Here is a 230,686-nt window from a genome sequence, read left to right as displayed (position 1 = left end):
ATCGAGGTGAACGTCGTGTCGATGCTCGCCTGGGCGCAGGCTGCCTACCATCACGAGGGGCTCGGCTTCGCTGAGCACGGCGGTTCGGTCGTGAACCTCTCGTCGGTCTCGGGCCGCACGCCTTCTCCCGGTATCGGCATGTACGGCGTGACGAAGGCCGCGGTCATGCACCTGACGACCACGCTGGCAGCTGAGCTCGGCCCCGAGGTGCGCGTGAACGCGGTTGCCCCTGCCGTCGTCAAGACTGATTTCGCGAAGGCGCTCTACGAGGGGCGCGAAGAAGAGGTCGCGGCAGCGTACCCGGCAAAACGCCTCGGCACCCCCGAAGACATCGCGGGGGCCGTCGCCTACCTCGTCTCGCCCGACGCCTCGTGGGTCACGGGGCAAACGCTCGTGCTTGATGGCGGGCTGCTCGCCGCGGGAGGTGCGGCATGAGCGCAGCAACGAAGGCAAGCATGCTTCCCGAACCCTACGAGACACTGCGGCTCAAGACGCGCGCCTTCATTCGCGACGTCGTCATGCCCGCCGAGCCGAAGGCGGGCACGACCCTTACCGAGGCTACGCGCCGTGACCTCATGAGCAAGGCCAAGGAGGCTGGCGTATTTGCGCCCCACCTCGCCACTGAGTATGGCGGCCAGGGGGTGCCGCTTGAGCACTGGCCAGCGATCTTCATCGAAGCCGGCTACTCGCCCATCGGCCCCGCAGTGCTCAACTGCATGGCGCCCGACGAGGGCAATATGCACATGCTCGAGCTCATCGCCACCGACGAGCAGAAGGCGCGGTATCTCGTGCCGCTCGGGTCGGGCGACGTGCGCTCGTGCTTCGGCATGACCGAGCCGCACCCGGGGGCCGGGTCTGATCCGCTCGCATTGCAATCGACCGCGGAGCGGGTCGATGGAGGCTGGCGGATCAACGCGCACAAGCGCTTCATCAGCGGGGCCGAGGGCGCGGCGTACTGCATTCTCATGGCGCGCACCGAGGCCTCGCCCGACGAGGGTTTTCCCGCGGGAGCCACGATGTTTCTCATCGACATGGATCACCCCGGGGTGCGGCTTGGCAACGCGATCAACGCGATCGATACCGCGATTGCGGGCGGCCACCCGCACGTGTACTTCGAAGACTGTGTGGTGACCGACGACGCGGTGCTCGGGGCACCGGGCGAGGGCTTTGCCTACGCGCAGGTGCGGCTTGGGCCGGCGCGGCTCACGCACTGCATGCGCTGGCTCGGCCTCGCGAAGCGCGCGCAGGACATCGCGCTTGACCGGGCGGCGAGGCGTGAGATGTTTGGCTCGCAGCTGCGCGAACTCGGCATCGCGCAAGAGATGCTCGCGCAGTCTGAGATCGACATCGCGACCTCAGAGGCGATCATTGACCGCACCGCGGCCATGCTCGAACACGACCCGAAGGCCGGCGCGGCGCTCTCTGGCATCGCGAAGGTGCACTGCGCTGACGCGATCGGCCGCATCATTGACCGCGCAATTCAGCTGTGCGGTGGCGATGGCGTGACCGACGCGCTGCCGCTCGCCTCGTACGCGAACGAGGTGCGCCCGTTTCGCATCTATGACGGATCGAACGAGACCCATAAGTGGGCCATTGCTCGTCGCGCCTCGTCTCGCAGGCGCCGTGAGGTTGAGGCCGGGGCTCTGCCGCTCGACACCGTCAATGAGCACGGCAACGATATTTGGGGGCAGCGATGATCAACATTCCAGACGGAACAGAGGTCGTTGCGACCCTTGAAGACGCGGCCGGGCTCGCGATGCCGCCGCTGCTTATCGTCGATCGGGTTACGAAGTTTCTCGACGAGCGCGGCATCGGCGAGGGCCCGATTGCGTGGCAACGCATTGGTGACGGCCAGTCGAACATCACCTACCTCATCGAGCGGGGTGAGACCAGGGTCGTGCTGCGCCGAGGCCCCAGGCCGCCGCTGCCCAAATCGACCCACGACATGATTCGTGAGGCGACGGTACAACAGGGCCTACACCGGGTGGGCGAGCCGGTGCCGAACATTCTCGCGGTGTGCGACGAGGTCTCGGTGCTTGGCGTCCCGTTTTACCTCATGGAGTATCTCGACGGCGTCATTCTGCTCGACGAGACGCCCGCATTCTTTGACACGGTTGCTGGTAAGCGCAAGGCCTCAGAAGCGCTCGTCGATACGCTCGTTGGGCTGCACAGTCTTGATCTTGAGCGGGCTGGGCTCGCCTCGTTCGGCCGTGCCGACGGCTACCTTGAGCGCCAGGTGAAGACCTTTACGGGGCTGGCGGGCCAGGTGTCACAGCGCGAACTGCCGCTCATCGGCGAGCTCTCGCGCTGGCTTGAGGCCAACCGGCCGGTTACGCAGCGGCCCGCCCTGGTGCACGGCGATTACCGCTTCGGCAACGTCATGTTCAAGCCCGAGGGTGACCCGCGAGTGCTCGCGGTGCTCGATTGGGAGATGGCGACGCTCGGCGATCCGCTCGCTGATCTCGGCTACCTCACGGTCACCTACAGCGACGCGACCTCGCAGGGCACGGTCATGGAGCTCACGAGCGCAACGCTCGAAGAGGGGTACCTGAACCGCGCCGAGATTGCCGAGCGCTACGCCACGGGCACGGGCCTCGACGTGAGCGACCTGCCCTGGTACCAGACGCTCGCGCTCTGGAAGTCGTCGGTGTTTCTTGAGGCGATTTACAGCCGCTGGCAGGCGGGGGAGCGCCCCGGTGACGAGTTTGCGCACACGCTCGAGTTCGAGGTGCCGCGCGTGCTCGAGTGCGCTCAGGCGATCACCCGGTAACGCGCTCGCAGGGACGAGCTGCGGCGCCGCGCGCTACCGAACGAAGCGCGCGGTGTCGCGGCAAATCTCGGTGTACACGGCCACGAGATCGTCGACGCTGAGCTCGCCATTCGGCCGAAACCACTGTGCGACGCCGAGGCAAATGTGGGTGATCGCGCGTGCCACGTGGCGTGGCTCTTCGGCCTGGAAGATGCCCTCGGCCGTGCCGTCGACGACCGCGTCGGTGATGAACTGTTGCACGCCCCTGCGCGCCTCGATGTGCGCCTCGCGGGGGCCTGGCTTGAGCGAACGAATTTCGCTGTAGGTCACGAAGGCAACGGCGCCGAACTCGGCGTGAAATTCGAGCAGACAGGCGACGAGGTTGTCGAAGCGCTCAAGCGTCGTCGTTGCTGCATCGCGCGCCTTAACCAGGGCTGCGTGTAGCTCGATCATCGAGATTTCGCAGAGCTTCTCGAGCAGCGCCGCTTTCGACGGGTAGTGGTGGTACAGGCCGGGAACCGACAGGCCCGCCTCGCTCGCGATTTCGCGAATCGAGGTGCCGTGAAAGCCGTTCTTTGCGAAGCAGGTGAGAGCGGCGTTGCAGCAGGTGTCGAAGACGATTGGCTGCGGAAAATGGGGGTCGGTCATGTGTGCCAGAATTGCACGCTGGGTCAGATTGCGCAACTGCGCAGTGAACGAGTGCGAGAACGTCGTTTCGTAAGGCCTTGAAGAGGGGCCGGGGCGGATCCCGCCCTAGACCCCGCTCCCGTCATCAGACGGCAGCGCGTCGATGCCAAAGAGGGTTTCGAGGGCTGCCGCGGCATCGTTCACTCTGCCCTCGCGCCCGAGGCTTCTGATGCGGGTCATGGGCAGGTGCAGCAGCTTGCCTGAGAAGCGGCGCAGGGCGGCCTCGATCTCGGCCGATGAGGTGCTGTCGAGTGGGTCGCCCATGGCCGTGGCCTCGTTCCCGCCGGGGGGTGCCTCGGGCGGGAGTGAAGCCGTCGCCTTTCGGGCGCGGCATAGTTCGTCTTCGAGAATGCCGGCGACGTGGGTGCGCAGGGCGAGCAGAGCAGGAAGCGCCTCGCGCTCAGCCTGCGAGGCGCTGAATTCGGTGGCTGCGGTGCGCACGATTTCGAGTGCCTCGGCCTCGGCGCTCAGCTCGGTCACTGGGGCGTGCTTGCTGATGGTCTCGAGGTCGAGCAGCCAGGCGCCGGCAAGCTCGGTGACGAGCGGGTCGATGTTGCGGGGCAAGCCGAGGTCGATGAGCAGGAGCTCGCGGCGGCGTTCGGTTTCAAGCGCCTCGCGCACAAGGTCGGCGGTGAGCACTGGGTCGTCGGCTCTACTGCACGCGATGACGAGGTCGGCGACCTTGAGCTCTGCCTGCAGTTCACCTTGGGCAACGGCCTCGAGGCCGCGCTCGGCGGCGTAGCCCTCGGCTCGGCCCGAGGGCGAGAAGACTCGCAACTGGGTGACGCCGCGGGCTTGCAGCGCGGTGACGGTCGCGCCGGCGTAGGCGCCCGTGCCAATGAGCAGCACGCGGGCTTCCTGCCAGTCGGGCACCCGTGCCTCGGCCATGCGCAGTGAGAGACGTACGAGCGAGCGTCCCGCCGAGCGAATCTCGGTGCGGTGCCCGACCTCGCGTGAGGTGCGGGTCGCGGTGCGAAAGAGGTGCTCGAGGTCGTGCGTGAGCGTTGCTCGCTGCCTGGCGTCGTCGTGGGCTCGGCGCACCTGGCCCGCGATTTCTCCCTCGCCAACGACGGCCGACTCGAGGCCTGAGGCGACGGCAAAGAGGTGCTCTGCCGTTTCTCGACCCGTTTTTGCGTCGGCTGCCGCGCCAAGCGCCTCGGCGTCGAGGCCGGTCACGCGCGAGAGTCGCGTGAGGAGCGCCTGCTGCTGCCCCGCGCCGGTGTCGGCGTAAATCTCAAAGCGGTTGCAGGTGCTGAGCACGACCGAGCCCTGGGTGAGCGAGGGGTCGTCGAAGGCGTCGCTGATGCTCTCGTGGTGACGCGAGAGGTGCTCGAGCGTCTCAAAGGGGGTGCGCTCAAGCGTGAATGACAGTGAGGTAAGCATGGGTCGCGGGTGCTCCGGGGTGGTTCGGTGGGTCGCGTGTCAGTGAATACGTCAAGCAAATCACCCGAACCTGAATACATCTGATCTAATACATCAGATCTATGCGTTAGCATCTGGTGCGATGAGACTTTTGAGTGAAACCCACCCGCTCGTGACCGGTGTCACCAGCGATGCCCCGCTCGTGCGCGCGCTGCGCGGCGACCGCCCAGAGCGCGTTCCCGTCTGGTTTATGCGCCAGGCGGGCCGCTCGTTGCCAGAGTACCGCGCGCTGCGCCAAGAAACCCGAATGCTCGATGCATGTCTTGACCCCGCGCTCGCGAGCGAGATCACGCTGCAGCCCGTGCGCAGGCACGGAGTCGACGCCGCGGTGTTTTTTAGCGATATCGTCGTGCCACTGTTGCTCGCCGGGGTCGAGGTTGACCTCGTGGCTGGCAAGGGTCCCGTCTTTGCCCACCCCGTGCGCACCGCGGCCGACGTCGAGCACTGCCGCGCGACCTACACCCCCGAGCGCCTGCGAGAAGCCCTCGAACCCGTGCGCGAGGCCGTGAGGCTCACGGTCGCCGAGCTTGGCGAGACGCCACTCGTGGGCTTCGCCGGCGCCCCCTTCACCCTCGCGGCCTACCTCGTCGAGGGCGGCCCGTCACGCGAGCACCTGCGCGCGCGCACGCTCATGCAGAGCGAGCCAGAGGTGTGGCACGACTTGCTCGAGTGGGTCGCCGACCTCAGCGCCGTGTTCCTCGAGGCCCAGGTCGAGGCCGGTGCGAGCGCCGTGCAGCTCTTCGACTCGTGGGCAGGCTCGCTGAGCGTGAACGACTACCGCGAATACGTGGCCCCGGCCTCGGCCCGAGCGCTCTCGCTCGTGAGACAACTGGGCTTTCACCACCCGGGCTGGCACGGCTACGCCGACGTGGCGCTTCAGGTACCCGTGATCCACTTCGCGGTCGGCTCAGGGCACCTGCTTGAGGCGCTCGCCGAGCTCGGCCCAGATGCCGTTGGCGTCGACTGGCGCATTCCTCTCGACGAGGCGAGCGAGCGTCTCGGCTCCGAGATGCCGCTGCAGGGCAACCTCGACCCGGCCCTGCTCGGTGCCCCCGACGAAGCCCTCGAGGCGCACCTCGCCGACGTGCTCACGCGCGGGCAGCACGCTCCCGCCCACATTCTCAACCTTGGCCACGGGGTCCCTCCCGAAACCGACCCGGCCGTGCTCACCCGCATCGTCGAGCTCGCGCATGCCTTCTAGCGAGACCCGCGACACCAGCCCACAGCGCATTGTCGTTGTGGGCGGAGGCGTCGCGGGTCTCGTTGCGGCCAGAGAGCTGAGCCTGGGCGGCGCGGCCGTCACGCTCATTGAAGCGGGCGAGCAGCTCGGCGGCCGGGTCGCTTCAGCGCCCCTTCACGGCCACGCGGTCGATGTCGGCGCCGAGGCGTTCGCGACCCGCGGGGGCGAGGTGCAGCGTCTCATCACCGAGCTGGGGCTCGCCCAGCGGGTGGTTCCACCGGCGCCGCGTGGCTCGTGGGTGTATGCCGAGGGTGTCGCCAGGCCGCTGCCGAAGGGCGGTGCGCTCGGCATTCCTGCCAGCCCCATGAGCGCCGAGTCACGGCGCGTGCTCGGCTTTGGGGCCGCGCTGCGCGCCGCGCTCGAACCCCTTCGCCGCCGAGCCACCCCAACAAACGACGAAACGACGGTCGCGGCCCTCGTGACCGAGCGTCTCGGGGCACGCGTGCTCGAGCGGCTCGTGCGCCCGATCGCGCTCGGCGTCTACTCGACCGACCCGACCGAGCTGCGGATCGCGCAGGTTCCCGGGCTTCGCGAGGCTTTCGACCGCAGCGGATCACTCGTGGGTGCAGCCCGTGAGCTTCGTGCCGCGAGTTCGGCCGCGGGAGGGGCCGTCGCTGCCCTCGAGGGAGGCATGACCCCGCTCGTTGCTGCCCTCGAGGCTGACCTGCTCGGTCGCGGTTGCGAGATCGTGCGCGGCACGCAGGTGGTTGCCCTCGTGCCGCCGTTTGACACCGAGCCGAGCTGGCAGGTGCACGATGCCGAGGGCTCGTGCCTCGCGAGCGCCGATGCCGTGGTCATCGCGGCACCCGAGCTGGCTGCGCGTGAGTTGTTGGGCGGGCTGCTCGGCGGCTCGCGCGATGCGGCCCCCGTGCCAAGCGATATCGAGGTCATCGCCCTCGCGGTGCACGACGAACGGCTTGACGCAGCTCCCCGCGGAACCGGCGTGCTTGTCGCGCCCGGCGACCCGCGCGTGGCCGCGAAGGCGCTCACGCACGCGACGGCGAAGTGGCCCGATCGCGCGGCGGTGCGCGGCCCCGGCGAGCACGTGCTGCGCCTCTCATACGGCCGCACGGGCAGCGCCCCCGAGACGGCAGCGCTCGCCGACGCCGACGCTTTTGCGCTGGCCCTGCGCGACGCGAGCCTGCTGCTCGGTATTGAGCTCGCTCCCGAGTCGCTTGCCGACGCAGTCAGGCAGCCCTGGTCGGTGAGCCCGCCTCCCGGCGCCCGGCCCGAGCCGCAGACCCCAGCGACGGTGGCCCTCGCGGGAGACTGGGTGCACGGCACTGGCCTCGCCTCGGTTGTCGCGGGTGCCCGCGGCGCGGCGAACGACCTCCTGGGGCGGCTTGCGCCCCTCCACACGACCGATCCCTCATCGACCCCACAGCAAGAAAGCACGGTGCGACCAGCATGACCGAAACGAAGCAGACGAAGCGCATCGCGAGCGTGACGAGGGCTGAGGGCCCTGTCGAGGCTGCTCCCGGCATCATCAGGGTGGGTACGAGGGGCAGCGCGCTCGCGGTGTCGCAGACCACGACCGTTGCCCAGACCATCGCCCGGGCGACGGGCCTCGACGTCGTGCTCGTCATCGTCACCACGAAGGGTGACGTGTCGCGCGCCCCGCTCGCCCAGCTCGGCGGAACCGGCGTGTTCGTGAGCGCCCTGCGTGACGCCCTGCTCGCCGGCGAGTGCGACGTCGCGGTGCACTCGCTCAAAGACCTGCCGACGGGGCCGTGCGAGGGAATCACGCTCGGCGCGATTCCCGAGCGTGCCGATGCGCGCGACGCTCTGTGTGCTCGCGACGGGCTCACCCTCGAGACACTTCCCGAGGGGGCGCTCGTCGGCACCGGCTCGCCGCGCCGCGCAGCCCAGCTGCTCTCTCGCCGTCCCGACCTGCAGGTCAGCGACCTGCGTGGCAACGTTGATACGCGGCTTGGCCGGGTCGCAACCGACCTTGACGCGGTCGTGCTTGCCGCCGCCGGTCTCGACCGCATTGGCCGCGACGCCGCCATCACTGAGCGCTTCTCGCTCGACGTCGCCCCTCCCGCCCCGGGCCAGGGCGCGCTCGCGATCGAGGTGCGCAGCGCCGAGACCGAGACGGGGCCGCTGCACGACGCGCTCGTCGCCCTTAACGACCCCGCTGCCCGCGCCGAGGCGCTCGCCGAACGCGCCCTGCTCGCAACACTCGAGGCAGGATGCGCGGCCCCGATTGGCGCAACGGCCGTGGCCGCGAACGGCGAGCTCACGCTGAGCGCGACCGTGTACCGCCTCGACGGGCAGGAACAGCTGACGGCCGTCGAACGCTCACCCCTCGCCTCACCCGAGGCGGATCGCGACGCGCGCTACCGCTCAAGCCTCACCGATCGCACGGCTCACGAGCTCGGCGCGAGCGTTGCGAAACAGCTGCTTGACCAGGGCGCCGCCGAACTCGCACCCCTCGGGGCGACGCGGTGAGCACAGCCGACCGCCACGCGCACGGTGGCTCCCACGGTGGCTCGCTTGAGGGCGCGCTCGAGGGCCAGCGGGTGCTCGTGCCGCGCGCCGAAGCCCGCGGCGATCACCTCGCTGAACTCGTGCTGAGCCTCGGCGGCGAGCCCGTCATGGTTCCACTCATCGAGCACACACCCCCGGCCGATGAGGAGGCCTTCGCCGCCGCGATCGAACGCTGGAACGCTGGCGTCTACGACTGGGCGGCCATTACGAGCGTGCGCGGCGCCCAGGCCTTTGCGCGGGCTGGGGCAACGCCGAGCGGCGGCCGCATCGCCTCGGTCGGCAGCACCACGACCGCGGCCCTCGAATCACTCGGCTTCTGCGTCACCCTCGAACCCGAACGCTTTACCGGCGAGAGCCTCGCGAGAGCACTCGTCGCCGAGCTCATGAGCTGGCCGGCCCCCGACGGTAAAGCGAGTGTGCTGCTGCCTCTCTCGGCCATCGCCGACACCGCACTCGAAACAGGACTCATCGCGGCCGGCCACCGCCCCGAGCGGATCGATGCCTACCGCACCAGCCCCGTCGAGGGAGACCCCGAGGCCGACGCGGCCATCGCCCTCTCGATCGATGCCGCGCTCGTGCTCAGCGCCTCGGCAGCGAGGGCACTCGCCGCACGGTTCCCGACGCTCCACGAGCATGCGCGTCTCGCAGCGATCGGAGAACCTACCGCCAGGCAACTCAGAAGCCTCGGCATGCCCCCCGCCGTCGTCGCCCGCCAGCACACCGCCTCAGGCACGGTGACGGCACTCGCGAGGCTCACCGAAACCAGCAGAAAATCGTGAAGAAGGTGCTGCAATGCAACCGCAAGGAGACCCGATGACCCTGACCAACCGACCGAGGCGCCTGCGCGCCACCCCCGCGCTGCGCCGCCTCGCCACCGAGACCCGGCTATACTCGGGCGACCTCGTGCTGCCACTCTTTGTGCGCGAGGGCATCAACGAGCCTCGCCCCATCACCTCAATGCCGGGCGTCATGCAGCACACGCTCGACTCCCTTCGCGCAGCCGCCGCCGAGGCCGCTGCCCAGGGCGTCGGTGGCGTCATGCTCTTCGGCGTTCCCGAGAGGCGCGACGCCCTGGGCAGCGCTGCCGACGACCCCGACGGCATTCTGAACGTCGCGACCCGCGCCGTCGCGAGCGAGGTTGGCGACGCGCTCGTCGTGCAGACCGACCTGTGCCTCGACGAGTTCACCGACCACGGACACTGTGGCGTGCTGGGTGCTCAGGGGCGATCCGCTGCGGGTCAACCCCGCGTCGATAATGACGCGACGCTCGAACGCTACCGGTCGATGGCCCTCGCGCAGGCCGAGGCCGGCTCGCAGCTGCTCGGCCTTTCGGGCATGATGGACGGCCAGGTTGCCGCTGTGCGCGACGTGCTCGACGCCGCCGGGCACCTCGACACCGCCGTGCTCGCCTACTCGGCCAAGTACGCCTCGGCGTTCTACGGGCCCTTTCGCGAGGCCGTCGACTCGCAGCTCACGGGCGACCGCCGCAGTTACCAGATGGATCCGGCCAACCGCCGCGAGGGCCTGCGCGAGGCGCAGCTCGACATCGCCGAGGGTGCCGACGTCGTCATGGTGAAGCCCGCCATGAGCTACCTCGACGTGCTCTCAGACGTCGCCGCCGAGAGCCCCGTGCCCGTGTGGGCCTACCAGGTGTCGGGCGAGGCGGCCATGATCGAGGCCGCCGCGGCCAACGGGTGGATCAACCGCCGTGCCGCCATCGAAGAATCGCTCGTGAGCATCAAGCGCGCGGGCGCCGACGCCATCCTGACCTACTTCGCCACCGAGATTGCGAGCAACCCCTCATGAAGAACACCCTGAACCCTTCCGGCGGCGTACCCGCTGGAACCCCTGCTGCCGGTGTTGTTGGCGCTGGTGCCCCCGCTGGCGGCGCACCCGTCGCCGATAATGCTGTGCTCGCCGAGAAAGCGGCGCGCGTCATTCCCGGCGGCGTGAACTCACCCGTGCGAGCCTTCGGCTCTGTCGGCGGAACCCCGCGCTTTCTCACCGGCGGGCGCGGCGCCATCGTGACCGACGTCGAGGGCAACGAATACGTCGACCTCATCGGAGCCTGGGGCCCGGCCCTGCTCGGCCACGCCGTACCCGAGGTCGTTGACGCGGTGCAGCGTGCTGCGGCGCGTGGCTTTGGCTTCGGTGCCTCGGTGCCTGAGGAGGCCGAACTCGCCGAGGCGATCATCGAGCGAGTGCCCGAAGCCGAGCGAGTGCGCCTCGTTTCGACGGGAACTGAGGCGACGATGACTGCGATCCGCATCGCCCGCGGCCACACCGGCCGCCCCCTCATCATCAAGTTTGCGGGGCACTACCACGGGCACTCCGACGGGCTGCTCGCCGCTGCCGGCTCGGGGCTTGCGACCTTCGGCCTGCCCGGTTCGGCCGGAGTGACCGAGGCTACCGCCGCCCAAACCCTCGTGCTCGACTACAACGACCTCCCGGCTCTCGAGGAGGCCTTCGCTCGCCACGAGGGTCAGATCGCCGCCGTCATCACCGAGTCTGCCGCCGCCAACATGGGCGTGCTGCCCCCTGAACCGGGCTTCACCGAGGGCCTGCTGCGCCTCGCCCACGCAAACGGCGCGCTCGTCATCACCGACGAGGTGCTCACTGGCTTCCGGGCGGGCCCCGGCGGCTACTGGGGGCTCGAGCGGGAGGCCGTGCAGGGCGGTTTTGCTGGGGCTGGTGCTGGCGGCGGTGCCGGTGCTAGTGCTGGTGGCGGTGCCAGTGCTGGGGCTGACGCTGGTGGCAGTGCTGGGGCTGACGCGGGCGGGCTGCGGCCCGACCTCTTCACCTTCGGCAAGGTGATCGGCGGCGGCCTTCCGATCGCGGCGGTCGCTGGCCGCGCCGAGCTCATGAACCTGCTCGCCCCGCTCGGACCGGTCTACCAAGGCGGAACCCTCTCAGGCAACCCCCTCGCCGTTACGGCCGGCCTCACCACGCTGCGCGCCGCCGATGCCGCCGCGTACGAGCGCCTCGCCTTTGCCGCCGACACCCTGGCGGGTGAGGTGAGTGGCGCCCTCGCCGAGGCCGGGGTCGAGCACCGGGTGCAGCGCGCCGGAACCCTCATGAGCGTACTCTTTGGCGACTTCGAGCACGCCCCGCGAACCTATGATGACGTGCTCGGCCAGAACGTGGCACAGCACCGGGCGTTCTTCCACGCGATGCTCGACGGCGGTGTGCACTTGCCGCCGAGCCCCTTCGAGACGTGGTTCGTGAGCGCGGCCCACGACGAAGCAATCCTCTCGCGGATCGCTGAGGCCCTGCCCGCTGCCGCCCGCGCCGCGGCTCGCGCCTGACCCGTGCCGATTTTGCTATAACCGGCAACTATTGCCTGATTTTTCGATGCATTTCCCCCAAAACCGCTTCATTCGCGTTGAAAATCAGGCAATAGTTGGGAGCTGGAGCTGGAGCTGGAGCTGGAGCCGGAGAATAGGGGCGAGCCAAAACCTGCCTGCGGCCGTGTCTGAGACCGCACCCGAAAACGCAAACGCCCGCGCCACAGCCCAGGCCGATGGGCCGGGGCTGGACGCGGGCGAGGGCGAGGCAGCGAGTGCCGAGTGCCGAGTGCCGAGGGCGCACGGGCGAGGGCGCACGGGCGAGGGCGCACGGGTGAGTGCGCGCTAGCGAGAGGGCGCCCGGGCGCGGGGCGCCGCGTTACACGCGGTCGACGAGCGCCGCAGCGACGCCCGTGTAGGTCGCGGGGGTGAGTGCGAGCAGGCGCTCCTTGGCTTCGGCGCCGATGTCGAGGCCGCTCACGAACTCGATGAGTTCGGCCTGGCCGATACGGCGGCCGCGGGTGAGTTCTTTGAGGGCGGCGTAGGGGTCGCTGATGGTTGAGCGGCCGGCGGTGACCTCGGCGCGAATCACGGTCTGAATAGCCTCGCCGAGTACCTCCCAGTTGGCGTCGAGGTCGGCCGCGAGCACCTCGGGTGCGGCGTCGATCTGGCCGAGGCCCTTGCGAATGTTGTCGAGCGCGAGCACCGAGTGGCCGATGCCGACGCCGATGTTGCGCTGCGCCGACGAGTCGGTGAGGTCGCGCTGCCAGCGGCTCGTCACGAGGGTCGCGGCGAGTGAGTCGAGAATCGCGTTCGACAGCTCAAGGTTTGCCTCGGCGTTTTCGAAGCGAATCGGGTTGACCTTGTGCGGCATGGTCGATGAACCGGTTGCGCCCTCGACGGGAATCTGCCTGAAGTAGCCGATTGAGATGTAGCTCCAGATGTCGGTCGCGAGGTTGTGCAGAATGCGGTTCGCGTGCGCAATGCGCGTGAACAGCTCGGCCTGCCAGTCGTGCGATTCGATCTGGGTGGTGAGCGGGTTGAACGTGAGGCCGAGGCCCTCGACGAAGTCGCGTGAGATCGCGGGCCAGTCGGCGTGCGGATCGGCCGCGAGGTGCGCCGCGAACGTACCCGTCGCACCCGAGAACTTGCCGTAGTACGGAATCTCGCGAATCTGGTCGAGCTGGCGGCGCAGGCGGTGCACGAACACTGCGAGCTCCTTGCCGAGCGTCGTGGGGGTCGCGGGCTGGCCGTGCGTGCGGCTCATCATGGGGAGCTCTTGGTACTCGCGGGCTTGGCGCGCGAGTTCGTCGATGACGGTCTCGAAGCGGGGGATCCACACCTGTTCAATCGAGTGCTTCACGGTGAGGGCGTACGAGAGGTTATTGATGTCTTCGCTCGTGCAGCACACGTGGGTGAGCTCGGCGAACTGGCCGAGGCCCTGCTGCTCGAGGCGGGCGCGCACGAGGTACTCGACGGCCTTCACGTCGTGCTGCGTGACGCGTTCGGTTTCGGCGAGCTCGTCAATCTCGGCCTGGCCGAACTGCGCTGCCCACTCGCGCAGCGACGCGAGCTGCTCGGCGCCCATGGGCGAGCCGCCCAGCAGCGAGTGCTCGGTGAGGTACGCGAGCCACTCGACCTCGACGTGCACGCGGGCGCGGTTGAGGCCTGCCTCAGAGAGGTAGTCGCCGAGGCCAGCGACGGCCGCGCGGTACCGCCCGTCGAGGGGGCTGATGGGCTGCGGGGGAAGACTCGTGGTCTCAGACATATTGGTGAACACTCCACGTGGGGTCGAACGGGACAAGACCCCTCTATTGTCGCAGAGTTTGGCGGCTCAGGTGGCCGGTTGTGCACAGGGCGATGAAGGGGCCTGAGAGCAAGCAGTGAGCTACCTGAACGTTCATTGCGGCGACTCAGGCAGCGAGAGTAACGTACCGACTAGGTGGAGAAATTTTAGCCACCTACTCGCCAAATGAAGTGGAGGTTTACGATGAGTACCCCGACAGAAGTTCTTCCAGGAAGCATTGCTGACGTAGGCGCTGCAGCCGAGGTGACCCGATACCTCGAGCCGGTTGTTCAAGACCTCATCGCCCTGTCGGTGAACGGCAAACAGGCCCACTGGCACGTGCGCGGCATGAACTTTGTGCGCACCCACGAGTTTCTTGACGAGGTTGTCGATCACGCCCGCGAGGCATCTGACACCCTCGCCGAGCGCGTGGTCGCCCTCGGGCACCCGGTTGACGGCCGTCTTGGCCAGGTAGCGGAGAAGACCCGCACCCCCGAGCTGACTGCTGGCTTCCAGGGTGCGAAAGCAACGATCCGCGCGATCATCGCTCAGATCGACGCGACCCGACAGGACGCGACGACGGCGATCAAGGCGCTCGACGAGATTGACCCGGTGAGCCAGGATCTCGTCATCGCGGTTGCGCAGGAGCTCGACAAGGACCGCTGGTTCTTGAGCGCGCACCTCGACGACCTCGACGACTAACGCATCAACCCGCTTGCGCGGCGGCTCAGAACTTCGGTTCTGGGCCGCCGTTTTTGTACCCGGCGCGCGAGCTAGGCGCCCGCATCGCTCAACCGCGCGAGCGGCCGGTCGCCGTGTGGCCCGAAGAGGTGCAGTATTTCGACCGCGTGGTCGTCGGCCGGGCCGAACCAGTGCGGGGTGGCCGAGTCGAACTGCGCCGTTTCGCCTGGGCCGATGAGGTGCTCCTCGTCACCGAGCAGCAGTCTGAGTTGGCCGGCGAGCACGTACATCCAGGCGCGGCCCTGGTGCGTCGTGAGTTTCGGTTCGCGCGGTTCGATGACGTGTTTGAATACGTGCACGCGGCCCGGGTTGCTCGTGAGCGGCACGACGACGCCTCCCGACTGCATGGTCTGCGGTTGCAGGTGCACGCGCGGGTCGCCGGTCGCTGGGGCGCCGACGATCTGGTCGAGGCTCACCCGGTAGGCCTTGGCGAGGGGCAGGAGCGCGTCGAGGCTCGGGGCGCGCTTGCCGGTTTCGAGGCGCGACAGTGCGCTCACCGAGAGGCCTGAGTCGTGGGCGACCGCCTCGAGCGTGAGCCCGCGGGTGGTGCGCATGGCGCGCAGGCGGGGGCCGATCGCGGCGATGATCTGGTCGGTCGAGGGGCTCATGAGGCCATTTTTGCAGATTCCGCAAAAAAGATGGCGCGTGAGCCTCGGCCAGGCGACGATGAGTGCTGCGGATCGCACCAGCGCACCCCGCGGTACACCACTCACGAGAGAGACCCCGATGCACGCACTCCTGCTCGGCGCTAGCGGCGCCGTTGGCACCATTATTCGACGCGAGCTTGAGCGCGAGGGCCATCGCGTCACGACCGCGAGCCGCCGTGAGGCCCCGGCCTCGGCCCAGACCACGGCAGCGGCAGAAGCTACGGCAGGCCAGGCGAGGAGGTCAGAACGTGTTGACCTCTCGGGAGATCTGGGCCCCCTCGCGGCGCTCGCCGAGACGCACGATGTCGTGATCAACGCCTCTGGCATTGAGCGAACCGACCTTGCGGGGGCGACCGGGGCAACGCCGCTTGTCGACATTTCGGCCACCGGTTCGTACCTCGCGGGGCTCAAAGCAGCGGCACGGGGCCCGGTGGTGCTCGGGGCGGGCCTCGTGCCGGGCCTCAGCACGGTGCTCGTGAGCGCGCTCGAGCAGCGGCCCGGCGATGAGCTTGATGTGCTCGTCATGCTCGGTGCTGGCGAGCAGCACGGTCCAGCCGCCGTCGCGTGGACCGCGGGGCTCGTCGGCACCGACGTGTTTCAGCCACCAGAAGGAGGCCGGGTGCGAAACCTCGCCGAGAGCCTCCGGGTGAAGGGGCCTGACGGGCGCACGCGGCGCTACCTTCGCGCCGACTTTCCCGACCACATCGTTGCCGCGAGCGGGCGAGAAGAGCAAGGGGGCGGCTCTGCCGCGATCCGCAGCTATCTCACGCTGAGCTCACGGGCGATGACCGCGGCGCTACGCGTGATTGGGCGAGCGAAGGGGCTGAGCGGTGTGCTCGGCATGGCCCCGCACGTGGGGTCAGACGCGTGGCATGTGGTCGCGCGCAACCGGCGCACGGGGGAGCGGCTTGAGGCTGAGGGTTCGGGCCAGTCTGAGGCGACGGGGCGGCTCACGGCGCTCGCCGCCGTACGGGCGGCCGAGAGAGCACCGTTTGGGGCGGTTTCGATGGCCGAGCTCGTGACGCAGGGGGAGGCGCGGCAGGTGCTGCGCAGGGCCTAGCGCCTGCGCGACTCCTTCTTGCTGAGGCCAAACACGGCGTTCAAGACCGAGGTGATGAGCGAGAGCACGAGCGCCCCGAGCACTGCCCACCAGAAGCCGTCGACCTCGAGCCCGAAGCCGATGATGCCCGAGACCCAGCCCACGATGAGCAGCAGGGCACCGTTGATGATGAGGTTGAAGAGACCGAGGGTGATGATGCGCAGCGGAATGGCTACGAAGCGAAACACCTTGCCCACCGTGATGTTGACCGCGGCGAAGAGAATCGCGACGACCACGAACGTCGTGACCGACGCCATCGTCTCGTCGCCGAGCGAGCGAATCCACACGCCCTGATCACCCGAGCCGCCGACGATGAGCGTGGTGAGCCATAGGGCGAGGGCGCTGACAAGAATTCGGCCGAGGTTCTTCATGCCTCTATGTTCTCAGCAAAACCCTGGTGTTTCGTGCGAACGGCGAGATCGCAGCGGCACATCAGCCCCGTGCACTACGCTTTTTGCATGGGAATCTTCAGCAAAAAAGATCGCAAGGCTCAGCCGGCACCCGAGGGGTTTGTGCCCTTCACCTTCACCGTTTCGACGGTTTTCGCGATTCCCATGCGCGGCCCGGCCCTCGTGGGTACCGTGACCGACGGTGAGATGCGCATCGGCCAGAGCGCCGTGCTGCTGTTGCCAAGCGGGCCCATCAAGGTCACCGTCGCCAAAATCGATAAGGCGCGCAAGAAGGCCGCCTTTGCGAGCGAGGGCGAAGAGGCCGGCGTCTTTCTCACGGGATTCACCACCGAGCACATTCCGGTCGCGCCCGGCCAAAACGGCTCGGTGATTGACGCTGGCGCCATGGCGGGGTGCGTGCTCGCGGGGCACTAGGCCCGTTATTTGTTTGCCCTGGCCTGCTTCGCTGCGATTTCTTGCGCCGCTTCTGCTTCGAGCATGTGCACGAGCACCTGTGCGCAGGCTGCCCCGAGATCGACCGGATTGAGGTCGAAATACACCAGACGCGGATCGACGCCGCCCGAGTGCGGCTCGCCCGCGACGCCGACGTGCAGATCGTCTGGAATGCGAAGGCCTCGCTTCTCGGCCACGGCGGTGACCGCGCTCGAGTACGACTCGTTGATGCAGTAGATACCGTCAAGGTATCCGTGTTCGCCGTCGAGGAGCTCGCGGGCCCCCTCAACTGGGTCGTGGCCAGCTGGGAGCACGTATAGGAGGGGTTCGATGCCGTTCTTTTGGCACCACTGCTCGTAGGTGCGCTGCGACTCGACGGTGTAGGCGTCGAGTGCCGAGCCGCGATAGAATGCGGGGCGGGTGGCGCCGTGCTCTCGCAGGGTGTCGAGGGCGACCCCCACTCCGGTTTTGAGCTCGTGCTCGACTCCACGCAGACGCGGTGATTCGTACGAGGTGATGTGGCCGCCGGCCGTCACGACGGTGATGCCATCGTGAAGGGCGGTTTCAATGAGGCTGTCTTCGGGGCCTGGATCAACGAGAATGATGCCGTCGGGCCGTATGGGGCCGCCGAGCTGCCCCGTGTCGGTGACGGGAACGACGGTGATGGTGTAGCCGAAGTTGAGGGCCTCCATCGCTGCACCCGCGATGATGCCGCGGTAGTAGGGAAAATAGGTTTCGCCCCAGAGGGGTGTGCCGCTGTGCCCAACCACGACGCCGATCACGTGAGTGCGACCCGAGCGAAACACCCTGCTGATCCACCCCGGGCGATAGCCAAGGTTCTTGCCGATCTCGAGCACACGCTCGCGGGTTGCGGGCGCAACTTTACCCTTGTTGTTGAACACGAGCGACACGGTTGCAGGCGAGACTCCCGCGGCTTCGGCTACCTGGCTAATCGTAACCTTCGTGCGTTGAGACACAGCACCTCCGTGCGCTGATTTGTGCCACTCTCGGCGCTTGCAAGGAAAACAAGGTTTGACATTGGCGAGATTGAGCTTCATACTATCAGCACAAGTTAAACCGGTTTAATCAATAAAGGTAAACCGATTCAATGGTGAATGAATGGAGTGCGTATTGCAGAACCAGACCGAAACAGTAACGGGGGCGGGCACCGCGAGCCGACCCGTTCGAATTCTTGCCTCGTACGTCATGGACGCGCCGAATGTCTCGGCCGATTACGCTGACGAATTGCACGCGCTTGCCTCGAACGCTGCGCGTGCGATCGTGACGGCCGCCGACGACGCTCAGGTAATGTTCGTGAATGCCAACGACCCGAGCAGCGACGTAGAACGATCACTCACGAATATCGATGGCGTCGTGGTGCTGGGTGGCTCAGATGTCGACCCGAGTCACTACACCAGTGACGAGGCAGCGATTGCAAAGGTCGAAGCGACGCAGCCCAAGGCCGACGAGTTCGAGTTGGCACTCATTACGGCCGCCGTCGAGCGGGGCCTGCCGGTGCTCGGTATTTGCCGTGGCTCTCAGGCAATCAACGTCGCTTTTGGTGGTTCGCTCATTACCGATCTTGGCGCTGACACGATGCACCGTATCGACGCAACCGATAGCTGGACCAATCACGACATCGAGATTGCTCCGGACACACGTCTTGGCAGCATCTATGGCGAGGCAAACGTCAGCGTTCGTTCGGCCCATCACCAGGCAGTCGATACGGTTGCGCCCGGGCTTCGCGCCTCGGCCGTTGCAGCTGATGGCATCGTCGAAGCGGTCGAAGCGAATGACGACCGCTGGGTCTTGGGCGTGCAGTGGCACCCCGAAGAGCACCAAGCGAATACCCACCACATGAACCTGCTCGCGCAGGCGTTCATCACAGAAGCACGCAAACACTAACTGGTCAGGCCCGACCCCGGGCCGCATTCAAAGGAGAACATCATGACCCGTAAACACCTCATTGCAACACTGTCGGTCGCTGCGACCCTCGGCCTCGGCCTTGTCGCCTGCTCGTCAGATGCCCCGGCTGAAAAGAACGAGAAGCCAGAGGCCAGCTCTGGCTCGTTTGGCGAGTGCACCATTACCGGCGAGGCCGGCTCGATTGAGCTCGATACGGTTGCCGACGGCACCCTCACGGTCGCGGCCGTACTTCCGAGCAACGGTTGGTGGAACGGCTCGAGCCCAGAGACGATCAACGGTGGTTTTGAGTACTGCCTCGCATCGAACGTTGCGCACCGTGCCGGCCTCGAGTCGGTCACCGTACAAAACCAGTCGTGGGATCAGCTCATCTCGGCAAGTAACACCAACTACGACATGGGTACCGCGAGCATCACGATCACCGAGCCTCGCAAAGAGGTCTTCGACTTCTCAGACGCATACTTCCAGTCGAACCTCGGCGTCGCCATTAAAGATGGCGCTGATGTGACGGTCGACAACGTTGGCGAGAAGAAGATCGGTGTACTGCAGGGCAACATGGGTTCGCAGTACGTGAACGATACGCTGAAGCCCTCGGGCGGTATTCAGCAGTTCCAGTCAGAGACTGAGATGTTCACGGCACTTCGTGCTGGTCAGGTCGACGCCGTTGTCACCGACACGACGCTCGCGCTCTCGAACACAGCGGCCTCGAACGGTGAGCTCGTCGTGACCGGGCAGTTCGAGCTCGACCAGGAGTACGGCATCATCATGCCGAAGGGCACCCCGAACCTCGAGGCCGTGAACGCAGCCATCGCCGACATGAAGCAAGACGGCACCTTCGACGAGCTCTCGGCAACGTGGCTCACCCCGCTGTTCGGTGTTGACCCGAACACGATTCCCGTTTGGAACTAACACTCAACAATGTCAAAAGAAGCTCTCTCAACAACGGTTCTTGAGACCATGCCGGGGCTGAGGCTTAGCCCTCCGCCCCGGTCACGGGGTCTCGCCATCACCGCGACGGTCGCGAGCCTCGCTGCATTCTTTGGAATCGGCGTGCTTGCCTCTACAGGTCTCACGGCGGCTGAAGCGGGCACAACCGCTCGCACCGCGGGATGGATCTTCATGACCGTGGGCCTCGTGCTCGCGGCGGTTCCCGTCATCTTTGCCTTCAAAGCATGCGCCGAGTCGTTCAAAGCTGCCAAGCTCGTGAACAGTGACAACGTGCTGAAGGCCCGTGCCAACGCGAGTCGTTCACGCGAACTCGCGCTCACATCGCTCGGCATTCTCGTTGCGCTCGGAGTGCTCACCGGGTTCTTCCTCTTGCTCGTCTCAAACGACGCGAGCGTGCAGAAGACGTTCCTCAGGTGGGACATCATCAGCAGCACTGCTGGGGTCGTGGGCAAGGCGTTCGGCATGAACATCTTCATCGCCGTCGTCGCTGAGATCATCGTGCTTGTCTTCGGCCTCGCTCTCGCGGTCGCGAGAATGCTGCCGGGCCGGGCGGGCGCGCCGATCCGCTGGCTTGCTATTGCCTATATCGACGTGATGCGCGCGGTTCCCGCGATCATCGTGATCTACCTCATTGGCTTCGGGTTGCCGCTCGCCGGCATTCCGTTCTTGAAAGATCTCTCACCGACCTGGTTTGCGATCATTGCGCTCGCACTCACCTACAGCGCGTACGTCGCTGAGACCTACCGCGCTGGCATCGAGTCGATTCACCAGTCGCAGTTCTCGGCCTCACGCTCGCTCGGCTTTTCGTTCGCACAGACGATGCGCCTCGTGGTGCTGCCGCAGGCGGTGCGCACGGTGATTCCGCCGCTGCTCACGATGTTCATCGGGCTACAGAAAGATACTGCGCTCGTGAACGTCATCGGTGCGATGGATGCATTCAACCAGGCGAAGTATGTCTCGGCGACGCAGTACAACCTGTCGTCAGTGACGATCGTCGCGATTCTGTTCGTCGTCGTCACCATTCCGCAGACGCGTCTTGTCGACTGGTGGCTTGAGCGCGGCAAGAAGCTGAGGGGAGCTGCCTGATGAGCTTTATTACCTTTGACAACGTCCATAAGCGGTACGGCGAGAACGAGGTGCTCAAGGGCATCAACTTCGAGGCGAACAAGCACGAGGTCGTGTGCCTCATCGGAGCCTCGGGGTCGGGCAAATCAACCCTCTTGCGCTGCGTCAATGCGCTCGAAGAGATTCAAGAGGGCAAGATCATCGTCGACGGCGATGTCGTCTCGGGGCCCGGGATCGACGTCAACCGCCTGCGCCGCAAGGTTGGCATGGTGTTCCAGTCGTTCAACCTGTTTCCGCACATGACCGTGCTCGACAATATCGCGCTCGCTCCCATGAAGCTGCTCGGCGTCGATAAGGCGACCGCGCGTGAAGAGGCGCACGAGCTGCTGAAAAAGGTGAACCTCGACCACCGTGCCGACTACTACCCTGATCAGCTCTCGGGTGGGCAGCAACAGCGCGTTGCGATCGTTCGCGCCATCGCGATGAAGACCGAAGTGCTGTTGCTCGACGAGATCACGTCGGCGCTCGATCCAGAGCTCGTAAACGAGGTGCTGAGCATCGTGCGCACACTCGCCTCTGAGGGGCTCACGATGCTGCTCGCCACGCACGAGATGACGTTTGCAAAAGAAGTCGCCGACAAGGTTGTCTTTCTTGAGCAGGGACGCATTCTCGAAGAGGGCCCGCCCTCGCAAATCTTCGAAGACCCACGCGAGGAGCGCACCCGTGCCTTCCTCAAGCAGGTACTCGAATCTGGCAGGCTCTAAGGCGTTTTACAAAGAGTGATGGCCCGGCTGTTCGAAACAGCCGGGCCATCATTCTTTGGGTACCGTGATTACGCCGCGACGGCTTACTCGTCGTACGAGTAGAAGCCCTCGCCGCTCTTGCGCCCGAGCTTGCCGGCGTCGACGTAGCGGTGCAGCAGGTCGCGCGGGCCCTGGGGCAGGGTCGGGGTCTCGGCCGCGTAGTGCTCCTCGATGTCGAGCACGACGTCGAGACCCACCTGGTCCATGAGGGCGAAGGGGCCCGCCGCGAGGCCCATGTTGGCCTTCATAATCGCGTCGACGTCTTCGGGCGTGCTGACACCCTCTTCGACAACGGCGAGCGACTCGCGCTTGATGGCCGCCCAGATGCGGTTGAAGATGAAGCCGGTGCTCTCGGCGTGCGCGATGAAGGGCTCGAGACCGAAGCGGCGGAGCTCTTCGGCGACGTCGTCGAGCAGGCCTTCGGTTGTTTGGCCGTCGCTCATGAGCTCGACCGCCATGCTTGCCGGGGGCATCGCGAAGTGCATGTTGAACACGCGCTCGGGGTTCTTGACCTCGTCGATGACGAGGCGTGAGGCGTATGACGACGAGTTTGTCGCGAGCAGCGCGTCGTCGTCGGCGAGCTCATCGAGCTGGCCAAAGAGCGGGCGCTTGATGTCGAGGCGCTCGGGAACGGCCTCGACCACGAGCCATGCACCAGGCAGCGCGTCGGCGACCTGCTCGGTCGCGGTGACCTTGCCCGCGGTGGCGCCCTTGCCCTGCTTGGTGAGGCGCTCGCTCAGTTCTGGCAGCGCTTCGTCGATGTAGGCGAGGGCTGCGTCGCGCTGGGCCTCTTGCAGGTCGGCGATGCGCACGTCAGACCCGCCCGCGGCAAAGACGGCTGCGATGCGGCGGCCGAGGGTGCCAGCGCCCACGACCACAATGGGGCGCTCAGAAACATTGGCCGGTAGCGAAAACTTCATGATATCTCTCCAATCGTTGGTGCAATCACCATGGTTTCTCGATACAATCTGTATTGAGTACATTATGCATCGAGTTTCTGTGAGGGGAATCAGCAATGAATACGGGTGAGTCACGGGGCGACACTGGGGTCGCATCTGCTGGCCAGACGGCAGCGAACGAGGGGTCTCGCGCGGGCCAGTCGGTGCCGAGGGCACGCGTGCACACCAGGGCCGCCCTCATCGATGCTGCCGAGGCGATCTTTGCGGCGAGGGGCGTGCCGAGCGCCTCGATCGACGAGATTTGCAAGCGGGCCGGCTTCACGCGCGGCGCCTTCTACTCGAACTTCAAGACCGTCGACGACGTGTTCTTTGCCCTGTACGAGCGCAAGACCGAAGAGGTCTTGAGCGGCATGGCGAGCTTTGACCAGGCCGTTCCTGCGGCCGCGCGTGGCCGCGAGGCCGTTCTTGAGGCGGCGGCCGACGAGATGCTGCGCGTCATTCCCGCAGACACCCAGTGGTATGCGCTGCGGGCGCTCTTCGGGTTGCGCGCCTGGTCAGACCCCGACATGGCCGAGGTGCTGAAGGGCCACGGCGAGGCATTTCAGCGCCAGGTCGTTCCGGTGCTCGAGGGCGTTGCCCGAGCCGTGGGCGCGGCGCTCGTGCCCGACGCCGACGAGGCCACCCGCATCGTCATCGCCTGCCACGTCGGCTCGGTGCTGCAGGGACCATTCGTTGACAGCCCGCCGCGACTGCGGCGAGATGCCATACTCACAGCGCTTCGGGGGGTGTTGACCGGCCATCAGCCGGCCCACTAGCCGAGGCGACCACACAGAAAAGAAAGGGTGAGCACTCATGTCTGAGTCACGCGTAGCCATCATTGGGGCCGGAGTCATCGGCCTGTCGTGGGCAGAACTATTTCTCGAGAGCGGGTGGGAGGTCTCGATCTTTGACGTTTCGCCCGACGCGGTGCCCGAGGGGCGCGGCTTCGAGGTTGCGTCGTCGATCGAAGATGCCGTGCGCGGCGCCGACCTCGTGCAAGAGAACGGCCCAGAGCGCCTCGATATCAAGCGCGACCTGCTCGGCCAGATCGCTGCCGCGGCATCTGATGACACGATCATCGCGTCGTCGACCTCGAGCCTGCTCCCGTCGCTCCTCGCCGACGGCAACGAGCGCACCGACCAGATTCTCGTCGGCCACCCCTACAACCCGCCGCAGATCATGCCGCTCGTCGAGATCGTGCCGGGGCCCACAACCCGTGACGAGCTCGTGAAGCGCGCCGAGCGCATCTACCGTGACATCGGCAAGGTTCCCGTTGCGCTGCAGCGCGAGATTCCCGGCTTCGTCGGCAACCGCGTGCAGAAGGCCGTGCTCGATGAGGCCATGTGGCTCATCAAGCACGGTGTCGTTGACGCGCGCGCCTTCGACATCATCTTCCAGGAGTCGCTCGGCCTGCGCTGGGCTTCGATCGGCGTGCTCGAGGCTTCACACCTGGGCGGCGGCCCGGCTGGCCTGCGCCACATCATCGAGCACGTCGGCAAGGCGCTCGACGCGATCGAGCTGCACCGCCCCGACATGAGCGATGCCGACCGAGACGCGCTCGTACAACAGGTCGAAGATGCCTATGGCGTCGCCGACACCTACGCATCGCGTGCCGAACGCCGCGACCGCATCACGCGCGCCGTGCGCGGATCGGTTGGCGCCGAGCAATTGCGACCGGTGCTGTACGCCCTCGACGTGCTTGAGGGCAGTGTTAATCGGGTCGATCCGCACACGGGCGAGGTCACGCAACTGCACACGGGGCTCACCGAGGCTCCCGACGGCCTCGTCGTCGATACGAAGGCCGGCCACATCACCTTCACCTGCATGGGTGAGCCCGATGGCGAGGCGAAGGCTGGCCAAGAGCCCGAATTCGCGACCGTCAACGGTTCGGTTCAGCGCATTTCGCTGGGCGGCGGATCGGCGCAGGTCATCGTGCCGCGCGGCTCGTTCACCACGGGCAAGCAGATCACGAGCGACCCGGCCACCGGCCGCCTCTTCTGGAGCGACCGCGAGGGCCGCGGGATTTACCGTGCCGAGGCCGACGGAAGTGGCCTCACGCGCCTCGTCGACACGAGGGGAACGGGTGAGACCGAGGTGCAGGAGTGGTGCGTTGGCATCGCCGTCGACCCCGAGGCCGGTGAGCTGTTCTGGACGCAGAAGGGTGCGACCGGGGCCGCAGAGGGGCGTATTCTGCGCGCTTCACTCGAACTGCCCGAGGGCGAGACGGCCGCGACGCGCACCGACATCGAGACCCTCTGGAGCGGCCTGCCCGAGCCGATCGACCTTGAGATCGACGCCGCGGCCCGCATGCTGTACTGGAGCGACCGCGGTGAGGGAACCGACGGTAACACGCTGAACCGCGCGCCCATTCCCGAGGCCGGTGCCAAGGGCTGGCGCCCCGCGATCTTGTCGCGCGGCTTCGACGAGGCGATCGGCCTCGCCCTCGACACGGTGCACCACGCGGCCTACGTCGCCGATCTGTCGGGTGCGATCAGGCAGATCGATCTCGGCAGCGGCGCAGAGCGAGTGGTGGCGACCCTGCCGGGTGCCGCTACTGGCCTCGCGCTCGCCTGGGAGTAACGCAGGAGTCGATGCGCTCAGGCGCCCGTGGTAGCCCAGCGCTCGACGGCGCCGAGCGCATCGCGTGACAGCTCGTCGCGCTCGATGCCGGTCTCGCGACTGAGCGCCTTGAGCAGCCCCGCCCGGCTCGCGTAGCCTGATGCCGTGGCCGCCGCCTGCAGGCTCGTGCCCCCTCGAAGCCGCGCGACCGCGACGTTGAGCCTTGCCCGCGCTCGCCAGCTCGTGAACGAGAGGCCGGTTTCGTCGCGAAAGAGGCGCTGCATGTGGCGGGGGCTCGTGCCGGCGAGGGCCGCGAGCTCGTTGAGTGTCGAGGAACTCGCGATGCACGCCTGTGCAACCGCCCTCGCTGCCGGGTGCGCGGGGGTGAGCAGCGGAAAGCAGTCGAGCCGCATGGTGCTCAGCACCTCGTCGATGGCGACGCGAAACACGTGCACCTCTTCGCGGGTGCGCGGCCCGGCGCCAAGAATCGTTGCGACGAGTCGTGTGAGGTCGGGAACGATGCCGAGTAGCTGGATGGGGTTCGGTGGGATCGTTTGCGGCGAGAGGAACGGGCCAAACACGACGCTCTCTTGCGTGTATCTCGCCGAGTGCTCGACATTGGGCGCGAGCCAGAGGTTTTCTTTCGGGCCGAGGCGAATGGGGCGGCCCTCGACGACGAGGTCGGCCGCGCCGCTCACGACGTGAATGAGATGCGGGTACTCGTGCGAGTGGGTCTCATGGCCGAGAAAACGCACGGCGTTCTCGGGAACCACCGACAGCAGGTCAGCGCGCAGCAACGGCCCAGCTCCTCGGTTTCGCCGCCACTGCTGGGCTAAAACCGCCGGTTTGCGTGCCGATGTCGTGCCGGTTCGAACCCGGTGTCGGCTTGGTGTCGCAAAGCATGACTTTCGCCTTTCTCGAGCGGTTTGGTAAGTGTAGCCTAACTAACATCATATGAAGCGGGGCTGCGACCTGCCCCCGAGATGTCTCGCACCTCACTGATTATCCCAAGAGAGAAGCTTATGCTTTTGCGTTCCCGAAACCCACTCGTTCCCGTCATCGCGGCCCTGCTCGGCGCCTCGGTGCTGCTCACCGGCTGCTCGTCGTCAGAGAAGCCTGCCGAAACCCAGGCCGCCGAAACCGCCGAGGCTACCGAGCGCACGGTCACGACCGAACAGGGCGAGGTCACGGTGCCCGCCGTTCCCGAGCGCGTCGTCGTGCTCAACTATGCACTCGCCGGTTACCTCTACGATCTTGACGTGCCCGTCGTCGGAACCACCTCAGAAGACTTCGACCACGAGGCCGGCTTCTCTGAGATGTGGGGCGACGGCCCGAAGAAGAACGACACCGAGTTCATCACCTGGGGCATGGACGGCTTCGACCTCGAGGCCATTCTTGAGCTCGAGCCCGATCTCATTGTTGCCGGCGGCATGGGCCTGCCCGGTGGCCTCGCTTCGAAGGGCTACGACCAGCTCTCGCAAATCGCGCCGACCGTTATCGTGAACAAAGACCTCACGACCTGGCAGGAGCAGTTCGAGTTCATCGCCGACGATCTCTTCGGTCGCGCCGACGATTACGCCGACCGTCTTAAGGCCTACGAAGATCGTGTTGCCGAGGTGAAGGCAGCTATCGACGTGCCAGCCTCACCGGCGTCGGTTCTCACGATCACCTCTGACGGTACCCCGTACCTCCTCTTCGAAGACACCGGCCTGCCGCAGGAGCTTGAGGCGCTCGGCTTCACCGCAGCACCGCTCGTTGAAGAGCACGGCCTCGAGCCCTACAACCCGGGTGGCGACATGGCGACGCTCTCGACCGAACAGGTCGGCCAGCTGCTCGCAGACGTTCCAACCCTCTTCATCACGGGCTTCAACACCGACACAACCGATGTTGCGACGCTCGCGAAGCAGCCCGTCTGGGCCGGCACCAAGGCTTTCTCTGACGATCACGCCTACGACCTGCCGTACTGGACGGTGCGCGGCGACTACGACAAGGCGCTCGCCCTGCTCGACATCATCGAAGAGCAGTTCTCGTAGCGAGCACTCGGGGCACCTGAAGGAATATCGCCATGGCACATCACGACCTCATCATTCACCCGCTCGTTCTGCGGTGCGTGCACGTCACGCGCATCGTCGACGTGACACCGCGCATGCGCAGGGTCACGCTCTCGGGTGAGCAACTCGCGGCGTTCTCGAACGGGCAGCACGACCTGCCCGCCTTCGCGAGCCCCGGCTTCGATGACCACGTGAAGCTCATTTTTGCGAGTGATGGCGATATTGCTCAGGTGCTGCCCGAGCAGCTCGCGAACGGGATCGAGTGGGCACCCGCCGAGACGAGGCTGGGCCGCGACTACACCCCGCGCCGCTTCGACGCCGCCACGGGAGAGCTCGATCTCGACTTCGTGATGCACGGCGACGGGCCGGCAGCGAGCTGGGCGCAACGTGCCACCGTGGGCGCTGCGCTCTGGTTCGCCGGCCCCAAGTCGTCGACCGTCATTCCTGACGACGCCGACTGGGTGCTGCTCGCGGGCGACGAGACCGCGCTTCCCGCGATCGGTCGCTACTTCGACGAGCGGCCGAGCGCTGCCCCCGTGCGCGCGGTGATCACGATTGCCGATGCCCGCGCCAAGCAGGCGCTTTCGCTCGGCCCGAACGATCAGGTCGAGTGGGTCATCGCCCACGAACACGACGAGCGGGCGCTCGCCGAGGCGGTCGCCAAGCTGCAGGTGCCCGGCGGAACCCCGTACGTCTGGGCCGCTGCCGAGAGCCGCGCGCTCCTGCCGGTGCGCAAGCTCGCGAAAGCGCTCGGCGCGGCCAAGTCGCACACCAACATCACCGGTTACTGGCACAAGACGCCAGAGGCCGATGCCCCCGGCCAGATCGCTCACGAGCCCACGCTGCCAGAGATGCCCATCACCTGGTTCGCCGTGCGTGCGGCCCTCAGTATCGGCCTGCTCGACGCGCTCGCCGCAGAGCCGATCTCGCTCGAGACGCTTGCCGCCAGGCTGCGTGCCACCGCGGGCGAGCTCGACGCGCTCACCGAGTTGCTCGTTCAGGCGGGTCTCGTCGCATGCGACGACCAGGGGCTACTGAGCCTCGACCGCCTGGGCGAAGAGCTCTGCGAAGACGAGCACGAGCAGGAGCACTACGTGGGCTGCGAGGCCGACCAGGTGCTCGCGCTTCAGGCGCTGCCCGAGGCGCTCGGCAGCGACCGCTCGGCCTGGCAGCACGTGAGCGGATCATCGCTTCGCACCTCGGTCGAAACGAACACTGAATACTACGAAGAGCTTGTCGACGAGGCCCGCGGCCTGCCGCACGTGCTCACGGGCCTCACGCGTCAGGCCGTGTGGGGCGAGGCGCCGAAGGTCGCGGTGACGGGGCCGGGGGCGCTCGAGGTCAGCGAGGTATTGCAGGCCGAGGTTGGCGCGAGCATCACGGTGTTCGAGTCGACCGGCCCGCTCGCGGTTCTACGTCAGGTGGGGCACGAGGCCCCGTGGGCGTTTGCCCAGGGCGTGCCCGAGGGCGCCGATCTCGTGGCGACGGCCCTGGCCTTCGGCCACCGCAGCGATGCCGAGGTCGTTTCGCTCCTGCGCTCGCTCGCGGGTGCTGCCGAGCGACTCGTGCTTATCGAACGGCTGAGCCCTGACGGGCTGAGCCCCGCGGCGAGTGCCGCGCAGGCCCTCGTCGATTACGCTGCGCTCGGTGTGCCGACCCGTACTCCCGAGGCGACCCTCGCGCTCGTGGAGGCTGCCGGCTGGTCGCTTGTTTCACGTGAAAAGCTCGGCTGGGGCATCGAGAGCCTCGAAGTGATTGCGACGGCCGGGCGCTAGTGCGAGCTGTCACGCCGGTGCCGAAGTCGCGGCACCGTATCGCTTGGTTGTGCGTTTCGCTCGTCGTGCTCGCTTGCGTGTGCGCCGCGAGCATCGCGATTGGGTCGGCGAGGTTGCCGCTCAGTACGGTGTGGGCCGCGCTCACTGACCCCGATGGCAGTATCGACCACGCCACGGTGCTCACGCTTCGAGTGCCCCGCACGCTGCTCGGCCTGCTCGTTGGGGCGGCGCTCGCCGTTTCGGGCGCACTCATGCAGGGTCTCACGCGCAACCCGCTCGCCGACCCTGGCATTCTCGGGGTGAACGCGGGCGCCGGTTTCGCGATCGTGCTCGGTGTTTCGCTCTTTGGGGTGACTCGCATCTCGCAGTACCTCTGGTTCGGGTTTATCGGTGCTGTTGCCGCTGGCATGCTCGTGTACTTCGTGGCGGCCAGGGGCGGGGGCGGCGCAACGCCGCTACGCCTCACGCTCGTCGGTGTTGCGCTGAGCGCCGTGCTCACGGGCTTCTCGCACACCCTCGCGATGCTCAATACGCGCACCTTCGACCGCATGCGCTTCTGGGGCGCTGGCAGTCTCGCCGACCGTCCCGAGGGCACGATGCAGGTCGTCTTGCCCTTTATCGCGATAGGCCTCGTGCTCGCCTTCACGACCGCGCGAGGCATGAACGCCCTCGCCCTCGGCGACGATCTTGCGCGCTCGGTTGGCTCACGCGTGGGCTTCACGCGCGCTCGCGGCATGATCGCGGTCACCCTCATGTGTGGTGCTGCAACCGCGGCCGTCGGCCCCATCGGCTTCGTGGGCCTCATGGTGCCGCACGCCGTGCGCTTCATGGTCGGGCCAGACCAGCGGTGGATCCTCCCTTTCTCTCTCGTCTTGGGCCCCACGTTAGTGCTGACCTCTGACATTCTTGGGCGCGTGATCGTCTCGCCAGCCGAGCTTCAGGTCGGCGTCGTCACCGCCTTTCTCGGCGCCCCCGTGCTCATCGCGCTCGTGCGCCGTACGAAGGTGGCTGCCCTATGAGCGCAACGGTTGTTCTTCGCGCCGGTCGCTTCAGCCGCCGCACCACACGACGCGCGATCGTTGTGCAAGTGCTGCTCGTCATCGCCGTCGTCGCCTGCTCGCTCGCGGCGCTCACCCTCGGGTCGCGCTCGCTCTCCATCGAGCAGGTGTTCAACGCGCTCTCACCCGGCGCCACAGGAATCGACCGCATGGTCGTCGTTGAGTGGCGCGCTCCCAGAGCCCTCGCGGCCGTGCTCTTCGGGGCCTGTCTCGGGGTGAGCGGCGCGATGTTCCAGTCGCTTACGCGCAACCCACTTGGCAGTCCAGACATCGTGGGGCTGAACACCGGCGCCTACACGGGTGTCGTCGTCATGCTCATGATGGGCAACACCGGTTACGGCTCGCAGGCCGTCGGCGCAATTGTCGGCGGAATCGGCGCCGCCATGATCATTTACCTGCTCGCCTACCGCCGCGGCATGGGTGGTTTCAGGCTCGTGATCGTGGGAATCGCGGTTTCTGCAATGCTCGCCTCGGTCAACGTGTGGTTCTCGGTGAACGTCGATCTTGAGCTGGCCGCCGAAGCCGCGGTGTGGGGCGCAGGCAGTATTAACGGCGTCGAGTGGCCGGTCGTCATCGCCTCGGCGGCCGTCGCCGTGCCGCTCGTCGTGATGCTGCCGATGCTCGCCCGAAGGCTCAGGCAGCTGCAACTCGGTGACGACACCGCGGCGGCGCTTGGGGTTCCGCTCGAGCGCAGCAAGGCCCTCATCGTCATTGTCGGCGTTGCCCTCACTGCCCTCGTGACCGCGGTCGCGGGCCCCGTCGCCTTTATCTCGCTCGCGGCACCGCCCATCGCAACCCGCATCACGGGGCGCAAGGGAACCCTCGATCTCGTGGGTGCGGCCCTAGTCGGAGCGCTCTTGCTCTCGGCCTCCGATCTCATTGCCCAGCACGCGATTCCGGGCGCGACCCTGCCCGTCGGCGCCGTGACGGTGTGCCTCGGCGGCCTGTACCTCATCTGGCTCCTCTTTCGTGAAAGTGCACGCTCATGACCGATCTCGCAACGCCCACCGCAGCAGCCGCCGAGGCGCGCCTGACAACCGAGCACGTTTCGGGCGGCTACGAGCGCACCGTCGTTTTGCACGATGTCACCGTGCGGGTGCCAACGGGCTCGTTCACCGCGATCATTGGCCCGAATGCCTGCGGAAAGTCGACGCTGTTGCGCATGCTCTCGCGCCTACTCAGGCCGAGCGAGGGCAAAGTGCTGCTCGACGGCGCAGACATTCGCCGAACCTCGGTCAAGCAGTTCGCGCGCCAGCTCGGCCTGCTGCCGCAAACGCCGATCGCCCCCGAGGGCATCACCGTCTCAGAGCTCATTGCGAGGGGCCGCCACCCGCACCAGGGCGTGCTCGCCCAGTGGAGCCGTGATGACGAGATCGCCGTAGAGCGCGCGATGCGAGACACCGGCGTCACCGAGCTCGCCGAACGGCACATCGATGAGCTCTCCGGTGGCCAGCGACAGCGGGTGTGGATCGCGATGTCACTCGCCCAAGAAACCCCGATTCTCTTGCTCGACGAGCCCACCACCTACCTCGATATCGCCCACCAACTTGAGGTGCTCGAGCTCGTTGTGCGCCTGCGCGATGCCGGCCGAACGGTCGTCGCCGTGCTGCACGACCTCAACCAGGCCGCGCGTTACGCCGACCACCTCATCGCGATGCGCGACGGCGAGGTCGTGGCGCAGGGTTCACCCCGCGAACTCATGACCGAGGCCACCGTTGAGCGGGTCTTCGGGCTCGTCTCGCGCGTCATCACTGACCCCGATACCGGCTCGCCGATCGTGCTCCCGCGCGCGAAGGTGTGACGCGGGTTTCTGGCCCCCGTGCACGCGAAGACGTTCTGGCGCGGGCTGCGGCTCGCGATGATCCGCCGCGTGTGATCGATTCTCGTGTTCGAAAGGTCAAAAAGTGTCGAAAATCTCGCTGAAATCGACACTTTTTGACCTTTCGATGAAAGTGCAGGGAACGAGAGATTCAGGGTTTGGTGAGAAAATGAGGGCATGACACGCATCAACGGGAGAGCGCTCGGCCTCTGGAGCCTGCGCATCGACGCCATCTACTGCGTGCTGCTCGGCGGCGCCGTCGCGGTGGCCTCGGCGCAGATCGCCCGAACGATCGCGCAGCCGGCGTGGCTGCTCGCGCTCGCCGGCAGCGTCGTTGTGGTGTGGGCCGGACTCGTGATGGTCATGGTCGCGAAGCTGCGGTTGCGCATCGCGCTACGCCTCGTCATGGGCGTGAACATCGTGGCTGCGCTGCTCGTGGCCGCGTGCTCGATGACGGCCGGGTCGATGCTGGCCGCGTTCATCGTGGTGGCGATCGCCATCGACATTCTGCTCTTCGCGGTGAGCCAGGCCCTGGCTCTGCGCACCCTGCCGGCGCCCGAAGCGGTTGCGGGCTAGCGTTTTCGAAACGCTCACTTGTCGGCCAGTTGCGCCGGTTGAACGCCGAGATCTGTCACTCTTTGCAATGAATTGGCATTCGCTTTACTTATGTAAAATAATAGACAGTATTATGAGTGATTCTGTTTTGACTACCGCCATCGAGCAGTCGCGAGAAGGCCACGATACGTGGCGTTCCGAGCGCGCCGCCGCGGTGACCGGGCCAACCGGCAACCTTGCTCTCGTTGAGACGCGCTGGTTTGGCGCTGGCGAAACCGTCGATGTCGAGGCTGAGCAGGCATCGGCGCCAGAGGGCGTGACGGTGACCTCGCTCGCGCGTCGCTCACTGAGCACCGGAGAAGCCGAGTACGGCCTGCGTCGCTGGGATGCGAACTCTGCCGCGATCCGCGCGTTTAATGGCATCAGTGCCTTCGCGTTTAACCCCGGCTGGGTGATCGCCGCGAGCTTCACGCCGGTCTCAGCAGACCGCACCGTGCCCTTCGAGCACATTCGTGACAACGGCGGCACGCGAGAGCTCGTGGTGCCGGGAGACATTACCTTCACGCTGAACGACGTCGACTACCGCTTCGCGGCCTTTGATGACGGCGGTGTGTTGCTGCTCGTATTCGGTGATGCGACGAACGGCGCCGAGGGTGCCGACGCAACCTATGGCGCCGGCCGCTTCCTGTTCGTCGAGCGTCCCGACGGCGGCAGCGACGCCGAGGCGGGCACCGTGATTCTCGACTTTAACCGGGCCTTTGTGCCCCCGTGCGGCTTCTCGGCGCAGTACAACTGCCCGATGCCGCCCGCCCAAAACCGCTTCGCCCTGCCCGTTCACGCCGGTGAAAAGCAGGTTCTCTTTGCCGAGGGTTTCGACCTGTACGCCGCCTAAGGCGCACCGAACGCTCTTCTTCTCACTCACCACTTCACCCACTGGAGGCTACTGTGGCCAATGTATCTCGTGGCGCCCGCAAACATCGCGGCGCTTTCTTCCTCGCGGCCGGAACCGCGCTTACCCTGCTCGTGACCGGTTGCTCTTCGCAGGCTGCCCCGGAGGGCGGGGCAGACGCCGTCATCTCGGTTGGCTCGCTCTACGAACCCGTCAACCTTTCGAACACGGCTGGCGGCGGTCAGGGCGTGACCGAGGCGCTCACTGGAAACGTCTACGAAGGGCTCTTTAAACTCACCGACGACGGCGAGGTTGAGAACCTGCTCGCCGAGGGCTTTGAGGCGAGCGAAGACGGCCTCGTCTACACCGTGACCCTGCGCGAGGGCGTCACCTTCCACTCGGGCAAGGCGCTGACCTCGCAAGACGTGAAGGCGAGCATCGAGGCCGTCACCGCTGAAGATTCGCAGTCGGCACGCAAGTCGAGCTTCGCCGTGATCGACGCCATCGAGACCCCCGACGACCACACGGTGGTGTTCAAGCTCTCACAGCGCGCCATCTCGTTCATCTACAACCTCAGCTACGTGTGGATCGTGAACGCCGATGCGACCGACCTCAACACGAGCGAAGACGGCACCGGCCCGTACGTGCTCGACGAGTGGAAGCGCGGCAGCTCGCTCGCGCTCACGCGGTGGGACGATTACTGGGGCGAGCCAGCGAAGAACGCGGGCGTCGAGTTCAACTACTTCACCGATGCCACGGCGCAGAACAACGCCCTGCAAACCGGTCAGCTCGACCTCATCACGAGCGTGCAGAGCCCTGACCTGCTCGAGCAGTTCGAGGGCAACGACGACTACACGATTAGCGCCGGCGACTCGACGACCAAGGAGCTGCTCGCGTTCAACGACCGGGTTGCACCCTTCACCGACGCCAAGGTGCGCAAAGCGATCTACTCGGCAATTGATACCGAGAAGCTGCTCACCTCGATCTGGGGCGAGTACGGCACGCAGATTGGCTCGATGGTGCCCCCGACCGACCCCTGGTACACAGACCTCACGGCCGTGAACCCCTATGATCCCGAGCTGTCGCGCTCGCTGCTCGCCGACGCGGGCTTCGCCGATGGCTTCAGCTTCACGCTCGACACCCCGAGCTACGACCCGCACCCCGTTGTGGCCGAGTTCGTACAGTCTGAGCTCGCCAAGGTGGGCATCACGGTCAACATCAACACGATTAGCGCCGATGAGTGGTACTCGAAGGTGTTCCAGGACCGCGATTTCGAGGCGACGCTGCAGGAGCATGTGAACGACCGCGACGTGGTCTGGTACGGCAACCCCGACTTCTACTGGGGCTACGAGAACGACGATGTCGTGCAGTGGGTCGCTGAGGCCGAGCAGGCGCTCACCGAAGATGAGCAGACCGAACTGCTCACGAAGGTGAACGAGCAGATTGCCGAAGACGCGGCGAGCGTGTGGCTCTACCTCTACCCACAAATCGTGGTTTCGGCGAAAGAGGTCAGCGGTTACCCCGTCAACGGGCTCAACTCGCAGTTCTTCGCCTACGACATTGTGAAAGAGTAGTTCGCGAGGAGAACCCGCACCCGCATGCTTCGATACCTAACACGCCGCTTCGGCTTTTTGCTGCTCTCGTTTGTGGCAGCGATGGTCGTGATCTTCGTGCTGCTCAGGCTCCTGCCTGGCGACCCGGCAAACGCGCTGCTCTCGGTCAATGCGACCCCTGAGCAGATCGCCGCCGCGCAGCGCCAGGTGGGCTCAGACCTGCCGGTGCTCACGCAGTTCGGGGCATGGGTGGGGGCGATCGCCAGGCTCGACTTCGGCACCTCGTTTATCAGCGGGTTGCCGGTCGGGCCTGAGATCGTCGCGCGACTCTCGGTCACCCTGCCGCTCACGCTCCTATCGTTTGCGCTCGCCGTCGTGCTCGCGCTCATTATCGGTGTGACCGCGGCGGTGAAGGCCGATCGCTGGTACGGCGTGGTGCTCTCTGGCTTCTCGCAGCTCGGCATCGCGGTGCCGACATTCTGGGTGGGCATCTTGCTCGTCTGGCTGTTCGCGCTCTCGCTCGGCTGGCTTCCGTCGGGTGGGTTTCCACGGGCGAGCTGGTCACACCCGGGTGCCGCTTTCACGGCGCTCGCCCTGCCCGTTCTCACGATCGCGATTGTCATGAGCGCGTCGCTTGCCCGGTACGTGCGCACGGCCACGCTTGACGTGCTCGGCAGCGGCTACCTGCGCACGGCCCGCGCGCACGGATCTGGGGGTGCCGAGGCCTTTGTGCGGCACGGCCTGCGCAACGCATCGGTGCCCGTCATTTCGATTCTCGGCATCGAACTCTCGACGGCGCTCATTGGCGCGGTGGTGGTCGAGAGCGTGTTTACGCTGCCCGGTCTCGGCAGCTTGCTGCTCGGCGGCATTAACCAGCACGACTACATCACCATTCAGGGGGTTCTCGTGGTCAGCACCTTCTTTGTCTTGTTTGTTGGCTTTGTCGCCGACGTGCTGCAACGCATTGTCGACCCGCGGCTGCGCCAGACGGTTTCGGGCAACCGATGAGCGGCCAGCGTCGCGCTCGCGTGAGCGCCACCCTCGTGATCGGCGTCGTGCTCGTGAGCATCGTGGTGCTCGTCGCCTTGGTTTCGCTCTTCTGGCTGCCGTATGCGCAGGGCGATACGAGCGGATCGCGTCTCGAGGGGCCGGGGGCCGAGCACTGGCTCGGAACCGATAAACTCGGCCGCGATCTCTTCACCCAGCTCATGGTCGGCGCGCGTATTGCCCTGCTCGTGGGAACCGGTTCGGTGCTCATCGCCGCCGTGCTCGGCATCGCGGTGGGTCTCGTGGCCGCGTTTGCAAGGCCGTGGATCGACGACACCGTCTCTGCCTGGCTTGACGTCGTCATCGCCTTTCCCGTGTTGTTGCTCGCGATGCTCATTGTCGCGGTGCAGGGCTCGTCAATCTGGTCGGTCATTCTCGCGATCGGGCTCGGGATGTCGGCCGTTGTCGCGAGGCTCACCCGCATTCTCACGAAGCGCGTCTTGCAGCAGCAGTTCATTACGGCCGCACGCACGAGCGGAACGGGCCTTTGGGGCATCGTGTTTGGTCACGTGCTCCCAAACATCACCCCGATGCTCAGCTCGGCGCTCGCCCTGCAGTTCGGCATCGCGGTGCTCGCCGAGGCGAGCCTCTCGTACCTCGGCTTCGGTGCGCCGCCGCCCAATGCCTCGTGGGGGCGGCTCTTGCAGGAGGCGCAGGGAACCGTGATGACGGCCCCCGCCGGCGCGATCGCGCCCGGCATTGCCCTCGTCGTGCTCGTGCTCGGTGTGAACTTTATTGCCGACGGAATCGGCGACATAACTGACCCGAAGCGAAAGGTGCGGCGATGAACGACGTGACCCATGAACGGCCTGCGGGCGAGCATGCCCTGCTCGACGTGCGTGGCCTGACGGTCCTGGCGCCCTCGGGTACGACACTCGTGAGCGACGTCACCTTTTCGGTTGGCCGTGGCGAGCGGGTCGGCCTCATCGGTGAGTCGGGTTCTGGCAAATCGGTGACGAGCCTCGCCCTGACGCGTCTGTTGGCTCCCGGCTTTTCGACCAGCGGCAGTGTGTTGCTCGACGGGGTAGCGACGCTCGATGCCGACGAGGCGAGCCTCAGGAAGCTACGCGGGCCGGGCGCATCAATGGTGTTTCAGGAGTCGCTGAGCGCGCTCGATCCACTCATGCGCGTCGGTAAGCAAATTGCCGAACCGCTCAAGCGTCATCGGGGCCTGCGGGGCGACGAGCTCGCCGAGGTCGTGAGCGATGCGCTTGCCGAGGTGCGGCTCACCGATTCGCGTATCGCACGGGCTTTCCCTCACGAGCTCTCGGGCGGCCAGCGCCAGCGTGTCGCGATCGCGATTGCGCTCGCCTCGCGCCCGGCGCTGCTCATCGCTGACGAGCCGACGACGGCACTCGACGTGACGGTACAGCGCGAGGTGCTCGCGCTGCTCGACCGGCTCGTTGCCGAGCGCGGCATGTCGCTGCTGTTCATCAGTCACGATCTCGCGGTCGTGGCAGGCATGGTCGACCATATCGTCGTGATGCAGCAGGGCGGGGTGGTTGAGCAGGGAGCCGCGGGCGACGTGATTGATGCGCCCCAGCACCCCTACACCGAGCAGCTCATCGCGAGTGCCCGAGCGTTTGACGATGCCCTGGGCGACGCGTTCGAAGGGGAGGGTGAGGTCTGATGACGGTTCTTGAACTGAGCGATGCGAGCTTCGCATACGGCTCGCACCAGATTCTTCACGGGGTGTCGCTCGCGCTTGGCGAGGGCGAGTCGGTGGGGCTCGTCGGTGAGTCTGGTTCGGGCAAATCGACGATGCTTTCGTTGCTGCTCGGCCTGAACTCGCCCCAAACGGGCGAGGTGCGCTTTGGGGGGCAGCGCCTCGAGCGGCGCAACCGTGAGCAGATGCGCGCCTTTCGCACGGCCGTGCAGGCGGTGTTTCAAGACCCCGCCTCGTCGCTCAACCCCAGGCAACGCGTGGGCCGCATCGTTGGCGAGCCGCTGCGCTCGCTCGGGCTCGCGACGGGGGCCGATGCCGAACAGCGGGTGCGCGAGGCGCTCACCTCGGTTGGCCTTCCTGCTGATGCGGCCCTGCGCTACCCGCACGAGTTCTCTGGAGGGCAGCAGCAGCGCATCGCGATCGCCCGCGCCACCGTCTCGTCGCCGCGCGTGCTCCTCGCCGACGAGCCAGTGAGCGCCCTCGACGTGACGACCCGCATTCACATCATTGACCTGCTCGCAGAGCTCAGAGAATCGCAGGGCCTTGCGCTGCTCATGGTCTCCCACGACCTCGGCAGCGTCGCGGCGCTGTGTGAGCGAACGGTGGTGCTGCGTGATGGCCGGGTGGTCGAAGAGGGCGCAACGCGAGAGCTCTTGCGCGCACCCCAGAGCGAGTATGCGCGCGAGCTCATCGCGGCGGTGCCGAGGTTGCCGGCCGGTGGCCAGCAACAGGCTCGTTAGCCGAGTACCCCAGAAATTTCACGCGGCGCCTCGCCGGGCGTGAAGAGCAGTGCGGGGCCGTACTGCGTGTTGACCGCGGCTCCGCCGATCTCGGTGACGCCGCCGTGAACCCTGATCCACACGCCCTCGCGAATCGCGACGACGGGCGTTGTGTTCTCTTCGTGAAACTCGGTGAGGCGCAGCTCGCGGGTCTCGCCGGCGTGGGTCGAGTTCGGGTCGGCATCGAGGTAGTGGCAGTTGATCTGGAAGGGTACGAGGCCGAGCGCGTCGAAGCCCTCGGGAAAGACGATGGGCATGTCGTTCGTCGTGCGGATCGTGGGGGCCGCGACGTTCGTTCCCGCGCTTGCGCCCATGTAGAGTTTGCCTGCTGCGACGTGGTTGTGCAGCTCGACGATGAGGCGCTCCTGCTTGAGTCGGTCGAGCAGGCGGAAGGTGTTGCCGCCGCCAACGAAGATTGCTTGCGCCTGGCGCACCGTCGCGACCGGGCCGCCGTCTTCGTGCACGCCCTTCACCGCGATGCCGTGCGGTGCGAAGGCCTCGCGCACCTTCTGTGTGTACGCGTCGTGGTCGGCGAGCGAGTAGGGAACGAAGACGAGTTCGGTGACCCCATCGAGTGCTGGCAGGACGGCCTGCCACGCGTGTTCGAGGTAGCCCATGCCGGCGTTGGTCGAGTTTGAAAGGAGCAGCAGGTTGTTCAAGATGGCCTCGCATCGGGGGTTTGGGTTGACAGGAGTGCGCCGAGCTTGGCGGCGGTATGCAGGAGCGGATCGACGTGCTCGCGAATGTCGCCGAGCGAAACGCGCTTGCTTTCGCCAAGGCTGAGGCTCGCGACTGGTCTTCCGAGCACGAACACGGGCGCCGAAATCGCGCGAGTGTTGCTGTCGTACTCGCCCTCGGAGTAAGCCCAACCCTTCTCGGCAACGAGCAGCATTTCTCGTTCGATCTCGTGGGCGTCTTGCGATGTCAGGTCGCTGAACTTCGCGAGGGGGCGGTGGTACATGAGTGCCTGCCGCTGCGACGACGAGAGAAAAGCGAAGTAGGCGCGCGAGGCGGCACCGGCGTGGGCGGGGTAGAGCTCGCCCACGAGGGGGTGGTCGCGCATGGGGGCGTTGCCGCCGTCGACCGCGGCGACGCAGCGCACGTACGAGCCGTCGGCGAGGTTGAATGAGGCGGTGCGGCTCGTGCGGTCGGCGAGCTCTGAAAGCACGGGTTCGACGAGCAGAGCCATGCCGCCGCGTCGCTCCCAGGTGCCCGCGATGCGCCACATTGCGGGGCCCATGCGATAGCGTCTCGTCACCGGGTCGGCGTACAAAAAGCCGCGGTGCGCCAGGGTGCTGAGGAGTCTCTGGGCTGCCGATTTGTCGAGGTCGAACTCTTCTGCGAGTTCCATGACGCCCCACTCGGTGCGCCTCGTTGAGAACGAGAGCAGTACTGCGAGGGCGCGATCGACGGTCTGCAGCGCTGGGCGACGCGATCGTGAGGCCGAGGTGTGAGTGTCGATGTTGACGCTCCTTTCTGCTTTGAATCATAACCACCGTGTGAATGCTGTGCACCACCGTCTCATATATTGAGAATGAGTTGTGCATCTCGCAACCCTCCCTTGATAATCGGTTTTATTCCGCCTCTGCGACCCGTGAAGGGCTCGCAAGGGCGACCTGACCCAGGCGAACTCAAAGAGGAGAGAAGTGCAGACCATAGTTCGGCGCATACTTGCGATGATCCCCACTCTGCTGGGTGTCATCGTCAGTATCTTCGTGATCACGCGCGTATTGCCCGGTGATCCTGCCCGCACGCTCGCCGGTGAAAATGCCGCAGACAGCGTGGTTGAAAAGCTCCGGGTGCAGATGGGGCTCGACAAGTCGGTATGGCAACAGTTCGTTGATTACTTCACCGGGCTCTTCCGTGGCGACCTCGGCTTTGCCTGGCACACCGGAAGGCCCGTCGCGGAAGACTTCGCGACTCGCTTCCCGGCCACCGTCGAGCTCGCCCTCATGGCGCTCGCGATCGGCATTATCGTCGGCATCCCGCTCGGCATTCTCGGAGCGACGCAGCGTGACCGCATTGCTGATCACGCGACGCGCATCATCTCACTGCTCGGCGCCTCGATGCCGCTGTTCTGGCTCGGCCTGCTCGTTATCTCGGTCTTCTACGGCACGCTCGGCTGGGAGCCAGCGCCCGTCGGCCGCATCGATGACGCGATCAACCCGCCGACGCACATCACGGGTCTTTACCTCATCGATAGCGCGCTCACGGGCGACATGATCGCCTTCAAGAGCGCCTTCTCACACCTCATCTGGCCGGCCATGGTGCTTTCGGTGGGAGCCCTCGCGATCATCTCCCGTATGACGCGCTCGGCCATGCTCGAGGTGCTCGGGCAGGACTACATTCGCACGGCGCAGGCCAAGGGCATGAGCCAGACCCGAGTGATCGGTGGGCACGCGCTCAAGAACGCCTCGCCCTCAATCGTGACGGTCGTCGGCCTCGAACTCGGCCAACTGCTCGGCGGTGCCGTGATCACCGAGACGATCTTCAACTGGCCCGGTATCGGTGGCTACGTCGTCGAGTCGATTGAGGCGACCGACTACGCGCCGGTACAGGCGATGACGTTGCTCGCTGCCGTTATCTTCCTCGTCGTGAACCTCATCGTCGACCTCTCGCAGGGAATTTTTGATCCGAAGGTGCGCAATGCCTAATACATCAACGGTTGCCATTCACACTCGCAAGCTTGAGGCCAAGCCAGAGCAGAAAGCGGTGAGCGCCTTCTCGCTGCTCATTCGCAACCCATCAGCCATGGTGGGCGCCGCGGTGATTCTCTTCTGGACCCTGGGCGGCATCATGACGTCGTTCTGGAGCCCGTACCCGCCGAACCTCACGGGCGCGGGGCCCCTGCTTGAGCCACCGAGCTTCGAGCACCTCTTCGGAACCGACAACTTTGGCCGCGACATCTTCTCCCGCGTGCTGGCGGGGGCGAGGGTTTCGCTCTGGACGGGGCTGCTCGCGGTCGCCCTCTCGCTCGTGATCGGCGTTCCGATCGGCGCGATTGCCGGCTATTTCCGCGGAGCCGTGGGCATGGTGCTCATGCGCCTCATGGACATGCTGCTCGCATTCCCGTCGCTGCTACTCGCCATGACGCTCGCCGTCGCACTCGGCCCCGGTCTCTCGTCGGCCATGATCGCCGTCGGCATCGTGGGCATTCCCGAGTTCGCCCGCATTATGTACGGGCAGACGGTCTCGCTCCGAGAAAAAGACTACGTTGAGGCCTCGCACGCGATCGGCCTGAAAAACACGGTCATTCTCTTCCGTCACATTCTGCCCAACGGCATCGTGCCAATCATCGTGCGCTGCGCGCTCGGCATGGGCTACGCGATTCTCACCGCTGCAGCGTTGAGCTTCATCGGCCTCGGTGCTCAGCCGCCGCTCGCCGAGTGGGGCGTCATGATCTCAGACGGTCGCGGCTACATCATCTCGGGTGAGTGGTGGATGACCTTCTTCCCCGGCCTCGCGATTGCCTCGTCGATTCTCGGCTTCAACCTCTTCGGCGACGGGCTGCGCGACGTACTCGATCCGCGTCTTCGCACCTCAGCGAAGTAACCCACACTTTTCACCTTGACCCATTCTCACCACACACTCCTTATTGAAAGGGAACCATGAGAACCAAAAAACTGCTCACAACGGTTGCCGTTGCGGCGAGCATGATGCTGGCCTTCACCGGCTGCGCGCAGAGTGCAAACAACGCGAATGCTGGCGGTGGCGGCGACTCCGGCTCGGCCATCAGCATCGCTTATTCAGAGGGTGGCACGACGCTCGACCCCGCTGAGGCCAACGATGGCACCAGCGATACCCTCGTGCTTGCCGCCTACGACCAGCTCGTGACCTACGGTACGAAGGAAGAGAACGGCAAGCGCGTCTCTGACACCGCCACGATCGAGCCGATGATCGCCTCAGATTGGAAGGTCGACGACACGAACACCGTGTACACCTTCACCATTCGTGATGACATCGAGTTCCAGTCGGGCAAGAAGCTCACCGCTGACGATGTCGTCAAGTCGTTCGAGCACATCAAGGCCTCTGCCTCGGCGAGCTTCCTGTACGAGATGGCCGCCATCGGCAGTGTCGAGAAGACCGGTGAGCACGAGGTCAAGATCACGCTCACCGCACCGAACCACCTCTTCTTGCAGATCATCCCGATGTACTCGTTCTCGATCATCGACATGGATCTCGTTGAAGAGAACGGCGGCGCCGAGTGGCTCAAGCAGAACACCGCGGGCACCGGCCCCTACATTCTCGACAGCTGGGATCCCGCGAGCGAGGCGAAGCTGCACGTCAACGATAAGTACTGGGGCGAAGCGCCAGACATCGAGAAGGTCAACCTCAAGTTCATCGGCGACGCTTCGAACCGCCTGCAGCTCATCACCAAGGGCTCGGTCGACATGGCGCTCGAGATTGCTCCGAAAGACCTCGAGGGTCTCGACGGAAAAGATGGCGTTGTGGTCGACTCGCGCCCGAGCAACAAGGTGCTCTTCTTCGCAATGAACAACAACATCGCTCCCTTCGATAACGAGAAGGTGCGCCAGGCCGTGACCATGGCGATTCCCTACGACAAGCTGCTCACCGACGTCATGAAGGGCCAGGCAAGCGAGATGCGCTCGTCGGTCGCGTCGTCAACACCGGGCTGGACCGATAAGGGCAACCAGGCCGAGTACAACCTCGACAAGGCAAAAGCGCTGCTCGCAGAGGCCGGCTACCCAGACGGCTTCGAGTTCGATTTCACGCTCGGCTCAGGCTTTCCTGACTGGAACGACGACGCCGTGCTCATCCAGGCAGAGCTCGCCAAGATTGGCGTGACCATGAATATTCAGAACATGGCCCGCGCCCAGTTCCTCGACGCACTCGCCGAGAAGAACGTCCAGGCTTACATCTCACGCTGGACCTCGTTCGTGAACGACCCCGGCTACCACCTCGGCCTGCTGCTTGTCGATTCAGGTACGAGCAACTACGCCAACTACGACAACGCCCGCGTCAATGAGCTGTGGGCTGAAGCGGCAACCGAACCCGATGCTGATGTGCGCAACAAGCTGTATGGCGAGATGCAAGAAATCATCAACGTCGAGTCGCCGTGGGGATACCTCTATGAGTACAACATCGCTGTGACCCACCGCGACAACCTTGAGGGCTACACCTCATACCCCGATGGGCTCGTGCGCTTCGCACAGCTCAGCAAAACCGACTAGTCGTTCAGACTCGTCACCGTTCACACCGCCCCTCAACCGCAGAAAAGAGTTTTCAATGTCAACCGCATCATCTTGGGAAGAACGAGTACTTCAGGCGATCGATGAGTCGTCAGAAGAATTGCTGAAGCTCGCGGGCCTGCTCATCCAGACTCCGAGCGAGAACCCAGAGGGTGACTGCACCGAGATCGCCAACGTGATCTCGGGCTACCTCACCGAGGCTGGCATCGAGACCGAACTCCATGACGCGGGTGAGGGGCGTGTGAGCGTTGTTTCGCACCGTGGCGAGAAGGGCGAGGGCGACCGCCACCTCGTCTTCTCAGGCCACCACGACGTCGTACCGGTAGGCGACGAGAACCGCTGGGATTTCCCTCCCTTCGCGGGCGACATTGTCGACGGCTGGCTTCGTGGCCGTGGCGCGAGCGACATGAAGGCCGGCCTCGCGGGCCTCATGCACACGTACATTATTCTTGAGCGCCTCGGGGTGCCGCTGAAGGGCAAGCTCTCGTTTGCCTCGGTACCCGACGAGGAGACGGGCGGCCCCCGCGGCGCCCACTGGCTGCTCGAGAAGGGTGTGCTCGACGGTGCGACCGGCGGCATCATCGCTGAGCCCGCCGAGCGCGACCACCCGACGATCGGCCAGAAGGGCAGCAACTGGTTCCGCCTCACGATCCAGGGCACGCCAGGCCACGGCAGCCTGCAGCCCTTGCACGGCGTCAGCGCGAACCTGCTTGGCGCCCGTGCGATCATGGCGCTGCAGAAGCTTTGGGACATGAAGCCCGTGCAGTCAGAAGAGCTCAAGCAGCTCATCGCCGACTCGAAGCAGTACGCCGAAGAGCGCGAGGGCTACGGCCCCGGTATCGGCGACGTTTTCGAGCACGTCACGATCAACGTTGGCAAGATCGAGGGCGGCACCTCGACGAACGTCGTCGCCGACACCTGCGTGATTGAGTTCGACACCCGCGTGCCCCTCGGTCTCAGCCGCGCCGAGGTCAACGAGCGCGTGCGTGAGATCCTCGCCGAAGAGGGCATCGAGGCCGAGATCGAGTACCTCGGCTTCATGAGCGAGCCGAACTGGACCCCGCCCACCGATCCCATCGTCGAAACGCTCGTTGACGCGCTTCGTGACCTCTCCGATCCGCAGGCACAGGGTGTTCTGCAGTGGGCCTCGTCAGACGCCCGCACGTTCCGCAGCCACGGCATTCCCGTCTTGCAGTACGGCCCCGCCGACCTCAGCACGATTCACAATTTCAACGAGCGCGCGCTCGCCGCTGACGTGGTGCTCGCTGCCAAGGTATACGCGCTCACGACGCTGCGCTACCTCGGCATCACCGAATAATCACGCCACAACACCCACGCACAGAAAGAAACAACGAATGCTTCGTTACGTAATTGACGTTGTCGAGATGCTCGACACCCCCAAGACCTCGGGCGCATCGCTCGCCGAGTTTTTGCGCTCGCAGGGCGCCGAGAACGCCGAGATCATGGTCAAGACGATCGAGGGCGAAGAAGGCCTCTCGACCGACTTCGTGCGCGTCTTCATTCCCGGCTCACGGGGCAAATCAAGCGGCGGATCGGCGCCAACGCTCGGCATCATCGGTCGCCTCGGCGGCGCGGGTGCGAGGCCAGAGCGCATCGGCTTCGTATCAGATGGCGACGGTTGCGCCGCCGCGCTCTCGGCGGCCGCAAAGCTGCTCAATATGTCAGCACAGGGCGACGTGCTTCCGGGCGACGTCATCATCACGACCCACGTGACCGGTTGGGCACCCACCGAGCCGCACGACCCCGTTCCATTCATGGGCTCGCCCGTTGATATGGAGACGATGAACGACTTCGAGGTCGAAGCCGAGATGGACGCGATCGTGTCGATCGACACCACCAAGGGTAACCGCACGATCAACCACCGCGGCATTGCGATCTCGCCGACGGTCAAGTCGGGCTACATTCTGCGCCCGAGCGAAGATCTCGTCAGCGTGACCGAAACGGTGACGGGCGTGAACGCCGTCGTCTTCCCGCTCGCAACGCAAGACATCACGCCATACGGTAATGACCTGCACCACGTGAACTCGATTCTGCAGCCCGCCGTCGCGACCGACGCGCCCGTTGTCGGCGTAGCGATCACGACCGCGGTGCCCGTCGCAGGCTGCGCAACTGGCGCGAGCCACGCGACCGACATCGAACTCGCGTCGCGCTTCGCGATCGAGACCGCCAAGTACTTCGGTGCGGGGCAGATCTCGTTCTACGACGCCGACCAGTTCGCACATCTCGTCAGCCTGTACGGTGAGGCAACGCACCTGCAGACTCTCGGCCGCACCAAGTAAAGCGAGCAGAAGCCATGTCAGCACTCCTCCAGGTTGAAGACCTCGTCGTCGAGGTGCAGGCCCGTCGCGGCACCAGCACCCCGGTCGACCGCATCAGCTTTGCCATCAACCGCGGCGAGACCCTGGGCCTCGTCGGCGAGTCGGGGTCGGGCAAGAGCCTGACCGCGATGTCGATCATCAAGCTCCTGCCCACCCGCGCGGTGCAAATGGCGGGAGGGCGCATCGTGCTCGACGGTGTTGACATGGCTTCGTACTCGAACAAGCAGATGCGTGACATTCGCGGCAAGCGCATCGGCACGATCTTTCAAGAGCCCATGACGGCGTTGAACCCTGCCTTTACGATTGGGTTTCAGATCGCTGAGCCGATCCGCCGCCATCTCGGGCTCAATAAAAAAGCCGCACGCAAACGCGTCATCGAACTGCTCGAGATGGTGGGCATCGCGCGAGCCGGCGAGATCGCCGACTCGTACCCGCACCACCTCTCGGGCGGCATGCGCCAGCGCGCGATGATCGCGATGGCGATGTCGTGCGAGCCCGATCTGCTCATCGCCGACGAGCCAACCACGGCGCTCGACGTGACGACGCAGGCACAAATTCTCGACCTCATTCTTGACCTGCAAGAGGAGCACGGTACCGCGGTGCTGCTCGTCACCCACGACCTCGGCGTCGTCGCGCAGGCCTGCCAGAACGTCACGGTCATGCGCCGTGGTGTCATCGTTGAACAGGCCCCCGTGATCGACATTTTTGAGCGCCCTTCGCACCCCTACACCGAGGCATTGCTCGAGTCGATGCCCGCCCGCAACACCGGCAAAGAACGCCTGCCCTACATCGCTGAAGGAGTGTTTGAGTAATGACTGTTCTCATGAGCGCCCGCAACATCGTCAAAGAGTTTCAGCGTCGCGGGGCAAAGCGAGGTGCCGAACCATTTCGCGCCGTCGACGACGTGAGTTTCGACCTGCGCAAGGGCTCGACGCTCGCGATCGTCGGCGAATCGGGCTCGGGCAAGTCGACCACCGGCCGCTGCGCCCTGCGCCTCATCGAGCCCACCTCTGGTGAGGTACACTTCGACGGCGTGAACCTCGTCGACCTGCCAGCCGAAGAGATGCGCAAGCGCCGCCGCCAGATGCAGATCGTGTTTCAAGACACCTACGCCTCACTCGACCCGAGGTGGAGCATCGGTCGGCTGCTCGCCGAACCCCTCGCGCTGCACGAAAACCTCACGAAGGGTGAGCAGAAAAAGCGGATCGCTGACATGCTCGTGCGCGTGGGCCTCGAAGCGCAGCACGCCGACCGCTACCCGCACGAGTTCTCGGGCGGCCAGCGTCAGCGCATCGGCATTGCCCGCGCCCTCATGCTGAACCCACAGCTCGTCGTCTGTGACGAGCCGGTCTCGGCCCTCGACGTTTCGGTGCAGGCGCAGGTGCTGAACCTCATGAAAGACCTGCAGGAGGAGCTGGGGCTCAGCTACCTCTTCATCTCGCACGACATCTCGGTCGTCGAGTTCATTGGCGACGACATCATCGTCATGAACAACGGCAAGGTCGTCGAGCAGGGTGTGTGCCGCGAGGTGCTCACCAACCCGCAAGACGCATACACGAAGGCGTTGCTCGCGGCGGTTCCGGTGCCTGACCCCCGTCAGGTCACCGACCGCGAAGAGCGCCGCCGCATCATTGCCGCAGGTCTCAGGGGCGGCGATGCAGCCTAAAACACTCGCCCTCGTCACGATCGGTCAGGCACCGCGCGACGACGTGACCCCCGACATCGCGCCGCTGCTTGAGGGCTACCGGGTCATCGAAACCGGAGCGCTCGACGAGCTCAGCGCCGCCGAGATCGCCGCCCTCGCGCCCGCCCCGGGTGAGGGCGTGCTCGTCTCGCGCCTTCGCGGTGGCGGCAGTGCGGTGCTTGCCGAGGAGCGCCTGCACCCCCTCATTCAGGCCGCGGTCGACCGCGCCGTCGCCGCGGGCGCCACCGCCGTGCTCGTCATCTGCACGGGTGACCTCGTGGGCATCGCGGCCCCCGTGCCGCTGTTTATGGCCGAGTCGCTCGCTCACGGAGCCGTCGCGGCCCTCGTTGGCGCAGCACCCCTCGTCGTGGTCGCCCCCGAGCCAGAGCAGGTTGCCGGCATAGAGACGCGCTGGCTCTCGCGGCTCGGGCGTCCCGTCACGGTCGTCGACTGCGACCCGTACACGGCGTCGCTCGAGCGCTTCGCTGAGGTGGCGCGGGGGCTCGCGGCCGACCCCACCGCCTGGGTTTTTCTCGACTGCATCGGCTACTCAGAAGCCATGGCACAGGCCATGCGCGACGAGCACCCTGGAGCCCCCGTGCTCACGGCTCGCTCACTTGCCGCGCGGCTCGTCACCGCTGCGCTCTAGCGTTGCCAGGCCTCACCCTCGGTCTCGCACGCATTGCTTCGCGCACATTGTTTCGCGCGCATGAAAGCGCCAGCGAGTACGCTGGAGCGTAAGTGGGCGCACATCACGGCGCCCGCACGCACGAGGCCCGCGGGAGCGGGGCTGATGGGGGAAGAGTGAGCGAGAAGAACGCGCCCGTAACCACGGCGTTGTTTGAGAGTGAGCGGTACACGCGCGTGCAGAGTACCCTCGACCACATCAGCGAGCTCTTCGACTGCCAGGTCTATGTTGAAGATTCGGGCGGCAGGCTGCTCTACACGAGCGCGGGCAACAAGCCCGATGCTTGGCGCAGCGGGTTCGCGCCCTTTTCGACGCCGACGCACGCCAACGCGCAGGAGCTGCTCGGTAAGTGGCAAACGAACATGCAGATCTACCGCCTGCAGAAGGTGGTGCTGAGCGAGGGCGAAGAACGCATTCTGCTGCCGCTCGCCTACCAGGGCAATGTCTTTGCGATCGTGCACTACGTGGCGCGGGCCGGAACGGGGCTCTTGCAGCACTTTCTCGACCAGGAGTTCGCCAAGGCCGTCAGCGACAAAATCTACATTGTCGTCATCGGATCGATCAATATCATTCGAAAACGGTACCTGCCGATCGAGTCGGTTTCGGGGTTTCTTGAGGTGCTGCGTGGGCTCGACGAGCACCGCGGGCGCACATACCAGGTGGCGTATATTGATTTTGGCGGGGTCGATCCGCAACAATTCTCGTCTTCGGTCGTCGACTACGCGAGTGTCGCCATGCGGCACACAAAGGACATTGCGAAGCGGCTCGTTGGGCTGTACCGCGAGGCGGGGCAGCACGGCGACGAGCGATTCGCGACAAAGCAGAGCGGCGAGCCCCGGTTCTACCTGCTGCACCGACGCGAAGACCTCTTGCAGACGGTCATTCTCATCGTGCACGACTCAGGGTCGGCGCTAGACCCGCTCGAGGCGAGGCTCACGGGCGAGGTGGGCGACCTTCTCGAGGTGCAGATGGGGCTCAGCCCCCTGTTCACGAACGTCGAAGAGATGGGCGACCGCATCGAGCAGGCGCAACGCATTCTCGAATTTGGCAGACACAACGGCGACGAGAAGCTCGTGTTCTCAGAGCATGATCTCGGGTTCGATGCGTTCGTGTGGCAGCTCTTCAATACCCAGCAAGCTAGGGCATACGCGGGAGCCGCGCTCAGGCCGCTCGAGCGGCACCCCGAGCTCATGCAAACACTCGAGACCTATCTCGGCAACGACGGCAACGTGACGAAAACGGCCGAGCAGCTCGTGGTCGATCGGCGCACGATCACCTACCGGCTCGAGCGCATCACGAACCTGCTCGGTCGCCCGATGAGCAGCATGGAGACACGCGTGCTCTTATTTCTCGCGCTGAAGGCGCAGAAGCGACTGTAGCGATTTCCCATGTGGGAAATTCTCTTGAGAAACAGTTCACGCTTTGCCAATGAAACGGGTGAAGTCTTGGCCTTAGGCTCTGATGGTCCGACACGGTACGGGCGTTAACGCAGACCCCGGGCCACGGAGCACGGAAAGATGAAGGTGTCGTTTCATGCTGGGAATCATACGGGTGTTAAGCACCACCGATGAACAGGTGTTGCAAGAACACGCGCGACTCATGGAAGAGTCACACGGGTTTAGTGCGCACACCGAGTGCATCGCAGACCAACCGCACGGTATCTATGACGATGCGTCAGAGGCCACCGCGGTGCCCAAGATTATCGAGCTCGCACACAAGCTCGAAGCCCGCGGCGATATCGACGCCGTGAGCATTAGTTGCGCGGCCGATCCCGCGCTTGCCGCCGCCCGTGAGGCCGTGCGCATTCCCGTGCTTGGTGCGGGTGAGTGCGGGGCACACGCTGCGATGATGGTTGCCGATAAGGTCGCGGTCATCGGCATCAGCGACGATACGCCACCGCGTATGCGCGCAATTCTCGGCGACCGCTTTCACTCGTACCGAGTGTCAGAGCGGCACCGTCGTTCAACCGATCTTTTTGCCGATGATGCGCTCGAGTCGCTTCACGTCGAGGCCCAGCACGCGGTCAACGAGGGCGCAAACGCGATTCTCTTCGCCTGCACCGGGTTCTCGACGATCGGTCTCAAAGATTACCTCGCACCGAGGCTCCAGGCACCTGTGATCGACCTCGTGCAAGCCCAAGCCAACGCTTACTCATTGATTCAAAAGGCGTAACCACATGTCTCCTCAAGAAACCCAAGCCCCAGAGGGGCGCAAACAGCAGCGCACGTTCAACATCACGTTCATGATAATTTCGGCGTTCGTCGCGATCTTCGGGTCGATCATCGGCATTCAGCTCATCACCACGCTCGGCATTAGCCCGAACACCTCGATCATTGGCGCGCTCATCGCGATGATCGTCGCGCGTATTCCGATTCGCTGGTTCCTGCAGTTCCGCAACATTCACAACCAGAACCTCATACAGACGACGATCTCGGCGGCCACCTTCGGCGCTGCGAACAGCCTGCTCATTCCGATCGGTATTCCCTACGCGCTCGGCATGCCGAACCTCGTGTGGCCCATGCTGATCGGCGCGGGCATCGCGCTCGCGATCGACGTGTTTGTGCTCTACAAGCTCTTCGACTCGAAGCTCTTTGGATCGAACGAGATCTGGCCCTCGGGCGTCGCGACGGCCGAGGCGCTCAAGGCAGGCGACCAGGGCGGCAAGAAAGCGGGCCTGCTAGGCCTCGGCATCTTCGGCGGCCTCATCGGCTCGCACTTCGGCATCTCGATGTCGGCCTTTGGTGTCGCGTTCATCGGCAACATCTGGGCACTGACCTTCTTCGGCGTTGGCCTGCTGGTTCGCGCCTACTCAGAGGCACTTGCCGGCGTCGACGTCAACGCAATCTACATGCCCCACGGCATGATGATCGGTGCGGGCGTCGTGGCGCTTGGGCAGTTCGTCTTCATTCTGCTCGGCTCGAAGCGCAAGAAGGAAAAGGCTGCCCAGGAGGCCGCGCTGAACGCGTCGGCCGAGACCTCGCCCGCAGAGCCCTCGCTCAATCCCGTAGAGAAGGCCGTCTCGCACGTCTACTCACGGTCAGACCGTGACGTGAAGCGGGCCTTTGGCCTCGGTGGTCTCATGTACGTCGGCGGCGCTGCTCTGCTCGCCGTCATGGGCGGGCTCATTGCCGAGCTCTCGTTCTGGCAGCTGCTGCTGTTCGTCGTCTTCGCCGCGTTTGCGACCCTCGTCTCTGAGATCATCGTCGGCATCGCTGCCATGCACTCGGGCTGGTTCCCGGCCTTCGCCGTGACGCTCATTATGCTCTTGCTCGGCATGATGATGGGCTTCCCGCCCGTCGCCCTCGCGCTGCTCGCCGGCTACGTTGCGGCGACCGGCCCGGCGTTTGCCGACATGGGCTTTGACTTCAAGACCGGTGTGGTGTTGCGCAAGGGCCAGAACGTGCAGCAGGAGCTCTTCGGGCGCCGCCAGCAGCTCAAGAGTGGCATCATCGGCTTCGCCGTCGCGTTCGTCGTCGTTGCCCTCGCGCACGAGTCGCTCTTCTCGCAGGACATGCTGCCCCCGGTTGACCGTGTCTTCGCCACGACGATCGAGTCGGGACTCTCAGGCGAGGTCGGCATGCAGCTCTTCCTCTGGGCCATCCCCGGCGCAATCGTTCAGCTCATCGGTGGCCCGAAGCGCCAGATCGGCATCATGCTCTCGACCGGCCTGCTCATTCTCAACCCGCTCGCGGGCTGGGCAGTGATCGTCGGCATCATCATTCGCGCGGTCGTGCTCAAGGTGCGCGGCCCCGAGTCAGAGAAGACGATGTACACCCTCGCGGCCGGCTTCATCGCCGGTGACGCACTCTACAGCTTCTTCAGTTCAGTATGGAAGGCACGCTAACCCATGGCATCACGACAGCTCACCCGCACCGACGCACTCAACGCCGTGTATGGCGGCTGCATTCTGGGAGGCGGCGGAGGCGGGGTGCTCGAAGAGGGCATCGAGAAGGTCGATACGCTCTTCGACACCTTCGAAGGCCCGAAGCTGGTGACTCCCGACGAGCTCGCTGACGACGCCTACGTGGCGTGCGTCGCGCTCGTTGGAGCCCCCTCGGCCGCCGATGCGCACTACGACGCTGGCCAGCTCATCGCGACGGTGCGCATGGTCAACGACGCGCTCGAGACCCCGCTCGCGGCGGTCATGACGAACGAGAACGGCGCGGGCACGACGACCAACGGCTGGCTTCAGGCTGCAGCGCTCGGGCTTCCCGTCATCGATGCGCCCGCGAACGGTCGCGCGCACCCGACCGGCTCGATGGGGTCGATGAACCTGCACGAGCTCGACGGCTACGAGTCGGTTCAGGCCTTCGCGGGTGGCAAGGGTGCGCAGCGCGTCTCTGGCCTCGTGAAGGCCAGGCTCGGGCTCGCGGCCGACACCGCGCGCGCCGTCTCGGTGCAGGCTGGCGGCCTCGTCGCCGTGTGCCGCAACCCCGTGCAGGTTGGGTACGTGACCGAGAACGCCGCGGTTGGCGGCATCACCCAGGCGATCGAGCTGGGCGCCGCTTACCACGCGGCTCCAGAGGGCCGCGCCCGCATCGAAGCCGTCGTCGAATTTCTCGGCGGATCGATCGTGGCCGAGGGTCCGGTCGAACGCTCAGAACTCACGCAACAGGGTGGCTTCGACGTTGGCACGGTTGAGCTGGGCGGCGCCGAGATGACCTTCTGGAACGAGTACATGACGCTCGAGATCGACGGTAAGCGCCTCGGCACGTTCCCTGACCTCATCATGACGCTCGACAGCAAGACCGGTGCACCCGTTGTGACGGCCAGGGTCGAGGTCGGCCAGGAACTCACCGTGATTTGCGTTGACCGCGAGCGACTGCTGCTCGGCTCGACGATGCACAACGAAGCACTGCTTGGCAGCATCGAGCCCATCATCAACAAACCCATTCTGAACGTGTAAGTGAGAGGAACAGAACATTGGCTTTGAAGCATGTACTCGAGGTGCTTGACCTGCTCGACGACGGGGCCGCCAGCGGCCAGCGAGTCGTCGACCTGTTTGCCGGGTTTGAGCACGTGACCGCTTCGACCACGACGGTGACCGGCGAAAAGGGAAGCACCGACTTCATTCGCATCGAGATCGCCGGCACCGAGGGCAAGAAGACTGGCGGGCCAGCCGAGACGACCGGCATCATCGGCCGCCTGGGCGGCCTGGGCGCCCGCCCAACCCGCATCGGCTTCGTCTCAGACGGCGATGGCGCGGCCGCGGCGATCAGCTCGGCATACAAGCTCGCCGAGATGAGCACGCGCGGCGACCGCCTTCCCGGTGACGTCATCGTGACGACGCACGTTTGCCCCGACGCACCGACCCGCCCGCACCAGCCGGTCGAGTTCATGGATTCTCCTGTCGACATTCTCGCGATGAACACCCATGAGGTCGTCGATGAGATGGATGTCATCCTGTCGATCGACACCACGAAGGGTAACCGCGTGGTCAACCACCGCGGCGTCGCCATCTCGGCACCCGTGAAGCAGGGCTACATTCTCAAGTACTCAGAAGATCTGCTCCGCATTCTCGAGACCGTCTCTGGCCAGCCCGCCCAGGCGCTGCCCATTTCGACGCAGGACATCACGCCGTACGGCAACGGGGTTTACCACATCAACAGCATTCTGCAGCCGGCCGTTGCGGCTGAGGTGCCCGTTGTTGGTGTCGCGATCACCGCTCAGTCGGCGGTTCCCGGCAGTGCGACGGGCGCGAGCCATGAGGTCGATATCGCTCTCGCGACGCGTTTCGTGATCGAGGTCGCGAAAGAGGTTGGCGCGGGCACCTGCGAGGTTGTTGACGAGCCCGAGTTCGAGAGCCTCGTCTCGATGTACGGCTCGATGAAGCACCTCAGCACCCTGCCCAAGGCGTAGGGAGACCACGGTGTCACAGGTTGGGGTCATCACGATCGGCCAGGCGCCCCGCGACGACATGACGCGCGCCTTTGCCCCGCACTTCGACGGGACGGGGGTCACGGTCGTGCAGCGCGGCGCCCTCGACGGTTTCACCGCCGCCGAGATTGCCACCCGTTTCGCTCCCCGTGAGGGCAGTGCGACCTACGTGTCGAAGCTGCTCACGGGCGAGAGCGTCGAGATTGCAAAAACCGCCATTCTCGACCGCATGCAGGCCCACGTCGACGAGCTGGCCGCAACCTGTGACGCCATTGTCATTGTGTGCACCGGAGATTTCCCGATGCTCGCAAGCGACACCCCACTGTATTTTCCCGACCGCCTGCTCGTCGAAGCGGTGCGCGAGCGGAGCCTCGGCGCCCCTGCCCCTGCACCGGCATCGGCTACTGCACCTGCACCGGGGTCTGCCGCTGCCACCGCCGCTGCTGCCGCTGTTGCTGCCGCTGCTGCCACCGCCCCTGCCGCTGCTGCTGCTGCGGACGGCGCTCCGGCCACCCTCGGCCTCATCGTGCCGCTGCCGGGGCAAGAAGCCGTCATGGCCGAGAAGTGGCAGCCGCTCGGTGTGCCCCTCGCGTTCGCGAGCGCCTCGCCATATCTCGACTCAGACATTGAAGGCGCGGCCCTCAAACTCGCAGCCGAGGGAGCACGCACGATCGTGCTCGACTGCATTGGGTACACGAGAGCGCACGCGGCGAGGGCACTTCGCGCGCTTGTAGCCGGGCCCGATCCGCAGGCAACGATCGAGGTGCTCGTGCCACAGGACCTCGTTCCCGAGACCGTCGCGGCGAGCCTCGGGCTCACGCCGCGCGACTCGGCCGGGCTGGGTGCTCGGCAGGCGGGATCCGCCGCTTTATGCGACGCAGAGCGCACCGACGCTCGACTCACCGAAAAGGAATAACCATGCAGCAGTACCACGCCGTCGTGCGAAACATTCTCGCGAACAACGTCACGATCGACGCCGCCGACCGGGTGCTCGTGCTCTCTGACCGAAGCACCGAGCCCGTCGCCTCCAAGTTTCTCGACGGACTGCTCGCGAACGACGTGCACGCGCAGCTCTTCGTCATGGCCGACCGCGAGAAGTCAGGCGAGGAGCCGACGCCCGAGGCGCTCGAGCACATTCTCGCCTTCGACGCGACGTTCTGCCTCACGAAGCACTCGCTCACGCACACCTCGGCGCGCAAGCAGGCGGTCGCAGCTGGCAAGCTTTTCGTCACGATGCCCGGTATCACCGAGTACATTCTCACAGAGGGCGCGATGACCGCCGACTACGTTCGTGTCGAACGCGAAACGATCGAGATGGCCGAGAAGATCACCCGGGCGAGCTCCGTTATCATTCACTCGGGCGGCGGGGCGCACCGGTTGAGGGTCCCGCTGGAGGGGCGCGACGGCATCGCGAGCACCGGCGTTTTTCGCGGCAAGGGTGTCGGCGGAAACCTTCCGAGCGGTGAGGCATACGTGGCCCCCGTCGAATATGCCGTTTCGGGAACACTCGAGGTCAACGGCTCGATCGCGGGCATCGGCCTCGTCGACGAGCCGGTCGTGCTCGAGGTGCGCGAGGGCCGCCTCGAGAGTGCCAGCGGATCGCAGGGCGCGCGTCTTCTCGAAATGCTGGGCGATGGGCTTGGTCGCCAGGTCGCCGAGCTCGGCATCGGAACGAACCACGCCGCGGGAGTGATCGGCGACATTCTCGAAGACGAGAAGGCCTACGACACCATTCACATTGCGTTCGGCTCGAACAACACCTTCGGCGGAACGATCGCTGCCGGCGTGCACATCGACTGCATCGTCGCCGGGCCGACCGTGGAGTGGGTGTGACCGTGTCGGGGTGTGATGAGGGGCGCGGCGGGGCTGGCGGCGCTTTGGTGGCGGCTTCGGCGGCTCCTGCGGCTTCGGCTGGCGCGACGGCCGATGCGGTTGCCCATGCCGCGACCTATGACCGCCACAGTGGGCCACTCGAGTTCGAAGCCGAGGCGCTCGGTTCGCCAGACCTCATCGAGGCGCAACTGCGCAAGTCGCTGCATCGGGTCGAGAAGGGCCTGAGCCTCGCGAAGCCCAGGCGACCCTTCGGGCAATCGATCGAGCGGGACCTCGTGCAGCTCTTGCGTGTTGCACGTGAAACGGCTGGCGGCGGGGAATCGTTCGAATCGGCCATCGCGCAGGCCGAACGGGCGCTGACGTCGCTCCGCCTGTGGAACGAAACCGGCCAGCTTGATGATCTGAGCGGCCGCCCGGCCCAGGTCGCTGGCCCCTTCACCGGTGCTGCGCGCGACGCGGTCAAGAGCTTCTTCGAGGGTCGCAACTCGACCCGCAGTTTCGAGGCGGGTAAGCCCGTGAGTGACGCCGATATGAACGCCGCGATCGAGACCGCGCTCGCGAGCCCCTCGGTGTGCAATCGCGTGACGGGCCGCGTGCACCTTTACCACGGCGCCGAGATGGTGGCGAAGCTCTTCGCCCTGCAGCAGGGCAACCGTGGCCTCGACGGGGTCGAGCACGTCGCGATCGTCACGACCTCGCTACCGATGTTTACCGGAACCGACGAGTTCGTACAGCCCTGGATCGATGGCGGCATCTTCGCCATGAACCTCGTGTGGGGTTTCGAGCAGCGCGGCATCGCGACCTGCTTCCTCAACTGGTCCATGCCCCACGCGGCATCTACCGAACTGCGCGCCGTCGCGGGCATTCCTGAAGATGAGCTCGTCATCACGCTCATCGCGTTCGGCCACCCTGCGGGCGACCTGCGGGTGACGGCCTCCGAGAAGCCGCCGCTCGAGACGGTGGTGACGCGGCACCCGTAGGTGCGGGTTGCTGGTGGCTGCTGTCGGTGCCCGCTGTCGGTGGCTGCCGCGGGTGCGGGTTGCTGGCGCTTGCCGCGGGTGCGGGTCACAGGTGCCTGCCGCCGTTGCGCGTTGTTTTTGCGTTCACTTGACGAAAAGCAGGGTGTTTGCGCGAAAACACCCTGCTTTCTGTCAAGTAGACGGAGCAGAGCCGCCGCAGAAGTGCCCCCAAACGCTGAGCGGCACTGCCCTTGCGCTGAGCGGCACTGCCTGCGCGCGGTGGGACCGCAGGGCGGCCCGGAACGCGCAAGCACCCGCAAATACCGCAAGCGCCGCAGGGCGGCCCGGCACCGCGCGCAACCGCGCGCGACTACGACGAGCCCGCGGCACCCACCATGCCACGCCACACCACGTCGAAGGCCGCCGTCACGCGGGCGTGCGCTTCAGGGGCCTGGAGGTCGTCGCCGCGAATGATGAGCTGGTAGTAAACGATGCCGGCGAGGGCGTCGACGCTCGCCGCGACGTCGAGGTCTGCGCGAAGGAATCCCTGAGCGATGGCCTCGGTGAGGCTTGCCTCGAGCGGGGCTCGGCGGCGGGCGATATGCGACTGCCAGTAGGCGTGCTGCAATTCAGGGTCGTCGATGATGAGCCGTAGGCGCTGCTGAAACCGGTGCATCGGGTAATCGCGCGTTGAAGCGTGCTCGCCGGTGTGCGGTTCCGGGGTGAGTGAGCGCAGTAGTGACTCCTTGAGCCCGGGGCCGACCTCGACCGGCGGGTACTCGGTGCGGCCGACGTCGAGAGCGGCGGCGATGAGGCCCGTGATTGATGGCCAGCGCCGGTAGAGGGCTGCCCTACTGACGCCGCTTGCGGCCACGACGCGAGACACCGTGACCTCTTCGCCGGCGTCGAGCAGCTCGACTGTTGCCGTGAGAATACGCTCGTCAAGGCCCTCGATACGGGGGCGGCCGGGCCCCTGACGTTCAGGTGACCCGGCCTCGTAGGCCTCTTCCGTCATGCGGCAGGATCGAGCGCTCGGCGACGCAGCTGGGCGACGGTATCGGGCGAGAGCCCTGCGACGCGCAGCGGAGTGAGCGGGTCGCCGTAGGTCTCTCGCAGGGTTGCGATGAGCATCTGCATGGAGTGCTCCATGCCGTCTTTTTCAAGCTCGCTTCCGCGGTTCAGCTGTTCGAGGTCGAAGCCGAGCTTGAGCATGATGGGCCCGATGACGCTTTGGGTGCGCTCTTGAATGGCGGGCATATTGGGGCCGGTCAGTGCGTAGTCGGCAACGATCTCCTGGTCATCAGCGCCTAGCGCGAGCAGCAACACGGCTGCCAGCACACCAGTGCGGTCACGACCAGCGGCACAGTGAAACGCGGTCGTTCCGGGTGAGTAAGCGATGACGTTGAGCGCAGTGACAAGCTGACTCGCCGCGTTCTCGACGAGGCCCACGTACATGCGCCCCATGGTTTCGTGCGTGAGTGCTGGCGTGTCGCCGTCCATAGCCTCACCGATGCTGCCCATGAGCGGCACGTGGTGGTAGGCAACCGGCAGCTCGCCGAGCGGCCCGCGGCCCGTGACCTGGGCCTCTTCGACCGAGCGCAGGTCGATGATTGAGCGCAGGCCTTTCTCGTACAGTTCGCCTGCGACCGATGCGGTCACGAGCGAGAGATCGTCGGTTCGAATGACGAGGCCGGTGCGCAGCGATCCGCCGTCAACGGCGATGCCGCCGAGGTCGCGCAGGTTTACCGGGGCGCTCAGGGTAATGCTGGTCATATTAGGTGATCTTCTTTCTGATGAGGGCGCTGCCCTGGTCGATAGCGGTAACGAGGAGGATGATGCAGATGATGATTGCGCTGAGGTGGCCGTAGTCGTACATGCGCATCGCGGTGGTGAGTTCGAGGCCGATGCCGCCAGCGCCAACGAGGCCGAGCATGGTTGCCCCGCGCACTGAGCCTTCGAACAGCAGCAGTGTGTACGAGACGAGCAGCGGTGCGGCCTGCGGCAGCACTCCGTACTGAATGACCTGGCGCTGTGAGGCACCCACCGAGCGCAGTGCCACAATGGGGCCGTTGTCGACCGATTCCATGGCCTCAGCGTAGATTTTGCCGATCGAGCCGATTGAACCGAGGGTCATTGCGAGAATGCCCGCGAACGGGCCGAGGCCGACAGCCGAGACGAACATGAGCGCAAACACGAGGTCTGGAATCGCGCGAATCACATTCATGATCCAGCGCGCGGGGTAGTACAGCCACCGCGGCGAGAGGTTTGAGGCGGCCGCCATCGCGACGAACAGCGACAGTACCGAGCCGAGCACGGTCGAGACGAGCGCCATCTGAACCGTCTCAATGAGCAACTGCGTGATGAGCCCAATCTTCGAAAAGTCTGGCGGAAACAGGCGGCCGATAAAGCTCATCATGTTCACGGTTCCCTGGCCGAGCTTCTCGAAGTTGAAGCCCGCACCCTGGAACGACCAGAGCAAGAAGACGATGGCCACGGCGACCCCGATGAGCGACCGGGCTCGGGGCATCGCTACAGCACGCTCCAGTCGCGCCCGCTCGGCAGGGTCGAGTTGTTTCTTTTTCTTGCCAGAGGGTTTCGAACCCTTGGCCTTCTTTTTCTTTGGCGGATCAACGATGGCGGTCATCACCCTCCTCCTCTCCTTCGTAGAGCGCCCCAAGGGCGGCAGCGTCCAAGGACGCGGTGGGTGCCGAGACGAGCATTCTTCCGTTCTTCAGCCCGACGATGCGATCGCTGTGTCGCATGGCAAGGGGCAAAACGTGCAAGCTCACGAGCACCGGGATGCCGTCTTCGCGAGCAATGCTGCGCAACAGCTCAAGAACAGCGTCAGAGAGCTTCGGGTCGAGAGAAGCGACGGGTTCGTCAGCCAGTATGAGCTTTGGCCGCTGCATGAGCGCTCGAGCAATAGCCACGCGCTGCTGCTGACCGCCGCTGAGCGAGCGTGCCTCGTCGCTTGCCTTGTGGGCGATGCCCACCCGGTCGAGCAGGTCGAGCGCGCGTCGGCGCTGCTCCGACGTGAACCCGCCCACGAGGTTGAACGGGCCCGCGTGGTTGAGCCCGCCCGTGAGCACATTGGTGAGCACACTCAGTCGCCCGATGAGATTGAACTGTTGAAAGACTTGGCCGGTGCTCGCTCGGAGCGTGCGCAGCTCGCCGCGCTTGAGGTTGGTGACATCGTGGCCAGCGACTCGCACCGATCCGCCAGAAATCGGGGCAAAGCCCGTGAGGCTCTTCATGAGCGTTGACTTGCCCGAGCCCGACGAGCCGAGCAGCGCCACCATCTCGCCCGGAAAGAGGTCGAGATTGACGCCGTCGAGCACGAGGCCGTCGTCGGGGTTGTATTCGACCTCGAGGTCGTGCACCTGCACCAGTGGCATGTGAGCGAGCAACTCGCCGGTCGTTGGGTTGCCGATGGCGTCAGAGCGCTCTGACCGAAGCGTCGTATCGATCATGGTGACGACTACTTCAGGTCGGCGATATCGACGCCTGCGACCGCTGCAACGTTCACGAGCGACTGGAAGATGCTGCGCTCTGGCTCAAGCGTCGGCTCAACGCCGATGATTCCGGCTTCGGCATATACGCCAAGCTGCTTTTCGTTTTCGGGCACAAACACCTTGGGCAATGCTTCGAGCAGTGCTTCACGCTTGCTGTCGCTCATCTTCTGGCTGGCGATGACCGCCATGCTCACATCCATGGGAATGCTCGTGCCAATGGCTCGGGTTTCGCCCTCTTCGAAAGGAAAGTAGTCGGTGCCGGTCATGCCCATGAGCATGGTCGCGGTGCAGGCGGCATCGACCTGGCCCTCTTTCACCGCAATCGCGCTGCGGTCGTGCCCGCCCGTAAACATTGCCTCGTAGTCGACGTCGCGTTCAAGCCCCACGCTGTCGAGCAGGTGCACGGGCATGAAGAAGCCCGAGCTTGAACCGGGATCGGCGAAGGCGACGGTTTTGCCCTTGAGTTCTTCGACGCTCGTGATTGGCGAGTCTTCGAGCACGTAGCAGGTTGAGACCGGGTCGGGCGATCCGGGCCAGGTCATCAGTGCGTCGACCTCACCGGTGTTGACCGCGAGTGCGCTTGGAAAGGCGCTCATGAGCGCGATGTCGACGTGGTCGGCGCGCACAGCCTCGACCACCCCGAGGTAATCAGGTGCGTCAACGATCTCAACCTCCATGCCGGTCTCGGCGGTGATGAGCTCGCCGAGCGCTTCAATGGGGTTGACCGCCATGGGGTCGTCGCCCGTTGGCAGCGTGGCGATCGTGATGGTCTCTGTTTCGGTCTTTCCGTCTTTCGCGTTGTCGCCGGCGGCGGCGCTCTGCGGGCTGCACCCGGTGAGCGCGACCATCGCGATGGCAACGAGCGAGAGGGCTGAAGTGGCGACTGCGGTCTTGCGTGACCCGGTCTGTGCGTGAAGACGCATGGCTTACCTTTCGAAGGAGGGGGCGCTCTCGCAGAATTTCGAGAACATCAGTATTCAAACCCCCGAAGGTGTCGGGCAATTACGAGACCGGTGTACTGCAAATGGAATGTTCGATGAACGGTTAGTGAATGGGGCTGCGGGGTGGCCGATCTGCGGCTTGAGGCGTGCATCGTTGCGCGCCATGGCGGCGTTTCGGTGCGTTTCGGGCCGCTCTCGGCTGCTTGGCCGCCTACCTGCTGCCGTTGCACGTCGTTTTTGCGTTTACTTGACGAAAAGCAGGGTGTTTTCGCGCAAACACCCTGCTTTTCGTCAAGTGGATCGTGGGGCGGGTGGATCGCGGCCCCGCGCCCTCAGCCCCGCCGCGGCCCCGCACTCGGAGCCCCGCCGCAGCCGGCAGTCCGCAGCCGACAGCCCCAGCCCCAGCCCCCCGCAGCCAGGCCCTCCCTTGCGGTTCCCAGGCGCCGGTGTTACAGTCTGAGAACAGTCACAGAAATTCTGTAACAAGGCACTGCGAAGGCTCGAAGGCGAGGCTCAAGAATGGCACGATCACTGGACGAGATTGTTCCGCCGCTCTCGGCGCGCTCAATGATTCTCAGCGTGTTGCTCGGCTCGACGCCGCCAAGCATGGCGGCCCATCAGCTCGTGGCAGTCGGCGCTCACTTCGGGGTTGCAGCGTCGTCGGTGCGTGTTGCACTCTCGCGCATGGTTGCTTCAGGCGAACTCGACAGCACGAACTCGACCTACACGCTCTCGCCCCAGCACATGCTCCGCCAGCGCACGACCGAGGCGCGCATATCGCCGCGCAGGCTCGCCTACACCGGCATGTGGCGCACGGTCGTACTGCTTGGGCCGGGAAGGGCAGCCGCTGACCGGGCACAGACCAGGGCGATGCTCACCGAGGCCCGGTACGCCGAACTGCGTGAAGGCGTGTGGATGCGCCCAGATAACCTCGCCAACGAGGTGCCGCTCATCACTGCCGAGCACACGACGATGCTCGCGATGCCCGCTGACGATAGGGCGCTTGCGCGCATGCTGTGGAACACCGAGGTCTGGGCAGCAGAGGCCCGCGAGGTGCTCAACCTCATGCGCCAGAGCACTGACCACATGGTTCAGCTTCGCGCTGCCGCCGCTGCCGTGCGGCTCCTTGAGCTCGACCCAGCGCTGCCCGATGAGCTCACCCCCGAGCGCTACCCGGCCGATGAACTGCGCTGGGCCTACGAAGACTTCCGTCGTGATCTCACCACGACATACATCGAGAGCTTGCGGCCCGAACGTGGAGCCGAGATGCTCGCCACGCAAGAGGAGACCCCATGAAAACCCACAGCGTTACCAACCAGGCTCCGGCCCTCATCGATTACGATGCCGGGCAGGCGCCGGTGATCCACGAGGCGCTTCAGCGCGCGGGAGCGCAACACGCGTCGCCGCAAGTGCATCGTGTAGGCAGTCTCGCGGGGAGCGCCGACGCGCAGCGGTTGGGTGATCTTGCCGAGAAGAACGTTCCGGTACTCCACACGCACGACCGGTTCGGTAATCGCATTGACGAGGTTGAGTATGACCCCGCCTACCACGAGCTCATGCGCATCGCGTTCGAAGAGAACCTGCACGCGGGAGCCTGGGGCGATGCCGACCCGAACGCCCACCTGATTCGGGCGGCGAAGAACAGCGTGTGGCAGATCGTTGATGCCGGTCACGGTTGTCCCGTCTCGATGAGTTACTCGGCGGTTCCAGCGCTCAGGGCAAACCCAGAGCTCGCCGCGATCTACGAGCCGCAGCTCATCTCGACGGCCTATGAACCTGGCTTGCGCCACACAAGCACCAAGCGGGGCATTACCGCGGGCATGTCAATGACTGAGAAGCAAGGCGGATCAGACGTGCGCGCGAACACGACCACGGCCGAGCCCCTTGCCGACGGCAGTTACCGAATCGTTGGTCACAAGTGGTTTACCTCTGCGCCGATGTCAGACATTTTGCTCACCTTGGCAATGACCGCAGAGGGAGTGACGTGTTTTGTGCTGCCTCGGGTGCTGCCCGATGGATCGCTCAACCCGATTCGTATTCAGCGTTTGAAAGACAAACTGGGCAACCGCTCGAACGCGAGTAGTGAGGTTGAATACGAGAACGCAATCGGCTGGCGACTCGGCGACGAGGGGCGTGGGGTCGCGACGATTATCGAGATGGTCAACGGTACCCGCCTCGACTGCACGATTGGTTCGGCTGCGCTGATGCGCCACGGTGTTGACCAAGCGGTGCATCACGCCACCTACCGCTCTGCATTTGGTGCGCGCCTCATCGAGAAGCCGCTCATGCAGAACGTGCTTGCCGACCTCATTGTTGAGTCAGAGGGGTCGATGACTGTCGCTCTGTGGCTTGCCTCGCTCACAGATGCGGCTCAGCGTGGTGATGAACGAGCAGCAACCCTTCGCCGTCTCGGTCTTGCGGCTTCGAAGTACTGGGTGTGCAAGCGGGGCCCAGGGCACGCGGCCGAAGCGATCGAATGCCTCGGTGGCAACGGCTACGTTGAAGATTCACGATTGCCCCGCATTTACCGCGAGGCGCCGCTCTTCTCGATTTGGGAGGGAAGCGGCAACGTCGCCGCGCTTGACGGCCTTCGCGCGATCACGAAGCACCCCGAGACGCTCACGGTGATGTTTGACGAGCTCCGTCTCGCGACGGGCAGTGATGCTCGGTACGATGCCGCGCTCGCACGTCTCGAGCAGCGCGCCGCGAACACCGCTCCGGGAGCATGGGAGTACGAGACCCGCGGCTTTGTCGGCGAACTCGCCCAAACGCTGCAGGCTTCGCTCCTGATTCGACACGGCAACGCGGCGGTCGCCGACGCGTACGTGGGCTCACGCCTTGAACGCCGCCACGGAGTTTACGGCGAGTTCGACAGCACCATCGATGCTCGCGCTATTCTTACCCGCTCTCCTCAGATGCAATGACGCACCACCGAAAGGACACCCATGACCATGCCACTCACGCTCGCGCAACTGCTCGAAGTTCGCGCTGAGCTTGCTCCACATCACGAGGCGTTTGTTGACGGCGACACCCGCCTCAGCTTCGCCGAAGCAAACGCTCGAGCGGCCAGCTTCGCCGCATATCTCGCAGCAGAGGGCATCGGCCGCGGCGACCGTGTGCTGTTGCTCGCCAAGAACAGCGAGTTTCTCGCCACGGCACTGTATGCCGTCTCGCGGCTCGGCGCGATTTCGGTCGTTGGCAACTGGCGCCTCCCGCCTGCCGAACTTGAGTATGTTGCACGCGATAGCGGATCAACGGGCTTGCTCTACGATTCAGCTTTCGCTGAAACAGCGGCAGCCGTGACGCAAGCGGTTCCCGAACTCCGCGTGCGCGTCGTCGGTATCGCTGGTGAGGGTGAAAACGGTGGGCGGTCGCACCAGGTGGGGCACGATGATCCGCACTATCGAAATGCGCTCGCGACGGGCGCAGCGTTGCCTGCTCCCGCGATCGTTGGCGAAGATGGCGATGATGCGATCATCATGTACACCTCGGGAACCACCGGTCGCCCCAAGGGTGCGGTGCTCACGAACGCCAATATGTTTTGGTCAGGGCAGGGAATGCTCTCGACGATCTCTTGGGAGACGGCGCACCGCTTTTTGCTCGTTGCGCCGATGTTTCACATCGGTGGCCTTGCCCCGCTCACCTGCAACGTGTTGCGTGGCACCACGACGGTCTTTATGCGCGACTTTGACCCCGTGCAGGTCTGGCAAACCATTGCGGCGGAGCGCATCACGACGATGATGACCGTGCCGCTCATGCTTGGCGCGATGATTCAGGTTGCGCGGGCGACCGAGGTCGATGCGAGCAGTCTCGTGGCCGTGACCTGCGGCGGTGCGATGGTCTCGCGTGAACTCGTCGAAGCGTTCTCTGCTTTTGCCGCCCCGGTGCAGGTTGTGTACGGCATTACCGAGTTTGCTGGGGGCCTCACCTTCTGGACAGAGGCGATGGGCCGCGAGAACCTTGACTCTCAGGGCAAACCTGTGTTTGGCTCGACGGTCGCGGTTGTCGATGTCGAAACCGGCGAGCCGTTGCCCCGGGGCGAGGCGGGCGAGCTGCTCGTCTCTGGCCCGCAGCGCTTCGACCGCTACTGGCAGAACGAAGAGGCGACCGAGGCGGCTTTGACCGCCGACGGTTGGTACCGCACCGGTGACGTCGCGTACCTCGACGAGCGCGGCTTCGTGCATCTCGTCGACAGGGTCAAAGACATCATCATTAGTGGCGGCGAGAACATTTACCCGGCAGAGCTTGAAACGGTGCTCGCTGCTCACTCTGCGGTTGCTGATGTGGTCGTGGTCGGCGAGCCCGACGAGCGCTGGGGTGAGGTTCCTGTTGCCCACGTGGTGCTGCACGCTGATGCCGCCGCCGGTGAGGGCGGTGCCGGTGAGGGTGCTGCCGGTGAGGGCGGTGCCGGTGAGGGCGGTGCCGCAGAATCTGCGGCTGCGGCTGCGGCTGAGGCGCTCGCCGCAGAGCTCGCCGAACACTGCGCGGGCCAACTCGCTCGCTACAAACTCCCGAAGCGCATCGAGTTCATCGAAATCGTGCCTCGCAACACCCTCGGTAAGGTGTTGCGTCGTGAGCTGAGGCGTGCCGCTTAACGGGCGTGGCCTTCGGTGTGGCCGGCGGCAGCGCTTTCGCGGTCGAATGTCGAAATCTCGCGGTCGAGATCCGCTTTCTGCGCGTGATGACAGCGCAAACTGACTGCGCGCCTCCGCCGGCAATCCATTTGACGAAAAGCAGGGTGTTTCTGGCGTTACACCCTGCTTTTCGTCAAGTAAACGGGTACCTGAGCGATTCAGCCCCGCCTGAGCAGCGATTCAGCCCCGATTGAGTCCAGAAACGCGAATTCGGCCGACAAACAGCGCCCGCCTTGCCCATCAATCGGCGGATCGCCGACAGCCGCAGCCCCTAACCGCGCCAGCCCCGGCCAGCCCTGCCTGCCTGCCAGCCCGCCAGCCCGCCAGCCCGCCAGCCCGCCAGCCCGCCAGCCCGCCAGCCCGGCCGCTCGCCAGCCCACCCGTCCGCCCGACGCAAAGCCGGCCAACCCAGCCAACCCGGCCTCACCCCACAAACACGGGGCTCACCGGCTCGCCCGTGCGGCGGCCCCGCTCGTCGAGGCGCCAGCCCATGCGCTTGATGAAGCGCACCGTGATCGAGCTTTCGGCGATCGAGAAGCCCGGAATGTGTTCGATGAGGCGGCGCTCGGCCTCGAAGATCTCTTCGGGGGTACGCACCCAGAGTACGAAAGTGAAGTTCGTTTCGCCTGTGGTCGAGGCGCAGAAGCGCAGGTTTGGGAAGCTGCGCAGCGCGGCGGCTGCGGCGGTGTGCTGCTCAGGTGAGAGCCAGCAGAACCACTGGCTGCTGATGGGCTGGCCGAGCAGTTCGGGCGCGAGGTCGCAGCGCAGGGTGACTTTGCCTGAGAGCAGCAGCCGTTGCATGCGGCGCGAGATGGTGCTCGGGTGGGTGCCGAGGGATTCGGCGATGTCGGCGACGGTGGCGCGGCCGTCGCGGTGCAGGTAGGGGGTCAGTTCGCGGTCGCCGTCGCGCAGGGGTGGGGGAGTGGCCGAGGTGTCGGTGCGGGCGAGCTGCACGAGTTGCTGGCGGGCGGTGTGGTCGAGGCTTCCGAGACGCCACTCGTGACCGTCGAAGTGCACGCGCGTGCAAATGATCGTCTCGTAGCGGGTGATGCCCGGCAGCTTTGAGATGCGCTCGTTGAGGCTTTCGAGGTAGCTCTCGAAGTCGGGGGTGAGCACGGTGAAGATGAGGTCCCAGTGCCGTGCCGGCTCCTCGATCGAGACGATCTCGGGAATCGCGATGGCCTCTTCGGTGAGGCGGTCGCGGTGCTCGGGCAGGCAGCGCACGGCGACGAATGTGAGGGTTCCGGGGCGGTTGCGCCCGAAGGGTACGGCCGTGCACCAGGCGAGACCGCGGTCGGTGAGCCGCTGCCACTGCTGCGCGAGTATGAGGGGCGAGGCCCCGAGCACCTGCGAGAGTTGTCGCCACGAGGCGCGCGGCGCGATCTGCAGCGCTCCGACGAGCTCGAGCGGGTCTGGGGCATGTTTCATGAGTGCAAGAATATCGCGTTATCACAAGAATCAGTGCACGAATGCTCGCTCAAAGCACAGTAAACGCAGGTTTATCGCATGACTAAGCCAGCGCTCTGCACCGGTTGAATAATGAAAGGAGCAAAAAGTCGCGTGGCCAACCGAGGGCCGCAGTTAGGAAGATCACCGTGGATTTCGTAGCGAGATCGCTTGAACTTGATGGCGCTTTGCGTGCACTGCGTCGCGATCTGCATCAGATTCCTGAGCAGGGGCTCTCCCTGCCACTCACGCAGCAGCGACTGCTCCAAGAGCTCGAAGGCCTGCCAGTCGAGGTGACGCTCGGCGAGTCGCTGAGTTCGATTACGGCAGTGATCCGCGGCACGGCAGGCGCGACCGCGACCGACACCCCAGCCCCCGCCGTACTCCTGCGCAGCGACATGGACGCGCTGCCCGTCGTCGAAGAGACGGGTCTCGACTTCGTGAACCCCGACGCGACGAACATGCACGCGTGCGGCCACGACCTGCACATGACCATGCTCGTGGGCGCGCTGAAGCTGCTCGCCGAGCACCGTGACGAGCTCGCGGGCGACGTCGTGTGCGTCTTCCAGCCGGGCGAAGAGGGCTTCGACGGCGCGCAGCACATGCTCGACGAGGGCCTGCTTGAGATCACGGGCGCGAAGCCCGTGGCCGCCTACGCGCTGCACGTCTTCTCGTCGCACATCGAGAGCGGCCGCTTTCTCGTGCGTCAGGGCGCGATCATGAGTGCCTCAGATACCGTGCGCATGGTCGTGCGCGGTCACGGAGGGCACGGATCCGCACCGCATCAGGCCATCGACCCCATCACCGCGAGTGCCGCGATGGTGAGCGCGCTGCAGACGATGGTCACGCGCCGCTTCGACGCCTTTGACCCGGTCGTGCTGTCGTTCGGCATGTTTCGCGGCGGATCGACCGAGAACGTCATTCCCGAGAGCGTCGAGATGCTGGCGACCGTTCGTACCTTCAGCGAGAAGAACCGTGAGCTCATGCGCAGCGAGGTCGTGAAGGTGCTCGAGGGCGTGGCCGACGCGCACAGCGTCACGATCGACATCGACTACGAGATGCTGTACCCCGTCACGAAGAACGACGCCGACGAGGCCGATTTCGTCGCGGAAACCGTCGCCGAGCTGTTTGGCGACGAGAGCCTCGAACGGCCGAAGCAGCCGCTCAGCGCCTCAGAAGATTTCTCGAAGATGCTCGAGCACGTGCCCGGCGTCTTCATTCCGCTGGGGGCGACTCCCGAGGGCGTTGACCTCGAGACGGGCCCCTACAACCACGCCGCCGGCGCGCAATTCGACGAGGCGGTGCTCACGAGGGGCACGGCCCTGCTCGCCACGCTCGCCGCTCGCCGCCTCAACCCGCCCGCTTAACCCCTGCAACGAAGCACCGTAAGGAACATGATGACCACCACCCACGACACGACCGACGGCACGCACGGTCACTACACCCCTGCCGAGCGACGCACCGTGCGCAAAAACCTCGTCGGCATCGGCATGGGCAACCTGCTCGAGTGGTACGACTGGAACGTCTACGCCTCGTTCACGATCTACATCGCGGCCCACGCGTTCAACGACGCCGACCCGGCCTCGGCTCTGCTCTCGACCCTCGCGATCTTCGCCGTTGGCTTCATCGCCAGGCCCTTTGGCGGGTTTGTTTTCGGGTGGATCGGCGACCGCAAGGGTCGCAAGTACTCGATGACCCTCGCGATCGTTCTCGCCTCGTTCGGCAGCCTCGCGATCGCGCTGCTGCCGTCGTACGAGACGGTTGGCGCGTGGTCGTCGCTCATGCTGCTGCTCGCCCGCCTGCTACAGGGCCTCGCCCACGGTGGCGAGCTGCCGTCGTCGCAGGTGTTCCTCTCTGAGGTCGCTCCCGCGAAGCACCGCGGCCTGTGGTCGAGCTGGATCTACGTTTCGGGCACCACCGGCATTCTCGCGGGCGTGCTGCTCGCGGCGGTGCTGAACCTCACGCTCACGGCCGAGCAGCTCGACGCGTTCGGCTGGCGCATTCCGTTTGCGATCGGCGCTGTTGCCGGCCTTTACACGCTGTACCTGCGCCGCAACATGGAAGAGACCGAAGCGTTCACGAACATCGAGAAGTCGGGCGCCCCGAAGCGTAACATCTTCTCGCAGATCTGGGAGCACCGCCTCGGCGCCCTGCAGGTCATCGGCCTCACGATCGGCATCACCGTGGCCTACTACGCGTGGGCCATCAACGCCCCGACGTACGCCAACACGCAGCTCGGCATGGATCGCGGCCTGACCCTCTGGGCGGGCGTCATCGGCAACATCGTGCTCATCGTGTCGCTGCCGCTGTGGGGCATGCTCTCTGACCGCTTCGGTCGCAAGCCCATCATGATCATCAGCGCTGGCGCCGCGCTCGTGCTCTACCTGCCCATTCAGGCGTGGTTGCGCAACGACTTCCTCGTGCTCGTGCTCAGCGTCTCGCTCATGTCGGCTATTCTCGCCGGAGCGCTCGCGATCATGCCGGCCATGTTCTCAGAGCTCTTCCCGCCCGAGGTGCGCACCTCAGGCATCGGCTTCCCGTACGCCCTCGCGGTCGCGGCATTCGGCGGCACCGCCCCCTACATTCAGACCTACGCCTCGGGGCAGGACTACAACTGGTTCCCGCTCTACACGATGGCGCTGCTCGTGATCACCCTCATTACGGTGTTCACGGTTCCTGAAACGAAGGGCAAGCACCTGGGCTAAGCCCCAGGGCAGGCCTCAGCACTCACCCCGATGCGCCGCATGAGAGCGGCGACATCGGGGTGTTTGCGCTCGCCGCTCGTGAGGTCGGCGACGACGCGCTCGTGCACGTCGGCGGGCATGTCCTGGCTGAGCTTAAACATCGCGGTCTCGGTTTCGACCTCGATGGTGAAGGCGACGATCCCCGGCAAAATCTTCTCGTAAATCGGGAACGACGGGCTCTGCTCCCACGGCTCTGATCGGGCGCTCTCGAAGTGCGAAACCGTCTGCTTCACGACGTCGAGGCTCAGCGCATCGTCTTCGATGATCGTGACCTTGCCCGTGAGGTGCACGGTCGCGTAGTCGAGGGTGGGCACCGCGTCGGCGAAGCCGTAGTTGCTCGGCGAGACGTAGGCGTGCGAGGTGCTGAACGCGAGCAGCGTCGAGGGGTTCTCGGCGAAGAGCTGCCAGTGCGGGTTGTCGCGACCCATGTGCCCCCACAGGGTTTCGCCCACGAAGGTGCCCTGCGGCTCGAAGCCGGGCTGAAACACGATCGGAACGTGCGTGGCAACCGGCGCCCCCGCGGTCGAGGTCGCGACGATGGCGAAGGGGTTGGCGCGCACAAACTCAACAATCGCTTCGCCAGAGGGGGCAATGTAGCTGGGGTAGGTGTGCACGCTGTTCTCCTTTGGCCGTTGCACACACAGTGTAACTCGCGGCGAGGGCCTGCCGTGCGCGCAATATTTCGCTCGCGCGGCAGACCTCACCCCGGTTACTCGCCGCCGAGCCTGCGCGCTCGAACGACCACGTCGCGCAGTTCAACGCTCGCCCCGCCGGGGTGCGCAGTACGGGTGTGCTCGGTGCTCGTCTCGATGCTCCAGTCGGCCGCCGTGAAGAGCCCCGCGATGGCCTCGCGCGTGACGGTTGCCTCGTGCGGGTGCGCGGCGTGTAGCGATTCGCCGACGTGCTCGTGAGCCGCGTGCCCGGCTTCCTGATGCTCGCTGGCCGCGTGCCCGACGATGAGCAGCGTGCCGCCGGGCGCGACCCACGAGGCGAGCCGCTCGTACAGCGCGAGCTGGCCGATCTCGGCGTGTGCGTAGCTCGTGACCACGAGACTCCAGGTACGGTCTGGGTTCCAGCGTGAGAGGTCGGCTTCGATCCACTCGATGGGGGTCGTGGTCCCAGCCGCCCTCTCGTGCCGCTTCGCTTCGTCGAGCGCGCTCGCCGAAATATCGGCCGCCGTCACGCTCCAGCCCTGCCTCGCGAGCCACAGCGCCTCGGCGCCAGCACCGCACCCCGCGTCGAGGACGGTGCCCGGGGCGAGCTGCGCCGTCTCGGTTGCGAGATACGGGTGTGGCGTCGGGACTCCCCGGGTCTCGCGCTCGGCCCAGTGCCGCTGCCAAAAATCGCGGTCGAAGTCGGTCATGAGGCAGCCCCTGCAGCGACCGCGGCGTTGGCGCGAGCGAACACCATCTCGGTGTTCAGTGTCATGGCGACGCGGGCTGCTTGCGCAGCCGATTCGCTCACCTGCGTGGCCGGGTTCGCGACGTTGCCCGCCGCCCACACGCCCTCGACCGAGGTGCGCCCCGCCTCGTCGGTCGTGACGGCGACGCCCATGGGGTTCTCGGTGACGTCGAGGCCGAGCGCCTCAAGACCCTCGAGCCGCGCCCTCGCAAACGACGGAACCGCCAGCGCGTCAGCCCCCAGCCGCCCACCGCTTGCCAGCACGACCCCGGTGATGCGATCGCCTGAGACCTCGACTCGCGAGACCGTGTCGGTCACGACGTCGATGCCGAGGGCGGCGAGCATCTCGAGGTCGTCGCTGCCGAAGCTGAGCCCGTTCGTCACGAGCGTCACGTGCGCGCTCCACTGGTGAAACAGCATGGCCTGCTTGGCCGACATGGGCCCGGTTGCGGTGAGAACGATGCGTTGATCGCGGATCTCCCAGCCGTGGCAGTACGGGCAGTGCACGACGTCGCGCCCCCACCTCGCCGCGAGACCCTCGATCTCGGGCAGCTCGTCGCGCGTTCCGGTCGCGATGATGAGCTGCTGTGCGACCACGCGGGCCCCATCGTCAAGCTCGACGGCGAACCCGCCCTCCTCGAGGCGCGCGGCCGACCGAACCTCGGCGTGCGCGATCGTCGCGCCGTAGGCCGATGCCTCGGCACGCCCCTTCTCGAGCAACCCCAGCGGATCGACCCCCTCATTTCCCAGCAGGCCGTGCGCCGCGGCCGCCGGTGCATTGCGTGGCTGGCCGTGATCAACGACGATGACGCTGCGACGGGCCCTCGCGAGCGTGAGGGCGGCGCTGAGCCCGGCCGATCCGCCGCCGAGAATGGCGACCTCGTACTCGTGGGTTTCGTTTGGCTGGTGCATGGGAGTTCCTTGTGGTGGCTTTGTGTGTTGGTCTTTGGGCTTGGGCTTGGGCTTTTGGTGTTGGCCTTTGAACGTTGGTCAGACACTGAGTATCGCGGCGTGGGTGCGACTTGGCAAACATATTTGCCGAATGGCAATATGGGGGGTATGAACAGCACCGCTGACGAAACCCTCGACACCGTTGGGCCGAGGCTCAAGAACCTGCGCCTGCGCCGTGACGTGACCCTCGTGGCGCTCGCCGAAGCGACCGGCATCTCGGCCAGTACCCTCTCGCGCCTCGAAGCCGGGGTGCGCCGCCCAACTCTTGAGCAACTGCTGCCGCTCGCCCGGTACTACGGCGTCACCCTCGACTCGCTCGTCGATGCCCCGCGCACCGCAAACCCGCGCATCGACCTGCGGCCCATGACGATTGATGGCGGTGCGATTGTGATTCCGCTGACCCGCCGCCCCGGAGGCGTGCAGGCCTACAAGTTCGTTCTGCCCACCGGCAACGACGACGACGTACCCAAGCCGCGCACCCACGAGGGCCACGACTGGGCCTACGTGCTGAACGGCACCCTGCGGCTCGTGCTCGGCGACCAAGACCTCAGGCTGCAGGCCGGCGAGGCTGTCGAGTTCGACACCCGCACACCGCACTGGTTCGGCGCCACGAGCGCTGGCCCGGTCGAGTACCTGAGCCTCGTGGGGCGGCAGGGGCAGCGGGCGCACGTGCGGCCGGCCATCGGCGAGGTGGCGGGTGAGTCGGCGGGCTGATCCGCTCGGGTGCCTGTGCGCGCGGCTGTCGCCTGCCGCTCGCAGCGCCCCTGTCTGAGACTTCTCGGTTTACTTGACGAAAAGCAGGGTGTTTCTGGCTGAACACCCTGCTTTTCGTCAAGTAGACCCCAAAGCCGCCTTTCTAATGCACCGAAAGCTGGCTAAGCTACTCAGAGCATAGACGGGGGTTTTAATCGGGGGTTAGTCGCCGCTGACCGGCGCCCGCTTCGTCGTCACAGTTGTCGCTTATAGGGGAAGAGCAGATCAACATGAAACAAACCATGGGTCGCACGTCAGGGGTTCAACGAACCAAAAGAACCGTTCGAAGGGCTCTCCAAGTAGCAATGGCTAGCGCGCTCGCGAGCCTCTTGCTACTCCCGGGCTTGCTGGCTCCGGCACCGGCGCAAGCTGCCCCACGCGTGGTCACACTGCCCTGGAGTTACGATAGTTTCTACGGCGAATTCGTGGAAGACACCGATGTCAAGATTCCTGGCGGGGTTGAAGAGGTCAAGGTTCTTGCCGAATCTGCCTCAGGGGGAGACGGCGCCGCGGTGAAAAATGGTGGTAGCGGCGGTAAGGGCGGAGCAGGCTACCGCGGCTATCTCGACGCATGGAACCCGCAAACGTTGCCCGTCGAGCCTGGTGGGGTGCTTCAGGTGCGCGTTGGCAAGAAGGGGCAGGACGCTCGGGGTGATCGCGGCGGCAAGGGCGGTTCGGGAGGCGTCGCTGGTGGCAACGGCGGCAATGGCTTTAACAAGGGAGGCGGTGGCGGCGGTGGCGGCGGATCAACGAGCATCACCTATCTCAAGCCAAATGGCACACAAGGTTGGTTTTTTGAGCTCTCTGGCGGCGGTGGCGGCGGTGGCGGATCATCCGACTACCCCAATGTCCCGCTTCACGGCGGAGACGGAGCCGTTGCTGGCAAAGCTTCGTCGAATGGAATACCAGGGTCTAACCCACATCACGCATACATAAACTGCGCCTATGACTCAGAGACGAAGCATGGAACGACCTTCGCCGGCAACCAGGGTATGTCGGGTGGCGGTGGCGGCGGCGGGGGCAGTAGGAATTCCTACGGCTGCGGCGGGCACAGCGTGCAAGATTCGAGCGGTGGTGGTGGATCGAGTAGTGCTTTCATCTCGAGTGATTCAGAAATGATTGATAACGCACTGCGCTTTGACGAATACGGTGGAACAAGCGGCAACGGCTGGGTTTGGATTAGCGCAGAGCCCACTTCAGTGGTCAGTCTCGATACCAGTAAAACGAACCTGTGCGTAGGCAATGAGCAAACCGTCGATATTGCTGTCAAAAATGATAGTGGTGCGGCGCAGCCCCTGGTGCTTCTGAACCTTTGGCTTGAGTCGCCGGGTAAGGAAAAGGAACTCGTGATGAGCAGACACTTTGGTGCTGTTGTCGAGACGCACAGCCTCGGTGATCTGCCGATTGGCAAGCACAAGGCGAGCATCGAGATGAAGCCTGACTCGAGGGACTGGAACTTTCGAGGCCAAAACCTGGCGGCTGAATTGAACGTTATCGGCTGCGGTGAGGCAACCGAGACCGCGATCGAAGTCGCAGAAGATGGGTTGAAAGCAGCCCAAAAAACAACCGTTCAGGCTCACGTTCACACAGCGGCGGGGGCCCCGGTTCGTGAGGGGCAGGTCGCTTTTTGGGTCGCTCCCCCTGGAAGCGATGCAAACGAGCCCGAACCTTCAAACCGGCTGCTCGTCGCGGTTGGGCCTGACGGGGTTGCCTCGGCAGATATTGCACCACTGGGCCGAACAAACAGTTTTTACGCTGAGTATCTCGGCAGCGAAAACTTTTCGGGTTCTCTCGACAGTGTCGACCGAAAGGCTGCGGCCAGGTGGAAAACGGAGTTGAGCTTCACGCACCCAGAGACGATTCTGACTGGTAGAATGATTAAGTTTTCGATGCAGGCACGGGCTATCAAGAACCCTGGCGACCCGGTGTATTGGGGTGAAAACGATCATGTCACGACACGGTTATCACTCGATATGGTGGGCCAGAAGACAGGCCACAGAGAGAACTACAAGGGTTTTTCGCTACCAAGCTTTAACCGTTCCGAGGGGGTCAGCTTTCTCAGCGCCAATGACCTGGTACTGCCAACTCCCGTCGATGTCTACGATTACACACTCAGTTTTTTGGAAGAAGACCCACTGTTTGATGCTGACCCGATACACGGCACCTTCACGATTGTTGAGCCCAGCAATAGTATCGATCTGGTTGTGCCCGAAACGGTAGAAGTGAGTGCAAGCGATGTGTTTGCCGAGGTTCTGGTGCAGTGGCAATCAGGCCTCGAACTCGCTGACGGTGAGGTATTCGTTGAGATTGACGGCGCCCCTGTCGAGAGTCAGGGCTTGACCAACGGGAAAGGCTCATGGCCGCTAAACACCGATGCGCTGGGCAAACACACGGTCACTGCAACGTACACGCACTCTGATGATAAAAGTGTGTTGAGCGCGAATGCAGAGTACGAGGTCACCAAAATTGAATCTGTGACGACGCTTGCGCTTGATGAAGAAACGCTTGTGTACGGTGACGATGCACGCGTCACGGCACAGGTATCGAACGCTGTCCCGGCCGTGCAGCCTGAAGGCACCGTCACCTTCTATATCGACGACGAAGCCATCACTTCAGCTGCTCTGGAAGACGGTGAAGCAACGGCGACCTTCGAGGCAGGTCTTTTTGACCGGCTGGGAGATGTGGCGATTCACGCCGAGTTCACTCCCAGCGCCGAGTTGCCAATGGTTGGGTCAAAGTCGAGCGCACAGGTGCTCACGGTTGTTGCACGACCGACAACAGCGGCTGCAACCGCGCCCGAGTCGCTTACCTACGGCGAAGCACTGCGTGTTGAGGTTGCTGTTGATGGAGACGGGCTTGAGCCGAAGGGCACCGTGCTCTTCACCTCTGACGACGATCTTCGTGAAGAGGTAGAGGTGCGCGACGGCGTAGCAACCCTTGTGATCGATCGCCCAGGTGTTGCCCTTCACACGATCGAAGCCAAGTTTGTTCCGGCCATGGGGCACCCGCAGCTTGGCTCGGTGGCCAAGCCTGTGACGGTTGACGTGCAACCGAGAGCGACCGAGCTGACACTCGCTTCTGAGAGGCCCGCGCTCACCGTGAAAACGTCTGAAACGATGAGGGCTGAGGTCTCGACAGATCTCGACGGGTTAGTGCCAGAAGGCACGGTCATTTTTGAGGTCGATGGTCAGGAGGTGGCTGCCGAGCACACCCCGAGCCGTGTTACTGGTTCAACGGCCGTGTTCGAAACAGACATCACCATCGACCTGGTGACCGATATCACGCTTTCAGCGCGCTTCGTGCCTGAGCCAGAGTTTCTTGAAAGCTCTACCGAGGCTGTGTTTGCGGTGCAGCTTGTTCAGAGCGAGTTGAAAGCGGCGCTCTACGGGCTCCAGACTTACGGCGAGAGTCTCTCGTTGCTCATTGCGGCAACGACTCCCGAATCTGACTGGGCAAAGGCGAGCGGTGCCATCACGGTGACGCTGAACGGTGAAGAAGTCTTTGAACCACACCTTGCTGAAGACGGTACGGTGACCATGCCGTTTACCGGGCTTCCCGCTGGCGAGCACAGCGTCGTTATCGAATACCCCGGCACCGACGACATCGCTGCAGCGTCGTTCACCATGTCGTTTGTTGTGAAACCAGCTAAGAGCAGTGTTTCCATCGAGGTTGATCGCGCTGCTCTTGCCCTTGGCGAACCTTTCAGCGTCACCACAACGGTGAATAGGAGCGGCCTCGGTTCACTGCTGAGGCTTGCGCCCGTTCCCGCTGACGGAGACGTTGAGCTGTTCGTAGACGGGGCCTCATCGGGTACCGTGACGCTGGTTGATGGGCAGGCCGAGGCGGATCTTCCGGGTCTCTCTGGCGGTGCGCACGTCGTGACCGCGCGATACCTTGGCAACCAGAACCACGAGGCATCAGAAGCTCAGGTTGATATTGAGGTTCCTTTGGCTGCGACTACTGTTTCGGTTGAGGCCGCTCCTATCGAGCTCGACGAGGGCGACACGACAGTGCTGACCGCGACTGTTGGCGGCCTGCTCGATGGTTTTCACCCCGCTGGTACCGTGCAGTTTTTTGCCGGCGACAAGAAGCTCGGTGAGCCCGTTGCGTTGAGCGGCGGTGTTGCGAGCCTTCCGGTGAACGATCTCGTCTCTGGCACTCATGCAGTGGCGGCAGTGTTTAGCGGTGACAGCAACTACGAGGCCGCGGCCTCTGAGGCGATTGAGGTGACTGTTGCGCCTGCGACAGACCCCGAGAACCCAGATGGCGACGGCGATACTGACGACGCCGATACTGACGACGGTGGCACTGACGACGGCAACACTGACGACGGTGAGAGCGGTACCGACACCGACGGCGGTACTGATGCCGACGCCGACACCGACACTGATGCCGATGCCGATGCCGATGCCGACGACGGAACTGACGGAGCTGACGGAACCGGTGGCGATGCTGGTTCTGACAGCGGCACGAGCACCGACGATGGAACCGATACCGACGACGGCAGCGGCACCGAGACCGACGGAGAAACCGGTCCCGGAGCTGACACCGACGGCAACACCGGCCCCGGCCCCGACTCCGGTGAGGGCCCCAATGGTGGTGGCCATGCTCCCTCCGGGGCAGGGGAAAACGGAGTGCCGGGAGCAGGCTCTGCGAACCACAACACCGGCCAGGGCCACCTTGCTCAAACCGGTGGGGTAGCTTACGAAGCGTTGCTGTTGGCGGCGATGATGCTTCTGACTGGAGCTTCGTTGCTGGTGATGCGGCGCAGTCGGCAGACGCGCGTGCGTCGCTAGCTGACGAAGACCGGGGCGATGATCCGCTGATTGCCTCAGGGAGCCATCATTTCTGATCCACTTGACGAAAAGCAGGGTGTTTCTGGCAGAACACCCTGCTTTTCGTCAAGTAAACGCGATCGAGGCTAGTGTGAGCCGCGATACAGCTTTGCTGCCTGATAGGGAGGAGTGGGAAGTGACATCCCTATGAAATTATTACTTCAGAGTAAGTGTCGAAACTCAATTTTTTAATGGATTATTTTGCTCGAACGCTAGTGTTTCTTATGTGAGTGCCCCGCACATGCGGGGATGAGCCCACGGGTCGAACGCGCTGAAAGGCGTATGCGGAGAGTGCCCCGCACATGCGGGGATGAGCCCGCACCCCACCCATCAGGCCGGACCGTCACTGCGAGTGCCCCGCACATGCGGGGATGAGCCCCCTGCTGGGCGGCGTCCACGTTGACCCGGCGAGAGTGCCCCGCACATGCGGGGATGAGCCCCCGGCGACTGTCACTGAAAACCCTGACGGGGTGAGTGCCCCGCACATGCGGGGATGAGCCCAAGGAAGAAGGAAAGACATGGAAGAAATCATCGAGTGCCCCGCACATGCGGGGATGAGCCCCATTCACCGTGACCTGCGACCCACCATGGATCGAGTGCCCCGCACATGCGGGGATGAGCCCGAAATCTGTTGATTCTTTGCCCTCGATGAGTGGAGTGCCCCGCACATGCGGGGATGAGCCCTAACGGCGACTTCACTTTCAAGCTCGAAACCTGAGTGCCCCGCACATGCGGGGATGAGCCCCGCAAGCTCAAAGAATCACTGCACACCCACCGGAGTGCCCCGCACATGCGGGGATGAGCCCGCCGAGCAGCGCCCCACCAAGCACGAGCAGCGGAGTGCCCCGCACATGCGGGGATGAGCCCCTGAGGAGAATAGACCGGCTTAGTCTGAATTCGAGTGCCCCGCACATGCGGGGATGAGCCCAGTCCGTCAGATGTGATGCCGTAGATTTTCGCGAGTGCCCCGCACATGCGGGGATGAGCCCGGCAAGACGTACGAGATTGACTGGCCGAACGAGAGTGCCCCGCACATGCGGGGATGAGCCCTCCGTCGTCATCGCTCACCACCTCAGCATCTTGAGTGCCCCGCACATGCGGGGATGAGCCCAGCTGCGGAACGTCATCGGAGTAGACAGTTCTGAGTGCCCCGCACATGCGGGGATGAGCCCATTTACCGGCGCTGCATGGAATCAGGATCGTGGAGTGCCCCGCACATGCGGGGATGAGCCCGACCGAATCCGTTCGGTTGACGGTGGAGACGAGAGTGCCCCGCACATGTGGGGATGAGCCCGCGTTGTTGACATTGTTTTGCGGGCAGACTCGGAGTGCCCCGCACATGCGGGGATGAGCCCTCGTTCACCGAGGCGACTAACCCCCGCCGCGAGAGTGCCCCGGACATGCGGGGATGAGCCCGACGAAGATTCGTGAGGTGTCAAGCAAATGCAGAGTGCCCCGTACATGCGGGGATGAGCCCAGCTGCGCGAGTCTAAGACTTAGACAGTCCATGGGTGCCGGGCAATATGGGTGCGGGCCTGGGGATACTACTGGTTTCCTTAACTTCGAAGGGTGCGCTGGCATGAACTCCTAATGTGCATGAAACTCTAGAACGGAATATCAAAGGAACCATGCCTGCCGGCATAAATCGTATTTAGGGTTTGCGAAGGGTAAGCATGCCGTAACCATATGACTTTGCTCTCCCGATTCCTCCCACCAAGGCGCGGCGTAGAGCAAGATCATCAGTGACGATGAGCCGCCCCTCAAAAACGGCCTTTCGAAGTGTGACCTTTTGGCTCGGTGCACCTTCGCGGTGCTTATAAGCAACCTGCTCTCTATTCTCCACGACTCTTAGATCGGTGATAGGTGCGTTGAGACCGGGAAAGTCAGTAACCTCATGAAGCTTGAAACCCCACTGCTCTGTACGCTGTTGAAACCATGTGATCTGTTGTTCTTCAGTCACCAAGGGAATGATGGTTCCACGTTGGTGTGCTCCGGGCTTGCCTTCTTGACGCAGTGCTTTTGTCGGGTTTGCCTGAAGCGTGAAAAGCCACTCGCTTCCGGTGGTAACCCGCTGCAAGAACCGCGTGTAGTCAGCACTTTGGCCGGGACTCGTCTTCCACCCGGCCTGTTCGGTGAGGTGCGAAAAATCGGGCTTTTCTGGGCTCACAACGTATAGCGTGTGGCGCGGATGGGCGTTATCAAGGCGCCAAAGCACACGTTCGTCAGTGGTGTGACTGTCGGGAGCAAAGAGTGAGAGCACACTCGCATGCATGGCCCGAGGGTTTGTAATGAGTTTTCTGGAAGCCCTGCGCTGTGGGTTGATCTCGAATTTCGAAAAATAGGTCATGAGTTTGCCACCTCAGTGAAGAAAAATTCTTGCGTGCCCCTACCTTTGCTATTTGTAACAGTGACCGAATCGTCACTGAGATATTCACGCCACGAGTACTGTCTGCGCTCCTGTGAGAAGTTGATGGGCACGTCTCTGATTCGATCGCCTAGTTCACCTGGGTGAGCATCGCGAAACATAGCAAGTGATACCTGTGGGGGTTGCTTGCGTTGATGAGCCAGTGAGGCTTTCCACGGTTCAGCTGCGAGAGCCTCGCGCAATCCTCCTTCGCGTATGCCGAGCAGCAGGTCTGGGGGTGCGGGGCAAGCCCGTCGACCGAGAAAGAGCGGATACTCGGGGCGCCTGATAGCGGCGGCTATTTTATTGATTATCTCGTCTTCTCCAGAGAGCCCTGCAACAAATACTGCGTCTGAAAGATACAAGCGAGTGCTGAGTTTTGGGCTTGCTTCAGCTTTCGTTGTGGCGTTCCAGTCGATCGCGGTTTGGTAGTCGCGTAGTAAATGCCCGGGTTGGTCAATCCGAACAGCGAAATCAAGCGAAGCAAGATCGTCGAGTGATTCGCCGCGAGCGCGTCCTAAGGCCGCAGCGACAAGACCAATGACACCAGATTTCGTGGGGGCGCGTTCTGTTTCTCTGATCCGAAACCTACTCGTGGCGCCCCAGGACTGTAACGGGCCGGCGAGTTTGAGCAAAACGGTGGGCAAGGCTCACGCTCCAGAAGTCTCAAGTGCTTCTGCGAGCATTTCACCGAGGCCAGAGAAAGTTGTTGGCTCACCGATTGACGCTGCGACCTCACCAAGTTCGCCAACGCCAATGACGAGGGTGCGATCGGCTGAGAAACCATATGCGTCTGACACTGCAGTGATTTCATTGACCAGCCTTTCAGCTGCAATCTTACGGCGCCCTAAGGTCTCAACGATGGGGTCTTCGAACGCATTGACGTACGAAACTGGTCTATCTGAGCGAACCTGCACGATCACGAGTTCAGGGAGCGTCTGGTTTGCAAAAGTGTTCTGTTTGCCGGTTGGCTGCGACGTTACAAAAGCCTGGACAAACGCTACCGTTGCTTGCTTTGCCGAGGTGGCATCGCCGAGGTTGCTGGCGAGGCCCTCGAGGTGAACGGTTGCATAACGGTACAACGTTGACGAGGTAAACTCGACTGTGCCAATCATGCCTGCACCCGACTCTTCGCCCTCGGCATCGATCACGTCATCAACAGCGGTGAAGTAGTCGTGTTCGGCGATGCTCTCGTGCACACTGATCGCGTGTGCCACCTGTGAAGCTGCATCCACATTAAAGTCAGGCGTATCAGCGATCATACGCCCGAATAGAGCGATGTCCACGCTCTGCTCAGTGTCGAGTATTTCATTGAGTTCTTTTTTGGTAATTGGTTTACCAGGCTCAACATTGAGCAGCGCCGTGGCCAGCTTCTCGATTTGACGTTTGCTGAAGAAAGCGAGGTACTTACTGCGTGCGTATGCGGTTCCTTCTTCACCCTCTTCATCGACGAGGTCGAGTGACCATTTTACTTGCTTAAAAGAAGCAATAAGAGCTTCTTGAAGGTCACTGTTGTTCACCTCTGGGCTGATAACTTTTGCTGCTGCGAAAACTCGCTCTCCTAGGCGTCTTGTGCGTTCGCCCAGGTTTTCTGCGTCGATATAATCGGGAAAAGCTTTTCGAATAGCTCGTTTCCAGGACTGGCTTGAGACTCGTTGCCGCTGTACCCCACCGTAGATTGCCGACTTTGGAGCGCCGGTATCGTCTCTGTTGATGTTGCTCGGCGGAAGGGTATGGAGTGCGTGAATATCAATGAATGTCGACATGGGTTCTTCTTTCTGCGGGCGTGTGGTGAGGGGAGGGGTCATTCTTGTGATTCGGCGACGGGAGTTTCGGGTTTGGCGAGGTAGCCATTGACAAACTCCCGGGAGAACCTCATGAGCACCCCATTGCGCTCACGCGGGGTGTAGAGCTGCGCAAGGTCAACGGCAAATTTTCCGTAATCAAAACCGATCTGCTGCGATCGCAAGAGCGTAATGAGAGAGCGGAGGTGCGAATTGATGGTGCTGCGAGACTGGGCAGTTGTAAATGCGTCAAACCGAGACTTGATTGACGGGCTTGTCAGTGTGACCAAGCGGCCAACCGCTTGTGCGAAGGATGCCTTGCGAACATGCATGTGGCTCGCAAGTGATTGCTGATGTGTTGAATACGACACGAGAGCCGTGTAAGCGGCGAGCTCGGCTGCTGAAGGAGTGTCACCGTGGCCGCGTAGACGTTCAGGGAATAACTCAGTTGAAACTGTGCTCGAAGTAGCGAGCCCGGTTGGGCCAAGAATAATCTGCCAGGCCTCCGCGTACACAGGATCACCAGACATAGGGGCCCGCCGAAGCTGTGCGAGCACGGCCCGTGCGCGAGCCTGTTGTTTTGGGTTGTTGCCTAAGAGCGCAGCTTGGATCCGTTCTACTTTTACGGTGACAAAAGTGCGGAGCTCTTCGTTTTTTGTCTGTGTGGGCTCTGGAGCGGCCTCAGTATTGTCGGTCATGATGCTCCGTTTTCGATCGTTGCGGTGTTTGGAAGGTGCTTAGAGAGTTCTTTGAGAAGCCAGATACGAGCTGTTCCGGTTGAAGTGAATTTCAATGAGGGCTCCTTTCCGGGAGCGTTGCTCATCGTGAGCCTGCCGTGTAAAGCCTGTGGCCCAGCCATAGCGGCCAGGTCATTTGCTTGGTGCAGAATGATGCCGCGGGCATTGCTTACCCACCGTGTTACCGCATCTGCTGGTGAGGGGTCAGTCGATAGCGAGACTAACCACTCCCTAAACGCACTTTCGAGTTTCACGAGCGTTTGTTCGGTGGCATGTGTATCGTGCGAATACTCCCCGCCAGCGGCAAGCGAGAGCATGCCAGAGAAAGAGCCGACTGCGCTCGCGGCCGAAAGTGTTCTTGCGACATTTTGAACGACGACTGCTGCGAGCTCGTTACCGTGTGCAGTGAGCAAACGAAGGCTGATCGGAATCTCGGTGTGAACCACGTGGGTAATAACCGAGTCTTGTGGGCCATATTCGAGACCGACAAGCTCGATGTTCACGGTGTTGCTCACTGACGAATCTTCTTGATCGATGAGATTGAGAATATTTGATGGGAGCTCGTTGGGTGTTTGCGATCGTGAATGCTCAGGCAGAGCAGCGTGCCGGTACATGAGGCTCTCGACACCGCGCCAGAAGGTTCGTTCGGCGTAATGCTTTTTAGGCAGATAGATGCTTTGCCCATTTTTTGACAGGTTTTTACTGAACTGTCGGGAGAAGAAAGGGTCAGTCTTGTTATTTTGAAGTTCGAGCTTGTCGCCATTTGTGACAACTACGCGACTAACTTTGCCCTCCTGAACGAAGAGCCGCACTCTACGGCTTTGCCAGGTGAGGGCATCGAGTGGACCCTCGGGAATCATTGCTATATCGTGACGAGATTCTGCGGTGCCCGCCGGTCTCTCCCAAGCAGGAAGATCTGTGTACTCACCACGTTCGATGGCATTAATGCTGTTGGCTAATTCTTTCGCTGGGAGGTTGAGCAATAACGTCTCAGCCAAGTGGCTTCCATGAAGAACAACACCGCCGCCTGAACCTACTGACCCGGTGCCGATCGGAAACCCCTTTCCGTTTTTCGTACGTGGGTCTCCGACCGCCGCTGGCTTGATTCCCGAGTAGTCGTAGGCCTGCACGTGCAGAAGCCAACGCGCTGCTTCAGCAAGGCTCAATGCTTCGAGGCTCTGACCAGCACGCGTTGAAAAGTAGCTTGACTCAGCGTCGGCAATTATGCGTGAAACGGGCAGTGTTTCGGCCTTGGTTGTTTCGAGATCGTGGACTTGATAGAAAGGCTGAGTGGGGTGTACAAGCCAGAAGCGGTCGCTGACGGTATTGAGGTAGGCCTTGATAGCGTCTTCGTGAAGAGCGCCGTTTGTGAGTTCAGCGGCCCACCAGTCTCGCTTGTCAGAGAAACCAGTATCGTCACCAGGAAGCTCCGCACTTCGCGTATAAGCGCGCCAGACTATTGCTGTCAATAGACGGAGCACTGCGAAGTCTTGCGTGGGCATCTCTCCTGCGATGCGGGCAATCAGTGGTGCCTGGGAAAAAATCTCTCGGAGGGAGAATTCTTGTACTGAGCCGTCAAGCATGACGACCTTGATCCACTGCTCTTCAACGAGGTTAAACGTTGCAGGGGTTCTCACGTTCATGACCGATTCCTATCATCTTGCTCGGGCAATGGGAGAAGTTCTAGCCCGAGCTCCCGGCTATACCGAAGCCTACCCCCCGCGAGTATGGCTTCGCCCTCTTTATTGAGGGGCAGGATAAGTTGTCCCTTTAAATGGCGAGATTGTTGCCAGGCATCAAAGAAGAATTGCTCTTCGAGCTCTGCGAGAGCGTTATCAAATGGCTCAGGGAGTGAGTAATAGAAGGGGAGGCGAACGCTGTCGAGCGCTATCTCTCTGGCGAGGTCGTCATCGACGGGTAGTGACCCGTGAAAATTGCGACTCATTTCAGCGCGTTCAGTGATGAGTCGATAGGTGTCATACTCGACCTGCGTAATGAGTAGAACCTCCAGCGTTGGCTCGATATCGCGCACCTGAGCAGCTGCTCGTATCTCTTGTAAATGTTCTGCCACCTGCGCTTCTCGCGAGGGCATTGCGTCGCTTATACGTTGATTGCGACGGGGAGCGTCAAGCAAATATGCCTTAGCGCGATTACGCTGAACCTTCTGCTGCGTCGCGAGTGATCGTTGGGTCTTTGTATAGCGCTCTCTCCAGGCTTTCGGAATCTCTGGCTCAGCCCGGTAGCTGTGTTGCACTAGCCGGCTTATTTCATCGGGTATGTGCAATTGCTCCTGCCCGTGAAGCTTCGGTTCGAGTAATGCATATGAAGATAAAAGAATAGCTTCGGCATAGATGCGTGTAGACGTTTGCGTGAAGCGGGGGGCGATTTCGGTTGAGCCGGGGGCCTCTATTCCTCGAACGAGAAGCTTTGGCTGGCGTAACCATTCTGGTCTTTCTTCTGGCTCTCGATCGTGGCGGTGAAGCCGTCCTGCCCGCTGGAGCAACAGGTCTGCCGGGCAGAAATCAGTGACCATGAGATCAAAGTCAAGATCAAGAGACTGCTCAACGATCTGAGTTGCCACGAGAACAAATCGCTTGGGTCGCGTACTCGTATGACTCGAGTTGGGGCCGAAGAGGCGTAACAGCTCTTGCTCACGTTTTTTGCGGTCACGCGCGGTGAAGCGCGCGTGGAGCAGAGAGATATCGCTCGCAAATGCTTCTTTTAGGTGGTCATAAACCTCTTGGGCCCTACCGACGGTGTTGCAAATGACCACAGCGCAGCCACCTTCAGTGCGAACGCGGTGGAGCGATTCGCTGAGCGCCTCGAGCGTATCGTCAAGTTCAGTCATGGTGACTGCACGTTTGTTGCCGGGCAGAGCGACGGGAGAGGTACTCGTCGATGAAGCACTGATCGAGGTGATGCGAGGGTAAGTAAGCGCTGGTGTTTCAGGGGCAAAGTGCGTTGTGGTGAGGCCGAGACCCAGCTGGTATGAACGCTCGATATCGTGACGAATCTTGTCAGGCAGCGTGGCCGATAGCAGTACCACTGATGCTCCGTAGGCGGCGAGCCATTCGATTGCGCGATTGAGGTAAACTTGCATATATGCGTCGTAGGCGTGGACTTCGTCAATAATGACGATTTTCCCCGCGAGGGCTAAGTGTCGAAGCATGACATGTTTGGTTTGAAGGGCCAAGCGCAGTATCTGATCGACGGTGCCGATCACCACATGCGAGAGTACTCCCTTATGTCTTCCGTAAAACCAGTCGTGCTGCATTACTAACCCGCTGTGCGACTCTTGCTCAACCGGAGTATCGCTCATATCTGCGTATCGTAAACCCATAAAGTTCTCGTTGAGCATGTTTTTAGAATGCGCAAGAAACATTGAGGTCATAGCGCCTTCGGGCTGAGCGTGTGAAGCCCATGTGCGTACTCGTTCGAAGAGTCCATCAGAGCTAGCCGTCGTTGGTGTACCGAAAATTACTCCGCCGGCTTGAAGGCGTTGCGCCATAATGTCTGCTGCAGCGAGACCGGCTTCGGTTTTTCCGCCGCCCATTGGCGCTTCGATGATGAGCAAAGTCGGTTCAGATACGCTCTGTGCGATACGCAGTGTCTCGTGCTGCAGTGCGTTTGGCGCATAATGGTCGGGCCACCCAAATCGCTGCTGATAAAAGGCTTCGGCTGAATCATTGCCGAGAAGTGACGGCTTCCATTGCCGAGGCGGATCAAGCAGCAGCATTGCCTTTTGTGCTCGAGAAGCCGATAGCGGGTCTCCAGTCACCTGGTTTGGGCCCTGCAAGGGGAAGAGTTCGGTGTTTGATGCGATCCAGTCGCTCATAATAACAACGCCGGTGATGAGCATTTGCGAGGTGAGGCCCATGCGCAGCTTGGGAAAGTCGTTCAGCATGGCGGTGGCCGACACGTGTGTGGCGGCATAGTCGAGCAGCTCGTTCCAGCAACGTTGCCACATTTCGTCATGCACCAGGTGCATATTACTGAGTTTGTTTTGCTGGGTTGATAGGGGTGGGAGGCCGTGGTGCGACCCAACAACCATTGACGTGAGTTCTGCTTCAGAGCGTCCCCAGCCATGTTTGTTCATGAGCCAGTGTTTGAGAATACCGAATGAAGCGACTGAGTGTTGAAGGTGTTCGACATCGAGCCCCGATGGGGTGCGCGAACTTATTGAAAGCCCGCTCTGTACGACTTTTTCGAGCAATATTCGATGGTCCGTGCTGTGAGCAACTTGCATCTGAAAGCTCTTCGTGGACTTGCCGATATCGTGAGCACCAGCGAGGAAACGGATGAACGTGCGTAACTGATCGTTATCTATGCCAAGGTCGGTGGTGAGCGCCCTCTTGATGTCGTTCGAAAGCCACTCGTCGAAGAGGAATCCGGCGGCGTCGGCCGAGTCGGTCATGTGCTGAGCAAGGCTCAGCCAGGTCTGCTCATCGCCAGTCTTTGCCCAGAGGGATAGTGCCTGTGGGGAGATTGCTGGGGTCTTATTCAAGATTGTGCACCCTTCTGGTTCAGAGCCCCAGGAACATCGTAGACGGAGGGCTATGTTTGTTCCTGGGGCCGTCTGATCATTCTATGAAGCGCAGAGTTTTTTGGCAATCAAGAAGATAAAGTTCCTAAGTATATATAAAAACATTCATTACTTCTCATGATGTGTTCCCTGCGCGGCAGGGCCCCTTCTGAGGAAAAAGTGCCTAATGGCTCATCTCTGCGTGGCAGAGAAACGGCTATACCGTAGTGCTTCATAGTCGGTAACTTGTGAAACAACCTCGATTTTACCGTGCGCGTCTGTAGCGAGACGCATTGCTCCAACCGGCTTTGCGTTCTTTCGTAATGTTCTTCGCGTTGGTATTGGGGCGCATCATGAGTGAAAGCCCCTCGAAATCTGTTGGAATCCAGTCATGGTGATGTACGCGAAATTCAAAGCCCTGTTCGGTATTCGTGCGAAAAGCCATAATTGCTCGCCCCGAACCTACATGCTCAAGAACCTGCTCCCACAGTAAATCTCGAACGCGAGAATTGACTGCCCCGACAAAGACGCCGGGAGATATCTCCAGGATCCACCGCGTGAGATGGCCGCGTAACTTTGCGGTGCATGAAGTGAGCACGATGACAATCATTTCGCCGCCTCCTGGTAATTGACACCAGCAGCAATTCGCTCTTCGTTCATGCCTGCCCACAAGTGAACGACGTCTTGACTCAACTCGTCTTCGAACTCAACTTCGAGTTCCGGGGCTGAATCATCTTCGAGTAACAGTGAACGGATATCAGCGGCGCAGCGCTGCATGAATTTTCCTGACCGCATTGCCTCTCGAATAAGGCGACGGGCTGCGCTACCCATATCGTCCTGTTGCTCACTCGCGAGGTTGAAAGCGAGAGGAATCGTGAAATCTGCCTTGTAAAGGTCAGCGATATCGAAAACAAAGCTTCGTTCATTGCCCGTGTGAATGAACCCGAGACCTGGTGAGCAGCCCAGCGAAACAATCACAGAATGGACAACACCATAGAGAGAAATATTCAGTGCTGAAAGCGCCTGATTGATTGGATCGGCATCATCAAAATCATCAACCTTGTAACTGCGGCCCCGCCAATCAACCCCAGTGCGCTTCGCATTTTCGGCGTACGCCTGTCGAATTCGAGTGCCCTCTTTGCCACGTAGCTGCTGCATAGTGTTGCCAGAAGTGTCTTCGCCAGGAAAGCGTAGTGAATACATTGCTTTTGCTACACGAAGCCGAGATCTTGTGGTCGAGACAAGTCGTGCCTGCGCTTCAAGCAGTTTTGAAGATTTTGCGAGTGACCGACCATGGCAGTAATACCGTACGCCCTGTTCACCTACCCAAACGACCGTTGAGCCTGATTCTGCAATAAGTACCATTGCTTGTTGCGTGACTGTTGTCCCTGGGCCGAGGAGGAGGGCGCCGAGTGAAGCGGCAGGTATGTGCACAGTGCCGCGTTCATCAGTGGCGGTAATCGCATTAGCATCTCGACTCACGATTGACCGTTCAAGGTAAATAAACGTTAATCGGTCGCGTGCGCGAACGAGCTCTGGAAGTTCAGGTGGACGTATGCCAGGAATTTGCGACATTGCACTCCCCTTGATGGAGATAACCGGTTTGTAAGAAGATACCCTAGTCAGGCGACCGAGTGTTGAAACTAAAGATTTTTGAGCTAGCGTCACTCTTGCCGCCCGCTAAAGTTCAAGTGAGTGCCCTGCACGCGCAGGGATGAGCCCGGCTCATCCCCGCGATGGCGGGGCACAGTGCAGAGTGCCCTGCACGCGCAGGGATGAGCCCTTCTACCCGGTATACGGTTCGTGGCTGTTTGTGAGTGCCCTGCACGCGCAGGGATGAGCCCTGGCAGCGCACAGGATGATCGACCCAATCACTGAGTGCCCTGCACGCGCAGGGATGAGCCCCGGTTCGTGTGCGTCGCTCAGGGCGACGACGAGAGTGCCCTGCACGCGCAGGGATGAGCCCCCTGAATGGCGGGAGGTGCTTCATGTGGGTCAGAGTGCCCTGCACGCGCAGGGATGAGCCCGTGGCGCCCATGGCAAGCAAGGTCGTGCGGTTGAGTGCCCTGCACGCGCAGGGATGAGCCCCCTGAGTACCCTGATATTGAGATACACGAGCTTGAGTGCCCTGCACGCGCAGGGATGAGCCCGCAGTCACAAGCATCGGTAGACCGACGCGTGAGAGTGCCCTGCACGCGCAGGGATGAGGCAACTCTGCGCCGTTATCAAGAGAACCTCGCGGAGAGTGCCCTGCACGCGCAGGGATGAGCCCGTGACCTTCTGGGTCGAACGGCATCACTTTGTGAGTGCCCTGCACGCGCAGGGATGAGCCCCCTAGATGTGTTGCTCCCGCTGGAATTTTCAGGAGTGCCCTGCACGCGCAGGGATGAGCCCGCGGCCTACAAAAGCTATGTCGCAATTCAAGCGAGTGCCCTGCACGCGCAGGGATGAGCCCGCCGCATCCGCAGCCATACGCAGACCCTTCTCGAGTGCCCTGCATGCGCAGGGATGAGCCCTACTGCTCTCACTGGTGACAGGACTCATCGAAGAGTGCCCTGCACGCGCAGGGATGAGCCCCCGCATCGAGTATCTCCCGACTGCGGCACCCCGAGTGCCCTGCACGCGCAGGGATGAGCCCACCTCGTTAAAGCCGGGCCAGATCGTCACCTCGAGTGCCCTGCACGCGCAGGGATGAGCCCCGCTCAAACTTGGCGGTCAACCCGATCCCTTTGAGCGCCCTGCACGCGCAGGGATGAGCCCGGCCGCTCTTGCTGGGAAGGATCGATGTACCGGAGTGCCCTGCACGCGCAGGGATGAGCCCTTTACCTTCCGAGGTACAGATACTGACCCCCGAGTGCCCTGCACGCGCAGGGATGAGCCCTACTGGATCATGAATAACGGAACGGTCATTCCGAGTGCCCTGCGCGCGCGGGGATGGGCCCCGGGGAGCCAGATGATTCGTCACCGGTTAGAAGAGTGCCCTGCGCATGCAAGGGTGAGCCCCGGATACGCTGCTCTCGGGGTAGCGCGTTTGTGAGTGCCCTGCAAGTGCAGGGAGTTGCACGCGCTCGCTTGATGGCTGGCGGCTCGCAGTTGTCGACTGACGGTTTTCGGCTGCCGCTCGCCGCGTTCTTGCCTGCGTTTTTTCCGTTTACTTGACGAAAAGCAGGGTGTTCAGCCAGAAACACCCTGCTTTTCGTCAAGTAGACCGCGTTCGGGCCCCGCGCTGGCAATCGACCGCCCGGCCCCGACCCGGGACCCTGGAATCGCTCACGGCGTCTTCCGTGGCCGCTACACTCAGCAAGAACGCCCCTCGCCCTGCGCGCAGAAAGGAGCCCACAGTGCCCAGCTCGGGAAAACGGCGCAAAGCCGAGATTGTGGATCATCGCGCCAGAGAGGCGGGTCCCGCGCTGGTCGGCGCGAGCGTTGAGCCCGTACCCCGACGCAGGCGAACCGTCACCGAGTACATCGATTATTCGATACGGTGGTCAGCGGCATTCAACGGGCCCGGCGCACGGTTATGGCGCTGGGCTTTTGGGGTAGCCTCGGTGTACTTGATCTGCATACTCGCTCGAGCGCTCTGGTTTGGCGAGAGTTCGCACACTGCGTGGGCGCTAACGTTGCTGGGCATCATGTTCGCCCCAATGACCATCTTCACCTACGTCATTCGTGCCGAGCCTCCTGGGCGAATGATCTGGAAGCTATTGCTCGTAAGCGGGCTGATTATTGCAGTCGCACCCATTCACACCCTCATCGATCGAGGCTGGGGCGGTGAAGCGTATTTGCCGACCGCGTTTCTCTACGGGCTCTCGGTTGCCCCCGGCGTGCTCACGCTCTGGGTGTTCGCGCTGCTCTTCATCGTCCCTGCGGTGCTCGGGCTGAGACGAACGAGGCCGCAAAGCCTGAGCGAGGCGGCTGCCTGACGCTCTTAGCGTTTTCGGGCGGTCACCACGATGCCAGTGACTCCCGCGAGTATCAGCGCGATACCCGCGATGCTCCAGGCGATGAAGCCTGCCCCGCCGGTTGTCGCTAGAGGGGTTTTGGGGGCAGGACCTGGTTCAGGGGTGACTGGGTCAGGCTTTGCAGGGTCAGGCTTGATCGGGTCAGGGTCGTTGGGGTCCGGGTCGACCGGGTCAACCGGGTCGACTGGCGGTATGACCGCCTTCTTAAAGTTCCAGGTGCCGGTGAATTCGACGTCTGCTCCGTCGATTATGGCGGTTTCGGGCTGCCAGCCGGTAAAGTTCCAGGTTCCGGTTTCGGTTTTCACCGAGGTGGTTGCGAGTGGGGTGGGCGTAACCGTGTTGCCCTGTGTCGCCATCACGCTCTCGGGGGTGAGGTCGCGAATCTCGTCGGGCAGCTCGGTCTCGTCGGCGCTCACAAAGGTGTGTCGTACGGTGAATGTGGCGGCGGGGTCGACCTCATACACCCATGTTCCGGTGAAGCTCACGTTCGCGCCCTCGATGAGTGCTGATTCGGGCTGCCAGCCGGCGAAGATCCACACGCCTTGCCCGTCGCGCACGCTTGTCTCGGCTGGGTCGGTGGGGGTTGCCTCGGTGCCGTTCATGAGCATCGTCTGTGTCGCTGGCAGAAGGTCGGTTACCTCGGTGGGCAGACTGCGGCCCGGGGTGCCGCTGACAAACGTATGCTCGGCGTCGTAGGTTTGCGTCATGGTGAGGGTGACGTCGTCGCCTGTCGCTTCGAACGTGATGGGCATCATGATAAAGAACTGATCCATGCTGATCTCGCCCTTGACGGTCGGCTCGGTCATAACGAAGGTTTTGTCGACCTCGAAATCTGACTGCTTGACGTAGAAGGCCTGCGCTGGGGTGGTCAGGTGCAATGAGTCGGGTTGGTTTTCGTCGATTTGCTTGCCGGTGACCTTGCTACCGTCAGGGTTTACGAGCGTAAAGTGTGCGGTATACAGCCCGGTGGCGCCGTCGTAGGCAACGTCACTGCAGCGAATAAACGTGCCGAGCAGCGTTGACGGGTTTTGGGCTTCGACCTCGGCCTGCAAGGCCTCGCAATCGACGAATGCCGGGTCGCTCGTGACGACGGTTGTGTCGACGCGAAACGAGATATCCCATTCTCCGCTGAACGTCTTGCCATCCCACTTCTGACTGTTGTTACCCGGATTGATGAGCCAGACCCTTTTGAAGGTTTTATATGTAGACCACATTTCTTTCATCTTGAGGTTGCCGCGGTAGGCAATCTAGTATGCGTCGCTAGGCTCGTCGCCTTTGGCGGAGTCGTAGAGAAATTCGCTGTTGCTTGTGATCTGCCCGCTACCGTCTAACGCGTAAGCGTTGGCGGTCACGGTGATATTGACGGGAGTTGGTGCGGCACTTGCCGGGGCTGCGGTCGCAAATAGTAGGCCAGCTCCCGCGAGAAACGTTAAGAAAACAGTGGTGAAACGACTCATGACTCATCCCCCTAGATGATCGTCTTGGGGTCAAGTTATCTTCGTTTGTGGCTTTGGGCAATGGTTATAGCTGACAATGACCGGGGAGTTGTGTTGGATAACCCGTGTTCACTTTTGTAGACCTTTCAGCTAAAGTGAACATGTGCTTAAAGTGAACGGATCATGATGGACGGTTTTCTCATTGAACGGCTTGCTCGAAACCTATATGAATATGGTTTTGATATTCGCGATGCTTCGGCCCTCTCGCGGCTGGAGCCGTATGAGCAGAATGTTGTCTCACTGCATCACCGACTCAGTCGGATGTCGCTGAATGTGACTCTTACCCTGGCCCCAAATATGACGGTCTCCGCGGTTGCTGAACAGCTGCATGAGCGAAAGCAACAACCTCCTTTATTTGTTGTTGGTCCTCGGATTACCGAGAGAAGCGCTGCGATATTTCGCGAGAGTGGCGTCAGCTATCTTGATGCGGGAGGGAACGCCTATATAGCAATTGGCTCGATATACATTGATGTTCGAGGGCGGCGAGGGGAGCTTAAAGTGGAAGGTGTTCGAGGCGGGGTAAACCTTATGAGCCCAAAACGCGCACAGGTGATTTTTTCAATACTCACTTGGGAGCAGCTGCTCTATGAACCGGTGAGAGTGCTCGCGCAGGTCGCAAAGGTTTCTTTGGGGCAGGCCCAGCAAACACTGCAGTTGCTTGAACAGTACGGTTTTATGTACGGTAGCCAGAAAATGAATATTTACCAGCGTGAGGCTCTTCTTGAGCAGTGGGTTCAGGCATACCCTGGCGGGCTTAAAGCAAAGCAAACGCTTCATCACTTTGCAGGAGATTATTCAGTGCCAGAAGAGTCGATGGTTCCACTGGTAGTTAGCGGTGAATCAGCAGTTCCGAGGTTGCTAAGGCCGGAAACTTTAACGCTGTATTGCGAGACACTTCCGATCGATGTAATTCGAAGTCGACGTTGGGTGCGGGAAGAACGAACGCCGAGTGTTTTGCTTTATGAAAAATTCTGGTCTGATCCTTTTGCGTTAGACGAAAAAGGAGTGATCGAGGCTCCACCACTCTTAATCTATGCTGATTTGCTTGCTTCGCAAGATAGTCGGCAACGTGAAGCAGCAAGTGAGTATCGGCGTGGAAATGTTGAACTTCGAGCGGGTTAGTAAAGGTAATCTCGATGATCTCACGGTGATTGTCGAAGAACTTGTTCAGCGGGTCAGTGTTGACCCGGAGTGCATTATGATTGTCGGTGCAGGGTGCCGAAATATTCTTCATGAAGCGTTGGGTCATACTTTCGAGATGAGGTCAACGACTGATACCGATCTCGGTATTACGCTCTCAGACTGGAGTGTTATAGAGCGTATTGACGAGTGCTTTACAGCCACTGGAAATAATGGAATTCGGTACTGGATTGATGGGCTGCCCGTCGATATCTTGCCCTTTGGTGCTATCGAAGACCCCTCTGGAATTTCGACACCGGCTACCCGTGGTGAGGGGCTCGTGGTCTTTGGCTTCTCTGAGGCGTATGCGCATTCGTGCGAGCTGGTATTACCAAACAACAGAGCTATTCGTATTGTCTCAGTAGCGGGATATGTTTTACTCAAGTTGAAAGCATGGATCGACCGCTCGCCCCATTTCGAAGATAAAGATGCAAAAGATCTCGCTTTAGCTGCCTACTGGTACCGGGAATCTGAGCTCGTTGAAAAGCGGCTTTGGGGCCAAGAAAACATTCTATACATCGAATCAGCGGGGTTTGACCTAGGCCTCGCCTCATCTCGATTACTGGGATATGACGCAGGAATGCTCCTGGAGAAAGATCAACGCATATTGCTTCTCGAGCAGTGGCGCGATGCCAGCAATGAGTACCTTGTGAAGTATTTTACCCTGCCTCCTAGCGCAAAAGAACCGTCAGATTCTGAGATGAATCGCCACGTGATTGACGCCATTACGGCAGGGCTTGAAGACGCTGTGAGCCTCTAGCGAATGATCTCGGGCGGCGTCCCGTCGCCAAAGGGCTCGCCGCCGAGCCGCTCGCGGTCGTGCGGGTCGAGCCAGTTCGAAAGGTCGGGTCCCGCCGGAACGATCTGCGTCGGGTTCACGTCTTCGTGCGTGATGTAGTAGTGCTTCTTGATCTGTTCGAAGTCGATCGTGTCACCGAAGCCCGGGGTCTGAAAGAGGTCGCGGGCGTAGCCCCACAGGTTCGGCATCTCGCTGAGCTTGTTGCGGTTCGTCTTGAAGTGCCCGTGGTACACGGCGTCGAAGCGCGCGAGCGTCGTGAAGAGACGAACGTCGGCCTCGGTGATCGTGCCACCCATGAGAAATCGGCGGGTCGCAAGGCGCTCTTCGAGCCAGTCCATCGCGATCCACAGTCGGTTGTATGCCTCGTCGTAGGCGGCCTGCGTGCCCGCAAAGCCGCAGCGGTATACGCCGTTGTTCACCTCGGTGAACACGCGCTTGATCACCGGCCACATGTCTTCGAGCTCGCCCTCTGGCAGCAGGTTCGGGGCGCCGTCGCGGTGAAACTCGCGCCACTCGGTCGAGAAGTCGAGCGTGATTTGTGGGTAGTCGTTCGTGACGACCTTGCCGCTCGCGACCTCGACGATCGCCGGAACCGTAATGCCGCGTGGGTATTCAGGAAACCGCTTGAAGTAGTTTTCTTGCAACCGTTCAGTACCCAGCAGCGGATCGCGCCCGCCATCGTCAAGATCGAATGTCCACGACCGTACGTCGTGCGTTGGGCCGGGCATACCGAGCGAGATGGCGTCTTCGAGCCCGAGCAGGCGGCGCACGATGATCGTTCGGTTGGCCCACGGGCATGCGGCTGCCGCGATGAGGTGGTAGCGGCCCGGCTCGACGGGCCAGGCTTCGGCGCCCTCGCTCAGCCCGTAACCGAGCGATCCGATGTTCGACTTCGGGGGCGCGGGCAGGCGCTTCACGGCCTCGGGGTCGCGCACGATGCGGTCTTCGATGTAGTTCGTGTCGCGTGAGAACTCGTTCGCGCCGGTCACGTAGGCGCCCTTCGTTGAGAACTGGCCGGTCTCGGCTGTGGTGTCGGTCATGGTGGCGGCTCCTTCACGGCTCGGGCGAAATGCGCGGTCTCTCGGGTGTAACGCGTGCGAGGCGCGAAGTATTCCGGGCTCCGGCGTTCCCGGCGACACTACCTGGCCATGCCCGACCACACCCGCCCGACCAAACCATTGCCTGATTTCTTGTCCATTTTCAGCGAAAAACCCTCGAAAGTGCTCGAAAATCAGGCAATGGTTGCCTGGGTGAGCCCGTGCGTCTCGGCGCAACGTCTGGTTCAATAGAGCGACCGCACCGCACCGCACCCGAAAGACCGGGTATTTCGCGCGAATCGTAACGGCGAACGCTACGTGCCCGAGCCGGCCTCGGCGCCCGAGCCCGCACTGCCCGCAACCCGCGCCTCAAGTCCCTTAAAGTAGCTGCGCTTCGAGCGGCGCACGTGCAGCGCCATGAGGCGGCCCGCGGTCTCGGCGTCGCCCGCATCGATGGCCTCGATAATCGTGTGGTGCTCGGGCCAGGAGCGGCGGGGGCGGCGCTCGGCGTCGGCGACGTAGAGGCGCTCGATCGTGCCGGCGATGGTGCGCAAGAGGAGGGCCTGCACTGGGCTTCCGGCGAGGGCGGCGACACTCTGGTGAAAGCGCATGTTGAGGCCGGCCATGAGGTCGGTGCGGCCTGCGGCGAGGGCCGCGTCGCCCTCGGCCAGAATCTCGGTGATCTCGGCGCGGGCCTCGGCCCAGTCGGGTGCGGCCTCGGCGGTGCCGCCGTCGGTGCCAGCGCCATCAGCGCCCGGAGCCCGCCTGGCGGCCTTGCGGGCGATCGCCTTTTCGATTGCCTCGCGTACCTCGAAGAGGTCGGTCGCGTCTTCGGCGGGAAGCTCGCTCACGTGCGAGCCTGAGTAGAGCTTGGAGTCGACGAGGCCCTCTGACTCGAGGGCCCGAATGGCCTCGCGCACGGGAACGCGGCTCACGCCAAACTCGCGGCTGAGGGCGAGCTCGTTGAGGTGCTCGCCAGCCTGCAGCTCGCCGGTGATGATGCGCTGGCGCAGGGCGCCACGAACCCTCTCGACATTGCTCACGGTCACGGACACTCCCTTGTTCATTGCGTGAGGCCGGCCGGGGTGCCGAGCTTCGCCTTCATGGCGTGGCTCGGCACCCCGCACGCGCCTAGGCGAAAAACGCCGCCCCGGGAATCGAGTCGAGCAACTGTGCGGTGTACTCGGTTTCTGGCGTTTGGAAAATAGTATCAACAGGCCCCGACTCGACGACGGCTCCCTGCTTCATGACGAGCACTTCGTGCGCGATCTGACGCACCACGGCGAGATCGTGCGTGATGAAGAGGTACGTGAGCCCGATATCGGCCTGCAGCTCGGCGAGCAGATCGAGAATCTGGTCTTGCACGAGCACGTCGAGGGCCGAGACGGCCTCGTCGCACACGACGAGCTGCGGGTTAATCGCGAGCGCACGGGCGATCGCGACGCGCTGGCGCTGGCCGCCCGAGAGCTGCGCGGGCCTGCGCTGCGCGACCGCGCGGGGCAGCGATACCTGGTCGAGCAGCTCGGCGACGCGGGCCCTGCGTGAGGCACGATCGCCGATGCCGAAGATGCGCAGCGGTTCGTCGATGAGGCGTTCGATGCTGTAGGTCGGGTCGAGCGAGCCGAAGGGGTCCTGGAACACGGGCTGCATGCGCCTGCGCGCGGCCCGCATTCGGGCACCCTTCGCGGCGGCGATGTCTTCGTCGCCGAGGTGCACGGTTCCGCTCGTGGGGTCTTCGAGCCCGAGCACCATGCGCGAGAGCGTCGTCTTGCCAGAGCCCGACTCGCCCACGATCGCCGTCGTGGTGCCGGGAGCGACGTCGAACGAGATGTCGTTCACGGCGCGCAGGGTTCCGCCACCGCCACGAATGCGGTAATCCTTGGTGAGGTTGCGCACGCGAAGCAGCGCGTCTTGCCCGGCAGCAGCCCCGGCCGCGGCTCCCGCGACCGCCTCCGGCTCGCTCAGCACCTTCGCCGCGTCATCGTCACCGTCGCGTGAACCGTCGCGCACCGCGACGAGCGAGGGAGCCGCGTCGAGGAGGCGACGGGTGTACTCTTCGCGCGGATCCTTGAGAATCTGCTCGGGGGTTCCCTGCTCAACGATGCGCCCGTGCCGCATCACGATGACCCGGTCGGCACGGTCAGCCGCGAGGCCGAGGTCGTGGGTGATGAACAGGAGCGCGATGCCCTCGGCGTTGATGAGGGTTTGCAGGTGGTCGAGAATCTGCCGTTGCACCGTGACGTCGAGCGCCGAGGTGGGCTCGTCGGCGATGAGCAGCTGCGGGTTGCAGGCGAGCCCGATCGCGATGAGCACGCGCTGGCGCATGCCGCCCGAGAACTCGTGCGGGTACTGGCGCGAGCGGCGCTCGGCGTCGGGAATGCCCGCGAGCGACATGAGCTCGGTAACGCGCTGCTTGACGCTAGCGCGTGACAGGTCGCCGTGGCTCGCGGGGTGCGCTCGAATCGTGTCGGCGATCTGCGCGCCGACCTTCATGGTCGGGTTCAGGTTCGACATCGGGTCCTGCGGAACAAGGCCGATCTGTTCGCCACGAATGCTGCGCATGTCGCGCTCGCTCGCGCCCGTGAGCTCTTCGCCACGCAAGGTGATCGATCCGCCGCTTACTCGGCCGTTTGAAGCGAGCAGGCCCATGATCGCCGCTGCGACCGTCGACTTGCCCGAGCCCGACTCGCCAACGATCGCGACGCGCTCGCCGGGAAAGATGTCGAGGTCGATGCCGTGCAGCACCTGAGTCTCGCCCGAATCGGTCGTGAAGGCGACGGTGAGGCCGTCAACCGAGACGAGTGCGTCGGTGGCGTTCGTGTTAGCGTCCTGCTGCATAGCCCTGCGCTCCTCGGGGGTTAGCGGCGGCCTGAAGCTCGCCGGTTTCGGGGTTACGGCCCACGCTCGACAGACGCCCGAGGGCCCAGTCGCCTGCGCGGGTGACCTTGTGGCCCATAGCCTCGAGGCGTTCGATGACCTCGGTGCCGAGGCGATCCTCGACGACCATGCCGCCCGGGGTCCACGTACGGGGCCAGAACGACTCGGGAATCGAGGTGGTGTGCAGTGCGGGGGCGTCGATGGCCTCTTGCATCGTGTAGCCGCCCACGATCACGCGCAGCAAGAAAAGCAGCTGCCACTGGTCCTGCTGGTCGCCGCCTGGCGAACCGAGCGCCATGACGGGCTCGCCGTCTTTGAGCACGAGCGTCGGGGTGAGCGTCGTGCGGGGGCGCTTGCCCGGGGTGAGCGACGAGGGGCCGCCCGCCTCAAGCCAGGTCATCTGCAGGCGCGAGCCGAGGCAGAAGCCGAGCTCGGGAATCACGGGTGACGACTGCAGCCAGCCGCCAGACGGGGTCGCCGAGATCATGTTGCCGAAGCGGTCAACGACGTCGATGTGGCAGGTGTCGCCCTTCGTCACGCCGGTCTTTTGCACGGTCGGCTCGCCGACGCCAGCGATGCGCTCGCCCGCCGCGAGGGCAGGTGGCTGGTACTCGGTGCGAAGCGGGGGCGCGAAGGGGGTGAGACCCGGCACGATGCCGGGGCGATACTCGGCCGAGGCGTCGTCGGTGATGAGGCTGCGGCGTGCGCCCGCATACTCTTCAGAGAGCAGCACGTCGAGCGGAACCTCGTGGTCGCCGTAGTAAGCCTCGCGGTCGGCGTAGGCGAGCTTTTGCGCCTCGATGATGCGGTGCGCGCCCTCGGCGGTCGAGGGATCGATCTCGTGGTCGTCGAAGCCCGCGAGAATCTGCAGGGTCTGCAGGAGCGCCGGGCCCTGGCCCCACGCGCCCGTCTTGGCGATCGTGTAGCCGCGAAACTCGATCGTCACGGCGTCTTCGGTCGAGGCCCTGAATGCCGCAAAGTCGTCGCGCGTGATGACGCCCGCGTGGTCGGTTCCCGATGAGTGGCGGTGCGGGGCCTTCACGAACTCGGCAGCGGCCTCGGCGACGAAACCCTCGCCCCAGGCGCTGCGGGCTGCCTCGATGCGCTCTTCGCGGCTCGCGCCCTCACCGAGCTCGGTGCCTGCGGCGACGAGGCGGTCGAGGGTGCGGGCGTAGGCCTCGTTGCGAATGATCGCGCCGGGCTTCGGTGCCTCACCGTCTTCGAGCCACAGCTCTGCCGAGCTCGGCCAGTGCTCGAGAAACAGCTCGCGCACGCTCTCGATCGTGGTGCTCACGCGGGGCAGGGCGGCGTGGCCGTCGCGGGCGTAGCCGATCGCAAAGGCGAGCACGTCGCCGAGCTCCCAGGTGCCGTGCTCTTCGAGCAGCAGCAGCCAGGCGTCAACGGCGGCGGGCACCGCGGTCGCGAGGGCGCCCGATCCGGGAACGAGTTCGAGGCCCTCGCCGAGGTAGTGCTCGGCGGTCGCGCCAGCGGGTGCGGGGCCCTGGCCCATGAGCACGCGCGGGCCCTGCTCGTCGCTCGCGTCGAAGAAGACGCCGGTCATGTCGCCGCCGGGGCCGTTCAGGTGGGGCTCGACGACGTGCAGCACGAAGGCGCCTGCGACGGCCGCGTCAAAGGCGTTGCCGCCGCGCTCGAGCACGGCCTGCGCCGATGCGGTCGCGAGCCAGTGCGTTGATGCGCTCATGCCAAACGAGCCGTTGAGCGTCGGGCGGGTGGTGAATTCAGCGGGTGGGGTGAAACTCATGTCGGTTACTTTCTCGCGCTCGACGGGTCGAGTGCGTCACGAAGGGCGTCGCCAAAGAGATTGAAGGCGAGGCAAATGATCATGATGGCGAGGCCGGGGAAGACGGCCGCGCTGGGTGCGCGAAAGATGTACTGCTGCGCGTCAGAGAGCATGATGCCGAGGCTCGACCCGGGAGGCTGAATGCCGAGACCCAGGAACGAGAGAATGGCCTCGCCAATGACGGCGACGGGAATGATCACGGTGGCCTGCACGATGATCGCCGAGGTGATGTTCGGCAAGACGTGCCCGCCGAGAATGCGGAACGGCTTCGCGCTCATGGCCTTCGCGTTCATGACGAAGTCAAGCTCTTTGACCCTGAAGGTTTCGGCACGAACGACGCGGATCATCGTTGGTATCTGCGCAATACCGAGCGCGATTGCTGCATTGCCGAGGCTGGCGCCGTTAATGGCGGCGAGGCCGACTGCGATGATGAGGAAGGGGAAGGCGAGCATGACGTCGGTCAGGCGCGAGACGATCGCGTCGAGCCAGCGCCAGTAGCCGGCGAGCAGCCCGAGGGGTGCGCCGACGATGATGGCGAGGGCGACCGAGAGCAGCCCCACCTGCACCGAGGCCTGGGTGCCGTAGAGAATGCGCGAGAGAATGTCGCGGCCGAGGTCGTCGGTTCCGAGCGCGAAGCCGACGGTTCCTGGCACCTGGAACGGGGTGTCGAAGTGCACCTCTGCCGGGTCATAGGGCGCGAGTAGCGGCGCAAACACCGCGACGGTGAGCACGATGACGAGCAGCACGCCGCCGGCGAGGCCGAGGGGGCTGCGCTTGAGCGAGCGCCAGATGCGGCCGCGATCTGAACCGAGATCGTCGGTGAGTGCGAGCGCCGCGGTGCTCGGGGGCATGGCCTGGCTCATGCCAGTGCGTGAAGATTTCGAGGCCATTACTTCCTCCCTCCCACGCGAATGCGGGGGTTTAAGACCGAGTAGAGCACGTCTACGGCGAGGTTAATCACAATGTACGCGAGGGTCACGACGAGCACGACGGCCTGAATGACCGGGTAGTCGCGGGTGAACACCGCGTCGAGGGTGAGCTTGCCGAAGCCCGGCAAGCCGAAGATGCGCTCGGTCACGACCGCACCAGAGATGAGGCCGCCAAGTTGCAGGCCCACGATCGTCATGACGACGATGAGCGAGTTGCGCAGGCCGTACCTGAACAGAATGCGAAAGCGGCCGAGGCCCTTCGCGCGGGCGGTGCGCACGTAGTCAGAGCCCATCGACTCGATCATCGAGGCGCGCGTTTGGCGCATGATGACCGCGGCGAGGCTGATGCCAAGAATGATCGCGGGCAGCGTCAGGTAATAGAGCCCCGTGATCGGGTTGTCGAGCACCGGAACGTAGCCCGACGCGGGGAACCAGCCGAGCATGACAGAGAGGTACATGATCGCGAGAATACCGAGCCAGAAGTTCGGCACTGACAGGCCAACGATGGCGAAGATGTTCGCGATCCACTCGGGCCAGCGGCCGCGAAAACGCTCGGCGATGACGCCGGCGAGCACGCCGACGATCACGGCGATGACGATCGCGTAGGTCGCGAGCCACAGGGTCACCGGCAGCGTCGCCCCGATGAGGTCGCTCACGGGTGCGCCGGTGCGCACCGAGTTGCCGAAGTCGCCACGAAACATGTTGGCGATGAACGCGAAGTACTGCACGATGATCGGCTTATCGAGGCCGAGCTTCTCGCGGGTTGCCGCGATCATCTCGGGGTCGGCCTCTTCGCCCGCCATCGCGAGCGCCGGGTCACCCGGAATCATGCGAATGCCAACGAACACGACGATCGAGGCGAGCACGAGGGTGAGGGCCGACTGCCACAGTCGGTTGAGCAGGTATTTGGGCATGGCGCGCTACTCCTTCTCGGCCACGAAGGCGGCGCGGGCGAGCCGCACGACACCGTCACTGTAGGTTCGAACACCGGTCACATCGACCGAGTGGCCGGTGATGTTTCGCTGGCGGTACGTGTAAATGAGCGGAACGTCTTCGTGCACGAGCTCGACGACCTTGCCGTAGAGCTCGGCGCGCTCGTCGATGTCGTTCAGCTGTGCTGCGCGCACGAGCAGATCGTCCATCTCGGGGCTCGAATAGCCGCCGTCGTTGTTGCCGCCGCCCGTCATCAAGAAGTTGGCCATGTTGCCGTGCGGATCGATGCGGCCCGACCAGCCCAACTGGATGAGGTCGAACTTGCCCTGCTTTTGCATGTCGAGCAGCGTCGAGTACTCGACCGGGTTAATGCGCAGGTCGAAGCCACCCTCGCGCACGCTCGCCTGCAGTGCCTGCGAGTAGCGCAGCGCGTCGGGCGAGTTGGCGACGAGCATGTCGACGCGCAGCGGGGTCTCGATGCCGGCCTCTTCGAGCAGCGCCTTCGCCGCCTCGGGGTCGTAGGTCGGGCACGCGGTCGACGCGTCGGTCGCGTACGGGGTCGTGGGGGCGACCGCGCTGCACGCGGGGTCGTACCAGTTGTTGAACACCGAGTTCACGAGCGCTGGCCGGTCGATCGACAGGTCGAGCGCCTGCCTCACGCGCGCGTCAGAGGCGAGCGGCCCCTCGCGCTGCTCGACGGGCTGGCCCGAGCCGTTCGCGTTGCCGATGTTGATCGTGAGGCCCTGGTAGCCGAGCGAGCCCGACTGCAGCAGCTCAAGATCGTTCTCGAGCAGCAGTGCGTCGGCGTCCTGCGGCGAGATCGAGTCGGCCACGTGCACGTCGCCCGAGCGCAGGTTTGCCGCGCGAATGTTCGCGTCAGACATGATGCGGTAGCTGATCGTGTCGAGGTGAATCTCGTCGGCCGCGTAGTAGTTCGGGTCGCGCTCGAGCTCGATCGAGGTCTGCGGAATGCGCTTCACGAACTTGAAGGGCCCAACACAGCTCGGGTGCTCGGCGAACTCGCCCTCTTCGGCAAGCGCCGTGGGCGACATGATCATGCCCGCGCGGTCGGCCAGTGCCGCCGTGAGCGGGGCGAAGGGCGTGCCGTACTCGATGACGACGGTGGTGTCGTCGGGAGCGCTCACGCGTTCGATCGGCCCGAGCTCGGTCTTGCGCACCGAGGCCTCGTGTGTGAGGTTGCGTTCGAGGGTCTCGCGCACCGCATCGGCGTTGAAGGGCGTGCCGTCAGAGAACACCGCGCCCTCGCGCACCGGAATCGTCACGCGCAGCCCGTCATCGCTCACCTCGGGAAGGTCGGTCGCGAGCTGGCCCACGATCTCGCCCTTCTCGTTGATGTCGTAAAGCTTTTCGCACATCGAGCTCATGACGAAGCGCGTGTACAGCGACGTCGAGGTCGTCGGGTCGAGCCGGTCGGGCTCTGACGAGAGCGCCATGACAAGGTCGCCGCCCTCTTTCGCGGTGATGCCGTCGGTGGGCGCCTGAACGACGTCGGCCCGCTGGCTTGCCTCGGGTGGGTGCTGAATGGGCACGCACCCGGTCGCAGCGATGGCGAGCACGGCAAAACCAGCCACACCCATCAGTTTGCGGGACGCACGTTCTCGCGTTCCGTCTGTTTGCATGGTTCTCCTGACTCCGAGTTCGCCTTCGCTGGCGAACGAGACTGCCCATAAGTGTATACAAACTTCGGGGCATTTTCACAGTTTTTGTATACAAACAAGCTCGCGCGATGGGCGCGTGCTGGCACAATCGAGGCGCGTTCGGGAGCGCGGCAGGGCTCTCACCGGGCTGGTACTTGCCCCGCGATACGCCTGGGCTGATCCGCCAACCATTGCCTGATTTTCTGCGCCAAAACCGGGTTTTCGGGGCGATTTGGCGCGAAAATCAGGCAAAGGTTCGTCCGGGCGCCGCCACCGCGCCGCCTGGCTCGCACAGGCCGTTAGTGGCGGATCGCCGACTCACCCTGCGCACGAGCCCGTGCCCGGCGGCGGGCAATCGCGAGCGCGGCCCAGCCCAGGGCGGCTCCAAGCACCGCGCCGAGCGTGTTCGAGAGCCAATCACCGGTCGAACAGCTGCGGCCAAGCGCGGACACGAGCGCCTGTACCGTCTCGATGAGCGCCGACCCGGCCGAGGCAACGATCGCGGTCACGATGGGGCGGCCGCTCGCGAGCGCGGCGAAATAGGCCAGCGGAACAAACATGGCGAGGTTCGCGAAGGGCTCGACGTACTTGGGCAGGGGCAGCATCCACTCGACCTCGCACACCATGCTCATCTCGCGCCCGGTCGGCGTGAACACGAGCGCCACCACGGCGAAAAACGCGATCCCGAGCAGCACCCGCGTGAGCCCCTTGCGTACGAGCAGCCACGGCCCGACGAACACGCTCACGATCGCGAAGCACAGCACGACGGTGGGGGTGACCCACGGGTATTCGACGAGGTGGGTGGCGAGCATACTGCGGTTGAGCTAGCTAGCTAGCTCTAGCACTGAGCGGATGGTTTCAGCCCGTTGTACATTGGTGCCTGCTCCATTCGCGTAATGGGCCATTCGTACAACACGATCGCGGGCACCTGCACCGAGCGTCTTATCGACTACCTCTGCGATGCGCTGGTCTTTTTGGTCGCCGCTCAGCCAAGTGAAAGCGGCTTTACCCATCGCGACGAGAATCGGGACCTGCCCGTCGATCCCGTCTCGGCACATCATCAGCTCTTCTTGCAGGAGGGCTGCACAGCGCTCTACATGGTCGCGTCCCGCAATACGGTGTTTCTTGATTGCGCTTGCGAGCGTGTTTGAATCTTTCGTGGGAATGAGCTTAAACACATCACTCACATAAAAACCTGGAATGTCTGCTGCAGATTTGTGGCCTTCGAAAGCTAGCGCAAATGAATTTCTGAGAGTTGTATCGCCACGGTGCCCACGGGTGTGAAAATTACGCCAATGCTCTCTGTGCTCTGCCATGGCTTCGCCACCCATATTGATGGCAAAGAATACGATGCGGGTTGAGAGCGGCTTCAGCGTAGCGAACTCGGCGGCAGAGTTCGCAGTGATCGGTTCAAGGTCGGCTGTCTCAGTACCCCATCGAGACCAGGAGGTTGCGTGACCGAGGTCCCACTGCCCGGTTGTATCTTCAAACGATGCATTCGGCGTAATATCCATGTCGCGCAATGCCTCGTAGGTAGCGTAATCAATGTGGTCGAAAGCCATGCAAATACCCCTTTGTGAGCAGTTCCGATGCTTGCCTCAGCCTAACAGGGCCATGTTGACGTGCCTAGGCCTCTCAACTACCCTTCTCACATCGGGGTAAAAGACTGCGCCGCGTGACCCACGTTACGATCGGCGCAGCGCGTACACACGGTGCATCGGCACCGTCACTCCTTCACTTGACTGAAGGAGCACTGTGCCCTCACCCGCCCACACCCCAAGCCCGCACGCCTCGCTGCGATCAGCATGGTTGCCCATGACCGGCCTCGCTGCCGTGTTTCTCGTCGAGATGCTCGATAACTCCATCTTGAACGTTGCCCTGCCGACGATCGGCCGGGAGCTGGGCGCCTCGACCGCGGCCCTGCAGTGGATCACCCTCACCTACAGCGTCGTGTTCGGCGGGCTCATGATTGCGCTTGGCGGCCTTGCCGACCGCTTCGGGCGCCGCCGCATGATGTTCGTTGGCCTCACCATCTTGGCCACAGCGAGCCTCTCGGTGCTGCTCGTCACCGAGGTGTGGCAACTGCTCGCGATTCGCGCGGTGACGGGCGTCGCGGCCGCGATGACCGCCCCCGGCTCGATGGCCCTCGCCTTTCGCCTCTTCGCCACCGACGAGCTGCGCGTGCGCGGAATGAACATCATCGCGACGGTGGGCCTCGTCGGCATGGCTGTCGGCCCCGTCGCCGGCGGAATGATACTCGCAATCACCCCGTGGCAAGCCCTGCTCGCGATGAATGCGCCGATCGCGCTGCTCGCGCTGGCCGCGATCGCGAAGGGAATAGCGGCGGATCGCCCAGCCGATCTTCACCGCGCCCCCATCGACATCACCGGTTCGCTGCTCGGTACCGCGGCGATCATGGGAGTCATGCTCGTGCCCACCGCCTTCACCGAGGCGGGCGGTGCCTCGCCGCTGCCGTGGGTCACTGTCGCGGGGTCTGTCGTAACCGCCGTGCTCTTCGTCGTGCGCGAGCGCTGTGCCACGCACCCGATCATCGAGCTCGAGCTCATCGCGCGCCCCCTTGTCGCGAGTGGGCTGCTCTTTAAGGCGGCCGCCTCGCTCGCGGTGGGCGCGCTCGGCTACCTCGTGACCCTGCACCTGCAACTCTCGCTGGGGTGGAGCCCCGCGCAGGCCGCCTTCGGCATGCTGCCCCAGGTCGTCGTGCTCATCGCGGGCGGCGCCCTCGTCACCCCGCTCGTCGCTCGCGTCGGTATGACCCAGGCCGCCCGCTACGCCTCGACGCTTATCGTCGCGGGCCTCGCCGTGTACGGTCTGCTCGGCACCCGCTCATACCTGTGGATCGCGCTCGCTCTCACCCTCGTCGCCTTAGGCATGCGCGTCGTCGCGGTCGTCGCCGGAACGAACGTGATGCGTGGCCTGCCCGAAAACCGCACAACTGTCGGGGCGGCGCTCGCTGACACCGCCGGCCAGGTGGGCACCGCCGCGGGCCTCGCCCTCGCTGGCACGACCCTCACGGCCTTCTTCGCGGGCTCGCTCGCCGCCTCATCGTGGAGCCCCGACCAGTACCTCGAGTTCGACACCGCGGTCACGGTGGCTGGTGCGGTGCTGGCGGCAGTGACTGCCTTGCTCGTGGGCGCGGGGCTGTGGCTTTCGCGAAAGGGCTAGGCTATGCACCATGGAGAGTCGCAGTGTGCGAGACGAGTTACGGGCATTCGTTGCCGAGCGTGACTGGGCCCAATTTCACACCCCCGAGAACCTTGCAAAATCAATCTCGATTGAGGCGAGCGAGCTGCTCGAGTGCTTTCAGTGGTCGCCAGACGCCGATCTCGCAGAGGTGCGCGACGAGCTCGCCGACGTCTTAACGTACTGCTTCATGCTTGCAGACAGACTCGAGCTCGATGTCGACGAAATCGTGCGCAGCAAACTCGAGCGCACCCGCGAGAAGTATCCGGTCTCAAAGGCTCGAGGAAGAAGCACAAAGTATGACCGACTTTAAAATCGAGACCTTCCCGTTCGCCAAGGGACAATTTCCTGATGGCCCCGAAGAGCTTATGGACTGGCCCGTGGTGTACGTGTTGACCGGGCAAAAGTTCGCGTATGTCGGTGAGACGCACTCGGCGGTGAGCCGCATCGGGCAGCATCTCTCTGTCGATGAGCGAAGGCGCAATCTGAATACCGCGAGGGTCATCATCGACCCGCGTTTCAACAAGTCTGCCTGTCACGACCTTGAAGCGTTTCTCATCAAGTACATCGACGGCGATGAGCGCTTCGAGGTGCTCAACCGAAACGGCGGTCAAACGAGCTACAGCTACTACGACCAAGCGAAATATCGCGACCAGCACGAAGAAATTTTTGCCGCTCTCGAACGCGAGGGGCTTTTTAGCGGATCGATCCGCGATATCGAAAATTCTGATCTCTTTAAATTCTCGCCTTTTAAAGAACTCACGCTTGAGCAACGGGCCGCCGTGGTGAACGTGACGGCTGGTCTGCTTGAAGACTTGCGTGAAGGGAAGCCCTCGATGTCGATCATCGAGGGTGGTCCAGGCACCGGCAAGACGGTTGTCGTTATTACGTTGCTGAAGCTTCTGAAAGACGTGCAAGCGGTTGCCGAGGGTGAAGACCTGCTCGAAGAAGAGGTCGAGGGCATGTACAGCGACTTTTATCTGGCGGGCAATCGCGAGGTGCTTGCGGGGCGACGGGTCGGGTTTGTGATTCCGCAGCAGGCGTTGCGCACCACGCTCAAGCGAGTGTTCAAGCGGAGCCCCGTGCTGCGTGACGTTGAGATTCTCACGCCGTGGGAGGTTGGCAAGTCAGAGACGCGGTGGGACATTCTCGTGGTTGATGAGGCGCACCGTCTCAGCCAGTATGCTGCGCAGTCGTTTGGTGGTCTCGTGGCTGATTTTCGCACGATCACCGAGCGGTTGCTTGGCACCTTCGACAAAGACGCGACCCAGCTTGACTGGATTCGGGCGCAGAGCGACCACCAGGTCGTTATTGTCGATGGCGGGCAGGCGGTGTTGCCCGCCGACCTGCCAGAGACGTTTATCGAGCAGCTCGGCATCGAAGCGCAGAACGAGGGTCGCCGGTACCAGCTGCACTCGCAGCTCAGGGTGCAGGCCGGTGGTGACTACGTCGATTACATTCGTGATGTGTTGCGCGGCGAAGCGGTCACTCCGAAGCGCTTCGCAAACTACGACCTACGCTTCTATGAGGACCCCGCCGAGATGCACGACGCCATTCGTGAGCGTGACGCTGAACTCGGCCTCGCCCGTCTCGTCGCTGGCTTCGCCTGGCCGCACGTCAGTAAGAAAGACACGCACGCCGACGTGAGAGACATCACCATCGGTGATTATGAGGTGCAGTGGAACCGCAAAATGACTGACTGGGTGCTTTCACCCGGCTCGCTTGATGAGGCGGGTTCGATCTACACGATTCAGGGCTATGACCTCAACATTGCTGGTGTGATTATCGGGCCCGACCTGGTGTACCGAGACGGTCGTATTCAGCTCGACTCGGCGAACTACTTCGACCCCCGCGGCAACCAGCGCAACAACAACCTGCGCGGCGTGACCTACGACGACGATGACATTCAGCAGCTCGTTGAAAACATCTACCGCGTGCTACTCACCCGAGGCATCAAGGGCACCTACGTGCACGTCGTTGATCCTGCGTTGCGCGAGCACTTGCGGCCCTACTTTTCGTAGAGGGGAGATGTCAGGCGAGGAGACAGGAGCCGCAAGTCGGGATTTTGCTTGGAATGTTTCATTCAGGGAGATACAATTCAAGCATGAACTCGAATGAGGCCCTTCGGGAACTGGCGAGCGTGACGGTCTCCCAGTGGGGCATGGTGACGACTGCTCAAGCAGCTTCACTTGGAGTGAGCCGTCTTATGCTCTCTCGGCTTGCAGAAGCAGAGCATCTGGAGAGACTGTCGCACGGTGTCTACAAAGACGTTGGAGTGCCGAGCGATCAATATGAAGATCTTCGTGCGGCATGGCTGAGCACTGAGCCTAAGCTTCGTGCCGAAGAGCGGGTCAAAGAACTTGCTAGCGGCGTAGTTGTTGCGAGTTCGTCAGCGGCAATGCTGCACGGCGTTGGTGACCTCTGGGCAAACCGTCACGAGTTCGTTGTATCAAAACGTCGGCAGACGCAGCGCTCAGAGCTTCGCTTTAGGCAACGGCAACTTGAAGAACGTGATGTGACCCTTGTCAACGGTCTTCCTGCCATGACGTTGGAGCGCACCCTTGCAGACCTCCTTGAAGACGTAGGCGAGATGAGCCTTGTCGCAGATGCGCTTGGTATTGCAGTGCAGCAGGGTCCACTTGATCTTGACCGGCTGAGAGCGCTTTTTTCACCGCTAGCAGAGCGCAACGGCTTCACCCGTAACGATGGTGGAGCGGTGCTTGAGCACCTTATGCAGATCGCGGGGATCGATCTCACATCGGTCGCCCGTAGGCTCGCGGCTGATCAGCAGGTGGGTACGAAGATTCTTGAGCAGTATCTTCAGTCATCGCCGCGGCTTATTGAGGCCTTGGGACTGAACCTCGTGACGGCGCATATAGAGGAAAGGTTTTCGGAGATATCTGCAGATCTTGTGCAGAAGGCGCTGGGAAGCTTGGATCTGCAACAAAGGATCAGAGAAATTGTTCGTATGTCGATGCCAGAAATTCGGCTCGGACGTGACTTCTCTGAGCTCTTTCCTGACCTTATGACGATGAGGAATCTCAAGCTGTCCACACGAACCGCCAGACCTTTGCAATCGGACGGTCCTCCCCAGGCGGAAGAGGAACGACACAGCTTCCTGAACCGTATGCAACCGCTCGTGGAGTTGAGTCGGCTATCAAAGATGCCGCGAAGCAAGCCGCAAGCATTGACTCGTCTTTAGATCCCAATAAGCGTATTCAACTGGAATACTTCAATCGCTTTCTGAGCAGAATTTTCTCGGAAGGAGACGCGTCTGAATGGGTGCTCAAAGGGGGTGCAGGCATGCTTGCACGAATTCCTTCGACTCGTTCAACACTCGATATTGATCTCTATCAGCAAGGTTTTACTCTCACACAAGCATTGAATGAGCTGCGCCGGCTCGCAGCGGTTGACCTGGGCGACCACTTTCGATTCGAGTATGTGGGTCACCACAGCACCATCGGCGCTGGAGCTCAACCCTATACCGAGGGGTGCCGAGTTACTTTCGCGGTGTTTATTGGAGTGGCGCAGAAAGGTACGGTGAAGATCGATCTTGCCGTTGGTGCGGGGTTAACGGGCAAAGTACAAGCGATACGCCCTGCTACAGCACTTGACCTTCCAAGGCTGATAGGCCACCGTTATCGGCTGTATCCCGTTGTTGATCAGATCGCAGATAAAGTCTGCGCTACAGTGGCTGAGCACAACGGGCAAGCTTCGAGCTGTGAGAAGGATCTTGTTGACCTAGTCGTACTTGCTGTTACCCAGGCCATCGACGGTAAGTCTCTGACTAGAGCGATAGAGACCGAGCGAATGCGCCGAAAGATGCAACCCAATGAGTGTTTTACTGTGCCAGACAAATGGGGAGCTGGTTATGTTCGCCTCAGTAAACCGATTTCTTATTGTGCACGCTTTACTTCGGTGAGTCTTGCTCTAGCCCTGGTTTCGAGCTTGATTGATCCGGCTCTCTCATCGGCTATCGATGAAAAGGTTTGGTCGCCAGAGCGACTGCAATGGGAGTGAGGTTGGTGTGCCCATGGCGCCGAGTGGCTAGTAAATCGGTTTTTGCGGCTGATGCGTCTCAGCGTTAGCTTGAGAAGCGCTACAGCCGCGGTGCGAGCTGCAAGCCACCGGTCACGTGCAGTACTTCGCCGGTGATAAAGCTCGCATCGGGGCTAGCAAAGAAGGCGACTGCCGCTGCGACATCATCAGCGGTCGCAACACGGCCGAGTGGGGTTGCTTCGGCATAGCGGCGAAAATTCTCTTCGCGGGAAGTGCCCATGTTCATGTTGTCGACGAGTGGGGTGTCGACGGGGCCCGGGGCAACGACGTTGCTGGTGCCCCCTGAGGCGCCGAGGGCGTGAACAACCGTGCGTGAGAGACCCACGACGCCTGCTTTTGAAGCAGTGTAGGCGGGGTTGCCGCCAGCGAGCCAGGTTCGTGACCCGACAAAGACAGCACGTGCAGCCGGTGAAACCTGGAGAAGGGGGAGTGCTGCTGAGCAGAGCACGAAGACGCCGCGCAGATTAATCTGCATGGTTCGATCGAAGTCTGCCAGCGAGGTCGTGTCAAGGCCGCCCGCTGGCGAGTAGCCGGCGTTATTGACGAGTATGTCTAGCCGCCCATGGGTCGCGGTTGTGTGTGCGATGAGTGCTTCGATCGAGGTGGTATCGCAGAGGTCGAGATGCACGGCGCTCGCCGCGTCAGCAGAGGCTGCCTCCCGACAGAGTTCGGCGGCGACCTGTTCGGCGCGGGCAAGGTCGAGGTCAGCGATGATCACGTGATTGCCGGCTGCGGCAAGGCGACGAGAAATGGCTGATCCGAAGGCGCCTGCGCCTCCGGTCACGATTGCAACTGGTGAGGGGGTCATCGGCACCTTTCGTATAAGAAGTTGGTATGGGGCGACCCGGCTCCCGTGTGCTCAAGAAAGGCCGCCCCAGTCTGAGTATCGCACCGACGAAAGCGCGAAAAACCTGCCATGAGGGAGTAGTTGTTAATGGGAGTGCTCCGTGGTGGAAGGTTGTTTGCCCGCGTTTGCCCTGAACTCGACGGCCATCCATAACTCTAGAAAGTCTTCTGGATGCGACAGATCGCGACCGGTGACCTCGGCGATTTTAGCGAGGCGTGAGCGCACGGTGTGGCGGTGCACGCCGAGCGCTTCTGCTGTGAGCTCATGATTGCCGAGCGTCGACACGTATGCTCGCACGGTTTTGAAGAGATCGCTGCGCTTATGCGCGTCAGCCCGGTCGAGGGGCGCGAGCACGCTTTCAGCGAAGAGACGGCGGGCTTCTGGGGTTCCCATCATCATGAGGGCGCGGTACCCGCCGGTGGCGTGCCGCTCGATGAGGGGCATGTCTCGAGATTGCGCGACAGACCGTGCAAACTGAGCCTCGGTCAGGCTTTCGGTGAGGCCAGTGAAAGGGCGGCGCTCGCCGAGTCCCGCCGGAGCAAGGCGGTGTTCGATGACCCCATGGGTGAGTACGTCTCGAAGGGGTTCGTGCGCGTTCAGTATGACGAAGGTACTCACACCACCGTTGCTCGTGAAGATAACTTCGTCGCAGTGTTCGAGCACGAGGGTGACGAATTGCTCAACGTCGTAGGTGTCATTCGGGGTGCTTGTACTGAGTACCTCGAGGTGTTCGACACTGATGCCGTGACCAGTGAGGTGCCGTGCAAGGTCGTCGACCTTGCGGTGGTCGGCGATGACGGCTCCGAGAAGCTGAGACTCGACGGCACGCCGGTGCAGTTGGGCGGCTTGCCGACGCTCAAGCAGAATGCCGAGAAGCGAGGCGGCGAGGCTGAGGGCAGCTCGGTCGTGCACGCTGAGATCGCCTTCTTTGCTGCAGGTCAGGACGCCCGAGAGGCGCCCTTCGGTACCGAGGGGCAGCACGACGAGAGAGTCACCCTGCCCTGCCTCAGAGATCGACCAGCGAAGGCCTTCTTTGAGTCGCGTCTTTAACTCGCCGCGGATCGGTTCGATGCTCGCCTCTGCTTCTTCGCTGCACTTTGCGAGGGTGCGAAGGCGGTCGTCGAGCACGACCACTTTGAGACCGAGTGTGCGTGAGAGAACGCCGACGATGCGGGTCGTCCCGTTGCTGCTTGAGGCAGCTTCGCTGAGTTGGCGTTGAACCGAGTATGAGCGCAGCAAATCCTGGTTCGCTGCCTCGTGCAGTGCGTCAGAAACTTTGCGCACGACCGACTGCATGAGTGTTTCATGAGGCACATGCACCAGTGCGAGGCCGTGGCTCCGGGTGGCGTTTCGGAGCCCCTCGGGAATAGACGGGTACGGCAGGCTCGGCCCCGTGCTCATGCCGACAACTGAGACCCCCGCACTCTTCAACCGACTGCAGTAGAGATCCCACGCGGCGGCCTCGTCTTCGAGCGCAAAACCCGTGGTGAGGAGAAATTCGTTGCCGAGGAGCCATGGCGATGGATCCACCAGTTCGCTCACATGGGCCCAGCGCACTTCGGGCGAGGGGCCTGCGGGGGCGTGAACGGTCGAGAGTCCCAGGTCGGGAATCTCGATAATGTCGTGCAGTCGAATCATGCTGAACGCTTTCGGGCTGTGTGAACGTCGTTGTTACTCGCTCTGAACGGGCGGGTGCCCACCGCAAGAGCTATCCGAATTGTATGTCTTGGCAAAGAAAATCGCCAAACTGTCTACTTTTGCGGCATAGGGAGAATCGTAGACTGGTCAAGAATTTCTCGAATGCGATGGGGCTACAAGCCTCAGCGCGGGCAACGACAAGGAGTCTTTTCATGGTTTACAAGGTAGTGAACCCGGCAACGGGCGAGACAGGTGCGGCGCTTGCCGAACTGAGCGATGTGCAGGTCGAAGAAGCCATCGCGAGTGCCCACGCCTCACGCTCACAGCTTGGCTCAATGAGTCTTGCGGAGCGCTCCGCGGCGCTTGTTCGCGCGGCCGAGCTGCACGAGGAACGACAAGAAGAGCTCGCCGACATCATCGTGCGTGAGATGGGTAAACCTCGCTGGCAGGCGCTCGGCGAGATTGGGTTTGTCGTGAGCATCTACCGGTATTACGGCGAAGAGGGCGCTCAGTACCTCACCGACGAGGTGCTCGATTCGAAGCGCGGCCGCACCGCGATCGTGCGCCCCGCTCCACTCGGCGTGCTGCTCGGCATCATGCCGTGGAACTTTCCGTTCTACCAGATCGCCCGCTTTGCAGCCCCGAACCTGCTTGCCGGAAACCCGATTCTTTTGAAGCCAGCCTCGCAGTGCCCCGAGTCGTCGGCCGCGATCGCCGCGATCCTGCACGAAGCGGGTTTTCCCGCTGATGCGTACCAGAACCTCTTTCTCGAGAGTCGTCGCATCGAGAACGTTATTGCTGACCCGCGCGTGCGTGGCGTCTCACTCACCGGCTCAGAAGCGGCGGGCAGCGCAGTGGGCGCGCTCGCGGGCAAGTATCTGAAGCCTGTCGTGCTCGAACTGGGCGGATCAGACCCGTTCATCGTGCTCAGCCTCGATTCGATGGATGCCGCCATCACCGCCGCGCTGAACTCACGCCTGCACAACAGCGGTCAAGCATGCAACGGCGCCAAGCGCTTTATCGTCATCGACGAACTGTACGAGGCGTTCCGCGATGCTTTCGTGCAGGCGTTGAAGGATGCGCCGCAGGGCGACCCTACCGCCGACGGCGTTCGTGTCGGCCCCATGTCATCGGTGGCTGCCGCAGACGAGCTTGAAGAGAAGGTCGCCACGGCTCTCTCGGAAGGTGCCACGATGACCCTTGGCGATGGCAAAGCTGACGGCGCCTACTTTAAGAGCACCGTGCTCGAAGAAATTCCCCTGGGCTCGGCCACCTCGCAGGAAGAGTTCTTCGGCCCCGTCGCCCAGTTCTACCGAGTGTCAAGCGAGGCCGAAGCCATCGAACTCGCAAACGACATTCCATTTGGTCTCGGTTCATACCTGTTCACGACCGACCGTGAACAGGCCTTCCGTGTCGCCGATCAACTCGACACTGGCATGGTCTACGTCAACGAGTCGCTCGCAGATTCGCCCGAACTGCCCTTCGGTGGCACCAAGGCGTCGGGCTTCGGCCGTGAGCTCGGTCGCTTCGCGATCACCGAGTTCGTCAACAAAAAGCTCATTCACTTGCCGAGTGAGACCGATTGGCCGGTCGCGAGCTAACGCTAGCGCTGCTCTTCGTTCTCGTGGCAGGGGCCCGGGTCGGTTTCGGCTCGGGCCCCTGCTGTTGGAGCGGTGTGCTGTGTGGGTGCCTTGGCTCCCGGCTGTCTCGGTTGCATCGGCTGTCTCGGTTGCATCGGCTGTCTCGGTTGCATCGGCTGCTTCGTGTGTCCCGGCTGCCTCGCGTGTCCTGGCCGCCTCAGTTTGCCTTCACTTGACGAAAAGCAGGGTGTTTTCTGCTCCACACCCTGCTTTCCGTCAACCTAAGCACGAACGAGTGTTACAAGGCGCGGGCGTAGTGCCACGAGACGCAAACCCGGGGTGCTGCACCCGCGTGCCCCCGAGCAAGCCCCGAGCGCGCCCGGTGTGCCCCGAAAGTTTCGTGGGCGTGCCCGAAATTACCCCTATTGTGGCCCCGTGCACTCCGAAATCGCAGCTAACGGCCCGCTGGAGCCGGCCACTCGAAGAACCCCTGCCCGCTCTTGCGGCCGAGTTTGCCCTCGGCAACCATCTGGCGCATGAGGGCCGGGGGTTCGAAGCGCGGGCCGAGCGTCGCTGTCAGGTACTCGGCGATCGCGAGCCGCACGTCGAGCCCGACCATGTCGGTCATGCGCAGGGGCCCGACCGCGTGTTGATACCCGAGCTGCATGCCTCGGTCGATGTCTTCGGGGCTAGCAACGCCCTCTTCAACCATACGAATTGCTTCAAGCCCGATGGCAAGGCCGAGACGGCTTGTTGCGAAGCCCGGGGTGTCTGAAGCCGTGATCGCTTCACGACCGAGACGTTCGACCCACGCCGAGGCCTGCTCGACGGTCTGACCTGATGCTCCCGGGTGCAGAATAAGCTCGGTGAGCACAGTATCGGGTACTGGCTGAAAGAAATGCATGCCGAGAAATCGTTCGGGCTGTTCGAGCGCCTCAGCGAGATGGGTGATGCTCAGCGAGCTGGTATTTGACGTGAGAATGCCGGTCGGAGTGAGTCGCTGCTCTGCAGCCCGCAAGACTCGGTGCTTGAGCTCGATGATCTCGGGTATGGCCTCAATAATGAGGTCGGCCTCTGGCGACTCGGTGACATCACTGTGAATGCTGAATCGCCCTGCAGCTGAAGCGCCGCGAGCTTCGCACTCCTCGCTAATGAGCACGGCTAGCGGCTCGTGCATGTCTTTGGTTGCTTCGACGAGAGCAACGTGAGCTGTGGTGTTCACGAGGGTTGCGGTGGCGATCCCGCTTCCCATGATGCCTCCACCGATCACGGTGACGGTGTGTGATTTGTTGGTCATGGTGTGTGATCTTTCTCTCTGCGGTGAGATGGTCTGAGGTGGTAACGGCAGACGCTACCTTGTCGTGCGGTTGTGCTGCCGCGCTAGCAGTTGTGCTGTCGCACTAGCGGCCGTGCTGTGGCGCTAGTAGGTATTCCGCCCCGCTGGTTTGACGCAAAGCAGGGTGTTTCGCAACCGGCACCCTGATTTTCGTCAACCCAAGCCGAACGGTATTTAGCGCCCCGCGAGCCCGGTCGGGTCGTAGCAGAACTCGCCCTCGACAACGGTTGCGAGCACGTCGAGCTGCGCGATGTGCTCGGGCTTGGCTGCGGCGAGGTCGCCATCGAGCACGACGAGGTCGGCATAGAACCCTGAGCGGATCATCCCGAGACGGTCTTCGCGGTGCGTTGCGTACGCGGAGTCGAGTGTGTAGGTGCGCAGGGCTGTTTCGAGGGTGACGGCTTCTGACGGCGAGAAGGGTTTGCCGGAGGCGGTGACGCGGTGCACCGAGTCTTGAATAGCTTGGAGGGGGCGGCCATCGACGACGGGGCGGTCGCTGCCGCCTGCGACTCGTGCCCCTGCACGCAAGAATGACCCGTGGCGGTACACCCAATCGGCGCGGTCTGCGAGGCCGGTCAGAACGTTGTCGCCGATGGCGCTCACGAACTGCGGCTGAATTGAAGCGATGACGTCTTCGTCAGCGAACCGTGCGAGCTGGTCATCACGCACGACCGACGCGTGCTCAATGCGGTGGCGGCGAGTGTTCTTGGGGTTTGCGAGGCGGGCCTCGCGAATGACATCGAGGCCGACATCGATGGCGTTGTCGCCGATCGCGTGCACGGCGAGTTGCCAGCCTGCCCGTGACGCACTCGATGCGAGAGCAGTGAGGGTGGGACCGTCGAACTGCATGATGCCGGTGCTCGAATGATCGCAGAACGGGAGTGTGAGTGACGCGGTTCGGCTGCTGATGGCGCCGTCAGTGAACATCTTGAGGGCGCCGATGCCCAGGCGGTCGTCGCCGAGGCCGGTGCGTATGCCGAGGTCGAGACCGAGATCGATGAGGTCCTGTGGCGATGAGACGACGGGGTGCAGGTTTTCCATCGAGACCATCAGCTGCACGCGCACCCCGAGGCGTCCGTTCTCTCGGGCGAGCTGGTAGGGGAGCCACTCGATGGGGCTTGAGCCGACGATGGCTGAGTTGCCGATGCCGGCCTCGCCAACTGAGGTGATGCCCTCTGATAGGTAGTGGTCGCTTGCGCGCGCAATGGCTTCTGCGAGCACCTCAATGCTGTAGGGGCGCGTGAGATTTCTAAATGCCGCCATTGACTGTTCGCCGACGAGGCCAGTTGGGGTACCGTCGCTCTCGCGGTCGATGAAGCCGCCCTCGGCCACAGGGTAGTCCGGTTGCATTGCACCGACTGCCTCGAAGACGGGTGTTGATGCAATGAGCATGTGGGTCGTGCGGTGATTGATCATGACGTTGCGACCGGGTGCTGCGTGATCGAGGCCTGCGCGGGTCGGATGGCCGCCGAGCTGGTGTTGGTCGTAGGTGTCGGCGATGATCCACTCGAGTGCCGGGTTTTCGGCGGCGCGTTTCGCGACGGCGGCGTACAGCTCGTCGAGCGAACCATACTGTGAGGCGTCGATATTCGTGAGGCTTCGACCGAACGTTGCCATGTGGTTGTGCGCGTCGTGAAAACCAGGGGTGATGGTGCGGCCGCCGGCGTCGACGGTGAGGCCGGCCTCGAGATCGGCGATGGCGGCGTCGACACCGACGATCTTGCCCTGCCATATGCCGATGCTCGTTGCCTCCGGGTAAGCGGGGTCGAGTGTGATGATGCGGGCGTTATGAATACGTACGTCGAGTTTCACAGTTGTATTGTAAGCCGGTCATGGGAACGGGTGGCTTCGCCATCGAGTCAGGTCGGGGCGACGAATTGTACGAGATGGATAGGGGGTTTCGGTTGAGACGCTCCATAACCTTGGTTCGTACACGACGATGAAAGGGTTCGACAATGAAGCCAAGAATCCCGCATCCGTATCTTCCGAACTCAGTTTCAGAAGTTCGCGCGGAAATGTTGCAGACCATCGGGGTCGATCACATCGATGATCTCTTCGCTACGATTCCCGCTGAGCTGCGCACGAACGAGCCGTTTAACTTGCCCGAGGCGCTGAGCAGTGAGGCCCAGCTTGTCTCACACATGCGCGGGCTGCTCGGTAAGAACGAGCCAGCGAACCCCGGAAAAACGTTTCTGGGGTACGGCAGCTACCAGCACTACGTGCCCGCGATATGCGGTGAGATTAACGGCCGGGCTGAGTTTCTCACGGCCTACGCAGGTGAATCGACCGAAGACCACGGGAAGTGGCAAGCGCTCTTTGAATATACAAGCCTCATGGCTGAACTGCTTGAAATGGATGTCGTTTCGATCCCGACCTACGATGGTTACCAGGCTTCGGCCACGGGTATTCGCATGGCGTTGCGGCTCACCGGTCGCAGCGAGGTCATTGTGAGCACCGCGATGCAGAGCGGCAAGCTCGCGAAGATTCGCACGTACCTGCCTGACGATGTCACGGTGCATCTCGTTGATGTCGATCCGCTCACGGGTGCGCTCGCGGCAGAGCGCGTTGGCGAGCTGCTCAGCGAGCGCACCGCGGCCGTCTTTATCGAGACGCCGAACGTGTTCGGCGTCGTTGAGGTTGAAGCGCGCAAGATCGCGGCGCGCGCTCACGAACTCGGCACCGTTGTCGTTGCGGGCATCGACCCGATCTCGCTGAGCTACCTTGAGGCACCAGCCTCGTGGGGAGCTGACATCGTGTGCGGCGATATTCAGGCGCTTGGCATTGGGCTGCACTTTGGCGGCGGTCACGGCGGCTTTCTCGCGACGCACGATGAGCCTGAGTTCGTTTTCGAGTTTCCTTCTCGACTCTTTGGTCTTTCGCCTACGCTTGACCCGCAAGAGATCGGCTTCACCGACGTGGCGTATGAGCGCACCTCGCTCGCGCGCCGTGAAGAGGGTAACGAGTGGGTTGGTACGGCAGCGGCGCTCTGGGCGATCACGGCCGGTGTTTACCTGTCGCTCATGGGCCCCGACGGCATGCGTGAGCTCGGCACGACCGTTGCCGGCCTCACCCGCTATGCCAAAGACGAGATTGCCTCGGTTCCAGGCTTCACCGTTTTGCACCTGCAGTCAGCCAACTGGCGCGAGTTCACCATCGCCCACGACAGCCTGAGCGCTGCCGAACTGCGTGAGCGTATGCACGAGCGCGGCATTCACGCGGGCGTCGACCTCGGCGGTTTCTTCGCCGGGCGTGACCGAGAACTGCTCGTGTGCGTGACCGAGCAGCACACACAGGCCGATATTGACGCATTTGTGACCGAGCTAAGGAGCCTCTAACCATGCACGAATCAGTAGCACTCCCGGGTGTTCCAGCGGTGACGGGCGACATCTCGAAGCCCCGTGATTACCACGCACCCCGTTGGCGCGAGCCCCTCATCTTTCAGTACGACGTGCCCGGTAGCCGCGGTATGCACGTTCCCGGCCTCAGCGAGGCCACAGCACACGCCCTTGAGGGCTCGCCCGAGGCCGAGGTTGCATCGCAACGTTCGATTGGCCTGCCCGCGGTGAGTCAGGCACAGGTGCAGAGGCACTTCCTGCGGCTTTCGCAGGAGACGCTCGGTGCCGACCTCAACGTCGACATTGGGCAGGGAACCTGCACGATGAAGTACAGCCCCAAGGTAAACGAACAGTTCGTTCGTGCGCCCGGAGCGGCCGAGATTCACCCCCTACAGCACGAGTCGACCGTGCAGGGCGCGCTACAAATCATGCACGACCTTGAGGGCTACCTCGCCGAGATTTCGGGCATGGACGCGGTATCGCTGCAGGCCCCCGCTGGTTCAGCCGCCATCTTCGGCAACGTGAGCCTCGTCAAGGCGTACTTCGCAGCGCGTGGCGAGCTTGACCAACGCACCGAGATCGTCACAACGGTGTTCTCTCATCCCTCAAATGCGGCAACAGCAAAGACCCTCGGCTTCTCGGTCGTGACGCTGTACCCGGGTGAAGACGGCCTCGTGAGCCTCGAAGCGCTGAAAGCGTCGCTGTCAGAGCGCACCGCCGCAATTCTCATCACGAATCCAGAAGATACGGGTATTTATAACCCCGATATCGCCGATATTGTCGAGGCTGCTCATGCGGTTGGGGCGCTCGGTGTGTACGACCAGGCAAACGCGAACGGATTGCTCGGCATCACGAACGCGCGACAGGCTGGCTTCGATATCTGTCACTTCAACCTGCACAAGACGTTCTCAACCCCGCATGCCTGCGGCGGTCCTGCGGCCGGTGCCATGTGCGTTACGAAGGAGCTCGAGCCTTTCCTTCCCGGGCCACGTATTCGGGAGGAGAGCGGCGTGTATCGCCTCGAGCAGCCGGGAGAGTTGGCGGTTGCGCCGATCCGCCCGTTTTATGGGGTTGTGCCGAACCTGATTCGTGCTTACGCGTGGATCAGAGCCATGGGCGGCGAGGGATTACGGCACGTCGCTGAAGACGCGGTGCTCAACAACAACTACGTGGCGGCGCGTTTGCGCGACGAGCCCGGTATCGAGGCCTCGTACGAGGTTGAGGGTCGCCTGCCGATTGAGCAGGTGCGGTACAGCTGGCAGAAGCTTACTGACGAGACGGGGGTGAGCTCGGCAGAGCTCGGCAGTCGCATGGCCGATTACGGGTTTCACTTTTGGACAAGCCACCACCCGTACATCGTGTCTGAGCCAGCAACCATCGAACCGACCGAGTCGTACTCGAAAGCTGAGCTCGACGAGTACGTCAATGCGCTGCGCCTCGTCGCGGCAGAAGCCCGTACTGACGCAGAACTCGTGCGCACCGCACCGCATCGCAGCAGCAACCGACTCGTGCACGAGCAGGCGATGAGTGAACCAGAAACCTGGGCGACATCGTGGCGCGCATACGAGCGCAAGTACCTCGGTCGCGATCGAACGAACCCGCCGCACTGGGAGCCGCCGGCCGATTTCGTGCCGCGTGAGCGCCCAGAAAAGGCCTACCACCGGTAAGCGCGATGGCCAGCCAACATATCGTAGGCCTCGTTGTGAACCCGATTGCCGGAATCGGTGGATCGGTGGGGCTGGCAGGGAGCGACGGGGCCGATATTCAGGCCGAGGCGAGGGCTCGGGGCGGCGCTCCCCGGGCCCCTGCCCGTGCTGAACGGTTCGTCGTTGAACTGCGCCGTAGGGTACCGGGCGTGCGCATCGAGAGTGCAGACGTCAGGAGCGCCGAGGCAACGGCGCAGCTCGCGGCAAAACTCGCAGCCTTGGGCGCGCGGGTGCTCGTCTTCGTTGGCGGTGACGGCACCGCTCGCGACGTGCTTCGGGGTCTCGCTGGCGGACATGCCGAGCAGCTTTGCGTCGGTGTGCCCGGTGGGGTCAAGATGCACTCGGGGGTGTTTGCGGTGACACCCGAAGACGCTGCCGCGCAGGTTGCTGAAGTGCTGCTCTCAGACGAGGCGGGCCGCGAGGTGCGCAGCGAGTTTCGCGATGTCGCCGATCTCAATGAGGCGGCGCGAAGGCGAGGCGAGCTGCACACTGACGTGTATGGGGCGATGCGTGTGCCACTCCACGCCCGCATGCAACGGGGCAAGCGCTCGCCTATGCAGGGCACTTCTTCGGTTGACGGGGCGGGCATCGCTGAGGTAATTCGCTCGCAGCACGAAGGCGTGCTCGTATTTGGGCCGGGCACGACGGTCGCAGAGATCGCGCACCACGCCGGTGTCACCGAGCCTACGCTGCTCGGCTTCGACGTGCTGATGCCCGGTGGTGAGACTCTGCTCGACGTGACCGGAACGGTGCTTGAAGCGCTCGCCGTCGAGCATCAGCTTGGCATCGTTCTCTCGCCGATTGGCGGCCAAGGCTTCGTCATTGGGCGGGGCAATCATCAGCTCACAGAGCGGGTACTCGAGACGCTTGACCCGGAGCGGCTCTTCATTGTTTCGGGCTCTGAAAAACTTGGCGAGCTCGCTGGCACATTGCGCATCGATGCTCCAACCGTCGCGCTTAACGCACGCTTTCGGGGGTACCGGCGGGTATTGCTCGGCCCTGTCGATAGTGCGCTCGTTCGTCTGGAATAATGAATCGGGGATTATCGGTAGTACCGATGGACTGTCTCAATGGGTTCGCCATAATGTACAGGCCTGTAAACCAAATTAGACCTTCTGTAGTGAGAGTTTCTCTCTGAGCGGCCGTAAAGTTCATTTTCAGGACTACGGAAGTGGTTTGGGTCACCGCACTCGACAGACGTTGAGCGCGACCGGCCCGCAAGTATGACGATCAAGGAGGATGTCACATGGCAACCACAGAAATAAGCCCAGAGCGGCGGCGCGAGGTCAATAAGGTCGCGGTCTCAGCCTTCGCTGGAACGGCGATGGAATGGTACGACTACATTTTGTATGGCACTGCTTCGGCCATCGTGTTTACGAAGCTCTTCTTCCCGGCCGACGACATTGCTGTCGCGACCCTGCTCTCGTTTGCGACCTTTGCAGCGGGCTTCGTTGCACGCCCCGTCGGTGCTCTCATCTTCGGTCACATTGGTGACCGCATCGGCCGACGTGCCGCGGTGGTTGGTTCGATCACTCTTATGGGCCTCTCGACCGGCATTATCGGCATGCTGCCAACCTATGAAGCAATCGGTGTCAGTGCGGCCATTGCGTTGCTACTCATGCGCCTCTTCCAGGGCATCTCGGCCGGCGGTGAGTGGGGCGGCGCGATGGTGCTCGTGCTTGAGCACGCGCCGAAGTCGCGCCAGGGCATCTACTCCGCGATCCCACAACTTGGTTCGCCTGTCGCGACCCTACTGTCAACCGGCGCCCTCACGATCGTCTCGACGCTGCCAGACGAGGCCTTCTTCAGCTGGGGCTGGCGCATTCCGTTCTTGCTTGCCTTCCCCTTCCTCGCGATTGGCCTCTACCTGCGCTACCGCGTTGAAGAGTCACCGGTGTTCAAGGAGCTGCAGTCGAAGCAAGAAGTCGTCAAGGTGCCCATTTTCAGCGCGATTCGCCACACCGGCGGCCGCATGATTCTGGGCGGTATGGCTGCGCTGCTCGGTGGCTCGGGCTTCTTCATCGTGACAACGTTCATGATCAGTTACGGTGTGCAAGAGCTCGGCTACGAGCGCCAGACGATGCTTTCGGCGACGCTCTGGGGCGCGCTCGTACAGATTTGCGTCATCATTATCTCTGGTCGCGTTGCCGACCGTATCGGTGCGTGGAAGGTCTGCGCCGCTGGAGGCCTCATCTCGGCGCTGCTCGCCCTTCCCGTGTTCTGGCTCGTTGATACCGGAAACGTCGTTCTCGCGACCATCGGCATCATGATCGGCATGGGTTCGCTCACGATTCCGTACGGCCCCATCGGTTCGCTGCTTTCGGGCCTCTTCCCCGCGAAGTACCGCTACAGCGCGATGGCCGTGTCGTACAACGTGTTCGGCATCATCGGCGGCTTCCTGCCGATTCTCTCGCAGAGCATCTTGCTTGCAACTGGCCACCAGTCATACGGTGTGGGTCTGCTGCTCGCGGGTGTTGCCCTCATCACTATGGTTGGCGCGCTGGGCGCCGGCTCAAAGGCTGTACGCCGTCGTCGTGAAAAGGAAGACGCCGAAGAGGCGGCTCTCATCGCGGCCGAGGCCTAACAACAGACTCGGGGGGTGGCCGGCTCACGACCACGAAACCGCTGGCCCACCCTCGTACCCTTCACAAGCGGGTGCTCGAACCACTCGGGCACCCGCCTCAACGATTCACCCCTCACTCCTCATTCGAAAGGAAACGCACATGCAGGCAAACGCAGAATTGAGCGCAGGCCACCTCATCGTCAAGCAACTTGAGGCTGAGGGTGTGAAACGCATTTACTGCGTGCCCGGCGAGAGCTACCTCGACGTGCTTGACGGACTCTACGACTCGACAATTCATACCGTGGTTTGCCGTCAAGAGGGTGGCGCGGGCATGGCCGCGATGAGCGAGGCGCGCCTCACCGGTAAAGCCGGCGTTGCGATGGTCACCCGCGGCCCCGGCGCTTCAAACGCGACGATCGCGGTGCATAACGCCTGGCAAGACGGTACCCCGCTGCTCCTCTTCGTGGGGCTTGTCGATAGCCGTGAGCGTGAGCGCGAGGCGTTTCAAGACTTCTCACTCGTGAGCTGGTACGGCTCAACCGCGAAGCGCGTCTTCACGATCGACAACCCCGCAGAGGCCGCTCGGGTCGTGCGCAACGCCATCGCGATCGCCGAGTCGGGCAAGCCCGGCCCAGTCGTGATCGGTCTGCCCGAAGACCTGCTCAAGCACCGTGTGCCGCTCGCTGTCGAGCAGCCCCCGGCCGAGCGCCCCGTGCTGCCCTCGGCTGCTGATTTCGACGAGCTCGTCTCGGCCCTTTGCGCAGCCGAGCGCCCGACGATCGTGCTGGGTGGTGAGGTGTGGAGCCCCGAGGCTGCCGCAGCCATCGCCAGCATTGGTGAGCAGCTCGCAGTTCCCGTCACAACCGATTTTCGCGCCGCCGACCTCATCGACTCGCGCAGCCCCGCCTACGGTGGCATGCTCGGGTACGGTCGCGACGACGCGCTGAGCGCGACCGTCGCAGACTCAGACCTGCTGCTCTTCATCGGCACCGGCCGCGCCGACGTGCTGAGCGACGGCTACACGATCGGCCTCGACGCGACGACAATCGTCGTGACCGCCGACCCGGAGCGCCAGGGGCACTACGGTCGTATCGATACGGCCTTCACTACGCGGCCCGACGCCTTCACGGTTGCGCTTGAGACGCACCTAGCCGATGCCGTTGCGGATCATGCTCCCGCGCCAGCCCGGATCGAACGGCTGAAGAGCATTCGCGCAACCTTCGAGGCGTTTCAGACGCCCGACGCTGACGGGGGTCGCTTTGCTGACCTGGGTCGCGTGCTCGGCGCGATCAAGCGCGTCATCGCTGACGACGCAATCGTGACCTACGGTGCCGGCAACTACGCGATCTGGCCGCAGCGCTACCTGCCGTCGACCACCTATCCCTCGCTCGTCGCACCAAAGAACGGCGCAATGGGACTCGGTATTCCTGCCGCGGTCGGTGCCGCGCTCGCACACCCAGACCGCCAGGTTGTTTCGTTTGCCGGCGACGGCTGCTTTCTCATGAACGGCCAAGAGGTTGCCACTGCGGTTGCCGAGGGGCTGAATATCGTCATCTTCGCGGTAGACAACGGTGTGTACGGGACCATCCGCGTGCACCAGGAGCGTGACTACCCGGGCCGCCAGAGCGGCACGAAGCTTGTTAACCCTGACTTCGCGAAGTACGCCGAAGCGTTCGGCGGCACCGGCTTCACCCTCGACGGCTCGCAAGACATCGACGCGGTCGTCACCGAAGCATTTGCAACGCCAGGCGTCAAGATCGTGCACGTGAAGGTCGACCCTGATGTGCGCGTGCCGCGCCCGGGCGGGGCCGCGGCCTAGAACATAGGGGGTGTTGGCGTGGCCGGGGAGCGGTCGCGCCAACACCTTTTTGGTTCTTGCGAGCGTTCGCGCCCCCTAGGAGTGGCACCATAATGCACGAGGGGTCGACTCCAGTGATTGGCGATCCATTTCTGAAGTCGAACTCATAACCTCACGAGAAAGTTAGTGTCAGGCTAGGAGCGCAGAAAGACTCCTTGCGGAGTCTCGCACAGCAGCGCCGGCTTTTTTAGCGGCTGCCCCTGTCAACCTGAAACTTGGCCCCGCGATGCTCAGCGAGGCGACGATGGCACCAGAGCGATCGGTGACAGGCGCCGCAATTACATTGGCTTCTGGAGTGAGCGCTGCCTCTTTTGTGACGTATCCCTGTTGGGGTGTGAGCCCGTCGAGTGCGTCACCAACGGCAGAGTTTGCCCGAGCAACGGCCTTACCGGTCCATCCATCAAAACCGACAAACCGTACGGCCTGATTGCTCTGAACCTCACGAAGATAGACGCAGGTTCCAGCGGGGCCTGGGATCGCAAGATAGCTTGATTCACCTGTCAGCTCTGCAAGGCTTTGCAAGATGGGCGAAGCCTTCTCGACGAGGTCACCGGCATCAGGAGCTTCAACTTGAATTTGTGAAGAGACAAATCTTGCCCCAGCAACGTAACTGTTGTCGTCGAGCCTGAAGACATAGTCCCAGTGCTCGAGTGCCCGCAGACTTCTCATAGCGGTGCTCGAAGGAAGGCCGCAGGCTGTCGCGATTTCAAGAAGTGAGAGTGGGCCCTGCTCGATCACCACGGTGAGCACCTCTAGCGCCCGGTGAACCGCGCGAGGGCCTAGATTCTGTTCTGCGTCAGTGGGCTCGGCCACACCGTGGTTTTCGGTGTTCATGTTCACGCTCCTGCGCGGATAGGCGGTTCGGGCTTGGTGCTCAAGACTCTGTGCCAAGGATAGCCGAGAGCGAGGGGAGCAGTTGTTTTGCGAGAGATATGTCGTTACGAAGGTCACGGTCGTGCATCTCTGCCGGCAGTGCTTCGCATAGCTGCATGGCCCGAGCAAGGGGCTTAGAGAGTTCGAACCGCTCTGGTTGGCTGAGCCGCAGGGCTCGCACTGCCATGACGAGTTCGCACGCGAGCATGACCTCAAACGACTCTATCGCGGTGGTGAGTTTGCGAATTCCGGTACTCGCAAAGGTTGCGTCATCTTCAACACCACATGAGAGCGTCGTTGATTGAATGGCGCTGGGGCTTGCTGCTTGTACAAGGTCACCCATAGCGCTCGCCGCGAGGTACTCAACCATCATGGTTCCTGAGGTCCCGCCCTCGAGTGGGGCAAGAAAACGGGGAAGCCCTGAGAAAGCGTCATCGTTCAGAAAGCGCAGTCGCGACGTAAGGAGCGGTGCGGTCTGGGCGAGCGCGATCGCGGCTGCATCCAGCTCGTGTGCGAGGCCCGCCTGGTAGAAGGAGCCATGATGGTAGGCGGCGCCCTCTTCAACGGCAAACAAGGGGTTCTCTTGCGCGGTGTTGATCAAGGTTTCAATATGGGCGCTGAGTCGCACGAGTGCCTGTTGCAGCACGCCCATTGACTGCAAGTATCCCCGAAACGCGTAGGGGTCTTGAATGCGTGCTGCGCTCCACGAGGCGGTGCCAGTGAGTGCTCGGAGCTGTTGAGCAACAACCTCGGCGCTCGGTAGCCCCGTTGTTCGGGCCACTGTAGAAGAAAACGCTTCGTGATTCGCTGCAGCCGCGATAGCACTCAGGGTAAAAATAACCTGTTGCGCTTTGATCGCTGTAGTGAGTCTGTGAACCGCTGAGGCACTCAACGAAAGGGTGAATGCGCTAGAGCTGATGAAGGGGAGCGCGCTATTAGCGCCGAACCGTTCGAGTGCCGCAAATGGTCGAGTGGTTGGGCGTTCGCCCACGAGCGCGAGGGCGATGCCCGCGAGGGCGGGAAGATCTCCGGTTCCGATAGACCCGAGCATGCGAAGCTCGGGTAGGGCGTCGGCCTCGAGCATTGCGCTGAGGGCTTCGGCGACCTCGGGGTCAATGCCTGAACCGCCCTGAACGAGTTGGCTGAGGCGAATTGCGAGTGTTGCGCGCACGACCTCTGGTGAGGCTGCCTCGCCAGTGTCGCAGGCGTGGCTGCGGATGAGGTTCAAACCGTGTGCGTCGGGATCGAGCGCGGCGGTGGTGAGACGGTTGGCGCCCACTCCAGTGGATCGGCCGTAGACGGCCTGACGCTCTGAGATGACTCGTGCTGCTTCGCTCGACTTGACGACGCGTTCTTTGGCTTCTACTGAGAGGCTTGTTGCGATGGTTTGAGTGGCGATGCCCTGCAGGATGTCGAGGGTGAGGGGCGTGTCGAACGCGTACGGTGTCACTGCGTTACTCCTTGAAGTTTCGTTGCGCGAGGCTTGAATAGGTATTACACTACATGAAACTACTTAATTTCAATACATGAAATTATTGCGACAAGGGAGTGCAGATGAATCGAGAAGTGGTTCGCCTACGACGGGGCGATAATGATTGAGTTTGAGAATGTCGTGAAGACGTACGATAACGGTCACACCGCGGTGTCAAACCTCTCGTTCACGGCTCCAACCGGCAAAATCACGGTGCTTGTCGGCCCGTCTGGCTGTGGCAAAACGACAACGTTGCGCATGATCAATCGACTGATCACCGAGACCTCTGGAACGATCCGCCTCGGTGGCACCGCGACCTCTCAGGTCGACACGATCAGCATGCGGCGCAACATTGGTTACGTCATTCAAAATGCTGGCTTATTTCCGCACCGCACGATCATCGATAACGTGTGCACGGTGCCACTGCTTAAGAAAGTTGAAAAAAGTGCTGCGCGTGCACGGGCGCTTGAGCTTCTGACACTGGTCGGGCTTGATGCGAGCTATGCCGATCGTTACCCCTGGCAGCTTTCAGGCGGGCAGCAACAGCGGGTAGGCGTCGCGCGGGCGCTCGCCGCCGACCCACCGTACATGCTGATGGACGAGCCGTTTAGCGCGGTCGACCCGGTTGTGCGCAAACAACTCCAAGACGAGTTTTTGCGCATCCAGGCTGAAATGGCAAAAACCATTGTGATGGTGACTCACGATATCGACGAAGCGCTCAGACTTGGTGACCAGATTGTCGTCTTGCGTGAAGGTGGCAATCTTGCTCAGATTGGTTCGCCAGAAGAGCTCCTGGCGCAACCCGCGAATGAGTTCGTCGCTGACTTTCTGGGTGAATCTCGTGGCTATCACGCGCTCAGTTTCGCAAGCCTCGACAGTGCTCGGGTACGGGCGGTTGAGAGCGTGCGAATCGGTGAGGCCTTGCGGGTGAGAGCGGGCTGGGTCGTTGTCAGCAATGCCAACGGCGATGTCGTTGGCTGGGTGAACGCGGCTCGTCAACAAGGCCCGGTTGAGATTCACGACGTGCATTGGTCGAGCGCGGTGAACCTGAGAGAAGCGAATCTGCGACGTGCGCTTGATGCTGCGCTCGCGAGCCCAAACCATGAAGCAATTGTCGTTGATGAATTCGGTGCGTTGCGCGGTGCCGTGGCAGTAGCCGACATCATTCAGATGAGTGAATCGCGGGGTCACTGATCATGCGATTTGACTGGGTGGTTGATAACGCAGGGCTGATCGGTGAACTCACGCTTGCTCACCTTTGGCTTACGTTGCTGCCAACGCTCCTGGGGCTCGCGATTTCAATTCCACTGGGATACGTGGCCTATCGAAATAGCAAGCTTTACACGTGGGTGGTCGGCACGACGAGCCTTTTCTACACGATCCCCTCGCTTGCTCTGTTTATTCTGTTGCCAAAGGTTCTGGGAACGAAAATTCTGGACCCCATGAACATCATCGTTGCTCTGACGATCTACACCATCGCTCTGCTGGTTCGGGTGATTGCTGATGGTCTCGCATCAGTATCGTCTGACGTAGTGATGGCAGCCGATGGCATGGGGCTTTCGAAAGCGCAGGCGTTTTTTAAGGTCGAACTCCCGATCGCCGTTCCGGCGATTCTCTCGGGGCTTCGAGTTGTGGTCGTTTCAAACATTTCGATTGTCACGATGGCCGCGGTGATTGGCATCACGCAATTGGGCACACTGTTTACCCTGGGGTTCACGCGCCGCTTGTTTGTGCCCATTATCGTCGGGCTTCTTGTTTGCGTCGTTCTCGCACTCGTGCTTGACAGATGCCTTGTTCTGCTCGGCCGTGTCGTTACTCCGTGGAGCCAGAAAGGGGCGTTGTGATGAACATTCTCGAATGGATTATTGACCCCGCGAACTGGAGCGGTGATGGGTCGATCCCGTTTCAAACCATGATGCACCTGATGTATTCAGTCGCTGCGCTGGCTCTCGCGTTACTCATCGCGGTGCCGCTTGGCGTGTACATCGGGCACACAGGAAAGGGCGAGAGCCTCATCATGGGGTCGGCAAATGCGATGAGAGCGTTGCCCACTCTCGGCCTGCTGATTCTGCTTGTGCTCATCATTGCGCCCAAGATTGGAAACTCGCTCGCCTTTGTTATTCCAACACTCATTGTGCTTATCTTGCTCGCTGTGCCACCGATTCTCGGTGGCGTGGTAAGCGGCATTCAAGCCATTGACCGGTCGGTGATCGATGCGGCGAGGGGCATGGGGCTTTCGGATAGGCAAATTATTTGGAAAGTCGAGTTGCCATGTGCCCTCCCACTCACACTGTCAGGGGTTCGTGGAGCCACGCTTCAGGTCGTTTCGACGGCGGTTGTTGCCGCGTATGTTTCGCTTGATGGCCTTGGCCGTTTCATCATCGATGGCCGTGCCGCAAACGATTACGCCGAGATGGCGGGTGGGTCACTCATCATCGCGCTACTCGCCGTTGCCCTTGAACTGGGCTTTGCATTTGCGAGCAGCCGGTTCATCTCGCCCGGGCTTACCCGCCGCAAAGTTGCACCTCGTGCTCGTGCAATGCAGTCAACGACGACACTCATCAATGTTTAACGAAGGGAACACTATGAAAAAGATAATGCCCGCTTCAATTGCGGCTGCCGCGGGGCTTGCACTGATGCTCAGCGCATGCTCATCGGGCGACCCCATGTCGCAAGAGTCAGAGCAAGGGAGCGATGGCTCGAAGAGCGAACAGATTATCGTGGGTTCAGCTGACTTCGCTGAAAGCCAGCTCGTCGCTACGATTTATGCTCAGTCGTTGCGTGAGGCAGGGGTTGAGGTTGAAGAGAAACTCAACATTGGTAGCCGGGAGGTGTACATTGAGGCGCTCAAAGACGGGTCGATTGATCTCTTGCCTGAATATAACGGGTACCTTCTGGCCGAACTTGTGCCAGACACTGCAGAAACCGATCGAGAGGTGATTCGCGAGAAGCTCGCTGAAGCACTACCCGAAGGGACCATCGCGCTTACCGAGTCAGAGGCTGAGAACAAAGATGTTCTTGTCGTGAACAAGTCACTCGCGCAGGAGCACGGCCTTGAAACGATGTCAGACCTCAAGCCGGTCGCCGGCGAACTCACGCTCGCAGGCCCCGCTGAATGGAAAAGCCGGTACATCGGTGTGCCCGGCCTTGAAGATCTCTACGGTTTGACCTTCAAGAAGTTCCAGGTCTTCGACGCGGGCGGCCCGCTCACGCTTGCGGCCCTTGAGGGCGGCCAGGCTGAAGTTGGCATGATGTTTTCGAGCGACCCTGTCATCACTGAAAAAGACTTTGTGTCACTCACTGATGATCAGGGGCTGTTCTTGCCAGCAAATATTTTGCCGATCATTCGAGAGAGTAAAGCGAGTCCAGAGGTGCGCGAGGTGCTTGACCAGGTGTCTGATGCGTTGACGATGGAAGCGCTGCTTGAGATGAACGGCCAAGTATCGCAGGGCGATGATATTGCCAAGATCGCTGAGGCTTGGCGAGCGAAGAACGGGCTGTAATTTCGGCGCAAAGGGCCCTTGCCGCCCGGGGGGGCAAGGGCCCTTTGCTGATCGTTGCTGAATCGCTTACGCCAACATATCTTTCACCATCGGCACAACTTTCTCGCCGTACAGTTCAACGGTGCGCTGTTGCGCCTCGTGCGGAACCGGCTGGTCATACTTCAAATCAAACCGGTCAACGCGCAGCGTCTTCAACGTCTCGGCGATCTTTTTCGCGACGGTCTCTGGAGACCCGACATACAGCGCACCCTGCTCGATCTCGCGCTCGAAGTCGCCAACTTGTGGCGGGGGCCAGCCGCGTTCGCGACCCATTTGCTGGCGCATCTTGATCCACCCGGGCCTGACGATCTCGCGTGCGGCCTCGTCGGTCTCGGCGATGAGGCCCGGCGAATGCACGGCGACGGGTTTGCGCGGGGTGCCGAGCTCGTCTTGTGAGCGCTCAAAGAGGTCGATGTAGGGGGCGAAGCGTGCCGCCGGCCCACCGATGATCGCGAGAAACAGGCCGAACCCGTGCCGCGCGGTGCGCACGACCGACTCAGGGCTGCCGCCAACGCCCACCCAGGTCTTGATGCCGCCCTCGGTCGTCGGGAACACGCGCTGCTCGGTGAGCCCCGCCCGAGTCGTGCCCGACCACGTGACCGGCTCCTCTTTTAAGAGCGCCGCGAGTAGCTCGAGCTTCTCTTCGAAGAGCACCTCGTAGTCTTGCAGGTCGTACCCAAACAGCGGAAACGACTCGATGAACGACCCGCGCCCCGCAACGATCTCGGCCCGCCCCTTCGACACGGCGTCGAGCGTCGCAAACCGCTCGTACACGCGCACCGGGTCGTCAGAACTCAGCACCGTGACCGCTGACCCGAGCCTGATGCGCTCGGTCTGCCCCGCGATCGCGGCGAGTACCATCTCGGGGCTCGACACCGCGTAGTCGGGTCGGTGATGCTCGCCCACCGCGAAGAAGTCGAGGCCGAGCTCGTCGGCGGTCACCGCATCACTCACCAGATCGCGGATCACCCGTGGGTGCGCAACCGGCTTCCCTTGCGCGTCGATCGTGACGCCGCCGAACGTGTCTAGGCCGAATTCGATGTTGGTCATGGAGGGTGTAACGCTTGGAACACTTGGCATATTCCTTCAGGCGGTCGGCTTACACACACAGAATAAATGGCATTCGCAGATGAGGCTCTGAAGCCACTTTATTTATTACGAGAGATCCTGCTGAAACACGGGTGCTCGGACAGCGCTTTATGATTGCTGGTTGGGGTGTTATTTCTTGCTGAGGCCCGCAAGATGACTACTACACCCCGTATGGATGACACCGTAGGGCGTGATTCCCGAGAAAAAATGACTTTCTCACATGAGGAACGCTTTACGGGATGGCTCCATGACCGGCTATCGTGGTCGCCATGGCTATGCACGACGATGAGTTGTATATTGACGAGGAAATAGTTCGCCAACTTATAGCTGACCAGTTCCCACAGTGGCATCATGAACGCGTCCAACGCATTAGGACAGGCGGCACGGTGAACGTAATTTTCCGTATTGGTGCTAACTACACGGCGCGTTTCCCGCTTCGATCTGCGGAACCATCCGATGTGTGTGAGACACTCGCCCGTGAAGCAAACGCTATGCGCGAGTTAGCCGAACATTGCCTATTCCCTACACCGGAACTCGTGGGTATCGGCGATCCTGGTTTCGGATATCCGTTGCCGTGGTCTGTGCAGACATGGTTATCAGGAGTCGTTGCGACGCCCAGTGATCTCATGCGCTCAGAAACGTTCGCCCTTGATTTGGCTCGACTCATCCGCTCGCTTCGCTCTGCCGGTACTCAGGGACGTCACTTCGGCGGCTCTGGTCGCGGCGGAGACCTTAGAGACTCTGACAAATGGATGGAGGTGTGCTTCCGGGAAAGCGTTGGTTTGCTTCCGGTGGATCGGCTTCGTGCCCTTTGGGCAGAGTTTCGGCAACTGCCTGCCGCTGAAGCTGTTGTAATGACTCACGGTGATTTGATTCCTGGGAATCTCCTCGTTGAGGGCGAAAAGCTCGTTGGGGTTCTTGACGGTGGAGGGTTCGCTCCAGCTGACCCGTCGCTCGACCTTGTCGCTGCATGGCACATGCTCGATCGCGAACGAAGAGCTTTGCTCCGCAACGAGCTGGTGTGCAGTGACCTCCAATGGTTACGCGGCGCTGCCTGGGCGTTCCAGCAGGCAATGGGCTTGGTGTGGTACTACCGGGATACGAACCGCAGCATGAGCGTTCTTGGGCAGACCACCCTGGCCCGGATCCTCAATGACCCAGATCTTCCCAAGCAAGCCAGTGCCGTCCTGATCCGCCTGTAGGCGGTCGTTCACCGAGACCGCTAATGCTTCCATCTCGAGCGCGAGTGGAATTGGAATGCTTGCCCGGCTGTGAGCCTCATCAGACCCGCCCGCAAGGATGCTCGGTGAAGAGATGAAATGAGGTGTAATCGATCATGGCAGGTTTGAAGGCGGCTGGCTTGGGTTAGCAGGGTCGATTCGTACCACGGCTTTCGATAGCTCCGCAGTAAACTGAATTCCAGAATACGGGGTGCACTTTCCATCTGGTGCTGAGGCTCGCGAGATCACTGCTACATCCGGCAGCTTGGACTAGGCGACCGGAGAACGGTCTTGCTAGCATCACCATGTGGAAACAACTCAAACTGTCCTGTTGGCGACAGAAGAGGCAGAGGCGCTACGGTCCCGTATGCGTGATCTCCAGGCTGCGGTGTCTAGGTACTATGCGGCTACCGGCAATCATGGAGATTTTGAGCCCGAGCTTCGTGCGTTCATTACGCATGCTCAAGCGATCAATGATCTTCTGACGGAATCGATTACCGATAAGAGGTCCTTCAAAGTAGCCCTTGCAGCACAAGGAGAGGACGCGAAAAACCTAATAAACGGTATTAAGTACATTCGTAATGTCGATCAGCACCTTCTCTATACGGTCGCACCGGATTCCGAAAACGTGCGTGTGGTCGGCGGGTCATTCGGAATGCGCCTTTTTCCTGTTTGGAAGTCGATTCCAGCCGAGGTGCATGATCGGCTGCGTCCTGGGACTCAGAAGCTGCAGCCGGCTTTTGAAGGCCGCTTAGTGGGGAAAGAAATTTCCGGTTCAATGATGGATGTGCTTCGCTTTTTTGGGGCGCTGATACCTGACGCGGTACATCGCGACAGCAATAATGAGTGGTCGGGATTTCCCCTAATGTCTCAACCTGGTATGGGATATCCGCTTCATCCGGAAGAGCCTCTTGATCGTGCTCAAGTACATGACTGGCTTTCTAAGCGAGTGCCGAATGGAGACCTTCGAGTTGCCATGGGCCTCCGTGTCCACGAAGGCGTAAAGTATCTCTACGGCAACACGTGGGTCAGAGGCTATTCATTCACGCCATTTGTAGAAACAGTTGAGCAGGTGCGTGCGGATACTTCCGCGGGCTTTGTGTATTTGGTTTGCGAAGATATGTTCGTTTTGCAGGCTGCTAGCGATGAGTTCCCAGATGCGCTGCAAGGGATGGTTATCAGGTCAACCGTCGACGTTGACGAGCAAGGGCCGCTGATCGCTGAGCACCATCTCACTGAAGAATGGGTTACTCCTGATTCGGAAGTATATTGGGACGACGTGAATGTGGAGGTCCGCAAGGACTTGCCTGAAAGTTGGTTCTTCGAACTTCGGCGTGCACGTCGCTTAAACGCTCTCGTACCGCCGTCATTCTCGCGCAGATAGTAGAGCGAACGCGGGAGGTTCCCGCACTCTGTTGCAAGAAACGCCTCTTCTCGGGCGCCCACGCGCGTACTGCCGTATACAGTGATCATATTGCGATAGGTTTTCTATATGGCGAGTGATCACGTTTTCATCTCATACATCAGCGAAGACGCCGACCAAGTGGATGAGTTGCAGGGGGCTCTTGAAGCTGCTGACTTCATCGTTTGGAGAGACAAGGATAAGCTCTGGCCTGGTGACGACTGGCAAAGCGAAATCCGCAAGGCAATCCGGAGTGGATCGTTCGTCTTCCTGGCCTGTTTCTCCTCAAACCTCGCCAAGCGAGACAAGTCTTACCAATTCGAAGAACTTACTCTCGCTGCGGAGGAGTACCGGTTGAGGCCTCCCGGCGCATCATGGCTCATGACGGCACGGCTGGACGAGTGTGAGGTACCCGAATTTGACCTGGGGGCTGGACGTACTCTCGGAAGGTCAATCCATCGGGCAGATCTATTCGGAGCACAGAAGAGTGCTCAAATCAGTCGGCTTGTTGTCGCGATCCAGCGATCCATGGGTTCTTTGCCAGGTACCCCGCCGGTATCGGTTTCTGCGATTGCGGCAGAAGCAGGCCAAGCAAAGAGCGATGTCGTTGAAACGCTCAGAAATCTCCTTCGGAACCCTTCACTGGTGATGGACTACGACGACTACCTTTCTAACCTGCGTGAACCAATTCGTGAAGCTCTGAAGGATCGCGACAGATTCCCGCTGTCCGTGCCGCAAGCAATGAGGATGGACAAGGATTTTGCGAGGGAATGGACCGACCGTGTCAGGGACTACGACGATTTGCTTGCTCCGGCACTCGTGCCGTTGAAGCTCATAGCGATGTATGGAACCCGGGCCCATGAACAAGAACTGGCGCAGACAATACGGATGCTTGCTCAGGAATCACAAGATACTGGAACAGAGATCCTTCTGTCGGTTCACGAATACCCGGCAGTGGTGGCGACATATGTTGTCGCCCTTGGTGCTCTTGCGAAGCAGAACTACTCGATGTTGCGAAGTGCAACCAGCGACGTCCGGATTTTGACTAATCATGGCCAGTCCATCCCGTTCATTCTCGCATCAGGAAACCAAAGTGTGATCGGTATCGGTCAGTGGCTTGCGCTTGGCACCTTGCTGTGTCTTGAGGAAGACAAGAAAGAACCTGATGAAGAACAGGTTGAGAAGCTCTTGACCGGCCGCGGCGCGCGCAGGTACACGCCTATCTCGGATCACCTGTATACGCTGCTAGCGCCTTTATATCAGCACCAATTTGCAGGTGACTCGGAGTATGCAGAAGCTTTCGACCGAGTCGAGGTGCTCCTAGATGCTATTTCTGAGGACGCACGTGCACAGGCTGGAGAGTTCTACGGCGGGCACGGAGGTTACGGGCGCTATACGTGGCGGCACCGGCACAGCAGGCAGGGGCCTGAAACGGTCATGCTCCAGGAAGCGCGAGCACAAGGCCCGGGCTGGACCCCTTTGCTTGGTGGACTATTCGGCGGTGAGTCGGATAGGGCAATCGCCGCACTTGAAGCTGTCGAGGAATTAGCGGGTCACATTCGCTCTTCGCGATGGTGACGCACCCATGCCCAGGCCACATATGGGTCAGAATATCAACTAACCCGACATTAGATCGCCTGTGCCAGAGAACGAGTCGCTCTCGTTCTGAAGCCGCGCCGTGCACCGCAAATGTTACCTCACAGGCTAGCGTTTTTGTCGTCGGATGTCGGTGGTCCTACTCATGCTTGGATTGTGTTCTGCGCTGGCTGAATTGAGGGAGACAAGCATGATGATCTCTGCTGAAGCAATGGGGCACTCGACAAGACTTGCGCGAGTGCTTGGTGATATTGATGTCGAGGAATTCGGTGACCCAACGGAAGAGATTGATCTCTTTGCTGGTTGTCACTCAGTCGCTGACGTGCGGACGGTTCTTCGTGAGCAGGTGAAGATCGAGACTTCGGCGATGCTGGAGCTTGTTGCGGAAGCCGATGCGTTCGATGTGATTGAGTTGATGCGGATGCGCGAGTTCCCGCCCGTTCCCGATCCACGCGTGACGATGCCAGGTGGGTCAGCGCTGGCGGTGGAGATGGTGGCTGCAGTCTTGCTTTCTCGGTCCAGCCGGAAACCGAGTGGTATCCCGCGCGAGGAGACTCGTCCGCATGAGCAGATCGAGGAACTGCATATGCGAGCCAAACGGCTTGCGCGACTCGCGACCTACCGACAGCAGTATGAGGCCTATCTCAGTGAACATGTGCTGGCGCGTCTCGCGTCGGAGTACCAGGGCGCCGTGCTGAACATCCGCAATCTTCAGTATGACCACATCCGTGATGAGCAGGAGCGTCGCCTTTTCCAGCATCCCGTAGTCGAGGGGCTTATGCATGTGCATTTGGGATATGGGTACGATGACGTGGTTAATGTTCGTGAGGCGTTGAAGTCGATCTCGGGAGACCGGATGACGAGTCTTCGTGACGAGACTGGAGACATTGTGCTCGAGTATCAGGATGTCTCTCCGGAGGAGATGCCTGCGGAAGTGATCGCTCGGTTCCGAGAAGCGATGATCGACTTCATGTTCCTACCTGGGGAGCGCGCCACGATCTACGCCGCAGAACTTGCCGAAGCGGGACAGATGGATGAGACAAAGGTTCTCACGGTACTCAATTCTTACTCTCAAGTTTTCGATGATTCGATTTCTGCAGAGGTGAGAGTCTTTAACCTTCTCACGGGAACCAACCCGTTTCTCACTACTCCGCTTGTCGCCGACGGCGCAGGCGGGTTCGCCTCCACGGTCAACGATCCTGGCCTAGACTCGCTGCGTCGTATTCTTGAGAGAACGCTCGCGCCGCACTCGTCCGACATGCGACGATACGACCAACGCGCTCGGCAGCCAGTAAGCGAGGGCCTCGCTATCGCGAGTCTCGAACGTGTTCTTGGGCACCCAGTGTCGTATTCGGGGTTCCACTACTACGCACCGAAGAAAGGCAGGAGTGAAGGAGATCTCGACGCTAGGTGCATCACCGTGAACCTCGTGGCGGATCGTGTAGAGGGAGACGGCCTCTTCCTCATCGACGATGTCGCGATAATTGTTGAGGTGAAGGCGAAGTCGGTTGCCAACCAGTCTCGCCGCGGTGACGTTCGGCGACTCGAATCCGATCTGAAAGCTACGATCGGTGATGCCAACAACCAATCCATACGACTACAGCGACTGATCGAAGCAAACGGAGGCATCTGGTTAACCCCGGACTCTTGGCTAGAGCTGTCTCAGATCCGCGAGGTGCGCTCGGTTGTCGTCTTGGTAGATGATGTGGGCCCACTCGGCGTAGCCATCGGTGATCTGCAAGCTGCTGGACTGCTCGCGGAGCGACGGCCCCCCTGGGTTGCGTCATTACACGACCTCATGGTGATCGCGGAGATCTGTGACCGGCCGAGCGAGTTCCTCTTGTATTTGCGACGCCGCACCGACACCGGAGTGGCCACGTTCTACCGCGGTGTCGATGAACTCGATCTCTTCATGTTGTTTCTTGAGGGGAATCTGTACGTCGATGACGATCCAGACGAAGTGCGGCGTGAGCATGCGTCTGCTCCACCAGTGAAGACTAGGGACCGACGCAGACGCAATGAGAGCGCAGTCGGAACGATGGTCACCGATCACTGCCAACCGCTGAGTGAGTGGTACCTGCGCGATCAGATACCGGAGTCTGAGCCACAACCCGGAAAGCCAACGTTCAACATTGCTCAGGAGATCATTCCAATCATCGACAGTATCGCCGACCTCGGTGATTCCGGCTGGTTGCGATGCACAACTGATCTGCTTGGCCTTGCCGGAGAAACACAGACACAACTCATAAAGGGCATCCGCGAAAGCCACAGAAGAGCATCTGCCGACGGCGATTACCATGACATGCTCATGTCCTTCGCAGGGATGTGGGGGCACCCAACGGTGTTCGTTGGAATAGCTCCCCGGATCGGGGACAAACGCGCCTACCGTGCACAGCTCTCTCGGTACATGCGGGTGAAGAGCTATCAACTGCAATCAGATCGGGCCTACGGTCTACTGTTCGATATCGTGGGAAACCTTCTCGAATTCATCTATCTGACTAGTCCGACAGCGTCCGATCCTGAACTCGATCGGTTGGTGGGCGACATGGGGCTCCAGCCTGTAGGGCGAGCAAGCAGACCCACCCCACCATCTGCGCGACGATCAAAGAAGAGGCTGCGTGGGAAGAACAAACGCCGTTAGCGCCAGCAGAAAAAGTCACGGCTCACCTGAAACCCATTAAAATCACCCAAGACAGACCGCCGATGACCGGCCACACTTGGACCAGGCAAACCGCCTAGATTCCTGTAAACACAAGGGAGTTCCAGGGGTTCCGCGATAACCGGGTCAACCGATTCGAGCCTACAACCTTCAAGGGGTCGCAGGTTCAAATCCTGTCAGCCCGACCAAAGAATCGCGGAAACTCAACGGTTTCCGCGATTTTTTTGTAGGTGCGATTTGATCCGGTCATCACAAACCCATCTTTTTGACACGCCGAGGGGGCATTCGGGCGGCAGTCACCCGGCAGGGCCCCGACCGCCCCGGTTGTGTACGGTCAGCGGCGATGCGCGCCGTGCACCTGTTCGTTATGGACACCGAAGCGCAACCCACCCCGTGGGGCCTGGAGCCCCTGATCGATGTTGGCGAGCTGGCCACGTATTTGGGCATCCCCGTCTCGACGATCTACGACTGGCGCACCCGCGGCCTCGGCCCGCCCGCGTACCGCTTCGGCAAACACCTGAAGTTCGCCGTTTCCGACGTACGTGTCTGGATCGAGCAGCAACGCGACGGCGCCAAGGCTTCCCCGCTCGACGGGAGGTGACCCGATGAGCCGCCCACGCCTCACCATCGGCACGTTCGGCACGATCGGGTTTCAGACCGCGTCGAACGGTCGCGTGACCGCCCGCGCAAGGTATCGCGACTGGGATGGAAAGTCACGCCTCGTGCAAGCCACCGGTGACACGAAGCGCGCCGCCGAGCAACGGTTGAAAGCGAAACTTGCCGAGCGCACGCTCTACCAGCCCGCAGGCATCGGGCTGACGGCCGACAGCCCGTTCCCCGACCTGGTGGCGTACTGGCTGGAAGATCTCGATCTTGAGGACCGACTCTCGACCACCACCCGACAGCTGTACGAACGCAACATGCGCACGCTAGTGATGCCCGCGTTCAAAGACCTCACGCTGCGTGAGATCGGCGTGGCCCGCTGCGACCACTTCTTGAAGCAGCTGGCGAAGCAAAGCTACAACCGTGCCAAGCAGGCCCGGGTGGCATTGCGGCTCGCGCTCGGGCTCGCGGTGCGGCACGAGGTGCTGCCGCGCAACCCGATGGATCACGTCTCACGGCTCCGGAAACCCCAGACGACACCGAACGCACTCACCCCCGCCGAGGTGAACGCCATCCGCACCGCGATCGCGTTCTGGGAGACCGGCCTCTCACCCACCGGACCGAAACCGGACGGGCAGCTCGGCGCGATCGTCGAGGTGATGCTCGGCACGTCGGCTCGCATCGGTGAGGTGCTCGCGATTCGTCGCCGCGATATCGATATCGTGAGCGCCCCGCCGTCGATTCGCATTAGCGGCACCATCGTTGCGCACCGCGGCGAACCGACCCAGCGGCAGGATCATCCTAAGACTGCGAAGTCCAGACGCACCGTCGCACTCCCCGCGTTCGCTGCCGAGGCGGTGCGGCTCAGGCTTGCTCGCCGTGATGATGCCTCGCTTGATGCACTGTTGTTCTGTAATCGTGACGGTGGCCCGCTGACGACGAACAACGTGCGCAGGCAGCTTCGGCACGTGCTCGACCTCGCGGGCATCGAGGGCGTCACGCCGCACATGTTTCGTCGCACGGTTGCCACCGCAATCAGCAATGAGGCTGGTGTCGACCTTGCCGCCGAGCTACTCGGACACACGGACCCGGCGATCACGGTGCAGCACTACATCCGCCGCAACGAGATGGTGAACCCGGCGACCGCCGAAATGCTCGACCGCGTCTTCGGGAAGGAAGTATGAAACAGGTTCTGTCTACACCCCTCGTTGAGCGGTTATTGCCGCCGACCTCTCGGCGAGCACGGATACCCGCGAACACAGCGCGGCCCTCAGCACAATCGAAGATTTGAGCTTGCGCTGAGGGCCGCATAATGAATACCTCTGATGCGATGTCGTGCAATCAGGTACCGGAACCGATTTCCCCAGTTTCGAAGTCGATGTTGGCGTAGAACGCGTCTTCAGCAGCTTCGCGGGCCTGCACCTGTTCGAGCACGAACTCGATGAAGTCGGCTTCGCGATCGTGGATGACCTGTTCCACGACCTCCTGAGCATGTGGTTCGCCTGGCCAGGGTGTCTGCCTGGTGGGTCGATCGCGGTCTCGTCGAGTGCCGCTGGCGGCAACCCAATCACGAAGTCGGCTGCGAGCATCTGCAAAGTCTCGATGCCAGCCTAACGGGGCTGAGCCGTCTTGTTCCGCATCGTAAGCGCTGAGCCAGTGTAGGTGCAGCGCCGACAGCTCCCAGAGAAGCTCTGGGTGGCGGTGCCAGAGCGGTGGCACTTCTGACGCCGGAAGCCCATATTCCAACCTGAGCCAGTTCACCCACCGGTTGAGTGCGAGCAGCTCTTGCTCAAGGTCGTGGGAGGTGAGCAGGTTCCAGTTGATCGGGCGCGGCGGTGCGGTCTCGTCTTCAGGCCTGAAGCTTGGTTCGGGCATATCGTCGAATACTTCGTCAGTGCGATTGTTGTTAGTCATCGTTGCGCTCCTGCCGTTTCAGCGACCGAGTGTCGGAGCGTCAGTGCTCGGTCGCTTCTGAGGGGTTTCGAATGCACGGCTCTGACCGCGGGCCGGTTCATCGTGAGATGTGGCGCGTTGGCTTCGTTCCACGCTGTACTGGGTACGAGCGGTGTCGTGACCGATCTTTTTGGCGACAAACTCCACGCCGTCTGTGGCTTGACCGTCGCGCTCGTAGCTGTACTCGTGCAAGTAGCCTTCGGCGACGAAGCTGTCGCCCTTCGTGAAGCGCTCGTACGCGCGCTCTGCGGTGGCGCGATACATCACTAGGTTGTGGAAGGTTGTTTCGAGCTTCGTAAACGTGCCATCGTCTTCGCGGCGAAAGTTCTCTTGGCCGAAGCGGGCGTAGAACCGTGCGTCGCCGCGGTCCGTCTGAGTGAGTTGAGGGTCGCTGGCGATGAATCCTGAGATCGACTGCTGTGTGCGGATGGTCATGGGACCGTCCTCCTGCCTGATTGGGAGCGGCCACGTCAGCCGCTCGTATCAGGAAGGTGCGTAGGCGCAACCAGCTCGGTAGCTCGTCACTCGCAGATGGGTCGGTTTTCGAGCAGCGTTTCGATCTCACTGCGTTCGTGCTTGAGAGAGGCAGCGTCAGAGCGCTTCGGCCATGGCAGCAGATCGACGATGATCGGCGGAGCTGAGCGCAGCAGCAGGACACCTGTGCCGAACGGCATCGTACGGATGCGATCGGGCGGCATGATCGGCACCCGGCGCACTGAGCGCTGACTGCTTCGTGAGCCGTAGTCACCGAGCGTGACGGAGTCGGTGAACTCGTCGCGTTCACCGATCAAGGTCGAGAGGTCTTGCAAGTCGCGCGAGTTCGATGCACCACCGAGAATAATCTTCGCGATGCTCGAATCCCAGATTGCAGCGGCTTGATCCTCGCTCCATTTGTCTCGGGCCTGAGCAAGAGACTGCATTACAGGCATCGTTGTGATTCCAGTACCGCCGCCCTCCGCCATGAGCGTGGGAAGCGATGGCAGAGGCGCAAGGTTTCCGATCTCATCGAGCGCGAGCAGCAACGGCGGATCAAGTCGCGCCCCGGCCGATCGTGCTGCCATTCGACGGGCAGTTTCAACGAGGTCCTCAACGAACGCGGCAACGAGCGCAGCACTGTTCCCTGCGCCCGCACCGGTTGCTAGCAAATAGAGGGTGCCCTTCTCGCGGATGAAAGCTTCAGGGTCGAATGCTTCATCTGGGCCGGGACTCACCGCATCGAGCACGCGAGGATCGGCGAGAGCGGCGAGAGCCAGTGAGACGCCCTGCCAGATCGAATCTCTGGTGCGTGGATCGGTCTCGATCATTGCTTCCAGGCCCTCGGACCAACCAGTTGCCGCCCGCGGTGAAGCATTCAAGATCGCGACAGCGTCGGCAGCGGCTGATGGGTCGAGTGTCCACCGGAAAAGTTCGGCGGGTGTGCGGTTATCAAGTGCCGCGGCATGCAACATCGCTTGCAGTGCGACGCGTGTCTTACCTTCCCAGAATCCACCACCGTCGACGCCACCGTCGGCGAGCCCAGTGGCAGCAGCAAGCCCGGCTGCGCGAATCATTGCCGTGAGCGGATCCTCGCACCCTCGAATCGGAGACCATCGCAACCCCGCAGGCACGCCTTCCGCCAGATGTTGCGGGTCGAACACCATCACGGGGCCCGATCGCATTCGTGCCCGAAGCGTCGCAGTCAGATTGTCGGGACGGGTGGAGGTCGTCACGACCGCGCCTGGCGCGTCGAGGATCGCCGGAATCACGATGTGCAGGCCCTTGCCTGAGCGAGGTGGACCGATGAGCAGAATCGAATCTTCGACGCTCGCCCAAACGCCCTTTCCGCGGGACTGCCCGAGTCGGTACCCAACGTCAGAAGGGCATGGCCGCTCAAGCGATGGCCGGAGAGTAGCTGCTCTGCGCAGCAGCGCGCGGGACGATGCGGTGGCCTGCACCTCATATGCGGTGGCTGTCCCAGGGAGCCTTCGCGGATCCATATCGACCTTGCGTGAGTGCCGTCTCCAACGAGTCCAGGCCCACATGAGTACCACGACGAGAATGGCGAGCATCACGCCCACAACCATCCAGTACACGAATGGACTCAACTCGTCGCTGCCGAGCGCTCGACCCGGGTGCGTCGGATCAAACAGAACCCCGACGCCTCCCGCAATACCCTCACCGGGTTGACTCACTCCTGTGAGAAATGCTGCGACTGAACCGGCAGCGCGGAGCACGAGAGTGAGCCCGAAGGTCCCAATGAGCACCGCGATCAGAATGTTGGTCATCTCGTCTCCGAATGAACCAGACTGCCGCCCTCGAGTACTCATGGAAGCCGCTCAGTCACGATGCGACCTGACACATACCCAATGAGTGCCACTTCGCGTACTTGGCTTGTGAGCTGGTCGAGGTCGATCACTGCTCGTGCGACTCCAGAATTATCACCCTCTGCCGTGCTCACTGGGATCGCGACAAGAACATCCTCTCCCTGAATGAATCCGCCACCGGTGATCTCGATGAGTCGTTGATGTCGGCCTCGTCGTGCCCGACGAGAATCTGGTTCTGGTGCTGGCGGTGTCGTCATGTCGGCTGTCTCGGGGTTGCCGCGCTTCGCGTGAATGATCTCAGTGAAAACGCTTCCGTCGCTTTCCCGCACCTCTAGACGTATCGTGCGACTGCGCTGTTGTGTGAGCGCGTCGAGCAGTTCGCCGAACTGTGCTCTACTCCAATGCTCGGCATGGATCGGGGGCGGGACGTCGATGCCGTCAAGGGTGGCGCTGACCATACCCATTTCCCCCACAGCTACAACAGCCAGAGGCAGATCAACTAGCGGTGACAAAAGGGAGGGTGGATCATGAAGATAAGTGCTCATGCAGCGGAGGTACTCACTGCACTCCAGGAGCAACTACTGATTGCCCAATGAAGGTATCCGCCACCCGTTCAGTGCAGCCTGAAGCTTTGTGTTAGTTCTAACGAAATGAATCTTCGGCCTCATCTAGTGTGAGTATGAGATCATCAAGTTTCGTTCCAAGCACGGTGCCGCTTAAGGTGAAACGCACTCTCCCCGTGGCACCCACCCGAAACATGTGATCATTCCAGTCTTCGAATAGGGTGTATCCGTCGCCGTCATCGGTAAAGTACTCAACTTTGTCGATGAATCCGTCGTAGCTGCAGTCTGCTTCAAATGTCACTCGAATGGTGACTTCTTCAGCGTCCCTGATTATGTCGAACTCGATCGTTCCTGGGTCAGGCAGAATTTCATCGAATGTTGCTTCAACTAGCCCAGTGCTCACAGGGGATTCGAACATTCCTGAGCCGATGTAGACGCTGGTCAGGTCTTCGACAGCGCGACCATGCATCTCGCTAATGGCCATGTCGATGAGGTCTTCAAGCCGATCTTGTCTCAGCTGAGACTCAAACTCCCGATGTGTATCCGCAAGTAGTTGAACTGCAGGATGTTGGAGTAAGTCGTGAAGCGTAGGGATGACAGTGATCTCGCGACCAGGATCAAGCTCACTGGCCAAGTCTGGATGTAGCTTTCCACCCTTCCTCTCACAGAAGTCTCTGTGGTTGTTCGTGACAAACAGAACCAACGCCTTCGGATCGGTGAGGTTATTGAAAAACACACGAATGGAGTCCCAAATTAAGGCATCCCTGAACCCTTTGCCCTCACGATCGAACGGCTTAGCAGAGTCCAGATCCTTAGTCAGCAGATGCTCAACGGGAATATCGGTTGTTTTGAGAATTTCCACCCTCTTCTTGACCAACCACTGCTTGGTGTAGTCATAAACATATGCGCGATCCAGCTTTGGGAGTTTGAATTCGAGGGATTTGACTTCAAGCTCTCCCAGCGTCTCGTTCAACGCCTTCTGGGCTACCCGAATTCGCTCTGAGTCTTCTTCGACTTGTTCGGTCCAATGCCGTGATAGCTCATGAATTACAACATCAGGGATCGCCAGCCTGATCTGCCCGGAGCCCGAGAGTGCCTGGACGAGCCTGCTGTTCGCGTTGCTAAGTGGTTTTCGTCCGTGCAGCGCATTGGTATCGAGAATAACGATCGGGTTCACATGCTTAGGCTATCTGTGCGAAAGATTCGCTGGGGAAGCACAGGTGCGCCGGCTCTCAGCCGTCAGTGTGCTGTACACAAGTGCAATCATGTCTCTAGAGTCGCATCTTCCTGACGGAGATTCATGCCTGCCAGGTGCGTCTTCCTAGCCAATGAACGGAACTCCATCACTGTCACGAATCCCGACAAACCATCATGAAGTCGGACGGTTTTGCGATATTCTTGATGCATGGTCATGATTCGTGAAGCTGCGGGGCGATGAAACTCGCCGCGGTGCGGAGCATCGGAACTGCCAGGGGTTGGCGGTCCGAGGAAGATGCCGCGGACTTCGAACAGGAGATCATCGACCAGTACGCCCTCGCGATGGCTGCCGCTGGACTCAGCGACGGGTACATTGCGCAGTCCAGAGCGGTCGTCTTCGAGTTCCGTCACCACCTCAACGCCCCACTCTGGCAGGCCAGGCCTTCCGACGCGGACGCTTTCCTGGCCGGGCTACGTCGAGCAGGGCTGGCCGTCACGACCAGAGCCGGCAAGGCGGGAGCGATCGCGCAGTTCTACGACTTCGCTATCGCCCGCTATCAAGGCGACATCCATGCGCTTACCGAGTGGGTGATCGAGCAGCCCGTCGACGAGTACAACCGGCAGTCCGGCTCGTCGCTGGGCAAGGTCAGGGTGCCGCCCTCGGATGCGGAGATTGAGCGGCTGTTCGGCGGCTGGGCGGCCTCACTCCAAGACGAGCGACGCTACCTACCCGCCGCCCGGAACTACTTCGCTGCGTCGCTCTGGCGCAGGGTCGGGGTGCGCATCACCGAGAGCACAAAGCTCGACCTCCGTGACTGGCGGCCCGATCTCGGGACGCTAGGCAAGCTGCATGTCCGATTCGGGAAAGGGTCTCGCGGACGCGGGTCGAAGCAGCGCCTGGTGCCCGCGATCAACGGCGCGGACAAGCTCATCGACTGGTGGCTCGGCGATGTGCGACACCGCTTCGGACCCGATTGGGACAACCCGGATGCCCCGATGATCCCGTCGGAACGGTTCGATCACGAACTCGGCCATTCCTGGCGGGCCAGCGATGATGTGCTCCGACGAGGCCTGGCCCGAGCCACTGCGCGGTTCCTGCCCGCCTGGGCCGACGGGCGAATGACGCCGCATGTGCTCCGGCACTACTGCGCGTCTTCTCTGTATCTGGCGGGCATGGACCTGAAGGCGCTGCAAGAGCTGCTGGGGCACCAGTGGCTCTCGACCACGACGCAGTACATCCACGTCCCGGGCGAGCACGTCGAGGAGTCATGGATGCAGGCAAACGAGCGGCTGGAACACCGATTCGAAGGGATGGCCACGCGATGAGATGGAACCTGCGAGTCCAGGCCGCCGAGCGCGGCATCTGGAAGTCGACGGAGCTACGGCGGATGCTCGCCGACGCCGGGCTAGAGATCAGCCAGGGCAAGATGTCGGGGCTGTGGACAGGCATCCCGACCACGATCCGGCTGGACGACCTCGACGTCATCTGCCTTGTCCTCGGCTGCGAGCCGAATGATCTCCTCGCACCCGAACCCGAGAAGGTCCGCGCCCGCAAGCCCGGCACCCGCGAACGGGAAGAAGCTAACGGGAACACGAGCATTGTCACGCCCCGGTTCGGCCCGAAGAACGATCGGCCCGCCCCGCCGCTATGAGCCCGGCACGCGGCCCGAACGGACCCCTGAGTCCGCCGCTGCCCTGCACCGCGTGCGGGGTGAAGCCGGCCGCGTGGCTGACACCCCGAATCGACTTCTGCTACGACTGCATCCCCGGCGGCCCGTTCACACCGCCGGCCTGTAGCAAGTGCGGATCGGCCGAGTATTACAGCCAAGGCCTCTGCGCCCACTGTCACCCTGGCAGCCCCGGCTTCATCGGTTCCTGCCGCGACTGCCTGGCCTGGGGCGTCTACCGCAGGCACAACTGGCGGTGCTGGAAGTGCCGCTGGTGGTTCACGCACTACCCGCAGGGCGAGTGTGTGTCCTGCCACCGCGAGGCCACCATCGGTGAGCAGGGCTACTGCCGCCTCTGCCTGGAAACCGCCCGCTACCATCAGAGACCCGGCGAACCGCTCGACCTCGACGCGGCACGCAAGTACGGCCAGCAGCTCTTCCTCGCCTCGACGAACGACGCCCGTCAGCCCGCAGAACTCCACCTGCCGATGGCGATGAGCATCCGCGAAGCGCTCAAGGTCATCAACACCCCGCCGCCAGCACCGGCCAGCCACCAGCCGGTGCTGTTCCATATCGACCCTGACCCCGAACGCCTCCGGCAGCGCTCGAACGAGATCAGGCTGCGCGACATCACCAGCCGCACCGACCACTTCCTCTACGCCCGAGCCCGCGAGTACGCATGGAGCAAGCGACAGACCAACCAGGTCAGGCGCACCCTGAAAGTCCTGCAGCTCGTGTTCCCCGGCGCGAATCTGCGCTTCCGCGCCTCCGACATCCTCGCGATGCGCAGCTACGACGACGGCAGCAACATCCGCTCCACCATCGAAGTCCTCCAAGACGCCGGGCTCCTCACCGACGACCGGGTGCCCTCGTTCACCAAGCTCTTCGAACGCAAGACCCACGCCCTGCCCGAGCCGATGCGATCCCAGCTCGAGCTCTGGCGCGACATCATGGTCGACGGTTCCAAGACCCCGCCGCGTCGTCAGCCCCGTGACTTGATGACCGTCAAGGGCCAGATGTATGGCATCCTCCCCGCGATCACTCGCTGGGTCGAAGACGGGCGCACCAGTCTGGCTGGGATCAGCACCGAAGACATCCTCGCCGCGCTCCCCGAAGACCCGTCGCGTCGCCACACGATGTTGCTCGGCTTCCGCAGCCTGTTCACGATCCTGCGCGGCCGCAAGCAGATCTTCACCGATCCGACCAGAGCTATCCCGTTGCGCGGACCCCGGCGCAACCTCCCGCTGCCGATGGAACCCACGGCGATCCGCGACGCACTCACTAATCCCGACCCCGCGGTCGCGTTGGCCGTCTCGCTCGTCGCCTTCCACGCCCTGATGACTTCGCAAGTGCAGCACATCAAGCTCACCGACATCATCGACGGACGGCTGCGGATGCCCGATGGCCGCTTCATCCCGCTCGCGAGGCCCGTCGTCGTCCGCCTCGCCGCGTGGCTCAATCACCGAGCCACGCGCTGGCCGGAAACGAAGAACCCCTACCTGCTCGTCACCATCCAGACCGCGCCCAGGCTCTCACCATCCGGACGCAACTTCCCCTGGAAGAAAGCCGGCGTGACCGCGCAAGCACTTCGTACCGACCGGATTCTCTACGAAGTCGAACAGACTGGCGGCGACGTTAGACGCATCTGCGACCTCTTCGGCATCAGCGTCGAGACCGCACTGCACTACACCCACCCCACGACGGAACCGCCGAACGTCACCGCCGACAGTGCGTAGCCGCCTCGGAAGGTGAACCTTCGGCAAACACCCGCCCAGACGCGCCGCGCAGACTTGCCGTCTGATTCGATACAAGTCAATATAGATACATGTCGAATCAAGAAGTCGAGCTGGTCATCGTCGGGTCCGGCCCCGCTGGATACACTGCCGCGGTCTATGCCGCCCGCGCGGGTCTCGCTCCGGTCGTGATCGCGGGCTCGGTGACCGCGGGCGGTGCGTTGATGACGACGACCGAGGTGGAGAACTTCCCGGGCTTTGTCGATGGCGTGCAGGGGCCAGAGCTGATGGAGTCGATGCGGGCGCAGGCTGAGCGGTTCGGCGCCGAGATCGTGTACGACGACGCGGCCCGCCTTGTTCTCGACGGCGATGTGAAGACCCTCGAGACGGGTGCCGGGATGACGTACCGGGCGCGGGCGGTGATCCTGACGATGGGTTCCGCGTACCGCAAGCTCGGCCTCCCCGAGGAAGAGCGCCTGTCGGGGCACGGAGTGTCCTGGTGCGCGACCTGCGACGGGTTCTTCTTCCGCGACAAGGAGATCGCCGTGATCGGTGGCGGGGATTCCGCGATGGAGGAGGCGCTGTTCCTCACCCGGTTCGCATCGAAAGTCACCGTCGTGCACCGCCGGGACGAGTTCCGAGCGTCGAGAATCATGGCACAGCGCGTGCTGGACGATCCGAAGATCGAGGTCGCCTGGAACAGCGAGGTCGCCGCGATCCTCGGCGACCAGCAGGTCACCGGGCTCACGCTGCGCGACACGATCACCGGGGCCGAGCGGAGGCTCGACGCGACGGGGGTGTTCGTCGCGATCGGGCACGACCCGCGCTCCGAGCTCGTGACTGGGCAGGTCGACACCGACGCGGACGGGTACGTGCGGGTCGCGCACCCGTCGACGCGGACGAATCTGGCCGGGGTGTTCGCGGCCGGGGATCTCGTCGACCACACGTATCGGCAGGCGATCACCGCCGCGGGCACCGGCTGCGCGGCCGCGCAGGACGCCCAGCACTACCTGTCGCACCTCGCACCCGCCACCGTTTCCGAGCCTGTTCTGGAGGTCTCCGTATGAGCACCGTCACCCCCGTCACCGACGCCACCTTCCAGGCCGAGGTGCTCGAGTCCGAGCTGCCCGTCGTGGTCGACATCTGGGCGACCTGGTGCGGCCCGTGCAGGGCGATCGCCCCGATCCTGGACCAGCTCGCCGGCGAGTACGAGGGCCGGGTGAAGATCGTGAAGATCGACGCCGACCAGAACCCCGAGACCGTGACCGCGGCCGGCGTGACCTCGATCCCGACCCTCGGCTTCTACCGGAACGGGGAACGTGTCGACGTGCTGATCGGCGCGCACCCGAAACCCGTCTACGTCGCGAAGCTCGAGGAGCTGCTCGCATGACCGACGCCCTGACCCGCACCACCCCGAAACGGCTCTCCACCCTCGACAAGTGGCTGCCGCTCTGGATCGGCCTCGCGATGGTCGCCGGCCTCGTGCTCGGCCGGTTCGTGCCGGCGCTCTCCGACGCGCTGTCTGCGATGGAGGTCGGCGGGATCTCGGTCCCGATCGGGCTGGGCCTGCTGGTGATGATGTACCCCGTGCTCGCGAAGGTCCGCTACGACAAGGTCGCAGCCGTCACGGGTGACAAGAAGCTCCTGGTCTCCTCGCTCGTGCTGAACTGGCTCGTCGGGCCCGCGGTGATGTTCGCGCTCGCGTGGATCTTCCTGCCGGACCTGCCCGAGTACCGGACCGGGCTAATCATCGTCGGCCTCGCCCGATGCATCGCTATGGTCGTGATCTGGAACGACCTCGCCTGCGGCGACCGCGAGGCGACCGCGGTGCTCGTCGCGATCAACTCGGTCTTCCAGGTCGTGATGTTCTCGGTGCTGGGCTGGTTCTACCTGACTGTGCTGCCGGGCTGGCTGGGCCTGGACGCACAGGGACTGGAGATCTCGGTCTGGCAGATCGCGCTGAACGTGCTCGTGTTCCTCGGGATCCCGCTCATCGCGGGCTTCGCGTCCCGCTTCATCGGCGAGAAGCGCAAGGGGCGCGACTGGTACGAAGAGAAGTTCCTCCCGAGGATCGGGCCGTGGGCGCTCTACGGGCTGCTGTTCACCATCGTGCTGCTGTTCGCCCTGCAAGGCGAACAAGTCACCTCGAAGCCGCTCGACGTCGCCAGGATCGCGCTACCGCTGCTGATCTACTTCGCACTGATGTGGTTCGCCGGCATCCTGCTCGGCAAGGCGCTCGGGCTCGGCTATGCCCGGTCGACGACGCTCGCGTTCACCGCGGCGGGCAACAACTTCGAGCTCGCGATCGCGGTCGCGATCGGCACCTTCGGCGCTACGTCCGGGCAAGCCCTCGCCGGCGTCGTCGGCCCCCTCATCGAAGTGCCCGTGCTCGTGGCCCTCGTCTACGTCTCGCTCTGGGCCGCACGAGCCTGGTTCCACACCGACCCCTACGCCACTACCGCCACCGAATCGAGGACGTCATGACCGACACCGCCGTCATCGCCGACGCGTGCGCGCCGTCCACGGCGCACGCTATCGGGACCGAAGCAGCTACGACCGTGGCCGGCGCGCTGAAGGCGCTCGCTGACCCGCTGCGGCTGCGGATGCTGTCCGCGATCGCGACTGACCCGCGCGGCGAGTCTTGCGTGTGCGATCTCGCCGACCTCGCCGAAGTGTCGCAGCCGACCGTCTCCCACCATTTGAAGGTGTTGAAGGAGACCGGGATGCTGCTGTCCGAGCGGCGCGGCACCTGGGTTTGGTACCGGATCGCCCCGGGCAAGCAGCGCGCCGTCGCGGCTCTCCTCGACGCGTTCGCGCCCGCCGCGGCCGTCACCGAGGAGCCCGAAGACGCCGCGGCACGGGCCGAGGCCTTGCTGCAGATGGATGCACGGGTGACCCGTCTCGCGGAGGAGCTCGCAGATGAGCTGACCGGGCTGAACCGGGATCTCGTGATCGCGATCGTGCGTGAGTCCTACGCGGGCCTGGTGCGTTCGGCGAAGCTGACGGTGCACATGATCCCGCTGACCGAACGGTTCGCCCGCCAGCGCCTCGCCGACCTGACCCGTGACCGAACCACCGGGGTGCCACAGGTGCTGTTCGTGTGCGTGCAGAACGCGGGCCGCTCCCAGCTCGCCGCCGCGATCGTCAATCAGCTCGCCGACGGCCGCGTGGTCGCACGCTCCGCCGGTTCCACCCCTGCGTCGGACGTGCATCCGCACGTGCGCTCGCTGCTCACCGAGCTCGAGGGCGCGCAGGAGCCCGGGACGGCGTTTCCGAAGCCGCTCACCGATGACGCCGTGCGCGCGGCGGACGTGGTGGTCACGATGGGCTGCGGCGACGTCTGCCCGATCATTCCCGGCGTCCGGTACGAGGACTGGGCCGTCGGCGACCCTGCGCTGGCCTCGCCCGAGGGCGTCGAAGCGATCCGCCAGGACATCGAGGGCCGCGTCCGCGGCCTCCTCGCCACTCTCACCAGCAAGGCTTGAAGGAGCCCGTCATGACCGAAATCCAGAAACCCTCCGTCCTGTTCGTCTGCGTCCACAACGCCGGCCGCTCCCAGATGGCCGCCGGCTACCTCCGCCATCTCGCGGGCGACCGGGTCGAGGTCCGTTCGGCCGGATCCATGCCCGCCGACCAGATCAACCCTGTCGCCGTCGAAGCGATGCGCGAAGAGGGCATCGACATCACCGCCGAACAGCCCAAGGTGCTCACCGCCGAAGCGGTGCAGGACTCCGACGTCGTGATCACGATGGGCTGCGGCGACGCGTGCCCGTTCTTCCCAGGCAAGCGCTACGAGGACTGGAAACTCGATGACCCAGCGGTGCAAGGCATTGAGTCGGTGCGCCCGATTCGCGACGAGATCAAGGACCGCGTCGAAACACTGCTGACGGAACTGCTCGCGAAGTGAGCCGAGCGGTGGACTCACGTCCGTCCGCTGAGCGCGGCGGCGTCGGCGAGGTGTTCCGGGCGTTCGCGAAGCTCGGCGTGACGTCGTTCGGCGGCCCCGTCGCACATCTCGGCTACTTCCGCGAGGAGCTCGTTGCCAGACGGAGATGGGTGAGTGATTCGCAATACGCCGAGCTCGTCGCCCTGTGCCAGTTCCTCCCCGGGCCGGCGTCGAGCCAAGTGGGCTTCGCGCTCGGCCTCGTGCGCGCAGGCTTCCGTGGGGCGGTTGCAGCGTGGGCGGCGTTCACGCTGCCGTCCGCACTACTGCTCGTGCTCTTCGCGATCGGCGCGGTCTCCCTGGAAGGCCCGGTGGGCGCGGGGCTTCTCCTGGGACTCACGGCAGTCGCCGTCGCGGTCGTCGCGCACGCAGTGCTAGGGATGGCCCGCACGCTCACGCCCGACGTCCGCCGCGCCCTGATCGGTGTCGCCGCCGCGGTGCTGGCGCTGCTACTGCCGGGGAATTTCGGTCAGCTCGCCTCGATCTTCCTAGGCCTGACCGCGGGGATCCTCTGGTGCCGCCGGATCGACGTCGCAGTGTCCGAGCCGCTTGCCTTGCGCGTTTCGCGGCGACTCGGAGCCTCGTGTTTGGTTGCGCTCGGCGTGTTACTCGTCGCACTGCCTGTCGTCACTGCGCTGACGCGCAACACCTGGTTCGGGATTGCGGACGCATTCACCCGCGCCGGCGCGCTCGTCTTCGGGGGCGGGCACGTCGTCCTTCCGCTGCTGCAGGCGGAACCGGCCGTCGCGGGTGCGGTCAGCCAGGATCAGTTCCTGGCCGGCTACGGTGCGGCGCAAGCCGCGCCCGGCCCGATGTTCACCTTCGCGGCCTACCTCGGCTTCGAGATGCTGGACGGATGGGCAGCACCGCTCGCGGCGCTCCTCGCCCTCGTCGCGGTCTTCCTTCCCGGCCTGCTGCTCCTGATCGGCGTGCTTCCCTTCTGGGCGCGCCTCCGCGGGAACCACATGGTCCGCTCAGCGATGGCCGGCGCGAATGCCGCGGTGGTCGGTATACTCGCCGCCGCGCTGTGGACGCCCGTGATCACATCCGGCGTGACTGGACTCGCACCTTTGATCATCGCGCTCGGGTGCTTCCTCATGCTCACCGTCTGGAAATTCCCGGCATGGATTGCCGTTCTCACCGGAGCTGCGGCAGGCGTCATCGCGGGCGTCGCCGGGATCGGCCTCGCCTGGGCGTGATCATGCCCTGATACGTTTACCCAGCAGGCCGATGAACTCATCGGCCGCGGCGAGCTGCTTCTCGAGCTTCGCCCGTCTCTGCTCCGCGTCGGTGAGGAACTCGGCGAGGAGCTGAGCGGCCTCAGTCCTGACGGAGCCTTTGGCCTGGTCGGCGTCTAGCGCCCGCAGCAGATCGCCCATCTGCTCCAGTGAATACCCGAGCGGCTTCATCCGGCGGATGAGCATGAGCCGTTCGTAGTCGTCCTCGGTGTAGAGGCGGAAACCGCCCTCGGAGCGGCCCGTGGGTTCCAGCAGGCCGATCTCGTCGTAGTGGCGCAGTGTCCTCAAGGACAGTTCCGTGCGCTCGGCCAGTTCCCCGATCTGCATCATCCCGGCTCCGGGCATGGCTCAGCTCCTCTTTAACTCGCATCCAACACTAACGTTACGTTAGGGTTGCTGTCGTGCCCGCATGTTCTGGCGGGCTTCATCCCGACCGCCAGCCCCGAACGGGGTGCTGTCAGGCGCGCGTCGACGCGCACTCACGCTTTTGATGGTGTCACATCGACCCATCTCGATCCCTGGGAGGCCCGACTCATGACGACCATGACTGACGACAAGACGCGATACCGGCCCGAGCCGTCGGTGCTGACTGCACTGAAGAGCCCGCGGATCCTCACCCGCGAGGTCCTGGCCGGCCTCGTTGTCGCGCTGGCGCTCATCCCGGAGGCGATCTCCTTCTCGATCATCGCCGGAGTGGACCCGAAGGTCGGGCTGTTCTCGTCCTTCATCATGGCGGTGACGATCGCGTTCGTCGGCGGACGCCCCGCCATGATCACGGCGGCGACCGGTGCGATCGCGCTGGTCATCGCACCCGTGGCGCGCGAGTACGGGATGGATTACTTCATCGCGACGGTGCTGCTCGCCGGGATCCTACAGATCGTGCTGGCGGTGCTCGGCGTCGCGAAGCTGATGCGGTTCATCCCGCGCAGCGTCATGGTCGGCTTCGTGAACGCGCTGGCGATCCTGATCTTCACGGCGCAGCTGCCGCAGCTGATCGGCGTTCCCTGGATGGTGTACCCGCTCGTCGCTGTGGGACTCGTGATTATGGTGTTCATGCCGAAGATCACCAAGGTGGTCCCGGCCCCGCTGGTGTCGATCATCATCGTCACCGCCGCAGTCGTGGTCTTCGCGATCCACGTGCCGACCGTCGGCGACCAGGGCGAACTCCCCAGGAGCCTGCCGGAGCTGTTCGTGCCGAACGTGCCGCTCACGTGGGAGACGCTGACGATCATCGCCCCGTACGCTCTGGCGATGGCGCTCGTGGGGCTCATGGAGTCGCTGATGACGGCGAAGCTCGTGGACGACGTCACCGACACTCACTCGAACAAGACCCGCGAGTCCTGGGGTCAGGGCGTCGCGAACATCGCGTCGGGCCTGTTCGGCGGCATGGGCGGCTGCGCGATGATCGGTCAGACCATGATCAACGTCAAGGCGTCCGGTGCCCGCACCCGCATCTCGACCTTCCTCGCCGGCGTGTTCCTGCTGATCCTGATCGTCGTCCTCGGCGACGTGGTCGCCATCATCCCGATGGCCGCGCTGGTCGCAGTGATGATCATGGTGTCGGTCGGCACCTTCGACTGGCACTCCATCCGCCCCTCCACCCTGAAGCGGATGCCGAAGAGCGAGACGGCCGTCATGGTGATCACCGTCGCCGTCGTCGTCGCGACCCACAACCTCGCGGTCGGCGTGATCGTCGGCGTCTTCGTCGCGGCGATCATGTTCGTGCGCCGCGTCGCACACCTCGTCGACGTCACCCGCGAGGTGACCGAGCACTTCGGAGAGCTCCGCGCGAACTACACCGTCGAGGGGCAGCTGCTGTTCGCGTCCAGCAACGACCTGACCACGATGTTCGAGTACGCGGCCGACCCGGACCGCGTGGTCATCGACCTCTCGAAGTCGCACGTCTGGGACGCGTCGACCGTCGCCGCGCTCGACGCGATCCAGACCAAGTACGAGCACCACGGCAAGACCGTCGAGTTCGTCGGCATGAACGACTACACGACGGCTTTCCATGCTCGGCTCACCGGTGGGCTCGGGAACGGTCACTAAGGTTACCAATCAGCATTGTCGGGTCGCATTTTCCACGAACATGCAACTCCACAACCCCTCACACAGTGCCTCGATCCGCATCTTCCCGCGAATCAGCCTTCAGAATTCTTGAACTTGCGGGGAACGCTCATCATGCGGCCGGTCGTGTCGAAGAGCTCTAGCTCGGCTGGGTGCAGCTGGTGCTGGCACACGAAAGATCGATCTTTGATCCGCCAGAGCCCCTGCCCCACGCCGAGGCCAGGCAAGAGTTTCTGCTCAGTGCCCGTGAGTCCGAGTGCTGCGGCAGTGACACCGAGCTGGTCGGACTCTTGCCGGTAGATGATTCTCGTCTCAGCGTTCGCAAGCAGGCTGTTTGCGAGGGCGCGCATGGCTGACCCTTGATCGCCGACGTTTTCAAGATCGGTGAGCTTGTGGAAGATGAGCATGTTGGCGATGCCGTAGTGGCGTGCCAGTCGCCAGTGCGCATCCATCCGCTTCAGCAGTGCAGGGTGCGACATGAGTCGCCATGCTTCGTCGTATATGCACCACCGCTGTCCGCCGTTTGGGTCGAGCAGTGCAGACTCCATCCACGCTGAAGAACAGGTCATGAGCACTGAGATGAGGGTCGAGTTCTCTGCAACTCGGGAAAGATCGAGTGAGATCATCGGCAGGGTCGGGTCAAACTGCACGGTCGATGGCCCGTCGAAGAGCCCCGCGAGGTCACCTGCGACGAGGCGCCGGAGTGCGTGACCCACGAGGCGACCGTCTTCTGCCAGGCGACCGTCAGGGTCGGCTGTGCTACTTGGTGAAAGGATTTGGTCTACGACCATAGGCAGGATCGGCACTGAGTTCGCTCGGACTGTCTCGGTCAAGGCAGTGTCAATCGCCGTGTGTTCCAGCGGTGTCAGTGGACGTGTGAGCACCGTTTCAGCGAGTGCGCCGATGAGGTCGCGCCGACGAGCAGCAACGGTCGATGCCCACGTTTCATCACTCATCCCAAGTGGTCTGTAGCCTTCGTCAAGAGGGTTAAGTCGTGTGCTGAGTCCGTGCCCGAGCACGATCGCGCGCCCGCCAACGGCTTCGGCCACAGCAGTGTGCTCGCCCTTGGGATCACCTGGCACATAGACACGTCGCCCAAACGGAAGTGAGCGCGCGTAAAGGCTCTTCGCGAGTGATGACTTACCGGAGCCAACGATGCCCGCGAGCACAAGATTTGGTGCAGTGATCAGGCCGCGAGCGTAAAGCACCCAGGGGTCGTACACGAATGAGCCCCCCGAGTAGAGATCCTGACCGACGAAGACACCGTCGGAACCAAGCCCACCTTCGGCAAGAAACGGGTATGCACCTGCCAGGGTGGCTGACGTGTCCTGATGCCGCGGAAGCTTGAACTTACCGGGTGAACGTAGCTGGGCAAGGCCGGGCGCGCCTGCGCTCGGCAGGTAGATGGTGGATCGGCGCTCGGCTTTCTCGGACTCATACTTCTTGCGCAATGCACTCTTCTCGGCTTCATGTTGTTCGAGTTGAAGTTTCTTGACTGCCGCGCTCCGCTGTTTACGCAGGCGACGTTTCTCGGCTGTCGGTGCGACGAGTACAGAGGTGTGTAGGCGTTCGGTCTCGTCTTTGTTCACAGCCCCAGACCCCTCGCTCGCTTGACCGCTGCGATGCCAGGGTGTTCGAACCACGACGAAGGTGATGCGGTGGGCTGCAAATCATTCGCGAGTGCCCCTGCTCGAATGGGCTGGTCGTCCGTGATGGCGTCGGTGGGGTTGATCTCGTGGAGACGGTAGAGACCGACATGGCCGAACGAGTGGCTGAAGGTCATGTCGTAGTTTCCGCTACGGATCTCTTGCTCTAGGGGGCCCGTGGGCGGTAGGTCGTAAACGTAGCCGTTCTCAAGCGCAGCTTGGGTGGTTTCGTCGCCGTAGTCCCAGTTCATTAAATATGCCAGCACGGCATCGGCACCTTCATCATCGATCATCTGCAGCAGCTCATCTGCGTCATCGCCTTGCAGAAAGCAGACGCTTATCCAGCGCTGGACTGACACCGGACTGTTGGAAGGCTCGGAATGCCACGCGATTCGGCCAGCTGCTGACATCGCCGCGTTCAGTCGCTCTTCGGCCTGGTCAATGAACGTTGCGGCCTGGTGAAGCTCGTCTGCTGCTGCCAGCGCATCTTTGGATCCCGCCGAGTGGTCGCCGTTGTCGTCGAAGGCCAGTGGCCTGTTTGATTCGTGCGCGATGGCGAGCTGGTCGAGTACCTGCCGCAGCGATCGCACCCCGCCAAGCAGATCACCCACAACGCCGTACAAGTCCTTCGGATGCTCGAACAGGCGGCTCGCGTGGGCCAGCCCCCGCAGCGCTTCGTAGGCTTCACCGGCGTCAGCGCCGGGGTCGTAGTAGGTAGGCATCTCGCGCTCCCGTATCGAAAAGTTGATGTTGGTCACGGAGCAGGTGCACTTCGCCACCACGAGAGGTGTCGGATGTGCAAAGTACTCTTGTAATTGGGAAGAGGGAGAGTATGTCTGAAGAGGTTGAGATCATCAGCGATGGCGATGGAGCCGTCCTGAAAGGAAACGAATCCGCTCTCGCGAGGTTCCTTAAAGACCATGAATGGCTGCCGAAGGCTCGCCCTGTTTCACTTGCACGACTCAATGAGATGTTCCGCTCAGGAGCTGACGTTGCCGAAACGCTCTCCGGGGTGGCGGAGCAATCAGCATTGTACTTAAAGCTCACTCCAGAATCAGCGCGTCGCCTGCAGGATGCAGGTGGACTCATGAAGACCAAAACCAAGGGCATTAGCCACGCGATGCTAGGCAAGACTGGTGACCACACTATGAAGTGGCTTCAAGTGCAGGACGGGCCCCTGTCCTTGGCGACGAACCCCGCAGTGTTGAGTGGTATCGGCGGACTCATGAGCCAAGCCGCGCAGCAAGCTGAAGCGCAGGAACTCAAGGAACTCATTGTGAAGCTCGATGAGAAGCTCGATGACGTTCGACGCGCTCAAAAAGATGAAGTCCTCGCGAGAATGCGGACTGCCGCTGCGGAGATTCAAGAAGCTATGACAATACGTGAACATGGTGGCGACCCGAAAACACTTTGGGACAAGGTGAGCAAAGTTTCTGGTCAAATTACTAACGTGCAAGAGAATGCCCTCGCGGCCCTCGGTGCGCTTGCAGACAAAGTCGAGAGCAAAGAGAAAACTGGTCAACTCCGTAAAGTTGTTCGCGAGATTGAACAAGATGTTGCCATGCAACTAGCAATTTTGGCGCGATGCTTTGAACTTCACGATGAGTTCCACGTCGTTGAGCTAGATCATGTTATTGCCACAGCTCCCGAGAACCTTGGAGGGCACAGAGCAGGACTCGCAAAAGCAGGACAAATTCGCCGAGATGAAGTTCTCGCCCGCACCAGCAAACTCATGAGCCAGCTTGATCGTGCAGGCGAGATCGTTAACGCCAACATCATCCTCCACTCGCGTGCGGCACGTGACGTAGTGGGCGCGCTAAAAGTGACTGGGGAGTTGGTTGCGGAATTTCACTTCCCACTTGGGATTGAAATTGCTCGCGAAGAATTGGTCACGGTTCCTTGGCGAGAGGCGGTAAAAGACAGCAGGCAACTGAAGTCAGCCGGGCGCGAAGTCGGCGTGAATGTACTGAAAGGCGGGGCAGCCGCCGCAGTTGTTCTCGCTGTCCCTGTGGTGAAGGCCCTCTCTCAAAAAGACGGGAAATCTCCGGAAGTTTAGAAAAGGGGTCAGATCACACGGCAGAGCGGCAGCGCCGCCGCAGTGAACGCTTGGGCTTGTTGGCCGACGAGTAGTCTCGTCTCGCATGAAGCCTGGATAGCGGCTTGTTCGATAGCAGCAATCGATGCGTCGAGTTCTTCGGCGCTCGCCGCCGAGACGCTGATAAGGCCGGTGTAGCGAAGCACGCCATGACCGGCAGTCAGGTCAGCTTCTTGCTGAAGCACATCCTGGAACTCGGCGGTCTGCGATGCGTCCTCGATCTGTCCGATCCGCTGCCGCTGATGGGCATCAGAAATGTATTCGGTCTTCTTCTTGCGAATGTCTCGCGCCGCCTGGTCGGAACGCATCGGGGTGCACAGTAGCGAGAACGAACGTTGGATGCCGCTCGAAAGCAGCACTGGTGCAAGGAACCCAGGGAACACCATCGACCTCGGCCATTCGCTGATCCACAGCACCGCGTGATGGGCAGAATCGGTGCGGAGTCCTGACCATGACTCATTGACCGCGACCGGCCCAGCAGTTGCCAGCGACTGGCCAAGTTCGCCGTGACGTTCGAGCGTTGCAGCGATGGCCGGGTCATAAGCGGAGCGCAGAATCACTGCGATCTGCCCGCAGTTGAGCCATGCGGATGGTGAAAGATCCGCAGACCGGAGAGCCGCGACAAGCGTGGACATTTCTTGCCGCAAGACAGCGGCACCTCCGCGAACTCCGCTGCCAGCTGTACGAATCTGACGTGATGCTGCGCGCATGTCGAGCGAAAGCGACAGCGTCGTCGCATGACGCTCCCCAGTGGGGCCCGCCCGATCGATGAGTTCCGCGTACGTCGTTGACGCCCAGGTGTCGTCCTGTGTCCCGTGCGCCGCCCACCACTCGGCAAGTCCAGTACCGGAATCAGGCAGGGTGCGCTCCAGAATTTGCAGCATGGAGATACGCCCGGATCGGCAGACCGTCGCAAGCACTCGACCCCACGAGGCCACTCGGCGTTCTTGCTCGCCCGGGTCGAGGAGCACGAACGCGGGATGGGCTACTTGGAGTACGGCAGTCAGCGTTCCTGCTGCAGGGTCGTGGATCATTCCCGCTCCAGTGACGGGATCTTCGTATTCACGAAGCCGAGCCATGTCCCCGGGTAGAGCGAGTGTTCCTGCGGGTCGGGGCGTCACCACTCTGCGACGGTACAGTAGCTGCCCTCCGGTTGACTTCCACATCCACCAGAACGCGACTGGGATCCATTCGACGAGCGCACGCCCTGCGATCGGTATCCACGTCAGCGCAGCAGCAGACACCCAAATAGGCGCGGTGAACGCGATGAGTATGCCGCCTCCTGCGTAGAACGCCCACACCAGAGCCCCGACGGCGACTCCAAGGGTGACGAGCTGAGATACGGAGAAGCCGAGCAGAATGCCGCGGCGGGTGAGCCTGGAGAACTTCACTGGCGTGAGTTCTCCAGAGCTATGGTTCGGCGCGTTCTTCGAAGACATGGCGAGTTACTCCTTCGGAAGTCTCGGTGCAGGTGGCGCGGGCCTCGGTGGTGCAGGGTCAGCCGACGGTGCCCTAGGTTGTGGCGCGGCAGGCCGAGCTGCCTGAGACGTTGCTGTCGGCGTTGCAGTTTGACCAGCGCAACCGGCCGCTGTTTCGGCGGTGCCTCCGACCGCGCCCCCGAGTTTCGGGCCTGCCGTGGCCGCGGCTTTCGCGACCTCTGCACCTATGACGATTGCGGCGGCAGGGCCTGCCGCTGCCGCACCTGCTCCGGCACCGCCCGCAGCTGCACCACCAGAGCCACCAGCTGTACTCGCGGCTGCTCCACCACCGGCACCGGAAGCCGCCGATTTCGCGCCGGTGGCGCCCGCAGTGGATCCACCGCTACCGCCACCATCGAGAACCTTCTTGACTCCATCACTCTCTGCCTTGGCGGGCACGGGAACAGGCCGGTTGACGGCGCTCTTGGCCTCTTGTTCGCTGCCCATGGCGTGGTAAAGATCGAAGCCGAGGAACGAAATGAACCGGTACACCATGTACGGGGCAAACGCCGCAATGAAGAGCAGAACGATCCCACTCACAGGTTCGGTCACCGCCGCGAGATCAACAGCGATCGGGGTGGAGATCTGAGTGATCGCGATGAGGAAGACGACCACGAGTACCAGCTTTGAGGCGATCAGCGCGATCACGAACGCAGCCCATTTTCCGACCCATCCACGGGTGACATCCCATGCGGCGCCAGCGAACGCGATCGGAGCGAGCACAATCGCAACCAGCAGCAATGCTTTGCGGATCAGGAGTGAGAACCACACGATTGCGACCGCACAGATCATGAGTCCGGCGAGGAATATCGTCACGATCGCCCCGACGCCTGGGGCCGCGACGTTGATTGTCGAAAGCCCAGCTGTCAGGAGCATGATTTTGTCACCCATGGTGCCGGTGGTTTCTCCGGCAGCTTGCACGATGCCGATGCAGAGCTGATCAACGACCTCAAGCGCGGTCGCGGTCAATGTGATGACAACGAATGAGCCGAGGACCGCTTTCGCAGCTCCCAGCGCTGCACGTGAGAGTGCGGCAGGTTCGCGGCGGATCAGGCCAAGCACCAGCTGGAAGGTGAAGAAGAGCAGGACGACGAACACGCCGATCCCAAATAGCAGGTTGTAGACGCCGAGATAGCCGTCGCTCGTGACATCAACGAGGGTCGTCGAGTCGAACACTTGCCACATTGTTTCGAGTAGCCATCCGGCGGCTTGCCCCATAGTCGAAGCGAGCCAGTCGAATGGTGCTGAAACGAGAGTCGCCACCGCTTCACCGGCGGTTTCGCAGACTGCTGAGATGACTGGTATGTCGCACACACTCATCAGGGGCCCCCTTTTGGGTTAGTGACGAGTGCGGGTCAAACCTGCTGGCCTACGGCCCAGAAGAAGTTGATGAGGGTGACGGCTGCGCCGCAGAGCACAGCAGCGCCGCATGAGACAAGCACGCCTACCTTGCCGCGTGATGCCAGGTGCGGGTTCGATGAGTTCGACCCGAAGCCCCACACGATCGCCGACACAATGAGCGCGAGCACGCTCAGGATCAGGCCGACCGTCATGACCGCTCCAACGATGGTGCGAAGCTGCGAGATGCCAGGAAGCCCCGAGTCATTTGGAGTGATGTCGATATTCATCGGCACCAGGGTGGCCAACTGAGCGGATGCTTCTAGCAGCGTTGAGGTGAGTTCGAACACTGGGTGCTCCTTGCGGTAGAACCGCCAGAACGGCGGTCGGCGAAACAGGGTCGCCTACAAGGTGCGCTGGCGAAAACTGAGAATGATCAGTAGTGCCAGCATCAGATCCGATAGGCCAAGTGCATACCGATTCGCCTGAGTGAGATAATTGAAAACCCGATGAGTTAGGAAATTCGTATGGCCAGAGCAGACCACGATCCCGCTCAAGCAGAGGCAGTGATGCAGCGACTTCAAGCTGAGGCGAGCGTCGCGGATGACGCCAAGGATGATGCGCAAGCTCTCGTTGATCGTCTTGAACGGGATATGGACAGTGCTTTCGAAGTCGGTGATGAAGCTGAAGTTTCGCGATTGCAAGATCGCCACCAGCAGGCGGAACGAGATCTTGAAGCAGCCGAGCAGGATTTTGAATCGATCATGGATCAGATCGGAAATGCGTCAACGTTTGGTATGAAGATGAAGATGACGATGACCAATAACAATCTAGTGAAGTGAGTTAACCATGAGCAGGTTCCCAGATGTTGATTGGTTTTGCGATCGATGCAATGCCCATTTGAATGATCAAGTTGGTTTCGATGACGAAAAGTACACCTGGAAATGCCAGGAGTGCGGTCACAAGAACAGCATTTCGAGGGACAACATCTTTGAGTCGCAGGACGACTACTTTGGTGGGGCTGATCCAATCAAGTATTGATTAGATAGCTCTGTTCCAATCTCAGAACGACACCAACCATTCAAAACTGCCCACCGAGGCTGATGAGCCAATTGAGCCAGGCGACGCCGCCCCCTGCGAGGGCTGCGGCTCCAGCTGCAACGAAAACTCCGGTTCGACCTTTGGATACGAGACCTGGGTTGCCGGTAGACGAGGCGATTGCCCAGAGGATCGCGCTGACGATGACCATGAGCACCGCGACGACAAGAATGATCGTGAGCATGGCGCCAATGACGACCTTGAGGTCGCCGATACCTCCGAGGCCGTCAAAGTCAGGAAAGACGTCCATCATGCACCCCAGCTCGTGCAGCCAGAAGGCCCAGTAGTCGCTTCGGGGAGGTCCGCAGCGTTGTGAACGTTGAGCCACGCTGCAGGGTCAATCGCAGCACCGTTCGTGCCGCCCGGCCTCACTTCGAAGTGTAAGTGCGCTCCGGTCGAATAGCCCGATGAGCCGACATCGCCAATATGTTGACCTGCGATGACGCGTTCGCCTGCGATCACGTGGATGCCATGCTGCCACATGTGTGCGTACGCGGTCGCGACGGTCTCACCACCGAGCTGATGCTCGATGATGATCAGCCCACCAAAGTTACCCGAGAACTCGGCAACAGTGACGACTCCGTCGGCAGCAGCCAGGATCGGGGTGCCGTCTGCAGCACCGAGATCGAGTCCGTAGTGGGTGCTCTGTTCTCCAGAGATCGGATCAATCCGGGGTCCGAAGTTATCCGTGACTGCCCAGGTGCCTTCGGGCAGCGGAAACACCACGTTCGAGGACAGCATCGGCCTCATCGCAGAGACCGTACGCACGGCAGGATCAGCTGCTGAGGCATTAGTCGTGTCACTTCCTGTGGTGAGGGTGACGAGGATCTTCTCGGCGACAGGCTCATAGTTGTCGTATCGGTCTGGAAATGCCGAGACTTCCACGGCTTGGGCGACTTCACCGAGCCCCATTGATTGCCATCCGGGGATATCGAGCAGGCCCCTCGGCGATGGGTAGTTCGGCCCGGTCGGCCCTCCGAAGAATGCTGCTGCTTGGTATTTCGGATCCATCAGTTCGGCTACCGTGCCCCATCCAGATTGGGGGCGCATCTGGAACAGGCCGAGCGAGTCGTGATCCGAGCCGTTACCGTCGTTCGGGTAGTCGCTTGATTCTGGGTAGGTGCCGGTGTTCGCGAGCATCCGCAGCGTCGACTCGGTAAGTGCTGCCATGAGTGAGATCTTCAAGGCGTCACGGGTGACGCCTTCAATCTCGGAACCGACAGTGATGATCGTGGCCGCGTGTGTGAGTTGCCTTTTGTTTAGTTCGAACGTGTGCCCACTCGCGGTCGTCACGGTTAGCGAGTCGGGCACGTTACGTACAGAGAGACCATCGACAGTGCAGATCGTCGTTGCGGCGGGATTCATGATGAGCCCGATGCTTACGAGGCCGAGCGTCGGCGCCACAAAGGCTAAGGCAAGGGCTCCGGTGGCGAGCTTCTTCAACATTGAGCGCTCCTACCGAAGTGGGTTATCGAGCTGCGAAAGCCGGAGCAGGTAGCAGGGGTCGCCGTCGTGAGGGCAGGCCATGAACAGCGTGAATGCGACCGGCACTGAGAGTGTTTCTGCGGTGTCGTTCCAGACACCGTCGCGGTGACGAATGCCATCGACCGTGTACGCGATCGCACCGGGCGGGAGCTGCCCATGTTTCGCTTGCGCGGCCGCGTGTGCCCAGGCGTCGGGCACATCGATGGTGTCGATCTCGATCGACTGAGTGGTCGCGTATTTGCGCAGCTGCACCCATGCGTCACGCGTGGGCATGTAGCTTGCAATGTCTGCGGCGAGCCCCGCTTGCTCGTGGCCGGATGGGTCGCCAACGTCGAGGATCGTCGATGTGTAGTCGAGCGGCACCAGCCCGGCCCCTGTGTCCCAAGTGAACAATGCAGCTGCAACACGACGAGCGAACAGCTCGGGATCACTTGTGGGAGCGATCCGTGGTGCGACAGGCCGCGAGGTACCCGGTTGAGAAGGCGTAGCGGGGGCCACCGGAGACGAAGCTGGGGGCTCTGGTGGCGGTGCGTCGCGGGATCCGGTGAGAAGTCCGTACCCACCAACTGCGACCAGGGCGATGAGGATTGCGCCGCTGAGTGTCAGAGCGATGAGCTTTCGGCGTGTGCGCGAGTCGGGTGAAGTCATCATGCCCACTAGGTGCACGCCTCTGACTATGAAGTCTTGTCGAAATCCTTACGTGACCCAGCACAGAATCCGACTGACCGAGGAATGTCGGTGGCTGGGCTCATACTCGAAACCACAAGAAGACGCACGTCATCCAAGACGCGCAGAGATAGTTGAGTGAGCAAGTGAGTATTGAGAAGAACGTAAGCGTGTTGCCGATCACCGAGAACGACCTTGAATGGTGGCAAAACAAGATTGTGAAGCTGGACTGGGTCTTCGCAGTGACCTACGCGGAGGGCGCACCACACGAATACATCGCTGAGCGAACTGAAGGAATGACAAAGGCCGATTTTGCCAGGGCGGCTCGGGTCATTCACACGTTCGGTGAGCCGCAGAAGTTTTTCAAAACAACGCGCATCTATCTTGTTCACGACGGCTGGAAGTACTGGACCATGGATCGAGAGCACGATGACGTGACGCTGATCAACAGAGGTCGTGCCGACCACGTCTACGGTGTGCAGAACATGCCACGCACGAAGAGCGAGTTCCGCTCTAGCTACGACGCAATCGCAACCTACTGGGATCGCGACTTCACCGCGACTGGCGAAGAGCGACGAGGGTTCACGCGACTCGTAGACGAAGTCACCCGCGGCTATCGCAAGTGCCGCACCCTCGACATCGGCGCAGGAACCGGGCTGACGCTTGATCTCGACCTGACGGAAGCACCCCGCTTGACTGCGATAGACCCGTCACAGCCGATGCTGAACGAACTCGTGCGGAAGCACCCGCTCGTTGCCAGGGTCGAACCGAGAACGTTCGCCGACACTATTGCCCGTCGCCATTTGGCCGGAACCAGGTTTGATCTCGTGCTCGCGCTCGGCGGCTCAGCGTCGTACCTTTCGCACGATGACTGGGAATCGATCATGCGTCATGCCCGTGGCCGACTGGTGTTGTCGGCGTATGCAGAAGGTGAAGCGCCGGTCACTTCGGACCTCACCTCGCAACAACTTGCTGACACTAATTCGCGGCTACGAGAATTTGCGGATAGACACGAAGGCCGGATCGAGCGTGTCGGCCGGTTCGACACTGTGGCGATCGGACGGAATCATTCCTGAGCTGCATGGTTCGTCTGCACAAGCGGGATCACAGTTTGAACGAGTCGATCATCCGTTGGCTCAAATCCGGTGAGTACATCTTCCAGGCTGATATCCGTTTGGTGAAGGCTCTCAACGTCAGAAGACCGCATCAGGATAAAGACCTTGCCGAAGTCTGGGTGCTGGACTGGATCTGGAATCTCGTCATTGTAGGTAGCTGCAGTCGGGCCAAACAGGAGCCCCGCAACCATGTCGCCGTTGGCGTTGAGGAGTCGCACGTACCATTCCCACTTGCCAACAAAATTCGCTCGAACTGAGGCGACAGCTTCTCTGCCAAGTGCACTGTTGATCTGGGGCATGAGCCGTCGTTCGGCGTATTGGCGGAGGTACCTCTTGACATCGCCAAGGGTTCTTCGGCCGTCTTCAAACTGTTGCTTCGCGTGCTGAGCGAGTATTTCGGCGAACTGTTCTGCGGCTGCATCTTGGGGACGTTGCCCATATCGTGCAGATTCTCCCGTTTCACACATTGTCTTAATGAATGCGATTCGATCGGTAGTATTCACGGGGCTTGGTCCTTCCACGAAGTTTTCGACCAGTTCGTTGATGAAGAAGTTCTGCTGAGGGTGGTCTCGACGCCACTTCTTGTCTGCTTTGACGTGCGCGTACAGATCGCTGAGGAGACTCGCATAGGTGAGCACGACCGCGTGTTCCCATCCATCAGTTTGAAGTTCAAACTCTCGTCGTATGCACAGCAGCACGACGACACTACGTCTTCCGCCCTGCGCGCCATGGGCAAGGTAGCCAAAATAGTCATGGCCGTGCCCGTCGGAGGTGCCGAAGTTCTCAATGACGATGCACTCGTGAGCTGTCATGAGCACAATGTCGGCGATGTCCTTGCCTGTCGCGGACTCGCCGGAGGTGTCCACTTCTTGGGTGACTCGAAATCCAGAGGTTTGAAATCCGTCGCCTTCAGGTAATGCAGCGTTGATCCTACTCATGAAGATCTTTTGGAAGGTATCACCCAACTCGTGAGTGCCATCGGTTCGGAGCAGCCAGGCGAAGACGTTTGAGAGCTGCTTTTCGTGAGTGCCGTGATGCATCACCCGAAAGACGTTGAACTGTTCGGCAAGGCTTCGAGAAAGCGAGGGCACGAGCGAGGTGACCAGACGACTTTCGATGTCTTGTTGGCGAGGCATGGCTCAAGCCTATTCAAGACACGTCTATCTCTTAGACGGCGCGGAGGTTGGGCTTGATCAGATCGTCGTCATCGAGCTGGTCAAGTTCTTCACGGAGACGATCCGCAAACTCGACCCAATTGTCGATAACGGTGAAGAACATTTCGGCTTCGGCCTGCGTCAGTTTTACGGCGATCACGGCGGGGTCAGTGACCGGGTAAAGACTGCCGAGTTCAGTCCAGGTGATCACGAATGCCCGTACAGGCATCGGTTCCATCCGGGCTGGTGTGGAGGCACGTTGCGCACGCTTCTTCGGTTTCTGTTCCGCTCGCAGCTCGGCAAGTTTTTCTTCGGCGATCCGGTGCAGCAAGACGTCACGATCTGCCTTCGCCGCCGCGAGCAGTTCCTTCAGCTGTTGCCAGCACGGGTGCACTGGAGCCTCGTCGCGAATGTCGTCGAGAAAGCCTTGGGCTGCGGCACGAATTCCCTCGGGCTGGTTCGGGTCTTCGGCGACGCGTTGGATGAAGTTGATCTCTTCAAGGCGGGTGTAGGAGGACGTGCCGGTGACCATCTCGGCAGCCTGGCGCCGTGCGTCTCCACGTGGTTCAGTTGACGGTCCCGCCGAATCGGCGGGACCGGACATTCCGCGGTTTTCGCCGCTCACGAACTGCGTTGCAGCTTTTCGCTGTGCAGCATCCTCGGCGAGAATTACCTTCATCTCCCGATACAGCTCTGCTGCTTCCAGCTGGCTGAGTGGCTTATGGAGCATGTTGTCGTTCTGTTCGGCGAGCATGTACCCGAGCTGGGTGGAGATGCCGGAGCGCACCCACACTCGCACCTCGGCCCAAGCGAGCCGTTTGATTGCGGCAAGTCGCCGCGCACCGCACACAAGCACACCGTCGGGGGTAACGGTGATTGGCTGCAGCAGGCCGTCTCGTTCGATCGACGCGGCGAGTGCGTCGATATCACCGAGGTCTTTGCGGTGTCGGTTGCCGACCTGAATGGAGTCGACGGTTCTGATGACGACGAAATTGTCATCCTTGTTGCTCATGATCGCTCGCCTCGCTTCGGAGCAGCGAGTGCGATCTGAAACACGAGATCCTCATCGTGCAAGAGTGAGTGCACTGTTTCGCCGAGCAGCAGGCGCAGCAGAACGCCCCGACCTGCTGAGGTTGCCTGCAACGCCGGGTGCGTGTTCCCGAGGATCGCGCGAAGCAGCGCCGACCATGACGCTGCGGGCAGATCAAGCAGCACGAGCGCGTGCTTGTCGCGTCGGAGCGCTTCGTAAGCGCTCGCACGTGACCCGGCGCGTTCGGTCGCTTCGCAGACTCTGTCGATCGCGAGCGTGGCAACATCTTCAGGCCAATCAAGCAAGGTGAACAGCCGCACCGCATCAGTGATCGCTGTGCGTGCGGACGCACGTGCAACCGAAGTCTCGGTCTGCGGTTCGTCGCTTACTGGCTCTTCTTCGAACTCAAAGTGATCGGTCGTGCGGAACGAAGGATGGTAGTCAGAGAGCGGTGTCTCTCGGTCGGAGATGCGCTCGGGGTCATGCAACTCGGAGATGTGGGGGCGGCGGGCCTTGTTTGTGGAGCACAGCAGCCCTTGCCCGCGCTCTTCTGCGATGCAGGTGACTTGCACGCCGCGGGTGACGACCGCCCAGGGGTCATTGGCGAGCCTGGTGGAGCGAAGACGCATCACGTCAAATGCGGCGCTTGCAGCCTCCCATGGGTCGAGACCGTGCTTCCGTGCGAGGGCTGCATACTTTTCAGCGGCGAAGCTCATGAGATCAGCAGCAACTGGGTCGCGTTGCCATGCGCCCGGCCCTTGCTGATGCAATCGCTTGAGCACTCGTCGGAGTCCTTCGCTACTTGTGTAGTCCTCGGAAGCCGCGTTCTGGGTTGCAGTAATCATTGTGGGGAACCTCCTGGCAAGCAGGTGCGCACCGGTGCCCACGAACTGTTCCGCCGCAAGTTTCTGCATGATCTGCCTCCGTGCCGTCGCTTGCTCAGCGCATGCCGACGGCGCCTCGATCCATGCCATGGTCAGTGCCACTTCGTCCAAACGCCGACAGCGGTGGGAGCCTCCGTGTGCGCTGTCCGAGCGCACGCACGTGACCGGATGTTGCAGCACGAGTACGACGCGCGAGTTCTCTCTGAAAGTCGATTCCAGCTCCGGCAACCCGAGATGCGCCGCGGGCCACGAGATCCGTGGGCCGCACCCATTCAACACCGCGGGCGGTGGCTAGAGACGGGTTGATCGGCAGCCCGCGAAGTCGGCGTGACGATGCTGCTTCAACTGCATCGGGAGTACCGTCGACCCCGGCAACCTCGCCAAGGACGGGCGGGGTGTCTCTGTTGATATTCATGATCTCTCCTCTGCTGATTCGCTACTGGTGAGTAGGTGCGCATCGTTTTCAGCCACCTCGGAATCATCAGCGGAAAGCCAGCGGCCGATAGTCGAGGGGTGCACATCGAGTTCATTCGCGATCTGTTTGTTCGTCCAGCCGATGACGCGTAGCGCCGACGCGAGAGCACGGCGATCCGGTGTCTCTGTCGCGGCGTTAACCTCGTCGAAAGCTTCGATTGGTGACTCGACTTCTTTCGAACCCGACGCCCGGGCCAGGATCACTGTGAGATGCGTGATTGCCAGGAGCACCACTGGAGGTACCGCAGCGACAGCTCCGGCGAGGATGCTGGGCACGTCGGCATCGGCGGCAATGACCGCGTGGATCGCGTTGGCCGTCACCGACACCACCGCACCACCGACCAGGAGCACCCATGGGTACCAGGAGGCGCGATTGCCAGCGAGGGCGACGACAGCCACGGTTGCGACCACGATGATGCCGTCCACGATGAGTGGCCACGCCCAAGCTTGTCCCGCACCGATCCCAGATCGGTGCGCAAGGTCGGCGAGCGACGTGAACGACAGCCAGAAGGCGCCCACTGCGATGAACACGGTCCCGCAGACCGCGGTCCGCACCGCCCAACGGTGACCAGATGGTGACGTGCTCACGAGAGCACCCGCGCTCGTGTCGAGGTAGGCGGTGGCCGGTCAAGCGACGACACCGCTGCCGCAGATGGTTCTCGCGCAGGTGCGCCGTGAACTGTCCGATACGCCGACCGCACCGTCGTAAGAATCTCGCGCTCGGCAAGTCCGGCACTGCCACCGGCTGCAGCAAGTGCGTCGAGTGCGGAGTCTGACGGGATATTGTGTTCGGCCATTTTGCAAGCCGCCCAAAACAGTCCGTGATTCCTTTCGCCCTCTTGCAGACGCGACACCCACGCTGCAAGCCGACCAACATCCATCCCGCGATCACCTGTGGGTACCCGACGGAGCCGACCAGGCCTCGGATCGAGGAACTCGCGAAGCTGCGCTGCATCGAGGCTGCGCGTAAGGCCATGATTCAGTCGCTCAACTGTGTACCGCTCAAGGCGGTTACCAATCATTCGCGATGAAGGCGGAACGATGATGTAACCGCCGTCACCTCGAAAGTCGATGCCCGAACTCGCTGACTGCCAGGACCGTTGCTCGGCGGCATTAGTCGTGGGGTAATACAGGTGCATGCCGCCAGAGGGAGTGCGAACCATCAGCTCCCATCCCGAGAGGAGCCCCTTGCGCTTGGTGCGCGTCGCGGCCTCGTAGCCATTCACGCGGCCGTGCACATCGACGTCGACCACAACGACGCCAGATGCTTGACCCGTCGGTATCGCGAGAGAGGCTTCTGGGGCCGATGACCACCAAGCTTCAATCTGTTCAATGTCCGTGCTGGCATCATGAAAACCGTGGCGCGTCGCCGGTCGCTTCGATTCTGACCAGACCGGAAACACGGGCACGCCAAGTGAAGCGAGCTTGCTCGCAACTGCGAAGGTGCTCACCTGCTCCGGCATCTGCCCCAGCACTGCCGAGCACGAACTCAGCCGCGCGTTCACGAGAGGCTCCTCGCCGCAGCTGCAGCCGGTTCCCGCCGTGGCGTGACTCCCGCCGCACTGCCAACCGGATGTGCAATGGAAGCTCGCTCCGTCGTGGGTGATTGCCGCTGCGGTATGTCCCGTTCAAGACCGGGCGGGGTGCCGTTGCCGAGCTGCTCAGTATCGAGTTGATCGAGGATCTTCAGAGCGGTGGCTCGCACTCGATCACCGGTGGCCTTGACGATCTCGACTGGCTCTTTGCCATCAACGTTTGCTGCCCAACCTGCGACGTACGGGATCGTATAGATGCTGGTATCCATGCCGTGCGCGGCCCCGATCATCAGCGCCACTGATTCGGCCTCGACCTCACCAATTCCGCGGTGCAGGCGTATCTCGCTGCTCTCAGGGTCGTGCATAAGCACATGCCCCAGCTCGTGTGCGAGCGTCTTCACTCGGGCCGCGTCATCAATGTCGGCCCTTATGAGCACGGTGCGATCGGTGTAGTTCGTCACTCCGTTTGCACCGTGGATCGATGCCGCATCCGGTGCATCATCCAGCGAGAATCCCGCAGCTTCGATCTGCGCCGCGAGCCCTGACCACAGCCCTCGGGGTGCTTCGCCTTCGAGCAGCTTTGGTGAAGGCGGTTCAGGCAAGGGATCGCCCGCGGTCTGGGAAGCATCCCACACATAGGCGGGTCGCACCCCGATCATTAACGAGCGCACGGCTTCACCCGGGCGAGGCTTCTCAAACTTCTTGAGCCTGCGCCAAGACTCCGCGTCCGCAGGCGTCGCCGAAGCGAATCGACCGGTGACCGGAGCAAGGATCTGATATCCAGGCTGCCCCTTCTGCACTTGACGTCCGAGACCCTGCCATTGCCTATACCCGGCAACGTAAGACGGCATTGGATCAGGTACCAACCCCCGTTCGAACGCGGCTTGGTGCTGCACCCAAATCAGTAGGGTGTTGTTGAACGAACGGCTGCGAAAGTTTGCTGCGAACGTCAGAGCGCGCTTCCAGTCATCATCTGACACCAGTTGCTCGACCGCGCCGGTCAACGTCTCATGTAGCTCATCGAGCTTTGCATCACGCGCGGCTTGGCGATCCTCATATGTAGCCATCGCTCGTCCTCCTCTTTGCTGCACAACCGGTGAATCACGGAGGGCATTACATCTGAGAGGTGGGCATAACTGACCGGTGGAATGATGCGGGGGCCGGTTTTTGGCATGGCGGTATCGCATGGTGCACCTCCTCGGTGCTGAAGTGGCGCAGGTCAGAATGCATGACCAACAAGTCATCGTTGAGCATGCTTAACGTCAGGTGACTTCAAGTCTTACCCGGATCGTTGAGCATGCGCAACCCTTGATTTGTGCATGCTCAAGAGTTATATTGAGCATGACCAACAAGTCGCACTCGCGTGAAACGTCACCGTTGCCGAACCCATACCGAGGGGAGGGGCATCATGAGCAAGGCTCAAGAGGAGAACCAGGCCGCAGCCGACCTGCTGGCGAAGCGCCTGCGCCTGCTACTCGACGTGAAGACCGCTGAGACCGGGACCGAACCGTCGCATTCTGCGATCGCCGCGTTCTTGAAAGAGCGTGGTGTTAACCTCTCTAGATCTCGATGGACGTACATGGTCAACGGCCACCGCAAAGTCGATGATCCGCTCGTCTTTGAGGGGCTCGCGGAGTTTTTCGACGTCGATGTTGCATTCCTCACTGGAGACAGCGACGTTTCTGCTCCCGACAAGGTGAATGCGCAGCTTGATCTTGTTCGTGCCATGCGGGCTGCACGAGTGAAGTCATACGCGACTCGCACACTCGGAGACCTGTCTCCAAAAACCCTCCAAGCCATCACCAAGTTCTTGGATGAAGAGATAACCGAGTGAGTCATGAACATCGATCAGGAAGTAGCCATCGCACTCGCGGGCTTGCACCTGGGCGAGCACTTCACCTTTGAAGAACTTACGGGCGCGGTGCAGCGCCTCCGTCAGCGAAGAATCGTAGTCGCGGAAGTTCCTGAAATTGGGGAATCTAGCGGGCTCTGCGCAGTCTTGTTATTTTCCGACGATCGTGACGTGATCTTGCATGCACACAGCGACTCCGCGCTACACACTCAACAGTTTGTGCTGCACGAGTTCGCACACATCATCTTGGGTCACTGCGAAAACGATAGTGATGCTCTCGCAGGCAACATTCCAGATACGCTCCTGCCAGATATTCCCGCGGAATTGCGTGTCCGAGCACTCGCCCGCGGAGATGTAAGCACCGAAGAGGAGATCGCGGCTGAGAGCCTCGCGGACCAGCTTGCGGCGAGGATCCGCGGGGTTGCGTTTGCCGAGACGAGTTACACGGAGATATTCGGGTGACCCAGGTGCTTGTGTCCTGCGTCATGTGGGCGCTGGTTGCAAGCCTGCTCGTTCTCCGTCGTCGTCGCGCCGATCACAGCATCACCTATGCGTCAACGATCATCGCTCTCGCGATGACTTTGAACATCGATCCCGTCTATCTCGCTCTCGATCCGCTATTTGGCGGCACCAACTTCATCACGCTTGCCGGGGACATGCTGCTCATGACCGGCCTGTACTTTCTCGGTAGAGGTGTCATGCGAGCTGGAGAGTACCGGCCTCGACTCGTGCGGATCGCCATCAGCTTGCCCACGCTCCTCATCGCTCTCGTTTGCGTGGCCACGATGTTCAGTTTCGCGGACCGAGGTCACACCACCGCCACGTTCATGAGCGATTACGGAGAACAGCCGCTGGTCGGCGCATATTCGATCACCGTGTTTATCTACTGTGGCGTCGTCCTTGCCGCGATGCTCGCACTGGCTATCGGTCAATGTCGGATCACGCAGGGCCTACTGCGCGTCCCAGCAGCGCTACTCGCGATCGGCGCAAGCTGTGGAATTGCCCTCTGCGCCACGGTCGTCTTCATGGATGTCACGCATGTGATCGGAGCCCTCGATCTCATGCGCCTTGTCGATGCAGCCTACGGGCCGCTCACCCTCGCAACATTCTTGTTCCTGTGTGCGGGCTTCGTAGCACAGCCAGCCACGCCCGCAGTGCTGCGTCGTCTGCGAGGAGTGCGCACGGACGCCTTCCTGATGCAGCTTGACCCAATCTGGCGTAACGCGACAAAGCTCAGACCAGGCTTGAGCAAATGGCACCCCGCCTCAGAGGTATTCGAGGACCCAGAAGCAAAGCTGTATCGACATGTCGTGGAGATTCGAGATGCAATGATCGATCCACGTGTCGCCTTCGAGATCACCCCTACCGATCTCGCGCTGCTTGAGCGAGCCGAGAATCACCTCCTGGTACGGGGTACATCGTCCGTGAAATCGACACGGTTCACCACGACTGACCTTGACCAGGCGTTGAAATGAGAAAGAGAAGGATCGTCGCGGCGAGCCTGAGTACTGCGGCTGCGATACTCGGCGCCGAAATCGCTGCGCTTGGTTGGGGTATTGCTCGGAAGCTCACTGCACCAATCGGGCCGCGCGACTTCAACCTCACTGTGCGTGGTGTTGAACAAGCTGACGGACAGTCGCGTCTTGTACTCGATCGCACTCAGGGCACAGAAGCACAAGGCGTCTACAACCTCTGGTTCGAACGCGGTGGCTGGGTGCAGCTCGGAAGTGAAGTCGAAGACCGCGGACCCAGGCGCATCGCGCGAACCATCACCGGAGCCTCCGATGGATTCACTCCGCGAGCAGGAGATCTGGCCTCGTGGAGTGGCATCTACTACGCATCCCCAGCAGACGCAGGGCTTGAACACCGAGACAACGTTATTGTCACGCCAGTCGGCCACGCGCCTGCCTGGCGAATCGATGGCGATCTTTCAACGTGGGCCATTCACATTCACGGCCTCGGCAGTTCCCGAGCAGGTACGCTTCGCGGCGTGCAGGTCGCGACCGAACTCGGCTACACCTCGCTCGTGGTCACCTACCGAAACGATGGCGAAGGCCCACACCTCGGCAACGGCCGATCGATGCTCGGTGTCACCGAAGTCGAAGACATCGATGCTGCAATCGGTTACGCGATCAGGCGCGGCGCCAAACGAATCGTGCTCTTCGGCTGGTCAATGGGCGCTGCGATTGCGCTGCAACTTGCACACCGCGCGGAGTATCGAGATCTGATCGTCGGTCTCGTGCTTGACTCACCAGTCCTTGACTGGCGGTCGGTGATCCAAGCGAACTGCAAGCGCGCCGGGCTGCCCAGCAGTGCAGGCGCACTCGCGATGCCATGGTTGATGAGAGAAAGGCTTGCGCGCACGGTCGGCCTGCCAACGGCCTTGCCTCTCGAAGATTTCAACTGGTTGAAGAGGGCACACGAACTTGAAGTCCCGACACTGATCCTTCACGGCACCCGCGATGGCTCGGTGCCGTTCGCAATGCCCAAACGCTTACGGGACCAGCGCCCAGAACTCGTCACTCTTGAAGCCTTCGACGCTGGTCATACCCTCAACTGGAATACCGATAACGAACGCTGGCATAACACGGCAGCAGACTGGCTCGGCCAGCGCATAGGTCACTGAAAACCACATTCACCCGGAAAAACCCGGCCCAATCGGCACAACTTCGATATCATCGGCAGTGACGGCCCGCAGGGGCCGGTGAGGGAGGACCAAACGTGACTGAGCCGTGGCTGTCTGCTGACGACATCGCCGCCCACCTTGGCGTCACGAAGGACACCATCTATACCTGGATCGCCGAAAAGGGCATGCCCGCCCACAAGATCGGTCGCCTCTGGAAGTTCCAAGCCACAGAGGTCGACGACTGGGTTCGCAGCGGTGGTACAGCCGCACCAGAGGTGCCCAAACCGTCCTGACAATCCGCCCGAAGAGCCGATTGCGACATCAATGTCGGTGGTCGCCCATAGCCTGATCAAGGCCCAACCCAGAAAGGATACGTCGTGGACAAACTGGATCCCGTAATTCCGGTATCAATCCTTGGTCTGTGTATTCAAGGGCAACAGGCGAGCCCGTACTAGTTGTGATTGAGATAGGTAAGTGATGTTCAAACTCGTAGCCGAGCAGGCGCCCGTCTGGCGCGACAATGATGCCCCTTCTGGAATCACGCTTGGAAAGATCTACATCGGTGCTGACCCTGACGGTCTTGGTGGGTTCCAGGTGGCGGTTGCCCACTCCGCTACACAGCCGAAGCGTGAGATTCTTTCCGGCCTCTTCAATCGCCGTCGTGGCAAAAAGCAGATCTCCCTCGTAGTTGTGGTGACCTACGGTGAGACTGCTTATTTGTATGGTCCCGATCCACAGAATGTCATGCTGCAGCTACCTGTGTCGTTGGCCGAGCGATACCTGCAGTCGGTGCTTGATGAGCCCGACGATCTTGCAGCACGGCAACGTTTTTCGAGTTATCAGAAAGCACTCGAGACGACGACGATCTCTGGTTTCACGAACAGTGGGCTTTTCGCAAGCCATCACATTCGTGAAAATGTACCCAAGCGTTCCGACTGGGCAGATTTGGCCGAGCAAGCCGCGCCGTTGCTTCATCAACGAGGTGCCCGCCTGGTCGAAGCTCTGGGGTTCAAGTCGAAGGTGGGAGTTGGAAACACGCTATTGCTTTCTGCCAGCACTGACGCACCGCAGGCTGTCGCAGTGCTGCTTGATGAGACTGAGCAGTTTGATACGAAGAGCCCGCGCTTCCAGCTCACTCCGGTAGCTTTTGGCCTCAATGTCACGTCACGTCTAGAAGTGCCATGGTTATTGGTACTGCGCAAGGACCAAATCCGGTTGTACCCGGGCCGCGATGGAGTGGGAGTCGGGCAGAAAGGCCAAACGGAGACGTTCTTTGAAGTTGATCTTTCAACCATCGATGACAAGTACTCAGCGCTACTCCCACTCATTTTTTCTGCAGCAGCACTCGAGAAACAAGGTACGGCCACAGAACTGCTCGAACAGAGCAACAGATACGCCACAGCACTCGGAACGAGGCTTCGCGAGCGAATCTACGATGACGTAGTTCCACCGTTGGCTAAGTATGTCGCATCGCAACTACCGAAACTTGATATTCAGGTTGATCCCGAAGGGCTATCAACCGCGTATCGACTAACATTGCGCATACTTTTCCGTTTGCTCTTTCAGGCTTACGCAGAGGATCGACAACTCCTTCCTGCAGGACGAAACGAACGTTATGACGCAAACAGTTTGAAGACGATCGCGCAACGTGACATGGAAACTGACGTCGCGAGTTTCAGTCCTGATGCTGCATCGATTTGGTTCGACCTCGTGCAAGTCTGGAACGCAATAGACCAGGGAAATCCGCTGTGGAATGTACCTGCATACAACGGAGGTCTTTTCGCTGCTGACCCAGCGAGAAGCATTGAAGGGTCGTTAATTGCGAAGCTCAGTGTCCCAGACTCGGTACTTGGACCTGCGCTCAAAAGCCTGCTAGTTGACATTAGCGAAGACGATGTTCCGGGCCCCGTTGATTTCCGCTCTCTGAGCGTTCGCGAATTTGGAACCATCTACGAGGGTCTGCTTGAAAGCTCACTCTCGTTAGCGGATACAGATCTCACTACTGACAAGAATGATGCTTGGGTTCCGGCAAAACCCGATGAAGTGGTAAAAGCCCCTCGGGGGAGCGTGTACTTCCACTCCGCTTCAGGTGAACGTAAAGCCACAGGGTCATATTTCACCCCCAAGGTGGTTGTTGACCACCTCATTGATCGGTCGGTCAAACCTGCTCTCCACAAGCACCTGCAAAAGATCGACGGTTATCTACGCTCAGGTGATGAGGTGCGCGCGGCACGCGAGTTCTTCGACTTCCGTGTCGCAGATCTTGCAATGGGATCAGGGCACTTCTTAGTCGCAGCAGTGGACAAGATCGAAGCGATGATGCGCAGCTTCCTCACCGAGCACGATGTTGCAGGGGTTCGTCAGGAACTTATTCGTCTTGCAGGTGTCGCAAAAGACATGCTCGGTGACGACGAGGTAGCAAAGGCTGAAGTGGACGAGGTGAGCCTGCTGCGTCGTCAGATCGCCAGACGCTGTGTCTACGGACTAGACATCAACCCACTTGCAGTGGAGCTGGCGCGACTTGCGATATGGATCCATACCTTCGTTCCAGGTTTACCAATGTCGAACCTTGATCATGGGCTGGTCTGCGCCAACAGCCTCACTGGTATCGGCACGGTTGGTGAAGCGCTCGACGCACTGCAGCCAAAGCGCGACCCAGGTCAGGTTTCATTCTTCGATGAGATCATCTTGAACGGCTTGGCGACCTCCAAGGTGCTTCTCGTTGATCTCGCCAATGCAGATGAGGCAGATAAAGCGCAGGCAGAAGAAGCCGCTCAGCTGCTCACTGACGCTAGACAGGCCGCGGAGCCAACCCGCAAGATATTTGACGCGGCGGTCGCGGCTCGCATCGGTAGAGTAGAGGCGGGCACCGTGCTCACTGAAGAAGATCTGACCAGGCTCACGGAACAGCGTGAAGTCGAAGAGGCCACACAACAACTCAACCCTGCACACATGCCGTATCTCTTCCCTGAAGTGTTCATTCGGGAAAACCCTGGATTCGACGTGCTCCTCGGAAACCCACCCTGGGAGAAGCTCCACGTTGAAGAACACCAATGGTGGGGGTTACGGATTCCTAAACTGCGAGGACTGCGACAAGCTGCAAGACAGGCAGCCCTCAAGGAATTCAGGGCAGGAAGGCCCGATCTGGAAGTTGAGTATCGGCAAGAGATTGAGGCCGTGGATTTGCAGCGGAGTGCTGTCGCATCCGGGCCGTTCCTCGGGCTTGGAGCGGCGCACCTTGATCTCTATCAGGCATTTGCATGGCGCAACTGGCAGCTGCTTCGAGAAGGGGGCAGGTCCGCGGTCGTGTTGCCTCGCGGTGCACTCTCAGGCTCGGCGCTCGCACGCTGGCGTCAGCAAGTCCTGGAAGAGGGGTCGTTCGCTGACGTTTGTTTCCTCATCAACACCAACAAGTGGATATTTGAAGGAGTGCATGGCCAGTACACCGTTGGACTGACGGTGGCGGAACGGGGCGGTGAAAGCGTAGTGCGATTCGCGGGCCCGTTCGGCAACGAGAAGGACTTCATCGAACACGCAGCCTCCGTCGCAGAGGTGCCCACCACAGAGTTTGTTGAGTGGTCGTCAACAGCGGCGTTTCCGTTGATCCCTGACCCGAAGTCAGCTGAAATCTTCCGGTTGATGAAGCAACAACCCCGCTTCGATGACGCGCGGGAGGACTGGGAGTTCCGTCCGGTCCAAGGAGACCTGAACGCGACGAGCGACAAGAAGCTGCTTGAGTTTGACGTTGATGATGCTCGGGGTCGTGTTCCCGTGTACGCCGGAGCATCCTTCAACCTGTGGGACCCAGATGCGGGCGACCCCTACGCCTACTCCGGACCCAAAGTCTTGCGTGCACACCTTGAAAACAAGCTTGAGCGTGCGGTGCGAACAGCGAGGTCCGCCTACTATCGAGTTGATTTCGAGAACGGCGAATTGCCATTAGACCGTCCTCGCATCGCGTTCAGGGACGTGACAAACCAAACAAACACCCGCACAACTATCGCGACACTTATCCCACCGGGGACCTCGGCGACTCACAAAGCACCTGTGCTTGTTCGACGGCAAGGCGATGAGCGCAGCGAAGCGGCGCTACTCGGCATCATGGCTAGCATTCCGTTTGACTGGTTCATGCGTCGTTGGGTTGAACTCACATTGTCCTTTGAACTCCTGAACGCTAGCCCAGTTCCATCGATAGATCTGACCTCCCCATGCGGAGCAAGGGTGGTCGAGATCGCCGGACGACTGGCGGCTGTTGACGAGCGTTACGCCGAATGGGCCGCAGCTGTAGGTGTTCCTGTCGGCTCAGTTGATTCCCCCGCTATGAAAGAAGCTCTCGTGACCGAGCTCGACGCGCTCGTGTCGCTGCTGTATGAGCTTTCCGAAGATCAGGTCGAGCATGTGTTCTCGACATTCCATCGAGGTTGGGATTTCGAACCGAGGTTAACAGCGGTGCTCGCACATTACCGGGCGTGGAAAGTGAAGCAATGACCCACGACTATCTACCAGCGTTTGCTACGAACCGCCCCGACCTTGGGATGACGGTTGGCAGTGAAGTCACGCGACTGTTTCGCGCACTTCGAGAACATGCTGCCGAGGCGCCGCCACTTGCTATCGCGACCGCCTACATTAACCCTGCAGGGTTCTCGGTAATCGCTGACGAACTAGAACAGGCCCCCCGGGTTCGACTGCTCCTGGGCGCAGAGCCCGACCAAGACGCGGTCCGCGCACTTGCGGCCCAAGACGCTGACTACGACCAGAGAATTGATGCTGCACTGCACACCCATGAGGCATGGTTGCGCGTGGAACGCGACACTATGGGGTTTGATCGCGAAACTACTAAAGAAGCGAAACGCATGGTTGAGTGGCTTCGCGCCGTCGACCCGACGGGTAAAGCAAAGATTGAGGTGCGGCGCTACACTGACGGGTTCCTCCATGGAAAAGCCTTCATTTCAGATCAGCCCCCGATGCGAGCAGTGCTCGCAGGATCAAGCAACCTGACCTATGCGGGGATGAATCTCAACGCTGAACTGAACCTTGGCTACCCCGCAGGTGACCAGCACCATGCCGCGAAGGTTGTCGACTGGTTCGAATACTACTGGCGACAAAGCGACCCCTACGATCTCGCCGCGCTTTATGAACACCAGTGGGATGAACACCAACCCTGGAGCATCTTTCTTCGGATGCTGTGGGAACTTTACAACGGGCACCTTGACGAAGAAAGCACCCCCGTCACCGCCTTTGGGCTAACACAGTTCCAAAGCGATGGCGTGGCACGTATGGAACGACTGCTCGACAGCCTCGGAGGCGTGCTCGTGGCTGACGAGGTTGGCCTCGGCAAAACTTATCTTGCCGGTGAAATCGTGCACCGGGCCACAGAAGAACAACGTCAGCGAGTACTCATCATCGCTCCTGCCGCGCTCAAAAAGGGCATGTGGGAGCCATTCCTAGACAAGCACGGGTTTCGGCTCACCGACGTCTACTCCTACGAAGAGATCCGCAACAAGATGGATCCATCGCACAAGGACTATCCACACTTTTCAGCACGAATCGAAGAGTACGCACTGGTCGTCATTGATGAAGCGCACAACTTACGAAATGCAGCAGCTGCCAGATCCGAGGCTGTTGACCGAGTGATTCTTGGAGGCAAATATCCTAAGAAGGTCGTGTTGCTGACGGCGACACCGGTAAATAACAGCCTCACTGATCTTGAAACCTTGATCAAATACTTTGTGCGAGACGATGCACATTTCGCAGGGATAGGAATCCCAAGCATTCGCCAGTACATCCGGCAGGCTCAAGCACTTGATCCAGAGAATCTCACCCCTGAGCACTTGTTTGACCTAATGGATCAGGTAGCCGTTCGCCGCACCCGAAAATTTGTCAAAGAGCAATACCCGAACGAACAAATCACCGGTCCGAACGGGCAACCCATGCTGATTCGGTTTCCGCAGCCAAAGGTGCGACGTATCGATTACGAACTCGATGCGAGCGCAATCGAACTTATCGACCGCATGGTGTACGCGCTTGATCGCCCCGATGACGAAGACATCTATGCCTCATACGACCGGCGCACCCGCGACCCACACCGACTCATGCTCGCGCGCTACACATCGAGTGCATACTCGATCAACCGTGAACTTGAGGGGTATCAGATCAGCAACGCCGGTCTGCTGCGATCCGCTCTGCTAAAACGTCTGGAGAGCAGCCCGCAAGCGCTACACAGCACGCTCACCACGCTTATCAAGACACATGAAGTATTTCTTGCGGCGCTCAACAAGGGCTTTGTGTTGCAAGGCGAGGCGCTCAGAGAGTGGGGATCCTCTGAGTCGGATGACCTCGACACGTTTGTTGCAGAACTTGACGAGGATGATGCGAGTGACGCGATGCCTGCAAGTCTTTTTCATAGCGACGCGCTTACTGAAGATGTGCAAGGGGATCTCGTACTGTTGGATGAGCTACGTGGGCTCACGGCTGCGACGATCGCAGACGGCGAACTCAAGTCTGCGCGTCTCGTGACAGAACTCACTCGCATCGCCGAAGCCTCGCAACGGGTCGATCCCCGCGGCGTTCCTGCAAGTGACAGACGAAAAGTGATCGTGTTCTCGACTTATTCCGACACAATCACTGCGCTCCACGAAGAAGTCTCCGCAGCTGTACAGGCCGCGCCCGAAGGGTCACCCTTGGAGCTTTACAAGAACCGTGTAGCGCCGCCAATCATGGGCGCATATGCGTCTGTGCAACGCGCAGGGAAACACGGTGGTGTCGACATGGGAGGCCGTGCCGCAACCATTGAAGGATTCGCGCCAGAAACTGCAAGTCGACTTACGGATGACGGTCGCCCCACCGCAGAAGATAAGTTCGACATCCTACTCACCACAGACGTGCTTGCTGAAGGTGTGAACTTGCAACAAGCCGGGCAGATGATCAACTATGACCTGCCCTGGAACCCCATGCGCATCGTGCAACGCCACGGTCGCGTTGACCGTATCGGCAGCAAACACGACACTGTGCAAATGGGGCTGTTCTTCCCCGCAGAACGTCTTGACGAACTCCTCAAACTCGAAGCGACACTCGAACGAAAGCTCGCGCAAGCTGAAGCTGCTGTGGGCACGGGGCAGGTCCTGCCCGGCCGAAAAGCCGGTACCGAAGTGATTCTCGCCGACAGAGATGATGCGATAGAGCACATCGAAGAACTTCTCGACAATCGTGGAAGCAGCGCGGCACTCTCTGGCGAGGAGTACCGGCGCAGGCTATACAACGCGTTCCAACATGACCCGGTACTTCGACGAGAGATCATTGATCTCCCTTATGGCTCAGGAAGTGGCTTCGAGAATCCACACGTTGCTGGCAACGGATACGTGTTCTGCGTCAAGATCGCAAACCACCCACAACCCTGGTTTCGGTATGTAGCGGTGAATGACGACTGGACGATCGACTCAGAAGATGCACAAAACGTCAGCACCGATACGCTGCAGAGTTTGGTGGCTGCCGATCCAGATGACGCAGATCGACCACGGTGGATGAACGATGAGGTCTACGATCGCGCCTTTGATGCCTGGCAACTGGCCAAGCAAAACGTCTTCGAAATGTGGCAAGACCTCACTGACCCAAACAATCTCCAGGCTGACGCGCCTAAGTCGTTCCGTGACGCATCGGACCTGGTTCGCGAGCATGGCGGGTTTCTTGGAAGTGAAGAGCAGCGCTTCCTACTGCGTCAGCTGCGCAGTGTGCCCTCTGCGAAAGTCGCAAAAGCCGTGCGTGCTGCAATACGTGACGGCAACACAAATATCGACCGAATCTCACTTATCGCAGCTGAGGTTGCTGCAGCCGGTATCCAGCCGCCTCCCAAGGTAGAACCATTGCCTGACATCAGCGAGGGTGAAGTTCGCTTGGTTGCTTGGATGGCAGTGAAAGGAAAGGCTGAGTAGTGAAGTTCAACCCTCGTGGATCCGTGCAGGACGGTCTCGATCTGCTTGCTGGTCGTCTCAACGTCATCATTGCTACTCGGCTGTCCTCTTCACTACAAGGCTTGGAATGGCCCGTCATTCTGCGGGAGCTGGATAACGCCAAAGGATACGCAAACAAGCAGTACTCGCTCTTGGATCTTCAAGCGCAGTTGCGAATGCTGACAGAACGACTCGGAGGGCTCGGCTTCCCATTTGATGATCCGCGGACTCGAATCGTGAGCACCCTGGGCAGCGAGTTAAGAATCATGCGTAATCGCTGGGCTCACGGAGACGAACTCAACATACTTGATGCCTGGCGCACGCATGACTTTGTCGTACGGCTGCTCGAGCACTTCAACGATCGTGAAGGTCTCGTGCGCGCCGAGAAGTTGCGACTGGCGGCGCTTGAAGAGGTTGCAAGAGAATCTGGCGTCACGAGCCCGCCAGTTTCGGCGGATGTGATTGTTCCGGTGGCGGTAACGGCTGAGAGCGACCCCGCAGACGAGCAGATTGATCCTGCGCCCTCTGACGAGGAAGTGACACCTGATCCGAGCATGCTGATTCGCAGGAATGCAGCGGAGACACCTCGGATCGGCTCTGAGCGCTCCGCGTTCGAGGCCTGGACCATCGTGCTGGTGGGAGACACTTCAGTGCTCGACGACCTACCTAAGAAGGCCGCCAAAGAGCAGGTCAGGGCTGTTGCAGTTGAGATTGCAGAGTTCGAAGGACCGATCCATATCGATCGTTTGGCTGAGTTGGTCGCGGCATCGTTTGGGATGAACAAGCTCCACTCCAAGCGTCGGGGACAAATTACGCGACAGATTGCTGCGTCTGGTCTGAACGTGGATGCAGACAAGTTCGTATGGCCCGATTCGATCGTTGCTGGCACCTGGGCAGAGTTCCGCCCCAACGGGAGCGACGTGGATCGTCCATTCACCCGAATCAGCCCGGTAGAGATCAGAAATGCCGCTCGCTTCATCGGAGAAGGGAACCCGGCAATGAGTCGTGCTGATCTTGAAGCAATGACCTTGCAGACGTTCGGGCGCAAGCGCCGCACCGCGCAGTTCGTAAAGCACCTTGCACGGGCACTCGACGGCTGAGACAGAAAGTATCAGGCAATTGCAACAACCGAGTAAAGCAACCGCGACAGAACTGTTCGAGGGTCGCAAACACTACGTGATCCCGGCATACCAGCGGCCGTACGTGTGGAACGAAGAAGACCAGTGGGCTCCACTATGGGACGACATCCAGCGCGTCGCTGAGAGCCACCTTGTGGCTTCCTCAACGCCGATCAAGAGCCACTTCCTCGGAGCGGTAGTGTTTGAGCTGCTTCAGGCGGGCAGCGCCGCAATCACCGAGCTGGATGTCATCGACGGACAACAGAGGCTTACCACCTTGCAGCTGCTACTCGATGCGGTCCAGGACGTACTCAACAAGAACGGGCATGAAGAAGAAGCTGAGCGTCTTGAAGAGCTGATCCTCAACAAACAGGCGGTCTACAGAGGAACGCCACAACGCTTTAAGCTTTGGCCGTCCCAAGCGAACCGCGCCGAGTTCATCCATGCGATGGACCCAGCTGAACCAGACCCGGGCGAAACCGGTCAGATCCAGGGCGCCCATGATTTCTTCAGCGCAGAAGCAGAACGCTGGATTGCCGGGCTCGCCGATGATGATGGCGAAGTGCCGCCGGGGAACGCTGCCGAGCGTGCAGAACAGCTGGCAGAAACCCTCGCTAGCCGCCTCGTCGTTGTCGCCATCGACCTTACGGGTGATGACGACGCGCAGCTAATATTTGAGACGCTCAACGACCGCGGTACGCCTTTGCTAAAGGCCGATCTGATCAAGAACTGGGTGTTCCGGCATGGGCAGAAGATCGGTGCGGATGTTGACAAGTGGTCGCGCACGTTGTGGGAGGACTTCGACACGGATTGGTGGCGCGAGGAGATCACGCAGGGGCGTTTGAGCCGCTCACGCGTGGACATTTTCCTGCACTACTGGCTCACCATGCGTATGCGGGACGAAGTGAAAGCTGAACTGGTTTTTCGCACTTTCGTTGAGTATGCGACACCGCTCATGGACACTCCAGCGACCGCCGAAGATTTCTTGACCGAGCTTCGCGCCGACGCAGATACCTACCGAGGTTTCGGGGACCTAGATACGCAAACGGCGGCCGGGAAGTTCCGGAGTCGAATCATCGAGACGATGGAACTCGCTGCAACGACGCCGGTGTTTCTGTGGGCGATCTCTCCGAACCACCGCCTTCCGGATGAACAGATCGAGATCGGGCTCGCCGCACTGGAGAGCTGGATCGTTCGGCGAACGCTACTGCAGATGACTTCGAAGGACTTGAACAAGCTCGTTGTCGCGTTGTTAAAGACCTTGTCGTCAGTGGAAGTGAAGCAGGCGGGTGCTGAGATTCGTACGTTCTTGTCACAGCAGACCGCCCACACGCGCGAGTGGCCAAGTGACGAGAAGTTCATAGCCGAGGTGGGCTCCAAGCGACTGTATGGCTACATCAAACAGAACCGTATCGCCGTAGTGCTTCGCGCGGTCGAGGAGTATAAGCGTGCGCAGGATTCGAGGTACGGTGACGTGCCACTGCCTGTTTCGATGTCGATTGAGCACGTGATGCCGCAGAAGTGGCGTGAACATTGGCGGCCCGCAGTTCAGCTCACTCCTGAGCAAGAACAGCAGCGCGATAGAGCGGTACATACGCTCGGTAATTTGACGCTCATTCCGCAATCGTTGAATTCGTCTCTTTCGAACCGGCCTTGGACGGATGCAGAAGCCAAGGATTTGTCCCATGGCGGGCAGCCCGGGCGTGGTAAGTGGAGCATCCTCAGCCAGTTCAACCTGCAGGTCTTAAATAAGGAGATCCTCCAGCATCAGCAGTCTTGGACGGAGCAAGACATCGAAGATCGAGCCGACGAGCTTGCTCGCGTGATCGCCAAGATCTGGCAGGGGCCTGAGCGGTCAATCAGAGACAGCGGCGAGGCTGAGTGATATTACCCGCTCACTGAGTCACCACGCCTCTGGCAGATCGAGGTTCTGACCCCTGTTGACCACCTCCTTTGTAACGAAGGAAAGGTGCTCGACCATGACGGTGTCAATGCGGGTGATGTCCGCCGGAGACGGATACAAATACCTGCTGCGCACCGTCGCGGCAGGCGACGGAGACCGATCACTATCGATGCCGTTGACTCGCTACTACTCCTCTGAAGGTACACCTCCCGGCAGGTGGATGGGTGCCGGGCTTTCGGCGCTCGGCAGCGGCCAACTGGTGCCTGGTGATGAAGTCAGCGAAGCACAGCTCCAACTCCTCGTAGGAATGGGGCGCGACCCAATCACCCGAGCACCGCTGGGGCGGGCATACCCGGTCTATAAGAGTGTCGAACAGCGCGTTCAAGCCCGAGTCGAGGCGCTCCATTCTTTGCTGAGCCCGGTCGAACGAGGCCGAGCGATTGCGGCCATCGAAGCCGAAGAAGCCGAACGAGGAGGCCGCAAAGCGGTTGCCGGATTCGACTTCACATTCTCCATCCCAAAGTCGGCGAGCGTGCTCTGGGCGGTCGCTGACGCAGGGACCCAGGCGTTGATCGCGGAAGCGCATCATGCGGCGGTTGCGCAAATGGTTGCGTACATGGAACGCGAGGTTGCATTCACCCGTGCAGGTGCAAGCGCAGGCAACGGTGCGGTTGCGCAAGTCGATGTGCGCGGAGTGATCGCAACCGCTTACGATCACTACGACTCACGCGCTGGTGATCCTCACTTGCACACGCACGTCGTCATCAGCAACAAAGTGCAGACCGTGCTCGATGGCAAATGGAGGTCTCTCGATAGTCGGCCGATGCATGCCGCGACGGTTGCGATCTCAGAACTGCACGAGGCGGTGTTCGCAGATCATCTGACCCGAGTTCTCGGTGTCGAATGGGAACTTCGGGCTATGGGACGCAACCGCAACCCAGGCTGGGCAATCAGTTCGGTGCCTGAATCACTTGCTTCCGAGTTCTCAACACGTTCACGCCACATTGACGTTGAAACCGACAAGCTCATTGACGACTACGTTGAACGGCATGGGCGCAGGCCGAACGCTGCAGTGATTATGAAATTGCGAGCACAGGCAACACTTTCGACGCGGCCGGAGAAAGCTTTGCACTCGCTCGCCAATCTGACCGCTGGATGGCGTGACCGGGCGAGCACGATTCTGGGCGAGGATGCAACCGCGTGGGCACGGCGGGTTGCATCAAACGATCAGCCATTGCTATTTCGTGCAGATGACATTCCTCTCGATGTGCTTCGGTCGGTCGGTGAGAGCGTGGTTGCTGCGGTTGGTGAGAAGCGTTCAACCTGGCGGCGTTGGAACCTCACCGCAGAAGCTGCACGACAGACCATGGGTTACCGGTTTGCCTCGATGGAGGATCGCGAAGCCGTCGTCGGGCTCGTGGTCGATGCCGCAGAACAAGTGTCCTTGCGGTTGACACCGTTCGAGTTGGCCTCCAGCCCCGTGGAGTTTCGGCGAAGCGATCAGTCGTCGGTGTTCAGACCGAAGAACTCAACCGTGTTCTCGTCGAACCTGCTGCTCGAAGCCGAAGATCGACTGCTTCGACTCAGTCGCGACGCCAGTGCGCCGACGGTGCCGCTGGCGACGATCGAGAGGTTTGCGCGTAAGCCTGATCGTGAGGAGCGCGTGCTCGGAGATGATCAGGCCGAAGCGCTCACTCGGATCGCGGTCTCGGGCCGTGTTGTCGATCTGTTGGTAGGCCCTGCTGGCGCAGGGAAAACGACCGCGATGCTCGCGCTACGAAGTGCATGGGAGTCGGCCCATGGAACAGGTTCTGTCGTGGGGCTCGCGCCTTCAGCTGGTGCGGCCGAGGTGCTCGCTGAGGACCTCGGGATCGCAACCGAGAACACCGCGAAATGGTGGCAGAACCACCTGGCCACTGGCGAAGGGTTCTCTGCCGGGCAACTGGTGATCCTCGATGAAGCTTCTCTCGCGGGAACACTTTCGCTTGAACGCATCGCAGGCCTAGCGGCGTCGGCTGGTGCGAAGGTGCTGCTGGTTGGTGATTATGCGCAGCTCCAATCGGTCGATGCGGGAGGAGCTTTCGGGCTACTCGCGCACAGTCGCGACGATGTTCCTGAACTCGTTGCTGTGCACCGCTTCACCCACGTCTGGGAGAAAACCACTTCGCTTGATCTGCGGCACGGCCGCACCGAAGCCATTGACGCCTATGACCAGCACGCTCGCATCCTCGGTGGTGAGACCGAAGCCATGGTCGATGCCGCGTATGAGGCCTGGCGAGCGGATCGAGCGGCGGGGCGATCCTCGATTTTGATCTCTGACTCCAATGAATCGGTGGCCGCCCTCAACAACCGGGCACGCACTGACCTGATTCTTGACGGTACCGTGCGCGGACCGCGCGAAGCGATGCTGCACGATGAGAGTCGAGCGGCAGCCGGTGACACAGTGATTACGCGCAAGAACGATCGCAGGCTCGTTGCGGGGCGCGGATGGGTGCGAAATGGTGACCGATGGACGGTACTTGATGTGCGGACCGATGGTGCGGTCGTTGTCCGTCGGTTCGGAGCAAGCAGGGGATGCTCGGTTGTGTTGCCTGCGGCATATGCTGCCGAGCATCTGGAGCTGGGGTATGCGGTTACCTCGTACCGGGCGCAGGGTGTCACGACCGACACTGCGCATGTGCTCGTCGATTCGTCGATGACGCGCGAGAACCTGTACGTTGCGATGACCAGAGGGCGTGAGCGGAACCAGGCGTATGTGGCAGTGGATCGGCCCGATTCGATTCACAACGAACCGCATCCTGCCGATGATGGTGAGGCAACGGCCCGGAGCGTTCTATATGGCGTGCTACACAATGTTGGCGCGGAACTCTCGGCTCATGAATCGGTTGTTGCTGAGCAAGAGACCTGGGGCACGATCGCGCAGCTCGCTGCAGAGTACGAGACCATCGCAGCCGCTGCGCAACGAGACCGCTGGGCGTCACTGCTTCGCAGCTCCGGACTTACAGAGGGCGAAGCTTCCGCTGCAATCGACTCCAATGCATTCGGTCCGCTGACTGCCGAGCTACGTCGCGCTGAAGCAAACCACCATGATGTTGATGCGCTGCTCCCGCGACTAGTACGAGCACGCGGATTCGATGATGCAGATGATGTTGCAGCGGTGTTGCGACACAGAGTTGCGGCGGCCACTGCACGTGCGGCTGGCTCTGGGCGCTCGCGTAAGGCGCCTCGCCTGGTCGTAGGGCTGATCCCAGAAGCAACCGGAACAATGAGCGACGAAATGCGAATAGCCCTTGAGGAGCGCCAAGCTTTGATGGAGGAGCGAGTAGATGCAGTACTGGACCGCGACCTCACAGCGGGCGTGCCCTGGGTAGTTGGCCTGGGCACTGAATCGGTTGATTCACGAGCCCCCGCAACTTGGCGCCGGTCAGCTCGCATCATTGCTGCCTACCGTGACCGCTATCAAATCAGCACCGACGACGCGCTCGGCGCTCCGCCAGCGACGTCCGCGCAGAGGATCGACCGTGCGCGTGCCGAAACAGCACTTAAAGCCATAGCCCCGATGACGTACCGAGGGATCCCGCATCGACCTCACGACCTGCGACGACAACCAGTAAGCGGACGAACACTCTGAGCGACCCCTCGGTGCTCTACGCACAGTTGGATGCTTGAGTCAGACACCGCCCACGAATCCACGACCGCTTCCAGCTGCCCCGACCGAATGTCCTACGACCGTGATACGGTCTTAGCAGGTTCAAGAGTTGTAGCCTTCAGTACCTGGCTGGCTGCACGGCAACCCTCTCCATCGAGCGGGGTGCCCCAGGGGAAGAACCGGCATGAACAACCGTTTATGCAAGTCGATGGATGCCCGCGTGCGTGCATGCTGGGATCCGGTAAGGAACATTCCCATGTCTATTTACCTTGTTGGCCCCGGTGACGGTGGAGCTGATGACCTTGACCCCACAGATGGGTGGGGCGACGTGCCTGAAGCTGATCGCCCTCTGTGGTCTCGCTATATGCTCGACCATTGCCCTTGGTTCCCTGGGCCGACCATTATGACTCTGATTGCAGGTGGCGTTGTCGACGGCGGCACCCGCGCCCCTCAAGCTTGGAAGGAGGCGGCCGCAGAACTGCACAGCGCTGGGTTCACCCCGATCCACTACTTCCTGCTCGCTGAGTTGTTGGCGGGTGCGCGAAAGCAGGGAGACTTAGATGAAGCATCGCATGGTCATCTTTTCAAGCAGTGGTTCAAGGAACCCTTCCCGGTTTTCCAGCTTGAAGCCGAAGCTTGGAAGCCCTGGCTCGAACGGCTGGAACAAGCTCAGTCGCCCAGTCGCGCGCTTGAGCATATGCTCCATGGGCCGAACCTGCCGCCATTGGGTACGGTGACCTACTCCGCCGGAGAGCCGACGCGGGTCGTTTCCGACTGACTACATGTGGAGTGTCTCGCCAGACCAGGCGGGGCACTCCACATCATCCGCAATGCCGATCCAACCGTCATCATGAACACGGCGACAAATTCGTGTTCACAGGTGCAGGATTCACATCCGGGGGACACTCTCGACGTTTCGTGGGGCCCGTCGGACATCATTCCTTTCGAGGAACTCACCACGACCGAAGCCGCCAGATGGGCTCAGAAGACGTAACACGTCTTTCGCGTTTGTGATCAGTCGTGCGTCTCCCTCCTGGAGCAGAAGGTTTGTGCCGTGGCTTGCGGCGCTGGTGACTGGACCGGGAACTGCACCGATTATGCGACCGAGACCTTTGGCCTCTTGCGCGGTACGCATCGTGCCCGAACGGGCCCCTGCTTCAACAACGACGGTGGCACCTGAGACAGCGGCGACGATGCGTGAGCGGTCGATGAACTGCTGCCGAGTCGGTGAGATACCGGGCGGCACCTCGGACATGATCAGCCCGTCCTGCGCAATACGTTCAAAGAGCTGGCTGTGACCTGCCGGATAAGGCCGGTCGATGCCCGACGCCATGACCGCGATCGTGCTCCCGCCCCCAGCGAGTGCAGCACGGTGCGCAGACCCCTCAATGCCGTACGCGCCTCCGGCAACCACTGTTCGGCCATCCCCAGCGAGGTCGCTTGAGATCTCCTCCGCGACAAAAGCTCCGTAGCCAGTGGCTGCGCGCGCTCCGGTAATCGTGACTCGCGCACTCGAATCGCCACGAAACAAATCTGTATTGCCGGTCACCCACAGACCATAGGGCGTGCGGTCACCGAGGTCCTGCAAGGACGTCGGCCATTCTGGGTCTGACGGAATGAGGAATCTGAAGTCTCCGCTTTCTGTCAAGAATGCGGAGAGCTGATCCGCCCGATAGCGCGCATGAATCCGGTCGCGCCAGACCGCAGCTTCTGTACGATCCATGCCCGGTATCGAGAGGTTGCTGTCTGCAAGAGCAACGACATCCTCGGCTCCCAGCCGGCCGAGCAGCCGCCCCGTCGCTTCGTCGTTTGGCGTGGCGACGAAGGAGAGCAGCCGTCGGGCAGAGCGGTCGTCTCGTGCGAGATCGGTGAGGCTAGGCATCAGCAGGCTCCTTCGTGGTCAAATCTCACCGAACAGGTGTGCCCGACGATCCTCTGCGAGAATGACTCGAAACTGTGTTCGATAGGATGTCTGGCGATGCACTATCCTCAACCCCTCTTGGAGACCCACGATGTCTCCATGTCTGTCGCGCCCGAGGCAGCGCAATGCGGCTTTCCGAGCCCAGCGCAGGATTACCCAACTGAAGAACTCAGCCTTGTTGAGCACCTCATTCGCGACAAGGCCGCAACTTACTTCTGGAGGGCCGCGGGACGGTCGATGGAGCCAGTCATCCCTGATCGGTCACTACTCATCGTTGATCGCGGAATCACGCCACTCCCCGGGCGCATTGTTGTCGCGATCGTCGATGGCGAATACACGGTGAAGCGCTTACAGGTCGACTCAAACGGTCGGGTCACGTTGCGTGCAGAGAACCCCGGGTACCCGCATCTCGTCTTGCCAGAGCTGAGCGAGATGACGGTGTGGGGCGTCGTGACCTTCATCATTAGCCCGGCCTCATAATGTCGGCGGCTCGGCATAGCATCATCGCGTGCCTGCTCCATTGTCCATTGCGCTGATAGACGCTGAAAGCTTCTACGCGAGCTGCGAAGCCGCATTCGACCCGAAGCTTCGCGGCCGACCCATCGTGGTGCTTTCGAATAACGACGGTTGCGTCGTTGCGGCCAACTCGGTCGCGAAGCAGATCGACCCGGGCATCATGTTCAAGCCCTACTTCCAGATCAAATCCTGGGCGCAAACAATGGGTGTCGCCGTGCGGTCTTCGAACTACGAGCTGTACGGTGCCATGTCGAACAGGATCGCCGAGATCATCTCACGCTACTCCGCTTGGCAGGAGGTGTACTCGATCGACGAATCGTTCGTCGGACTCCGAGGCACACCAGCCGAGCTGGAACGGGTCGGCACTGAGATCAGGCAGGCAGTTCGTCGACTCACAGGGGTGCCGGTGCGTATCGCGATGGGGCCAACCAAGTCGCTCGCAAAGGTCGCCGCCATAGGTGTCAAGAAGACACCCGCCATGAACGGAGTGCTGCACGTCGGGCGATACAGCGAAGAACAAATGAGTCGGATCCTCGAATCCATCCCCGTCACTGACCTTTGGGGAGTCGCAGGGCGCAGCGGAAAAAAGCTAGCAGGTATGAACGTGCACAGCGCAAGAGACCTGCGAGATCTTGATCCAAAATGGGCCAGGAAGAAGTTCAACGTGAATATGGAGCGCATCGTGCTCGAACTATGCGGCATTCCGTGCATTCCGCTCGAACTGATCCCGCCGACAACCAAAGACCAACTGATCTTCTCGCGCAGCTTCTCGAAGAAGATCACCGACGCCCGTGAGATGGAGCAGGTGATCTCGCTGTACGCGCAGCGAGTATCGGCGAGGCTACGTGCTCAGTGTTCACTCGCCGGGCATTTGTCTGCCTGGGCAATGACTGGCTGGGCAGACACCGGCACCGTTGCCCACAGTGCTCAAGCTTCCGTGGGGCTCTCCACGCCAACTGATGACCCGATCACACTCACCAAGGCTGCACGAGCACTGATGCCGAAGCTGTTCCCAACCGAGGGCATCAGGTACGCTCGTGCAGGCGTCGTGCTCACTGACCTGCGTCAGGCTGACGGCGTGCAACCGCTCGACCTCTTCAGGCCAGAGTTCGAGGGGCGCGGCGTCGGGCAAGCCCTCGATGCGATCAATCGAAAGTTCGCGACCACCGCGGTTGGCGTCGGCCTTGGCGGCTTGAAGGCCCCACCCGGTTGGGAGATGAAACGCGAGCTGCTATCTCAAAGATGCCTCACCAACTGGGATGAACTACTCGTTGCTGCAGCGTAGTTCAACGCGTGAGGATATTTGCTGGATTCGGGTTCAGGCATCGACGAGTTGCTGGTTCGCGCGTACGGTCGGCGCTTCGGCAGCAGATCTCTGGAGTCGCCGCTCGTGAACACGAACTCGTGCGAGGAGCCCCGTGCAGACGATGCCGTTCGCTAAGAACTTCAACGCGTTCCAGATGCACACGAGGAAGACGGCACAGAGCCACTTCGATGCGCCACCGTCAACGAGAGTCATGACGTAGCTTGCGGCGAACAAGTAGGGCACCGATAGAAGCATCGCCGGTGCGGCCCACTTGAGGCCGCTGCGAGTGCGGAGTGCGGTAATTGCAATATTGCTAGGCATGAAGCGTCGCATGAAGCTGCGAACGTAGATGCTGACGATCCAGATCAGGCGAAACATGGTGACAGACCTCCCCAAGTCGAGGGCGACAAGAGGAAGAAAACTGTTCAGCCAAAGCCGTTGAGTTGTGTCACCACTCGAAGCGATGACGTAGCAGGTAGAGGCCGCCTAACCCCAGGGTACGCTTGCTTCTGAAGGAACGGAAGCGGAATGCTCCGGTTTGGGTAGTTCAATCAGCCGAAGGCGCGTGTCGCCCGTGCGTCGCGGCATGCTTAGACGAGTCCGATGGCTCTCAGTTGTCCTAGCACGTGTCTCGCGCCGTACACACCGCAAACCCAACTCAATCACTCCTGACGGACCGACGATGATCGGGTACACTCGAAAGAGGCGAAACGCCTACTTCCCAGTCCACACTAGGGAACCCGAGATAATCCAAGATTTCCGGAAAAATCCGCTCTGACCAGGGGTTTTCCAAGGGGCCGCAGGCTCAAATCCTGTCATCCCGACCATCGTGATATCTCAGAACATCGTAGATATCTGAACCTACGCGAGTGTCCGTTTACTGAAGGCGGCACCGCCAGGAACTTGGGAAACGGCGCTCTGAAAAGTTTAAAGATTGACGAGCACCCACAGTTGCGACTCCCCGCCCCAATGCAGCGCTTCGAGAGCTACAGCACCGACGCGGCGGCGACACGGAAACCGCTGCGGCCCCGTGCCACCGCACCATTCAGGCAATGATGCGCAGCGGCTGCTCGAGCAGTTCCGTGAGCGTTACGATGAACTGTGCTGCCAGTGCGCCATCGATGATCCGGTGGTCAGCGGTGAGCGTATACCGCATCCGCTTGACGGCGACTGCCTCCCCTTCGACGAGGGTCAGTTCGTCGCGCGCTGCACCGACGGCGAGAATCGCGCCCTGAGGCGGGTTGATGATCGCGGTGAAGTGTTCGATGCCGTACATGCCGAGGTTGCTGATCGTGAAGGTGCCGTCAGCCATGTCTTCGGCCGAGAGCTTGCGCTCCGACGCCTTGCCTACCAGCTCCTTCGTGCGCGTTGAGATGGTCGACACCGCCTTGCGGTCAGCGTCATGCACGACGGGTACGACGAGCCCGGCGGGAGAGGCGACCGCGATGCCGATGTGAACGCGCCCGTGCACGAGAGCCTGCCCCTGCCCTTCCGTCGAGTACGAGGCATTCACCTGGGGGTGTGCGCGAAGGGCGACGGCCACCGCCCTGACGAGAAGATCGTTCACGCTGACCTTCGCCCCCGTGTCGCTGTTCGCGGCGTTGATTTGGGCGCGCAGCGCGAGCAAAGCGCTGACGTCGGCAGAGGCGGTCACGGTGAAGGTGGGAATCGTCGTTCCGCTCTCGGTGAGGCGCGATGCGATCGCGTGGCGCATCGCGTCGAAGGGAACAGCCGCAGGCTCTCGCGCGTCTGCTCGGGTCGCGAGTGCGTCGACGGGCATCGGAGGGCACGGATCCGCCTGCGGTGAGGGGGTCGCGTCGATATCGGCGCGAACGATACGCCCGCCGGGGCCGCTGCCCACGACCGTCATGAGGTCGATGCCACGCTCCTTCGCGATCTTCCGCACGAGCGGGGTCGCCGCGCGACGATCGGAGCGGACGTTCGACGGGGCTGCCGTGTCTGCGGGCGTTGGCACCGACTTCCGATCCGCGGCCTCGGCAGTCTCGGCAGGGGCGGGCTCAGGGGTTGCGGCGGGCGCGGGTGCCGGAGCCTCGCCGCTGCCATCGTCCAGCCGTGCGATGGGAGTGCCGATGGCCACGTTCTCGCCCGCCTGCACCAGGACTTCTGAGAGAACGCCGGCCTCGTAGGCTTCCTGCTCCATGAGGGCTTTGTCGGTCTCGATTTCTACGAGCACGTCGCCGGGAGCGACGGCATCGCCCGGCTTCTTGAGCCAGGCCGTGATGGTGCCCTCGGTCATCGTGTCCGAGAGGCGCGGCATGAGAATGTCGATCATGAGGGGTCCTTTCAGCGGCGCCGTGCCACGGCGTCGATCGTTTCTCTGATTGCGTTGAGCGCGTCATCGAGCGAGGGCAACGCGGCGAGCTCCAGTGACTTCGCGTAGGGCATCGGTACTTCGGCCATGGCGACGCGCCTGACGGGAGCGTCGAGCCAGTCGAACGCGCCATCAGAGATGGTCGCGGCGATTTCGGCGCCGATGCCGTAGGTGAGCCAGTCGTCTTCGAGTACCACGGCGCAGCTGGTCTTCTTGACTGAGCCGATGACGGTATCGCGGTCGAGCGGCCGCAGGCTCATCAGGTCGATCACCTCGACGTCGATGCCCTCTGCGGCAAGACGCTCGGCCGCCTGGAGTGCGACGGTGGCCATGCGCGAGTACGACACAACCGTGACGTCGGTGCCTTCTCGCGCGATCTTCGCACGGCCGATTTCGGCGGGTTTCACGTCGTCGGGTACCTCGCCCGTCGTGTTGTAGAGCGCAAGGTTCTCGAGCACGAGCACCGGGTCGTCGTCGCGCATCGCGGCGAGCATGAGTGCTTTCGCATCTGCCGGGGTCGACGGAGCCACGACCTTCATGCCGGGCACGAATGCGTAGTAGAGCTCAATGTTCTGCGAGTGGGTTGCGCCGAGTTGCTGCCCGCCGCCTCCCGGGGTGCGGATCACCATCGGCACGCGGGCTTGGCCGCCGAACATGCCGTAGATCTTTGCGGCGTGGTTGACGATCTGGTCGAGCGCGAGCAGCGAGAAATTGATGGTCATGATTTCGACGACGGGGCGCAACCCCACCATTGCCGCGCCGATCGCGGCTCCCGTGAAGCCCTCCTCAGCGATCGGGGTGTCGCGAACCCGCTTGGGCCCGAACTCCTCGAGCATTCCGGCGGTGATTTTGTATGAGCCCTCGAAGAGGCCGATTTCTTCGCCGATAAGCAACACGTTTTCGTCGCGCAGCATCTCTTCGCGCAGTGCGTCGTGCAGGGCTTGGCGGTAGCTGATGACGCTCACGCGGGCACCTCCGAAAGAGCAGGGCTGGGTGCCGCCGGGTAGAGGGCGTCGCCGGGTAGGCGGCGCGAGTCATTGGGCACCGGGGTTGCGTAGGTGTAGTCGAAGAGCGTCGAGACATCAGGGTGCGGGCTCGCCTCGGCGAACGCTACCGCATCGGCCACCGTAGTCATGGCCTCGGCGTCGACCTGCGCACTGAGCTGCTCGGTGAGCAGGCCCCGCTCGTGCAGGTGCACGGCGTAGGCGGCGATCGGGTCGGCCGCCTTCAACGCTTCGGCCTCCTCCCGGCTGCGGTACTTTGCTGGGTCGACCACCGAGTGCCCCTTGAGGCGACCCGTCATGGTTTCGAGCAGGTACGGTTTGCCTTCGCGGGCGCTTGCGAGCGCGATCTGCATTGCCTCGAATACTGCCGCCGGGTCGTTGCCGTTCACGCGCGCCGACGCCATGCGATACGAGGCGGCGCGCTTATACAGCTCGGGCTCTGCCGATGACTGTTCGACGGTGGTGCCCATGCCCAGGCCGTTATTGTTCACGACGTACACGATGGGCAGGCCCCATAGTGCTGCGAGGTTCAGTGACTCGTGGAACGCGCCGATGTTGGTCGTGCCGTCACCCATGAGGCAAACGACCGCCTCCGACGCGCCACGGTAGTCGATCGCGAGCGCGGTGCCGGTCGCAAGCGGCACCTGGCCACCGACGATGCCGTAGCCGCCCATGAATCGCGCTTCGATATCAAACATGTGCATCGATCCGCCCCAGCCGCGCGAGACGCCATCTTGGCGCCCGTACAACTCGGCCATGAGGCGACCTGCGGCTATGCCGCGAGCGAGCGCGTAGCCGTGCTCACGGTAGTTCGTGTAGAGGTAGTCGCGCTCATCGAGCGCGGCGGTGAGGCCCGCAACGGTTGCCTCCTCGCCGAGGTTCAGGTGGCAGTAGCCACCGACCTTCGCCTCGGTGTAGGCCCGGGCCGCGCGCTCTTCAAAGCGGCGCACCAGAACCATCTGGCGGTAGAACGCAAGCGCCTGCTCGTCATCGATTGCCGGGCTGGGCGGCGGATCGTGCTGCGCTGGTGCGCTGGGTGCCGAGCGGCGGGTTGACGCGCGAGCGGCCTTCGGTTTTTGGGTGGACATGGTGGGGGTTTTCCTCTCGTCCTGTGGTGTGGCATCGGCGGCTGTGTGGTCTGCGCGAGGATGCGTGTATGAGGGAGCCGCCTCGGAAGGTGGTGGGGCGACGCTGGATTTAATGAAACGTTTGTCGTGTCATTATATAATGGTCAGCAATGACAATGCAGACCGGAGGGAACCGTGATGAGCGTCGGCACTGACCCAGCGCCCCGGAAGAAAGGCCGCCCCACAGCTGCTGAGCGAGCGCAGCGTCTCGACGACCTGCTGGACACGGCTACCCGCCTCTTCGCCGAACGCGGTCTCGCGCAGGTCTCGATCGATGACATAGCGACTGAGGCGCGCGTGACGAAGCGCACGATCTACACGCATTTCGGCGATCGCACCGACATCTTCCTCGCAAGCGTCGAACGGCTGCGCGACCGCACGGTGCAACCCCCAACCGCCGACGAGAGCCTCGAAGAGCTCGCGATCAGTATCGTGAAGACGCTTCACTCCGACGAGGCCATCGGCCTGCACCGAATCATGATCATCGAGGCGGCGACGTTCCCCGAGCTTGCTGAACGGTTCTATGTCGAGGGCCCGCGCTCATACATCAGCGCGTTGAACGACCTGCTGCCTGAGCCTGATCTCGCGCAGGCGACAGCCCTGTTTGCGCTGCTGCTTGGCGAGCCGCATCGACAGCGCCTTCTGCGTCTCGCGCAGGCGCCAGGCGAGCGGGCTGCCACCGAGCATGCGCGGGCCGCCCTGCGTCAGCTGCAGCTCCCGGCTGTGTCTGACCGCTCGCGCGAAGGGGCTGGGTCGGCGGTTTCTTAGGGCGCGGTTACCCCGTACGTCCCACCACGCCCCGGCGTCATCCCAAACTCGGCCGCGTAGGCGCTGATGAACGCGCTGGGCGTTGCGTAGCCCACGAGCCACGCGACCTCCTTGACCGGCTTCGCGGCCTCGAGGAGGGGCAGGGCGAGTGAGAGGCGGGCGCGCGTTTTCCACTCGCGGTAGGTGAGGCCGGTTTCGGCGACGAAGCGGCGCTGCAGGGTGCGGGCGCTGATGCGGGCCAACTGCGCTGCTTGCTCGAGAAGCGGGGGCGAGGCCGGGGTCTCGAGAAACTGCTCGGCGAGCATGCGCGCGGCGGGGTCGCTCGGCATGGGCAGCGTGGGCTGAGTGTGCACCCGGGAGGGCAGGGCGTCGAGCAGTACCGCTCGCGCTCGCAGTCCCTCCTCTTTCGTGAGGGGTGAGGCGAGGTGGCGCATCAGGCCGCGCATGAGATCGTCGGCCGCGATCCGCACCGGGGTATTGCTGGGAGCGAAGGGGCTGGCCTCTTCGCGCAGGTAGAGGCAGAAGAGCTCGCCCGGGGCCGTGCAGGCGATGTCGTGGGGCGTGCCCGCGGGAATCCAGATGCACTGTGACGGCGGGAGCAGGTGGAACTCGTCGGCCGCAAACACCGCGAGGTCGCCGCCCGTGTGCCAGGCGAGCTGGTGCAGGCCGCGCTCGACGTGCACGCCGAAGCTGCCGGCGCGTTCGACGAGGTAGCGCACGACGCGGATCCCGTCGCGCTCTCCGACGCCGTACGGGTGCGACTCGGGCGCGAAGTCGACGTGCTCGACGAGCTGCGTAAAAGCCCAGGTTTCTTCGGTGAGCATGCGTGTCCGTTCAAAAGTATTATGGCGCTTGAACAGTATAGATCAGCGCGAGGTAAGGCTAACCTAATGAAGTCTTCATTGGTTCATCGAAAGTAGTCACTATGCAGCATGCAATTCGCCGTGCGCTCACCGGTCTTGTCGCGGTCACCGTTACCGCTGGACTCCTCGCCGGGTGCGGCGCCAAGAGCGGCCCCGAGGCCACCGACGACGCGGCGAAAGCGCCTGCCGCCACGAGCTACCCGCTCACGCTCGACACCGAGTTTGGCAAGAGCGTTCTTGAAGAGGCACCAGAGCGAGTCGTCACGCTCGGCGACATCGACGATGCCCTGGCGCTCGGCGTTATTCCGGTGGGGTCGTTCAAGCCCGCGGGCGACGCCGATACGCTCTACGACTACGAAGAGGCGGCGCTTGCCGAGGCCGAGAAGGCTGGCGCGACCACCGAGATTGAGCAGCTGTTCGACCCCTACGCCGAGCCAGACTATGAGGCGATCGCAAAGCTGAAGCCCGACGCTATTCTCGCGGCCGGATACTGGGATCTCTCGACCTCGTACGACAAGCTCTCGGCCATTGCGCCGGTGATCGCGCTGCCGAAGGGTGAAGAGTCGACGTGGCAGAGCCGTCACCGCCTCATCGCGCAGGCCTTCGACCTTGCCGAGGAGGGCGAGGCGAACATCGACGCCGTGACTGACGCGTTTGAAGATGCGCGCGAGGCCAACCCGCAGTTTGCCGACCTCACCCTGAACTACGCCGTCGTGTACCCGACGCAGGTGACCTACATGTCTGTTCCGGGTTCAGAGGCCTCGTGGTTCTTCACGCAGCTAGGCTTCCAGTCGACCGAGTCGAGCGCAGAGTTCGGGGCCGAATACCCCGCCGACGTCGTGAGCGAAGAGCAGACACCGCTGCTCGACGCCGACGTTGTGGTGATCGGCTATCACTCGCTGCTCGAGAAGGGGCAGCGGGAGGCGTTCGAAGAGTCGAAGCTATTTACGTCGCTCTCGGCCGTGAAGAAGGGCTCGTACATTGCGCTGCCAGAGGGGCATGACTCGTCGATTCCGCAGCCGGGCATTCTCAGTTCGATCGACGACCTCGAGGCGGTGCTGCCGCTGCTCGAATCAACCACGCGGTGATCTGAGTGCACCGGTTTGGTTGCCGCCACAGCGACAACACGATTGACGTGACCTTCTCGGTGCGTGAGGCCGACGCGTCGATCGAGGTGATGCTTGACATCGACTTTCTCTTGCATCCCTCCTGGCCGAGCGTCGATCACCTCGTGCTGAGGCCCCTGCGCGACGGGGCCGAGCGCGAGGTGACCGTTCGGCTGCCTGCCGACCTCGAGGCGAGCTACCGCTTCGTGCGCCGTGCCCGTAGCGAGGCTGGACCAGCGGCCGGGCTCGACGCCCTGCGCGAGCTCGTGGCTTCGGGTGAGGCCGATCCCGACTACCCGGTCTTCATGAGCGATGCCTTCGGGTCGGGCACGACGGCGTCGAGACTCGTGGGGCCAGACGCCGCACCGGGGCACCCCGTGTGGGCCCCCGGCGAGCAGCCCGAGGTCGCGCTCATCAGGCGCCACATCGCGCTCAGCGACCGCACGGTCACGCTGCTCGTGCCCGATACGGTGCAAGCGGTGCGGCGCCTCGTGCTCATGCTCGACGGTGACGTGTGGCTCGACAGTCTCGGCATCGAGACGGCCGCTGCCCGGTGGAACCACGGGCGAGCCGAGCCCGCCGCCTTTGCCATCATTCCAACGCCCGACCGCGAGATGCTCGCCGAGCGAGACGCTATCGCTGCCCTCGTGGTTGAGCGGGTGATGCCGGCGGTGTGTGGCGCGCTCGGGGCGCAGGTTGCCGCCGAGCACGTCGCGATTGTCGGTCAGAGCTATGGCGGGCTCGCCGCTGCCGGCATCGTCGCCGACCGGCCAGAACGCGTTGGCACCGCGGTGGTGAGCTCGGGCTCGTTCTGGTTCGTGCCGGGTTACGACGCTCGTGACGAAGCGGATCCCGGCCAGCTCACCCGCGACCTGCGAGAGGCGTCGCTGCCGCACTCGCGCTTTCTGCTGCACGCGGGGCGAGAAGAAGGAGGCATGATCGACCAGAGTCGCATGTTTGCCGATGCCGCGCTCGCCGCAGGGGCGAGCGTAACCCTCGAGACGCGCCCCGGCGGTCACGACTACGCCTGGTACCGTCACGCCGTGTTTGATGCGCTGGAGCAGTGGTGACGCCGGAAGCGCCAGCCGCGAAGGAGGCGCCTCGCCGCGTGAGCGTCTCGCTCGTCTTGGCGGTCGGCCTCGTTGTGCTCGCGGTCGCCGGGCTGCTGAGCCTCGCGGTCGGCGATGCGCAGCTCTCGCCGCGGGAGGTGTGGCTCGCGCTCACCGCCCCCGATGAGTCGTCGTCGAGCGTCGTCGTCACGACCATTCGCGCCCCTCGCGCCCTGCTCGCCATCGCGGCGGGTTCGGCCCTCGGCGTCGCGGGCGCGCTCACCCAGTCGCTCACCCGCAACCCGATCGCCGACCCGGGCATTCTCGGGGTCACGGCGGGAGCGGGGCTTTCGGTCGTGCTCGCCGGGGTGGTCTTCGGGCTCACCTCACCGCTCGCGACCATCTGGTTCGCGCTCGTCGGGGCGCTCGTCGCGACAGCCTGCGTGTACCTCATCGCCTCTGGCCGCTCGGCCTCGGCCGACCCCTCGATGCTGTTGCTCGCCGGCGTCGCGCTCAGTGCCCTATTCGGCGGCATCATGACCACGATGATGCAGCTGAATCCCGACGTCTTTGCACAGATGAGCTCGTGGGGCGCGGGCTCGCTGTCCCGCCGCGGCTGGCAACCCTTGCTCGCCGCCCTGCCGTTCTGGGCCATCGGCATGCTGCTCGCGCTGCTCGTCACGCCTGCGCTCAACCAGTTGGGCCTCGGCGATCGGCTCTCGCAGGCAACCGGGGCGCCGGTCGGGCGCACCCGCGTGGTGACCGTGCTCACGATCGCATTGCTGGCCGGCTCGGCGACGGCGATGGCCGGGCCCATCTCGTTTGTGGGGCTCATGGTTCCGCACGTTGCGAGGCGCTTCGCTGGGCCCGACCAGACCCGGCTCGTCGTGTTCTCGCTGCTCATCGGCCCGTCGCTGCTGCTCATCGCCGACGTGCTCGGCCGCGTGGCGCTTCCCGCCGGCGAGCTGCCGGTTGGCATCGTGACGGGCATCATCGGGGCGCCCGTGCTCGTGCTGCTGCTCGCGAAGATGCGGGGGCCAAAATCATGACTCGTTTTCGCTTGACGGTGGTGCTGCTCACCGCGGTGATCATCGCCACGACCGTGCTCGCTCTCGGGACCGGCAGCGCCGGGCTCGGCGTGATCGAGACGGTCGAGGCACTCTTCGGCAAGGGCGAGAGCGTCGACGTCATGATCGTGCAGCAGTGGCGTCTGCCCCGCGCGGTCGCGGCGATTGCCTTCGGGGCCGCCCTCGCCGTCGCGGGTTCGCTCATGCAAAACGCGACCCGAAACCCGCTCGGCAGCCCCGACATCATCGGCTTTGACACCGGCGCTTTCACCGGGGTGCTCATCGCAGGCATTCTGCTCGGCAGCAACTTCGCGGGGCTCACCGCGGGAGCGCTCGCGGGCGGCATGATTGCCGCGGCGGTTGTCGTGCTCGTGGCGCGCCTTGGTGGATCGGGAGCGTTTCGCGTCATCATCGTCGGCATCGCGATGAGCGCGTTTCTCACCTCGGTCAACACGTGGATCATTCTCGCCGCCGACGTGAAGGTCGCCATGAGCGCATCGAGTTGGGCGCTCGGCTCTCTCAACGATGTGACCTGGGATCGGGTCGTTCCCGCCGCGGCCCTCGTAGCCTGCTGCGCCTTGCCCGCGGGCCTGCTCACCCGGCCACTCCACACGCTTGCCGTCGGCGATGCGCTCGCGCGGGGGCTCGGCGTCGATCCGCCTCGGGTCAGGCTGTGGGCCACGGTTCTGGCGGTGCTGCTCGCGGCAACGGTTGTGGCGGTCACGGGCCCGATCGCGTTCGTGGCACTCGCCGCACCGCACCTGGCCTCGCTCATGACCGGTCAGCGCGGCTATGCTCCGCTTGCCGCCGCGCTCACGGGTGCCGCTCTGCTCTCGGTCGCCGATCTCATCGCGCTGCGGCTCATTCCCGGCGCACCGTTACCGGTCGGCGCGGTGACCGTGAGCGTCGGCGGCGTGTATCTCATCGTGCTCATCGCAGTGAGCGCGCGACAACGAAAGGTGGTCGCATGATTGACGCCCACGGCCTCACCGTCAGCTACGGCGACCGTACGGTTCTCTCGGGGCTCGATCTCAGCATTGAGCCTGGCGGGTTCACCGTGATCATCGGACCGAACGGGTGCGGCAAGTCGACGCTGCTGGGGGCACTCGCGCGCGCCGTTCCCTCGGCCGGCGGATCGATCGTTCTCGACGGCAAACAGCTGGCCTCGTACCGTGCGAAAGAACTCGCGCGGCACCTTGGCCTGCTGCCGCAGTCGCCGACGGCGCCCGACGGCATCACCGTCGCAGAGCTCGTGGCCCGGGGCCGCTACCCGCACCGATCGCTCGTGAGCGGCTGGAACGAGCAAGACGAAGCCGCGGTGACCACGGCGCTCGCTCGCACCGGCGTCACCGAGCTCGCCGACCGGTTTGTCGACGAGCTCTCTGGCGGCCAGCGCCAGCGGGTGTGGATCGCGCTCGTACTCGCCCAGGAGACGCCGCTGCTGCTGCTCGACGAGCCGACGTCGGCGCTCGATCTGGCGCACCAGATCGAGGTGCTGCGCCTGTGCCGCACGCTGAACGAGCAGGGCAGCACGATCGTCGCGGTGCTGCACGACCTGAACCAGGCGTTCCGCTACGCGAGCGACCTTGTCGTCATGAAAGACGGGCGCATTGTTGCACGTGGAACGCCGGGCGAGGTCGTCACGGCCGAGCTCGTGCGCGACGTGTTTGGCATCGAGGCCGTCATCGAGACCGACTCGCAGGCCGGGTCGCCGCTCGTCACGCCGCTGTGGGGTGACGAGGGCTGAGGCCGGGCTCAGTGGAACCTGTCTCAGTCGACCTCAGGAACATCCGCGAAAATCTCGTGGTGGGCATCGATCCGCCCCATTCGTGAGAAGGGCCAGCTCAGGAAGAACGCATCGAGCTATACTCTGAGCAACGTCAGAATGACACGAAGCGGGCGTGGAAGGTGCGTGTGATGCGTGCGAGGCAGGCGAATGAAGGTACGCTCGCTGGTCACATCGAGCATCCAAACGGCGTGGCGCTATGGGGCCCGCTCATTGGCCTGGTGATCGTTGCGGTATTTTGTGGCCTCATCGCGATTTTTACTCCAGCCACTGGTCTTTGGTTTGTTGCGGCCATTGCCGCCGGGATTTGCGGCTGGTGGGCGTTTACAGCTCGCGCCAAGATCCAGATTGATAAGGGTGCCGTGCGCTTCAGTGCTCCACTCTTCAGCCGACGCGTACTGCGCGAGGAGATCGCCGGAGTCTCCGTACAAGAGGATGACGGAATGAGCCATGGGTTCATCAATTGGCCGGTTTCTCACGTCTGGAGCAAGCGGGTCACCCGAATCAACATGGGAGGCGCTGCCTCTGTGACGGTTTCAGTTGTTGGAGGCTCCAGTGTGCAGTTCGTCGTGCGCACTCTTCAAGACGCGAATCGACTTGCAAGAGTGATCCAGGGATAGCATTCCGCGTTGCCTCGCCAGCAACTGGCTCACCCCCTCTGCATCAAGAATCTTGGTGGAGGAATCCAGCCATTTGTATGCCCACAGCAGTAGACGCATGCGTCTTGTGCGCACCTGAGGAGGTACGTTTAATCGCTGCTATATCGATCTCTCGTTTGCCATTTGGGCACCTTCACTTGTTCACTGGTTGCCGCTGTTCCAACGACGAGGGGCTGCGGGATGGCCTACCCTCATCGCCACTCTCCATACGCCCCGGCGAATAGACCACTCCCTAGGCTGAAGCCATACGCGAGGGAAGAAGGTCAGTATCGTGTCTGCAGTGTGTGACCCGGTTCAGCCCAGTACGACGCGGCCGTGGTTGGCCTCGTACGCCGAGGGGGTTCGCCCCGAGATTGATCCGGTCGATCTGACGTTGCCGGAGGCGCTCAAAGCGAGCGCCAAGCGGTTCGGGAGCCACGTCGCGCTGGAGTTCTTCGGCCGCACCACGACCTACAAACAGCTCTACGAAGAGGTCGAGCGCGCCGCCGCGGGCCTACGCAAGCTGGGCGTGAGGGCTGGCGACCGGGTCGCCCTCGTGCTGCCGAGCTGCCCCCAGCACGTCGTCGCCTTCTACGCCGTGCTGCGCCTCGGCGCCGTCGTCGTTGAGCACAACCCGCTCTACACCGAGCGCGAGTTGCTGCACCAGTTCGCCGATCACGAGGCAGGCGTGGCGATCGTGTGGGACGTCGTGAGCGAGAAGATCGACCGCCTGCCGGCGAGCGTGAAACCCGGGCGGATCGTCTCCGTGAACATGACCAAAGCGATGCCAAAGGCCCAGCAGCTTGCACTTAAGCTCCCGGTTGCGAAGGCTCGCGAAGCGCGCAAGAAGCTCACCGTGAAGCCCGCGTCGAGGCACATGCGCTCGTGGGAGTCGCTCTTTGGCGGCCGCCTGCCGAAGCGTGTGGCTGGCCCCGAGGTCAACGACATTGCCGTGCTGCAGTACACGAGCGGCACCACCGGAAAGCCGAAGGGTGCGATGCTGACCCACGGCAACCTGCGCGCGAACGCGATGCAGGGGCGCGAGTGGCTGCCGGGCCTGCACGAGGGCGACGAGGTGTTTTACGGCGTGCTGCCGCTCTTCCACGCGTACGGGCTGACGCTGTGCCTCACGTTTGCGATGAGCATTGGCGCGCGCCTCGTGCTGTTCCCTACCTTCGACGTCGACCTCGTGAAGAAGGCCGCGAAGCACACGCCCCCGACGTTCCTGCCCGGGGTGCCCCCGATCTATGACCAGCTCGCCCGCGCCGCCCTGCACGGCGAGATCGACCTTTCGACGGTGCGGTTCGCCCTCTCAGGCGCGATGCCGCTGCCGGTCTCGACTGTGCAGCGTTGGGAAGAGGTGACCGGCGGCCTGCTCGTCGAGGGCTATGGAATGACCGAGGCCTCGCCGGTCGCGCTCGGCAACCCTGCGGGGCCCTCGCGCAGACCTGGTTCGGTTGGCGTACCCTTTCCCAGCACCGAGATTCGGGTGATCGACCCCGACAATCCCTCGCAAGAGGTGGCCATCGGCGAACCGGGAGAGCTCTTGATTCGCGGGCCGCAGGTCTTTGGCGGGTATTGGAAGCGCCCCGAAGACACCGCCGAGGCGCTGCTGCCCGACGGCTGGCTGCGCACGGGTGACATCGTGACGCTCTCGGCCGATGGCTTCGTCACGGTCGTTGACCGCCGCAAAGAGCTCATCATCACGGGCGGCTTCAACGTCTCGCCCTCTGAAGTCGAAGAGGCGCTCATGTCGCACCCCGACATTGAAGACGCGGCGGTCGTTTCGCTGCCGCGCGGTGACGGGGCCGAGATGGTCGCGGCCGCGGTCGTGCTGCGCGAGGGAGCGGCCGTCGAGCCCGAGGCCGTGCGCCAGTTCTGCCGCACGAGGCTGACGGCCTACAAGGTTCCGCGGCGTGTCACCTTCGTTGACGAACTGCCGCGCTCGCTCGTCGGCAAGGTGCTGCGCCGCGAGGTGCGCGAGCTGCTGCTCACCAAGAAATAAGACGCTAAGCCCGGCGCGGTCGCCATAACCCGGCGCTGCGCTACAACCCCGCCTTCGCTACAATCCCGCCCCCTCGTACACCGCATAGATCTCATCGAGCACGGCCTCGCGGGCTGCGCCGGGCTGGGCGGCGTACGCGGCGTAGAGGGTGTCGAGCCGTGCGTGCGTGGCCGCGTCGAGGGCGTCGAAGCGGTCGCGCCAGGCCTCTTCGTTGTCGGTCCAGTAGCCCACGAGGTGCGTGTTGGCTGCGGGGAAAGCGAGGGTCTTTCGCAGGTGGGTGCGCACGCGACGGGTCATGGCAGACTCGCCGGCGATCCACACGGTTTCTGATCCGTCGGTCGCGAGGGGCGCGCGCATGAAGGCATCGGCGACGCGGCTGGCGTGCGAGCCGTTGCCGGCGCGGTAGATCCACACGGTGTCGACGCTGCGCGATGTGGCTGCCTCGGGCAGGCGGGCGTCGCGTTCGTCGCTGACCTCGCAGAAGATGCGCAACTCGGTCTCGGGCGATGTCTCTTCGACGATGCGCTCGACGGCGGGCAGCGCGGTCGCGTCGGCGACGAGCGTGAGGCGGCCGGGCGGCAGCTCGCCCCACGTGAACTGGGCGAAAGGCTGGCTCAGGCCAACGGCGCCGCCCGGGCGCACCCGTTCGGCCCAGTCGGCGGCGAGGCCTCCCGAGTGCCGCACGAAGTCGATCGTCACGCGGCCGGGAGCATGGGAGCGGATCGTGTAGGTGCGCATCTCGGCGGGTGCGACACCTTCGGGGTACTCCCACCCGCGGCCCACGACGCGGGGCAAGCGGGGCTCGGCGGTGGGCTCATCGGCGAAGAAAAGCCGCACGTACTCGTCGGGCGAGCCCGTGGTTGGGTAGTCGTCGAGGTCGGAGCCACCGAGGGTCACGCGCATCATGCCGGGGCTGAGCGCCTCGGTCTCGAGCACGATCGCGCGGTGCACGCGGGGCGGGCCGGGCGGGGTGGGAGTCTGGTTCATCGGGCTAGCGGGCCAGCGCTTCGGCGAGCTCGGGCACGAACTCGTCGAGCACCCACGGAACCGAGAGCACCGATGGGGCAGCGACAGCCTGAGAGACCTGGCGGTCGGTGAGCCACACGGCGTGATCGTTTGCGATCGGCTGCCAGCTCGCGAAGTGCGGCTGGGCGAGCGCGTAGTCGACCTCGTCCTGGTTGTTCACGACGCCGAGAAACACGTCGGCCTCGATCTCGTCGACCTTTTCAAGGCTCACGCCGAAGTAAATCTCGTCGGCGAACTGCTTGGCGCGATCCACCACCTGTGGCGAGAGGGTGAGGCCGAGATCTTCGATGATGCCAATGAGTGAGGTGCTCGGGGCGTAGAATCCGACGTCGGTTGAGCCCTCGCTCACCGCGGTCGAGTAGACGAACGTGGCGTCTTTGAACTCGGGATGCTCGGCACCCTGCGCCTCAACGGCCGCTCGCGTGTCGGCAACGAGCTGCTTCGCGAGGGCGGGCCGGCCGAGGGCCTCGCCCATGAGCTCGGCGTGATCTTGCCAGTCGAGCGACCAGGGCTTCTCGGGGTACGCGAGGGTCGGGGCGATCTCTTCGAGGCGCTCGTACTGGGTGTCGGTGATGCCCGAGAACGGTGCGATGATCGCGTCTGGCTTCAGCGCGAGAATCTGTTCGAAGTCGATCTCGCCGATGCCAATATCGTTGAGAGTTTCGGGCAGGGGAGCGCCAGCGGTCTCGACGGTGTCGCGAAACCAGGGCACGAGCCCGTCGTCGTCGCCAGCCCAGCTCTCGGGAACCGCGATGGGCACGACGCCGAGCGCCGCCGAAATATCTTCGCTCCCCCAGCCAATCGTCACGACCCGCTCAGGTGCCTCGTCGAGCTCGAAGGTGCCGAAGGCGTGATCGACGGCAACCGGAAAAGCGCCCGCCTCTGGCTCGGTCACGATGCGCGACGATGCCTCGGCATCACTCTTCTCGGGGCTCGTGCCCTGAGCGCCACAGCCGGTGAGGGCAAGGGCGAGGGTGGCGAGCAGAGCGGCGGTGGCACGGGCAGATGCGCCGGTGCGGGTCGCGGCAAGACGGGTCATGGTTCTCCTAGCGTTTTCGGGCCCGCGGTGGCGGGCATACCGAGCCTAAGAACTCTCGATGTCGCGCATCGGGCACAACGTGCCTGAATCGGCGCACGCGGCGGCATGCTCGTGCGCTGCGGCGGCGGGCCCACGCAGGTACGCGCCAGGCGTCTGCCCGACCTCCTGCCGAAACGCGGTCACGAAGGCGCTCGGCGAGCTGTAGCCCACGCGCCGGCCCACCGCGGTCACCGGCAGCCCCTCGGCGAGCAGCGACATCGCGGCCTTCACCCGCACCTGGCGGCGCCAGCGCACGAAGCTCATGTCGGCGGTCTCGGTGAAGGTGCGCGCGATCGTGCTCACACTCGTTCCCGTGATGACCGACCACTGCTCGAGTGAGCGGTCGTCGGCCGGGTCGGCGAGAATGGCGCGCGTGATGCGGCGAATGCGTGCGTCGTCAGGAACGGGAATTCCGGGGCCGAGCGCGCGAGAGGCCCCGATCATGTCGAGGCACACCTGTTGCGCGCGGAGCCGCTCATCCTGCGGCATTGCCGTCTCGTTGAGGTGCTGCAGCATCTCCATGAGCGCGCGGCTCATGCTCACCGAGACCGGCCGGTCCTGCGGCAGGGCGCCGGGCACCGTGCGCAAATAGGTCGCGCCGATGCGGGCCGAGCGCATCACCTGCGAGCCGTGCGCCATATACGGTGGAACCACGAGGCCTTGCCCCGCGCGCAGCACATAAATTGCCCCGGCCGCACTCACGTTGACGACGCCCGAGACGACCCAGATGAGCTCGGCGACAGCGTGACTGTGCTCGATCCAGTGGGCGCTCGACGGCTGCTCGCGCACGAGGGTCGTGAGCAGAAACGGCTCGTCGATAAGCGTCTCGGGGTCGGTGACGTCGTGCACCTCGGGCGGCGCGGCTTCGGCCAGTGACGAAAGGGGCATAGTGTTAGGTTACCCTTAACTAGATCAGATAAGGAACAGCGGCGGCGGGTACGAACACATGCACAGACAGCTCATTTCGCGCGGATCGCGCGGCCTGGCGCCGGGTCGCCCCGGCTGCCCCGCGACCGGTCATAGCGTTCCCGACGGCTACCTCCTGCGTGCCCGGTTCTTGCGACTCGACTATGACGATGCCGATAACGCTTGCCCCGAGGGGCAGCACGTGCACCCTGAGCACGTTGTGCTGTGGCCTGAGCACGGCTCGCTGAGCGTACGGGTTGACGGGGTCGCGCGCAGCATTGAGCACGGTTATGGGCTCTGGGTTCCCGCGGGAACCCCGCACGCGATTGGCCCCGAGCGAGACCGCGTGGTCGCACTACACATCGCGCCCGAGGCGGTTCCCGGCAGGGGCGAGCGGGTCATGACGGTGGCGATGGTTGCCGCCGCTCGCGAGTTGCTTGCGCACATGGCCGAGGTAAACATGCCGCGCGACGAGCGTGTTCAGGCCCAGCGGGTGTGCCTGGCGCTCATTGCTGACGAGCCGGGACCGGCTGCTCCGTTGCCTATCGCCTACGATCCGCGCGTTGCCGAGATTTGCCGCCACCTGCTCGCCGACCCTGCCGACGCCCGCTCGCTCGAGCAGTGGGCGTGGCAGCTTTCAGTGAGCAGCCGAACCCTTGCCCGGGCCTTCAAGGAGAGTACCGGCAAGACCTACGGCAGCTGGCGCACCGGAGCGCGGGTTGAGTGCGCAATGCGCTTGCTCGATCAGGGCACCCCGGTGAGCGAGGTCGCCCGCAAGGTTGGCTACAGCACCACGAGCGCGTTCAGCACCGCTTTTGCCCGCGAGACGGGGCGGTCGCCGAGCGAGTATCATCCGAGCCTCGCCTAGAGCGGCATTGCCGGGTGACTGTCGCTCCCGAACAAATTGTTGTCTGCCTCGCGCCGGCGGCTCGACGTAGCTTGGTGAGGTAAGCCTTACTCGCGTGGCCCGTGCCGTGTGCCGGGCGCCAAGACTCCAGAAAGATCACCCATGCGCTCACTGAAACCCACTTCGCTCGTTGCGGCCCTCATCACGACCGCCGTTCTTGTTACCGGGTGTCAAAGCACCCAGGGCGAGCTCGCGGCAAAGGGCGATGCGCCCGCCGCGTCGAGCGAGGCGACCGACACGTTCCCGGTCACGATCGAGCACGCCCTCGGCGAGACGACCATCGCTGAAGAACCGAAGCGCGTGGTTACCATGGGCTGGGCCGCCGAAGACGCCGTTGTTGCGATGGGCGTCGTGCCGGTTGCGGTGCCCGAGTACGGCTGGGGAGCTGACGATGACGGCTACCTGCCGTGGTTCCGTGATGCGGTTGAAGCACTCGACGCCCCGCTGCCAGAAACGCTCGATGCCGAAGACCGCAACGGTGAGGTGAACTTCGAGCAGTTGCTCTCGCTCAAACCCGACCTCATTCTCGCGCCGTTCTCGGGCATCTCTGACGTTGACTACAAGCGCCTCGAAGAGATTGCTCCAACCGTTGCTTACAGCGAGAAGCCGTGGGCTGCGAACTGGCAAGAAATGACCACGACGGTGGGCAAAGCGCTCGGACGCTCCGATCAGGCCGCCGAACTGCTCGCCGAGTCTGACGCCCTCTTCGCAGCGCAGGCCAAGGCGCACCCAGAGTTTCAGGGCGTGAGTCTCGCCTACGGCATGACGATGGTTGACGGCCAGACTGACCTCACCCTGTATTTCCCGGCCGATCCGCGCGTTGAATTTGTTGAGGCTCTTGGCTTCGAGACTCCCCAGTCAGTAGCCGATTTCGCCGAGCGCAGCACGATGAGCTCAAGCGATAACGTGAGCCTTGAGGTGCTCGGTGACTTCGACGACGTCGACGTGTTTCTCGCGTGGGCGGGCAACGACGAAGACAAGACTCGCACGCTCGAAAACCCGCTCGTGAGTGCGTGGGGCCCCGTTGCCGAGGGCAAAGACCTTGTGCTCACCGACCCCTCGCTCGTCTGGGCTACCTCGTCGCCGACCGCCCTCAACGTTCCGTGGGCGCTCGAACAGCTTGTTCCGCAGCTCGCCGAGCTCGTAGCGCGGTAACGAGATGGCGTTTTGTGAACCCGCCGAGGTCATGCGCGTGAGCCGCGTCACCCCGTCGATGTTGCGTGTGCGGCTGCGCGCGGTGGGCGATTGGCGCTGGTTCGTTGACGGTCGGGGCGACGAGCGCATCGACCTCGCGTTTCCTGCCCCCGGCGAAACGGTCGCCGACGTATCGCACTTCGTCGACGAGCACGCCGGCGTGCACCGCAGCGACCCCGCTCCCGAGTGGCGCCACTACACCGCGCGCAAGGTGCACGCGGCAGGGGCCGAGATCGACATCGACTTTGTGCTGCACGAGGGCGGGGTGGCTTCGGCCTGGGCTGAACGCGCTGAACCGGGCCACGTGCTTGGGGTCTTTCGCGGAGCCACCGCCTCACGCGCCTACTACGCCCCACCCGCCGATGCCACCTGGCAGCTCTTCGTCGCCGACGCGACTGGCTTGCCCGGCCTCGCCCGAATCGTCGAAGAGCTGCCGCCCGGCGCCCGCGCGCAAGCCATCGTCGAGGTGCCGACCGAGGCCGACCGCCAGCACGTCGAGAGCCGCGGCGATGTGACGTGGATCTGGGTCGTGGGCCCAGCCGGCCCCGCAAGCCAGCTGCCGAGCGTGGTCGAGCGCCTCGCCCTGCCCGACGGCCCGGGCTATGCGTGGGTCGCCTGTGAGGCGAGCATTTCCCGCCGCATTCGCGGCCTGCTGCGCGGCGTGCACGCCCAGCCTCGCGACCGCCACCGCACGGTCGGCTACTGGACCGCGGGCGCTTCTGGCCACGTCGAGCAGCCGCGAGGTGAGGGGTAGGCGAGCGGGTGCAGCCGCTCGTCGCTGCTGCGCGTGCTCGCGGTGCTCGTGGTGCTCGCCCCCGCGCGACCCGCGTTCCCGTGGTGCTTGCTCTCGCGCGATCCGCGTTCCCGTGGTGTTTGCTCCCGCGCGATCCGCGTTCCCGTTCGGGGCTCGTTCCTGCTGTGCTCGCTCTCGCGCGATCCACTTGACGAAAAGCAGGGTGTTTTCCGCGTTGCACCCTGCTTTTCGTCAAGTAGACGCGTTTTGAGGGTCGCGCGACTCGCGCGGCGCCCCGCTGCCGAGCGCCGCGCCGCGCCGTCGCCCGGTACCAACCGTCGCCGGTCGCCTTCGCCGCCCCTGCCGGTGCCTGGGCCCGCGCTTCCACGCCCCATTTCCGTTTACTTGACAGAAAGCAGGGTGTTTCTTGCAAAACACCCTGCTTTTCGTCAACTGAACGCGGATCGCGCGCTCAAGCCGGCACTAACGCTGTCCCGAGCGCGCCAGCCCCGAGCGCGCCAGCCCCGAGCGCGCCAGCCCCGAGCGCACCAGCCCCGAGCCCGGCAGACCTAGCCCGCGTAAACGACAGCTCGTCACGCCTCAGTGACACCGCACCACTGCGCGATGAAGAGAGCGAGCGTGCGCGTCACCTCGCGGATCGATTCGATGTTGACGCGTTCGTCTGCGCCGTGCAGTTTCTCGCCGACGGGGCCGTACACCAAAGCTGGTACGTCGGCGAAAAGGCCGTAGCACCGTGAATCGATGTAGCCGGGCATCGCGACCTCGCCCAAAGGCTTGCCGGTGGCCCGGGTGTGAGCCGCGCTCAGCGTCGCCTCGGCCTCAGACCCTGGTTCGAGCACGTAACCATCTGAGTAAAAACCGAGGCGTTTTGCGACAGCGCTCGAACGGTTAAGCCGTGTGTCGCTTTGAACCGCCACCTGCACGCGCTCGGTGATCTCGCGCCAACTTTCGTCGACATCCATCTCAGGGGTAATCGAGACGCGAAACTGCACCTCGCAGCTGTCAGGAACGCTAGAAGGCCAATCTCCTGCCGTGATGACCCCGACATTGAGGTTCAGCGGGTGATCGTGCGACCCAAAATGCTCAGAAGTGGCGGCTCGCTCGTTCCACTCCTCTTCCATTCGGCGCAGTTCTTCGATAACCGCATATGCTCCGTCAATCGCGTTAGAGCCGGTAGACATCTCGAAAGCGTGAGCTGCTTGGCCGGTTACCGTGACCGAGAACCAGATCACGCCCACGTGCGCGCGTACCACCTCGGTCTGGCTTGGTTCGCTGATGAGCACCGCATCTGCGGTGTATCCGTGCTGAAGCGCCGAGATCGTACCGTTGCCGGTGCTCTCTTCCTCTGGCACCGACTGTAGGTATACAGGGCTGGCAGGGGTAAGCCCCGCAGCGCGAAGAGCTCTGAGCGCAAAAAGGTTTGCGACCAGGCCAGCCTTCATATCGCCGGTGCCCCTTCCGTAGAGCCAACCTTCGGCGACATGGGGCTCCCACGGCGAGCGAGACCAGAGCCTCTCAGAGCCGATCGGTACGACATCAACGTGGCCATTCAGAATGAGGCTCTTGCCGGTCTGAACCTCAGGAGCGAAGGAACCGACAACGACGTCGCTGTTCTCGTACGAGACGCTCACCGCACCTGCGCCGGGGTGTTCGGCGAGTTCTTCGGCATCAAGCGTCCAGCGATCGATGGTGAGACCAATTTCACGGTAGGCCTGCTCAAGAACATCTTGGGCCGCATTTTCGTCGCCGCGAAGTGAGGGAATACGAACGAGATCTGCGGTGAAGGTGAGTTGCTCATCGAAAGCCGCGTCGACGGCGGCGATGATCCGCTGCTGTTGGTTTTCTGTGGTCACGATGGTTACTCGCTTTCTCATGGCTCGGTGATAAATACGGTGTCGCCACCGATGACGGTTCGGGTGACGGTGAGGTCAGCGATGTGCTCAGGGTCAACGGTAAAAATGTCGTCGTTGAGTACGACGAAGTCAGCGAGCATGCCTGGCGCGAGGGTGCCAACCTGGCCCTCTTTGCCAACCGCATACGCAGAGCCATAGGTGTAGGCGTGTACGGCTTGCTCAACGGTAATGCGCTCGGCAAGGCCGAAGGGCTGCCCCGACGAGGTCTTTCGGTTGACCATGTCGTGAATTGAACGCAAAGGGTTGCCGTCAGAAACGGGGGAGTCGGTTGACCCTGGAACCTCGATACCGGCTGCAAGCAGAGACGCAAATCGATAACTCTGCTCGGCTCGTTCGGCGCCGAGGGCTTCACGAATGCCGTCACCAAAGTCAGAGATGAACGTGCCCTGCGGTACGGGAATCACCCCGAGCTTCGCTGCACGCTGCACTTGCTCATCACTCGTCACGGCGAAGTGTTCGATGCGGTGCCGCACTTCTGGGCGGGGGTACGCGGCCTGGGCATCTTCGATGGCATTGAGAATCTCGTCAATCGCGCTGTCGCCAATCGCGTGCGTTGCAATGCTCCAACCTGATCGATGAGCGTGCAAGACGGTCTCTGCGAGATGCTCGGGCGAAACCACCATGAATCCGCGGTTGCTCGTTTCGCCGTGGTAACAGTGGTGCATCGCTGCAGAGCGCCCAATGAGCGAGCCGTCTGAAAGAATCTTGACGGGCCCAATTGAGAGCCATTCATTGCCAAATCCCGTTCGAATACCCATGTCGAGCCCAAACCAGTCACCCTCCCGGGTTCCGTGCACCGGGTGGAGAACCGTGAAATATGGCATGACCGTGAGACGCGGTAACGTCATGCCTGATTCGATGGCGGTCTGGTAAAAGTGAAGGTCTGAGGCGGCGTTGCCAACGGCATCGGGGGCAGCGAGGCCCGGTTCGGTGATGCTCGTGATGCCGTAGGCAACGGCTTGCTCACCGGCCAAGGTGAGGTTGCGAAGAATCTCTTCTCCGCCAAGCGGCCTCGTCACCGCGTGAATAATCTGCTGAGCGCTCTCTTGCAGAAGCCCCCGTGCGAGCCCGTTCACGTCTCGGGCGACGTGGCCTCCCTCAATTTCGGGCACGCCGGCTCGGCCAGGGTAGCCAGCAAGCTCGAAAGCTCTGGTGTTGGCTACGAGCATGTGAGCTGAAACGTGTTCGATGGCTGCCGGGCGGCCTCCGACAACCGCGTCGATGCCCTCTGCCGTTGGGTGGGCGCCGAGAACGTTCTGGTCGTAGCCAGATGCCATGACCCACGCGTCGCTCGGCAAATCCTGTGCGAACTCGCCAAGCTTCTCGTAAAAGCTCTCGAGGGTTGGCGTGCTCGAGGGGCGAACGTCGAGGGCTGCCAGACGAGCTCCGGTGAGCGAGAGATGGTAGTGGGCATCGTGGAAGCCCGGCAACGTTCTCGCGCCCTGCAGGTCGACGGTATGTTTCGGAGTGCCCGTAATCTGCTCGTCGAGGGCGAGAATGCGTCCCTGATGCACAGCGATATGGGTAGCTTCGGGGTGGCTCGGGTCGCCAGTGTAAAAGCGGCCATTGGTGTAGAGAATGTCGTACTGCATGAAACGTCCTTAATCGCTATTTGACCGACGCGGCGTTCGAGGCGTGCTGTTCGGTGGCATCGACGAGGCGGTGAGCGTTCTTACGCTTGCTGCGGCTGAGCCCGATGACTCCGGCAACCGTGACCGAGATAATGACGACGAAGAGTGCCGCGACTGCCCACGGGCTGCCCCCAGAACTCACGAGTACCCACTGTGCGAGCAAGGGCGTTGAACCGCCGAAAATGGTTGCGCAGATTTGATAGGCGGCAGAGACGCCGGTGTATCGAACATGAGCGGGGAAAGCGCTTGAGAGGAACGTGGCGAGCATGGCGTAGTAGCTGCTCCCAGCAACCGTGGTGACACCGAGAGTGATGGCGATGAACCACACGTTTGCCGACTGAATTGCCATGAAGAAGGGAACGGTCATGAGCAGGGTGAGGGCGAGCCCTCCGAGCATCACCCGAACCGCTCCGAGACGCTCCGCGAGAAGCGCGGCGAGCGGCTGCCAAATGAACTGAAGAATTGCCGTCGCGAGCAACACATTGAGCATGAGCCGGCGCTCAATACCCAGCTCACCGGTGGTCCAGGCGAGCAAGAAAGTATTGGTGAAGTAGGCCATCGCGATACCAAAGACCGAGGCAAGAATGCCAAAAATCAGCAGGGTCGGTGCAACACGAAAGACCTCAACGATGGGAACTTTGACGACCTTTTGCTGTGCCTGGGCTTTGAGGAAGTCGGGTGACTCTTCGACCTTCAAACGAATGATGAGGCCCACGAGAACGAGCAGGGCTGAAAGCAGGAACGGAATTCGCCAGCCCCAGGCCAGAAAAGCTTCATCAGGAAGTGTGCCGACCGCGAGGAAGACGAGGGTTGCGAGAATCGATCCGGCCGGTGAGCCCTGTTGCACCCATGCGCCAGCAAAGCCCTTCTTCTTTTCGTTCGAGTTCTCGGTTGCGAGAAGTACGGCGCCTCCCCACTCGCCGCCCACTGCAAGGCCCTGGCAGGCGCGCAAAACAATGAGTAACACCGGAGCAAGAAGCCCGACCTGTGCATACGTCGGCAAGAACCCGATAAGCGTCGTCGCGGTGCCCATCAAGAGCAGTGAGACGACGAGGGTGTTCTTGCGGCCAAACTTGTCACCGAAGTGCCCGAAGATCAGGCCACCGATGGGGCGTGCGAGAAACCCTACCCAGAAGGTGGCAAACGATGCCATCAAACCAGCTGCGGGGCTGATATCTGGATAGAAAACGCGGCCAAAAACTAGTGCTGCGGCGGTGCCAAAGATGTAAAAGTCGTACCACTCGATCGCGGTACCGACGAAGGCTCCGGTAATTGAGCGGCGCTGTTGAGCTGCTGTGGGTGTCGGCATTGACGTGTCCATTCTGTGAAACAAATGACTGTATTTGCCTAGCGTGGCCCAATTGCTCTATGCGCACAAATACTTATAAAGTAGGTTTCCTATACCTTGGAGGCATAGTGGACTTGCGGGTTATCAACTATTTTCTCTCGATTGCAGAAACGGGCTCGGTCTCGGCCGCCGCAAAACAGAGCTTTACCGCCCAGCCGTCGATCTCGCGACAAATTCGAGGGCTTGAGCAAGAACTCGGTGTTGTGCTTTTTGAGCGAGAAGCCCAGGGCATGCGTCTCACCCGTGCGGGCAAGCGCTTCTTGCCCATTGCCAAAGATATTCAGGTGCGGGTAGAGCGCGGAGTGACCGTCATGAAGTCGCTTGCGAATGAGACCTCAAGCTTTGTTGTAGCCTGCCCGCAGAGCGTTCGCGAGGCAATCATCGCCCCTTTTGTCGCCGATACTGGCGAGGTGCTCGGTGACGTAATCGAACTGATTCCCGACGAGATTTACGGCAAGCTCATCGGGGGTGAGGTCGACGTCGCTATCGGCACGTTTCCCCCTCCCGTTGGGCTTGAAAGCCGACGTCTCTTTCGCGCTCAGCTCTCGGTGCAGTTGCCTGCCTCAGACAACCCGTTTCAAGGCAGAACTGAGGTTGATCTTGAAGAGCTGCAGTATTTCAGCCACATCAACGTGCAAACAGGAAGCGCGGTTCAGCGTGCGTTTGATGATGCGGCTCGGGCGAGGCAGCTCGCCTTCATCTATCGAACGCAGGTGAGCTCGGGGCTGTTCGCACAGTCGCTTGCCGCTGCTGGAGGCGGCCCCGTGGTGACCACCGGGCCACCGCAGTTCGGCCTGGAACGCTTCACGATCACGTCGAACGGCGAGCCTCTCGTGATCACTGACTGGTGCGCCTGGGACAGGGGGCACTATTCAGCTGCAGCAATGGGCCCGCTCATCGATCGCATTATCGACTGGATCAAGCCGCGAGCTGAATACCTCGGCATTAGCTTCAGCGAGTAGCGTTTGAACGGTTAGCCCCCGGTTCCCCACCTGCGCTACCGCCCGCTCTCGCCGCCCGCTTTCGCCGCCCCGTCGATGCTGAAGGTACGCCACGGCCAGCGACTGAGCTCGCGTTTTCACGCCTGAGTTCCGTTTACTTGACAGAAAGCAGGGTGTTTCTCACAAAACACCCTGCTTTTCGTCAAATAGACGCGGATCGCGCAAGCAAACCACCCCGACGCTGGCCGCGCGCGGCAGCCCCGGGCCGCACAAGCCCGTCAGCCCCGAAACAAGCACGCAGCCCCACTCACCGAGCCGCCGCCCCCAGCTCCCCCACCCGCGCCGCCACCTCGACGAGGCGCCCAGCGAGTTCGTCGACGCGAGCGGCCGGCATGCGGGCCTCGGCGGCAGAGATGGTGATGGAGAGTACGGGCGATGATCCGCTGGGGTGGGGTACTGGGCAGGCGATGCCGGCAACGTCGGGCACGACGGGCAGGCCGCCGCACCAGCCGCGCTCGTGTACCTGAGTGACGAGGGTGCGAAGCCGCTCGGCGAGGGCGTCGGCGTCGCGGGGCAGCCAGCGTGAGGGCGGGTTGGCAGCGGTCTCGGCGATGGCGCGCTCTCGCAGGGACTCGTCGAGGCCGGCGAGCAGGGCGACGCCCGCGTAGCTCGTCGCGAGGGGTTTCACCTCGCCCACGTGTACCGAGAAGACGCGAATGGGTGAGTCGCCGTCGCAGCGCATGAGGTAGGTGGCTGAGCGGTAGTTGCGCTGGGCGAGGTAGACGGTGTCGCCGATGTCGGTCGCGAGCTCTTGCAGCAGGGCGCGGGTCTCGTCGAGGTGGCGCAGGGGGCCCGGCGTTGGCAGGGCGAGCGCGAGTTCTTCGAGGGCGCGGCCGAGGCGGTAGTGGCGGGTGGCGGTGCGCTCGACGACGCCGAGGTCGGCGAGGTCGGCGAGCAGGCGGTGCACGGTGGGGCGGGCGAGGCCCGAGAGCGGCACGAGATCTTGCAGGCGCAGCCCCGGTTCGTCGGCTTCTGAGAGCAGGCGCAGCAGCACCGCGGCGCGCGGCAAAACGCCGACGGGGGCGTGTGGTTCGTGCGAGAGGGGCATGGTTCCATTCTCTCGCATTGGCGAAAATTCGATTAACGGACATAAGTGCGTTACGCTACAAGAAAAGTAGGCAGAATTCTCATGTAATGTCCAATAAATGAGAATCAGAACGGCAAAGGAGCGTTATGTCTCTCACTGAAACGACGCAAACCTCGCAGCTCGACGTGCACGGCAGCATGGTGACCGTGCACGACTCGACGACAACCATCGACGGCGGCCGCCCGCTCGTGCTCGTGCACGGCACCGGTGGCACCACGGCGAGCCACTTCGGCCACCTCTTTCCGATGATGGCGACCAGAACCCGAGTGATCGGCGTCGACTGGGCCCCACCGGCAGAGGGCACCGAACTCACCCTCGACCTGCTCGTCGCACAGGTGCGCGAGGCGGTCGACACGGTACTCGGCCCCGACACCCCCTTCGACCTGCTGGGCTACTCGCTCGGCTCGGTCGTTGCCGAGGCGCTGGCCGCGAGGCTCGGCTCACGCGTGCAGCACCTCATTCTCGTTGCGGGGTGGATCACCACCGACCTTCAGCAGGGCCTGCGCAACCAGGTATGGCACAGCCTGTACGAAAACGATCGCGATGCACTGAGCCGCTACACCGCGTTCTGCGGTTTCTCGGGCCAGTTCTTGCAACAGTTCACCCCCGAGATGCTCGAGGGCGCGCTCACGACGCTCACCGCCGACGAGTTCTTGCGCCAGCAGATGGCGCTCAACGCCGAGATTGACCTGAGCGACGAGATCGAGCGCATCACCGCGCGCACGCTTATCGTCTCGTGCACCGACGACATCATGGTTCCAGGCCACCACCAGCGGCAGCTGCTCGGCGCGATTGAAGATGCGCGCCTGACGACCGTTTCGAGCGGCCACGCGATCTTCTTTGAGCGTCAGTCGGAGCTCATGCAGATCACCGATCTCTTCCTGCGCGAGCCCGACCGCTTCGCTGCAGGGTCGATCATTCCCGAGACCCGGTCTTGACTGAACACTTCTGAAAGAACACGAACATCATGACAACTGAAACACACACCACCGAACAGGCCGGGGCACAGCAGCTCGACGAAACGGCCGAGATTCTCATCATTGGCGCGGGCTTCGCGGGCCTCGGCATGGGCGCACAGTTGCGCCGTGCCGGCCGCGAAGACTTCCTCATCATCGAGCGTGCCGGCGAGGTTGGCGGCACCTGGCGCGACAACACCTATCCAGGGGCGGCGTGCGATGTGCCGAGCCACCTCTACTCGTTCTCGTTTGCGATGAACCCCGATTGGTCGGGCTTCTACACGCCCGGTCCCGAGATTCAGAACTACCTGTTGAACGTCACCGAGCAGGAGGGCCTTCGCCCGCACCTGCGCTTGAACGCGAACATGGACGAGGCGAAGTGGGACGAGCAGGCGGAGCGGTGGATCGTGCGCACCCCTCGGGGAACCTACACAGGCCGGTACCTCATCACCGGTACGGGGCACCTTGCTGACCCGAGCCTGCCCGATATCCCTGGCCTCGCCGATTTCGCGGGCGACATCTTTCACTCAGCGCGGTGGAACCACGATGTCGACCTCACCGGCAAGCGCGTCGCCGTTGTGGGCACGGGCGCCTCGGCCATTCAGGTGGTGCCAGAGATGGCCGAGATCGCGAGTGAGCTCACGGTCTTTCAGCGCACGCCAGCCTGGGTGATCCCGCGCATCGTGAAGCCGTACTCGGCCGCCACCCGCCGCAAGTTCGCGCGCGACTACGAGTCGATGCAGCGCGAGCGCGACGACATCTTCTGGTTCGCCGAGTCGGCCTACGCGCAGCGGCGTGCGGTTCCTGCGGCGCTCGCCGAGGTGACGGCCAATGCGCTCGGTAACCTTGAGCGCGCGGTGCCAGATCCCGAGCTTCGCGCGAAGCTCACGCCGAGCTACATGCCCGGCTGCAAGCGCGTGCTCTCGTCGAACGCCTACTACCCGACCTTCAACCGCGACAACGTGACGCTCGAGGCGAGCGCGCTCACGCGGGTCGAGGGCAACACGGCCTACGGCGCCGACGGCGTGGGCTACGAGGTCGACGCGATCGTGCTGTGCACGGGCTTCGAAGCGGCGCAGCCCCCGTTCGCCGAGGCGATCTTCGACGGCGAGGGCGTCTCGCTCGCCGATCACTGGTCGACCGGCATGTCGGCGTTCGATTCGACGGCAGTTTCGGGCTTCCCGAACCTCTTCGCGATCAACGGCCCCAACACCTCGCTCGGCCACAACTCGATCGTCTACATCATCGAGTCGCAGGTGCAGTACATTCTTGAGGCCCTCGACCGGGCCGATGCCGAGGGGCTGCGCACGCTCGTTCCGGCTCGCCCAGCTGAAGAAGAGTACGTCGCCAAGATTCAGGAGCGGGCCGCAACCTCGGTCTGGCTCATGGATGGCGGCTGCAACTCGTGGTACGTTGACCCCCGTTCGGGCAACCTCACGCTCATCTGGCCCGACTACGCCTACGACTTCAGGGCGCGCAACGGTCACTTCACGGGCGCGGGCTTCCTCTCGCGCGGCGCCGACGGCACCGTTCGTCCGCTTGCCGAGCAGCAGCCGAAGGCCGAGGCAACGCTCATCTAGCGCTGGCGTGCTCGCGTTTTTCGCGTCTACTTGACGAAAAGCAGGGTGTTTTCGCTCTCGCACCCTGCTTTCCGTCAAGTAGACGTCCATGGCGCGCGGCCCACGGCGCACGGCCCACGGCGCGCGGCGCGCGGTCGGCGAACCCGCGGTGGGCCGACCGGTCACGCGGCCCGCAGCCCGGCCACCACCGACCGGCCACCAACCTTCGCCCCCTATGCTTAAGCCATGACGCATACTGACGAGCCCGAGAGCGGCACCGAGCCAGGCGAACGGCGAGAGCGCCGAGAAAGCCCGGCCCCGGAGCAGCAGGCCCCGGAACGCCCGGAGCCAGAACGCTCCGACCGCCCCGAGCGGCCGCTGCTGAGCGCCGTGCTGAAGCCCTTCGCCGCGCCCCGGCTCAACATGCGTGAAGACTACGAGAAGGTGCGCCGGTTCCAGCGCCGCCTCGCCTCGCGGCCCGGGGCCAAGTACCAGGCGCTCGACCGCGAGCTCGTTTCGGCCGGTGGCAGCCACGAGATTCCGCTGCGCATCTTCGTTCCGAAGGAGCTTACGCGCGACGAGGTGCTCCTCTTCTTCCACGGCGGCGGATGGGTCACGGGCGACATCGAGAGCTACAGCCCCTCGTGCGCGACGATGGCCGAGCTCACCGGCTGCATTGTCGCCTCGGTTGACTACCGGCTGGCGCCCGAGCACCCGTTTCCGGCGGGCCTCGAAGACTGCCTGCGCATCACGCGGCTCGTGCTTGCCGACCCAGAACTCGTGGGCGCCGAGACCCCCGAACAGATCGTGCTCGTGGGCGACTCGGCCGGGGCGAATCTCGCGGCCGTGGTCTCGCAGCAGCTGCGCGACAGCGGCGAGCCCGGTGCCGCGCGACAAATCTTGCTGTACCCGGTGACGCACTGGGACCACGATCCGCACACCTCGCCGTTTGCCTCGGTGCGCAACCTCGGCGACGACTACCGGCTCACGAATACCGAGGTGCAGGACTATCTTGACCTCTACGCGCCCATCGAGGCGGATCAGCGCAGCGCCCGAGTGGCCCCGCTGCTCGCGACCGATTTTTCCAGCCAGCCCAAGACGCTGCTGCTCTCGGCCGGGCTCGATCTGTTGCGCGACGAGGGTGAGGCTTACGCCGAGGCGCTCGCAGTCGCGGGCAATGACGTGCGCGTGCACCGGGTCGAGGGGGCGCTGCACGGGTTCATCACCCTGCCGCGCTTCTCGCGTTCGCTGCGCGAGGGCTACGAGGTGATCACCGAGTTTCTTGACGGCGGGCCCGCCGAGCCGGGCGGCGAAGCGGGAGGCGCGTGAACCGCCGGGCGTGGGTGAGGCTCGACAACGCCTCGAACATTTTTCTCGCGGCGAGAAGCGATGTCGACCCCAAGGTGTTTCGGGTGAGCGCAGAGGTCGATCACGAGGTTGATCCTGAGCTCTTGCAGCGCGCCCTCGACACGACGTTCGACCGTTACCCGCTGTATCACTCGGTGCTGCGCAGCGGCATCTTCTGGTACTACCTGCAAGACAGCGACCTGCGGCCCAGGGTGCGGCCGGAAAGCCAGCACACCTGCGCCCCTATTTACTTCGATGACAAGCGAACGCTGCTCTTTCGCGTCATCTACCATCGCAAGCGCATCATGCTCGAAATTTTTCACGCGCTCTCTGACGGCACGGGGGCGCTCTGGTTCTTGAGCGACCTCGTCGAAGAGTACGTGTGGCTGCGCTCGCCGGAGGCTGCGGGAACGCCAGGCGGGCCGAAGCTCGAGATCGACCAGGGCTGGGGATCGCCGGTGGCGCGGGGCATTCCCGCCCCGGAGCCCATGCACGAGCTCGTGGCCGACAGCTTCTCGGAGCACTTCGCCACGAAGCGAGCGACCGGCGACGAACCCAAGCCGCAGAGCGGCGACGGGGCCGCACGCTACGCCCTGCGCGAGGCGAAGGGCGCGCTTCGGCCGAAGGGTGGCCGCGTGTACCGGGTGCGGGGAACTCGCACGCCCGACAACCGCACGAGGCTCGTCGAGCTCACGGCTCCCGCCGGTGAGGTGATCGCGCTCGCCAAGGCCGAGGGCGTCTCACTCACGATGTACCTCACGGCGCTGCTGCTCGACTCGGTCAACCGGGCCTCTGGCGGGCTCGGCAAGGCTCGCACGATGGGGGTCTCGATTCCCGTGAACCTGCGCCAGCATTTTCCGTCGACCTCGGCCCGCAACTTCTTCGCCACCGTGCGCGTTGAGCACCGCTTCGGCGAGGGATTAGACGACATCGGCTCGATCTGCCGCGACCTCGACGAGCAGTTCAAGCCGCAGGCAACCCGCGAGGCGCTCGAGGCGAAGGTGCAAAAGCTCATCGCGTTCGAACGCATGGCGCTGCTGCGCATCGTTCCGCGGGCACTCAAGAACGTGATCCTGCGCCAGATCAACCGCGCCAACAACCGCGGACTCACCGTCGCCCTGTCGAACCTCGGCAACGTGCGCCTGCCCGGCCAGGCCGAGGCCCACGTTGGCCGCATGCTTTTTCACGTCGCCTCGGTGCGCCCCCAGTTCTGCGCCATGTCGCACGCGGGCGAGCTCACAATCAGCTTCACCTCGCCCTTCGTCGAGACCGACCACGTGCGCGAGTTCGTCAGGCGCCTCACCGAGGCGGGCGTTCACGTCACGGTCGCGGCTGCCCGTGTCACCGAGCAGGAGCTCGACGAGCAGCAGCGGGCGGTGGTGGCCCCGTGACGCGATGTGACGAGTGCTCGGTGCAGCTCGAGGGGGCGTGGGCGAGGTGCCCACTGTGCGGGGCTGACGCCGCTGCGGGCGGGGCTGACGCCGCTGCGGGCGGGGCCGGGGGCTCTCTCGGGGCTGTGGCGAGGCCCGATCCGCTGCCCTCGATTCCACTCGCCTTCTCGCGCCGGCGCCTGCTTCGTGCCCTCTTCCTCACGTCGCTCGCGATGATCGTGCTCTCGCTCGCCGCGCAACTGCTCTTCAGCGGGCAGCGGGGAGCGCCGGGCGCGCTGCGCATCGTGTGGCTCGCCATCGTGACCCTGTGGCTCGTCACCATCATGGCGGTGCGCAAACGCCACAACCTCGCGAAGGGAACCCTGTACCTGGTCGTGATCGTCAGCGCCATGAGCGTCTACTGGGATTACCTGACCGGCTGGCACGGATGGTCGCTCAGCTTCACGATCCCGATCGTGTGCGGATCGTCGATTCTCGCGCTCATGATCACAGTGCAGCTCACCCGCGTCGAGGTGGGCGACCACATTCTCTACACCGTCGTCACAGTGCTGCTCGGCCTCGCGCCCATCGTCTTCTTGGTGCTCGGCTGGGTCAGCACGTCGATTCCATCGCTCATCTGCGGATCGCTGAGCGTCATCACCCTCGCCCTCCTGCAAACCACGCGAGGCGCCGAGGTGCGGCACGAACTGAAGAAGCGGCTGAACCTGTAGGGCGGGGTGCGCGGCGTTCGGGGCTCGGCGCGGCGGGTGGCGCGGTGTTTCGGCGTCTTGCCGGCCATTTCGCGGTCTACTTGACGAAAAGCAGGGTGTTGACGCGAAAACACCCTGCTTTTCGTCAAGTAGATGGGCAACGGGCAGCCAGCGCGATCGAGTCTTGGAAGCCGCTCCCTCCGAGATGCTCTTAACCCGTTTCAACGAACTGTCGTGGGGCGGGGTGGGTGAAATTCCGGTCACAGCCCTCACACGAACTCTGGAGAGTACACTAAGCACGTGAGGCATGCCCCGCTCATCGCTCTGGCGAGTAACGATGCTTAGCGAATGCCGTTCACGATGAACCCCACGCCCAGGCGTGTGAATCGGCCCAACGTTGCCGTTGCTCTCTGACGATTCGCCGCCCGAGCGACCCGACGAGAGGCGGCCCAACCCCCAATGCACAACGCGAGAAGCGAACTCAAGAGCGCCCTGCGCAGCCTGTTCACCCTGAACCCCCAGAAGGGGCCAAGACGGTGGATCGCAACGCGCGCAGCCCTCTCGATGGGTGTTCCTCTCGCCGTCATGACGTTCGCTGGCCGCCCCGACCTCGGGCTGCAGGCCGGCACGGGAGCGTTTCTCGCCCTCTTCTTCGCGGGAGCCCAGGCCAAGGAACGCGCCAAAGTACTGCCCGTCATGGCCGCGGCCCTGCTCACCTGCGCCGCGATCGGCACCTGGCTGGCCCCCTGGCCGTGGATCAGCGCAACGGTCATGGTCTTCGTCGCAATCGCCGGTAGCGCCTTCGCCTTCGGCTTCCGCATCGGCCCGCCAGGCCCCGTGTTCTTCGTGCTCATGTACGGGCTTGCGAGCATGATCACGGCCGAGTACGACGGGGCTCGGCGCATCGATCCGCTCGTGTTCCTCACGGCTCTCGCCTCTGGCCTCGCCTTCGCCTACCTGCTCGCGCTGCTGCCGCTCTTGCTTCCGAGCCAGCGCACCCGCCCCGCCCGCACCCTGCGCGAACTGTTGCCCGGCCCGTGGCTCGGCGACGGCGAGGGCTGGCTTATTGCCCGCGTCGCCGTGGTCTCGGCCGCCGGCATGGTCGTGAGCATGCTGTGGATCGACCCCGGCCGCGCCTACTGGACCGTCGCCGCGGGCATTGCCGTGATCGGCCTGAGTACGGTTCCGACGCACGCCCTCTCGCGCGGCATGCACCGCACGTTTGGAACCCTCGTCGGCGCACTACTGTACCTCGTGATCGCCCCGCTCGGTGCGCACCCGTGGGTGTTCGTGCTGCTGCTCGCTGGCCTGCAGTTTGTCATCGAGCTCGTCGTGGTGCGCAACTACGGCGTCGCGCTCGTGTTCATTACGCCCCTCGTGCTGCTCATTGCGGGCGCCGCCATGGGCAGCACCGACCACCTCACGACCGCGACCGAGCGCCTCGTCGACACCGCGGTCGGCTCGGCCCTCGCGATGGCTTCGGGCTTCTTGCAGCGCCCGGGAGCGGCGGCGCGCGCTTCGCGCTGACGGGTTCGGGGCGCGTCCACCGCTTCGCGCTTCGCGCCCCTTGCCGCTCGTGCCCCGCCCGCGTGCCCCGCTCGTGCCCCGCACGCCCCTCGCGCCCACCGTGTGGTCAAAAGGTGTCGAAAATCGAGCGAAACGCTCGGTGTCAACTTGTTGTGAGTCACTCACCCCGGCATACCGTCAGGGTCTTGTCACTGTTTGGGAAGGTTAATC

At 62.7% G+C, this 230,686-nt stretch carries 200 protein-coding genes, 1 pseudogene, 2 CRISPR repeat arrays and 1 riboswitch (1 of these 204 cut by a window edge); of the genes and pseudogenes, 122 read left to right on the top strand and 79 right to left on the bottom strand.

Features of this window, described 5'->3' with window-relative positions; all coding sequences use genetic code 11:
- The 3 genes in view from KTJ78_RS04740 to KTJ78_RS04730 are tightly spaced (each overlapping or abutting the next) and all read left to right on the top strand, a layout consistent with a single transcriptional unit that may run on beyond the window.
- On the top strand, nt 1-435 hold the 3' portion of the coding sequence (locus KTJ78_RS04740) for an SDR family oxidoreductase (protein ID WP_369807978.1). 306 nt of this gene lie to the left of the window's left edge; the window shows 435 of its 741 coding nt (coding positions 307-741); the start codon falls outside the window, past its left edge; its stop codon occupies nt 433-435.
- Complete coding sequence (locus KTJ78_RS04735; RefSeq protein ID WP_254259373.1) at nt 432-1,697, top strand: acyl-CoA dehydrogenase family protein; 1,266 nt, start codon at nt 432-434, stop codon at nt 1,695-1,697. The genes KTJ78_RS04740 and KTJ78_RS04735 overlap by 4 nt, the downstream gene beginning before the upstream one ends.
- Nucleotides 1,694-2,770 (top strand): phosphotransferase family protein, encoded by a 1,077-nt coding sequence (locus KTJ78_RS04730; protein ID WP_217133108.1) that lies wholly within the window; start codon nt 1,694-1,696, stop codon nt 2,768-2,770. Before KTJ78_RS04735 ends, KTJ78_RS04730 begins: the two co-directional genes overlap by 4 nt.
- 33 nt (nt 2,771-2,803) lie before the next feature.
- Here KTJ78_RS04730 and KTJ78_RS04725 read toward each other — a convergent pair whose 3' ends face one another.
- A complete protein-coding gene (locus tag KTJ78_RS04725; protein ID WP_217133106.1) occupies nt 2,804-3,397 on the bottom strand; it encodes a TetR/AcrR family transcriptional regulator in 594 nt (197 codons plus the stop codon).
- A gap of 105 nt (nt 3,398-3,502) precedes the next feature.
- Entirely contained in the window at nt 3,503-4,819 is a 1,317-nt protein-coding gene (locus tag KTJ78_RS04720) for a glutamyl-tRNA reductase (protein WP_217133104.1), read from the bottom strand.
- Nucleotides 4,820-4,940: 121 nt separating this feature from the next.
- Between KTJ78_RS04720 and hemE the strand changes: the two genes are divergently transcribed.
- The 7 genes from hemE (at nt 4,941) to KTJ78_RS04685 (ending at nt 12,221) form a co-directional block, all read left to right on the top strand.
- Entirely contained in the window at nt 4,941-6,059 is a 1,119-nt protein-coding gene (gene hemE, locus KTJ78_RS04715) for a uroporphyrinogen decarboxylase (protein WP_217133102.1), read from the top strand.
- Nucleotides 6,049-7,509, top strand: coding sequence for a protoporphyrinogen/coproporphyrinogen oxidase (locus KTJ78_RS04710; RefSeq protein ID WP_217133100.1), 1,461 nt, complete (start codon nt 6,049-6,051; stop codon nt 7,507-7,509). Before hemE ends, KTJ78_RS04710 begins: the two co-directional genes overlap by 11 nt.
- Nucleotides 7,506-8,549 carry a hydroxymethylbilane synthase gene (gene hemC, locus KTJ78_RS04705; RefSeq protein WP_217133098.1) on the top strand — a complete coding sequence of 348 codons (1,044 nt, stop codon included), beginning with the start codon at nt 7,506-7,508 and terminating at the stop codon, nt 8,547-8,549. The genes KTJ78_RS04710 and hemC overlap by 4 nt, the downstream gene beginning before the upstream one ends.
- On the top strand, nt 8,546-9,367 hold the full coding sequence (locus tag KTJ78_RS04700; RefSeq protein WP_217133096.1) for a uroporphyrinogen-III synthase: 822 nt from the start codon (nt 8,546-8,548) through the stop codon (nt 9,365-9,367). The genes hemC and KTJ78_RS04700 overlap by 4 nt, the downstream gene beginning before the upstream one ends.
- 34 nt (nt 9,368-9,401) lie before the next feature.
- Nucleotides 9,402-10,394 carry a porphobilinogen synthase gene (hemB, locus tag KTJ78_RS04695; protein ID WP_217133095.1) on the top strand — a complete coding sequence of 331 codons (993 nt, stop codon included), beginning with the start codon at nt 9,402-9,404 and terminating at the stop codon, nt 10,392-10,394.
- On the top strand, nt 10,391-11,893 hold the full coding sequence (locus tag KTJ78_RS04690) for a glutamate-1-semialdehyde 2,1-aminomutase (protein WP_217133093.1): 1,503 nt from the start codon (nt 10,391-10,393) through the stop codon (nt 11,891-11,893). Before hemB ends, KTJ78_RS04690 begins: the two co-directional genes overlap by 4 nt.
- Before the next feature lie 163 nt (nt 11,894-12,056).
- Nucleotides 12,057-12,221 carry a hypothetical protein gene (locus KTJ78_RS04685; RefSeq protein ID WP_217133091.1) on the top strand — a complete coding sequence of 55 codons (165 nt, stop codon included), beginning with the start codon at nt 12,057-12,059 and terminating at the stop codon, nt 12,219-12,221.
- A 30-nt stretch (nt 12,222-12,251) separates the two neighbouring features.
- Here the strand turns inward: KTJ78_RS04685 and purB are convergent, their stop codons facing one another.
- Entirely contained in the window at nt 12,252-13,640 is a 1,389-nt protein-coding gene (gene purB / locus KTJ78_RS04680; RefSeq protein WP_217133090.1) for an adenylosuccinate lyase, read from the bottom strand.
- Nucleotides 13,641-13,862: 222 nt separating this feature from the next.
- Between purB and KTJ78_RS04675 the strand changes: the two genes are divergently transcribed.
- Nucleotides 13,863-14,360 (top strand): Dps family protein, encoded by a 498-nt coding sequence (locus tag KTJ78_RS04675; RefSeq protein ID WP_217133088.1) that lies wholly within the window; start codon nt 13,863-13,865, stop codon nt 14,358-14,360.
- 71 nt (nt 14,361-14,431) lie between these two features.
- On the opposite strand, the gene KTJ78_RS04670 is transcribed toward KTJ78_RS04675, so the two are convergent.
- On the bottom strand, nt 14,432-15,007 hold the full coding sequence (locus tag KTJ78_RS04670; protein ID WP_217133086.1) for a helix-turn-helix domain-containing protein: 576 nt from the start codon (nt 15,005-15,007) through the stop codon (nt 14,432-14,434).
- Between the two features lie 37 nt (nt 15,008-15,044).
- On the opposite strand from KTJ78_RS04670, the gene KTJ78_RS04665 reads away from it, so the two are divergent.
- Complete coding sequence (locus KTJ78_RS04665) at nt 15,045-16,106, top strand: saccharopine dehydrogenase family protein (RefSeq protein WP_217133085.1); 1,062 nt, start codon at nt 15,045-15,047, stop codon at nt 16,104-16,106.
- Here KTJ78_RS04665 and KTJ78_RS04660 read toward each other — a convergent pair.
- Nucleotides 16,103-16,516: a phage holin family protein gene (locus KTJ78_RS04660; protein ID WP_217133083.1), complete on the bottom strand. Its 414-nt coding sequence runs from the start codon at nt 16,514-16,516 to the stop codon at nt 16,103-16,105. The two genes, KTJ78_RS04665 and KTJ78_RS04660, sit on opposite strands and share 4 nt — an antisense overlap.
- Before the next feature lie 87 nt (nt 16,517-16,603).
- On the opposite strand from KTJ78_RS04660, the gene KTJ78_RS04655 reads away from it, so the two are divergent.
- A complete protein-coding gene (locus tag KTJ78_RS04655; protein ID WP_217133081.1) occupies nt 16,604-16,969 on the top strand; it encodes a hypothetical protein in 366 nt (121 codons plus the stop codon).
- 5 nt (nt 16,970-16,974) lie between these two features.
- Here KTJ78_RS04655 and KTJ78_RS04650 read toward each other — a convergent pair whose 3' ends face one another.
- Complete coding sequence (locus KTJ78_RS04650) at nt 16,975-17,964, bottom strand: LacI family DNA-binding transcriptional regulator (protein ID WP_217133079.1); 990 nt, start codon at nt 17,962-17,964, stop codon at nt 16,975-16,977.
- A gap of 154 nt (nt 17,965-18,118) precedes the next feature.
- Between KTJ78_RS04650 and KTJ78_RS04645 the strand changes: the two genes are divergently transcribed.
- From KTJ78_RS04645 to KTJ78_RS04630, 4 genes are read left to right on the top strand one after another with little or no spacing between them, the layout of a single operon-like run.
- Nucleotides 18,119-18,892 (top strand): gamma-glutamyl-gamma-aminobutyrate hydrolase family protein, encoded by a 774-nt coding sequence (locus KTJ78_RS04645; protein ID WP_217133077.1) that lies wholly within the window; start codon nt 18,119-18,121, stop codon nt 18,890-18,892.
- A gap of 42 nt (nt 18,893-18,934) precedes the next feature.
- Complete coding sequence (locus KTJ78_RS04640) at nt 18,935-19,819, top strand: ABC transporter substrate-binding protein (RefSeq protein WP_217133076.1); 885 nt, start codon at nt 18,935-18,937, stop codon at nt 19,817-19,819.
- A gap of 9 nt (nt 19,820-19,828) precedes the next feature.
- Complete coding sequence (locus tag KTJ78_RS04635) at nt 19,829-20,944, top strand: amino acid ABC transporter permease (protein ID WP_217133075.1); 1,116 nt, start codon at nt 19,829-19,831, stop codon at nt 20,942-20,944.
- Complete coding sequence (locus tag KTJ78_RS04630) at nt 20,944-21,687, top strand: amino acid ABC transporter ATP-binding protein (protein ID WP_217133074.1); 744 nt, start codon at nt 20,944-20,946, stop codon at nt 21,685-21,687. The genes KTJ78_RS04635 and KTJ78_RS04630 overlap by 1 nt, the downstream gene beginning before the upstream one ends.
- Before the next feature lie 83 nt (nt 21,688-21,770).
- Here the strand turns inward: KTJ78_RS04630 and KTJ78_RS04625 are convergent, their stop codons facing one another.
- On the bottom strand, nt 21,771-22,646 hold the full coding sequence (locus tag KTJ78_RS04625) for a 3-hydroxyacyl-CoA dehydrogenase family protein (RefSeq protein WP_217133073.1): 876 nt from the start codon (nt 22,644-22,646) through the stop codon (nt 21,771-21,773).
- A 95-nt stretch (nt 22,647-22,741) separates the two neighbouring features.
- Between KTJ78_RS04625 and KTJ78_RS04620 the strand changes: the two genes are divergently transcribed.
- A complete protein-coding gene (locus tag KTJ78_RS04620) occupies nt 22,742-23,440 on the top strand; it encodes a TetR/AcrR family transcriptional regulator (RefSeq protein WP_217133072.1) in 699 nt (232 codons plus the stop codon).
- A gap of 37 nt (nt 23,441-23,477) precedes the next feature.
- A complete protein-coding gene (locus KTJ78_RS04615) occupies nt 23,478-25,244 on the top strand; it encodes a 3-hydroxyacyl-CoA dehydrogenase NAD-binding domain-containing protein (protein ID WP_217133071.1) in 1,767 nt (588 codons plus the stop codon).
- Between the two features lie 17 nt (nt 25,245-25,261).
- Here the strand turns inward: KTJ78_RS04615 and KTJ78_RS04610 are convergent, their stop codons facing one another.
- Nucleotides 25,262-26,020, bottom strand: a complete 759-nt coding sequence (locus KTJ78_RS04610) for a helix-turn-helix domain-containing protein (protein WP_217133069.1) — start codon at nt 26,018-26,020, stop codon at nt 25,262-25,264.
- Nucleotides 26,021-26,245: 225 nt separating this feature from the next.
- On the opposite strand from KTJ78_RS04610, the gene KTJ78_RS04605 reads away from it, so the two are divergent.
- The 12 genes from KTJ78_RS04605 (at nt 26,246) to KTJ78_RS04550 (ending at nt 38,376) form a co-directional block, all read left to right on the top strand.
- Nucleotides 26,246-27,256 carry an ABC transporter substrate-binding protein gene (locus tag KTJ78_RS04605; protein WP_217133068.1) on the top strand — a complete coding sequence of 337 codons (1,011 nt, stop codon included), beginning with the start codon at nt 26,246-26,248 and terminating at the stop codon, nt 27,254-27,256.
- Between the two features lie 32 nt (nt 27,257-27,288).
- Entirely contained in the window at nt 27,289-29,049 is a 1,761-nt protein-coding gene (locus tag KTJ78_RS04600) for a siderophore-interacting protein (RefSeq protein ID WP_217133067.1), read from the top strand.
- Nucleotides 29,049-30,068 carry an iron chelate uptake ABC transporter family permease subunit gene (locus KTJ78_RS04595; protein ID WP_217133063.1) on the top strand — a complete coding sequence of 340 codons (1,020 nt, stop codon included), beginning with the start codon at nt 29,049-29,051 and terminating at the stop codon, nt 30,066-30,068. Before KTJ78_RS04600 ends, KTJ78_RS04595 begins: the two co-directional genes overlap by 1 nt.
- Nucleotides 30,065-31,096: a FecCD family ABC transporter permease gene (locus KTJ78_RS04590; RefSeq protein WP_217133062.1), complete on the top strand. Its 1,032-nt coding sequence runs from the start codon at nt 30,065-30,067 to the stop codon at nt 31,094-31,096. Before KTJ78_RS04595 ends, KTJ78_RS04590 begins: the two co-directional genes overlap by 4 nt.
- Nucleotides 31,093-31,908 (top strand): ABC transporter ATP-binding protein, encoded by an 816-nt coding sequence (locus tag KTJ78_RS04585; protein WP_217133060.1) that lies wholly within the window; start codon nt 31,093-31,095, stop codon nt 31,906-31,908. The genes KTJ78_RS04590 and KTJ78_RS04585 overlap by 4 nt, the downstream gene beginning before the upstream one ends.
- Before the next feature lie 195 nt (nt 31,909-32,103).
- Nucleotides 32,104-32,502 (top strand): hypothetical protein, encoded by a 399-nt coding sequence (locus KTJ78_RS04580; RefSeq protein WP_217133053.1) that lies wholly within the window; start codon nt 32,104-32,106, stop codon nt 32,500-32,502.
- A 112-nt stretch (nt 32,503-32,614) separates the two neighbouring features.
- Nucleotides 32,615-33,373: a DUF1684 domain-containing protein gene (locus KTJ78_RS04575; protein WP_217133052.1), complete on the top strand. Its 759-nt coding sequence runs from the start codon at nt 32,615-32,617 to the stop codon at nt 33,371-33,373.
- A gap of 53 nt (nt 33,374-33,426) precedes the next feature.
- The gene (locus KTJ78_RS04570) at nt 33,427-34,944 is read left to right on the top strand and encodes an ABC transporter substrate-binding protein (protein WP_217133045.1); all 1,518 of its coding nucleotides are present in this window, start codon (nt 33,427-33,429) and stop codon (nt 34,942-34,944) included.
- 24 nt (nt 34,945-34,968) lie between these two features.
- A complete protein-coding gene (locus KTJ78_RS04565) occupies nt 34,969-35,931 on the top strand; it encodes an ABC transporter permease (RefSeq protein WP_217133043.1) in 963 nt (320 codons plus the stop codon).
- A complete protein-coding gene (locus KTJ78_RS04560) occupies nt 35,928-36,758 on the top strand; it encodes an ABC transporter permease (protein ID WP_217133042.1) in 831 nt (276 codons plus the stop codon). Before KTJ78_RS04565 ends, KTJ78_RS04560 begins: the two co-directional genes overlap by 4 nt.
- On the top strand, nt 36,755-37,600 hold the full coding sequence (locus KTJ78_RS04555) for an ABC transporter ATP-binding protein (RefSeq protein WP_217133041.1): 846 nt from the start codon (nt 36,755-36,757) through the stop codon (nt 37,598-37,600). The genes KTJ78_RS04560 and KTJ78_RS04555 overlap by 4 nt, the downstream gene beginning before the upstream one ends.
- Nucleotides 37,600-38,376: an ABC transporter ATP-binding protein gene (locus tag KTJ78_RS04550; RefSeq protein ID WP_217133040.1), complete on the top strand. Its 777-nt coding sequence runs from the start codon at nt 37,600-37,602 to the stop codon at nt 38,374-38,376. Before KTJ78_RS04555 ends, KTJ78_RS04550 begins: the two co-directional genes overlap by 1 nt.
- Here KTJ78_RS04550 and pepE read toward each other — a convergent pair.
- A complete protein-coding gene (gene pepE, locus KTJ78_RS04545; RefSeq protein ID WP_217133039.1) occupies nt 38,373-39,074 on the bottom strand; it encodes a dipeptidase PepE in 702 nt (233 codons plus the stop codon). The genes KTJ78_RS04550 and pepE overlap by 4 nt on opposite strands.
- Complete coding sequence (locus KTJ78_RS04540; RefSeq protein ID WP_256448968.1) at nt 39,071-39,835, bottom strand: IclR family transcriptional regulator; 765 nt, start codon at nt 39,833-39,835, stop codon at nt 39,071-39,073. Before KTJ78_RS04540 ends, pepE begins: the two co-directional genes overlap by 4 nt.
- 226 nt (nt 39,836-40,061) lie before the next feature.
- On the opposite strand from KTJ78_RS04540, the gene KTJ78_RS04535 reads away from it, so the two are divergent.
- The 16 genes from KTJ78_RS04535 (at nt 40,062) to KTJ78_RS04460 (ending at nt 57,026) form a co-directional block, all read left to right on the top strand.
- On the top strand, nt 40,062-41,069 hold the full coding sequence (locus KTJ78_RS04535; protein ID WP_217133033.1) for an ABC transporter permease: 1,008 nt from the start codon (nt 40,062-40,064) through the stop codon (nt 41,067-41,069).
- Nucleotides 41,062-41,967: an ABC transporter permease gene (locus tag KTJ78_RS04530; RefSeq protein WP_217133032.1), complete on the top strand. Its 906-nt coding sequence runs from the start codon at nt 41,062-41,064 to the stop codon at nt 41,965-41,967. The genes KTJ78_RS04535 and KTJ78_RS04530 overlap by 8 nt, the downstream gene beginning before the upstream one ends.
- A 56-nt stretch (nt 41,968-42,023) precedes the next feature.
- Nucleotides 42,024-43,607, top strand: a complete 1,584-nt coding sequence (locus tag KTJ78_RS04525; protein ID WP_217133030.1) for an ABC transporter substrate-binding protein — start codon at nt 42,024-42,026, stop codon at nt 43,605-43,607.
- A gap of 55 nt (nt 43,608-43,662) precedes the next feature.
- The gene (locus KTJ78_RS04520) at nt 43,663-44,943 is read left to right on the top strand and encodes a M20 family metallopeptidase (protein ID WP_217133028.1); all 1,281 of its coding nucleotides are present in this window, start codon (nt 43,663-43,665) and stop codon (nt 44,941-44,943) included.
- A gap of 37 nt (nt 44,944-44,980) precedes the next feature.
- Entirely contained in the window at nt 44,981-45,925 is a 945-nt protein-coding gene (locus KTJ78_RS04515; RefSeq protein WP_217133027.1) for a DUF1177 domain-containing protein, read from the top strand.
- 14 nt (nt 45,926-45,939) lie between these two features.
- Nucleotides 45,940-46,776: an ABC transporter ATP-binding protein gene (locus KTJ78_RS04510; protein ID WP_217133025.1), complete on the top strand. Its 837-nt coding sequence runs from the start codon at nt 45,940-45,942 to the stop codon at nt 46,774-46,776.
- Complete coding sequence (locus tag KTJ78_RS04505) at nt 46,776-47,630, top strand: ABC transporter ATP-binding protein (RefSeq protein WP_217133023.1); 855 nt, start codon at nt 46,776-46,778, stop codon at nt 47,628-47,630. The genes KTJ78_RS04510 and KTJ78_RS04505 overlap by 1 nt, the downstream gene beginning before the upstream one ends.
- Nucleotides 47,620-48,297 carry an AroM family protein gene (locus KTJ78_RS04500; RefSeq protein WP_217133021.1) on the top strand — a complete coding sequence of 226 codons (678 nt, stop codon included), beginning with the start codon at nt 47,620-47,622 and terminating at the stop codon, nt 48,295-48,297. Before KTJ78_RS04505 ends, KTJ78_RS04500 begins: the two co-directional genes overlap by 11 nt.
- A 155-nt stretch (nt 48,298-48,452) precedes the next feature.
- A complete protein-coding gene (locus tag KTJ78_RS13870; RefSeq protein WP_217133019.1) occupies nt 48,453-49,715 on the top strand; it encodes a PucR family transcriptional regulator in 1,263 nt (420 codons plus the stop codon).
- Nucleotides 49,716-49,869: 154 nt separating this feature from the next.
- A complete protein-coding gene (locus KTJ78_RS04490) occupies nt 49,870-50,508 on the top strand; it encodes an aspartate/glutamate racemase family protein (RefSeq protein WP_217133018.1) in 639 nt (212 codons plus the stop codon).
- Nucleotides 50,509-50,512: 4 nt separating this feature from the next.
- Entirely contained in the window at nt 50,513-52,180 is a 1,668-nt protein-coding gene (locus KTJ78_RS04485) for an OPT/YSL family transporter (RefSeq protein WP_217133014.1), read from the top strand.
- A gap of 3 nt (nt 52,181-52,183) precedes the next feature.
- Nucleotides 52,184-53,242, top strand: a complete 1,059-nt coding sequence (locus tag KTJ78_RS04480) for an S-methyl thiohydantoin desulfurase family protein (RefSeq protein ID WP_217133012.1) — start codon at nt 52,184-52,186, stop codon at nt 53,240-53,242.
- Nucleotides 53,243-53,259: 17 nt separating this feature from the next.
- The gene (locus tag KTJ78_RS04475; RefSeq protein ID WP_217133010.1) at nt 53,260-54,195 is read left to right on the top strand and encodes a DUF1177 domain-containing protein; all 936 of its coding nucleotides are present in this window, start codon (nt 53,260-53,262) and stop codon (nt 54,193-54,195) included.
- 10 nt (nt 54,196-54,205) lie between these two features.
- A complete protein-coding gene (locus KTJ78_RS04470) occupies nt 54,206-55,129 on the top strand; it encodes an AroM family protein (protein WP_217133008.1) in 924 nt (307 codons plus the stop codon).
- Nucleotides 55,130-55,131: 2 nt separating this feature from the next.
- Entirely contained in the window at nt 55,132-56,046 is a 915-nt protein-coding gene (locus KTJ78_RS04465; RefSeq protein ID WP_217133006.1) for an aminopeptidase, read from the top strand.
- Nucleotides 56,043-57,026, top strand: a complete 984-nt coding sequence (locus tag KTJ78_RS04460) for a nitroreductase family protein (protein ID WP_217133004.1) — start codon at nt 56,043-56,045, stop codon at nt 57,024-57,026. Before KTJ78_RS04465 ends, KTJ78_RS04460 begins: the two co-directional genes overlap by 4 nt.
- A gap of 349 nt (nt 57,027-57,375) precedes the next feature.
- Here the strand turns inward: KTJ78_RS04460 and KTJ78_RS04455 are convergent, their stop codons facing one another.
- The 5 genes from KTJ78_RS04455 to KTJ78_RS04435 are packed head-to-tail and all read right to left on the bottom strand — an operon-like array spanning nt 57,376 to nt 61,440.
- On the bottom strand, nt 57,376-58,020 hold the full coding sequence (locus KTJ78_RS04455; protein WP_217132992.1) for a TetR/AcrR family transcriptional regulator: 645 nt from the start codon (nt 58,018-58,020) through the stop codon (nt 57,376-57,378).
- A complete protein-coding gene (locus tag KTJ78_RS04450; protein ID WP_217132990.1) occupies nt 58,017-58,778 on the bottom strand; it encodes a tyrosine-protein phosphatase in 762 nt (253 codons plus the stop codon). The genes KTJ78_RS04455 and KTJ78_RS04450 overlap by 4 nt, the downstream gene beginning before the upstream one ends.
- 1 nt (nt 58,779) lies before the next feature.
- Nucleotides 58,780-59,649 carry a phosphonate ABC transporter, permease protein PhnE gene (gene phnE / locus KTJ78_RS04445; RefSeq protein WP_217132989.1) on the bottom strand — a complete coding sequence of 290 codons (870 nt, stop codon included), beginning with the start codon at nt 59,647-59,649 and terminating at the stop codon, nt 58,780-58,782.
- The gene (phnC, locus tag KTJ78_RS04440; protein WP_217132987.1) at nt 59,633-60,475 is read right to left on the bottom strand and encodes a phosphonate ABC transporter ATP-binding protein; all 843 of its coding nucleotides are present in this window, start codon (nt 60,473-60,475) and stop codon (nt 59,633-59,635) included. Before phnC ends, phnE begins: the two co-directional genes overlap by 17 nt.
- A gap of 8 nt (nt 60,476-60,483) precedes the next feature.
- A complete protein-coding gene (locus KTJ78_RS04435; protein ID WP_217132985.1) occupies nt 60,484-61,440 on the bottom strand; it encodes a phosphate/phosphite/phosphonate ABC transporter substrate-binding protein in 957 nt (318 codons plus the stop codon).
- Between the two features lie 537 nt (nt 61,441-61,977).
- Between KTJ78_RS04435 and KTJ78_RS04430 the strand changes: the two genes are divergently transcribed.
- The 3 genes from KTJ78_RS04430 to KTJ78_RS04420 are packed head-to-tail and all read left to right on the top strand — an operon-like array spanning nt 61,978 to nt 66,053.
- On the top strand, nt 61,978-62,754 hold the full coding sequence (locus tag KTJ78_RS04430) for a PaaX domain-containing protein, C- domain protein (protein ID WP_217132983.1): 777 nt from the start codon (nt 61,978-61,980) through the stop codon (nt 62,752-62,754).
- On the top strand, nt 62,751-64,382 hold the full coding sequence (locus tag KTJ78_RS04425) for an acyl-CoA dehydrogenase family protein (protein WP_217132981.1): 1,632 nt from the start codon (nt 62,751-62,753) through the stop codon (nt 64,380-64,382). The genes KTJ78_RS04430 and KTJ78_RS04425 overlap by 4 nt, the downstream gene beginning before the upstream one ends.
- A gap of 21 nt (nt 64,383-64,403) precedes the next feature.
- The gene (locus KTJ78_RS04420; protein ID WP_217132980.1) at nt 64,404-66,053 is read left to right on the top strand and encodes a class I adenylate-forming enzyme family protein; all 1,650 of its coding nucleotides are present in this window, start codon (nt 64,404-64,406) and stop codon (nt 66,051-66,053) included.
- A 462-nt stretch (nt 66,054-66,515) separates the two neighbouring features.
- Here the strand turns inward: KTJ78_RS04420 and KTJ78_RS04415 are convergent, their stop codons facing one another.
- Nucleotides 66,516-67,520 carry an Lrp/AsnC family transcriptional regulator gene (locus KTJ78_RS04415; RefSeq protein WP_217132979.1) on the bottom strand — a complete coding sequence of 335 codons (1,005 nt, stop codon included), beginning with the start codon at nt 67,518-67,520 and terminating at the stop codon, nt 66,516-66,518.
- A 167-nt stretch (nt 67,521-67,687) separates the two neighbouring features.
- Between KTJ78_RS04415 and KTJ78_RS04410 the strand changes: the two genes are divergently transcribed.
- Nucleotides 67,688-68,905 carry a M20 metallopeptidase family protein gene (locus KTJ78_RS04410; protein WP_369807977.1) on the top strand — a complete coding sequence of 406 codons (1,218 nt, stop codon included), beginning with the start codon at nt 67,688-67,690 and terminating at the stop codon, nt 68,903-68,905.
- Between the two features lie 27 nt (nt 68,906-68,932).
- Nucleotides 68,933-70,243 (top strand): MFS transporter, encoded by a 1,311-nt coding sequence (locus tag KTJ78_RS04405; RefSeq protein WP_369807976.1) that lies wholly within the window; start codon nt 68,933-68,935, stop codon nt 70,241-70,243.
- On the opposite strand, the gene KTJ78_RS04400 is transcribed toward KTJ78_RS04405, so the two are convergent.
- The 3 genes from KTJ78_RS04400 to KTJ78_RS04390 form a co-directional block, all read right to left on the bottom strand.
- Complete coding sequence (locus tag KTJ78_RS04400) at nt 70,240-70,896, bottom strand: FMN-binding negative transcriptional regulator (RefSeq protein WP_217132978.1); 657 nt, start codon at nt 70,894-70,896, stop codon at nt 70,240-70,242. The genes KTJ78_RS04405 and KTJ78_RS04400 overlap by 4 nt on opposite strands.
- 95 nt (nt 70,897-70,991) lie before the next feature.
- Complete coding sequence (locus tag KTJ78_RS04395; RefSeq protein ID WP_217132976.1) at nt 70,992-71,645, bottom strand: class I SAM-dependent methyltransferase; 654 nt, start codon at nt 71,643-71,645, stop codon at nt 70,992-70,994.
- On the bottom strand, nt 71,642-72,595 hold the full coding sequence (locus tag KTJ78_RS04390; protein WP_217132974.1) for an NAD(P)/FAD-dependent oxidoreductase: 954 nt from the start codon (nt 72,593-72,595) through the stop codon (nt 71,642-71,644). Before KTJ78_RS04390 ends, KTJ78_RS04395 begins: the two co-directional genes overlap by 4 nt.
- 147 nt (nt 72,596-72,742) lie before the next feature.
- Between KTJ78_RS04390 and KTJ78_RS04385 the strand changes: the two genes are divergently transcribed.
- Together KTJ78_RS04385 and KTJ78_RS13865 are read left to right on the top strand one after the other, a co-directional pair.
- A complete protein-coding gene (locus KTJ78_RS04385; protein ID WP_217132972.1) occupies nt 72,743-73,348 on the top strand; it encodes a helix-turn-helix domain-containing protein in 606 nt (201 codons plus the stop codon).
- A 464-nt stretch (nt 73,349-73,812) separates the two neighbouring features.
- Nucleotides 73,813-78,183 carry an Ig-like domain-containing protein gene (locus KTJ78_RS13865; protein WP_217132970.1) on the top strand — a complete coding sequence of 1,457 codons (4,371 nt, stop codon included), beginning with the start codon at nt 73,813-73,815 and terminating at the stop codon, nt 78,181-78,183.
- Between the two features lie 267 nt (nt 78,184-78,450).
- Nucleotides 78,451-79,699: a CRISPR direct-repeat array (repeat unit 29 nt; unit sequence GAGTGCCCCGCACATGCGGGGATGAGCCC).
- A gap of 174 nt (nt 79,700-79,873) precedes the next feature.
- Here KTJ78_RS13865 and cas6e read toward each other — a convergent pair.
- The 8 genes from cas6e to cas1e form a co-directional block, all read right to left on the bottom strand.
- A complete protein-coding gene (gene cas6e / locus KTJ78_RS04375; RefSeq protein ID WP_217132968.1) occupies nt 79,874-80,569 on the bottom strand; it encodes a type I-E CRISPR-associated protein Cas6/Cse3/CasE in 696 nt (231 codons plus the stop codon).
- A complete protein-coding gene (gene cas5e / locus KTJ78_RS04370) occupies nt 80,566-81,273 on the bottom strand; it encodes a type I-E CRISPR-associated protein Cas5/CasD (protein ID WP_254259371.1) in 708 nt (235 codons plus the stop codon). Before cas5e ends, cas6e begins: the two co-directional genes overlap by 4 nt.
- A 3-nt stretch (nt 81,274-81,276) precedes the next feature.
- Nucleotides 81,277-82,392: a type I-E CRISPR-associated protein Cas7/Cse4/CasC gene (gene cas7e, locus KTJ78_RS04365; protein ID WP_217132967.1), complete on the bottom strand. Its 1,116-nt coding sequence runs from the start codon at nt 82,390-82,392 to the stop codon at nt 81,277-81,279.
- A gap of 38 nt (nt 82,393-82,430) precedes the next feature.
- Nucleotides 82,431-83,108, bottom strand: a complete 678-nt coding sequence (gene casB / locus KTJ78_RS04360; RefSeq protein ID WP_217132966.1) for a type I-E CRISPR-associated protein Cse2/CasB — start codon at nt 83,106-83,108, stop codon at nt 82,431-82,433.
- Complete coding sequence (gene casA / locus KTJ78_RS04355) at nt 83,105-84,790, bottom strand: type I-E CRISPR-associated protein Cse1/CasA (protein ID WP_217132965.1); 1,686 nt, start codon at nt 84,788-84,790, stop codon at nt 83,105-83,107. Before casA ends, casB begins: the two co-directional genes overlap by 4 nt.
- Nucleotides 84,787-87,651 (bottom strand): CRISPR-associated helicase Cas3', encoded by a 2,865-nt coding sequence (cas3, locus tag KTJ78_RS04350; protein WP_217132964.1) that lies wholly within the window; start codon nt 87,649-87,651, stop codon nt 84,787-84,789. Before cas3 ends, casA begins: the two co-directional genes overlap by 4 nt.
- A gap of 283 nt (nt 87,652-87,934) precedes the next feature.
- A complete protein-coding gene (gene cas2e, locus KTJ78_RS04345) occupies nt 87,935-88,279 on the bottom strand; it encodes a type I-E CRISPR-associated endoribonuclease Cas2e (RefSeq protein ID WP_217132962.1) in 345 nt (114 codons plus the stop codon).
- Nucleotides 88,276-89,244 carry a type I-E CRISPR-associated endonuclease Cas1e gene (gene cas1e / locus KTJ78_RS04340; RefSeq protein ID WP_217132960.1) on the bottom strand — a complete coding sequence of 323 codons (969 nt, stop codon included), beginning with the start codon at nt 89,242-89,244 and terminating at the stop codon, nt 88,276-88,278. The genes cas2e and cas1e overlap by 4 nt, the downstream gene beginning before the upstream one ends.
- Nucleotides 89,245-89,362: 118 nt before the next feature.
- Nucleotides 89,363-90,672: direct repeats of the CRISPR family, unit length 29 nt; unit sequence GAGTGCCCTGCACGCGCAGGGATGAGCCC.
- Nucleotides 90,673-91,010: 338 nt separating this feature from the next.
- Here cas1e and KTJ78_RS04335 point away from each other — a divergent pair.
- A complete protein-coding gene (locus tag KTJ78_RS04335) occupies nt 91,011-91,592 on the top strand; it encodes a hypothetical protein (RefSeq protein WP_217132958.1) in 582 nt (193 codons plus the stop codon).
- Nucleotides 91,593-91,597: 5 nt separating this feature from the next.
- Here the strand turns inward: KTJ78_RS04335 and KTJ78_RS04330 are convergent, their stop codons facing one another.
- Together KTJ78_RS04330 and KTJ78_RS04325 are read right to left on the bottom strand one after the other, a co-directional pair.
- Complete coding sequence (locus KTJ78_RS04330) at nt 91,598-92,845, bottom strand: SHIRT domain-containing protein (RefSeq protein WP_217132956.1); 1,248 nt, start codon at nt 92,843-92,845, stop codon at nt 91,598-91,600.
- A 33-nt stretch (nt 92,846-92,878) separates the two neighbouring features.
- Nucleotides 92,879-93,088 (bottom strand): hypothetical protein, encoded by a 210-nt coding sequence (locus KTJ78_RS04325; protein WP_217132954.1) that lies wholly within the window; start codon nt 93,086-93,088, stop codon nt 92,879-92,881.
- A gap of 162 nt (nt 93,089-93,250) precedes the next feature.
- Between KTJ78_RS04325 and KTJ78_RS04320 the strand changes: the two genes are divergently transcribed.
- Together KTJ78_RS04320 and KTJ78_RS04315 are read left to right on the top strand one after the other, a co-directional pair.
- Nucleotides 93,251-94,249 carry a type IV toxin-antitoxin system AbiEi family antitoxin gene (locus KTJ78_RS04320; protein WP_217132952.1) on the top strand — a complete coding sequence of 333 codons (999 nt, stop codon included), beginning with the start codon at nt 93,251-93,253 and terminating at the stop codon, nt 94,247-94,249.
- The gene (locus KTJ78_RS04315; RefSeq protein ID WP_217132951.1) at nt 94,197-95,066 is read left to right on the top strand and encodes a hypothetical protein; all 870 of its coding nucleotides are present in this window, start codon (nt 94,197-94,199) and stop codon (nt 95,064-95,066) included. The genes KTJ78_RS04320 and KTJ78_RS04315 overlap by 53 nt, the downstream gene beginning before the upstream one ends.
- Here the strand turns inward: KTJ78_RS04315 and KTJ78_RS04310 are convergent.
- The 9 genes from KTJ78_RS04310 to KTJ78_RS04270 all read right to left on the bottom strand — a co-directional run bounded on the left by KTJ78_RS04310 (nt 95,063) and on the right by KTJ78_RS04270 (nt 105,902).
- Complete coding sequence (locus KTJ78_RS04310; RefSeq protein ID WP_217132949.1) at nt 95,063-96,145, bottom strand: glutathione S-transferase family protein; 1,083 nt, start codon at nt 96,143-96,145, stop codon at nt 95,063-95,065. The genes KTJ78_RS04315 and KTJ78_RS04310 overlap by 4 nt on opposite strands.
- Before the next feature lie 311 nt (nt 96,146-96,456).
- Nucleotides 96,457-97,191, bottom strand: a complete 735-nt coding sequence (locus tag KTJ78_RS04305; RefSeq protein ID WP_369807975.1) for a GntR family transcriptional regulator — start codon at nt 97,189-97,191, stop codon at nt 96,457-96,459.
- An 82-nt stretch (nt 97,192-97,273) separates the two neighbouring features.
- Nucleotides 97,274-98,980, bottom strand: coding sequence for a dipeptide ABC transporter ATP-binding protein (locus KTJ78_RS04300; RefSeq protein ID WP_217132940.1), 1,707 nt, complete (start codon nt 98,978-98,980; stop codon nt 97,274-97,276).
- A complete protein-coding gene (locus KTJ78_RS04295) occupies nt 98,964-100,781 on the bottom strand; it encodes a gamma-glutamyltransferase family protein (RefSeq protein WP_217132938.1) in 1,818 nt (605 codons plus the stop codon). Before KTJ78_RS04295 ends, KTJ78_RS04300 begins: the two co-directional genes overlap by 17 nt.
- A gap of 5 nt (nt 100,782-100,786) precedes the next feature.
- Nucleotides 100,787-101,710, bottom strand: coding sequence for an ABC transporter permease (locus tag KTJ78_RS04290; RefSeq protein ID WP_254259370.1), 924 nt, complete (start codon nt 101,708-101,710; stop codon nt 100,787-100,789).
- Nucleotides 101,710-102,663 carry an ABC transporter permease gene (locus tag KTJ78_RS04285; protein ID WP_217132937.1) on the bottom strand — a complete coding sequence of 318 codons (954 nt, stop codon included), beginning with the start codon at nt 102,661-102,663 and terminating at the stop codon, nt 101,710-101,712. The genes KTJ78_RS04290 and KTJ78_RS04285 overlap by 1 nt, the downstream gene beginning before the upstream one ends.
- 6 nt (nt 102,664-102,669) lie before the next feature.
- Nucleotides 102,670-104,280 carry an ABC transporter substrate-binding protein gene (locus tag KTJ78_RS04280; RefSeq protein ID WP_217133256.1) on the bottom strand — a complete coding sequence of 537 codons (1,611 nt, stop codon included), beginning with the start codon at nt 104,278-104,280 and terminating at the stop codon, nt 102,670-102,672.
- Nucleotides 104,281-104,639: 359 nt separating this feature from the next.
- Nucleotides 104,640-105,152, bottom strand: a complete 513-nt coding sequence (locus tag KTJ78_RS04275) for a VanZ family protein (protein ID WP_217132936.1) — start codon at nt 105,150-105,152, stop codon at nt 104,640-104,642.
- A 12-nt stretch (nt 105,153-105,164) separates the two neighbouring features.
- Nucleotides 105,165-105,902, bottom strand: a complete 738-nt coding sequence (locus tag KTJ78_RS04270) for a hypothetical protein (RefSeq protein WP_217132935.1) — start codon at nt 105,900-105,902, stop codon at nt 105,165-105,167.
- 193 nt (nt 105,903-106,095) lie between these two features.
- On the opposite strand from KTJ78_RS04270, the gene KTJ78_RS04265 reads away from it, so the two are divergent.
- The 5 genes from KTJ78_RS04265 to KTJ78_RS04245 all read left to right on the top strand — a co-directional run bounded on the left by KTJ78_RS04265 (nt 106,096) and on the right by KTJ78_RS04245 (nt 111,561).
- A complete protein-coding gene (locus tag KTJ78_RS04265) occupies nt 106,096-107,523 on the top strand; it encodes an MFS transporter (RefSeq protein ID WP_369807974.1) in 1,428 nt (475 codons plus the stop codon).
- Nucleotides 107,524-107,533: 10 nt separating this feature from the next.
- Entirely contained in the window at nt 107,534-107,854 is a 321-nt protein-coding gene (locus KTJ78_RS04260; RefSeq protein ID WP_217132934.1) for a nucleotide pyrophosphohydrolase, read from the top strand.
- Nucleotides 107,841-109,562, top strand: coding sequence for a DUF2075 domain-containing protein (locus KTJ78_RS04255; protein ID WP_217132933.1), 1,722 nt, complete (start codon nt 107,841-107,843; stop codon nt 109,560-109,562). Before KTJ78_RS04260 ends, KTJ78_RS04255 begins: the two co-directional genes overlap by 14 nt.
- 83 nt (nt 109,563-109,645) lie before the next feature.
- Nucleotides 109,646-110,743, top strand: a complete 1,098-nt coding sequence (locus KTJ78_RS04250) for a type IV toxin-antitoxin system AbiEi family antitoxin domain-containing protein (RefSeq protein ID WP_217132931.1) — start codon at nt 109,646-109,648, stop codon at nt 110,741-110,743.
- Nucleotides 110,698-111,561, top strand: a complete 864-nt coding sequence (locus tag KTJ78_RS04245; RefSeq protein WP_369807986.1) for a nucleotidyl transferase AbiEii/AbiGii toxin family protein — start codon at nt 110,698-110,700, stop codon at nt 111,559-111,561. Before KTJ78_RS04250 ends, KTJ78_RS04245 begins: the two co-directional genes overlap by 46 nt.
- Nucleotides 111,562-111,640: 79 nt before the next feature.
- Here the strand turns inward: KTJ78_RS04245 and KTJ78_RS04240 are convergent, their stop codons facing one another.
- Both KTJ78_RS04240 and KTJ78_RS04235 read right to left on the bottom strand, forming a co-directional pair.
- The gene (locus KTJ78_RS04240) at nt 111,641-112,408 is read right to left on the bottom strand and encodes an SDR family NAD(P)-dependent oxidoreductase (protein ID WP_217132926.1); all 768 of its coding nucleotides are present in this window, start codon (nt 112,406-112,408) and stop codon (nt 111,641-111,643) included.
- Nucleotides 112,409-112,531: 123 nt separating this feature from the next.
- The gene (locus tag KTJ78_RS04235) at nt 112,532-114,085 is read right to left on the bottom strand and encodes a PucR family transcriptional regulator (protein WP_217132924.1); all 1,554 of its coding nucleotides are present in this window, start codon (nt 114,083-114,085) and stop codon (nt 112,532-112,534) included.
- Nucleotides 114,086-114,297: 212 nt separating this feature from the next.
- Here KTJ78_RS04235 and KTJ78_RS04230 point away from each other — a divergent pair, with 212 nt between their 5' ends.
- Nucleotides 114,298-115,686, top strand: coding sequence for an NAD-dependent succinate-semialdehyde dehydrogenase (locus KTJ78_RS04230; RefSeq protein ID WP_217132922.1), 1,389 nt, complete (start codon nt 114,298-114,300; stop codon nt 115,684-115,686).
- A 433-nt stretch (nt 115,687-116,119) separates the two neighbouring features.
- Here the strand turns inward: KTJ78_RS04230 and KTJ78_RS04225 are convergent, their stop codons facing one another.
- Nucleotides 116,120-116,962: a 3-hydroxyacyl-CoA dehydrogenase family protein gene (locus tag KTJ78_RS04225; RefSeq protein WP_217132921.1), complete on the bottom strand. Its 843-nt coding sequence runs from the start codon at nt 116,960-116,962 to the stop codon at nt 116,120-116,122.
- A gap of 213 nt (nt 116,963-117,175) precedes the next feature.
- Nucleotides 117,176-118,813, bottom strand: a complete 1,638-nt coding sequence (locus KTJ78_RS04220) for an amidohydrolase (protein ID WP_217132914.1) — start codon at nt 118,811-118,813, stop codon at nt 117,176-117,178.
- Between the two features lie 143 nt (nt 118,814-118,956).
- On the opposite strand from KTJ78_RS04220, the gene gcvPA reads away from it, so the two are divergent.
- The 5 genes from gcvPA (at nt 118,957) to KTJ78_RS04195 (ending at nt 126,424) form a co-directional block, all read left to right on the top strand.
- A complete protein-coding gene (gcvPA, locus tag KTJ78_RS04215) occupies nt 118,957-120,336 on the top strand; it encodes an aminomethyl-transferring glycine dehydrogenase subunit GcvPA (RefSeq protein ID WP_217132913.1) in 1,380 nt (459 codons plus the stop codon).
- Between the two features lie 2 nt (nt 120,337-120,338).
- Complete coding sequence (gene gcvPB, locus KTJ78_RS04210; protein WP_217132912.1) at nt 120,339-122,003, top strand: aminomethyl-transferring glycine dehydrogenase subunit GcvPB; 1,665 nt, start codon at nt 120,339-120,341, stop codon at nt 122,001-122,003.
- A gap of 5 nt (nt 122,004-122,008) precedes the next feature.
- The gene (locus tag KTJ78_RS04205) at nt 122,009-123,073 is read left to right on the top strand and encodes an ATP-NAD kinase family protein (RefSeq protein WP_217132911.1); all 1,065 of its coding nucleotides are present in this window, start codon (nt 122,009-122,011) and stop codon (nt 123,071-123,073) included.
- Between the two features lie 215 nt (nt 123,074-123,288).
- Nucleotides 123,289-124,626 (top strand): MFS transporter, encoded by a 1,338-nt coding sequence (locus KTJ78_RS04200; protein ID WP_217132910.1) that lies wholly within the window; start codon nt 123,289-123,291, stop codon nt 124,624-124,626.
- 139 nt (nt 124,627-124,765) lie between these two features.
- Complete coding sequence (locus tag KTJ78_RS04195; protein ID WP_217132909.1) at nt 124,766-126,424, top strand: thiamine pyrophosphate-dependent enzyme; 1,659 nt, start codon at nt 124,766-124,768, stop codon at nt 126,422-126,424.
- 168 nt (nt 126,425-126,592) lie between these two features.
- On the opposite strand, the gene KTJ78_RS04190 is transcribed toward KTJ78_RS04195, so the two are convergent.
- Nucleotides 126,593-127,297, bottom strand: coding sequence for an IclR family transcriptional regulator (locus KTJ78_RS04190; RefSeq protein WP_217132907.1), 705 nt, complete (start codon nt 127,295-127,297; stop codon nt 126,593-126,595).
- Nucleotides 127,298-127,337: 40 nt separating this feature from the next.
- Complete coding sequence (locus KTJ78_RS04185) at nt 127,338-128,786, bottom strand: aromatic amino acid lyase (RefSeq protein ID WP_217132905.1); 1,449 nt, start codon at nt 128,784-128,786, stop codon at nt 127,338-127,340.
- Nucleotides 128,787-128,927: 141 nt separating this feature from the next.
- Between KTJ78_RS04185 and KTJ78_RS04180 the strand changes: the two genes are divergently transcribed.
- Genes KTJ78_RS04180 through KTJ78_RS04165 form a run of 4 tightly spaced genes read left to right on the top strand, consistent with a single transcriptional unit; the run spans nt 128,928 to nt 132,310 of the window.
- Nucleotides 128,928-130,001: an ABC transporter ATP-binding protein gene (locus tag KTJ78_RS04180; RefSeq protein ID WP_217132903.1), complete on the top strand. Its 1,074-nt coding sequence runs from the start codon at nt 128,928-128,930 to the stop codon at nt 129,999-130,001.
- A 2-nt stretch (nt 130,002-130,003) separates the two neighbouring features.
- Nucleotides 130,004-130,651, top strand: coding sequence for an ABC transporter permease (locus KTJ78_RS04175; protein WP_217132899.1), 648 nt, complete (start codon nt 130,004-130,006; stop codon nt 130,649-130,651).
- The gene (locus KTJ78_RS04170) at nt 130,651-131,379 is read left to right on the top strand and encodes an ABC transporter permease (protein WP_217132897.1); all 729 of its coding nucleotides are present in this window, start codon (nt 130,651-130,653) and stop codon (nt 131,377-131,379) included. The genes KTJ78_RS04175 and KTJ78_RS04170 overlap by 1 nt, the downstream gene beginning before the upstream one ends.
- Nucleotides 131,380-131,404: 25 nt before the next feature.
- Nucleotides 131,405-132,310, top strand: coding sequence for an ABC transporter substrate-binding protein (locus KTJ78_RS04165; protein ID WP_217132895.1), 906 nt, complete (start codon nt 131,405-131,407; stop codon nt 132,308-132,310).
- A gap of 66 nt (nt 132,311-132,376) precedes the next feature.
- On the opposite strand, the gene KTJ78_RS04160 is transcribed toward KTJ78_RS04165, so the two are convergent.
- Nucleotides 132,377-133,399: an Atu2307/SP_0267 family LLM class monooxygenase gene (locus KTJ78_RS04160; RefSeq protein ID WP_217132893.1), complete on the bottom strand. Its 1,023-nt coding sequence runs from the start codon at nt 133,397-133,399 to the stop codon at nt 132,377-132,379.
- Between the two features lie 308 nt (nt 133,400-133,707).
- Between KTJ78_RS04160 and KTJ78_RS04155 the strand changes: the two genes are divergently transcribed.
- The 6 genes from KTJ78_RS04155 (at nt 133,708) to KTJ78_RS04130 (ending at nt 142,102) form a co-directional block, all read left to right on the top strand.
- Complete coding sequence (locus KTJ78_RS04155) at nt 133,708-134,640, top strand: aminoglycoside phosphotransferase family protein (protein ID WP_254259368.1); 933 nt, start codon at nt 133,708-133,710, stop codon at nt 134,638-134,640.
- 325 nt (nt 134,641-134,965) lie between these two features.
- A complete protein-coding gene (locus KTJ78_RS04150; protein ID WP_217132891.1) occupies nt 134,966-136,042 on the top strand; it encodes a hypothetical protein in 1,077 nt (358 codons plus the stop codon).
- A gap of 108 nt (nt 136,043-136,150) precedes the next feature.
- Nucleotides 136,151-137,638, top strand: coding sequence for a toll/interleukin-1 receptor domain-containing protein (locus KTJ78_RS04145; protein ID WP_217132890.1), 1,488 nt, complete (start codon nt 136,151-136,153; stop codon nt 137,636-137,638).
- 208 nt (nt 137,639-137,846) lie between these two features.
- Complete coding sequence (locus KTJ78_RS04140) at nt 137,847-140,297, top strand: hypothetical protein (RefSeq protein ID WP_217132888.1); 2,451 nt, start codon at nt 137,847-137,849, stop codon at nt 140,295-140,297.
- 361 nt (nt 140,298-140,658) lie between these two features.
- The gene (locus tag KTJ78_RS04135) at nt 140,659-140,916 is read left to right on the top strand and encodes a helix-turn-helix domain-containing protein (RefSeq protein WP_217132887.1); all 258 of its coding nucleotides are present in this window, start codon (nt 140,659-140,661) and stop codon (nt 140,914-140,916) included.
- Nucleotides 140,917-140,920: 4 nt separating this feature from the next.
- The gene (locus tag KTJ78_RS04130) at nt 140,921-142,102 is read left to right on the top strand and encodes a tyrosine-type recombinase/integrase (RefSeq protein WP_217132886.1); all 1,182 of its coding nucleotides are present in this window, start codon (nt 140,921-140,923) and stop codon (nt 142,100-142,102) included.
- Nucleotides 142,103-142,259: 157 nt separating this feature from the next.
- Here the strand turns inward: KTJ78_RS04130 and KTJ78_RS04125 are convergent, their stop codons facing one another.
- The 5 genes from KTJ78_RS04125 to KTJ78_RS04105 form a co-directional block, all read right to left on the bottom strand.
- Nucleotides 142,260-142,793, bottom strand: a complete 534-nt coding sequence (locus KTJ78_RS04125) for a DUF4913 domain-containing protein (RefSeq protein WP_217133245.1) — start codon at nt 142,791-142,793, stop codon at nt 142,260-142,262.
- A 57-nt stretch (nt 142,794-142,850) separates the two neighbouring features.
- Nucleotides 142,851-143,306, bottom strand: coding sequence for a single-stranded DNA-binding protein (locus KTJ78_RS04120; protein ID WP_217132885.1), 456 nt, complete (start codon nt 143,304-143,306; stop codon nt 142,851-142,853).
- Nucleotides 143,307-143,392: 86 nt separating this feature from the next.
- Nucleotides 143,393-145,177 (bottom strand): type IV secretory system conjugative DNA transfer family protein, encoded by a 1,785-nt coding sequence (locus KTJ78_RS04115; RefSeq protein WP_217132884.1) that lies wholly within the window; start codon nt 145,175-145,177, stop codon nt 143,393-143,395.
- Nucleotides 145,174-145,632 (bottom strand): hypothetical protein, encoded by a 459-nt coding sequence (locus tag KTJ78_RS04110; RefSeq protein ID WP_217132883.1) that lies wholly within the window; start codon nt 145,630-145,632, stop codon nt 145,174-145,176. The genes KTJ78_RS04115 and KTJ78_RS04110 overlap by 4 nt, the downstream gene beginning before the upstream one ends.
- Nucleotides 145,633-145,816: 184 nt before the next feature.
- Nucleotides 145,817-146,914 carry a PIN domain-containing protein gene (locus KTJ78_RS04105; protein ID WP_217132882.1) on the bottom strand — a complete coding sequence of 366 codons (1,098 nt, stop codon included), beginning with the start codon at nt 146,912-146,914 and terminating at the stop codon, nt 145,817-145,819.
- Between the two features lie 257 nt (nt 146,915-147,171).
- Between KTJ78_RS04105 and KTJ78_RS04100 the strand changes: the two genes are divergently transcribed.
- The 9 genes from KTJ78_RS04100 (at nt 147,172) to chrA (ending at nt 155,476) form a co-directional block, all read left to right on the top strand.
- Nucleotides 147,172-148,260, top strand: coding sequence for a tyrosine-type recombinase/integrase (locus KTJ78_RS04100; RefSeq protein WP_217132880.1), 1,089 nt, complete (start codon nt 147,172-147,174; stop codon nt 148,258-148,260).
- The gene (locus KTJ78_RS04095; protein WP_217132878.1) at nt 148,257-148,586 is read left to right on the top strand and encodes a helix-turn-helix domain-containing protein; all 330 of its coding nucleotides are present in this window, start codon (nt 148,257-148,259) and stop codon (nt 148,584-148,586) included. The genes KTJ78_RS04100 and KTJ78_RS04095 overlap by 4 nt, the downstream gene beginning before the upstream one ends.
- Nucleotides 148,583-150,337: a site-specific integrase gene (locus KTJ78_RS04090; protein ID WP_254259367.1), complete on the top strand. Its 1,755-nt coding sequence runs from the start codon at nt 148,583-148,585 to the stop codon at nt 150,335-150,337. Before KTJ78_RS04095 ends, KTJ78_RS04090 begins: the two co-directional genes overlap by 4 nt.
- Nucleotides 150,338-150,426: 89 nt before the next feature.
- Nucleotides 150,427-151,401, top strand: a complete 975-nt coding sequence (trxB, locus tag KTJ78_RS04085) for a thioredoxin-disulfide reductase (protein ID WP_217132876.1) — start codon at nt 150,427-150,429, stop codon at nt 151,399-151,401.
- Nucleotides 151,398-151,724: a thioredoxin gene (trxA, locus tag KTJ78_RS04080; RefSeq protein WP_010157039.1), complete on the top strand. Its 327-nt coding sequence runs from the start codon at nt 151,398-151,400 to the stop codon at nt 151,722-151,724. Before trxB ends, trxA begins: the two co-directional genes overlap by 4 nt.
- Nucleotides 151,721-152,818: an ACR3 family arsenite efflux transporter gene (gene arsB, locus KTJ78_RS04075; protein ID WP_217132871.1), complete on the top strand. Its 1,098-nt coding sequence runs from the start codon at nt 151,721-151,723 to the stop codon at nt 152,816-152,818. Before trxA ends, arsB begins: the two co-directional genes overlap by 4 nt.
- Nucleotides 152,815-153,819, top strand: a complete 1,005-nt coding sequence (locus KTJ78_RS04070; RefSeq protein WP_217132870.1) for a metalloregulator ArsR/SmtB family transcription factor — start codon at nt 152,815-152,817, stop codon at nt 153,817-153,819. The genes arsB and KTJ78_RS04070 overlap by 4 nt, the downstream gene beginning before the upstream one ends.
- An 11-nt stretch (nt 153,820-153,830) precedes the next feature.
- Entirely contained in the window at nt 153,831-154,241 is a 411-nt protein-coding gene (locus KTJ78_RS04065; RefSeq protein WP_217132869.1) for an arsenate reductase ArsC, read from the top strand.
- An 8-nt stretch (nt 154,242-154,249) separates the two neighbouring features.
- On the top strand, nt 154,250-155,476 hold the full coding sequence (chrA, locus tag KTJ78_RS04060; RefSeq protein WP_369807972.1) for a chromate efflux transporter: 1,227 nt from the start codon (nt 154,250-154,252) through the stop codon (nt 155,474-155,476).
- On the opposite strand, the gene KTJ78_RS04055 is transcribed toward chrA, so the two are convergent.
- Nucleotides 155,477-155,860, bottom strand: coding sequence for a MerR family transcriptional regulator (locus KTJ78_RS04055; RefSeq protein ID WP_217132868.1), 384 nt, complete (start codon nt 155,858-155,860; stop codon nt 155,477-155,479). It abuts the gene before it with no gap.
- Between the two features lie 189 nt (nt 155,861-156,049).
- Between KTJ78_RS04055 and KTJ78_RS04050 the strand changes: the two genes are divergently transcribed.
- Nucleotides 156,050-157,564 carry a SulP family inorganic anion transporter gene (locus tag KTJ78_RS04050; protein WP_217132867.1) on the top strand — a complete coding sequence of 505 codons (1,515 nt, stop codon included), beginning with the start codon at nt 156,050-156,052 and terminating at the stop codon, nt 157,562-157,564.
- A gap of 92 nt (nt 157,565-157,656) precedes the next feature.
- Here KTJ78_RS04050 and KTJ78_RS04045 read toward each other — a convergent pair whose 3' ends face one another.
- Both KTJ78_RS04045 and KTJ78_RS04040 read right to left on the bottom strand, forming a co-directional pair.
- Nucleotides 157,657-159,171 carry a putative type IV secretion/conjugal transfer ATPase gene (locus KTJ78_RS04045; protein WP_217132865.1) on the bottom strand — a complete coding sequence of 505 codons (1,515 nt, stop codon included), beginning with the start codon at nt 159,169-159,171 and terminating at the stop codon, nt 157,657-157,659.
- Nucleotides 159,168-159,986, bottom strand: a complete 819-nt coding sequence (locus KTJ78_RS04040; protein WP_369807971.1) for a hypothetical protein — start codon at nt 159,984-159,986, stop codon at nt 159,168-159,170. The genes KTJ78_RS04045 and KTJ78_RS04040 overlap by 4 nt, the downstream gene beginning before the upstream one ends.
- 74 nt (nt 159,987-160,060) lie before the next feature.
- On the opposite strand from KTJ78_RS04040, the gene KTJ78_RS04035 reads away from it, so the two are divergent.
- Complete coding sequence (locus KTJ78_RS04035; RefSeq protein WP_217132862.1) at nt 160,061-161,284, top strand: hypothetical protein; 1,224 nt, start codon at nt 160,061-160,063, stop codon at nt 161,282-161,284.
- Nucleotides 161,285-161,292: 8 nt separating this feature from the next.
- Here the strand turns inward: KTJ78_RS04035 and KTJ78_RS04030 are convergent, their stop codons facing one another.
- From KTJ78_RS04030 to KTJ78_RS04020, 3 genes are read right to left on the bottom strand one after another with little or no spacing between them, the layout of a single operon-like run.
- Nucleotides 161,293-162,762, bottom strand: coding sequence for an SCO6880 family protein (locus KTJ78_RS04030; protein WP_217132860.1), 1,470 nt, complete (start codon nt 162,760-162,762; stop codon nt 161,293-161,295).
- Nucleotides 162,763-162,768: 6 nt separating this feature from the next.
- The gene (locus KTJ78_RS04025; protein ID WP_217132851.1) at nt 162,769-164,121 is read right to left on the bottom strand and encodes a conjugal transfer protein TrbL; all 1,353 of its coding nucleotides are present in this window, start codon (nt 164,119-164,121) and stop codon (nt 162,769-162,771) included.
- 35 nt (nt 164,122-164,156) lie between these two features.
- Nucleotides 164,157-164,429 carry a DUF6112 family protein gene (locus KTJ78_RS04020; protein ID WP_217133237.1) on the bottom strand — a complete coding sequence of 91 codons (273 nt, stop codon included), beginning with the start codon at nt 164,427-164,429 and terminating at the stop codon, nt 164,157-164,159.
- A gap of 237 nt (nt 164,430-164,666) precedes the next feature.
- Between KTJ78_RS04020 and KTJ78_RS04015 the strand changes: the two genes are divergently transcribed.
- Nucleotides 164,667-164,981 (top strand): hypothetical protein, encoded by a 315-nt coding sequence (locus KTJ78_RS04015; protein WP_217132849.1) that lies wholly within the window; start codon nt 164,667-164,669, stop codon nt 164,979-164,981.
- Between the two features lie 239 nt (nt 164,982-165,220).
- Here the strand turns inward: KTJ78_RS04015 and KTJ78_RS04010 are convergent, their stop codons facing one another.
- From KTJ78_RS04010 to KTJ78_RS04000, 3 genes and pseudogenes are all read right to left on the bottom strand, one after another.
- Entirely contained in the window at nt 165,221-165,487 is a 267-nt protein-coding gene (locus KTJ78_RS04010; protein WP_217133235.1) for a DUF6112 family protein, read from the bottom strand.
- Nucleotides 165,488-165,504: 17 nt separating this feature from the next.
- Nucleotides 165,505-166,683: pseudogene (locus KTJ78_RS04005) on the bottom strand (M23 family metallopeptidase); the annotation flags it as partial.
- 9 nt (nt 166,684-166,692) lie between these two features.
- Nucleotides 166,693-167,373: a hypothetical protein gene (locus KTJ78_RS04000; RefSeq protein ID WP_369807970.1), complete on the bottom strand. Its 681-nt coding sequence runs from the start codon at nt 167,371-167,373 to the stop codon at nt 166,693-166,695.
- Between the two features lie 161 nt (nt 167,374-167,534).
- On the opposite strand from KTJ78_RS04000, the gene KTJ78_RS13860 reads away from it, so the two are divergent.
- Nucleotides 167,535-168,464 (top strand): methyltransferase, encoded by a 930-nt coding sequence (locus KTJ78_RS13860; protein ID WP_217132845.1) that lies wholly within the window; start codon nt 167,535-167,537, stop codon nt 168,462-168,464.
- Here the strand turns inward: KTJ78_RS13860 and KTJ78_RS03990 are convergent.
- From KTJ78_RS03990 to KTJ78_RS03960, 7 genes are all read right to left on the bottom strand, one after another.
- The gene (locus KTJ78_RS03990; RefSeq protein ID WP_217132843.1) at nt 168,455-169,639 is read right to left on the bottom strand and encodes a PD-(D/E)XK nuclease family protein; all 1,185 of its coding nucleotides are present in this window, start codon (nt 169,637-169,639) and stop codon (nt 168,455-168,457) included. The genes KTJ78_RS13860 and KTJ78_RS03990 overlap by 10 nt on opposite strands.
- 31 nt (nt 169,640-169,670) lie before the next feature.
- Nucleotides 169,671-170,669 (bottom strand): ParB N-terminal domain-containing protein, encoded by a 999-nt coding sequence (locus tag KTJ78_RS03985; protein WP_217132842.1) that lies wholly within the window; start codon nt 170,667-170,669, stop codon nt 169,671-169,673.
- Nucleotides 170,666-171,532, bottom strand: coding sequence for a hypothetical protein (locus KTJ78_RS03980; protein ID WP_217133231.1), 867 nt, complete (start codon nt 171,530-171,532; stop codon nt 170,666-170,668). Before KTJ78_RS03980 ends, KTJ78_RS03985 begins: the two co-directional genes overlap by 4 nt.
- A 94-nt stretch (nt 171,533-171,626) precedes the next feature.
- Entirely contained in the window at nt 171,627-171,986 is a 360-nt protein-coding gene (locus tag KTJ78_RS03975) for a hypothetical protein (protein ID WP_217132841.1), read from the bottom strand.
- Nucleotides 171,983-172,633, bottom strand: coding sequence for a DUF2637 domain-containing protein (locus tag KTJ78_RS03970; RefSeq protein WP_369807969.1), 651 nt, complete (start codon nt 172,631-172,633; stop codon nt 171,983-171,985). Before KTJ78_RS03970 ends, KTJ78_RS03975 begins: the two co-directional genes overlap by 4 nt.
- Complete coding sequence (locus tag KTJ78_RS03965) at nt 172,630-173,550, bottom strand: bifunctional DNA primase/polymerase (RefSeq protein ID WP_369807968.1); 921 nt, start codon at nt 173,548-173,550, stop codon at nt 172,630-172,632. Before KTJ78_RS03965 ends, KTJ78_RS03970 begins: the two co-directional genes overlap by 4 nt.
- Nucleotides 173,547-174,647: an ArdC-like ssDNA-binding domain-containing protein gene (locus tag KTJ78_RS03960; protein ID WP_217132840.1), complete on the bottom strand. Its 1,101-nt coding sequence runs from the start codon at nt 174,645-174,647 to the stop codon at nt 173,547-173,549. Before KTJ78_RS03960 ends, KTJ78_RS03965 begins: the two co-directional genes overlap by 4 nt.
- 341 nt (nt 174,648-174,988) lie before the next feature.
- On the opposite strand from KTJ78_RS03960, the gene KTJ78_RS03955 reads away from it, so the two are divergent.
- The 11 genes from KTJ78_RS03955 to KTJ78_RS03905 all read left to right on the top strand — a co-directional run bounded on the left by KTJ78_RS03955 (nt 174,989) and on the right by KTJ78_RS03905 (nt 193,452).
- Nucleotides 174,989-175,414, top strand: coding sequence for a hypothetical protein (locus KTJ78_RS03955; RefSeq protein WP_217132839.1), 426 nt, complete (start codon nt 174,989-174,991; stop codon nt 175,412-175,414).
- Nucleotides 175,415-175,417: 3 nt separating this feature from the next.
- The gene (locus tag KTJ78_RS03950) at nt 175,418-175,894 is read left to right on the top strand and encodes a hypothetical protein (RefSeq protein WP_217132837.1); all 477 of its coding nucleotides are present in this window, start codon (nt 175,418-175,420) and stop codon (nt 175,892-175,894) included.
- The gene (locus KTJ78_RS03945; protein WP_217132835.1) at nt 175,891-176,907 is read left to right on the top strand and encodes a hypothetical protein; all 1,017 of its coding nucleotides are present in this window, start codon (nt 175,891-175,893) and stop codon (nt 176,905-176,907) included. Before KTJ78_RS03950 ends, KTJ78_RS03945 begins: the two co-directional genes overlap by 4 nt.
- Complete coding sequence (locus KTJ78_RS03940) at nt 176,904-178,058, top strand: alpha/beta hydrolase family protein (protein ID WP_217132833.1); 1,155 nt, start codon at nt 176,904-176,906, stop codon at nt 178,056-178,058. The genes KTJ78_RS03945 and KTJ78_RS03940 overlap by 4 nt, the downstream gene beginning before the upstream one ends.
- Before the next feature lie 95 nt (nt 178,059-178,153).
- The gene (locus KTJ78_RS03935) at nt 178,154-178,351 is read left to right on the top strand and encodes a helix-turn-helix domain-containing protein (RefSeq protein WP_217132831.1); all 198 of its coding nucleotides are present in this window, start codon (nt 178,154-178,156) and stop codon (nt 178,349-178,351) included.
- A gap of 184 nt (nt 178,352-178,535) precedes the next feature.
- A complete protein-coding gene (locus tag KTJ78_RS03930; protein WP_217132828.1) occupies nt 178,536-182,546 on the top strand; it encodes an Eco57I restriction-modification methylase domain-containing protein in 4,011 nt (1,336 codons plus the stop codon).
- Nucleotides 182,543-185,986, top strand: coding sequence for a helicase-related protein (locus tag KTJ78_RS03925; protein WP_217132826.1), 3,444 nt, complete (start codon nt 182,543-182,545; stop codon nt 185,984-185,986). Before KTJ78_RS03930 ends, KTJ78_RS03925 begins: the two co-directional genes overlap by 4 nt.
- Nucleotides 185,986-187,104, top strand: coding sequence for a DUF3320 domain-containing protein (locus KTJ78_RS03920; RefSeq protein WP_217132824.1), 1,119 nt, complete (start codon nt 185,986-185,988; stop codon nt 187,102-187,104). Before KTJ78_RS03925 ends, KTJ78_RS03920 begins: the two co-directional genes overlap by 1 nt.
- A 19-nt stretch (nt 187,105-187,123) precedes the next feature.
- Complete coding sequence (locus KTJ78_RS03915; protein ID WP_217132822.1) at nt 187,124-189,007, top strand: DUF262 domain-containing protein; 1,884 nt, start codon at nt 187,124-187,126, stop codon at nt 189,005-189,007.
- Between the two features lie 94 nt (nt 189,008-189,101).
- Nucleotides 189,102-192,656, top strand: coding sequence for a MobF family relaxase (gene mobF, locus KTJ78_RS03910; RefSeq protein ID WP_217132819.1), 3,555 nt, complete (start codon nt 189,102-189,104; stop codon nt 192,654-192,656).
- A 118-nt stretch (nt 192,657-192,774) separates the two neighbouring features.
- Nucleotides 192,775-192,887, top strand: a riboswitch (SAM riboswitch).
- The gene (locus KTJ78_RS03905; RefSeq protein ID WP_254259366.1) at nt 192,859-193,452 is read left to right on the top strand and encodes a hypothetical protein; all 594 of its coding nucleotides are present in this window, start codon (nt 192,859-192,861) and stop codon (nt 193,450-193,452) included. Its footprint overlaps the riboswitch before it by 29 nt.
- Nucleotides 193,453-193,563: 111 nt before the next feature.
- On the opposite strand, the gene dprA is transcribed toward KTJ78_RS03905, so the two are convergent.
- Nucleotides 193,564-194,556 (bottom strand): DNA-processing protein DprA, encoded by a 993-nt coding sequence (gene dprA, locus KTJ78_RS03900; RefSeq protein ID WP_217132817.1) that lies wholly within the window; start codon nt 194,554-194,556, stop codon nt 193,564-193,566.
- Between the two features lie 138 nt (nt 194,557-194,694).
- Between dprA and KTJ78_RS03895 the strand changes: the two genes are divergently transcribed.
- Together KTJ78_RS03895 and KTJ78_RS03890 are read left to right on the top strand one after the other, a co-directional pair.
- The gene (locus tag KTJ78_RS03895) at nt 194,695-195,075 is read left to right on the top strand and encodes a LexA family protein (protein WP_217132814.1); all 381 of its coding nucleotides are present in this window, start codon (nt 194,695-194,697) and stop codon (nt 195,073-195,075) included.
- A 28-nt stretch (nt 195,076-195,103) separates the two neighbouring features.
- Nucleotides 195,104-196,396: a Y-family DNA polymerase gene (locus KTJ78_RS03890; protein ID WP_217132812.1), complete on the top strand. Its 1,293-nt coding sequence runs from the start codon at nt 195,104-195,106 to the stop codon at nt 196,394-196,396.
- A gap of 33 nt (nt 196,397-196,429) precedes the next feature.
- Here the strand turns inward: KTJ78_RS03890 and KTJ78_RS03885 are convergent, their stop codons facing one another.
- From KTJ78_RS03885 to pdhA, 4 genes are all read right to left on the bottom strand, one after another.
- Nucleotides 196,430-196,795, bottom strand: coding sequence for a sulfate permease (locus tag KTJ78_RS03885; RefSeq protein WP_217132811.1), 366 nt, complete (start codon nt 196,793-196,795; stop codon nt 196,430-196,432).
- A 667-nt stretch (nt 196,796-197,462) separates the two neighbouring features.
- Nucleotides 197,463-198,710 carry a dihydrolipoamide acetyltransferase family protein gene (locus KTJ78_RS03880; protein ID WP_217132809.1) on the bottom strand — a complete coding sequence of 416 codons (1,248 nt, stop codon included), beginning with the start codon at nt 198,708-198,710 and terminating at the stop codon, nt 197,463-197,465.
- Between the two features lie 11 nt (nt 198,711-198,721).
- On the bottom strand, nt 198,722-199,714 hold the full coding sequence (locus KTJ78_RS03875) for an alpha-ketoacid dehydrogenase subunit beta (protein WP_217132807.1): 993 nt from the start codon (nt 199,712-199,714) through the stop codon (nt 198,722-198,724).
- A complete protein-coding gene (gene pdhA / locus KTJ78_RS03870; protein WP_217132805.1) occupies nt 199,711-200,841 on the bottom strand; it encodes a pyruvate dehydrogenase (acetyl-transferring) E1 component subunit alpha in 1,131 nt (376 codons plus the stop codon). Before pdhA ends, KTJ78_RS03875 begins: the two co-directional genes overlap by 4 nt.
- A gap of 177 nt (nt 200,842-201,018) precedes the next feature.
- Here pdhA and KTJ78_RS03865 point away from each other — a divergent pair, with 177 nt between their 5' ends.
- On the top strand, nt 201,019-201,648 hold the full coding sequence (locus tag KTJ78_RS03865; protein WP_217132803.1) for a TetR/AcrR family transcriptional regulator: 630 nt from the start codon (nt 201,019-201,021) through the stop codon (nt 201,646-201,648).
- On the opposite strand, the gene KTJ78_RS03860 is transcribed toward KTJ78_RS03865, so the two are convergent.
- Nucleotides 201,645-202,472 (bottom strand): helix-turn-helix transcriptional regulator, encoded by an 828-nt coding sequence (locus KTJ78_RS03860; RefSeq protein ID WP_217132801.1) that lies wholly within the window; start codon nt 202,470-202,472, stop codon nt 201,645-201,647. The two genes, KTJ78_RS03865 and KTJ78_RS03860, sit on opposite strands and share 4 nt — an antisense overlap.
- Nucleotides 202,473-202,573: 101 nt before the next feature.
- Between KTJ78_RS03860 and KTJ78_RS03855 the strand changes: the two genes are divergently transcribed.
- The 7 genes from KTJ78_RS03855 (at nt 202,574) to KTJ78_RS03825 (ending at nt 210,162) form a co-directional block, all read left to right on the top strand.
- Nucleotides 202,574-203,599, top strand: a complete 1,026-nt coding sequence (locus tag KTJ78_RS03855; RefSeq protein WP_217132799.1) for an ABC transporter substrate-binding protein — start codon at nt 202,574-202,576, stop codon at nt 203,597-203,599.
- 5 nt (nt 203,600-203,604) lie between these two features.
- A complete protein-coding gene (locus tag KTJ78_RS13505) occupies nt 203,605-204,687 on the top strand; it encodes an alpha/beta hydrolase-fold protein (protein ID WP_217132797.1) in 1,083 nt (360 codons plus the stop codon).
- The gene (locus KTJ78_RS03845; protein ID WP_217132795.1) at nt 204,684-205,715 is read left to right on the top strand and encodes a FecCD family ABC transporter permease; all 1,032 of its coding nucleotides are present in this window, start codon (nt 204,684-204,686) and stop codon (nt 205,713-205,715) included. Before KTJ78_RS13505 ends, KTJ78_RS03845 begins: the two co-directional genes overlap by 4 nt.
- Nucleotides 205,712-206,704 carry a FecCD family ABC transporter permease gene (locus tag KTJ78_RS03840; protein WP_217132793.1) on the top strand — a complete coding sequence of 331 codons (993 nt, stop codon included), beginning with the start codon at nt 205,712-205,714 and terminating at the stop codon, nt 206,702-206,704. The genes KTJ78_RS03845 and KTJ78_RS03840 overlap by 4 nt, the downstream gene beginning before the upstream one ends.
- Nucleotides 206,701-207,480 (top strand): ABC transporter ATP-binding protein, encoded by a 780-nt coding sequence (locus KTJ78_RS03835; RefSeq protein ID WP_217132791.1) that lies wholly within the window; start codon nt 206,701-206,703, stop codon nt 207,478-207,480. Before KTJ78_RS03840 ends, KTJ78_RS03835 begins: the two co-directional genes overlap by 4 nt.
- Before the next feature lie 170 nt (nt 207,481-207,650).
- Nucleotides 207,651-208,139 carry a hypothetical protein gene (locus KTJ78_RS03830; protein WP_217132790.1) on the top strand — a complete coding sequence of 163 codons (489 nt, stop codon included), beginning with the start codon at nt 207,651-207,653 and terminating at the stop codon, nt 208,137-208,139.
- A gap of 310 nt (nt 208,140-208,449) precedes the next feature.
- On the top strand, nt 208,450-210,162 hold the full coding sequence (locus KTJ78_RS03825) for a long-chain-fatty-acid--CoA ligase (RefSeq protein WP_369807967.1): 1,713 nt from the start codon (nt 208,450-208,452) through the stop codon (nt 210,160-210,162).
- Nucleotides 210,163-210,219: 57 nt separating this feature from the next.
- On the opposite strand, the gene KTJ78_RS03820 is transcribed toward KTJ78_RS03825, so the two are convergent.
- From KTJ78_RS03820 to KTJ78_RS03810, 3 genes are read right to left on the bottom strand one after another with little or no spacing between them, the layout of a single operon-like run.
- The gene (locus KTJ78_RS03820; protein ID WP_217132788.1) at nt 210,220-211,149 is read right to left on the bottom strand and encodes a siderophore-interacting protein; all 930 of its coding nucleotides are present in this window, start codon (nt 211,147-211,149) and stop codon (nt 210,220-210,222) included.
- Nucleotides 211,150-211,153: 4 nt separating this feature from the next.
- Nucleotides 211,154-212,227 carry an ABC transporter substrate-binding protein gene (locus KTJ78_RS03815; RefSeq protein ID WP_217132785.1) on the bottom strand — a complete coding sequence of 358 codons (1,074 nt, stop codon included), beginning with the start codon at nt 212,225-212,227 and terminating at the stop codon, nt 211,154-211,156.
- A 45-nt stretch (nt 212,228-212,272) separates the two neighbouring features.
- A complete protein-coding gene (locus KTJ78_RS03810; RefSeq protein WP_217132783.1) occupies nt 212,273-213,154 on the bottom strand; it encodes a helix-turn-helix domain-containing protein in 882 nt (293 codons plus the stop codon).
- Nucleotides 213,155-213,212: 58 nt separating this feature from the next.
- Here KTJ78_RS03810 and KTJ78_RS03805 point away from each other — a divergent pair, with 58 nt between their 5' ends.
- The 3 genes from KTJ78_RS03805 to KTJ78_RS03795 all read left to right on the top strand — a co-directional run bounded on the left by KTJ78_RS03805 (nt 213,213) and on the right by KTJ78_RS03795 (nt 216,027).
- Nucleotides 213,213-214,040: a helix-turn-helix domain-containing protein gene (locus KTJ78_RS03805; RefSeq protein ID WP_217132782.1), complete on the top strand. Its 828-nt coding sequence runs from the start codon at nt 213,213-213,215 to the stop codon at nt 214,038-214,040.
- Between the two features lie 141 nt (nt 214,041-214,181).
- A complete protein-coding gene (locus KTJ78_RS03800; RefSeq protein ID WP_217132781.1) occupies nt 214,182-215,234 on the top strand; it encodes an iron-siderophore ABC transporter substrate-binding protein in 1,053 nt (350 codons plus the stop codon).
- A gap of 4 nt (nt 215,235-215,238) precedes the next feature.
- Nucleotides 215,239-216,027, top strand: coding sequence for a siderophore-interacting protein (locus KTJ78_RS03795; protein WP_217132780.1), 789 nt, complete (start codon nt 215,239-215,241; stop codon nt 216,025-216,027).
- Nucleotides 216,028-216,599: 572 nt separating this feature from the next.
- On the opposite strand, the gene KTJ78_RS03790 is transcribed toward KTJ78_RS03795, so the two are convergent.
- The 3 genes from KTJ78_RS03790 to KTJ78_RS03780 are packed head-to-tail and all read right to left on the bottom strand — an operon-like array spanning nt 216,600 to nt 220,880.
- The gene (locus KTJ78_RS03790; protein WP_217132779.1) at nt 216,600-217,901 is read right to left on the bottom strand and encodes an ArgE/DapE family deacylase; all 1,302 of its coding nucleotides are present in this window, start codon (nt 217,899-217,901) and stop codon (nt 216,600-216,602) included.
- On the bottom strand, nt 217,898-219,532 hold the full coding sequence (locus KTJ78_RS03785) for an amidohydrolase (RefSeq protein WP_217132777.1): 1,635 nt from the start codon (nt 219,530-219,532) through the stop codon (nt 217,898-217,900). Before KTJ78_RS03785 ends, KTJ78_RS03790 begins: the two co-directional genes overlap by 4 nt.
- 16 nt (nt 219,533-219,548) lie before the next feature.
- Complete coding sequence (locus KTJ78_RS03780) at nt 219,549-220,880, bottom strand: MFS transporter (RefSeq protein WP_217132775.1); 1,332 nt, start codon at nt 220,878-220,880, stop codon at nt 219,549-219,551.
- A gap of 107 nt (nt 220,881-220,987) precedes the next feature.
- On the opposite strand from KTJ78_RS03780, the gene KTJ78_RS03775 reads away from it, so the two are divergent.
- Nucleotides 220,988-221,881 (top strand): LysR family transcriptional regulator, encoded by an 894-nt coding sequence (locus tag KTJ78_RS03775; protein WP_217132773.1) that lies wholly within the window; start codon nt 220,988-220,990, stop codon nt 221,879-221,881.
- A gap of 286 nt (nt 221,882-222,167) precedes the next feature.
- On the opposite strand, the gene KTJ78_RS03770 is transcribed toward KTJ78_RS03775, so the two are convergent.
- Nucleotides 222,168-222,968 (bottom strand): IclR family transcriptional regulator, encoded by an 801-nt coding sequence (locus KTJ78_RS03770; RefSeq protein WP_217132771.1) that lies wholly within the window; start codon nt 222,966-222,968, stop codon nt 222,168-222,170.
- Between the two features lie 125 nt (nt 222,969-223,093).
- Here KTJ78_RS03770 and KTJ78_RS03765 point away from each other — a divergent pair, with 125 nt between their 5' ends.
- The 6 genes from KTJ78_RS03765 to KTJ78_RS03740 all read left to right on the top strand — a co-directional run bounded on the left by KTJ78_RS03765 (nt 223,094) and on the right by KTJ78_RS03740 (nt 230,476).
- A complete protein-coding gene (locus KTJ78_RS03765) occupies nt 223,094-223,945 on the top strand; it encodes an alpha/beta fold hydrolase (RefSeq protein WP_217132764.1) in 852 nt (283 codons plus the stop codon).
- 29 nt (nt 223,946-223,974) lie between these two features.
- Complete coding sequence (locus tag KTJ78_RS03760; protein WP_217132762.1) at nt 223,975-225,543, top strand: flavin-containing monooxygenase; 1,569 nt, start codon at nt 223,975-223,977, stop codon at nt 225,541-225,543.
- A gap of 402 nt (nt 225,544-225,945) precedes the next feature.
- Entirely contained in the window at nt 225,946-226,851 is a 906-nt protein-coding gene (locus KTJ78_RS03755; RefSeq protein ID WP_254259382.1) for an alpha/beta hydrolase, read from the top strand.
- Complete coding sequence (locus tag KTJ78_RS03750; RefSeq protein ID WP_217132758.1) at nt 226,848-228,260, top strand: alcohol acetyltransferase; 1,413 nt, start codon at nt 226,848-226,850, stop codon at nt 228,258-228,260. The genes KTJ78_RS03755 and KTJ78_RS03750 overlap by 4 nt, the downstream gene beginning before the upstream one ends.
- Before the next feature lie 20 nt (nt 228,261-228,280).
- Nucleotides 228,281-228,970 carry a DUF6320 domain-containing protein gene (locus KTJ78_RS03745; protein ID WP_369807965.1) on the top strand — a complete coding sequence of 230 codons (690 nt, stop codon included), beginning with the start codon at nt 228,281-228,283 and terminating at the stop codon, nt 228,968-228,970.
- A 438-nt stretch (nt 228,971-229,408) separates the two neighbouring features.
- Nucleotides 229,409-230,476 (top strand): FUSC family protein, encoded by a 1,068-nt coding sequence (locus KTJ78_RS03740; RefSeq protein ID WP_217132755.1) that lies wholly within the window; start codon nt 229,409-229,411, stop codon nt 230,474-230,476.
- Nucleotides 230,477-230,686: the final 210 nt, after the last annotated feature.

Source organism: Leucobacter chinensis (genome assembly GCF_019049105.1).
GTDB classification, from domain to species: Bacteria; Actinomycetota; Actinomycetes; order Actinomycetales; family Microbacteriaceae; genus Leucobacter_A; species Leucobacter_A chinensis.
The sequence above is the reverse complement of the archived record's forward strand: the minus strand, read 5'-3'. Positions and strand labels throughout refer to the sequence as shown.

Coding starts and splice junctions, on each gene's coding strand:
- KTJ78_RS04670 (WP_217133086.1), bottom strand. CDS start 15,007: ATGAGCCCCTCGACCGACCAGATCATCGCCGCGATCGGCCCCCGCCTG.
- purB (WP_217133090.1), bottom strand. CDS start 13,640: ATGTCTGAGACCACGAGTCTTCCCCCGCAGCCCATCAGCCCCCTCGAC.
- KTJ78_RS04290 (WP_254259370.1), bottom strand. CDS start 101,710: ATGGCCTCGAAATCTTCACGCACTGGCATGAGCCAGGCCATGCCCCCG.
- KTJ78_RS03950 (WP_217132837.1), top strand. CDS start 175,418: ATGAACATCGATCAGGAAGTAGCCATCGCACTCGCGGGCTTGCACCTG.
- KTJ78_RS04485 (WP_217133014.1), top strand. CDS start 50,513: ATGTCTCCTCAAGAAACCCAAGCCCCAGAGGGGCGCAAACAGCAGCGC.
- KTJ78_RS03765 (WP_217132764.1), top strand. CDS start 223,094: ATGTCTCTCACTGAAACGACGCAAACCTCGCAGCTCGACGTGCACGGC.
- dprA (WP_217132817.1), bottom strand. CDS start 194,556: ATGCCTAGCCTCACCGATCTCGCACGAGACGACCGCTCTGCCCGACGG.
- KTJ78_RS04140 (WP_217132888.1), top strand. CDS start 137,847: ATGATGATCTCTGCTGAAGCAATGGGGCACTCGACAAGACTTGCGCGA.
- KTJ78_RS04560 (WP_217133042.1), top strand. CDS start 35,928: ATGAGCGGCCAGCGTCGCGCTCGCGTGAGCGCCACCCTCGTGATCGGC.
- KTJ78_RS03865 (WP_217132803.1), top strand. CDS start 201,019: ATGAGCGTCGGCACTGACCCAGCGCCCCGGAAGAAAGGCCGCCCCACA.
- KTJ78_RS04690 (WP_217133093.1), top strand. CDS start 10,391: ATGAAGAACACCCTGAACCCTTCCGGCGGCGTACCCGCTGGAACCCCT.
- KTJ78_RS04100 (WP_217132880.1), top strand. CDS start 147,172: ATGAAACTCGCCGCGGTGCGGAGCATCGGAACTGCCAGGGGTTGGCGG.
- mobF (WP_217132819.1), top strand. CDS start 189,102: ATGACGGTGTCAATGCGGGTGATGTCCGCCGGAGACGGATACAAATAC.
- KTJ78_RS03855 (WP_217132799.1), top strand. CDS start 202,574: ATGCAGCATGCAATTCGCCGTGCGCTCACCGGTCTTGTCGCGGTCACC.
- KTJ78_RS03880 (WP_217132809.1), bottom strand. CDS start 198,710: ATGATCGACATTCTCATGCCGCGCCTCTCGGACACGATGACCGAGGGC.
- KTJ78_RS04235 (WP_217132924.1), bottom strand. CDS start 114,085: ATGATTCGACTGCACGACATTATCGAGATTCCCGACCTGGGACTCTCG.
- KTJ78_RS04190 (WP_217132907.1), bottom strand. CDS start 127,297: ATGAACACCGAAAACCACGGTGTGGCCGAGCCCACTGACGCAGAACAG.
- KTJ78_RS03795 (WP_217132780.1), top strand. CDS start 215,239: ATGGCGTTTTGTGAACCCGCCGAGGTCATGCGCGTGAGCCGCGTCACC.
- KTJ78_RS04590 (WP_217133062.1), top strand. CDS start 30,065: ATGAGCGCAACGGTTGTTCTTCGCGCCGGTCGCTTCAGCCGCCGCACC.
- KTJ78_RS04520 (WP_217133028.1), top strand. CDS start 43,663: ATGTCAACCGCATCATCTTGGGAAGAACGAGTACTTCAGGCGATCGAT.
- KTJ78_RS04675 (WP_217133088.1), top strand. CDS start 13,863: ATGAGTACCCCGACAGAAGTTCTTCCAGGAAGCATTGCTGACGTAGGC.
- KTJ78_RS04530 (WP_217133032.1), top strand. CDS start 41,062: ATGCCTAATACATCAACGGTTGCCATTCACACTCGCAAGCTTGAGGCC.
- KTJ78_RS04550 (WP_217133040.1), top strand. CDS start 37,600: ATGACGGTTCTTGAACTGAGCGATGCGAGCTTCGCATACGGCTCGCAC.
- KTJ78_RS04065 (WP_217132869.1), top strand. CDS start 153,831: ATGACCGAAATCCAGAAACCCTCCGTCCTGTTCGTCTGCGTCCACAAC.
- gcvPB (WP_217132912.1), top strand. CDS start 120,339: ATGCACGAATCAGTAGCACTCCCGGGTGTTCCAGCGGTGACGGGCGAC.
- KTJ78_RS04725 (WP_217133106.1), bottom strand. CDS start 3,397: ATGACCGACCCCCATTTTCCGCAGCCAATCGTCTTCGACACCTGCTGC.
- KTJ78_RS04295 (WP_217132938.1), bottom strand. CDS start 100,781: ATGAGTTTCACCCCACCCGCTGAATTCACCACCCGCCCGACGCTCAAC.
- KTJ78_RS04135 (WP_217132887.1), top strand. CDS start 140,659: ATGCGCGCCGTGCACCTGTTCGTTATGGACACCGAAGCGCAACCCACC.
- KTJ78_RS04255 (WP_217132933.1), top strand. CDS start 107,841: ATGACCGACTTTAAAATCGAGACCTTCCCGTTCGCCAAGGGACAATTT.
- KTJ78_RS04390 (WP_217132974.1), bottom strand. CDS start 72,595: ATGCACCAGCCAAACGAAACCCACGAGTACGAGGTCGCCATTCTCGGC.
- KTJ78_RS04030 (WP_217132860.1), bottom strand. CDS start 162,762: ATGTCTTCGAAGAACGCGCCGAACCATAGCTCTGGAGAACTCACGCCA.
- KTJ78_RS04165 (WP_217132895.1), top strand. CDS start 131,405: ATGCCCGCTTCAATTGCGGCTGCCGCGGGGCTTGCACTGATGCTCAGC.
- KTJ78_RS04195 (WP_217132909.1), top strand. CDS start 124,766: ATGCAGGCAAACGCAGAATTGAGCGCAGGCCACCTCATCGTCAAGCAA.
- KTJ78_RS03770 (WP_217132771.1), bottom strand. CDS start 222,968: ATGCCCCTCTCGCACGAACCACACGCCCCCGTCGGCGTTTTGCCGCGC.
- KTJ78_RS03895 (WP_217132814.1), top strand. CDS start 194,695: ATGTCTGTCGCGCCCGAGGCAGCGCAATGCGGCTTTCCGAGCCCAGCG.
- KTJ78_RS04420 (WP_217132980.1), top strand. CDS start 64,404: ATGACCATGCCACTCACGCTCGCGCAACTGCTCGAAGTTCGCGCTGAG.
- KTJ78_RS03785 (WP_217132777.1), bottom strand. CDS start 219,532: ATGCAGTACGACATTCTCTACACCAATGGCCGCTTTTACACTGGCGAC.
- KTJ78_RS04250 (WP_217132931.1), top strand. CDS start 109,646: ATGAACTCGAATGAGGCCCTTCGGGAACTGGCGAGCGTGACGGTCTCC.
- KTJ78_RS04240 (WP_217132926.1), bottom strand. CDS start 112,408: ATGACCCCCTCACCAGTTGCAATCGTGACCGGAGGCGCAGGCGCCTTC.
- KTJ78_RS04320 (WP_217132952.1), top strand. CDS start 93,251: ATGATGGACGGTTTTCTCATTGAACGGCTTGCTCGAAACCTATATGAA.
- cas7e (WP_217132967.1), bottom strand. CDS start 82,392: ATGTCGACATTCATTGATATTCACGCACTCCATACCCTTCCGCCGAGC.
- KTJ78_RS04120 (WP_217132885.1), bottom strand. CDS start 143,306: ATGACCATCCGCACACAGCAGTCGATCTCAGGATTCATCGCCAGCGAC.
- KTJ78_RS04090 (WP_254259367.1), top strand. CDS start 148,583: ATGAGCCCGGCACGCGGCCCGAACGGACCCCTGAGTCCGCCGCTGCCC.
- KTJ78_RS04170 (WP_217132897.1), top strand. CDS start 130,651: ATGAACATTCTCGAATGGATTATTGACCCCGCGAACTGGAGCGGTGAT.
- KTJ78_RS04160 (WP_217132893.1), bottom strand. CDS start 133,399: ATGACCAACATCGAATTCGGCCTAGACACGTTCGGCGGCGTCACGATC.
- KTJ78_RS03815 (WP_217132785.1), bottom strand. CDS start 212,227: ATGACCCGTCTTGCCGCGACCCGCACCGGCGCATCTGCCCGTGCCACC.
- KTJ78_RS04055 (WP_217132868.1), bottom strand. CDS start 155,860: ATGCCCGGAGCCGGGATGATGCAGATCGGGGAACTGGCCGAGCGCACG.
- hemE (WP_217133102.1), top strand. CDS start 4,941: ATGAGACTTTTGAGTGAAACCCACCCGCTCGTGACCGGTGTCACCAGC.
- KTJ78_RS03885 (WP_217132811.1), bottom strand. CDS start 196,795: ATGTTTCGCCTGATCTGGATCGTCAGCATCTACGTTCGCAGCTTCATG.
- KTJ78_RS04450 (WP_217132990.1), bottom strand. CDS start 58,778: ATGACCAGCATTACCCTGAGCGCCCCGGTAAACCTGCGCGACCTCGGC.
- KTJ78_RS04095 (WP_217132878.1), top strand. CDS start 148,257: ATGAGATGGAACCTGCGAGTCCAGGCCGCCGAGCGCGGCATCTGGAAG.
- KTJ78_RS04285 (WP_217132937.1), bottom strand. CDS start 102,663: ATGCCCAAATACCTGCTCAACCGACTGTGGCAGTCGGCCCTCACCCTC.
- KTJ78_RS03820 (WP_217132788.1), bottom strand. CDS start 211,149: ATGAACCAGACTCCCACCCCGCCCGGCCCGCCCCGCGTGCACCGCGCG.
- cas2e (WP_217132962.1), bottom strand. CDS start 88,279: ATGATTGTCATCGTGCTCACTTCATGCACCGCAAAGTTACGCGGCCAT.
- KTJ78_RS03810 (WP_217132783.1), bottom strand. CDS start 213,154: ATGCCCCTTTCGTCACTGGCCGAAGCCGCGCCGCCCGAGGTGCACGAC.
- phnE (WP_217132989.1), bottom strand. CDS start 59,649: ATGACCGCCATCGTTGATCCGCCAAAGAAAAAGAAGGCCAAGGGTTCG.
- KTJ78_RS04515 (WP_217133027.1), top strand. CDS start 44,981: ATGCTTCGTTACGTAATTGACGTTGTCGAGATGCTCGACACCCCCAAG.
- KTJ78_RS04730 (WP_217133108.1), top strand. CDS start 1,694: ATGATCAACATTCCAGACGGAACAGAGGTCGTTGCGACCCTTGAAGAC.
- KTJ78_RS03830 (WP_217132790.1), top strand. CDS start 207,651: ATGCGTGCGAGGCAGGCGAATGAAGGTACGCTCGCTGGTCACATCGAG.
- KTJ78_RS04480 (WP_217133012.1), top strand. CDS start 52,184: ATGGCATCACGACAGCTCACCCGCACCGACGCACTCAACGCCGTGTAT.
- KTJ78_RS04015 (WP_217132849.1), top strand. CDS start 164,667: ATGGCCAGAGCAGACCACGATCCCGCTCAAGCAGAGGCAGTGATGCAG.
- KTJ78_RS04555 (WP_217133041.1), top strand. CDS start 36,755: ATGAACGACGTGACCCATGAACGGCCTGCGGGCGAGCATGCCCTGCTC.
- KTJ78_RS04640 (WP_217133076.1), top strand. CDS start 18,935: ATGACCCGTAAACACCTCATTGCAACACTGTCGGTCGCTGCGACCCTC.
- trxA (WP_010157039.1), top strand. CDS start 151,398: ATGAGCACCGTCACCCCCGTCACCGACGCCACCTTCCAGGCCGAGGTG.
- KTJ78_RS04280 (WP_217133256.1), bottom strand. CDS start 104,280: ATGGGTGTGGCTGGTTTTGCCGTGCTCGCCATCGCTGCGACCGGGTGC.
- KTJ78_RS04155 (WP_254259368.1), top strand. CDS start 133,708: ATGGCTATGCACGACGATGAGTTGTATATTGACGAGGAAATAGTTCGC.
- KTJ78_RS04415 (WP_217132979.1), bottom strand. CDS start 67,520: ATGAAACATGCCCCAGACCCGCTCGAGCTCGTCGGAGCGCTGCAGATC.
- trxB (WP_217132876.1), top strand. CDS start 150,427: ATGTCGAATCAAGAAGTCGAGCTGGTCATCGTCGGGTCCGGCCCCGCT.
- KTJ78_RS04490 (WP_217133018.1), top strand. CDS start 49,870: ATGCTGGGAATCATACGGGTGTTAAGCACCACCGATGAACAGGTGTTG.
- KTJ78_RS04275 (WP_217132936.1), bottom strand. CDS start 105,152: ATGCTCGCCACCCACCTCGTCGAATACCCGTGGGTCACCCCCACCGTC.
- KTJ78_RS04505 (WP_217133023.1), top strand. CDS start 46,776: ATGACTGTTCTCATGAGCGCCCGCAACATCGTCAAAGAGTTTCAGCGT.
- KTJ78_RS04200 (WP_217132910.1), top strand. CDS start 123,289: ATGGCAACCACAGAAATAAGCCCAGAGCGGCGGCGCGAGGTCAATAAG.
- KTJ78_RS04070 (WP_217132870.1), top strand. CDS start 152,815: ATGACCGACACCGCCGTCATCGCCGACGCGTGCGCGCCGTCCACGGCG.
- KTJ78_RS04035 (WP_217132862.1), top strand. CDS start 160,061: ATGTCTGAAGAGGTTGAGATCATCAGCGATGGCGATGGAGCCGTCCTG.
- KTJ78_RS04465 (WP_217133006.1), top strand. CDS start 55,132: ATGCAGCAGTACCACGCCGTCGTGCGAAACATTCTCGCGAACAACGTC.
- KTJ78_RS04620 (WP_217133072.1), top strand. CDS start 22,742: ATGAATACGGGTGAGTCACGGGGCGACACTGGGGTCGCATCTGCTGGC.
- cas1e (WP_217132960.1), bottom strand. CDS start 89,244: ATGTCGCAAATTCCTGGCATACGTCCACCTGAACTTCCAGAGCTCGTT.
- KTJ78_RS04425 (WP_217132981.1), top strand. CDS start 62,751: ATGAAAACCCACAGCGTTACCAACCAGGCTCCGGCCCTCATCGATTAC.
- KTJ78_RS03955 (WP_217132839.1), top strand. CDS start 174,989: ATGAGCAAGGCTCAAGAGGAGAACCAGGCCGCAGCCGACCTGCTGGCG.
- KTJ78_RS04175 (WP_217132899.1), top strand. CDS start 130,004: ATGCGATTTGACTGGGTGGTTGATAACGCAGGGCTGATCGGTGAACTC.
- KTJ78_RS03975 (WP_217132841.1), bottom strand. CDS start 171,986: ATGAATATCAACAGAGACACCCCGCCCGTCCTTGGCGAGGTTGCCGGG.
- KTJ78_RS03800 (WP_217132781.1), top strand. CDS start 214,182: ATGCGCTCACTGAAACCCACTTCGCTCGTTGCGGCCCTCATCACGACC.
- KTJ78_RS04115 (WP_217132884.1), bottom strand. CDS start 145,177: ATGAGTACTCGAGGGCGGCAGTCTGGTTCATTCGGAGACGAGATGACC.
- hemB (WP_217133095.1), top strand. CDS start 9,402: ATGACCCTGACCAACCGACCGAGGCGCCTGCGCGCCACCCCCGCGCTG.
- KTJ78_RS03930 (WP_217132828.1), top strand. CDS start 178,536: ATGTTCAAACTCGTAGCCGAGCAGGCGCCCGTCTGGCGCGACAATGAT.
- KTJ78_RS04000 (WP_369807970.1), bottom strand. CDS start 167,373: ATGATGACTTCACCCGACTCGCGCACACGCCGAAAGCTCATCGCTCTG.
- pdhA (WP_217132805.1), bottom strand. CDS start 200,841: ATGTCCACCCAAAAACCGAAGGCCGCTCGCGCGTCAACCCGCCGCTCG.
- KTJ78_RS04020 (WP_217133237.1), bottom strand. CDS start 164,429: ATGAATATCGACATCACTCCAAATGACTCGGGGCTTCCTGGCATCTCG.
- KTJ78_RS03805 (WP_217132782.1), top strand. CDS start 213,213: ATGCACAGACAGCTCATTTCGCGCGGATCGCGCGGCCTGGCGCCGGGT.
- KTJ78_RS04385 (WP_217132972.1), top strand. CDS start 72,743: ATGAACAGCACCGCTGACGAAACCCTCGACACCGTTGGGCCGAGGCTC.
- KTJ78_RS04630 (WP_217133074.1), top strand. CDS start 20,944: ATGAGCTTTATTACCTTTGACAACGTCCATAAGCGGTACGGCGAGAAC.
- KTJ78_RS04205 (WP_217132911.1), top strand. CDS start 122,009: ATGGCCAGCCAACATATCGTAGGCCTCGTTGTGAACCCGATTGCCGGA.
- KTJ78_RS04300 (WP_217132940.1), bottom strand. CDS start 98,980: ATGCAGCAGGACGCTAACACGAACGCCACCGACGCACTCGTCTCGGTT.
- KTJ78_RS04395 (WP_217132976.1), bottom strand. CDS start 71,645: ATGACCGACTTCGACCGCGATTTTTGGCAGCGGCACTGGGCCGAGCGC.
- KTJ78_RS04710 (WP_217133100.1), top strand. CDS start 6,049: ATGCCTTCTAGCGAGACCCGCGACACCAGCCCACAGCGCATTGTCGTT.
- KTJ78_RS04260 (WP_217132934.1), top strand. CDS start 107,534: ATGGAGAGTCGCAGTGTGCGAGACGAGTTACGGGCATTCGTTGCCGAG.
- KTJ78_RS04580 (WP_217133053.1), top strand. CDS start 32,104: ATGACACGCATCAACGGGAGAGCGCTCGGCCTCTGGAGCCTGCGCATC.
- KTJ78_RS04615 (WP_217133071.1), top strand. CDS start 23,478: ATGTCTGAGTCACGCGTAGCCATCATTGGGGCCGGAGTCATCGGCCTG.
- KTJ78_RS04565 (WP_217133043.1), top strand. CDS start 34,969: ATGCTTCGATACCTAACACGCCGCTTCGGCTTTTTGCTGCTCTCGTTT.
- KTJ78_RS03835 (WP_217132791.1), top strand. CDS start 206,701: ATGATTGACGCCCACGGCCTCACCGTCAGCTACGGCGACCGTACGGTT.
- KTJ78_RS04500 (WP_217133021.1), top strand. CDS start 47,620: ATGCAGCCTAAAACACTCGCCCTCGTCACGATCGGTCAGGCACCGCGC.
- KTJ78_RS04600 (WP_217133067.1), top strand. CDS start 27,289: ATGGCACATCACGACCTCATCATTCACCCGCTCGTTCTGCGGTGCGTG.
- KTJ78_RS04180 (WP_217132903.1), top strand. CDS start 128,928: ATGATTGAGTTTGAGAATGTCGTGAAGACGTACGATAACGGTCACACC.
- KTJ78_RS03990 (WP_217132843.1), bottom strand. CDS start 169,639: ATGCCTCGCCAACAAGACATCGAAAGTCGTCTGGTCACCTCGCTCGTG.
- KTJ78_RS03780 (WP_217132775.1), bottom strand. CDS start 220,880: ATGCCGACACCCACAGCAGCTCAACAGCGCCGCTCAATTACCGGAGCC.
- KTJ78_RS04025 (WP_217132851.1), bottom strand. CDS start 164,121: ATGAGTGTGTGCGACATACCAGTCATCTCAGCAGTCTGCGAAACCGCC.
- phnC (WP_217132987.1), bottom strand. CDS start 60,475: ATGATCGATACGACGCTTCGGTCAGAGCGCTCTGACGCCATCGGCAAC.
- KTJ78_RS04635 (WP_217133075.1), top strand. CDS start 19,829: ATGTCAAAAGAAGCTCTCTCAACAACGGTTCTTGAGACCATGCCGGGG.
- KTJ78_RS04430 (WP_217132983.1), top strand. CDS start 61,978: ATGGCACGATCACTGGACGAGATTGTTCCGCCGCTCTCGGCGCGCTCA.
- KTJ78_RS04720 (WP_217133104.1), bottom strand. CDS start 4,819: ATGCTTACCTCACTGTCATTCACGCTTGAGCGCACCCCCTTTGAGACG.
- KTJ78_RS03960 (WP_217132840.1), bottom strand. CDS start 174,647: ATGGCTACATATGAGGATCGCCAAGCCGCGCGTGATGCAAAGCTCGAT.
- KTJ78_RS04125 (WP_217133245.1), bottom strand. CDS start 142,793: ATGCCCGAACCAAGCTTCAGGCCTGAAGACGAGACCGCACCGCCGCGC.
- KTJ78_RS04585 (WP_217133060.1), top strand. CDS start 31,093: ATGACCGATCTCGCAACGCCCACCGCAGCAGCCGCCGAGGCGCGCCTG.
- KTJ78_RS03860 (WP_217132801.1), bottom strand. CDS start 202,472: ATGCTCACCGAAGAAACCTGGGCTTTTACGCAGCTCGTCGAGCACGTC.
- KTJ78_RS04325 (WP_217132954.1), bottom strand. CDS start 93,088: ATGAGTCGTTTCACCACTGTTTTCTTAACGTTTCTCGCGGGAGCTGGC.
- KTJ78_RS04130 (WP_217132886.1), top strand. CDS start 140,921: ATGAGCCGCCCACGCCTCACCATCGGCACGTTCGGCACGATCGGGTTT.
- KTJ78_RS04455 (WP_217132992.1), bottom strand. CDS start 58,020: ATGACGGAAGAGGCCTACGAGGCCGGGTCACCTGAACGTCAGGGGCCC.
- KTJ78_RS04010 (WP_217133235.1), bottom strand. CDS start 165,487: ATGGACGTCTTTCCTGACTTTGACGGCCTCGGAGGTATCGGCGACCTC.
- KTJ78_RS04225 (WP_217132921.1), bottom strand. CDS start 116,962: ATGACCAACAAATCACACACCGTCACCGTGATCGGTGGAGGCATCATG.
- KTJ78_RS03980 (WP_217133231.1), bottom strand. CDS start 171,532: ATGATTACTGCAACCCAGAACGCGGCTTCCGAGGACTACACAAGTAGC.
- KTJ78_RS04625 (WP_217133073.1), bottom strand. CDS start 22,646: ATGAAGTTTTCGCTACCGGCCAATGTTTCTGAGCGCCCCATTGTGGTC.
- casA (WP_217132965.1), bottom strand. CDS start 84,790: ATGAACGTGAGAACCCCTGCAACGTTTAACCTCGTTGAAGAGCAGTGG.
- KTJ78_RS04230 (WP_217132922.1), top strand. CDS start 114,298: ATGGTTTACAAGGTAGTGAACCCGGCAACGGGCGAGACAGGTGCGGCG.
- KTJ78_RS04435 (WP_217132985.1), bottom strand. CDS start 61,440: ATGCGTCTTCACGCACAGACCGGGTCACGCAAGACCGCAGTCGCCACT.
- arsB (WP_217132871.1), top strand. CDS start 151,721: ATGACCGACGCCCTGACCCGCACCACCCCGAAACGGCTCTCCACCCTC.
- KTJ78_RS03755 (WP_254259382.1), top strand. CDS start 225,946: ATGCGTGAAGACTACGAGAAGGTGCGCCGGTTCCAGCGCCGCCTCGCC.
- gcvPA (WP_217132913.1), top strand. CDS start 118,957: ATGAAGCCAAGAATCCCGCATCCGTATCTTCCGAACTCAGTTTCAGAA.
- KTJ78_RS03940 (WP_217132833.1), top strand. CDS start 176,904: ATGAGAAAGAGAAGGATCGTCGCGGCGAGCCTGAGTACTGCGGCTGCG.
- KTJ78_RS04110 (WP_217132883.1), bottom strand. CDS start 145,632: ATGGTCAGCGCCACCCTTGACGGCATCGACGTCCCGCCCCCGATCCAT.
- KTJ78_RS04735 (WP_254259373.1), top strand. CDS start 432: ATGAGCGCAGCAACGAAGGCAAGCATGCTTCCCGAACCCTACGAGACA.
- KTJ78_RS04050 (WP_217132867.1), top strand. CDS start 156,050: ATGACGACCATGACTGACGACAAGACGCGATACCGGCCCGAGCCGTCG.
- KTJ78_RS04145 (WP_217132890.1), top strand. CDS start 136,151: ATGGCGAGTGATCACGTTTTCATCTCATACATCAGCGAAGACGCCGAC.
- KTJ78_RS04405 (WP_369807976.1), top strand. CDS start 68,933: ATGATGACCACCACCCACGACACGACCGACGGCACGCACGGTCACTAC.
- KTJ78_RS04510 (WP_217133025.1), top strand. CDS start 45,940: ATGTCAGCACTCCTCCAGGTTGAAGACCTCGTCGTCGAGGTGCAGGCC.
- KTJ78_RS03985 (WP_217132842.1), bottom strand. CDS start 170,669: ATGAGCAACAAGGATGACAATTTCGTCGTCATCAGAACCGTCGACTCC.
- KTJ78_RS04330 (WP_217132956.1), bottom strand. CDS start 92,845: ATGTGGTCTACATATAAAACCTTCAAAAGGGTCTGGCTCATCAATCCG.
- KTJ78_RS04525 (WP_217133030.1), top strand. CDS start 42,024: ATGAGAACCAAAAAACTGCTCACAACGGTTGCCGTTGCGGCGAGCATG.
- casB (WP_217132966.1), bottom strand. CDS start 83,108: ATGACCGACAATACTGAGGCCGCTCCAGAGCCCACACAGACAAAAAAC.
- KTJ78_RS03790 (WP_217132779.1), bottom strand. CDS start 217,901: ATGAGAAAGCGAGTAACCATCGTGACCACAGAAAACCAACAGCAGCGG.
- KTJ78_RS04660 (WP_217133083.1), bottom strand. CDS start 16,516: ATGAAGAACCTCGGCCGAATTCTTGTCAGCGCCCTCGCCCTATGGCTC.
- KTJ78_RS03840 (WP_217132793.1), top strand. CDS start 205,712: ATGACTCGTTTTCGCTTGACGGTGGTGCTGCTCACCGCGGTGATCATC.
- KTJ78_RS03925 (WP_217132826.1), top strand. CDS start 182,543: ATGACCCACGACTATCTACCAGCGTTTGCTACGAACCGCCCCGACCTT.
- KTJ78_RS03905 (WP_254259366.1), top strand. CDS start 192,859: ATGAACAACCGTTTATGCAAGTCGATGGATGCCCGCGTGCGTGCATGC.
- hemC (WP_217133098.1), top strand. CDS start 7,506: ATGACCGAAACGAAGCAGACGAAGCGCATCGCGAGCGTGACGAGGGCT.
- KTJ78_RS04655 (WP_217133081.1), top strand. CDS start 16,604: ATGGGAATCTTCAGCAAAAAAGATCGCAAGGCTCAGCCGGCACCCGAG.
- KTJ78_RS03760 (WP_217132762.1), top strand. CDS start 223,975: ATGACAACTGAAACACACACCACCGAACAGGCCGGGGCACAGCAGCTC.
- KTJ78_RS03740 (WP_217132755.1), top strand. CDS start 229,409: ATGCACAACGCGAGAAGCGAACTCAAGAGCGCCCTGCGCAGCCTGTTC.
- KTJ78_RS04270 (WP_217132935.1), bottom strand. CDS start 105,902: ATGGCTTTCGACCACATTGATTACGCTACCTACGAGGCATTGCGCGAC.
- KTJ78_RS04575 (WP_217133052.1), top strand. CDS start 32,615: ATGAGTGATTCTGTTTTGACTACCGCCATCGAGCAGTCGCGAGAAGGC.
- KTJ78_RS04605 (WP_217133068.1), top strand. CDS start 26,246: ATGCTTTTGCGTTCCCGAAACCCACTCGTTCCCGTCATCGCGGCCCTG.
- cas6e (WP_217132968.1), bottom strand. CDS start 80,569: ATGACCTATTTTTCGAAATTCGAGATCAACCCACAGCGCAGGGCTTCC.
- KTJ78_RS04310 (WP_217132949.1), bottom strand. CDS start 96,145: ATGACCGACACCACAGCCGAGACCGGCCAGTTCTCAACGAAGGGCGCC.